196 protein-coding genes, 2 tRNA genes, 1 pseudogene and 1 riboswitch (2 of these 200 running past the window's edge) are annotated in these 227,655 nt (G+C 73.0%); of the genes and pseudogenes, 85 read left to right on the forward strand and 114 right to left on the reverse strand.

The genetic code is table 11. From position 1 onward, the window contains the following. Positions 1–513 (forward strand): annotated as a pseudogene (locus ACGH2B_RS07320) (chitinase); its annotated part reaches 495 nt to the left of the window's first position; the annotation flags it as partial. Positions 514–948: 435 nt separating this feature from the next. After that, a complete protein-coding gene (locus ACGH2B_RS07325) occupies positions 949–2,202 on the forward strand; it encodes an NlpC/P60 family protein (RefSeq protein ID WP_399085880.1) in 1,254 nt (417 codons plus the stop codon). A 40-nt stretch (positions 2,203–2,242) separates the two neighbouring features. Here ACGH2B_RS07325 and ACGH2B_RS07330 read toward each other — a convergent pair whose 3' ends face one another. The 5 genes from ACGH2B_RS07330 to ACGH2B_RS07350 all read right to left on the reverse strand — a co-directional run bounded on the left by ACGH2B_RS07330 (position 2,243) and on the right by ACGH2B_RS07350 (position 8,241). Next, entirely contained in the window at positions 2,243–3,505 is a 1,263-nt protein-coding gene (locus tag ACGH2B_RS07330) for a styrene monooxygenase/indole monooxygenase family protein (protein WP_399085883.1), read from the reverse strand. A 63-nt stretch (positions 3,506–3,568) separates the two neighbouring features. Then, positions 3,569–4,189 carry a GTP-binding protein gene (locus ACGH2B_RS07335; RefSeq protein WP_399085886.1) on the reverse strand — a complete coding sequence of 207 codons (621 nt, stop codon included), beginning with the start codon at positions 4,187–4,189 and terminating at the stop codon, positions 3,569–3,571. A gap of 31 nt (positions 4,190–4,220) precedes the next feature. Continuing rightward, on the reverse strand, positions 4,221–4,622 hold the full coding sequence (locus ACGH2B_RS07340) for a DUF742 domain-containing protein (RefSeq protein WP_399085889.1): 402 nt from the start codon (positions 4,620–4,622) through the stop codon (positions 4,221–4,223). Beyond that, positions 4,619–5,107: a roadblock/LC7 domain-containing protein gene (locus ACGH2B_RS07345; protein WP_399085892.1), complete on the reverse strand. Its 489-nt coding sequence runs from the start codon at positions 5,105–5,107 to the stop codon at positions 4,619–4,621. The genes ACGH2B_RS07340 and ACGH2B_RS07345 overlap by 4 nt, the downstream gene beginning before the upstream one ends. Beyond that, a complete protein-coding gene (locus ACGH2B_RS07350; protein WP_399085895.1) occupies positions 5,107–8,241 on the reverse strand; it encodes a nitrate- and nitrite sensing domain-containing protein in 3,135 nt (1,044 codons plus the stop codon). Before ACGH2B_RS07350 ends, ACGH2B_RS07345 begins: the two co-directional genes overlap by 1 nt. A gap of 612 nt (positions 8,242–8,853) precedes the next feature. Here ACGH2B_RS07350 and ACGH2B_RS07355 point away from each other — a divergent pair. Beyond that, positions 8,854–9,699, forward strand: a complete 846-nt coding sequence (locus ACGH2B_RS07355) for a hypothetical protein (RefSeq protein WP_399085898.1) — start codon at positions 8,854–8,856, stop codon at positions 9,697–9,699. Positions 9,700–9,778: 79 nt separating this feature from the next. Here the strand turns inward: ACGH2B_RS07355 and ACGH2B_RS07360 are convergent, their stop codons facing one another. After that, positions 9,779–10,273: a MarR family winged helix-turn-helix transcriptional regulator gene (locus ACGH2B_RS07360; protein WP_399085901.1), complete on the reverse strand. Its 495-nt coding sequence runs from the start codon at positions 10,271–10,273 to the stop codon at positions 9,779–9,781. Between the two features lie 413 nt (positions 10,274–10,686). On the opposite strand from ACGH2B_RS07360, the gene ACGH2B_RS07365 reads away from it, so the two are divergent. Further along, complete coding sequence (locus ACGH2B_RS07365; RefSeq protein ID WP_399085904.1) at positions 10,687–11,544, forward strand: lysozyme; 858 nt, start codon at positions 10,687–10,689, stop codon at positions 11,542–11,544. A gap of 70 nt (positions 11,545–11,614) precedes the next feature. Here the strand turns inward: ACGH2B_RS07365 and lon are convergent, their stop codons facing one another. Beyond that, a complete protein-coding gene (gene lon / locus ACGH2B_RS07370; RefSeq protein ID WP_399085907.1) occupies positions 11,615–14,083 on the reverse strand; it encodes an endopeptidase La in 2,469 nt (822 codons plus the stop codon). A 369-nt stretch (positions 14,084–14,452) separates the two neighbouring features. Between lon and ACGH2B_RS07375 the strand changes: the two genes are divergently transcribed. Continuing rightward, entirely contained in the window at positions 14,453–15,247 is a 795-nt protein-coding gene (locus ACGH2B_RS07375) for a GNAT family N-acetyltransferase (protein WP_399085910.1), read from the forward strand. A gap of 181 nt (positions 15,248–15,428) precedes the next feature. On the opposite strand, the gene ACGH2B_RS07380 is transcribed toward ACGH2B_RS07375, so the two are convergent. Next, positions 15,429–16,310 (reverse strand): rhomboid-like protein, encoded by an 882-nt coding sequence (locus ACGH2B_RS07380; protein WP_399085913.1) that lies wholly within the window; start codon positions 16,308–16,310, stop codon positions 15,429–15,431. A gap of 215 nt (positions 16,311–16,525) precedes the next feature. Between ACGH2B_RS07380 and ACGH2B_RS07385 the strand changes: the two genes are divergently transcribed. The 9 genes from ACGH2B_RS07385 to ACGH2B_RS07425 all read left to right on the forward strand — a co-directional run bounded on the left by ACGH2B_RS07385 (position 16,526) and on the right by ACGH2B_RS07425 (position 29,352). Beyond that, positions 16,526–17,272, forward strand: a complete 747-nt coding sequence (locus tag ACGH2B_RS07385) for a spermidine synthase (protein ID WP_399085916.1) — start codon at positions 16,526–16,528, stop codon at positions 17,270–17,272. 146 nt (positions 17,273–17,418) lie between these two features. Further along, positions 17,419–18,159, forward strand: a complete 741-nt coding sequence (locus tag ACGH2B_RS07390) for a response regulator transcription factor (protein ID WP_030280798.1) — start codon at positions 17,419–17,421, stop codon at positions 18,157–18,159. Next, a complete protein-coding gene (locus ACGH2B_RS07395) occupies positions 18,156–19,280 on the forward strand; it encodes an ATP-binding protein (protein ID WP_399085919.1) in 1,125 nt (374 codons plus the stop codon). The genes ACGH2B_RS07390 and ACGH2B_RS07395 overlap by 4 nt, the downstream gene beginning before the upstream one ends. A 259-nt stretch (positions 19,281–19,539) precedes the next feature. Next, on the forward strand, positions 19,540–23,322 hold the full coding sequence (locus ACGH2B_RS07400; RefSeq protein WP_399085922.1) for a multifunctional oxoglutarate decarboxylase/oxoglutarate dehydrogenase thiamine pyrophosphate-binding subunit/dihydrolipoyllysine-residue succinyltransferase subunit: 3,783 nt from the start codon (positions 19,540–19,542) through the stop codon (positions 23,320–23,322). Between the two features lie 373 nt (positions 23,323–23,695). Further along, positions 23,696–23,875 carry a DUF6104 family protein gene (locus ACGH2B_RS07405; protein ID WP_018536135.1) on the forward strand — a complete coding sequence of 60 codons (180 nt, stop codon included), beginning with the start codon at positions 23,696–23,698 and terminating at the stop codon, positions 23,873–23,875. Positions 23,876–24,333: 458 nt separating this feature from the next. Continuing rightward, the gene (locus tag ACGH2B_RS07410) at positions 24,334–25,209 is read left to right on the forward strand and encodes a DUF4097 family beta strand repeat-containing protein (RefSeq protein ID WP_399085925.1); all 876 of its coding nucleotides are present in this window, start codon (positions 24,334–24,336) and stop codon (positions 25,207–25,209) included. Between the two features lie 2 nt (positions 25,210–25,211). Then, entirely contained in the window at positions 25,212–26,390 is a 1,179-nt protein-coding gene (locus ACGH2B_RS07415) for a helix-turn-helix transcriptional regulator (RefSeq protein ID WP_399085928.1), read from the forward strand. 728 nt (positions 26,391–27,118) lie between these two features. Further along, complete coding sequence (locus ACGH2B_RS07420; RefSeq protein WP_399085931.1) at positions 27,119–28,240, forward strand: hypothetical protein; 1,122 nt, start codon at positions 27,119–27,121, stop codon at positions 28,238–28,240. Between the two features lie 413 nt (positions 28,241–28,653). Further along, positions 28,654–29,352, forward strand: coding sequence for an antibiotic biosynthesis monooxygenase (locus ACGH2B_RS07425; protein ID WP_399085934.1), 699 nt, complete (start codon positions 28,654–28,656; stop codon positions 29,350–29,352). A 148-nt stretch (positions 29,353–29,500) separates the two neighbouring features. Here the strand turns inward: ACGH2B_RS07425 and ACGH2B_RS07430 are convergent, their stop codons facing one another. The 3 genes from ACGH2B_RS07430 to ACGH2B_RS07440 form a co-directional block, all read right to left on the reverse strand. Continuing rightward, complete coding sequence (locus ACGH2B_RS07430; protein ID WP_399085937.1) at positions 29,501–30,160, reverse strand: HutD family protein; 660 nt, start codon at positions 30,158–30,160, stop codon at positions 29,501–29,503. Positions 30,161–30,300: 140 nt separating this feature from the next. Next, positions 30,301–31,263, reverse strand: coding sequence for a zinc-binding dehydrogenase (locus tag ACGH2B_RS07435; RefSeq protein WP_399085940.1), 963 nt, complete (start codon positions 31,261–31,263; stop codon positions 30,301–30,303). Between the two features lie 307 nt (positions 31,264–31,570). Further along, entirely contained in the window at positions 31,571–32,779 is a 1,209-nt protein-coding gene (locus ACGH2B_RS07440; protein ID WP_399085943.1) for an NADP-dependent malic enzyme, read from the reverse strand. 532 nt (positions 32,780–33,311) lie between these two features. On the opposite strand from ACGH2B_RS07440, the gene ACGH2B_RS07445 reads away from it, so the two are divergent. Genes ACGH2B_RS07445 through ACGH2B_RS07455 form a run of 3 tightly spaced genes read left to right on the forward strand, consistent with a single transcriptional unit; the run spans position 33,312 to position 36,059 of the window. Continuing rightward, a complete protein-coding gene (locus ACGH2B_RS07445) occupies positions 33,312–34,283 on the forward strand; it encodes an ABC transporter substrate-binding protein (protein ID WP_399085946.1) in 972 nt (323 codons plus the stop codon). A gap of 55 nt (positions 34,284–34,338) precedes the next feature. After that, the gene (locus tag ACGH2B_RS07450; protein WP_399085949.1) at positions 34,339–35,274 is read left to right on the forward strand and encodes an amino acid ABC transporter permease; all 936 of its coding nucleotides are present in this window, start codon (positions 34,339–34,341) and stop codon (positions 35,272–35,274) included. Between the two features lie 32 nt (positions 35,275–35,306). Further along, positions 35,307–36,059: an amino acid ABC transporter ATP-binding protein gene (locus ACGH2B_RS07455; protein WP_399096782.1), complete on the forward strand. Its 753-nt coding sequence runs from the start codon at positions 35,307–35,309 to the stop codon at positions 36,057–36,059. A gap of 259 nt (positions 36,060–36,318) precedes the next feature. On the opposite strand, the gene ACGH2B_RS07460 is transcribed toward ACGH2B_RS07455, so the two are convergent. Together ACGH2B_RS07460 and ACGH2B_RS07465 are read right to left on the reverse strand one after the other, a co-directional pair. Then, positions 36,319–37,110: an SDR family NAD(P)-dependent oxidoreductase gene (locus ACGH2B_RS07460; RefSeq protein WP_399085952.1), complete on the reverse strand. Its 792-nt coding sequence runs from the start codon at positions 37,108–37,110 to the stop codon at positions 36,319–36,321. A 140-nt stretch (positions 37,111–37,250) separates the two neighbouring features. Next, on the reverse strand, positions 37,251–38,012 hold the full coding sequence (locus tag ACGH2B_RS07465; protein WP_399085955.1) for a class I SAM-dependent methyltransferase: 762 nt from the start codon (positions 38,010–38,012) through the stop codon (positions 37,251–37,253). Between the two features lie 93 nt (positions 38,013–38,105). Here ACGH2B_RS07465 and ACGH2B_RS07470 point away from each other — a divergent pair, with 93 nt between their 5' ends. Next, the gene (locus tag ACGH2B_RS07470; protein ID WP_399085958.1) at positions 38,106–38,735 is read left to right on the forward strand and encodes a CGNR zinc finger domain-containing protein; all 630 of its coding nucleotides are present in this window, start codon (positions 38,106–38,108) and stop codon (positions 38,733–38,735) included. Here the strand turns inward: ACGH2B_RS07470 and sodX are convergent. Further along, entirely contained in the window at positions 38,639–39,100 is a 462-nt protein-coding gene (sodX, locus tag ACGH2B_RS07475; RefSeq protein WP_399096785.1) for a nickel-type superoxide dismutase maturation protease, read from the reverse strand. The two genes, ACGH2B_RS07470 and sodX, sit on opposite strands and share 97 nt — an antisense overlap. Before the next feature lie 206 nt (positions 39,101–39,306). On the opposite strand from sodX, the gene sodN reads away from it, so the two are divergent. After that, entirely contained in the window at positions 39,307–39,702 is a 396-nt protein-coding gene (gene sodN, locus ACGH2B_RS07480) for a superoxide dismutase, Ni (RefSeq protein ID WP_399085961.1), read from the forward strand. Positions 39,703–39,804: 102 nt separating this feature from the next. Here sodN and ACGH2B_RS07485 read toward each other — a convergent pair whose 3' ends face one another. From ACGH2B_RS07485 to ACGH2B_RS07500, 4 genes are all read right to left on the reverse strand, one after another. Then, complete coding sequence (locus ACGH2B_RS07485) at positions 39,805–40,407, reverse strand: HAD domain-containing protein (RefSeq protein ID WP_399085964.1); 603 nt, start codon at positions 40,405–40,407, stop codon at positions 39,805–39,807. 34 nt (positions 40,408–40,441) lie between these two features. Continuing rightward, on the reverse strand, positions 40,442–41,134 hold the full coding sequence (locus ACGH2B_RS07490; protein WP_399085967.1) for a class I SAM-dependent methyltransferase: 693 nt from the start codon (positions 41,132–41,134) through the stop codon (positions 40,442–40,444). Position 41,135: 1 nt separating this feature from the next. Further along, positions 41,136–42,047 carry an aminoglycoside phosphotransferase family protein gene (locus ACGH2B_RS07495; RefSeq protein WP_399085970.1) on the reverse strand — a complete coding sequence of 304 codons (912 nt, stop codon included), beginning with the start codon at positions 42,045–42,047 and terminating at the stop codon, positions 41,136–41,138. A gap of 78 nt (positions 42,048–42,125) precedes the next feature. Beyond that, the gene (locus ACGH2B_RS07500) at positions 42,126–42,875 is read right to left on the reverse strand and encodes a hypothetical protein (protein ID WP_399085973.1); all 750 of its coding nucleotides are present in this window, start codon (positions 42,873–42,875) and stop codon (positions 42,126–42,128) included. A gap of 224 nt (positions 42,876–43,099) precedes the next feature. On the opposite strand from ACGH2B_RS07500, the gene ACGH2B_RS07505 reads away from it, so the two are divergent. The 3 genes from ACGH2B_RS07505 (at position 43,100) to ACGH2B_RS07515 (ending at position 46,124) form a co-directional block, all read left to right on the forward strand. Continuing rightward, the gene (locus ACGH2B_RS07505) at positions 43,100–44,455 is read left to right on the forward strand and encodes a tetratricopeptide repeat protein (RefSeq protein WP_399085976.1); all 1,356 of its coding nucleotides are present in this window, start codon (positions 43,100–43,102) and stop codon (positions 44,453–44,455) included. Between the two features lies 1 nt (position 44,456). Continuing rightward, a complete protein-coding gene (locus ACGH2B_RS07510; RefSeq protein ID WP_399085979.1) occupies positions 44,457–44,987 on the forward strand; it encodes an NUDIX domain-containing protein in 531 nt (176 codons plus the stop codon). A 348-nt stretch (positions 44,988–45,335) separates the two neighbouring features. Further along, complete coding sequence (locus tag ACGH2B_RS07515) at positions 45,336–46,124, forward strand: TIGR02391 family protein (protein ID WP_399085982.1); 789 nt, start codon at positions 45,336–45,338, stop codon at positions 46,122–46,124. Between the two features lie 429 nt (positions 46,125–46,553). On the opposite strand, the gene ACGH2B_RS07520 is transcribed toward ACGH2B_RS07515, so the two are convergent. Further along, complete coding sequence (locus tag ACGH2B_RS07520) at positions 46,554–47,162, reverse strand: ALF repeat-containing protein (protein ID WP_399085985.1); 609 nt, start codon at positions 47,160–47,162, stop codon at positions 46,554–46,556. Between the two features lie 598 nt (positions 47,163–47,760). Here ACGH2B_RS07520 and ACGH2B_RS07525 point away from each other — a divergent pair. From ACGH2B_RS07525 to ACGH2B_RS07535, 3 genes are all read left to right on the forward strand, one after another. Next, a complete protein-coding gene (locus ACGH2B_RS07525) occupies positions 47,761–48,714 on the forward strand; it encodes a 3-hydroxyacyl-CoA dehydrogenase NAD-binding domain-containing protein (RefSeq protein WP_399085988.1) in 954 nt (317 codons plus the stop codon). A 55-nt stretch (positions 48,715–48,769) separates the two neighbouring features. Further along, entirely contained in the window at positions 48,770–50,299 is a 1,530-nt protein-coding gene (locus ACGH2B_RS07530; protein ID WP_399085991.1) for a CoA transferase, read from the forward strand. A gap of 93 nt (positions 50,300–50,392) precedes the next feature. Next, positions 50,393–50,863: a flavodoxin family protein gene (locus ACGH2B_RS07535; RefSeq protein ID WP_399096788.1), complete on the forward strand. Its 471-nt coding sequence runs from the start codon at positions 50,393–50,395 to the stop codon at positions 50,861–50,863. Positions 50,864–50,908: 45 nt separating this feature from the next. Here the strand turns inward: ACGH2B_RS07535 and ACGH2B_RS07540 are convergent, their stop codons facing one another. Then, positions 50,909–51,880 carry a LysR family transcriptional regulator gene (locus tag ACGH2B_RS07540; protein WP_399085994.1) on the reverse strand — a complete coding sequence of 324 codons (972 nt, stop codon included), beginning with the start codon at positions 51,878–51,880 and terminating at the stop codon, positions 50,909–50,911. 214 nt (positions 51,881–52,094) lie between these two features. Here ACGH2B_RS07540 and snpA point away from each other — a divergent pair, with 214 nt between their 5' ends. The 3 genes from snpA (at position 52,095) to ACGH2B_RS07555 (ending at position 55,159) form a co-directional block, all read left to right on the forward strand. Further along, positions 52,095–52,754, forward strand: a complete 660-nt coding sequence (snpA, locus tag ACGH2B_RS07545; protein ID WP_399085997.1) for a snapalysin — start codon at positions 52,095–52,097, stop codon at positions 52,752–52,754. A 400-nt stretch (positions 52,755–53,154) separates the two neighbouring features. Continuing rightward, a complete protein-coding gene (locus ACGH2B_RS07550; RefSeq protein WP_399086000.1) occupies positions 53,155–53,901 on the forward strand; it encodes a FadR/GntR family transcriptional regulator in 747 nt (248 codons plus the stop codon). Further along, entirely contained in the window at positions 53,894–55,159 is a 1,266-nt protein-coding gene (locus tag ACGH2B_RS07555; RefSeq protein WP_399086003.1) for a CynX/NimT family MFS transporter, read from the forward strand. The genes ACGH2B_RS07550 and ACGH2B_RS07555 overlap by 8 nt, the downstream gene beginning before the upstream one ends. Before the next feature lie 60 nt (positions 55,160–55,219). On the opposite strand, the gene ACGH2B_RS07560 is transcribed toward ACGH2B_RS07555, so the two are convergent. Beyond that, complete coding sequence (locus ACGH2B_RS07560) at positions 55,220–56,308, reverse strand: magnesium and cobalt transport protein CorA (protein ID WP_399096791.1); 1,089 nt, start codon at positions 56,306–56,308, stop codon at positions 55,220–55,222. Positions 56,309–56,528: 220 nt separating this feature from the next. Here ACGH2B_RS07560 and ACGH2B_RS07565 point away from each other — a divergent pair, with 220 nt between their 5' ends. The 3 genes from ACGH2B_RS07565 to ACGH2B_RS07575 all read left to right on the forward strand — a co-directional run bounded on the left by ACGH2B_RS07565 (position 56,529) and on the right by ACGH2B_RS07575 (position 60,243). Continuing rightward, positions 56,529–56,702 carry a hypothetical protein gene (locus ACGH2B_RS07565; protein WP_399086006.1) on the forward strand — a complete coding sequence of 58 codons (174 nt, stop codon included), beginning with the start codon at positions 56,529–56,531 and terminating at the stop codon, positions 56,700–56,702. Continuing rightward, positions 56,699–58,957 (forward strand): heavy metal translocating P-type ATPase, encoded by a 2,259-nt coding sequence (locus ACGH2B_RS07570; protein WP_399086009.1) that lies wholly within the window; start codon positions 56,699–56,701, stop codon positions 58,955–58,957. The genes ACGH2B_RS07565 and ACGH2B_RS07570 overlap by 4 nt, the downstream gene beginning before the upstream one ends. A 347-nt stretch (positions 58,958–59,304) precedes the next feature. Next, positions 59,305–60,243 (forward strand): beta-ketoacyl-ACP synthase III, encoded by a 939-nt coding sequence (locus ACGH2B_RS07575; RefSeq protein WP_399086012.1) that lies wholly within the window; start codon positions 59,305–59,307, stop codon positions 60,241–60,243. Positions 60,244–60,261: 18 nt separating this feature from the next. Here ACGH2B_RS07575 and ACGH2B_RS07580 read toward each other — a convergent pair whose 3' ends face one another. Both ACGH2B_RS07580 and ACGH2B_RS07585 read right to left on the reverse strand, forming a co-directional pair. Then, the gene (locus tag ACGH2B_RS07580) at positions 60,262–60,483 is read right to left on the reverse strand and encodes a hypothetical protein (RefSeq protein WP_399086015.1); all 222 of its coding nucleotides are present in this window, start codon (positions 60,481–60,483) and stop codon (positions 60,262–60,264) included. A gap of 95 nt (positions 60,484–60,578) precedes the next feature. Next, complete coding sequence (locus ACGH2B_RS07585) at positions 60,579–61,493, reverse strand: glutaminase (RefSeq protein WP_399086018.1); 915 nt, start codon at positions 61,491–61,493, stop codon at positions 60,579–60,581. Between the two features lie 241 nt (positions 61,494–61,734). On the opposite strand from ACGH2B_RS07585, the gene ACGH2B_RS07590 reads away from it, so the two are divergent. Next, entirely contained in the window at positions 61,735–61,968 is a 234-nt protein-coding gene (locus ACGH2B_RS07590; RefSeq protein ID WP_399086021.1) for a hypothetical protein, read from the forward strand. A 120-nt stretch (positions 61,969–62,088) separates the two neighbouring features. Here the strand turns inward: ACGH2B_RS07590 and ACGH2B_RS07595 are convergent, their stop codons facing one another. After that, positions 62,089–63,687 carry a Na+/H+ antiporter gene (locus tag ACGH2B_RS07595; protein WP_399086024.1) on the reverse strand — a complete coding sequence of 533 codons (1,599 nt, stop codon included), beginning with the start codon at positions 63,685–63,687 and terminating at the stop codon, positions 62,089–62,091. Positions 63,688–63,781: 94 nt separating this feature from the next. On the opposite strand from ACGH2B_RS07595, the gene ACGH2B_RS07600 reads away from it, so the two are divergent. From ACGH2B_RS07600 to ACGH2B_RS07615, 4 genes are all read left to right on the forward strand, one after another. Then, positions 63,782–64,042, forward strand: a complete 261-nt coding sequence (locus ACGH2B_RS07600) for a UBP-type zinc finger domain-containing protein (protein ID WP_399086027.1) — start codon at positions 63,782–63,784, stop codon at positions 64,040–64,042. A gap of 162 nt (positions 64,043–64,204) precedes the next feature. Continuing rightward, positions 64,205–64,708, forward strand: coding sequence for a GNAT family N-acetyltransferase (locus ACGH2B_RS07605; protein ID WP_399086030.1), 504 nt, complete (start codon positions 64,205–64,207; stop codon positions 64,706–64,708). Between the two features lie 286 nt (positions 64,709–64,994). After that, entirely contained in the window at positions 64,995–65,408 is a 414-nt protein-coding gene (locus tag ACGH2B_RS07610; protein WP_143940718.1) for an anti-sigma regulatory factor, read from the forward strand. A 16-nt stretch (positions 65,409–65,424) separates the two neighbouring features. Then, positions 65,425–66,438: an RNA polymerase sigma factor SigF gene (locus ACGH2B_RS07615; RefSeq protein WP_399086034.1), complete on the forward strand. Its 1,014-nt coding sequence runs from the start codon at positions 65,425–65,427 to the stop codon at positions 66,436–66,438. A 63-nt stretch (positions 66,439–66,501) separates the two neighbouring features. Here ACGH2B_RS07615 and ACGH2B_RS07620 read toward each other — a convergent pair whose 3' ends face one another. Beyond that, positions 66,502–66,960, reverse strand: coding sequence for a hypothetical protein (locus ACGH2B_RS07620; protein WP_399086037.1), 459 nt, complete (start codon positions 66,958–66,960; stop codon positions 66,502–66,504). Positions 66,961–67,232: 272 nt separating this feature from the next. Between ACGH2B_RS07620 and ACGH2B_RS07625 the strand changes: the two genes are divergently transcribed. Next, a complete protein-coding gene (locus ACGH2B_RS07625; RefSeq protein ID WP_399086040.1) occupies positions 67,233–68,216 on the forward strand; it encodes a diacylglycerol/lipid kinase family protein in 984 nt (327 codons plus the stop codon). A 320-nt stretch (positions 68,217–68,536) separates the two neighbouring features. Beyond that, positions 68,537–68,794 carry a WhiB family transcriptional regulator gene (locus tag ACGH2B_RS07630; protein WP_003983230.1) on the forward strand — a complete coding sequence of 86 codons (258 nt, stop codon included), beginning with the start codon at positions 68,537–68,539 and terminating at the stop codon, positions 68,792–68,794. Positions 68,795–68,966: 172 nt separating this feature from the next. Here ACGH2B_RS07630 and ACGH2B_RS07635 read toward each other — a convergent pair whose 3' ends face one another. Continuing rightward, complete coding sequence (locus ACGH2B_RS07635) at positions 68,967–70,436, reverse strand: sensor histidine kinase (RefSeq protein ID WP_399096794.1); 1,470 nt, start codon at positions 70,434–70,436, stop codon at positions 68,967–68,969. A gap of 900 nt (positions 70,437–71,336) precedes the next feature. Here ACGH2B_RS07635 and nagB point away from each other — a divergent pair. Continuing rightward, positions 71,337–72,119, forward strand: a complete 783-nt coding sequence (nagB, locus tag ACGH2B_RS07640; protein ID WP_399086043.1) for a glucosamine-6-phosphate deaminase — start codon at positions 71,337–71,339, stop codon at positions 72,117–72,119. 86 nt (positions 72,120–72,205) lie between these two features. Here the strand turns inward: nagB and ACGH2B_RS07645 are convergent, their stop codons facing one another. From ACGH2B_RS07645 to ACGH2B_RS07660, 4 genes are all read right to left on the reverse strand, one after another. Further along, entirely contained in the window at positions 72,206–74,158 is a 1,953-nt protein-coding gene (locus tag ACGH2B_RS07645; RefSeq protein ID WP_399086046.1) for a glycoside hydrolase family 3 protein, read from the reverse strand. 10 nt (positions 74,159–74,168) lie between these two features. After that, entirely contained in the window at positions 74,169–74,999 is an 831-nt protein-coding gene (locus ACGH2B_RS07650) for a carbohydrate ABC transporter permease (protein WP_399086049.1), read from the reverse strand. Beyond that, the gene (locus ACGH2B_RS07655; RefSeq protein WP_399086052.1) at positions 74,996–75,985 is read right to left on the reverse strand and encodes a carbohydrate ABC transporter permease; all 990 of its coding nucleotides are present in this window, start codon (positions 75,983–75,985) and stop codon (positions 74,996–74,998) included. The genes ACGH2B_RS07650 and ACGH2B_RS07655 overlap by 4 nt, the downstream gene beginning before the upstream one ends. A gap of 149 nt (positions 75,986–76,134) precedes the next feature. Then, positions 76,135–77,400 carry an extracellular solute-binding protein gene (locus tag ACGH2B_RS07660; protein WP_399086055.1) on the reverse strand — a complete coding sequence of 422 codons (1,266 nt, stop codon included), beginning with the start codon at positions 77,398–77,400 and terminating at the stop codon, positions 76,135–76,137. Between the two features lie 242 nt (positions 77,401–77,642). On the opposite strand from ACGH2B_RS07660, the gene ACGH2B_RS07665 reads away from it, so the two are divergent. From ACGH2B_RS07665 to mctP, 3 genes are all read left to right on the forward strand, one after another. Beyond that, complete coding sequence (locus ACGH2B_RS07665) at positions 77,643–78,404, forward strand: GntR family transcriptional regulator (protein WP_399086058.1); 762 nt, start codon at positions 77,643–77,645, stop codon at positions 78,402–78,404. 166 nt (positions 78,405–78,570) lie between these two features. Next, the gene (locus tag ACGH2B_RS07670) at positions 78,571–78,831 is read left to right on the forward strand and encodes a DUF3311 domain-containing protein (protein ID WP_399086061.1); all 261 of its coding nucleotides are present in this window, start codon (positions 78,571–78,573) and stop codon (positions 78,829–78,831) included. Next, positions 78,828–80,492, forward strand: a complete 1,665-nt coding sequence (mctP, locus tag ACGH2B_RS07675; protein ID WP_399086064.1) for a monocarboxylate uptake permease MctP — start codon at positions 78,828–78,830, stop codon at positions 80,490–80,492. Before ACGH2B_RS07670 ends, mctP begins: the two co-directional genes overlap by 4 nt. 82 nt (positions 80,493–80,574) lie before the next feature. Here the strand turns inward: mctP and ACGH2B_RS07680 are convergent, their stop codons facing one another. After that, on the reverse strand, positions 80,575–81,168 hold the full coding sequence (locus ACGH2B_RS07680) for a Uma2 family endonuclease (RefSeq protein WP_399086067.1): 594 nt from the start codon (positions 81,166–81,168) through the stop codon (positions 80,575–80,577). A 113-nt stretch (positions 81,169–81,281) separates the two neighbouring features. Next, positions 81,282–81,456: riboswitch (cobalamin riboswitch) on the forward strand. 160 nt (positions 81,457–81,616) lie between these two features. On the opposite strand from ACGH2B_RS07680, the gene ACGH2B_RS07685 reads away from it, so the two are divergent. Both ACGH2B_RS07685 and ACGH2B_RS07690 read left to right on the forward strand, forming a co-directional pair. Then, positions 81,617–84,043, forward strand: coding sequence for a ribonucleoside-diphosphate reductase subunit alpha (locus tag ACGH2B_RS07685; protein WP_399086070.1), 2,427 nt, complete (start codon positions 81,617–81,619; stop codon positions 84,041–84,043). Next, positions 84,043–85,104, forward strand: a complete 1,062-nt coding sequence (locus ACGH2B_RS07690; protein WP_399086073.1) for a ribonucleotide-diphosphate reductase subunit beta — start codon at positions 84,043–84,045, stop codon at positions 85,102–85,104. The genes ACGH2B_RS07685 and ACGH2B_RS07690 overlap by 1 nt, the downstream gene beginning before the upstream one ends. An 81-nt stretch (positions 85,105–85,185) precedes the next feature. On the opposite strand, the gene def is transcribed toward ACGH2B_RS07690, so the two are convergent. The 6 genes from def to ACGH2B_RS07720 form a co-directional block, all read right to left on the reverse strand. Then, on the reverse strand, positions 85,186–85,827 hold the full coding sequence (gene def / locus ACGH2B_RS07695) for a peptide deformylase (protein ID WP_399086076.1): 642 nt from the start codon (positions 85,825–85,827) through the stop codon (positions 85,186–85,188). 67 nt (positions 85,828–85,894) lie between these two features. Next, on the reverse strand, positions 85,895–86,881 hold the full coding sequence (locus ACGH2B_RS07700) for a tetratricopeptide repeat protein (RefSeq protein ID WP_399086079.1): 987 nt from the start codon (positions 86,879–86,881) through the stop codon (positions 85,895–85,897). Between the two features lie 282 nt (positions 86,882–87,163). Then, on the reverse strand, positions 87,164–88,363 hold the full coding sequence (locus ACGH2B_RS07705; protein WP_399096797.1) for an HD-GYP domain-containing protein: 1,200 nt from the start codon (positions 88,361–88,363) through the stop codon (positions 87,164–87,166). Between the two features lie 101 nt (positions 88,364–88,464). Continuing rightward, positions 88,465–89,913 carry an HD-GYP domain-containing protein gene (locus tag ACGH2B_RS07710; protein ID WP_399086082.1) on the reverse strand — a complete coding sequence of 483 codons (1,449 nt, stop codon included), beginning with the start codon at positions 89,911–89,913 and terminating at the stop codon, positions 88,465–88,467. A 160-nt stretch (positions 89,914–90,073) separates the two neighbouring features. Then, positions 90,074–90,499 (reverse strand): mycothiol system anti-sigma-R factor, encoded by a 426-nt coding sequence (gene rsrA, locus ACGH2B_RS07715; protein ID WP_399086084.1) that lies wholly within the window; start codon positions 90,497–90,499, stop codon positions 90,074–90,076. Beyond that, positions 90,496–91,188 carry a sigma-70 family RNA polymerase sigma factor gene (locus tag ACGH2B_RS07720; RefSeq protein WP_399096799.1) on the reverse strand — a complete coding sequence of 231 codons (693 nt, stop codon included), beginning with the start codon at positions 91,186–91,188 and terminating at the stop codon, positions 90,496–90,498. Before ACGH2B_RS07720 ends, rsrA begins: the two co-directional genes overlap by 4 nt. A gap of 324 nt (positions 91,189–91,512) precedes the next feature. Between ACGH2B_RS07720 and ACGH2B_RS07725 the strand changes: the two genes are divergently transcribed. Then, a complete protein-coding gene (locus ACGH2B_RS07725) occupies positions 91,513–92,100 on the forward strand; it encodes a helix-turn-helix domain-containing protein (protein ID WP_399086087.1) in 588 nt (195 codons plus the stop codon). A gap of 235 nt (positions 92,101–92,335) precedes the next feature. Here ACGH2B_RS07725 and ACGH2B_RS07730 read toward each other — a convergent pair whose 3' ends face one another. Continuing rightward, the gene (locus tag ACGH2B_RS07730; RefSeq protein ID WP_399086090.1) at positions 92,336–92,983 is read right to left on the reverse strand and encodes an alpha/beta family hydrolase; all 648 of its coding nucleotides are present in this window, start codon (positions 92,981–92,983) and stop codon (positions 92,336–92,338) included. A gap of 210 nt (positions 92,984–93,193) precedes the next feature. After that, positions 93,194–94,027: an SOS response-associated peptidase gene (locus ACGH2B_RS07735; RefSeq protein ID WP_399086093.1), complete on the reverse strand. Its 834-nt coding sequence runs from the start codon at positions 94,025–94,027 to the stop codon at positions 93,194–93,196. A gap of 204 nt (positions 94,028–94,231) precedes the next feature. On the opposite strand from ACGH2B_RS07735, the gene ACGH2B_RS07740 reads away from it, so the two are divergent. The 4 genes from ACGH2B_RS07740 to ACGH2B_RS07755 all read left to right on the forward strand — a co-directional run bounded on the left by ACGH2B_RS07740 (position 94,232) and on the right by ACGH2B_RS07755 (position 97,982). Beyond that, positions 94,232–94,972, forward strand: a complete 741-nt coding sequence (locus tag ACGH2B_RS07740) for a M50 family metallopeptidase (protein ID WP_399086096.1) — start codon at positions 94,232–94,234, stop codon at positions 94,970–94,972. Positions 94,973–95,195: 223 nt separating this feature from the next. Next, positions 95,196–96,548: a 3-phosphoshikimate 1-carboxyvinyltransferase gene (aroA, locus tag ACGH2B_RS07745; protein WP_399086098.1), complete on the forward strand. Its 1,353-nt coding sequence runs from the start codon at positions 95,196–95,198 to the stop codon at positions 96,546–96,548. Between the two features lie 13 nt (positions 96,549–96,561). Continuing rightward, entirely contained in the window at positions 96,562–97,569 is a 1,008-nt protein-coding gene (gene rsgA, locus ACGH2B_RS07750) for a ribosome small subunit-dependent GTPase A (RefSeq protein WP_399086101.1), read from the forward strand. Positions 97,570–97,658: 89 nt separating this feature from the next. Then, positions 97,659–97,982, forward strand: coding sequence for a DMT family transporter (locus ACGH2B_RS07755; RefSeq protein WP_399086104.1), 324 nt, complete (start codon positions 97,659–97,661; stop codon positions 97,980–97,982). Between the two features lie 248 nt (positions 97,983–98,230). Here the strand turns inward: ACGH2B_RS07755 and ACGH2B_RS07760 are convergent, their stop codons facing one another. Continuing rightward, positions 98,231–99,031, reverse strand: coding sequence for a TetR/AcrR family transcriptional regulator (locus tag ACGH2B_RS07760; protein ID WP_399086107.1), 801 nt, complete (start codon positions 99,029–99,031; stop codon positions 98,231–98,233). A 154-nt stretch (positions 99,032–99,185) separates the two neighbouring features. Between ACGH2B_RS07760 and hisN the strand changes: the two genes are divergently transcribed. Continuing rightward, a complete protein-coding gene (gene hisN, locus ACGH2B_RS07765; RefSeq protein WP_399086110.1) occupies positions 99,186–99,992 on the forward strand; it encodes a histidinol-phosphatase in 807 nt (268 codons plus the stop codon). A gap of 136 nt (positions 99,993–100,128) precedes the next feature. On the opposite strand, the gene ACGH2B_RS07770 is transcribed toward hisN, so the two are convergent. Then, positions 100,129–101,592 (reverse strand): catalase, encoded by a 1,464-nt coding sequence (locus tag ACGH2B_RS07770; RefSeq protein WP_399086113.1) that lies wholly within the window; start codon positions 101,590–101,592, stop codon positions 100,129–100,131. A gap of 157 nt (positions 101,593–101,749) precedes the next feature. Here ACGH2B_RS07770 and ACGH2B_RS07775 point away from each other — a divergent pair, with 157 nt between their 5' ends. Then, positions 101,750–102,169, forward strand: a complete 420-nt coding sequence (locus tag ACGH2B_RS07775; protein WP_399086115.1) for a Fur family transcriptional regulator — start codon at positions 101,750–101,752, stop codon at positions 102,167–102,169. Between the two features lie 160 nt (positions 102,170–102,329). Here the strand turns inward: ACGH2B_RS07775 and ACGH2B_RS07780 are convergent. From ACGH2B_RS07780 to ACGH2B_RS07795, 4 genes are all read right to left on the reverse strand, one after another. Further along, a tRNA-Met gene (locus tag ACGH2B_RS07780) sits at positions 102,330–102,403 on the reverse strand. A gap of 121 nt (positions 102,404–102,524) precedes the next feature. Continuing rightward, positions 102,525–104,387, reverse strand: a complete 1,863-nt coding sequence (locus ACGH2B_RS07785; RefSeq protein WP_399086118.1) for a tetratricopeptide repeat protein — start codon at positions 104,385–104,387, stop codon at positions 102,525–102,527. 238 nt (positions 104,388–104,625) lie between these two features. Then, positions 104,626–104,699, reverse strand: a tRNA-Met gene (locus tag ACGH2B_RS07790). A gap of 119 nt (positions 104,700–104,818) precedes the next feature. Continuing rightward, positions 104,819–107,644 carry a UPF0182 family protein gene (locus ACGH2B_RS07795; RefSeq protein WP_399086121.1) on the reverse strand — a complete coding sequence of 942 codons (2,826 nt, stop codon included), beginning with the start codon at positions 107,642–107,644 and terminating at the stop codon, positions 104,819–104,821. A gap of 214 nt (positions 107,645–107,858) precedes the next feature. Between ACGH2B_RS07795 and ACGH2B_RS07800 the strand changes: the two genes are divergently transcribed. Next, complete coding sequence (locus ACGH2B_RS07800; RefSeq protein WP_399086124.1) at positions 107,859–108,413, forward strand: PPA1309 family protein; 555 nt, start codon at positions 107,859–107,861, stop codon at positions 108,411–108,413. An 88-nt stretch (positions 108,414–108,501) separates the two neighbouring features. Here ACGH2B_RS07800 and ACGH2B_RS07805 read toward each other — a convergent pair whose 3' ends face one another. The 4 genes from ACGH2B_RS07805 to ACGH2B_RS07820 form a co-directional block, all read right to left on the reverse strand. Beyond that, positions 108,502–109,590 carry a PDZ domain-containing protein gene (locus ACGH2B_RS07805; protein ID WP_399086127.1) on the reverse strand — a complete coding sequence of 363 codons (1,089 nt, stop codon included), beginning with the start codon at positions 109,588–109,590 and terminating at the stop codon, positions 108,502–108,504. A 114-nt stretch (positions 109,591–109,704) separates the two neighbouring features. Next, positions 109,705–109,878: a hypothetical protein gene (locus ACGH2B_RS07810; protein ID WP_399086130.1), complete on the reverse strand. Its 174-nt coding sequence runs from the start codon at positions 109,876–109,878 to the stop codon at positions 109,705–109,707. Positions 109,879–110,055: 177 nt separating this feature from the next. After that, positions 110,056–110,535 (reverse strand): molybdenum cofactor biosynthesis protein MoaE, encoded by a 480-nt coding sequence (locus ACGH2B_RS07815; RefSeq protein ID WP_399086133.1) that lies wholly within the window; start codon positions 110,533–110,535, stop codon positions 110,056–110,058. A 157-nt stretch (positions 110,536–110,692) separates the two neighbouring features. After that, the gene (locus tag ACGH2B_RS07820; protein WP_399086136.1) at positions 110,693–111,844 is read right to left on the reverse strand and encodes an SDR family oxidoreductase; all 1,152 of its coding nucleotides are present in this window, start codon (positions 111,842–111,844) and stop codon (positions 110,693–110,695) included. Between the two features lie 191 nt (positions 111,845–112,035). Between ACGH2B_RS07820 and ACGH2B_RS07825 the strand changes: the two genes are divergently transcribed. After that, complete coding sequence (locus ACGH2B_RS07825) at positions 112,036–113,496, forward strand: zinc-dependent metalloprotease (protein WP_399086139.1); 1,461 nt, start codon at positions 112,036–112,038, stop codon at positions 113,494–113,496. Then, positions 113,493–114,023: an NUDIX hydrolase gene (locus tag ACGH2B_RS07830; RefSeq protein ID WP_399086142.1), complete on the forward strand. Its 531-nt coding sequence runs from the start codon at positions 113,493–113,495 to the stop codon at positions 114,021–114,023. The genes ACGH2B_RS07825 and ACGH2B_RS07830 overlap by 4 nt, the downstream gene beginning before the upstream one ends. Before the next feature lie 165 nt (positions 114,024–114,188). On the opposite strand, the gene ACGH2B_RS07835 is transcribed toward ACGH2B_RS07830, so the two are convergent. The 4 genes from ACGH2B_RS07835 to ACGH2B_RS07850 form a co-directional block, all read right to left on the reverse strand. Beyond that, positions 114,189–114,947 carry an AIM24 family protein gene (locus ACGH2B_RS07835; protein ID WP_399086145.1) on the reverse strand — a complete coding sequence of 253 codons (759 nt, stop codon included), beginning with the start codon at positions 114,945–114,947 and terminating at the stop codon, positions 114,189–114,191. A gap of 16 nt (positions 114,948–114,963) precedes the next feature. Then, the gene (locus ACGH2B_RS07840) at positions 114,964–115,647 is read right to left on the reverse strand and encodes an AIM24 family protein (RefSeq protein ID WP_399086148.1); all 684 of its coding nucleotides are present in this window, start codon (positions 115,645–115,647) and stop codon (positions 114,964–114,966) included. Positions 115,648–115,661: 14 nt separating this feature from the next. Then, the gene (locus ACGH2B_RS07845; protein WP_399086151.1) at positions 115,662–117,407 is read right to left on the reverse strand and encodes a TerD family protein; all 1,746 of its coding nucleotides are present in this window, start codon (positions 117,405–117,407) and stop codon (positions 115,662–115,664) included. A 107-nt stretch (positions 117,408–117,514) separates the two neighbouring features. Next, positions 117,515–118,087: a M48 family metallopeptidase gene (locus tag ACGH2B_RS07850; RefSeq protein WP_399096802.1), complete on the reverse strand. Its 573-nt coding sequence runs from the start codon at positions 118,085–118,087 to the stop codon at positions 117,515–117,517. A gap of 250 nt (positions 118,088–118,337) precedes the next feature. Between ACGH2B_RS07850 and ACGH2B_RS07855 the strand changes: the two genes are divergently transcribed. Together ACGH2B_RS07855 and ACGH2B_RS07860 are read left to right on the forward strand one after the other, a co-directional pair. Further along, on the forward strand, positions 118,338–119,474 hold the full coding sequence (locus tag ACGH2B_RS07855; RefSeq protein ID WP_399086154.1) for a ThiF family adenylyltransferase: 1,137 nt from the start codon (positions 118,338–118,340) through the stop codon (positions 119,472–119,474). Between the two features lie 34 nt (positions 119,475–119,508). Beyond that, positions 119,509–120,918 (forward strand): ABC1 kinase family protein, encoded by a 1,410-nt coding sequence (locus ACGH2B_RS07860; protein WP_399086157.1) that lies wholly within the window; start codon positions 119,509–119,511, stop codon positions 120,916–120,918. Between the two features lie 34 nt (positions 120,919–120,952). On the opposite strand, the gene ACGH2B_RS07865 is transcribed toward ACGH2B_RS07860, so the two are convergent. The 5 genes from ACGH2B_RS07865 to ACGH2B_RS07885 form a co-directional block, all read right to left on the reverse strand. Further along, positions 120,953–121,216, reverse strand: a complete 264-nt coding sequence (locus ACGH2B_RS07865) for a hypothetical protein (protein ID WP_399097409.1) — start codon at positions 121,214–121,216, stop codon at positions 120,953–120,955. A gap of 173 nt (positions 121,217–121,389) precedes the next feature. Then, positions 121,390–121,707 (reverse strand): hypothetical protein, encoded by a 318-nt coding sequence (locus tag ACGH2B_RS07870; protein WP_399086160.1) that lies wholly within the window; start codon positions 121,705–121,707, stop codon positions 121,390–121,392. Further along, positions 121,704–122,057, reverse strand: coding sequence for a WhiB family transcriptional regulator (locus ACGH2B_RS07875; protein WP_030280963.1), 354 nt, complete (start codon positions 122,055–122,057; stop codon positions 121,704–121,706). Before ACGH2B_RS07875 ends, ACGH2B_RS07870 begins: the two co-directional genes overlap by 4 nt. A gap of 116 nt (positions 122,058–122,173) precedes the next feature. Continuing rightward, positions 122,174–122,497: a hypothetical protein gene (locus ACGH2B_RS07880; protein WP_399086163.1), complete on the reverse strand. Its 324-nt coding sequence runs from the start codon at positions 122,495–122,497 to the stop codon at positions 122,174–122,176. Between the two features lie 142 nt (positions 122,498–122,639). After that, complete coding sequence (locus tag ACGH2B_RS07885) at positions 122,640–124,931, reverse strand: ATP-dependent DNA helicase UvrD2 (protein ID WP_399096805.1); 2,292 nt, start codon at positions 124,929–124,931, stop codon at positions 122,640–122,642. A 507-nt stretch (positions 124,932–125,438) separates the two neighbouring features. Here ACGH2B_RS07885 and ACGH2B_RS07890 point away from each other — a divergent pair. Then, a complete protein-coding gene (locus tag ACGH2B_RS07890; protein WP_399086166.1) occupies positions 125,439–125,696 on the forward strand; it encodes a glutaredoxin family protein in 258 nt (85 codons plus the stop codon). Between the two features lie 174 nt (positions 125,697–125,870). Here ACGH2B_RS07890 and nudC read toward each other — a convergent pair whose 3' ends face one another. From nudC to ACGH2B_RS07915, 5 genes are all read right to left on the reverse strand, one after another. Then, positions 125,871–126,806 carry an NAD(+) diphosphatase gene (gene nudC, locus ACGH2B_RS07895; protein ID WP_399086169.1) on the reverse strand — a complete coding sequence of 312 codons (936 nt, stop codon included), beginning with the start codon at positions 126,804–126,806 and terminating at the stop codon, positions 125,871–125,873. Between the two features lie 73 nt (positions 126,807–126,879). Next, positions 126,880–128,280, reverse strand: a complete 1,401-nt coding sequence (locus ACGH2B_RS07900; RefSeq protein WP_399086172.1) for a dipeptidase — start codon at positions 128,278–128,280, stop codon at positions 126,880–126,882. Positions 128,281–128,290: 10 nt separating this feature from the next. Then, a complete protein-coding gene (locus ACGH2B_RS07905) occupies positions 128,291–132,286 on the reverse strand; it encodes a UvrD-helicase domain-containing protein (protein WP_399086175.1) in 3,996 nt (1,331 codons plus the stop codon). 554 nt (positions 132,287–132,840) lie between these two features. Further along, on the reverse strand, positions 132,841–136,365 hold the full coding sequence (locus tag ACGH2B_RS07910; RefSeq protein WP_399086178.1) for an ATP-dependent helicase: 3,525 nt from the start codon (positions 136,363–136,365) through the stop codon (positions 132,841–132,843). A 331-nt stretch (positions 136,366–136,696) separates the two neighbouring features. Continuing rightward, positions 136,697–137,356 (reverse strand): MGMT family protein, encoded by a 660-nt coding sequence (locus tag ACGH2B_RS07915; protein ID WP_399086181.1) that lies wholly within the window; start codon positions 137,354–137,356, stop codon positions 136,697–136,699. Positions 137,357–137,677: 321 nt separating this feature from the next. Here ACGH2B_RS07915 and ACGH2B_RS07920 point away from each other — a divergent pair, with 321 nt between their 5' ends. Continuing rightward, on the forward strand, positions 137,678–140,626 hold the full coding sequence (locus ACGH2B_RS07920) for a lysylphosphatidylglycerol synthase domain-containing protein (protein ID WP_399086184.1): 2,949 nt from the start codon (positions 137,678–137,680) through the stop codon (positions 140,624–140,626). Positions 140,627–140,763: 137 nt separating this feature from the next. Here the strand turns inward: ACGH2B_RS07920 and moeZ are convergent, their stop codons facing one another. The 7 genes from moeZ to ACGH2B_RS07955 all read right to left on the reverse strand — a co-directional run bounded on the left by moeZ (position 140,764) and on the right by ACGH2B_RS07955 (position 149,582). Further along, positions 140,764–141,942: an adenylyltransferase/sulfurtransferase MoeZ gene (moeZ, locus tag ACGH2B_RS07925; protein WP_399086187.1), complete on the reverse strand. Its 1,179-nt coding sequence runs from the start codon at positions 141,940–141,942 to the stop codon at positions 140,764–140,766. Between the two features lie 75 nt (positions 141,943–142,017). After that, the gene (locus tag ACGH2B_RS07930) at positions 142,018–142,833 is read right to left on the reverse strand and encodes a spherulation-specific family 4 protein (RefSeq protein ID WP_399086190.1); all 816 of its coding nucleotides are present in this window, start codon (positions 142,831–142,833) and stop codon (positions 142,018–142,020) included. Continuing rightward, the gene (locus ACGH2B_RS07935; RefSeq protein ID WP_399086193.1) at positions 142,821–143,771 is read right to left on the reverse strand and encodes an NAD-dependent epimerase/dehydratase family protein; all 951 of its coding nucleotides are present in this window, start codon (positions 143,769–143,771) and stop codon (positions 142,821–142,823) included. The genes ACGH2B_RS07930 and ACGH2B_RS07935 overlap by 13 nt, the downstream gene beginning before the upstream one ends. Before the next feature lie 232 nt (positions 143,772–144,003). Further along, positions 144,004–145,344: a hypothetical protein gene (locus ACGH2B_RS07940; RefSeq protein WP_399086196.1), complete on the reverse strand. Its 1,341-nt coding sequence runs from the start codon at positions 145,342–145,344 to the stop codon at positions 144,004–144,006. Next, the gene (locus ACGH2B_RS07945) at positions 145,341–146,960 is read right to left on the reverse strand and encodes a glycosyltransferase (RefSeq protein ID WP_399086199.1); all 1,620 of its coding nucleotides are present in this window, start codon (positions 146,958–146,960) and stop codon (positions 145,341–145,343) included. Before ACGH2B_RS07945 ends, ACGH2B_RS07940 begins: the two co-directional genes overlap by 4 nt. 218 nt (positions 146,961–147,178) lie before the next feature. After that, positions 147,179–148,579, reverse strand: coding sequence for a DUF3152 domain-containing protein (locus ACGH2B_RS07950; RefSeq protein ID WP_399086202.1), 1,401 nt, complete (start codon positions 148,577–148,579; stop codon positions 147,179–147,181). A gap of 7 nt (positions 148,580–148,586) precedes the next feature. Next, positions 148,587–149,582: an alpha/beta fold hydrolase gene (locus ACGH2B_RS07955; protein WP_399086205.1), complete on the reverse strand. Its 996-nt coding sequence runs from the start codon at positions 149,580–149,582 to the stop codon at positions 148,587–148,589. Between the two features lie 191 nt (positions 149,583–149,773). Between ACGH2B_RS07955 and ACGH2B_RS07960 the strand changes: the two genes are divergently transcribed. The 4 genes from ACGH2B_RS07960 (at position 149,774) to ACGH2B_RS07975 (ending at position 151,914) form a co-directional block, all read left to right on the forward strand. Then, positions 149,774–149,989, forward strand: coding sequence for a hypothetical protein (locus tag ACGH2B_RS07960; protein WP_399086208.1), 216 nt, complete (start codon positions 149,774–149,776; stop codon positions 149,987–149,989). Positions 149,990–150,137: 148 nt separating this feature from the next. Continuing rightward, positions 150,138–150,779 carry a TetR/AcrR family transcriptional regulator gene (locus ACGH2B_RS07965; RefSeq protein WP_399086210.1) on the forward strand — a complete coding sequence of 214 codons (642 nt, stop codon included), beginning with the start codon at positions 150,138–150,140 and terminating at the stop codon, positions 150,777–150,779. 118 nt (positions 150,780–150,897) lie between these two features. Then, positions 150,898–151,125, forward strand: a complete 228-nt coding sequence (locus tag ACGH2B_RS07970; protein WP_399086213.1) for a DUF3107 domain-containing protein — start codon at positions 150,898–150,900, stop codon at positions 151,123–151,125. A 519-nt stretch (positions 151,126–151,644) separates the two neighbouring features. Next, positions 151,645–151,914, forward strand: coding sequence for a hypothetical protein (locus ACGH2B_RS07975; RefSeq protein ID WP_399086216.1), 270 nt, complete (start codon positions 151,645–151,647; stop codon positions 151,912–151,914). Positions 151,915–151,987: 73 nt separating this feature from the next. On the opposite strand, the gene ACGH2B_RS07980 is transcribed toward ACGH2B_RS07975, so the two are convergent. Continuing rightward, the gene (locus ACGH2B_RS07980; protein WP_399086219.1) at positions 151,988–152,725 is read right to left on the reverse strand and encodes a ferritin-like fold-containing protein; all 738 of its coding nucleotides are present in this window, start codon (positions 152,723–152,725) and stop codon (positions 151,988–151,990) included. A gap of 210 nt (positions 152,726–152,935) precedes the next feature. On the opposite strand from ACGH2B_RS07980, the gene ACGH2B_RS07985 reads away from it, so the two are divergent. The 3 genes from ACGH2B_RS07985 to ACGH2B_RS07995 all read left to right on the forward strand — a co-directional run bounded on the left by ACGH2B_RS07985 (position 152,936) and on the right by ACGH2B_RS07995 (position 156,763). Continuing rightward, positions 152,936–155,197 carry a DEAD/DEAH box helicase gene (locus ACGH2B_RS07985; protein ID WP_399086222.1) on the forward strand — a complete coding sequence of 754 codons (2,262 nt, stop codon included), beginning with the start codon at positions 152,936–152,938 and terminating at the stop codon, positions 155,195–155,197. Positions 155,198–155,509: 312 nt separating this feature from the next. Then, positions 155,510–156,358, forward strand: coding sequence for an alpha/beta hydrolase (locus ACGH2B_RS07990; RefSeq protein WP_399086225.1), 849 nt, complete (start codon positions 155,510–155,512; stop codon positions 156,356–156,358). A 249-nt stretch (positions 156,359–156,607) separates the two neighbouring features. Beyond that, the gene (locus tag ACGH2B_RS07995) at positions 156,608–156,763 is read left to right on the forward strand and encodes a hypothetical protein (RefSeq protein ID WP_169750032.1); all 156 of its coding nucleotides are present in this window, start codon (positions 156,608–156,610) and stop codon (positions 156,761–156,763) included. A gap of 83 nt (positions 156,764–156,846) precedes the next feature. Here ACGH2B_RS07995 and ACGH2B_RS08000 read toward each other — a convergent pair whose 3' ends face one another. From ACGH2B_RS08000 to ACGH2B_RS08015, 4 genes are all read right to left on the reverse strand, one after another. Further along, complete coding sequence (locus tag ACGH2B_RS08000; protein ID WP_399086228.1) at positions 156,847–157,452, reverse strand: MarC family protein; 606 nt, start codon at positions 157,450–157,452, stop codon at positions 156,847–156,849. A gap of 123 nt (positions 157,453–157,575) precedes the next feature. After that, entirely contained in the window at positions 157,576–158,430 is an 855-nt protein-coding gene (locus tag ACGH2B_RS08005) for a PHP domain-containing protein (RefSeq protein WP_399086231.1), read from the reverse strand. Positions 158,431–158,630: 200 nt separating this feature from the next. Further along, positions 158,631–159,269, reverse strand: a complete 639-nt coding sequence (locus ACGH2B_RS08010; protein ID WP_399086234.1) for a DUF6758 family protein — start codon at positions 159,267–159,269, stop codon at positions 158,631–158,633. 193 nt (positions 159,270–159,462) lie between these two features. Further along, positions 159,463–160,080: a suppressor of fused domain protein gene (locus tag ACGH2B_RS08015; protein WP_399086237.1), complete on the reverse strand. Its 618-nt coding sequence runs from the start codon at positions 160,078–160,080 to the stop codon at positions 159,463–159,465. Positions 160,081–160,652: 572 nt separating this feature from the next. On the opposite strand from ACGH2B_RS08015, the gene ACGH2B_RS08020 reads away from it, so the two are divergent. Together ACGH2B_RS08020 and ACGH2B_RS08025 are read left to right on the forward strand one after the other, a co-directional pair. Further along, positions 160,653–161,762, forward strand: coding sequence for a magnesium and cobalt transport protein CorA (locus ACGH2B_RS08020; protein ID WP_399086240.1), 1,110 nt, complete (start codon positions 160,653–160,655; stop codon positions 161,760–161,762). Between the two features lie 44 nt (positions 161,763–161,806). Then, positions 161,807–162,343, forward strand: coding sequence for a hypothetical protein (locus tag ACGH2B_RS08025; protein WP_399086243.1), 537 nt, complete (start codon positions 161,807–161,809; stop codon positions 162,341–162,343). 128 nt (positions 162,344–162,471) lie between these two features. Here the strand turns inward: ACGH2B_RS08025 and ACGH2B_RS08030 are convergent, their stop codons facing one another. Next, on the reverse strand, positions 162,472–163,251 hold the full coding sequence (locus tag ACGH2B_RS08030) for a hypothetical protein (RefSeq protein WP_399086246.1): 780 nt from the start codon (positions 163,249–163,251) through the stop codon (positions 162,472–162,474). A gap of 211 nt (positions 163,252–163,462) precedes the next feature. Here ACGH2B_RS08030 and ACGH2B_RS08035 point away from each other — a divergent pair, with 211 nt between their 5' ends. From ACGH2B_RS08035 to ACGH2B_RS08045, 3 genes are read left to right on the forward strand one after another with little or no spacing between them, the layout of a single operon-like run. Beyond that, positions 163,463–164,797, forward strand: a complete 1,335-nt coding sequence (locus ACGH2B_RS08035) for a magnesium transporter MgtE N-terminal domain-containing protein (protein WP_399086249.1) — start codon at positions 163,463–163,465, stop codon at positions 164,795–164,797. After that, positions 164,787–165,362 carry a DUF1003 domain-containing protein gene (locus tag ACGH2B_RS08040; protein ID WP_399086252.1) on the forward strand — a complete coding sequence of 192 codons (576 nt, stop codon included), beginning with the start codon at positions 164,787–164,789 and terminating at the stop codon, positions 165,360–165,362. The genes ACGH2B_RS08035 and ACGH2B_RS08040 overlap by 11 nt, the downstream gene beginning before the upstream one ends. Before the next feature lie 43 nt (positions 165,363–165,405). Further along, positions 165,406–166,566 carry an Mrp/NBP35 family ATP-binding protein gene (locus ACGH2B_RS08045; RefSeq protein ID WP_399086255.1) on the forward strand — a complete coding sequence of 387 codons (1,161 nt, stop codon included), beginning with the start codon at positions 165,406–165,408 and terminating at the stop codon, positions 166,564–166,566. 82 nt (positions 166,567–166,648) lie between these two features. On the opposite strand, the gene ACGH2B_RS08050 is transcribed toward ACGH2B_RS08045, so the two are convergent. From ACGH2B_RS08050 to sigE, 5 genes are all read right to left on the reverse strand, one after another. Next, entirely contained in the window at positions 166,649–167,290 is a 642-nt protein-coding gene (locus ACGH2B_RS08050; protein ID WP_399086258.1) for a hypothetical protein, read from the reverse strand. A 179-nt stretch (positions 167,291–167,469) separates the two neighbouring features. Continuing rightward, the gene (locus tag ACGH2B_RS08055) at positions 167,470–167,964 is read right to left on the reverse strand and encodes a sec-independent translocase (protein WP_399086261.1); all 495 of its coding nucleotides are present in this window, start codon (positions 167,962–167,964) and stop codon (positions 167,470–167,472) included. A 114-nt stretch (positions 167,965–168,078) separates the two neighbouring features. Beyond that, positions 168,079–170,001, reverse strand: coding sequence for a trypsin-like peptidase domain-containing protein (locus tag ACGH2B_RS08060; RefSeq protein ID WP_399096808.1), 1,923 nt, complete (start codon positions 169,999–170,001; stop codon positions 168,079–168,081). Between the two features lie 813 nt (positions 170,002–170,814). Then, positions 170,815–171,690, reverse strand: a complete 876-nt coding sequence (locus ACGH2B_RS08065; protein WP_399086265.1) for a zf-HC2 domain-containing protein — start codon at positions 171,688–171,690, stop codon at positions 170,815–170,817. Beyond that, positions 171,687–172,454 (reverse strand): RNA polymerase sigma factor SigE, encoded by a 768-nt coding sequence (gene sigE, locus ACGH2B_RS08070; protein WP_399086268.1) that lies wholly within the window; start codon positions 172,452–172,454, stop codon positions 171,687–171,689. The genes ACGH2B_RS08065 and sigE overlap by 4 nt, the downstream gene beginning before the upstream one ends. A 165-nt stretch (positions 172,455–172,619) precedes the next feature. Between sigE and ACGH2B_RS08075 the strand changes: the two genes are divergently transcribed. Beyond that, a complete protein-coding gene (locus ACGH2B_RS08075; RefSeq protein ID WP_399086271.1) occupies positions 172,620–173,303 on the forward strand; it encodes an O-methyltransferase in 684 nt (227 codons plus the stop codon). A gap of 167 nt (positions 173,304–173,470) precedes the next feature. On the opposite strand, the gene ACGH2B_RS08080 is transcribed toward ACGH2B_RS08075, so the two are convergent. Beyond that, the gene (locus tag ACGH2B_RS08080) at positions 173,471–173,638 is read right to left on the reverse strand and encodes a DUF3117 domain-containing protein (protein WP_003985072.1); all 168 of its coding nucleotides are present in this window, start codon (positions 173,636–173,638) and stop codon (positions 173,471–173,473) included. A gap of 333 nt (positions 173,639–173,971) precedes the next feature. Here ACGH2B_RS08080 and ACGH2B_RS08085 point away from each other — a divergent pair, with 333 nt between their 5' ends. After that, entirely contained in the window at positions 173,972–174,772 is an 801-nt protein-coding gene (locus ACGH2B_RS08085) for an enoyl-CoA hydratase/isomerase family protein (RefSeq protein ID WP_399086274.1), read from the forward strand. Positions 174,773–174,824: 52 nt separating this feature from the next. Here the strand turns inward: ACGH2B_RS08085 and ACGH2B_RS08090 are convergent, their stop codons facing one another. Next, entirely contained in the window at positions 174,825–175,436 is a 612-nt protein-coding gene (locus ACGH2B_RS08090) for a DNA-3-methyladenine glycosylase I (protein WP_399086277.1), read from the reverse strand. After that, positions 175,433–175,900, reverse strand: coding sequence for a DivIVA domain-containing protein (locus ACGH2B_RS08095; protein ID WP_399086280.1), 468 nt, complete (start codon positions 175,898–175,900; stop codon positions 175,433–175,435). Before ACGH2B_RS08095 ends, ACGH2B_RS08090 begins: the two co-directional genes overlap by 4 nt. A gap of 127 nt (positions 175,901–176,027) precedes the next feature. Between ACGH2B_RS08095 and folP the strand changes: the two genes are divergently transcribed. Beyond that, positions 176,028–176,888 carry a dihydropteroate synthase gene (folP, locus tag ACGH2B_RS08100; RefSeq protein ID WP_399086282.1) on the forward strand — a complete coding sequence of 287 codons (861 nt, stop codon included), beginning with the start codon at positions 176,028–176,030 and terminating at the stop codon, positions 176,886–176,888. Between the two features lie 52 nt (positions 176,889–176,940). Here the strand turns inward: folP and ACGH2B_RS08105 are convergent, their stop codons facing one another. Beyond that, positions 176,941–177,699 (reverse strand): TIGR00730 family Rossman fold protein, encoded by a 759-nt coding sequence (locus tag ACGH2B_RS08105; protein WP_399086285.1) that lies wholly within the window; start codon positions 177,697–177,699, stop codon positions 176,941–176,943. A gap of 142 nt (positions 177,700–177,841) precedes the next feature. Beyond that, positions 177,842–178,933, reverse strand: a complete 1,092-nt coding sequence (gene dapE, locus ACGH2B_RS08110; RefSeq protein WP_399086288.1) for a succinyl-diaminopimelate desuccinylase — start codon at positions 178,931–178,933, stop codon at positions 177,842–177,844. A gap of 117 nt (positions 178,934–179,050) precedes the next feature. On the opposite strand from dapE, the gene ACGH2B_RS08115 reads away from it, so the two are divergent. Together ACGH2B_RS08115 and ACGH2B_RS08120 are read left to right on the forward strand one after the other, a co-directional pair. Beyond that, the gene (locus ACGH2B_RS08115; protein WP_399086291.1) at positions 179,051–179,977 is read left to right on the forward strand and encodes a heavy metal transporter; all 927 of its coding nucleotides are present in this window, start codon (positions 179,051–179,053) and stop codon (positions 179,975–179,977) included. A 316-nt stretch (positions 179,978–180,293) separates the two neighbouring features. Then, positions 180,294–180,743 carry an ATP-binding protein gene (locus ACGH2B_RS08120; RefSeq protein WP_399086294.1) on the forward strand — a complete coding sequence of 150 codons (450 nt, stop codon included), beginning with the start codon at positions 180,294–180,296 and terminating at the stop codon, positions 180,741–180,743. Between the two features lie 75 nt (positions 180,744–180,818). On the opposite strand, the gene dapC is transcribed toward ACGH2B_RS08120, so the two are convergent. Next, positions 180,819–181,913, reverse strand: coding sequence for a succinyldiaminopimelate transaminase (dapC, locus tag ACGH2B_RS08125; protein ID WP_399086297.1), 1,095 nt, complete (start codon positions 181,911–181,913; stop codon positions 180,819–180,821). Between the two features lie 181 nt (positions 181,914–182,094). Then, positions 182,095–182,415, reverse strand: a complete 321-nt coding sequence (fdxA, locus tag ACGH2B_RS08130; RefSeq protein ID WP_004950253.1) for a ferredoxin — start codon at positions 182,413–182,415, stop codon at positions 182,095–182,097. 138 nt (positions 182,416–182,553) lie between these two features. Between fdxA and ACGH2B_RS08135 the strand changes: the two genes are divergently transcribed. Continuing rightward, entirely contained in the window at positions 182,554–183,564 is a 1,011-nt protein-coding gene (locus ACGH2B_RS08135) for a GNAT family N-acetyltransferase (RefSeq protein WP_399086301.1), read from the forward strand. 32 nt (positions 183,565–183,596) lie between these two features. Then, on the forward strand, positions 183,597–184,421 hold the full coding sequence (locus ACGH2B_RS08140) for a tetratricopeptide repeat protein (protein WP_399086304.1): 825 nt from the start codon (positions 183,597–183,599) through the stop codon (positions 184,419–184,421). A gap of 91 nt (positions 184,422–184,512) precedes the next feature. Here ACGH2B_RS08140 and ACGH2B_RS08145 read toward each other — a convergent pair whose 3' ends face one another. From ACGH2B_RS08145 to ACGH2B_RS08180, 8 genes are all read right to left on the reverse strand, one after another. After that, a complete protein-coding gene (locus ACGH2B_RS08145) occupies positions 184,513–185,118 on the reverse strand; it encodes a response regulator (protein WP_399086307.1) in 606 nt (201 codons plus the stop codon). A gap of 151 nt (positions 185,119–185,269) precedes the next feature. Continuing rightward, positions 185,270–186,565 carry a sensor histidine kinase gene (locus ACGH2B_RS08150; RefSeq protein WP_399086310.1) on the reverse strand — a complete coding sequence of 432 codons (1,296 nt, stop codon included), beginning with the start codon at positions 186,563–186,565 and terminating at the stop codon, positions 185,270–185,272. Continuing rightward, positions 186,562–187,299: an ABC transporter permease gene (locus tag ACGH2B_RS08155; protein WP_399086313.1), complete on the reverse strand. Its 738-nt coding sequence runs from the start codon at positions 187,297–187,299 to the stop codon at positions 186,562–186,564. The genes ACGH2B_RS08150 and ACGH2B_RS08155 overlap by 4 nt, the downstream gene beginning before the upstream one ends. Further along, entirely contained in the window at positions 187,296–188,267 is a 972-nt protein-coding gene (locus ACGH2B_RS08160) for an ABC transporter ATP-binding protein (protein WP_399086316.1), read from the reverse strand. Before ACGH2B_RS08160 ends, ACGH2B_RS08155 begins: the two co-directional genes overlap by 4 nt. Positions 188,268–188,419: 152 nt before the next feature. Continuing rightward, the gene (locus ACGH2B_RS08165; protein WP_399086319.1) at positions 188,420–190,498 is read right to left on the reverse strand and encodes a hypothetical protein; all 2,079 of its coding nucleotides are present in this window, start codon (positions 190,496–190,498) and stop codon (positions 188,420–188,422) included. 388 nt (positions 190,499–190,886) lie between these two features. Then, complete coding sequence (locus ACGH2B_RS08170; RefSeq protein WP_399086322.1) at positions 190,887–191,381, reverse strand: DUF6113 family protein; 495 nt, start codon at positions 191,379–191,381, stop codon at positions 190,887–190,889. Next, the gene (gene mshB / locus ACGH2B_RS08175) at positions 191,378–192,349 is read right to left on the reverse strand and encodes an N-acetyl-1-D-myo-inositol-2-amino-2-deoxy-alpha-D-glucopyranoside deacetylase (protein ID WP_399086325.1); all 972 of its coding nucleotides are present in this window, start codon (positions 192,347–192,349) and stop codon (positions 191,378–191,380) included. Before mshB ends, ACGH2B_RS08170 begins: the two co-directional genes overlap by 4 nt. A 290-nt stretch (positions 192,350–192,639) precedes the next feature. Continuing rightward, the gene (locus ACGH2B_RS08180; RefSeq protein WP_030287173.1) at positions 192,640–192,834 is read right to left on the reverse strand and encodes a hypothetical protein; all 195 of its coding nucleotides are present in this window, start codon (positions 192,832–192,834) and stop codon (positions 192,640–192,642) included. A gap of 273 nt (positions 192,835–193,107) precedes the next feature. Between ACGH2B_RS08180 and ACGH2B_RS08185 the strand changes: the two genes are divergently transcribed. From ACGH2B_RS08185 to ACGH2B_RS08210, 6 genes are all read left to right on the forward strand, one after another. Then, entirely contained in the window at positions 193,108–195,282 is a 2,175-nt protein-coding gene (locus ACGH2B_RS08185) for a prolyl oligopeptidase family serine peptidase (RefSeq protein ID WP_399086328.1), read from the forward strand. Positions 195,283–195,646: 364 nt separating this feature from the next. Next, positions 195,647–196,681, forward strand: a complete 1,035-nt coding sequence (locus tag ACGH2B_RS08190; protein ID WP_399086331.1) for an ABC transporter permease — start codon at positions 195,647–195,649, stop codon at positions 196,679–196,681. 103 nt (positions 196,682–196,784) lie between these two features. Further along, positions 196,785–198,584 carry an ABC transporter substrate-binding protein gene (locus ACGH2B_RS08195; protein ID WP_399086334.1) on the forward strand — a complete coding sequence of 600 codons (1,800 nt, stop codon included), beginning with the start codon at positions 196,785–196,787 and terminating at the stop codon, positions 198,582–198,584. A 116-nt stretch (positions 198,585–198,700) separates the two neighbouring features. Next, positions 198,701–199,672, forward strand: a complete 972-nt coding sequence (locus ACGH2B_RS08200) for an ABC transporter permease (RefSeq protein WP_399086337.1) — start codon at positions 198,701–198,703, stop codon at positions 199,670–199,672. An 11-nt stretch (positions 199,673–199,683) separates the two neighbouring features. Continuing rightward, positions 199,684–200,745 (forward strand): ABC transporter ATP-binding protein, encoded by a 1,062-nt coding sequence (locus ACGH2B_RS08205; RefSeq protein ID WP_399086340.1) that lies wholly within the window; start codon positions 199,684–199,686, stop codon positions 200,743–200,745. 12 nt (positions 200,746–200,757) lie between these two features. Then, positions 200,758–201,915, forward strand: coding sequence for an ABC transporter ATP-binding protein (locus tag ACGH2B_RS08210; RefSeq protein WP_399086343.1), 1,158 nt, complete (start codon positions 200,758–200,760; stop codon positions 201,913–201,915). 208 nt (positions 201,916–202,123) lie between these two features. On the opposite strand, the gene ACGH2B_RS08215 is transcribed toward ACGH2B_RS08210, so the two are convergent. Genes ACGH2B_RS08215 through ACGH2B_RS08235 form a run of 5 tightly spaced genes read right to left on the reverse strand, consistent with a single transcriptional unit; the run spans position 202,124 to position 207,990 of the window. Continuing rightward, on the reverse strand, positions 202,124–203,413 hold the full coding sequence (locus tag ACGH2B_RS08215) for an ABC transporter ATP-binding protein (RefSeq protein ID WP_399086346.1): 1,290 nt from the start codon (positions 203,411–203,413) through the stop codon (positions 202,124–202,126). Beyond that, positions 203,400–204,440 carry an ABC transporter ATP-binding protein gene (locus ACGH2B_RS08220; protein WP_399086349.1) on the reverse strand — a complete coding sequence of 347 codons (1,041 nt, stop codon included), beginning with the start codon at positions 204,438–204,440 and terminating at the stop codon, positions 203,400–203,402. Before ACGH2B_RS08220 ends, ACGH2B_RS08215 begins: the two co-directional genes overlap by 14 nt. An 11-nt stretch (positions 204,441–204,451) precedes the next feature. Then, positions 204,452–205,426 (reverse strand): ABC transporter permease, encoded by a 975-nt coding sequence (locus ACGH2B_RS08225; protein WP_399086351.1) that lies wholly within the window; start codon positions 205,424–205,426, stop codon positions 204,452–204,454. Further along, a complete protein-coding gene (locus ACGH2B_RS08230; protein ID WP_399086354.1) occupies positions 205,419–206,342 on the reverse strand; it encodes an ABC transporter permease in 924 nt (307 codons plus the stop codon). Before ACGH2B_RS08230 ends, ACGH2B_RS08225 begins: the two co-directional genes overlap by 8 nt. A gap of 19 nt (positions 206,343–206,361) precedes the next feature. Beyond that, entirely contained in the window at positions 206,362–207,990 is a 1,629-nt protein-coding gene (locus ACGH2B_RS08235; RefSeq protein WP_399086357.1) for an ABC transporter substrate-binding protein, read from the reverse strand. 392 nt (positions 207,991–208,382) lie between these two features. Between ACGH2B_RS08235 and ACGH2B_RS08240 the strand changes: the two genes are divergently transcribed. Then, positions 208,383–209,075: a class I SAM-dependent methyltransferase gene (locus tag ACGH2B_RS08240; RefSeq protein WP_399086359.1), complete on the forward strand. Its 693-nt coding sequence runs from the start codon at positions 208,383–208,385 to the stop codon at positions 209,073–209,075. Between the two features lie 242 nt (positions 209,076–209,317). Here ACGH2B_RS08240 and ACGH2B_RS08245 read toward each other — a convergent pair whose 3' ends face one another. The 7 genes from ACGH2B_RS08245 to ACGH2B_RS08275 form a co-directional block, all read right to left on the reverse strand. Next, positions 209,318–210,379: an ABC transporter ATP-binding protein gene (locus tag ACGH2B_RS08245; RefSeq protein ID WP_399086362.1), complete on the reverse strand. Its 1,062-nt coding sequence runs from the start codon at positions 210,377–210,379 to the stop codon at positions 209,318–209,320. After that, positions 210,372–211,406 (reverse strand): ABC transporter ATP-binding protein, encoded by a 1,035-nt coding sequence (locus ACGH2B_RS08250; protein WP_399086365.1) that lies wholly within the window; start codon positions 211,404–211,406, stop codon positions 210,372–210,374. Before ACGH2B_RS08250 ends, ACGH2B_RS08245 begins: the two co-directional genes overlap by 8 nt. A gap of 11 nt (positions 211,407–211,417) precedes the next feature. Beyond that, entirely contained in the window at positions 211,418–212,335 is a 918-nt protein-coding gene (locus tag ACGH2B_RS08255) for an ABC transporter permease (RefSeq protein WP_399086368.1), read from the reverse strand. After that, complete coding sequence (locus tag ACGH2B_RS08260; RefSeq protein ID WP_399086372.1) at positions 212,328–213,251, reverse strand: ABC transporter permease; 924 nt, start codon at positions 213,249–213,251, stop codon at positions 212,328–212,330. Before ACGH2B_RS08260 ends, ACGH2B_RS08255 begins: the two co-directional genes overlap by 8 nt. A 180-nt stretch (positions 213,252–213,431) precedes the next feature. Beyond that, complete coding sequence (locus ACGH2B_RS08265; RefSeq protein ID WP_399086375.1) at positions 213,432–215,057, reverse strand: ABC transporter substrate-binding protein; 1,626 nt, start codon at positions 215,055–215,057, stop codon at positions 213,432–213,434. A 464-nt stretch (positions 215,058–215,521) separates the two neighbouring features. After that, entirely contained in the window at positions 215,522–217,426 is a 1,905-nt protein-coding gene (gene typA / locus ACGH2B_RS08270; RefSeq protein WP_399086378.1) for a translational GTPase TypA, read from the reverse strand. A 243-nt stretch (positions 217,427–217,669) separates the two neighbouring features. Continuing rightward, a complete protein-coding gene (locus ACGH2B_RS08275; protein WP_399086381.1) occupies positions 217,670–219,664 on the reverse strand; it encodes an ABC transporter family substrate-binding protein in 1,995 nt (664 codons plus the stop codon). A 440-nt stretch (positions 219,665–220,104) separates the two neighbouring features. On the opposite strand from ACGH2B_RS08275, the gene ACGH2B_RS08280 reads away from it, so the two are divergent. Then, positions 220,105–220,398 (forward strand): hypothetical protein, encoded by a 294-nt coding sequence (locus tag ACGH2B_RS08280; RefSeq protein ID WP_399086384.1) that lies wholly within the window; start codon positions 220,105–220,107, stop codon positions 220,396–220,398. Positions 220,399–220,591: 193 nt separating this feature from the next. Here ACGH2B_RS08280 and ACGH2B_RS08285 read toward each other — a convergent pair whose 3' ends face one another. The 6 genes from ACGH2B_RS08285 to ACGH2B_RS08310 all read right to left on the reverse strand — a co-directional run. Continuing rightward, positions 220,592–223,246 (reverse strand): SpoIIE family protein phosphatase, encoded by a 2,655-nt coding sequence (locus tag ACGH2B_RS08285; RefSeq protein ID WP_399086387.1) that lies wholly within the window; start codon positions 223,244–223,246, stop codon positions 220,592–220,594. Positions 223,247–223,416: 170 nt separating this feature from the next. Further along, positions 223,417–223,875 (reverse strand): ATP-binding protein, encoded by a 459-nt coding sequence (locus ACGH2B_RS08290; RefSeq protein WP_399096811.1) that lies wholly within the window; start codon positions 223,873–223,875, stop codon positions 223,417–223,419. Positions 223,876–224,038: 163 nt separating this feature from the next. Further along, the gene (locus ACGH2B_RS08295; RefSeq protein WP_399086390.1) at positions 224,039–224,506 is read right to left on the reverse strand and encodes a (deoxy)nucleoside triphosphate pyrophosphohydrolase; all 468 of its coding nucleotides are present in this window, start codon (positions 224,504–224,506) and stop codon (positions 224,039–224,041) included. A gap of 40 nt (positions 224,507–224,546) precedes the next feature. Continuing rightward, positions 224,547–224,726 carry an SPOR domain-containing protein gene (locus tag ACGH2B_RS08300; protein ID WP_399086393.1) on the reverse strand — a complete coding sequence of 60 codons (180 nt, stop codon included), beginning with the start codon at positions 224,724–224,726 and terminating at the stop codon, positions 224,547–224,549. A 244-nt stretch (positions 224,727–224,970) separates the two neighbouring features. Next, positions 224,971–226,764, reverse strand: a complete 1,794-nt coding sequence (locus ACGH2B_RS08305; RefSeq protein WP_399086396.1) for an APC family permease — start codon at positions 226,762–226,764, stop codon at positions 224,971–224,973. A 227-nt stretch (positions 226,765–226,991) separates the two neighbouring features. Then, positions 226,992–227,655, reverse strand: the 3' portion of a protein-coding gene (locus ACGH2B_RS08310) for a GntR family transcriptional regulator (protein ID WP_399086399.1). Its footprint extends 89 nt past the window's final position; only the last 664 of its 753 coding nucleotides appear in the window; the start codon falls outside the window, past its right edge — the gene reads right to left on this strand; the stop codon is at positions 226,992–226,994.

Raw genomic sequence — 227,655 nt, forward strand, 5'->3', positions numbered from 1 at the left:
CCGGAGACCTTCTTCGTCCAGTTGGGCCACCAGTTCTACGGCTCCGGCCCCTGGGGCGGTCAGGATCCGCGCGCCGGGGCGTACCTGCCGGTGATCCACGCGCTCCGCGACGATCTGACGCTGCTGCACGTCCAGGACTACAACTCGGGCCCGATCATGGGGCTGGACGAGCAGTACCACACCATGGGCAGCGCCGATTTCCACATCGCGATGACGGACATGCTGCTCGCCGGTTTCCCGGTCGCGGGCGACAAGAACAAGGTCTTCCCGCCGCTCAAGCCCTCCCAGGTGGCGATCGGCCTGCCCGCCTCACCCAACGCGGGCAACGGCCACACCCCGACCGGCGAGGTCACCAAGGCCCTCGACTGCCTCACCAAGAACACCGACTGCGGCGGCTACACCCCGCACGGCGCCTGGCCCGACCTCGGCGGCCTGATGACCTGGTCGATCAACTGGGACCGCTTCAACACCTGGGAGTTCCAGAAGAACTTCGACGCGTACTTCGGCCGCTGAGCGGGGGCGGTCGCCGAGCGGTCCCGGCCTCCGGTACGGGGCGTGGCCCGGCCTCCGGTACGGGGCGTGGCCCGGCCTCCGGTACGGGGCGTGGCCCGGCCTCCGGTACGGGGCGTGGCCCGGCCTCCGGTACGGGGCGTGGCCCGGCCTCCGGTACGGGGCGTGGCCCGGCCCGGCCCGGAGCCGCAAGCCCGGGCCGCCGGGCCGCCCGGGCCCCGGTGCCGTGCCCCGGCCCGCCCCGTACCCCTCCCGATCCACCCGCCGCGCCCCGCCCGGCGCCGATCGGGTGAGCCGGCCGTCCGCTTCCCCCGCCTTCGTACGAAAATCACCCCCCTCCGTGGCAGCATCCCCTCCGTCCGCACGTCACGGAAACGGGCGGGCGGCCGGTGCGCCAGGTGTCCCGGCGCTCCGGCCGCCGGCGTCGGAGGTGGTCAGATGAGGTCCGGTCCCTTGCCGTGGTCGTCGCGCTCCCTGCGGTCGGCCGGCGCCGCGCTGCTCCTCGGCGCCACCGCGCTGACCGGCCCCGCGACCCCCGCCACCGCGGCGCCCGCCCCGGACCCGGCGGCGTCCGCCACCCCCGGCACCCCGAGCGAACCGGCCGGCCCGGCCTCCGGCACCCCCGACGACCCGGCCCCCGGCGCCGCCGGCCCCGCCGCTCTTCTCCGCCGTCTCCAGGACCTCTACCGCTCCGCCGAGGAGTCGACCGAGGCGTACAACGCCACCCAGGAGGCGCTGCGGAACGCACAGGCCCGCGCCACCCGCCTCGGTACGGAGCTGAAACAGGCCCGCGCCCGGCTCGCCGTGGCCCGCGCCGACGCCGGGCGCCTGGCCCGCCAGCAGTACCAGGGCGGCGGCCCCGCCACCCTCGCCTCGTACGTCCGGGTGCTGCTCGCCGCCGACCCGGAACAGGCCATGGACCGCGGTCATCTGCTGCGCACCGCCGCCACCGAGGCCGCCGCCACCGTCGAGCGGACGGCCCGCGGCGCGCGGCGGGCCGACACCCTGGCCCGGCAGGCGGACGCCGCCCTCGCCCGGCAGCGCGCGCTCACCGCACAGCGCGCCCGGCAGCGGATCACCGTGCAGCAGCGGCTGAAGGACGTCGAGCGGCTGCTCGCCCGGCTCTCCGACGACCAGCTCACCGCGCTCGACCGGCTGGAGCGCGACGGCGCCGCCACCGCGCAGCGGGCGCTGGTCTCCCGCGGCGCACTCGGCGCGGCGGGCGCCCCCTCGTCCGCCGGCGACCGGGCCCTCTCCTACGGGCTGCGCCAGGTCGGCAAACCGTACGTCTGGGGCGCCGCCGGACCCGACGCGTTCGACTGCTCCGGCCTCACCTCGCAGGCGTGGTCGCACGCCGGGCGGCCCATCCCGCGCACCAGCCAGGAGCAGTGGAAACGGCTGCCGCACGTCCCGCTGAACCGGCTGCGCCCCGGTGACCTCGTCGTCTACTTCCCCGGCGCGACCCATGTGGCGCTGTACGTCGGGGGCGGGAAGGTCGTCCAGGCACCGCGTCCGGGCACCGCCGTGCGCGTCTCACCGCTCGCCGCCAACCCGCCGCTCGGCGCCGTCCGCCCGGACCCGGACGCCCGGCCGGTGACCGGCTACACCGCGCCCCGCCAGGTCACCGCGGACGGCCCGGCGCCCGGCGCGGCGGACGCCGGATACGCGACGTCCGCCGCCCCCGGGCGCTGAGCCGGGGGCGGCGGACGGAAGCGGTGGGCGCGGCCGGAGGTCAGGCGGCCGGACCGCCGAACGATCCGAGGTACGCCGCGGTCTTCTCCGGCTCGAAGAAGAAGTTGTCGAAGTCGGCCGGGTCGTTGAAGCCGTTGGCGAAGCGGTCGGCGACCGGCTGGAGCTGACCGGCCGCGCCGATCAGGTTCAGCACGTGCTCGGGCGGCGGCGCCAGCATCGCGTTGGTCCACCTGACGACGTGCTGCGCCGTCTCCCAGTAGCGGTCGAAGGTGGCCTGCATCCACTCCGCGTCGAACGGCCGGTCACCGCGCTCGACGATGGAGTCGAGGTAGGCCTGGGCGCACTTGGCGGCGGAGTTGGAGCCCTGGCCGGTGATCGGGTCGTTGGCGACGACGACGTCCGCGACGCCGAGGACCAGACCGCCGGAGGGCAGCCGGCCGATGGGGTTGCGCACGGTCGGGGCGTACCGCCCGGCCAGCGTGCCCTGCGCGTCGGTCAGTTCGACCTTCGTGCAGCGGGCGTACTCCCAGGGCAGGAACTTCTCCAGCAGTTCGAGGGTGAGCGCCAGGTGCTCGTTGGGGTCCTTGACGCCCTGGAACGCGTCGAGCGGACCGCCGGGGATGCCCTCCCAGAAGAGGATGTCCGCCCGGCCGGTGTTGGTGAACGTCGGCATGACGAACAGCTCACCGACGCCCGGCACCAGGTTGCAGCGCACCGCGTCGAACTCGGGGTGCTCCGGGCGCGGTCCCATGCCGTGGACGTACGCGACGGCCAGCGCCCGCTGCGGGGCGTCGTACGGCGAACGGGACGCGTCGCGGCCGAACATCGAGACCAGTTCGCCCTTGCCCGCCGAGACCAGCGTCAGGTCGTAGCGGGAGGCGAAGAAGTCCAGGTCGGAAACGGCGGCGCCGTGGATGACGAGCTGGCCGCCGCGCTGCGCGAAGGTCTCCATCCAGCCGGCCATCTTGACCCGCTGGTCGACGGACTGGGCGTAGCCGTCGAGCTTGCCGACCCAGTCGATGGCGCGCTGGGAGCCCTCGGGCGACTCGAAGCTGCCGGGGGCGGCGACCGAGACGCCGAGGCCCTCGATCCGCGGGGCCTGGTTCTCCCAGAAGTTCAACTGGAGGTCGCGCTCGTGCTGGAGGGCGGTGTGGAACATGCACTGCGTCGACATGACCCGGCCGGAGCGGATCTCGTCGGAGGTGCGGTTGGACATCAGGGTGACCTCGTACCCCTTGGACTGGAGGCCAAGGGCGAGCTGGAGGCCGGACTGGCCGGCTCCCACGACGAGTATCTTCCGCATGGCGGGCTCTTCTCTGCGTTGCTGCTGCTTCGGGGAGGGGGGTGGGTCGGTGCCGGCGGAAGCCTATTCGGGCGTTTCGGCCAGCGCGTGGCCGACCAGTGCCAGCAGCGACTCGACGACCGTGGGCCGGCTCCGCGCATCCATGATCACGACGGGTACGTGCGGGGGCACCGTCAGCGCGTCCCGTACGTCCTCCACCGCGTACATCGGCGTCCCCTCGAAGTGGTTGACGGCGACGACGTAGGGGAGCTGGCAGCTCTCGAAGTAGTCGAGCGCCGGGAAGCAGTCCTCCAGGCGCCGGGTGTCCGCCATCACGATCGCGCCGATCGCCCCGCGCACCAGGTCGTCCCACATGAACCAGAAGCGCTGCTGTCCGGGCGTGCCGAACAGGTAGAGCACCAGCTCCTCATCGAGGGTGATGCGGCCGAAGTCCATCGCGACCGTGGTGGTCGTCTTCTCCGGCGTGGCGGTCAGATCGTCCGTCTCCGCGCTGGCCTGCGTCATCACCGCTTCGGTCTGCAGCGGGGTGATCTCCGAGACCGAGCCGACGAAGGTGGTCTTGCCGACGCCGAAACCGCCGGCGACCACGATCTTGGTGGCGATCGGGGCGCGGGAGCGGTCGGTCTGCCAGCTCTGCAGGCCCGCGTCGGCGGCGGACTGCGCACCGCCGGCGAACAGGTCCACGTCGGCGCCCGCCGCACCGGCCGTTATCGTGTCAGAGCCTGTGAAGTCCACTCAGCACCCTTTCCAGCAGCGCGCGGTCGGGCCGGCCGGTGCCGTGCCCGGTGCCGTAGACGCGGATCTTTCCCTGGTCGGCGAGGTCGCTCAGCAGCACCCGGACCACGCCGAGCGGCATCTTGAGCAGCGCGGAGATCTCCGCGACGGAACGCATCCGGCGGCACAGCTCCACGATGGCGCGCATCTCCGGCATGACCCGGTCGCCCCAGCCGCCGGACGTCAGCTCCGGCCGCTCCCCGGGGGCGTCCAGCGCCGCCACGAACGTCTCGACGAGCAGGACGTGACCGAAGCGGGTCCGGCCGCCGGTCAGTGAATACGGTCGTACGCGCGCGGGTTTGCGGTCCCCGCCGCGCACGGGGAGTTGGGGTGTGGTGCTCACTGGGCGCTCTCCATCGACTTACGCAGTTCGCTGCGGAGTTCGGGGGTGAGGACATGTCCGGCCCGGCCGACGAAGAGCGCCATGTGGTAGGCGATGACGCTCATGTCGCAGTCCGGGGTGGCGTGCACGCCGAGCAGCGAGCCGTCGCTGATCGACATGACGAAGAGACTGCCCTCGTCCATGGTGACCATGGTCTGTTTGACCAGCCCGCCGGACATCAGCTTGGCGGCGCCGGAGGTGAGGCTGCCCAGTCCGGAGACGATGGTGGCCAGGTCGGCGCTGGAGCCGCTCGGGCCCCCGCCGCTCCCCTGGCCCGCCACCTCGTTCCGTCCGGGGTCGGAGGAGAGCAGCAGCAGCCCGTCGGAGGAGACGACGGCGACGGAGAGAATCCCCGGGACCTCGTCGACGAGATTGGTCAGCAGCCAGTGCAGGTTCCGGGCCTGGGTGCTCCGGCCTGCTCCGTGGGCAATGGGTACTCGGGCCATCAATCGCGTGCCTCCTCGGCCATGTGGCTCTTACCCGGGGCCCCCGCTCCGTCGGTGTCCTTCTGTGCGTTGGTCTGCTGCGCGGTCCCGGGCTGCGGCGCCGCCGGCTGCGGCGCACCCCCGAACAACCCTTCGGGCCCGCTCGCGAGCTCCGCCTCGACCTCACGGCGGCCGGAGCGCGCGCCCTGCTGGAAGCCGCCGAGCCGTCGGCGCAGCGCCTCCGCGTTGGCCGTGCCGCTCTTGCGCGGCGCGGCGTTGTTCGCCTTCGGCGCGACGACCTTGGGCGTCCGCTTGGGCAGGCCCATGTCCGTACGCCGCTGCTCGGGCACCGCGGGCTGCTCCGCCGCGTCCGCCGCGCCCTCGCCGCCGTGCGGCGCGGCCACCGGGCCGGTCTCCGGGGCCGGAGCGGGCCGGGTGTGCTGGTCGGGCCCGATGGCGTACGGATCGGCCGGGGCGGCGGGCCCCTCCGGCCGGCGGTGGCTGCCGGTGCCGGGCCCGTAGGGGCCGGACGACCTCGGCCCGTACGGGCTGCCGCCGTCCGTGCCGGAAGGCTGCGGGGCCGCGGGTGCCTCCGGCTGCGCCGGAGCCTGCGGCCCGGCCGGTGCCTGCGGTATGCCGGGTGCCTGCGGCGCGGGCGTCCGCGGCCCGGCGGGCGCCTCGGCGTACGGGGCGACGGGACCGGCCGGGGCCGGACGGCCGGGCGCCGCGCCCGGGACGCCGGGGGCGGCGGGCGACTGCGCGGCCGGGGGCTGCGGGGCCGGTGCCTGGGAAGCGGCAGCCTGCGGGCCCGCCGGGGCCTGCGGTCCGGCGGGCGACGGCGCCTGCGCCTGTGCGGCGGTGGGCGACTGCGGGGCCGCCGGGTCGGCGGGGGCCGCGGGGGCGCCCCGGTCCGGGAGGCCGGCCGCGTCGATGGCGCGCTCCGCGGCGGCGACCAGCGGGTCGGCCTGCGGCGCGGGGGCCGGTGCGGGGGCCTGCGGCGCGGGCTGTACGGGGGCGGGACCGGCCGGAGTCGGGGCCGGGGCCGGTTGTGCCGGGGCCGCGCCGCGCTTCGGGAGGGCCGACGGGTCGGCGCGCGGGACCCGCGACTGGAGCGCGTTGGAGTTCGCCTCGGCGACCGAACCGGGCAGGGCCGGGCCGGGGGCCGGGGCGCCCGCGCGGGTGTTCACCGGGCCCGGGCGGGTCGGCAGGATCGAGCCGGGCAGCACCACGACGGCGGTGACCCCGCCCTGCTGCTGGGCGCGGAGCTGCACCCGGACGCCGTGCCGGGCGGCGAGCCGCACCACGACGTACAGGCCCAGGCCCAGGGCCTCGTCGATGGTCTCGGAGGTGGACGCGGTCTCCGCGTCGGCGAGCCGCTCGTTCAGCTCGGCGAGGCGTTCGGCGGTCATACCGATGCCCTCGTCCTGCACCGAGAGCATCAGCTCGCCGGTCTCCAGCAGCCAGCCGGACAGCTCGACATGGGCCTCCGGCGGGGAGAAGGCGGTGGCGTTCTCCAGGAGTTCGGCGACCAGGTGGCTCACGTCGTCGGCGGCGAACCCGGCGATCTGCGCGTGCGGCGGCAGCGCCTGGATGACCACCCGGTCGTAGCGCTCGATCTCGCTGACCGAGGCGCGCAGCACATCCAGCAGCGGCACCGGGCCCGCGTTGCTGGTGCCGTGCTCGGTGTCGGCCAGGACCAGCAGGTTCTCGCTGTAGCGGCGCATCTGCGCGGCGAAGTGGTCGAGCTTGAAGAGGGTCTGCAGGGCCTCGGGGTCCTGCTCCTGCTCCTCCATCGACTCGATGACGTGGAGCTGCCGCTCGACCAGGCTGATGGTGCGCAGCGCGAGGTTGACGTACCGGCCGTGCACCCCGGTGCGCAGCGTCGCCAGCCGCTCGGTCAACTCCGCGACCTCGGCCTTCAGCGCCGTGCGTTCGCCGTCGAGGACCTCGCGCTCGTCGGCGAGGCGCTGCCGGGCGGTGATCAGCCGGCCGCGCTCGCCCTCCAGCTCGGCGGTGCGCCGGGCGACCTCGGCGACCTGCGCGTGCAGGGCGTTGACGGAGCGGACCGCGGCGGCGAACTCGTCGTTGCGGCCCTTGAAGGCGATGGGCTCCTCGTGCGCCGGGTCGGCGGCGACCCGCTTGGCGCCGAGCCGCAGCGCGGCCAGCGGGCGGGTCATGGAGCGGGCGGCGGAGACCGAGACACCGAGCGCGAGCAGCAGGCAGATGCCGACCAGCGCGATCTCGATCTCCAGCGCGGTGACGTCGTCGTCGCGCAGTGCGGACAGGCGCTGGATCTCCTGGGTGGCCAGGGCCGCTTCGACGCCGCGCATCAGATCCGTACGGGCGGTGAGGCTGGCCTGCACCCGCGAGCGGCTGAGCGCCGTGTCGGCGGCGTCCAGGCGCGGCTGGTCGGTGAGGCGGGTGAGGTATCGCTCCGCGGTGGTGACGTCGGCGCCGTTGACGGTTGCGTCGTAGCGGTCCTGGGCGGCTTCCCCGGCGAGCTGGGTGAAGTCCGCGAGGGAGCCCTGTTCGCGCAGGTGGGCGAGTTGGGCGGCGGCGGTCAGCCGGGGCTGCTCGCCGCCCGCCCGCAGCGCCGCGAGCAGCAGCGCGCGGGTGCCGGCGGCCTGTTCGACGGCGCGGCCCAGCGCGGGCAGTGCCCGGGTGCCGGCGTCGGCGGCGTCCGCGCGTCCGGGCAGGGACCGGGCGATGTCGTCGGCGATGGCGCCGAGCGCCTGGAGGGTGCGGGTGTACGCCTCGTAGGTGGCGTCCGCCGTCACCGGTCCGGCCAGGGCCTCCTGGCGGGTCTGCGCCAGCGTGGCGAGCTGCTTCTCGGCGGCGGCGTAGACCGCGGTCTCACCGGCCGCGCCCTGCGCCGCGGCGCGCAGATCGCGCAGTTGCCGGTCGACGCGGGCGCGCAGCGACTCGTACCCGGCGGCGGTGTTCCCGCCGCGCCCGGTGGCGACGTACGACGTCATGACGTCGCGTTCGTCGGCCAGGGAGTGGGAGAGCGCGATGGCCCGTGCGTCGAGTTGGGCGAGGCCCACCAGGCGCTGGCTGGTGTGGGTGTCGTCCACCGCGGCGCTGATGCCGGGGGCGCCGGCGCCCGCCACGGCGACCGCGACCACCGCCACCGCGCCCATCAGACGGTTGCGCACGCGCGCGGGGCGCCTGCCCGTCCGGTCGCCGCCGGCCGCCGCGTTCGCGCCGGGGCCCGTGCCCGTGTCCGGTACCGGGACCGGTCGGGCCGGTGTACCCGGCTTCCCTGCGCTGCCCCGAAGCCGCTTCTTCCGCACCGCTGCTCGCATTCCTGTCTCGCCTGCCCACGCCGTGTGGCGCGCGGGTCCGGCTCGGTTTCCGCTCGCGGGGCGAACCTGCGCGAAACCGCAGCAGTGCACACTTCCGCGAAGGGAAACAGCCCGGCTTTGCGCGGCGCGACGTATGTCCCGGCCCGCCCCCATGATCCGGGAAATGACCTTTCCACCGGCTCCGCGCAGTGACTCGGCAACACCTGCCCGGCCACGCGAATGAGTGAACAACAATCGGAAGTTGACCATCAACTTCCGCGCGTGGCCGATTCCCGGTGCAACCATGCGCAACCTGGCGACCCGTTTGGAGAACCGGTCGGCGCCTGCAAAGATGCGCGCCCGCACCGCGCGCCCCCGCACGGGGCGCCCCGCCGCGCACGGCCGGGCGCCGCGCCGCCGTTCCCCCGCCCGCACCGCGCCGCCACCGCCGCCGCCAGGCGGACCTCCGGCAGACTGCCCGCCATGCGCATCGAACTCGCCGTCGCCCCCGGCGATCCCCAACACCCAAACGAGGACTACGCGTCCGTGGCCCTTCCCGCGTCGGGCCGGGGAGGGGCCCTCGTCCTGCTGGACGGGGTGACCCCGCCAGAGGGCGGTTACGGCTGCGGGCATCCGGTGGCGTGGTTCACCGCGCGGCTCGGGGGCACGATGCTCGAACTGTCGGGTTCGCACCGGGACATGACGCTCCCTGAGGTGCTCGCGGAGGCCATCTCCCGTACGGCCGCCCTTCACCGTTCCACATGTGACCTTTCTCACCCCCGTACTCCACAGGCCACCGTGGTCGCCGTGCGGTGGTCCGAGGAGTGCGTCGAGCACCTCGTACTCTCCGACTCGGTCCTGCTGTTGGAGGGCGCGGACGGTGCCGTGACGGCGGTCCGCGACACCCGGCTCGCCGAACTGACCCCAAAGGTCCGCGCCGAGCGTGAGGCGCTGCGGGCGATGGAGCGCGGGGCGGCCGGGCGGGAGGCCGCGGTGCGCGCGTACGTGCGTTCCGTCGAGGCGCTGCGCAACGCCGAGGGCGGGTTCTTCACGGCGGCGGCCGATCCGTCGGTGGCCGCCCGCGCACTGACCGGCCGGACGCCGCGCGCCGGGGTGCGGGCGCTCACGGCGCTCAGCGACGGCGCCGGGCGCTGGGTCGAGGTCTTCCGCGAGGGCTCCTGGCGGGAGTGCGCGGCGCTGGTGGCGCACCGCGGTCCGCAGGCGCTGATCGACGCGGTCCGCGCGGCGGAGGACGCGGACCCGGAGGGCACCGCGTATCCGCGCGGCAAGCGCCACGACGACGCGGCGGTGGTGTACGTGGAGCCCTGAACGTCCGGAACGCGGCTCCGTGGCGAGGGGGCGGTCGGCCGCGCGCGGACCCGGTGCGTGCGCCGTCGGCGCCCGCGCCCTACGGCGCCTCCTCGCCCTCCTGTCCGGCGTTGAGGCGGTGCAGCAGGCGGCTCAGCTCGGCGATCTCGGTGCGGTCCCAGCCGGCGAGGCGGCGGGCGTAGCGGGCGCGGCGGGCGAGCCGGACGCGGCTGTAGCGCTCGCGTCCTTCGTCGGTGAGACGGACCAGGACGGCGCGGCCGTCGGCCGGATCCGGCTCGCGGGCGATGAGTCCGAGCCCTTCGAGGGCGTGCAACTGACGGCTCATGGTCGCCTTGCCGACGCCGAAGTACCCGGCGAGGTCGGTGGCGCGCTGCGCCCCGGCGTCGTCGAGCCGGACCAGCAGGCCGTACGCGGCGGGCTCCAGATCGGGGTGGACCTCGCGGGCCAGTTCGCCGGAGGAGGCGCGGGCCCGGCGCAGGAACACCGCCAACTCGCGCTCCAGGGCGAGGAATACGTGGTCCACACCTGCCGCGTCGCCCTGCTCCGCCGCTCCGTCGGCTCCGGTGTCGCGCACGTCAGCACCCTTTCCGGCGTTTCCGTTCGTGAAAAGTTTCCGCTCGCCGCGGCCGAAGCCGCAGCTCCGCCAGTATTTCGCAGGATTAGACCAACGGCAGCCCCGTGTCCCCCTTTTATCGCCGCGGTCTACGCGCGTATCGTCATTTCTGGCATGGCCACACCAAGTCAGGTGTCGCCAGGGCCGGTCCACGCGGGGCGTACGCACCGAAGGCGCCCGCGCGCACCACGCACCACCGCACCGCGTACGTCGGCACTTCCGCACCTCCGCACCTCGCACTTCGGCACCACGTACCGCGCACCATCACGCACCACGCGGTCGCCGCCGTACCCCGGCGGCGCGTGACATCCGGAGCCCCGGCACGCCGCGGCTCCGCCCCCCTCAGGTCACCCACACGAAAACCGGAGGCACGCATGCTCGTGCACAGGTCGGGCTCCCCGCACCGCACCCGCTCCCTGGCCACCGCGGCCGGCGCCCTGCTCGCGCTCCTCGCGCTGCTGCTGGGCCTGTCCGGCGGCAGCGCGACCGCCGCGACACCCGCCAAGGACGCGCCCGAACCGTCCCACCCCGGCCAGGACTGGGCCGGATCACAGATCGCCGCACACGAGGGCACCGGCACCGACCGCCCGGCGACCGGGCTGCTCTCCGGGGTCGAAGGTGTCGACGTCAGCGGCCACCAGGGCAACGTCAACTGGCAGACGCTGTGGAACAGCGGCGTGAAGTTCGCGTACGTCAAGGCGACGGAGTCCACCAGCTACGTCAACGAGTACTTCGCGCAGCAGTACAACGGCTCGTACAACATCGGCATGATCCGCGGCGCGTACCACTTCGCCACGCCGAACACCTCCAGCGGCGCCGCCCAGGCCAACTACTTCGTCGACCACGGCGGCGGCTGGTCCAAGGACGGCAAGACCCTGCCGGGCGCGCTGGACATGGAGTACAACCCGTACGGCGCCACCTGCTACGGCATGAGCGCCACCGGGCTCGTCAACTGGATGAAGGACTGGTTCGCGACCTACAAGTCGCGCACCGGACGCGACGCCGTCATCTACACCTCCACCAGTTGGTGGAAGCAGTGCACCGGCAACTACGCGGGCTTCGGCTCCGTCAACCCGCTGTGGGTGCCGCGCTACGGCTCCTCGGTCGGCGAACTCCCGGCCGGGTGGGGCTTCCACACCATCTGGCAGTACACCTCGACCGGCCCGACCGTGGGGGACCACAACTCCTTCAACGGCGCCTACGACCGGCTCCAGGCGCTCGCCAACGGCTGAGCCACCCCGCACGAACGGGCCCCTCCCGCGCCTTGCGGGAGGGGCCCCGGTGCGGTGACCGCCGCGTCCGTCACGCCGCGGCGGGCACCGCGCCGTCCGGAGCGGCCGGGTCGCGGACCGGCACGGCGGCGTCGGTCAGCGCCAGCTCCAGCACGGTGCGCACATCGGCGACCGGCCGTACGTCGAGAGCGCTCAGGACCTCCTCGGGGACCTCGTCCAGATCCGGTTCGTTGCGCTGCGGGATGATCACCGTGGTGATGCCCGCGCGGTGCGCGGCGAGCAGTTTCTGCTTGATCCCGCCGACCGGCAGCACCCGCCCGGTCAGCGACACCTCACCGGTCATCGCCACATCCGGCCGCACCTGACGGCCCGACAGCAGCGAGGCCAGCGCGGTGGTCATCGTCACACCCGCGCTCGGCCCGTCCTTCGGGACGGCTCCGGCGGGTACGTGCAGGTGGACGCCGCGCTCCTTGAGGTCGCCGACCGGCAGTTCCAGCTCCGCGCCGCGCGAGCGCAGGAACGACAGCGCGATGTGCGCCGATTCCTTCATCACGTCGCCGAGCTGCCCGGTGAGCGTCAGCCCCGAGGCGCCGGTCTCCGGATCGGCGAGCGACGCCTCGACGTACAGCACGTCGCCGCCGGCGCCGGTGACCGCGAGCCCGGTGACCACCCCGGGCACGGCGGTGCGCCGCACGGCCGGGTCCTGCGCCGCCTCCGGGGTGTGGTGCGGCCGTCCGATCAGCGGACGCAGCTCCTCCTCGGTGACGGTGAACGGCAGCTCCCGCTCGCCCAGTTCGTGCCGGGCGGCCACCTTGCGCAGCAGCCGGGCGATCGCGCGCTCCAGACCGCGTACGCCCGCCTCGCGGGTGTACTCACCGGCCAGCTTGCGCAGCGCGGCGTCGTCGAAGGTGACCTCGCCGGGCGCGAGTCCGGCCAGCTCCAACTGGCGCGGGAGCAGATGGTCACGGGCGATGACGATCTTCTCGTCCTCGGTGTAGCCGTCCAGCCGCACCAGCTCCATGCGGTCCAGGAGCGGGCCGGGGATGGCGTCGAGGACGTTGGCGGTGGCGAGGAAGACCACGTCGCTGAGGTCGAGTTCGACCTCCAGGTAGTGATCGCGGAAGGTGTGGTTCTGCGCCGGGTCCAAGACCTCCAGGAGGGCGGCGGCGGGGTCGCCGCGGTAGTCGGAGCCGACCTTGTCGATCTCGTCGAGCAGCACCACCGGGTTCATCGAACCGGCTTCCTTGATCGCCCGGACGATACGGCCGGGCAGCGCGCCGACGTACGTCCGCCGGTGGCCGCGGATCTCCGCCTCGTCCCGGACGCCGCCGAGCGCAACGCGGACGAAGGAGCGGCCCATGGCCCGCGCGACGGACTCGCCGAGCGAGGTCTTGCCGACGCCGGGCGGGCCGACGAGCGCCAGCACGGCGCCCCCGGCACGGCGGGCGCCGCCGGTCTCCGGGCCCTCGGGGGCTTCGGCCGCCCGTTCGGCGCGGCGCTTGCGGACCGCGAGGTATTCGGTGATGCGCTCCTTGACGTCGTCCAGACCGGCGTGGTCGGCGTCGAGCACGGCGCGGGCACCGGCGATGTCGTAGGCGTCCTCGCTCCGCTCGTTCCACGGCAGTTCGAGGACGGTGTCGAGCCAGTTGCGGATCCAGGGGCCCTCGGGGCTCTGGTCACCGGCCCGCTCCAGCTTGTCGACCTCCTTGAGGGCGGCCTTGCGGACGTCCTCGGGCAGGGCGGCGGCCTCGACGCGGGCACGGAAGTCGTCGCTCTCGTCGCCGTCGTCGCCGTTCAGCTCGGACAGCTCCTTGCGGACCGCCTCCAGCTGCCGCCGCAGCAGGAACTCCCGCTGCTGCTTGTCGACGCCCTCCTGGACGTCCTTGGCGATGGATTCGGCGACGTCCTGCTCGGCGAGGTGGTCGCGGAGCGTCTCGGTGGCGAACTTCAGCCGGGCCACCGGGTCGGTGGTCTCCAGCAGCCGGACCTTCTGCTCGGTGGTGAGGAAGGGCGAATAACCGGCGTTGTCGGCGAGGGCGGAGACGTCCTCGATCTGCTGGACGCGGTCGACGACCTGCCAGGCACCGCGCTTGCGCAGCCAACTGGTGGCCAGCGCCTTGTACTCGGTGACGAGTTCGGTGACGGCGCCCGGGAGCGCGCGGCCGCCCTCGCCGTCGGCGCCGGGCACCGTCTCCTCGACGGCGCTGCCCTCCACCCAGAGGGCGGCGCCCGGCCCGGTGGTGCCGGAGCCGATGCGCACCCGGCGCAGTCCGCGGATCAGCGCGCCCGGATCGCCGCCGGACAACCGGCCGACCTGCTCGATCCGCCCGAGCGTGCCGATCGCCGCGTACGTGCCGTCGACGCGGGGCACAAGGAGCACCTCCGGTTTGTTGCCCTGGTCGGCGGCGGACTGCGCGGCCTCGACGGCGGCTCGCACATCCGCGTCCGACAGGTCCAGCGGCACGACCATGCCGGGCAGGACCACCTCGTCATCGAGGGGCAGCACGGGCAGAGTGAGCGTGTGGGACGACGAAGCCATGATCTCCCCTTCGGCAGGCAAGTTGAGCTGTACTCACTCAATGCAAGTGCGCGGCCGGATGTTCCCCGGTCCGTGTTCGCTGTGAGCGATCAGCGGGAAGCGGGGGGTCGCGAACAGGCGGCGGTGAGCGCGCGGCGGCCGCGGAGCGCGGCTGCCAGGGGCGGCGCGGGAGCGGGCGCGCACTGCGGCTCGGAGCGGACGGCGGGCAGGCGGCCTCTCGCCACGGGACCCCGGCGGACGGGGCGAGGCCGGGCCCCGGCGCCACTGCGCGGGACCGCCCCGCGCCACGGCCGCGCTCCTCGCCCCCGCGCCACGCCCCGCCGCCCGCGGTGCCGGAAAACCGTTTGCCACCGCTCGTACCGTCGAACCGTGACGGACACCATCGACGGCTTGCTCGCGGCCTACGACGAGCGGATGCGGGGCGTTCCGGCGGAGCTCCCCCGGGGCGTCACCCTGGAGCAGGACGGGCCGGTGACCCGGCTGACCGGGCAGTTCCGCGGGTTCGTCAGCGGCCCGCCGGACCTGGGCGTGGACGGCGCCGCGCTGGACGCGCTGATCGCCCGGCAGTGCGCGGTCTTCGCCGCCCGGGGCGAGGCGGTGGAGTGGAAGACCCGCGGCCACGACCGGCCGGCGGACCTCCCCGAGCGGCTGCGGGCCGCCGGATTCGTCCCCGAGGAGCGGGAGACCGTCCTCATCGGCCGCGCCCGGGAGCTGGCCGGGGACCCCGCGCTCCCCGAGGGCATCACCCTGCGTCAGGTCACCGACGACGCCGACATGCGGCGCGTCGCCGCCATGGAGACCGCGGTCTGGGGCGACGACCACGGCTGGCTGGCCGACGATCTGATCGCCCGGATCGCGGCCGCCCCGGACCACATCGCCGTACTGGTCGCCGAGGCCGCCGGCGAAGTGGTGTCGGCGGGGTGGCTGGTGCTGCGGCCCGGCACCGGCACCGCGGGTCTGTGGGGCGGCTCGACACTGCCCGCCTGGCGCGGCCGGGGTCTCTACCGCGCGCTGGTCGCCGCCCGCGCCACCCTCGCCGTGGCCCACGGCGTGGACCTCCTCCAGGTCGACGCCTCCGCCGACAGCGCCCCCGTCCTCCGCCGCCTCGGCCTCCACGCTGTCACCACCACCACGCCGTACGTGTGGACACCGCCGGGCGGCTGAGGACGGCCGGGCCCGGGCCGGGCGGGGCGGCCCATCGAGCACGGACTCGCCGGTGACCAGCGGAAACAGGCCCCGACCGCGGGGCGAGGGGAACGGGCGACCCCGCGCGGGCGAACGGGGCGGCGGCCCGGCACACGCCGGCTCCGGCCCGTCCGTGCCCGCGACCGGCGCGCCCCCGGACTCACCCCCGCCGGCGCACCCCCGCGACCGTCCCCGGGCGGCCCGGTCCCCGGCGCAGTGCCGGATGGCCGAGGTCGCCGTGGAGCCGGGCCGGGGGCGGGCCGGACCGTCCGCGGCGCAGCGGGTGCCAGGCGGCGGCGCCGATGGCGAGGGAGAGGAGATGGCCGCAGGAGCTGAGCGGGTCGGCGAAGGTCAGCAGGCCGGCCGTGGCGTAGCAGGCGGCGCCGGTGAGCAGCGGCCACCGCAGCCGCCCCGGCAGCAGTCCGGCCAGCGCTCCGGCGCAGGCCATCACGCCGTAGCTGATGCCGTAGTCGAGGCGGTGCGCCGCACCGGGCGGCAGCGTCCCGGCGGCGACGGCGGCGCCCACCGGCAGTTCGGTGGCGAGGGTGGCCAGCACATGGCCGCCGAGGAAGACCGCGAGGGTGCGCGCGGCGCCGACCCGCCGCTCCAGCGCGGTCAGCACCACGACGAAGGCGAGCGCGAACCCGGAGAGCATCCCGCCGTCGCTCCACAGCGCGCTGGCCACCAGAACCCGCAGCGGCGCGGCGGCCAGATGTGCCGCGTCGGTGCTGGAGGCCCGCAGCAGCTCCGCCACCCGCGCCGGGTCCGCGTACGCCGCGAAGAGCGACGTCGCCACCAGCAGCAGCGTGTAGCAGAAGGTGAACGGCGTCGCCCGGGGGCCGGGCAGGAACCGCCCCGGCCACCACCGGGCCCGCACCGTCCCGCCGGACGGCCCGCCCGCCGCCTCCGCCCGGGCCCCGCGCGAGGGCTCCCCGGAACCGGCCGCCCAGGTGGCGAGCCCCTTCCGGGCACCCCGTAGCCCCACGGGCCCGGCCGCCCGCCCGCCCCGGGACGGCACCGCCGCCCCACCGTCCGTCCCCATCACACCGCCCCTCCCCTTCGCGTCTTCCCGGCCGGTCCTCGCCGCCCCGCCCCCGGGGCGTCCGCGTACTCAACGCGCGGCGGCGCCCGGCCGTTCACCCCGCGACGGACCGCCCCGGGTGAGGTACGTCACGGCACGCAACCCGGCAGGGGGCCGCCGCGTCGCCCGCGGCGCCGGTTGGACCGGCGGACGCGTGGTTGGCCAGGATGGCCCGTATGACTCCCGTTCCCTGCGACCCGACCTTCCCGTCCCCGGCCGGCCCCGCGGAGGGGCCGGTCACCCTGGATCGCCGCGAGGGCCCGTACGGCGAGGTGGTGCTGCGCCGGCGCGGCGGCGCGGACGGCTCCGGTGGCGCGCCGGTCTTCGAGATCATCGCCAACGGCTGCTTCCTGATGGACACCTCCGACGGCCGCTCCGAACGGCTGCTGATCGACGCGGCGCTCGCCGCCCTGCCGCCGGAGCGGGAGCGTCCGGCCGCGCTGATCGGCGGCCTCGGCGTGGGATTCTCGCTGGTCAGGGCGGTGGAGGAGCAGCGCTGGGGGCGGATCGAGGTGATCGAGCGGGAGGCCGCGGTGATCGACTGGCACCGCACGGGCCCGCTGTCCGCGCTCACCGGCCGGGCGCTCGCCGACCCCCGCGCCGCGATCGTCCACGCCGATCTCGTGGCCCATCTGCGCGAGGACACGCCCCCCGGTGCGTACGACGCGCTGTGCCTGGACATCGACAACGGCCCGGACTGGACCGTCACCGACGGCAACGACGGGCTCTACTCCCCCGCCGGGCTCGCGGCCTGCCGTGCGGCGCTGACGCCGGGCGGGGTGCTGGCCGTCTGGTCGGCGCAGCCGTCGCCCGCCTTCGACCAGGCACTCCGGAATGCCGGGTTCCAGCGTGTTCGCACGGAAGAGGTGCCCGTTGCCCGAGGTGTCCCCGACGTCGTTCACCTCGCGCACAAGGGCGCGTAGCCGACAGTCACACCGTGCGCTTACGCTGCTCCCCTGGATGTGACGCGGCGCCGCGGCACACGGCCCCGCACGGGCCGCCGCGCGCCGCGAGGCCGCACATCCAGTCACTACGCGACCAGGCACACGGGGACATGCAGGGGCGGGCGATGGACCAGACTCAGACCAGCCAGGGCGGTACCGCCGCGGCCACGCCGGGCGCCCAGCGCCGGGTGCTGGTCGTCGAGGACGACCCGACGATCGTGGACGCCATCGCGACCCGGCTGCGCGCCGAGGGCTTCCAGGTACAGACGGCCACGGACGGCCCCGCGGCCGTCGACACCGCCGAGGCGTGGCAGCCGGACCTGCTGGTCCTCGACGTGATGCTGCCGGGCTTCGACGGCCTGGAGGTGTGCCGCCGGGTGCAGGCGCAGCGCCCGGTGCCGGTGATGATGCTGACCGCGCGCGACGACGAGACGGACATGCTGGTCGGCCTCGGCGTCGGCGCCGACGACTACATGACCAAGCCGTTCTCCATGCGGGAGCTGGCCGCGCGGGTGCACGTCCTGCTGCGCCGCGTGGAGCGGGCGGCGCTCGCCGCGCACACCCCGCGCAGCGGCATCCTGCGCCTGGGCGAGCTGGAGATCGACCACGCGCAGCGCCGGGTGCGGGTGCGGGGCGCCGATGTCCATCTGACGCCGACCGAGTTCGACCTGCTGGTCTGTCTGGCCAACACCCCGCGCGCGGTGCTCTCGCGTGAGCAGTTGCTGGCCGAGGTGTGGGACTGGGCCGACGCGTCCGGGACGCGCACGGTCGACAGCCACATCAAGGCGCTCCGCCGCAAGATCGGCGCCGAGCGCATCCGTACGGTCCACGGCGTCGGCTACGCGCTGGAGACCCCGCCCGCATGACCCGTGGCTGGCGGACGCGCGGCCGCGCCCTGGCCGAGCGCCTGTGGGAGGGGCTGCGGCCGCTCGATCCCTACCGTTCGGTGAAGGCGGCGCTCGGCGCGCTGGTCGTCGTCTCGGTGATCATCACCACCCTGCTGGTCTTCGTCGCCATCCACTCGGCGACCGAACTGCGGGTCATCACCGTCTTCTCGATCATCGCCTCGCTGCTGATCACGCAGTTCGTGGCGAACAGCCTGACCGCGCCGCTGGACGAGATGACGGATGTGACGCGGTCGATGGCGCAGGGCGACTACACCCGCCGGGTGCGCGCCGAGCGGCGCGACGAGTTCGGCGACCTGGCCAGCGCCTTCAACCGTATGGCGGCCGACCTGGAGGCGGTGGACACCCACCGCAAGGAGCTGGTCGCCAATGTCTCGCACGAGCTGCGCACCCCCATCGCGGCGCTGCGCGCGGTGCTGGAGAACGTCGTCGACGGCGTCTCCGAGCCCGATCCGGAGACGATGCGGACGGCGCTGAAGCAGACCGAGCGGCTGGGCCGGCTCGTGGAGCATCTGCTGGACCTCTCCCGGCTGGACAACGGCGTCGTCCCGCTGCACTGCCGCCGCTTCGAGGTCTGGCCGTACCTGTCCGGGGTGCTGAAGGAGGCCAACATGAGCCGCGGCGCCTCCACCCTCGCCGGAACGGCCGGGTCCGGCACCCACACCCGTACGGACGTCCATCTCCACCTGGACGTCTCGCCGCCGGAGCTGACCGCGTACGCGGACGCCGAGCGGCTGCACCAGGTCGTCGCCAACCTCATCGACAACGCCATCAAGCACAGCCCGCGCCACGGCCGGGTCACCGTGCACGCCCGGCGTGGCGAGGGCCCGCAGAGCCTGGAGCTGGATGTGCAGGACGAGGGCCCGGGCATCCCGGAGGCGGAGCGCTACCGCGTCTTCGAACGGTTCAACCGCGGCGGTCCCGCCCCGTCCGGCCCGGGGACCGACGGCGGTACGGGGCTGGGCCTGGCCATCGCGCGCTGGGCGGTGGATCTGCACGGCGGACGCATCGGCGTGGCCGAATCCGACCGCGGTTGCCGGATCCGGGTCACTCTTCCGGGAACGGAGTCCGGCCGCGGCTGACGACCCGTGGCGTAGGGTCGGTTCCGGAAGCACACGAACGGCGGTGCACGCCCCTGATCAGGGGCGTCTCCCCGCGGCGAGTCGTACCCGCGCGCGGACGAACCCCGAGTGTTTCCCGCCAAGTCATGCCGCGAAACCCGTCGGCGAATGTGACGTGCGCTACCTGTACCCCTCCCGGACTGCACCAAAGGTTCCAAGAGGCGTAGCCTTTATTTCCGCTGTCCACCACCTTAGGAAGCGGAAGAGGGCGGTTGCCGCCGTGTCGCCACAGTCCCCCAACAGCTCGAACATTTCGACCGACCAGGACGGGCAGGGGAAGTCCCCTGCCGCCGCGTTCGGTGCGAATGAGTGGCTCGTTGACGAGATCTACCAGCAGTACCTCCAGGACCCGAACTCGGTAGACCGAGCCTGGTGGGACTTCTTCGCCGACTACAAGCAGGGCGCCACCGCCGCGCCGAGCCAGCCGGCCGAGGGCCCCGCCCCCGTACCGCCGACCCAGGAGAAGCCCGTGGCCACCCCGGCGTCCGCCCAGCCCGCGACCCCGGCCGCCCCGGCGCAGCCCGCCGCGTCCGCCCCGGCCCCCGCCAAAGCGGCCCCGGCGACCGCGAAGCCCGCGCCCGCCGCGAAGCCGGCGGCCGCCAAGCCCGCCGCCACGAAGGACACCGAGGCCCCGGCCGGCCCCGAGCTGGTGACGCTGCGCGGCCCGTCGGCCGCCGTCGCGAAGAACATGAACGCCTCGCTGGAGCTGCCGACGGCCACGTCCGTCCGCGCGGTCCCGGTGAAGCTGCTCTTCGACAACCGCATCGTCATCAACAACCACCTCAAGCGCGCCCGGGGCGGGAAGGTCTCCTTCACCCACCTCATCGGGTACGCGATGGTGCAGGCCCTCAAGGCCATGCCGTCGATGAACTACTCCTTCCAGGAGAAGGACGGCAAGCCGACGCTGGTCAAGCCCGAGCACGTCAACCTCGGCCTCGCCATCGACCTGGTGAAGCCCAACGGTGACCGCCAGCTCGTCGTCGCCGCCATCAAGAAGGCCGAGACGCTCACCTTCTTCGAGTTCTGGCAGGCGTACGAGGACATCGTCCGCCGCGCCCGCAACAACAAGCTGACGATGGAGGACTTCACCGGAGTCACCGCGTCGCTGACCAACCCGGGCGGTATCGGCACCGTCCACTCCGTGCCGCGGCTGATGCCCGGTCAGGGCCTCATCATCGGCGTCGGCGCCATGGACTACCCCGCCGAGTTCCAGGGCACCTCGCAGGATGCCCTGAACAAGATGGGCATCTCCAAGGTCATGACGCTGACCAGCACCTATGACCACCGCGTGATCCAGGGCGCCGCCTCCGGCGAGTTCCTGCGCATCATGAGCCAGCTGCTGCTCGGCGAGAACGACTTCTTCGACGACATCTTCAAGTCGCTGCGGATCCCCTACGAGCCGGTCCGCTGGCTGCGCGACATCGACGTCTCCCACGACGACGACGTCACCAAGGCCGCCCGGGTCTTCGACCTGATCCACTCCTACCGGGTCCGCGGCCACGTCATGGCCGACACCGACCCGCTGGAGTACCACCAGCGCAAGCACCCCGACCTCGACATCATCGAGCACGGCCTCACCCTGTGGGACCTGGAGCGCGAGTTCGCGGTCGGCGGCTTCTCCGGCAAGTCGATGATGAAGCTCCGCGACATCCTCGGCGTGCTGCGCGACTCGTACTGCCGCACCACCGGCATCGAGTACATGCACATCCAGGACCCCAAGCAGCGCAAGTGGATCCAGGACCGTGTCGAGCGGCCGCACAACTCGCCCGAGCGTGAGGAGCAGCTGCGCATCCTGCGCCGGCTGAACTCCGCCGAGGCGTTCGAGACGTTCCTGCAGACCAAGTACGTCGGCCAGAAGCGCTTCTCGCTGGAGGGCGGCGAGTCCGTCATCCCGCTGCTGGACGCGGTCATCGACTCGGCCGCCGAGTCGCGGCTGGACGAGGTCGTCATCGGTATGGCCCACCGCGGCCGTCTCAACGTCCTCGCCAACATCGTCGGCAAGTCCTACGCGCAGCTCTTCCGGGAGTTCGAGGGCAACCTCGACCCGAAGTCGATGCACGGCTCCGGCGACGTGAAGTACCACCTGGGCCAGGAAGGTGTCTTCACCGGCCTGGACGGTGAGCAGATCAAGGTGACCCTCGCGGCGAACCCGTCCCACCTGGAGACGGTCGACCCGGTCATCGAGGGCATCTCCCGCGCCAAGCAGGACATCATCAACAAGGGCGGCACGGACTTCACGGTCCTGCCGGTCACCCTCCACGGTGACGCGGCCTTCGCGGGCCAGGGTGTGGTCGCCGAGACGCTCAACATGTCGCAACTGCGCGGCTACCGCACGGGCGGCACGGTCCACATCGTCATCAACAACCAGGTCGGCTTCACCGCCGCCCCGGAGTCGTCGCGTTCGTCGATGTACGCCACCGACGTGGCCCGCATGATCGAGGCGCCGATCTTCCACGTGAACGGCGACGACCCCGAGGCCGTCGTCCGCGCGGGCCGGCTGGCCTTCGAGTTCCGGCAGGCGTTCAACAAGGACGTCGTCATCGACCTCATCTGCTACCGCCGCCGCGGTCACAACGAGACCGACAACCCGGGCTTCACCCAGCCGCTGATGTACGACCTGATCGACAAGAAGCGTTCGGTGCGCAAGCTGTACACCGAGTCGCTGATCGGCCGGGGCGACATCACCCTGGAGGAGGCGGAGCAGGCGCTCCAGGACTTCCAGGGACAGTTGGAGAAGGTCTTCGCCGAGGTCCGCGAGGCCGTCGCCGCCCCGAGTGTGGCCGAGGTGCCGGACCCGCAGGCGGAGTTCCCGGTGGCGGTGAAGACCGCGATCTCCCACGAGGTCGTCAAGCGGATCGCCGAGTCGCAGGTCAACATCCCCGACCGGGTCACCGTCCACCCGCGTCTGCTGCCGCAGCTCCAGCGCCGCGCCTCGATGATCGAGGACGGCACGATCGACTGGGGCATGGGCGAGACCCTCGCCATCGGCTCGCTGCTGCTGGAGGGCACCCCGGTCCGCCTGTCGGGCCAGGACAGCCGCCGCGGCACCTTCGGCCAGCGTCACGCGGTGCTGGTCGACCGGGAGACCGGCGAGGACTACACCCCGCTGCTGTACCTCTCGGACGACCAGGCGCGCTACAACGTCTACGACTCGCTGCTCTCGGAGTACGCGGTCATGGGCTTCGAGTACGGCTACTCCCTGGCCCGCCCCGAGGCGCTGGTCATGTGGGAGGCGCAGTTCGGTGACTTCGTCAACGGCGCGCAGACCGTCGTCGACGAGTACATCACCGCCGCCGAGCAGAAGTGGGGCCAGACCTCCGGCGTCACGCTGCTGCTGCCGCACGGCTACGAGGGCCAGGGCCCGGACCACTCCTCGGCCCGTATCGAGCGCTTCCTCCAACTGTGCGCGCAGAACAACATGACGGTCGCCATGCCGACGCTGCCGTCGAACTACTTCCACCTGCTGCGCTGGCAGGTCCACAACCCGCACCACAAGCCGCTGGTCGTCTTCACCCCGAAGTCGATGCTGCGTCTGAAGGCCGCGGCGTCGAAGGCGGAGGAGTTCACCACCGGCGGTTTCCGTCCGGTGATCGGCGACGCGAAGGCGGACCCGAAGAACGTCCGCAAGGTGCTGCTCTGCTCCGGCAAGGTCTACTACGACCTGGCCGCCGAGCGGGACAAGCGCGGTGCCGACGATGTCGCGATCATCCGGCTGGAGCGGCTGTACCCGCTGCCCGGCAAGGAGATCCAGGAAGAGATCGCCAAGTACCCGAACGCCGGCAAGTACCTGTGGGTGCAGGAGGAGCCGGCCAACCAGGGTGCGTGGCCGTTCATCGCGCTCAACCTCATCGACCACCTGGACCTGGCGGTCGGTGCGGATGTGCCGCACGGTGAGCGTCTGCGCCGCATCTCGCGGCCGCACTCCTCGTCGCCCGCGGTCGGTTCCGCCAAGCGTCACCAGGCGGAGCAGGCCCAGCTCATCGCGGAGGCGTTCGACGCGTAGTCGGCCGCCCCGGAGATCCGGGACATCGCGAAGGGCCCGTCCCCACGAGGGGGCGGGCCCTTCGCCGTACCCGGACGCGCTTTCCGGGGGCGGGCGGGCATTTTCGGGGGCGGCGCGCATTCCGGAGGGGACGCGCCTCCCCGGAGTGGCGGGCCCGCCGGGCCGGTGCCGGGGCGGCCCGCCGGGCCGGTGCCGGGGCGAGCCCGCCGGGCCGGTGCCGGGGCGAGCCCGTGGCGGTCCGTGCGGTGCGGGGGCGGGCTTTTCCGGGGCGGGCCCGCCGGGCCGGGGCGGTGCGGGGCAGGCCGTGCGCGGCGGTGTGTCCGGCCTGCCTATCCTGGCCGGGAACGTCCTACTGACCCCTGGTGGAGAGCCCGTGTATTTCACTGACCGCGGCATCGAAGAGCTGGAGAGCCGACGCGGCGAGGAGGAGGTCACCCTCGGCTGGGTGGCCGAACAACTGCGTACGTTCGTCGACCTGAACCCGGACTTCGAGGTACCGGTGGAGCGGCTGGCGACCTGGCTGGCGCGGCTGGACGACGAGGACGACGAGTAGCCGCAGACGACGCGCCCCGCGGGGCGACGGGACCGGGGCCGGCGGCCGGGAGATGTCTCCCGGCCGCCGGCCCTGTCGCGTCTACGGCGTCCGGCGCTTCCCTGGCGTCCGGGTCCCGCCTTCTCGGCTTCCGACTTCCGACTTCCGACTCCCGACTCCTGGCTCCCGACTCCCGGCTCCCGGCTCCCGGCTCCCGGACCGTGGCTCCGCCTCTCGCGTCCTCGTATCTCGATCGCGCCGACGGCTTTCTTCCCCTCCCCTCCCCCGCTTCCTCTCAGCTTCACTCTTGACTTCGCCCTGCCGCGATATATCGTGTATGGAGAAGACGCGATATGTTGCGTTGCGTTTCCGTCATCCGGGGGTTCGGTATGTCCAGCACGTCGAGTTTCGGTACGTCGAGTTCTTCTGCGCCCGGGTCCGGTGCGCCGGGGGGTTCGCAGCCGCGCTATCCCCTCCGCGTGACCGAGCCCAGCACCCTGGAGATCGACGAGCCCGTGCGGGCCCTGGAGATCCGGCTGTGCGGCGGCGCGGTCAACGTGGTGGGCGCGGCCGAGGAGGGCCCGGCGCGGGTGGAGATCGGCGAGATCACGGGCGAGCCGCTGACCGTCTCCCTCGACGGCGGCACGCTCACCATCGAGTACGACAACCCGCCCTGGAAGGGCCCCTGGAAGAAGCTGTTCACCTTCCTCCAGCACAAGGGGTGGCGCGACCACGGCGCGGTGGTGTCGGTGACCGTCCCGGCCGCCACCCGCGTCGACGTCAGCTCGGTCGGCGCCACGGCGATAGTGACGGGCGTCGCGGGCCCCACCCGGGTCCATACCGTCTCGGGCGACAGCACACTCGTCGGACTGACCGGCGAGGTGCGCGCGGAGACCGTCTCGGGCCGCGTCGAGGCACAGGGCGTCACCGGCGGCCTGCGGTTCCACTCCGTCTCGGGGGATCTGACGGTGCTGGACGGCGGCGCGGCGACGGTACGGGCGGATTCGGTGAGCGGTGACATGGTCCTCGACCTCGACCCGTCGGACCGAGGCGCGGACATCCACCTGACCAGCGTCTCCGGTGAGGTGGCGATCCGGCTGCCGGAGCCCGCCGACACCCGGGTGGAGGCGGGCACCACCAGCGGCACGGTCTCCAACGCCTTCGACACACTGCGGGTCGGCGGCGGATGGGGCGCGAAGAACATCAGCGGAACGCTCGGCTCCGGTGCGGGCAGACTGAAGGCGACCACGGTCTCCGGCGGCCTCGCGCTGCTGCGCCGACCGGTCTTCGAGACCGCGGGCGGCCACCCCGGCGACGGCCCGGCCACCCCGCCCATAGAGAAGAAGGTGCTCTGAGCATGCCCCCCGTCTTCGCCCACGGCCGTCTGCGCCTCTACCTCCTCAAACTCCTCGACGAGAATCCGCGCCACGGCTACGAGGTCATCCGTCTGCTGGAGGAGCGCTTCCAGGGGCTGTACGCGCCGTCGGCCGGTACGGTCTACCCGCGGCTGGCGAAGCTGGAGGCCGAGGGCCTGGTCACCCACGCCAGCGAGGGCGGCCGCAAGGTCTACTCACTCACCGACGCGGGCCGCGCGGAGCTGGCCGGGCGCGGCGGCGAACTGGCCGAGCTGGAGCTGGAGATACGCGATTCGGTGGCCGCGCTGGCCTCCGACATCCGGGCGGACGTGAGCGGTTCGGCGAGCGACCTGCGCCGCGAGATCCGCGAGGCCGCCCAGCAGGCACGGGCACAGGGCCGTCAGGGGCACGAGGGCGCCGGGCCGGAGCCCGGCGACAAGGAGGCGTGGCGGCAGGCGAAGGAGGAGTTCCGCCGCGCGAGGGAGGAGTGGAAGGAGCAGGCCCGCCGGGCGAAGGACGAACGCCGCCGCGCCGAGCAGGAGACCCGCCGCGCTCGTGAAGAGGCCCGCGAGGCCCAGGCGTTCGCCCGCGAAGAGGTGCAGCGGGCCCTCCGGCGGGTCCAGGAGCAGGCACAGGAGCGGGTCCGCTCCGGCGACTGGGCGGGCGCGGTCCGCGAAGCGCTCTCCGAGGTCTCCCGCGAGGTCGGCCGCTTCACCGGTGGCCCGTACACCGACGACCACACAGGACGGGAGAGCGCCTCGCGCCCTCCGGCGGACGGCGGAGCCCGGCCACGCGACGACCAGCCGCGGGACGGCGCCGGGCACGAGGCCCGTTCGGAGGGGGCGGGCGGGTCGGCGGGCGGCGCCGGGGCGGACCGGACGGCGCCCGACGGCGTGCGGTTCGACAAGACCGCCGGAAACGGGGCGAGTCCGGATGCGGGCCCTGCGGCGACCGCGTCGGAGCGGTCCGGGGGCGCGGCCACGCCCGCGTGGGCGGATGAGCCGGCGGGCCCCGATCCGGCCCGGGACTTCGACCGTCTGCTGGACCGCTTCCGCGACGACCTCCGGGACACCGCCCGCGACCACGGCGTCACCGCCGCTCAGGTCCACCGGGCCAGGCACCGTCTGGCGACAGCCGCCATGGAGATCGACACCCTGCTGCGGGAGCCGGGAGAGGGGTGAACGGCGGGCAGGAGGGCGCGAGCCGCGCCGGGGCGGCTGGGCGGGTCGGGGGCTGCTGGGTGGTCCGTGCGGGGGCGGCTGGGCGGCACGTTCGCCGGGCAGGTACGCCGGGCCCGCCGTCGGCGTGACATCCGGCCGACGTAGCCGAGCGCCACGCAGCACTGCGGTACTCGTCAGCGGGGGCCCGGACGCGCAGGAGGAAGGGGCCTCCAGGAGCCGGGGGGAAACGACCCCAGGGGCCGCCGGGAGGAAGCGGTCTCCAGGGGCCGGGAGTTCGCCCCGCCGGGCGGCGCGTCACCGCGCCGCGTCGCACCCTCGCCCCTCCCGCCTCCGTCTCACCCGGGGCCACCTCGTCTCTTGGTGTCCGTGGCTCCTCCGGCGTGCCCGCGCCTCCTCTGTGCACTCACCCGACCTCCGCTACGGAGAGTTATTTCCCGGAGCCAGGATTCACGGGACGTAATCGGGGAACGTCATCTCTCGCACGGTTTTTCGTTCGGCGCCGGGACGGTTCCCGGGCCGGGGCCGGGCGGGGCCGTGTGCGGAGCGGGGTGCGTGTGGGTTGTGTCCCGCTGTCCGTGCGGAGTTGATCCGTACGGCATCCGCCGCCCCGTACCGGCACCACACGGTCCGCGGACGCGCCCGAGGCGTGGACCCCTGGCCCTCGCGGCGCGCGCCAACGGCCGTTTCCTCTCTGCACGCACGCATCGTGAAGGCCATGAGGTACAGCGATGTCGGACTACCCTTCGGTCGCCCGCCGCATGTGGCAGCGGCTCGAACCGCTGCACGCCACCGCCTACTCCACCCCCGAGGCCCAGTGGGTCGCGGCGGGTCTCGGTTACGACACCACGTCGCGCCGCCCCGGCTACTTCGCCTGGCGCACGGCTCCGTTGGGGGCCGCCGGCCCGGAGCTGGTGACCGCGGCGTACTACACCTTCGCGCCACGGCTGGTGGCCCAGTACGTACCGCGGGTCTGGGCGACGGCCCGGCCGGGTGCGGTGCTGGACGCACGGCTGCGGGCCGTCGACCGCGCGCTGACCCGGATGCTGGGCGATCGGCTGTCCGGCCCCGAGATGGCCGAGGCCGCCCAACTGGCGCGGCGCGCCGCGGAGAACGCGCCTGCCGTGGGGCGTCCGCTCGCCGCCGCCAACCGTGATCTGCCCTGGCCCGCGCCGCCGCATCTGGTGCTGTGGCAGGCCACGGCGGTACTCCGTGAGCATCGTGGTGACGGCCATCTCGCGGCCCTGCTGACCTGGGGGCTCGACCCGTGCGAGGCGCTGGTGTCGCATGCGGCGGCGGACGGCGGGCGCGATCGGCACGGCTGGATCGCCCCCGTGTCGGCCGCCGCCCGGGGCTGGAGCGCCCGGGAGTGGAGCGACGCCCACGACCGGCTCGCGGCCCGCGGCTGGCTCGCGCCGGACGGTGGCGCCACCCCGTTGGGGCTGCGGGAGCGGGAGGCGATCGAGCGGATGACGGATCAGTTGGCCGCGGGGCCCTGGCGCGCGCTCGGTCTGTCCGGGGCCGAGCGGCTGTCCCTGCTGCTGCGCCCGTTGAACCACGCCCTGTTCGCGGCGGGCGTCCGGCCTCCGGACGCGGCGCCGGAGCCCGTACCGCCATATTCCCGGGGGACGTTGCCGACGGGGCGGCCGGCCGTGGGCGCCCTGCGGAGCACGGAGACCGTGGGCGCCGTGGGCCCTGCCCCGTCGGGCCGGATCCCGCCGCCGTCCGCGCCGCCGCCCCCGTCCTCGCCATCCTTGGCGTCGCCCTCGTCGCCCTCGTCGCTCCCGTCGCCGCGGTACGCCGACCCGTCCGCCCCGGTGGCCGCCCTCGCGGGTCCCGGGGGCGCGTCGTAGCGCCGGGGCGGGAGGGAACGCCGGGCGGGCTTCGGGCGGGCGGGCCTCGCGGCCGTGTACCGGCGCGTCCGGGCCGTGTCCGGATGTGCACTGCCGGAGGCCGGGCCTCGCGCCTGCGTGCCGGTACGCCTCGTACCGCTCGGGAGAGTTCCCGCCCGCCCCGGCTCAAGGCGCCGCGTACCGGTGGATCTCGCGCCCATCGGGAGATCCCCTGCCCGGCCCCGGGCAACCGCCTTGACCTCAACCGCACTTGAGGAACCAGACTCCGGGAGGAGCGCGGGACACCGGGAGGAGCGCGGGGCACCGCGCGCCCGTTCCGCCGATCGCCCCGCTCGCTCTGCCCGTCCGCCCCGGGGTGCTTGGTTCCCGCCCCCGTCCCCCTACTCCCCTTCCCGTCATGAATGGAGCATGTGATGCCCAGGACCTCCCGTTTTCCGGATGTGCGGCGAGCCGACGCCGCGACCGCGCTGATCAGCAGGTGGATCGTGCCGGACCCCGCGGTGCAGAGCGCGGTGGCCGATGCCGTGCTCGGCGTGTGGGAGGCGCAGGAGCGGCCGGACGCGATGTTGTCGCTCTCGGTGTTCCTCGGGCTCGACGGTACGGAGGTGCTGCACCACGCGCAGTGGACCAGCGACGAGGCGCACCGGGAGTGGGCGCGGGCGCACCGGCCGGCCGCGCTCGCCCCGCTCGACGCGGCGATTCCGGGAATCCGTCGGCCCGGTCTGGTGCGTTACCGCCTCGACCGCAGCCATGTGCCGGAAGGTGCGTCGGGGAGAGAGCCGGGAGCACTGGTCACGCCGGTCTTCGCCGTCTCGGGGCCGGCGGCCCGGCGGGCGCTGGCGGACGCCGTGCTCGGTGCGCTGGCCGACGCGCGGGTGCCGGGGCTGCTCGGCGCGCATCTGCACGTGAGCGAGGACGGTTCGCGGGTGCTCAACCACGCGGAGTGGGTGGATCTCGCGGCGTGGCGGGCGTTCGCCGACGGCCCGGTGTCGGCGCGGATCGCGGAGCGGATCGCGGCGCTGGACGGCGTCACCCCGGTGCCCGGCGGCGCGGACGGCGTCCCCCGCTACCGTCTGCACGGCGCTCTGGAGAACGTGGCGCCGCCGGCCTGACCGCGTACCCGAGGGGTGCCACCCGGGAGACCGCGGGGCCGTCCTCCCCGGCGTCCGGCACCGTGAACGCCACCGTCCCGGAGCCCGCCGCCTCCCGCTCCTCTCCCCCGTCAGCGTGGTCACCGCGGCCCCGGACCCGCCGCCTCCCCTACGTCCCCTGCGCCACCTCCGTCAGCGTGATCACCGCCGCGATCCCCTCCGTACGGAGTTCCGCGGCCGTCCCGGCAGGCAGCGACGCCGCGTCGTACACCCCGAGTTCGGCCACCGCGACGCCCTCGGACATCAGGACCGCACCACTCGGGGCCGCGGCCTCGCCGCCCGGGGGCACGGCCGCGGCCCCAGGCTCGTCCGGCCACTCCCCCCTCCCGTCCGGCAACGCCACCACCAGCCGTACCCCGGCCGTACACGGCAGGTCGTGCGTGCCCCGGACGAGCGTGACGTCCGCGCGGGCCCGGCCCTCGCGGACCATGACGTTGAGGTTGACGACCGGGCCGGAGACGAGACGGGAGCCGGTGGTGGCGGCGCCGGGGAAGGCGAAGGGGGTGTGGCGGGCCAGCGGCGGGTGGGCGGTGCCGTCGACGGTCAGGTGCAGCCCGGCGCCGTCGACGACGGTGAGGACGCGGCGGATGCCGGGGAGCGGGGAGTACGGCCCGTCGCGGGTGACGTCGGCCAGGCTGACCCGCCAGGTGAAGGCGGACCAGCCCGCGCCCTCGGGGTGCGCGGCGATCTCCCGCGTCACCCCGCCGCCGTTGCTCCACGGCGCGGCGGTCCGCCCCGCCGCCCGCAACACCCGTACGTCGCCTGCCATATGGCCCCTCGCCTTCCGCCGTCCCCATTCGGCCACTCGGCCCTTCGGATCCGCCGGGCCGTCAGGCCACCGGACCGTCAGGCCGCCAGATCACCGGCCGCCGGGCCGCCGATCCGCCGGACGGCCCGGCCGCCGGTCCCTCAGACCGTCAGGACGACCTTGCCGAACAGGTCACCCTCCGCCATCTTCGCGAAGCCCTCGCGTGCCCGGTCCAGGGGCAGGGTCGAGTCGATGACGGGGCGGACGCCCTTGGCGGCGCAGAAGCTGAGCAGGGAGGCCAGTTCCTCCTTGCTGCCCATCGTGGAGCCGATGATCTTCAGCTCCAGGAAGAAGATCCGGTTGAGTTCGGTGCGGTCGGGGTGGAAGCCGGTGGTGGCGCCCGAGATGACGAGGGTGCCGCCGGGGCGCAGCGACTTGACGGAGTGCGCCCAGGTGGCGGCGCCGACCGTCTCGATGACCGCGTCCACCCGGTGCGGCAGCCGCTCCCCGCTGCCGAACGCCGCCTCGGCGCCCAGCTCCACGGCGCGGCGCCGCTTGGCCTCGTCGCGGCTGGTGGCGAAGATCCGCAGCCCGGCGGCGGCGCCCAGCACGATCGCGGCGGTCGCCACCCCGCCGCCCGCCCCCTGGACGAGCACGCTGTCACCGGGCCGCACCCCGGCGTTGGTGAAGAGCATGCGGTACGCGGTGAGCCACGCCGTGGGCAGGCAGGCGGCCTCCTCGTACGTCAGCTCCTTCGGCTTGGGCAGGACGTTCCAGGTGGGGACGGTGACCTGTTCGGCGAAGGTGCCCTGGTAGCGCTCGGTGAGGATGGAGCGGGGCTCGCCGGGGCCGGTGCCGTGACCGGTCTGGCCGATGACGGAGTGCAGGACGACGTCGTTGCCGTCGGCGTCGGTCCCGGCGGCGTCGCAGCCGAGGATCATCGGCAGCACGTCCTCGGTGATCCCGACCCCGCGCAGCGTCCACAGGTCGTGGTGGTTGAGGGAGGCGGCCTTGACGTTGACGGTGGTCCAGCCCGGTCGGCTCTCCGGGGCGGGCCGTTCGCCCAGTTCGAGGCCGTCGAGCGGCTGGTCACGGTCGATGCGCGCGGCATAGGCAGCAAACATGGACCCAACGTAGGCCGCGGACGCCCGGCGCGGTACGGGGCGAAGCTGTGACGCGCACCGCGTGCACGGACCGGCGTACGGCGGCGGGAGCGCGGAACGGACCGGCGCACCGCGGCGCGGACGAGGAACGGACGGCCCCGAAGACACCGCGTGGCCGGGCCAGGCGAATGCCCCGAGCCCCCCAGGAGCCCGGTCGGCCCCGCCGAAGGCCGGTCCGGCCACGGAGGACGACCCCTCCCACGGAATCGGGCCGGGCCCGCACCCCGTGAAAGGTGCGGGCCCGGCCCGTTCGGCAGCGTGGCGCGTGTCAGGCGCGGGCCACACCCTCCGCGCGGGCGGCGGCGGCGACGGCGGCGGTGACCGCCGGGGCGACGCGCTCGTCGAACGGCGAGGGGATCACGCACTCGGCGCTCAGCTCGTCGGCGACGACGGAGGCCAGCGCCTCGGCCGCGGCGAGCTTCATGCCCTCGGTGATGCGCGAGGCACGCACCTGCATGGCACCGGCGAAGATGCCGGGGAAGGCCAGCACGTTGTTGATCTGGTTCGGGTAGTCGCTGCGGCCGGTGGCGACGACGGCCGCGTACTTGTGGGCGACGTCCGGGTGGATCTCCGGGGTCGGGTTGGCCATGGCGAAGACCAGGGAGTTCTTCGCCATGGTGGCCACCGCGGACTCGGGGACGGTGCCGCCGGAGACACCGATGAAGACGTCCGCGCCGTCGAGGGCGTCCTCCAGCGAACCGGTCAGCCCGCCCTTGTTGGTGAAGCCCGCCAGCTCCCGCTTGACCTCGGTGAGGTCGCCGCGGTCGGTGGAGACGATGCCCTTGCGGTCGCAGACCGCGACATCGCCGATGCCCGCCTCGATGAGGATCTTGGCGATGGCCACACCGGCGGCGCCCGCACCCGAGATGACGGCCCGGAGCTGGCCCAGCGTCCGGTCGGTCAGCTTGGCGGCGTTACGCAGCGCCGCGAGCGTGACGACGGCGGTGCCGTGCTGGTCGTCGTGGAAGACCGGGATGTCCAGCCGCTCCTGGAGCTTGCGCTCGATCTCGAAGCACCGCGGCGCGGAGATGTCCTCCAGGTTGACGCCGCCGAAGGAGGGCGCCAGCCGGGCGACGGTCTCGACGATCTCGTCGGCGTCGGTGGTGGCGAGCGCGATCGGCACCGCGTCCACGCCACCGAACTGCTTGAAGAGGATGGCCTTGCCCTCCATCACCGGGAGGGACGCCTCCGGGCCGATGTCGCCCAGGCCCAGCACCGCGGTGCCGTCCGTGACGACCGCGACGACCTGGGACTTCCAGGTGTAGTCGTGCACCAGCTCGGGCTGCTCGGCGATGGCGCTGCAGACCTTGGCGACGCCGGGCGTGTACGCGAGGGACAGGTCGTCCCGGTCGCGGACGGGGACGGTCGCCTGGATGGCCATCTTGCCGCCGCGGTGCAGCGCGAAGGCCGGATCGAAGGCGCCGTCGGGCCCCTCGTCGGTGCTGTCGCTGCGAGGATTGACGATCTCCGCTGCCACTTTGTTGAACCCCTTTGTTCGTAAATGGTGAGGGTGGCCACCCCCTGGTTTGGGAGGTGGGCGGGCACCGCGTCCGTTCCCTGTACGCCGGATGGCCGGTGCACGGGGGGAGGTACGGACACCGGGCGCGCCGCACACGCGCCCTGAGCCCCGGATGAGGGGTGTAACGCCCCTTTCTACCGGACGGGCGTGGCGGGCGACGAGCCAGATCGGTCACCCCGGCCCCGGCGGATCGGGTATTGAACATCAATGGGGCGAATCCCCGGGCGGGTTAGGGGTCAGCGTCCACATTCCGAGACGTCGGGACGGGTGGGGGCGGACGGCGGCACCATCGTCGCCGCCGGTCACCGCCCGGCGGCGGAGCAGGACGGAGCGAACACCGGTCGTCCGTTATCCGATTTTGACCTGAACGGCAGTCCGAATACCGGATTCCTGATGGCAGGATTCCGTCCATCGACCGAGGTCGCGGTGGCCGTGAGCGCCCCTCCCGGCCGTCACCCGCCGGCTTTTCCCCATCCGCAGGAGGATCAGCATGACCGCACGCCCCACCCGTCGCCCCGCCGCCGGCCGCTCCCGTACGGCCGTGGCCGGGGCGACCGCGGTCGCGGCCGCGCTGCTACTGACGGCCTGCGGGGACCAGACCGACGCGGCCATCGCCCGCCGTGAGGCGGTGAAGAATCGTGACACCAGCGCCCCGCTCTTCAAGATGCTCCCCAAGGACATCCAGGAGAAGGCGCTCATCCAGGTCGGCTCGGACATCACGTACAAGCCCGTGGAGTTCCGTAGCAACGGTGCGATCGAGGGCATCGACCCCGATCTGGCGGCCGCGTTGAGCAAGCAGCTCGGCGTCAAGCTGAACTTCAACAACGCCACCTTCGACACCCTCATGGGCGGCATGAAGTCCAAGCGGTACGACATCGCGATGTCCGCGATGACGGACACCAAGGAGCGCCAGCAGGGCATCGACTCCAACACCGGCAAGAAGATCGGTGAGGGCGTCGACTTCATCGACTACCTCAACGTCGGCGTCTCGATCTACACCCAGAAGGGCAAGACGAAGGGGATCGACGGCTGGGACGCCCTGTGCGGCAAGAAGATCGCCGTGCAGCGCGGCACCGTCTCGCACGACCTGGCCAAGGACCAGTCGAAGAAGTGCGAGAAGAACGGTGAGCAGCCGATCTCCATGGAGGCGTTCGACAACGACTCCGAGGCCCAGACCCGGCTGCGGACCGGCGGGGTGGACGCGGTCTCCAGCGACTACCCGGTCGCCGCGTACGCCGTGAAGGTCTCCGGCCACGGCAACGACTTCCAGATGGCCGGCGGCGCGCCGGTGAAGGCCGCGCCGTACGGCATCGCCGTACCCAAGGGCAGCGAGAAGCTGCGCGACGCGCTCAAGGCGGCCCTGGAGCGCGCCATCAAGACCGGCGCCTACGCCAAGGTCCTCGACAAGTGGGACGTCAAGGACGCGGCGGTCGGGGAAGTGAAGCTCAACGGCGGTTCCTGACCGCCGCTTCCCCGCCCTGTCCGCCGATCCGCTGAACCTCCGAAAGGCAGCATCCGTGTCAGTCGACGTCGAGAAGTCGGACCGGTCCCCGGCCGGGACCCCGTCCCCGCCCGAGCCCATCAAGGCCATCCCCGTCCGCCACTACGGCCGCTGGGTGGCGGCGCTCGTCGTCCTCGGGGTGATCGTGGCTCTCGTGCGGGCCTTCGCCACCGGGAACGTCAACTGGGACGCCATCCCCGAGTACCTCTTCAACGCGGACATCCTCAAGGGTCTGCGCAACACCCTGCTGATCACCGTGCTGTCGATGGTCATCGGCATCGTGCTCGGCGTGATCCTCGCCGTGATGCGCCAGTCGAAGAACTGGGTGACCTCGTCGGTCTCGTGGTTCTACATCTGGTTCTTCCGCGGCACGCCGGTCTACGTCCAGCTCTTCCTCTGGTTCAACCTCGGCCTCGTCTTCCAGTACATCGACATCATGCCGATCTACAAGGACGAGTGGTCGGACTTCATGACCCCGTTCCTGTGCGCGCTGCTGGGCCTCGGGCTCAACGAGGCGGCGTACATGGCGGAGATCTGCCGGGCGGGTCTGAACGCCGTCGACGAGGGCCAGACCGAGGCCGCGCACGCGCTGGGCATGAGCCACGCCAAGACGCTGCGCCGGATCATCGTGCCGCAGGCGATGCGGGTGATCGTCCCGCCGACCGGCAACGAGGTCATCAACATGCTGAAGACCTCCTCGCTGGTGATCGCCGTCCAGTACTACGACCTGTTGCAGGCGGCGCAGAACGTCGGCCGGGACTCCGGTGTCGTGGTGGAGATGCTGATCCTGGCCGCCGCCTGGTACCTGATCGCCACGACGGTGCTCAGCATCGGCCAGTACTACCTGGAGCGGTACTACGCCCGCGGCGCCAGCCGCCAGCTCCCGCCCACCCCGCTCCAGCGCGCCAAGGCGAAGCTGGCGGGCCTCAACCGCGCCGGAGGTACCGCATGACCGCCAGCCCGACCGTCTCGAAGGCCGTCCCGATGGTGAAGGCCGAGGGTGTCCACAAGTCCTTCGGCGCGGCCCACATCCTCAAGGGCATCGACCTGGAGGTGGCGCCGAAGGAGGTCTTCTGCCTGATCGGCCCGTCCGGCTCCGGCAAGTCGACGTTCCTGCGCTGCATCAACCACCTGGAGAAGATCAACACCGGGCGGCTGTCGGTCGACGGTGAGCTGGTCGGCTACCGCGAGCAGAACGGCAAGCTCTACGAGCTGCGCGACCGCGAGGTGGCCGCCCGCCGCCGCGACATCGGCATGGTCTTCCAGCGCTTCAACCTCTTCCCGCACATGACCGCGGTGGAGAACGTCATGGAGGCGCCGGTCCAGGTCAAGGGCGAGTCGAAGGCGTCCGCCCGGGAGCGCGCCGGCAAGCTGCTGGACCGCGTCGGCCTGAAGGACAAGGCCGGCAACTACCCCTCGCAGCTCTCCGGCGGCCAGCAGCAGCGCGTCGCCATCGCCCGCGCGCTGGCGATGGAGCCGAAGCTGATGCTCTTCGACGAGCCGACCTCCGCGCTCGACCCGGAGCTGGTCGGCGACGTCCTCGACGTGATGAAGGACCTGGCGGCGGACGGTATGACGATGGTCGTGGTCACCCACGAGATGGGCTTCGCCCGCGAGGTCGGCGACTCGCTGGTCTTCATGGACGACGGCGTGGTCGTCGAATCCGGCCACCCCCGCGACGTCCTCGGCAACCCGCGGCACGAACGCACCAAGTCGTTCCTGTCCAAGGTGCTGTGAGCCGGGGCCGGGGCGCCCCCGGCCGGGCAGGAACGGAGGCGGTACGGGCCCGGGGCCCGTGCCGCCTCCGGTGTGTGGGCGGCTCTTCGGGGCGGGGCGGGCGGTCGGGTGCGGGGCGAGGGCCGGGCCGGCCCTCGGCTCCGTCGGACGGCGGGCGCGCGGCCGCGGTCCGGCGTCCGGCCGCGGTGCGGCGCGCGGAGGCGGTGCGGCGCGCGGAGGCCGGAGCGCCGCCCCGCGTCGCCCCCGGGGGCGACACCCCTCAGTGCACGGAGAACCCGCCGTCGACGAAGAGGCTCTGCCCGGTGACGTAGGCGGAGGCGCGGCTCGCCAGGAAGACGGCGGCGCCCGCGAAGTCCTCGGCCAGTCCGTTGCGGCCGGTCAGAGTGCGGTCGGCGAGGGCCGCCACCCGTTCCGGGTCGGAGGAGAGCCGCGCGTTGAGCGGGGTCATCACGAAGCCCGGCACCAGCGTGTTGCAGGTGACGCCGTGCGGGGACCACGCCTCGGCCTGCGAGCGGGCCAGCGACTCCAGCCCGCCCTTGGACACCCCGTAGACCCCGCTCTGCACGAACGCCCGGTGCGCCTGCTGCGAGCTGACGTGGATGATCCGCCCGAAGCCCCGCTCGGCCATACCGGGGCCGAACCGCCGCCCCAGCAGGTGCGGCGCCTCCAGGTTGACCGCCATCGTGGCGTCCCAGACCTCGTCGGTCATCTCGCCCATCGGGGGCCGCAGGTTGATCCCGGCGCTGTTGACCAGGATGTCGGGCTCGCCGAAGGCGGCGGCGATCTCCTCCGCCCCGGCGCGGAGCGCGGCCCGGTCGCTCAGATCGCAGCTCACGGCGGCGGCCCGGCAGCCCTCAGCGGTCAGTTCGCCGACGGCGGCGGCGAGTTCCGCCTCCCGGCGCGCCACGACCACCACCCGCGCCCCGGCCCGCGCGAGCGCCCCGGCGATCCCCCGGCCGATACCGGAACTGCCGCCGGTCACCACGGCGTTCAGACCCGCCAGCGAGAACAGGTCGGAGAGGTAACGGCCGGGCGGTGTCTGGGATGTCATGTGCGCACCATAAACGGCGCCCACCGCGCGGCAGCGGCCCGTCCGGCCCTCGGACAGCCGGACCGTACGATGCCGGGCCCGGCGCGCCCCCGGCGACGGCCCGGGGCGCACCCGCGAAGAGCGCGCCCGGGCCGCACCCGTCACTTCAGCCCGAGGACCAGCGCATCGCTCGGCGAGCGCCACACCGTGCGCGCCTCGGCGAAGCCGGAGTCCCGCAGGACCTGGGCGTGCCACCGGTCGGAGGGGGTGTCGCCGTCGGCGTGCTCCCCGTAGATCTCGAACCGCTCGGCGGTCGGCCCGGCCAGCAGCGGGTCGGCGGCGGCCAGCTTCCACCAGTCGGCCCAGTCGAGCGCGCCGGCGGCCTTGGCGCGGTCCATCCGGGCGTGGCGCTGCGCGCGGTCGGCGGCGTTGATCCGCGGGGTGGACTCCTCCGGCATGTGGTCGGCGTTCATGAACACGCCGCCGTCGCGCACCACGGTGCCCAACTGCCCGTAGAGCCCGCGCAGGTCCTCGGTGTGCAGCCAGTGCAGCGCGGTGGCGGTGAGCACCGCGTCGTACGACGTGTGCGGCAGCCTCGCCGTCCAGGACGGGTCCTTCAGGTCGGCGCGGACGAACCGCACCCGCTCGTCACCGGCGAAGTACCCTTCGGCGATGGCCAGCAGCGCGGGATCCAGATCGACGCCGACGCTCTCGGCCTCCGGGAAGCGCTTGAGCAGCCGGTCGGAGATGGAGCCGGTGCCGCACGCGAGGTCGAGCACCCGGGGCGCGGCGCCCACCAGCGCCTCGACCATGTCGAGCATCACCCGGAACCGCTCCTCGCGGTCCGGCATGTACCACTCCTGCTGCCGGTCCCAACTGTCCTGCCACGCCTGCCAGTCGGCCCCGGACACCGTCTCCGTCATCACGAACCCCTTCCACATGTAATACCCTCGTAGCCACAACACCCATTACGACTACCTGCCCGGAACGATAGCCCGCGCCCGTAAGGACTACAAGTGGAACTGGCCTATTACTCGGACTATGCCGTGCGGCTCGTCAACACCGAGGAGCCCGAGCGCGGCGGCGACAGCCTGACCTCGGTCGAGGCGGTCCGCGCGCTCTTCGGGCCCGCGCAGCAGATCGCCCGGCGCGCCACGGAGAGCGACGTGACCCGGCTGCGCGCGGTCCGCACCCGGCTGCGGACCGTCTTCGAGGCGGCGGCCGAGGGGGACGAGGTCCGCGCCGTCGACCTGCTGAACGCGCTGATGATGGAGTTCCCGGTCAGCCCGCAGATCTCCGGCCACGAGCACCGCGACGCGGACAATCGCCCCGACTGGCACATGCACATCGCCGACCACGCCGCCAACGCCACCGCCGGCTACACCGCCACCGCCTGCATGGGCCTCGCCTTCCACCTCACCGAACTGGGCGTGGACCGGCTCGGCATCTGCGAGGCGCGCCCCTGCCGGAACGTCTACCTCGACACCTCCACCAACCGCTCCCGGCGCTACTGCTCCGACCGCTGCGCGACCCGCGCCAACGTCGCCGCCTACCGCGCCCGCAAGAAGCTGGAGAGCGAACGCGCCGCCCGCAGCGGACGCACCGCCGACAGCGCCCAGGCGACCACGGCCAGCGGCGAGCGCTGAGCCCCCAGCGGCCGCAGCCGCAGCCGGGCGCGGGCCACCACCAGATCGTCCGGCACCGCCCCGAACTCCCGGCTGTCGTTGACCACCCGCGGGTTGTCGCCCCGCACCCACCAGCCGCCGCCCTGCCGCTCCACGGCCCGCTTGACGATCAGCAGGTCCTGCCGGAACGGATGCCGGACCACCACGACATCACCCGGCCGGACGACGGAACCGTAGTGCAGCAGCAGCCGGTCACCGGGCCGGAGCGTCGGCAGCATCGACGGGTTGTACACCTCGGCAAGCCCGAACACCGGGCCGCGCCGCCGCGCCCCGCCGCCGTCCCCGGGCCCGCGCCCGTCCGTCCGCCCGTCCGCCCGCTCGGGCATCCCGCCCACCTCCCGGCCCGGTCCGGCAGCCGCCGAACCCTTCCTCCAGCTCACGGGGTCATCCTCCATCAGTCCCGCCCGGCTGCCGGGCTCCGGTCCCACGGGCGGCCGGACTTTTGCCCTAAGACCCCCGGCCCGCCCGAGAAAAGCCTTCCGGCACCGAGTAATCTCGCCCGTGAGAAGACGATCACGAGGAAGGACTGAACATGCTCTCCCGCCTGTTCGCCCCCAAGGTGAAGGTCAGCGCCCACTGCGACCTGCCCTGCGGCGTGTACGACCCCGCCCAGGCCCGTATCGAGGCCGAGTCGGTCAAGGCCGTTCAGGAGAAGTACCAGGCCAACGAGGACGCGGACTTCCGCACCCGTGCGGTCCTGATCAAGGAGCAGCGCGCCGAGCTGGCCAAGCACCACATCTCGGTGCTGTGGAGCGACTACTTCAAGCCCCCGCACTTCGAGAAGTACCCCCAGCTCCACCAGCTGGTCAACGACACCCTCAAGGCCCTCTCGGCCGCCAAGGGCTCGAACGACCCGGCCACCGGCCAGAAGGCCCTGGACCTCATCGCCGAGGTCGACAAGATCTTCTGGGAGACCAAGAAGGCTTGATCCGAGCCCAGGCCGCCGCCCCGCACCTCCGCGGACCGGCGCCGTCCGAAGGGGCCCGGCGGGTTATCCGCCTGGCCCCTTCGGCTTGGGGGTGGCGTGGGGTCAGGCCACGGTGTGTGCCTGATACGGACAGGTCACGCCGCAACCGTCGGTTTCGGAAGCCGCACCGGCCCGCGCGACCAGCCGCTCCACCCACGCTCGGACCTCCACCAGGTGATCAGCCTGCAACCCGGCAGAGGGGTCGGGTTGTACCAACAAGGTGGCGGCACCACAGGCAGTGCGCTCCGCCGCCCAGACATGGTCGAGCCCGGTGAAGTCGTCGTCGATCCACACCACGGGGGCATCGCCCAGCCAGGCGTCGACGTAGTCACGCTTCCACAGGTAGCCGTTGGGGTGGCTGGTGGTGATCCGGGGGTGCGGCAGATCGACGTGTGGCAGGGCCGGGAGGCCGAGGAGTGGTCCGATCAAGGTGGTGGCGTCCTTACGCCAGCTGGTGCACCAGACAGGGGTGACCAGCCCGGTACGGAACACGTCCATGAGCAGGGAACCATGGGCCGGGTCGAGCCAGACGGTGACCGGGTTTTCGGCGCTCCGGCCGGTGGGGACGACGTCGTGGCGGGCGTGGGTGGGCGGGGTCGAGCCGTCTGCGTCGGGGAAGGGTATGAGGACGCCGTCGATGTCGAGGAGCAGGTAGGGCAGGCGCATCGGTTCCTCCAGGGGGAGCCGGAGCGAAGGGCTGTCAGAGCCTGTGGGCGCGGAGCAGCAGGTTGGTGGGCCAGTGGCCCATGCGGGGGTCGTAGAACTTTTGTGCCGAGGCAAGCCAGAAACCCGCCTGGCTGAGGTGCTTCTCCCACCGGTCGGTGGGGAACTCCCAGCGGGCGATGGGGTGCCGGGTGAGGTCGGGGAGAGTGACGTGATCGCGGCTGGGGCGGTCGTCGCCCGAGGGGTTTCGGCCGCCGCGCTGCGGGTGGGGAACGGAGAAGGCGAACACACCACCGGGCACGAGGCGCTGGGCAATGGCCGGCAGCAGGAGCTCAGGCGCGACGAGGCCGACGGCTCCGAAGACGGAGTAGACCGCATCGAACTGTCCCTCGGCGGCGTGCAGATAGTGCAGGGCGTGACCGGCGACGAACATGAGGTTGTCCAGCCGCCCGTAGTGGGAGCGGGCACGGCGGACCTGGAGTCCGACGAGGTCGACGCCGGTGACGTGGGCACGGTGGCAGACGGCGAGATGGGCGGCGTTGTGGCCGGGGCCGCAGCCGAGTTCCAGGAGTCGCTTACCGCGCAGGTCGGGGCCGAGGACATCGGCTCCGGGCCCTTGGCCAGGGCGGCTGGCCCACTCCATCCGGACGGGTACGGCGAGGGGTTGGGCCGGTCCGGCGGCGGTGCGCTGGAGGGCGTGGGCGTGCCATGGGGAAGCCTGGGCGAGCACGTCAGATCTCCAGCAGGTGGAGGACGTCGACGAGGTGGCGGCGGACGACCTTGATGTAGGCGGGGTCGGTGGCCGGGTCGTCGATCCAGCGGATGGACTGCTCCATGAACCACTCGACGGCCCACATGCGGTGCCAGCCCAGCGCCCAGTTCTCGGCGGCGAGCCCGCCCCTTCGGGTCAGGGCGTCGGGGGTGCCGCCGGCGGTGACGTACTGCTCCAGGAAGACGCGCAGGCGGAAGGGGTGCGGGGGCTCGATGGTGCCGTGCCAGCTGGCGAGGTCGAGCAGCCCAGGGCCGGTGAAGGCGCGGGCGAAGTCGAGCAGCCGCCAGCCTCGCTCCCCGATGTGGAGGCTGGTGGGGTGGAACTCGGAGTGCACCCAGCCGAAGGGCGCCACCATCGCTCCGGCCGAGCGGGCCCCGGCGGCCCGGTCGATCCTGTTGAGCGCGTCCTCGATGTCATCGGCGTCTTCCCACCGGTCGGCCTTGCGCAGCCGTTCGAGATGCTCCAGCGCCCGGGTCGGCAGCGCGCGCAACCGCTCCCGATCGAGGACAGGCAAGGAGAAAGCCGTGCGGGTGCTGTGCAGGACCACGGCCGCGGCAACGCCGTCGAGATCGTCGGCCTCGCGGACGGACAGCCCGAGGTCCTCCATGAGCATGCCGAGCCACCCGTCCAGGACGGCAGAGGCATGGAGTCGGGGCACGGGAACGCCGAGGGTGTGGGCCAGGCGGAGGGCCTGGTCCTCGCTGTCGAAGGGCTTCTTCGCGTACTTGAAGATGGCCGTGGAACCGTCGGGGAAGGCCACACGCTCGACTCCGGACATGGACCACACCCGCACCTCCTCCCGTACGGCGTTGGTCTGGCCGACCAGGGTGAGCAGGCTGTTGAGGAGTTCGTCGCTGGGGTTCGCGGTCACGTGGGGGCTCCAGGGAAGGGTGGCGTCCGGGGCGGGCAGGAGCTGCTGATCCGCCCCGGAGCCTGATCGGGTGGTGAGTTACAGGGCGGGGTCCACGCGGTGGGCGTAGACCCGTTCGATCCAGCCCGTCTTGAAGGCGGCCAGGTCGGCGCGGAAGTTGGCCATCGAGGCGCCGTACGGTGCGACCACGCCGCCGGACTGGTCCGGCACGGACTGGCAGCCATGCACGAGCCGGCCACCGAGCGCGGCGTGAGCCTTGATCGACTCGATCCGGCGGTGCTCGTTGAACCAGCCGCCGTGGTAGACCTCGTCGAGCATCCCGCCCACCTCGTCGTCCAGATCGAAGACGACGGAGGTGGCGGCGGGGAAGAACCAGCACGGGCCGACGTTGGAGATGTGCCCGTCCAGCTCGACCTTGTTGAGCGCCATGAGCGTGGCAGCCTCGCGGAGCATCCGCAGGTGGCTGGCGGTGATCTGCGGAAGACCGAGGCTAGCCAGGTGCTCGTCGCGGAAGAGGTACGCGTACACCTCGTACGCGGTGGCCAGTACCCGAGCGGCGTCCGTGGTCGACTCACTGTGCTGCTTGATGAAGTCGAGCGCGAGCTGCTCGACTGCGCTCTCGACCGTCTCGTCCACGTCCAGGAGCTGGGACTTGACCAGCTCCCAGTCGGCAACGAGCCAGCTGTGGGACTCGAAGCGGAAGAAGTACTCGGCCGGGTCGATGGTGATGCGCCGGCCGTCGACCCGGATACCGGGCAGGCGGCTCCAGCGCGGGTCGAACGCCTCGGGCAGCTCGACCGTGATGGCCGTGGTGTCGATGGTGGTCACCGTGTCTCCGTCTCTGTTCGGCCGGGTCCGGGCACAGGAATGCCCGAACCTGGTGTGTACGTACGGAACTTCGGGGAGCCGCCCGGACCAAGGGGGGAGCCTGGATTACGGTCGCGCCATTCCGGGCGGCTGCTGACAAGTGAACCGGTGGTCACGCTCAGTGGGTACGGTGGAAGGCAGTTGAAGCGGTATACGCGGTTTACAGCTCCGGAGCGGAGGCGATCGTGGCGACGGGAAGAGACCTCGATTCGCGTCTGCGTGCCGTCATCGACGCGGTCGACTGCACCTACGAGGCCCTGGCCAGAGACGTGCGCCGCATCGCCGCCGAGAACGGAGAGATCCTCCAGACCAACAAGTCGGCCATCTCGCACTGGGTGAACGGTGCCCGCACCCCGTCGGGCCGGGTCGGCCAGTACCTGGCCGAGGCCCTCTCCCGCAGAGCAGGACGCACGATCACCCGGACCGAGATCGGCTTCCCCGCCGGTGACACCGAAGAGGCGGCGGAACCCGACCCCGTCCTCGCCGCCACCGACCTGGGCCGCGCCGACGTGGAACGCCGCCGCTTCCTCGCCATCGCGGCCTTCACCACCGCCGGCGTCACCATGCCGCTCGGCTACGACCACGAGGCCACCGCCCGCATGCTCCGCGCCCGCACCGGCGAGTCCATGGTCGGCGTGGAGGACGTGGACGTCGTACGGCAGATCACCGCGGCCTTCAGTGCAGCCGACGAGCGCCTCGGCGGCGGACACGGCCTGACCACCGTCACCGCGTACCTCGCCGACACCGCCGCCCCCATGCTCCGGGGCCGATTCCCCAGCGAAGCCTTACGCCGGGCCGCCTTCGGCGCGGTCGCCGAACTCGCCTACCTCGCAGGGTGGAAACACCACGACCTCGGCCAGGAAGGTGCCGCCCAGCGCTACTACCAGGTCGGCTACCAACTCGCCTGCGAAGCCGACCCCCATGGCCACGCCGCCTGGATGATGCGCGCCCTCGCCCACCAGGCCCTCAGCCTCAAGCAGCCCCACCACTGCGTCGACCTCGTCGAAGGCGCCCTCACCCGCGGTCTTGGTCACGTGGACGGCCAGACCGAGGCACTGCTCCACATCACCCACGCCCGCGCCTTCGCCGCGATCGACGAGAAACCCGCAGCGGCCCGCGCTCTGCTCTCCGCCGAGGACGCCCTGCTCCGCGACGATGGTCCTCAGCCCAGCTTCTCCCTCGTCAGCGGGCCGGCCGCCGGGACCGTCACCAGCCACACGGCTCGTACGCTCACCGACCTCGCCGATCACGTCGGCACCGAGCAGCAGCACCGGGACGCGCTCATCCGCTGGGATCCCGCGAAGTTCAAGCGCGTCCACGCCCTCACCCATGCCGACCTCGGCGACAGCCTCGCCGCCCAGGCTCGCGCCGACGAAGCCGTCGCCGCCTGGTCCCAGGCCCTGACGCTCATGGAGGGCATGACCTCCGACCGCACGCGCAAGGCGATCACCTCGATCCGCTCCACGCTCGCGGTCTACCAGCGCCGCCGCGTCCCCGGCGCCGCCGATCTCGCCCGCCGCGCCCGCGAAGCCCTGACCTAACATGCCCGACACCCGCCCGACGAAGGGAACTCCCGTGACCCAGCAGACCGGCGCCCAGCCGAAGGCCCTCAAGTCGGCACTCGAATCGATGACCCTGCTGGTCGCCGCGGTCATCGTCCACGACAAGGCCACCAACCGCGTCGTCCTCCTCCAGCGCAGCGAGAACGCCAAGTTCGCCCAGGGGATGTGGGACCTGCCCGTCGGGAAGAGTGAGCCGGGAGAGCCCATCACGGAGACGGCGGTCCGCGAGCTCTATGAGGAGACGGGCCTGAGGGTGAAACCGGAAGCCCTGAAGGTCGCCCACATCATTCATGGCGCCTGGGGCGTGGAAGCGCCTAACGGCTTCCTCACGGTCGTCTTTGTCGCCCACGACTGGGACGGCGAACCCGAGAACCGCGAACCGCATAAGCACGACCAGGTCTGCTGGGTCGATACCGACGCAATCCCCGAGGGCTTCGTGGACACCACTTCAAGCGCCCTCCACCGTTACCTGGCAGGGGGATCCGAGGTTTCCCTCGATGGCTGGCTGTAGCGATACCCGCTACCCGGAGAGGGCGAAGAGGGTGCCGCTAGGCCCTCCGGTTCGCTCTTGAAAAATTGCACGACGTTGATATCACGCCTCGAGGGAGGGGCACGAAGAGGGATGGCTGTTGACTTACCGGAAGGGATTTCACGACCCACCGGAGGAAATGGAAGGCTACTACTGCAGATAGTCTTTCTATGCTTCGGAGAACAAGGGCGATGGCCATCCTCACGGAGGGTTAATCGCCTACTGAAGCGGTCGGGAACCACCCTCCAAGATGCCATAAGGGAAATCCCAACGGGCCTAATTCGAGGCCACGACCAGTCCAGCAATATTCAACTCAGCACGACGAATAAATTGCACCTCACCTTCGCCGGAGTCGCAAATTGCCCTAACTCCAAAGGCATCCTGAACATCTTCTTTGACCTAGTCAGATTCGCAGCCAGAAAAGAGAAGGAAGAGAGCCGCTGGACGTCTCAACGCGTGACCGTCAACCTCTCAATCTCCGACTTCGAACACCACGCCCCGGAAAAACTCCACTTCCACAGACCGATCGAATTCATTACTCTCATTGCGGAAGACGAGCCATGGTGCGTCAGGTCCAGCATCGGAAGCGGATGGGAAGGTATACAGATCCCGGCATCGGTGGTCGTCGACAGCCGGATCAGACTTTTCTCAGAAGTTCACACACTGGATGAATACTTGCCAGCAAGGGCAGAACTTCTTAGTGGACCTCAGAGCGCATACAGGCGTATGGCACTCGACGGATTGCATCCGGATGTAATCTCGGCCTCGGGGCCTCTCTGGATAGACGGCCACTACACCCAGGCAGTACTTTCCATATTTCGGCACATCGAATCTCGGGTCCAGGAATTGTTCGGCGACCACACAGAATCCGGTCAGCCGCTGATGGCCAAAGCCTTCTCCATCCAAAGCGACAGCCTGGATGTTCGCCGCTCTTTCGGGATGAGCGGCGAAAGCGAGCAAATCGGGTTCAAATTTCTGTTCATGGGAGCCATGGCCGGTCTGCGAAACCCTCGCGCGCATGGCATTCCGCCTGCAGACTCCGAGGCCGAAGCCTACGAGGCCCTCGCCTTCGGCAGTCTTCTGCTACGCCGTCTGGACATCGCGCGTGAGCGGAAATAGCCGCAGCTCCGGTCACCTCACCCTGCCCCTGGGTCGGCGCTCCTCCCACACGACCCAGCAAGGGGCCAGCAGTCGAGGCGCCCCCCCCCCCCCCGTCGCGCAGCCCGAAGCGGTCCGCACACAGTCCGCGGGACACCCGATCGCAACCGCCGCACCCCATCGCCAGCAAACGACAAAAGGCCAGGTCAGCGCCCCACAGGGAAGATCCCCGCAGGTCACCGACCTGGCCCATTACTAGGAGACCAAGAAGGCTTGATCCGAGCCCAGGCCGCCGCCCCGCACCTCCGCGGGCCGGCGCCGTCCGAAGGGGCCCGGCGGGTTATCCGCCGGGCCCCTTCGGCTTGGGGTGACGTGAGGTCAGGACGGGGGCGGCCAGGGGAGGGCCGCCGGACGGGCCGGCGTCAAGGCTCCCGCCCGGACGGGCCGGCGTCAGGACGCCGGGCGGTCCGCCTCGTAGCGGCCGGTCTCCAGGAAGTAGCGCAGCTCTTCCGGGGTGCCGTCGATGGCCTTCTCGGCGGCGGCGCGCAGGGCGTCGCTGATTGCCGGGTCGGCCAGGATGCGGGCGACCTCGACGCGGTCGTCCTCGGCGCGGGCGAGTCGCAGACCGGTCTCCAGGAAGGCGCGCACCACCTCCGGGCTGCCGTCGTCCAGCGCCTCACCGGCCTCGCGCAGCACCGCCTTGCCGGAGGCCGGGTCGGCCAGGAGCCGGGCGATCTCGACGCGGTCGTCCTCGGCGCGGGCCAGCCGGTAGCCGGTCTTCAGGAAGGCGCGCAGGTCGTCGGCGGTGCCGTCGAGCGCCTCGTTCGCCTCGCGGACGACCGCCCGGCCGCTGGTCCCGTCCCCCAGGATCCGCAGGACGGCGATACGGAGGTCGTCCTCGGACATCTCGTCCACCGGGGTGCCGTCGGCGGGTACGGCCGACGGGGCCGTCACCGCGCCGGACGGGGACGGGGACGCGGCGGACGCCGGGGTGGCCAGGAGCAGGGCGGGCGCCAGGGCGGCGGACGCGAGGAGCAGTGCGGCGCGAGCGGGTTTCACGGGATGGCCTCCAGAAGGGTCGCGCGGGGGGCGCGGCCATTCTGCCCGGTGGCGGGACACGAGGTCATCGCCAGGGTCCCGTTGTCCGGCGGGGGTTCGCCTGCGGGAGGGCCCGGTGGCCCGCCCTCGGCGGGAGGACCACGACCGGGATGGTTGCATTTTGCATCTACGCACTCTCACCCCTACAGTGACGGTGTTGCATAACGCAACTCTGAAGGCCGCGCAGATCCCGCCGGTGAACCCTCCCGGGTCTGACGAGATGTACATGGCCTTTCCTCCGGATATCGTCCTTTTAGTCCTTGGGGCGTGAAAGGCAGGCGAGAGCTGTGCGAGCTGAGGACGCCGCCAAGGAGCCGCCGCACCAGGGCGGTTCGCCGTACGCCGGCTCCGTCGGACCGCGGACCGGTGCCCTGGCCGGCGCGAGCGCCCGGAGCGCCCCCGCCCCGCACCTCTCCCGCGGAACGGCCCGTCCGGACGGCCGCCCCGCCGCCCGCCTCCTGACCTGCCCTGACCTGCGGCCCCGGCCCGGCCACGACCGCCGGGCCCGCCCCCTCCCCGTACCGGAAGCGGCTCCCACCGAGAAGAGAAGTGATCCTCCATGTCAGAGAACAGCGGCATCGCCGGAATCCGTGAGGTCACCGTGGTCGGGGGTGGTGTGATCGGTGCTTCGTGGGCGGCGCTCTTCCTGGCCCGCGGCCTGGCGGTGACCGTCAGTGATCCGCAGCCCGGTGTGGAGGAGGCCGTCCGCGGGCACATCGCGGGGGCCGCGCCCGCCCTGAAGGCGCTCGGCCTCGACACCTCCCGCCTCACCGCCCGGCTCACCTTCGAGCCGGACCTGGCCACCGCGGTCCGCGGGACGGACCTGGTGCAGGAGAACGGTCCGGAACGGCTCGACGTCAAGCACGAGATGTGGCGGACCATCGAGGACAACGCCCCCTCCGGTGCGCTGCTCGCGACCTCGACCTCCGGTATTCCCGCCACCGAGATCGCCACCGTGCTCAAGGAGCCGGGGCGGCTGGTCGTCGGTCACCCGTTCAACCCGCCGCACCTCGTCCCGCTGGTCGAGGTCGTCCCCGGGGAGAAGACCTCGCGGGAGACGGTCGAGCGGGCCCGCGCCTTCTACGCGGCGCTCGGCAAGCGGCCGCAGGTCCTGCGCAAGGAAGTGCCCGGCTTCGTCGCCAACCGGCTCCAGTCCGCGATCTTCCGCGAATGCGTCCACCTGGTGAGCGAAGGCGTCGTCACCATGGCGGAACTGGACTCCGTCGTCACCTCCTCCCTCGGCCCGCGCTGGGCCGTCGACGGCCCCTTCCGCTCCTTCCACCTCGGCGGCGGCGAAGGCGGACTCCCGCACTTCATGGACCACCTCGGCATCGGCATGGAACGCGCCTGGGCCGCCATGGCCCAGGAGCAGGTCGCGTTCGACGAGCCCACCAAACGGCTCCTGACCGAACAGACCGAGGACTTCGGCGGCACCATCGACGAACTCGCCGCCGAACGCGACCGCAAGCAGATCGCCGTCCTCCGCGCCCTCGGCGAGGACTTCGGCGACTGACGCGGCCCCGCCACCACCCGTACCGCCCCGACACACCCAGCAAAGGCTGCCCCTCATGAGCGTGGAAGATCTCACCGACCGTATCCAGCGGGCGCTCGCCCACCCCCTCACCCACGACGGCGGCTTCGACATCCACGAGGCGCTGCGGGAAGTCCTCGCCTCGGTCGGCCTGCGGCCCGAGGACAGCGGCGGCGAGATCACCTTCATCGGCCGCGACCCGGTCGTCCCGAGCATCATGCGGCTGGGCGCCGTCCCCGCCCTCGGTATGACCGCCAAGTCCGTGGCGCTGGCCGCGCTCTGGCGCCACCGCGGCGGCGAGGGCCAGGACATCACGATGGACCTGCGCAAGGCCCCGCACCGGCTGTGCCCCTTCTACGACAAGAAGTGGGAACTGCTCAACGGCTACCCCGGCGGCACCCCCTCGGACCCGGCCAACCCGCTGGGCTTCGACTTCTACCAGGCACGCGACGGCCGCTGGGTCATGCCGCTCAACCCCTACCCGAAGATCAAGAACGCCGTCTACGAACTGCTCCGCACCTGGCCCGCGAAGGACGCCGTCGCGGACGCCGTCGCCAAGTGGAACGCCGCCGACCTGGAGCGGGCGGGTGACGAGATCGGTGTGGTCATGCCGATGCTGCGCACCACCGAGGAGTTCCTGCGGGAGCCGGCGTACGAGTTCATCGCCCAGGAACCGCTCATCAAGATCGAGAAGATCGGCGACAGCGCGCCCGAGCCCCTGCCGGCCGCCGCCGACCAGCCGCTCTCCGGCGTACGCGCCCTGGGGATGGGCCACATCATCGCCGGTGCCGGCGTCGGCCGGGACCTGGCCCAGCACGGCGCCGACGTGCTGAACATCTGGCGGCCGAACGAGCTGGAGCACGACGCCACGTACAACTCCGCCAACGTCGGCGTCCGTTCCACCACCCTCGACCCCTACGGGTCCGAGGGGCAGGCGAAGATCCGCGCCCTGCTGCGCGACGCCGACCTCTTCTACGCCAACCGCCGCCCCGGCTACCTGGAGAAGATCGGTCTGACCGCCGGGGAAGCCGCGCACCTGCGCCCCGGCATCATCCACCTCAGCTTCTCGCTCGCCGGCGAGAGCGGTCCGTGGGCCCACCGCGTCGGCTTCGACCAGACCGCCGGCGCGCTCACCGGCATCATGCTGATGGAGGGCGCGGACGGAGTCGGCGCCGGACCGACCAGCACACCCGGTCTGCCGTACATCAGCGTCGTCAACGACTACGTCCTCTCCTGGCTGGCCACCACCGGCGCGCTCGCCGCGCTGATCCGCCGCGCCACCGAGGGCGGCAGCTACCGCGTGACCCTCAACCTCACCCGCATCGCCACCTGGATCCTCAGCCTCGGCGTCTTCGACCAGGACTACGCCCGCAAGGTCGCCCTCGACCCGGACCCCGAGTCCCCGCACGCCTACCTCGACCCGGACACCTTCACCGCCCAGACCCCGTGCGGCTTCTACCAGGGCGTCACCGATCAGGTCGTCATGTCCCGGACGCCCGGCCGCTTCCGTGACGTCCTGCTCCCCCGCGGCAGCAGCGCTCCCGTCTGGCTCCCCCGCCACAACTGACCGCCCGCGCCCCGGCCCCTTCGGGCGATGCGGTGTCCTGCCCGGCGCCGCTGTGCTGTCCTGGTGACGGAACCGGGAGAAGGGATCGTGAGGATGAAGGCCGTCATCGTGTGCGCTTCCGTGTCGCACGGCAACACCCGCCGGGTCGCCGACAGCATGGCCGAGGTACTGGGCGCGCGGGTCGTCGCCCCCGAACAGGCCGATCCGGCGGAGCTGGCCGCCGCCGATCTGACGGGGTTCGGCTCGGGCGTCTTCTACCAGCGGCTCCATCCCCGGCTGACCGGCTTCGTCAAGGCGCTTCCCGCCGGGCGGGGCCGGGCGTTCGTCTTCGCCACCAGCGGGTTCCCCGAGGTGGCGCCGGCGCCGTTCACCCGCCCCCTGGTCCGGCTCCTCGAAGGCAAGGGCTACGAGGTGGCGGGGCGCTTCACCTGCCGGGCACGCGACACCCTGCTGCCCTTCAAGCTCATCGGCGGCATCCACAAACAGCGGCCGGACGCCGGTGATCTGGCCGCCGCGCGCGCCTTCGCCGCACGGCTGCGGGACGGGCACGCACCGGCGTCCTGACGCCCGCGGCTCCGGGGCCCGCCCGCGCCCCGGGCGGCGGAGGTACTAGGCCGACGCCAGTCCCCTCCGCAGCGCCCCCTCGCCGTGCCGCATCAGCCACGAGCGGTACACGCCGCTGGCCCAGGCGATCTCCGTGTAGGAGGCGGTGAGGTCGGCGAAGAGAGCTTCGGGCGGGACGGCGAGGGTGGTGCCGGAGCGGCAGGCCATGAAGAGGCGGACGGCGAGGGGGTCGCCGCGCAGGGGCCGGATGTCCATCCCGTGGCGGGGGCGGGAGGTCGGCTGGCAGGGGGTGACGACCTCGCCGGCGGCGACGAGATCTGCGGCGGTGAGGTAATCGCCGTGCACCACGCGGGGGTTGACGCCGGCGGCGGCCCAGATCCGGCGCAGTCCGGCCCATTCACCGTCCACGGTCGGGTCGACCATCCACGGGTCGCCCGCGAGATCGGCGAGGTCGACGACCTCCTTGGCGGTCGCCGGATGAGTGGCGGGCAGGGCGATGAACTGCGGCTCCCTGGCCAGGAGTTCGTGCTGGACGAGGTTGGCGGGGACGCGGAGCGGGGCGCCCTCGACCTCGTGGACGAAGACCGCGTCGAGCTGGCCGGAGGAGACCATCTGCAGCAGCGCGTTGGCGGAGACGTCGATGCGCAGGGCGGGGTCGACGCCGGGCAGCCGGTCGCGCATGCGGCGCAGCCAGCCCGCGACGGCGCGGCTGCTGGTGCTGCCGATGCGCAGCCGGGCGCCCTGTTCGCGGACGGAGACGGCGGTGATCTCGTCGACCAGGGCGCGCATGTCGGCGACGATGGGGCGGGCGCGGGAGAGCACCACATGGCCGAGCGGGGTGGGGCGGCTGCCGGTGGCGGCGCGGAAGAAGAGCTGGCCGCCGAGGGCCTTCTCGATGCGGTGGAGCTGCGTGGTCAACGACGGCTGGGTCATGCCCAACTGACGGGCCGCCTTCCGCACGCTGCCGGAGTCGGCGATGGCGCACAGGGCTCGAAGATGCCTCACCTCTAGCTCCACGCGGGGAGCATAGCCATGCGCGATGGCCTGGCACCAGACTCCGGAACCGCCATGAACTGGCCCTTTTCCTCGGGGTATTGATCCGTCCTATCGCCTCCTGGCATCTCCGCCCGGCGGGTGAACTGCGTCCAGACTCGGCGGCACCAAGAAATCCGGGGCCCCGGCCGCCGCCCCACACGGCGGCCGTAGCCCTCGGAAATTAAGGAGCCCCCACATGAGATCTCCCAAGACGGCGCTGTCGGCGGCGCTCGGCCTGGGCCTCGCCGCCGCACTCACCGCGGCGGTCCCGGCGTCCGCGACGCCCTCCTCCCCCGCCTCCCACCGCTCCACGGCCGCCACGGTGGCCGCGTACACCGGCTCGGCCGCGCAGCAGGCCGACAACAAGGCGTTCTTCGACGCCGTGGTGAAGTCGGTGGCGAAGAAGCTCAAGGCGAACCCGCACGCGCAGTCGGTCACCGTGACCTACGACGCCAGCGCCGCCCCGACGTTCGCGAACCAGATATCGCAGGCCGCGCAGATCTGGAACAGCGCGGTCTCCAACGTCAAGCTCCAGGAAGGCAGCGGCGGCGACTTCCAGTACCGCGAGGGTGACGACCCGCGCGGTTCGTACGCCAGCACCGACGGCCACGGCAGCGGCTTCGTCTTCCTGGACTACGCGCAGAACCAGCAGTACAACTCCACCCGCGTGGTGACCCACGAGACCGGCCACGTGCTGGGCCTGCCGGACCACTACGAGGGTCCGTGCAGCGAGCTGATGTCCGGCGGCGGCCCCGGCCCGTCCTGCCAGAACACCCAGCCGGACGAGAACGAGCGCGCGCAGGTGGACCAGCTCTGGGCGAACGGTCTGGCGAAGCTCTTCGCCAAGGCGTCCTGACCCGCCCGTCCGGCGCACCGGCCGGCGTGTCGTCCTGACGCCCCGTCGGACGGCGCCCGCCGGAGCGGTACGCCGCTTCCCGAAGGCAGGGGTTCCCCACCCGCCTGCCGTCCGGCCCCCTCACCCCGGCCGCCCGCGCTCGACCGGCGCGGGCCACCGGCGGACGCGGCCGGACGGCGGCGGTCCTCTGCCCGGACCACCGGGCGGCCCCGCGTACGGCCGCCCCGTGCACGTCTTCCCCGTACGCGCCCCGCGGCGGAGCCCTTCAGGCTCCGCCGCGGGTGCGTGCGGGGTCCGGCCTCTTTTGACAGGCACAAACATGGGATGTTCCCATGACTCGGAGAACGCGGTGGTCCGGAAGGCGGTCCGCCGTCCCGGTCCGAGGAGAGGACGCGCGCCGATGCCGCTGCGCAACACCGCCCGTACCAGCCTGGTCGGCCTCGTCATCGAGCAGTTGGAGGCGCTGATCGCGGGCGGTGAGTGGCCGGTGGGGACGAAGATCCCGCCGGAGCCCGCGCTCGTCGAGCAGTTGGACGTGGGGCGCAACACCGTCCGCGAGGCGGTCCGCGCGCTGGTCCACACCGGGCTGCTGGAGGCCCGGCAGGGCGACGGCACCTACGTCCGCGCCCGCAGCGACTTCGGCGCCGCGGTGCAGCGCCGGCTGCGCCGCGCGGAGAGCCTGGAGGCGTACGAGGTCCGCGCCGCGCTGGAGCGGGACGCCGCGCGCCACGCGGCCGTGCGGCGCACCCCGGAGGATCTGGCGGCGCTGCGCGAGGTGCTGGCCGAGCGGGTGCGGACCTGGGAGTCGGGTGACACCGACGCGTTCGTGGCGGCCGACGTCCGCTTCCACCAACTGATCGCGCAGGCCGCGCACAACGGGGTGCTGGCGGATCTGTACACGCACCTCAGCGACGCGCTGCGGGCCACCCTGCACGCGGTGCTCGCCGCGCACGTACCGGACGCGGTCCACCACCAGCTCGACGGGCACACCGCGATCGTCGACGCCATCGAGGCGGGCGACGCGGACGCCGCCGAGCGCGCCGTCCTGGCGCATCTGACCGAAGCGAGGGACGCCCTGCGCGGGGACACGGGCGACGGCGCCCGGACCGCCGGGCGTCCGCACACCACCGGAGACCACCGTGCCTGACCCCGGATCCGCCGTCGCGGACGGCCCGATATCCACCGCGCCGCCGCGCCCCGCCGCCCCGCAGGCGCCGCCCGTACCGACCGGGCGGCGCGCCCTGTACCTCGGGTTCGGCGTCGTCCTGCTGGCGCTCAATCTGCGGCCCGCTCTGGTCGCGGTCTCCCCGCTGGCCGGGACGATCCGGGACGACAGCGGGATGTCGGCGGCGGCGACCAGTCTGCTGACCGCGCTGCCGCTGCTCTGCTTCGGGCTGCTGGCGCCGATCGCGCCGCGGCTGGGCCGGCGCCTGGGCACGGAGCGGTCGCTGCTCGGCACGATGGCGCTGATCGGCGCCGGAACCGCGCTGCGGCTGGTGGACTCGGTGGTGGCGCTGTTCGCCGGGACGGTGGTGATCGGCGCCGGGATCGCGGTCGCCAACGTCCTGCTGCCCGGCCTGATCAAGCGGGACTTCCCGGCCCGCGCCGGGCTGATGACCGGCCTGTACTCGATGTCGCTGTTCGGCGGCGCGGCGCTGGCCGCCGGGGTGACCGTCCCGGTGCAGCGGGCCGCCGGGCTGAGCTGGCAGGCGACGCTGGCGTGCTGGGGCGGCCTGGCGGTGGTGGCGCTGGTGTGCTGGCTGCCGCAGACCGGCGCCCGTACCCGGCCCTCCGCAGGTGCGGCGGGCGCGGCGGCGCACCCGGTGCGCGGCCTGTGGCGCTCCCCGCTGGCCTGGCAGGTCACCGGCTACATGGGGCTGCAGTCGCTGAGCTACTACGCGGCCGCCGCCTGGCTGCCGACGGTGCTCGAGGACGCCGGGATGGCGGCGGGCGACGCCGGGTGGATGCTCTCGTACTCGTCGCTGCTGGGCATCGCGGGCTCGTTCCTCGCCCCGGTGGTCGTGGGGCGGCGGCTGCGCGCCGGGACGCTCGCCGCGGTGAGCGCGGTGCTGTGCGCGGCGGCGTTCGCCGGGCTGCTGGCGGCGCCGGTGGGCGGGGCGTACGTCTGGATGACGCTGCTGGGGCTGGGGCAGGGCGGGGCGATCAGCCTGGCGCTGCTGTTCATCGTGGAGCGGGCGCCGGACGCCCGGCACACCGCCCAGCTCTCCAGCATGGCGCAGTGCTTCGGCTACATCCTGGCGGCGACCGGTCCGGCGGTGCTGGGCGCGGTGCACGACACGACGGGGGGTTGGACGGTGCCGCTGGCGGTGCTGCTGGTGCTGCTGGTGCCGCAGATCGCGGTGGGCTTCGGGGCGGCGCGCCCGCGCCACGTCGCCGGACGCTAGCGCGCCGGGTACGTTCCTCCGGCGTTCCGGGGCCCTTTCTCCGGGGAGGGCCCCGGTCCGTCACAGCCAGCCGTTGCGTTTGAAGCCGCGGTGCATCAGCCAGCACAGGGCCAGGGTGATGGCCATGATCAGCGGGTAGCCGAACGTCCAGTCCCTCTCCGGCATGTAGGTGAAGTTCATGCCGTAGACGCCGCAGACCATGGTCGGGACGGCGAGGATCGCGACCCAGGCGCTGATCCGGCGCATCCCCTCGTTCTGCGCGACGGTGACCTGCGCGAGGTGCGCCTGGAGTATGGAGTTGAGGAGTTCGTCGAAGGACGTGATCTGCTCGACGACCCGTTCGAGGTGGTCGGTGACGTCCCGGAAGTACGTCCGCAGCCGGGCGTCGACGAACGGCGTCGGGCGGGTGACGAGTGTCTGGAGCGGCCGGTCGAGCGGGGCGACGGCGTGCTTCAGCTCCAGCAGCTCCCGCTTGAGCTGGTAGATCCGGCCGGCGCCGCCGCGTCCGCCGCTGACGGAGAAGACCTCGCTCTCCACGTCGTCGATGTCGTCCTGGATCTCGGCGGCGGCGTCGAGGTAGTCGTCCACCACGAGGTCGGCGATGGCGTGCAGCACCGCCGACGGGCCGATGGCCAGTTGCTCGGGGTCCTGCTCCAGTTGTTCGCGGACCGGGCCGAGGGAGCCGTGGCCGCCGTGCCGGACGGTGATGACGAAGTCGGCGCCGGTGAAGACCATGAGTTCGCCGGTCTCGATGACCTCGCTGGTGTCGGTGAGCTGCTCGTGCTCGACGTAGCGGACGGTCTTGAAGACGGTGAACAGCGAGCCGTCGTACCGCTCGATCTTCGGGCGCTGGTGGGCGAGGACGGCGTCCTCGACGGCGAGCGGGTGCAGCCCGAACAGTTCGGCGATGCCCGCGAACTCGGCCTCCCCGGGCTCGTGCAGCCCGATCCACACGAATCCCGTCCCGGAGCGGCGCACCCGGCGGATCGCCTCGTCGGCGGGGTGGTCGCCGGGCTGGCGGACACCGTTCTCGTAGATGGCGCAGTTGACGACGGCGGTGCCGAGCGGGGAGCGGGCGGGGTGGCTGAGGTCGACCCCGCGGGTGCGCGGCTGCGGCAGCCGGACGGCGCGGCGGAGGCTACGGATCATCGACACCGGGTCAGTATGGCGCCCCGGCCCGCCGGACGGCAGGGAGCGGGCGCCTCGGGCGGCGGTCCCGGGGCGCCGCGGACGGGGCCGCCACCCCGTGACGGAATACCCCTGGGGGGTATACAGTCGGAGAGGAAGGGACGCCGGTGTGGCGCCGCCGTCCCCACCCCCGGGAGCGCCCGCGTCCCCCGGTTCCGGTATCCCTGTGAGGAGTACGGCAATGACGGCACCGACCACCCCGGTCCTGCTCGGCGGCTACGCACTGATCCTGCTGGCCGTGCTCGCCGCCGGATTCGGCCTCGGCCGCACCGTCGGCGCCCCGGCGCCGCCCGCGCACCCCGCGCCGCACAGCGCCCCGCATACCCCCCACCCGTACCACGAGGAGCAGTCGTGATCACCGTGCCCGGAGAGCAGTACATCGAGCTGGAGATCGGCGGGATGACCTGCGCCTCGTGTGCGGCGCGCGTCGAGAAGAAGCTCAACCGCATGGACGGTGTCACCGCCTCGGTCAACTACGCCACCGAGAAGGCCCGCGTCCGCCTCGACGAGGGCAGCACGCTGGGGACCGCCGACCTCATCGCCACCGTCGAGAAGACCGGCTACACCGCCGTGGTCCCGGCGCCGCCCGAGCCGGAGCCGGACGACGAGGAGAGCGGCCCCGCGGACGACGGCCTGACCGCGCTGCGGCAGCGGCTGCTGACCGCGCTGGTGCTCTCCGTCCCGGTGATCCTCATGGCGATGGTCCCGGCCCTGCAGTTCACCAACTGGCAGTGGCTCTCGCTGACACTCGCCGCCCCGGTCGTCGTCTACGCCGCGTGGCCCTTCCACCGCGCCGCCTGGACCAACCTGCGGCACGGCGCGGCCACCATGGACACCCTCATCTCCATGGGCACGCTCGCCGCGTTCGGCTGGTCCCTGTGGGCGCTGTTCTTCGGTACGGCCGGGATGCCCGGCATGCGCCACCCCTTCGAACTGACCCTCACCCGCGGCGACGGCGGCGGTTCGATCTACCTGGAGGCCGCGGCCGGGGTCACCACCTTCATCCTGGCGGGCCGCTACTTCGAGGCCCGCGCCAAGCGGAAGGCCGGGGCCGCGCTGCGCGCCCTGATGGAGCTGGGCGCCAAGGACGTCGCGGTGCTGCGCGGCGGCCGGGAGATCCGTATCCCCACCGCCGAGCTGGCCGTCGGCGACCGCTTCGTCGTCCGCCCCGGCGAGAAGATCGCCACCGACGGCGAGGTCGTCGAGGGCTCGTCCGCCGTGGACGCCGCCCTGCTGACCGGGGAGTCCGTCCCCGTGGAGGTCGGGCCCGGCGACGGCGTCACCGGCGCCACGGTCAACGCCGGCGGCCGCCTCGTCGTCGAGGCGACCCGGGTCGGCGCCGACACCCAGCTCGCCCGGATGGCGCGGATGGTGGAGGAGGCGCAGAACGGCAAGGCCGCCGCCCAGCGGCTGGCCGACCGGATCTCCGCCGTCTTCGTCCCGGTCGTCATCGCCCTGGCCGTCGGCACCCTCGGCTACTGGCTCGGTACGGGTGCCGGGGCCACCGCCGCGTTCACCGCCGCCGTCGCGGTGCTGATCATCGCCTGCCCGTGCGCCCTGGGCCTGGCCACCCCGACCGCCCTGATGGTCGGCACCGGCCGCGGCGCCCAGCTCGGCATCCTGCTCAAGGGCCCGGAGGTGCTGGAGTCCACCCGCGCCGTCGACACCGTCGTCCTGGACAAGACCGGCACGGTCACCACCGGCGTGATGACGCTGTCCGGTGTCCACCTCGCCGACGGCACCGACCGGGCCACCGTCCTGCGGCTGGCCGGCGCGCTGGAGCACGCCTCCGAGCACCCGATCGCCCGCGCCGTCGCCACCGCCGCCGAGGAGGCGGCCTCCGGTGCGCTGCCGGCGCCGGGGAAGTTCGAGAACGTCCCCGGGCTCGGCGTACGCGGCGAGGTCGACGGCCACACCGTGCTGGTCGGCCGGGAGCGGTTGCTGGCCGAGGCCGGGCTGACGCTGCCCGAGCCGCTGGCGGCGGCGAAGCGGCGGGCCGAGGAGGCGGGCGCCACCGCCGTCGCGGTCGCCTGGGACGGCGCCGCCCGCGCGGTCCTGGTGATCGCCGACGCGGTGAAGCCGACCAGCGCCGAGGCGGTCCGCCGGCTGCGCGCGCTGGGTCTGACGCCGGTATTGCTGACCGGCGACAACCGCGCGGTCGCCGAGGCGGTCGCCGCCGAGGTCGGGATCGACGAGGTCATCGCCGAGGTGCTGCCGCAGGACAAGGTCGCCGTGGTGGAGCGGCTGCGCGCCGAGGGCCGTACGGTCGCGATGGTCGGCGACGGCGTCAACGACGCGGCGGCGCTGGCCACCGCCGATCTGGGCCTGGCCATGGGCACCGGCACCGACGCCGCCATCGAGGCCGGGGACCTGACCCTGGTCCGCGGCGATCTGCGGGCCGCGGCGGACGCCATCCGGCTGGCCCGCGCCACCCTCGGCACCATCCGCACCAACCTCTTCTGGGCCTTCGGCTACAACGTCGCCGCCCTGCCGCTGGCCGCCGCCGGCCTGCTCAACCCGATGATCGCGGGCGCCGCCATGGCCTTCTCCTCGGTCTTCGTCGTCGGCAACAGCCTCCGCCTGCGCCGCTTCCGCGCGACGGCGGAGTGACGGACACCGAGGAGGACGTACGGCGGCGGGGCCCCGGGCCGGGAAGGCCGGGGCCCCGCCGCCGTACGGACCGGGCGTACGGAATGCGGCCCGGTGCGCGTACCGGGTGGGGCGGCGTACGGGCCCCCGCACCCCGCCCGGCCTGCGGAGAACAGGGCATATCCGCCCCGCCCCGTACGTCCCCTCCAGCCGCGTCCCGCCCCTGTCGAACGCGTCTGCGGGGCCTGGCCCGGCAGGAGTCGGGTCCCTCCAGAGAAGACGGCGGAAGATTGGCGGTTCTCGCAAGGGACGCCCGGCCGCAGCGGGTCACACTTGTCGCACGACACCGCAGGTCCGGAGGGGATGACATGCCAGGTTCTCGCGTTCTCGCGGTCGGCCACTACCAGCCACCGGGCGTGCTCACCAACGATGATCTCGCCGCCATGGTGGAGACCGACGACGCCTGGATCCGCAGCCGCGTCGGCATCCGCACCCGGCACATCGCCGGACCGAACGAGAGCGTCGACGCGATGGCCTCCCAGGCGGCGGCGAAGGCCCTGGCAGCCGGCGGCATCCCGCCCGAGGACGTCGACCTCGTCCTCGTCGCCACCTGCACCGCGACCGGCCGCAGCCCCAACACCGCGGCCCGCGTCGCCGCCACGCTCGGCATGACGGCCCCCGCGACGATGGACATCAACGTCGTCTGCTCCGGCTTCACCCACGCCCTCGCCACCGCCGACCACGCCATCCGCGCCGGTTCCGCGCGGCGGGCGCTGGTCATCGGCGCCGAGAAGTTCACCGCCGTCGCCGACTGGACGGACCGTACGACCTGCGTCCTGGTCGGGGACGGCGCGGGCGCCGCCGTGGTCACCGCGTCCGAGGAGCCGAAGATCGGCCCGGTGCTGTGGGGTTCGGTCCCCGGCATGGGCCACGCGGTCCGCATCGAGGGCGAACCGGCCCGTTTCGCCCAGGAGGGGCAGACCGTCTACCGCTGGGCCACCACCCAGCTACCGGCCATCGCCCGCCAGGTCTGCGAACGCTCCGGCCTCAGCCCCGCCGACCTCGCCGGGGTCGTCCTCCACCAGGCCAACCTGCGGATGATCGAACCGATCGCCCGGAAGATCGGCGCGGTCAACGCCGTCGTCGCCCGGGACGTCGTCGACTCCGGCAACACCTCGGCCGCGTCGGTGCCGCTCGCCCTGTCCAAGCTGGTCGAACGGGGCGAGATCACCACCGGCGACCCGGTCCTCCTCTTCGCCTTCGGCGGCAACCTCTCCTACGCGGGCCAGATCATCCACTGCCCCTGACGCCGCGGACGCCGCCGCTCAGGGCACCTCACGCAGATACATCGCACCGCAGGAATGGCAGAACGGCTCGCCCTCGGGCGTGCCCCACAGATCGGCCGGCTGGGTGGCGGCGGACTCCGCCAGCATCCGGCCGCACATCGCCTTGATCCCGTCGAGGCGGACCATGTGCCAGATCTTGACCGGGGTGTCCTCCCCCGGTGTCACGCCGTCCTCGTACTCCGCGCGCATCTCGTGCTCCATGGCGCTGCACCTCCTACGCCCACGATGCGCCCGGAAGATCGCCGCCACAACGCGGCCTGAGCCGGGCGGGCGCACGGCGGGCCCGCCCGGGTGGCTCAGAACACCGACCAGCCGGTGAGCGTCGTGAAGTGGTCGAGCGCGGCGGCACCGGCGACGGAGTTGCCGCGCCGGTCCAGCCCCGGACTCCACACGGCCAGCGTGCAGCGGCCCGGTACGACGGCGAGGATGCCGCCGCCGACCCCGCTCTTGGCGGGCAGCCCCACCCGGTACGCGAACTCCCCCGCCGCGTCGTAGGTGCCGCAGGTCAGCATCACCGCGTTGATCCGTTTGGCCTCCCGCGCCTCCAGCAGCCGGGTGCCGTCGGCGCGCAGCCCGTGCCGGGCGAGGAAGCCGCCGGCGGTCGCCAGATCCCGGCAGCTCATCTCTATCGAGCACTGCCAGAAATAGTGCTCGATGACGCTGGGGACCGGATTCTCCAGATTGCCGAACGACGCCATGAAGTGCGCGAGCGCGGCGTTACGGTCCCCGTGCTCGGCCTCCGAACCGGCCACCGCCTGGTCGAACGCCAGCTCCTCGTTGCCGCTCTCCTCCCGCAGGAAGTGCAGCATCGTCGTACTGGCGTCACCGGTGAGGGTCTGGAGGCGGTCGGTGACGACGAGCGCACCGGCGTTGATGAACGGATTGCGCGGAATACCGTTCTCCCACTCCAGTTGCACCAGGGAGTTGAACGGCGTACCGGACGGCTCCCGGCCCACCCGCGACCAGATCTCCTCGTCATGGGCGTGCGCCATCACCAGCGCCAGCGAGAAGGTCTTCGAGATCGACTGCACGGAGAACGGCGTCTCCCAGTCGCCCGCCCCGTACACCGAGCCGTCGATGTCGACCAGCGCGATACCGAAACGGTCCGGGCTGACGCGTTCGAGCGCCGGAATGTAGTCGGCGACCGCGCCCTGCCCCGCGAACGGCCGCGCATAGGCCGCTACCTCATCAAGAACGGCCTGGTAGTCCATATCGGACACGCTAACCCGGCCGTTCCCGCGCCCGGCGGCGGGGCCCGGTTCACGGCACCGGCCACCGGGCGACGCCCCCACGGCGGCCCTTCGGCACCGCCCCCCGGGCCCGCCCGGCGGACCGCCCGATGGCCCGCCCGTCTCGCGTCCGCCGCCCGGGTGCCGGAGCCTGGCACGGGGAACCCGGCGGCCGGGCGGGCCGTTGATCCCGATGAGACCGAATCGTTCACAGGAGGCAATGATGGCAGGGTTTCTCGACCGCGCCAAGGAGCAGGCCCAGAGCGCCCTCGAACAGGGCAAGCAGAAGGTGGACGAGGTCCAGCAGCAGCGCGCGGGCAACGACCTCCTCAAGAAGCTCGGCGCCGCCTACTACGCCGAACGGCGCGGCAGCGGCACCCCCGAGGCCACCGGAAGCGCCCTGGCCGCACTGGAGGCCCACATCAGCGCCCACGGCGACGCGTTCTTGAGGGGATAGCTCCCGGGTGGCGGCGGACGGCCGCCGGGCGGAACGGCGGGCGGCCGGGGCCGTCGCGACCACGGGGCCGGGACGGCGGACCGCCCCGCGGCTCAGGCCCCGCACGCTCCGGCCCGCCCCTCACCCCCGCTCCTCCCGGTAGGCCGCCGCCTCCTCCAGATCGAGGCGGCGCAGCAGGGTGCGCAGCATCTCGTCGTCGATCCGGCGGGTGTCGCGCAGCCGGACGAAGACCCGGCGTTCGGCGTCGATCATCTCGCCGGCCAGCCGGCGGTACGTCTCGTCGGCGGATTCGCCGGTCGCCTCGTTGACCGTGCCCAGCCGCTCCCAGACGGCGTTGCGGCGGCGCTCCATGACGGTGCGCAGCCGGTCCGCCAAAGGCCCCGGCAGGGCATTGCGGTCATCGGCGAGGAGTTCGTCCAGGCGCGCCTCGGCGGCGCGCGACGCCTCGTTCTGCGCCTGCGCCTCGGCGAGGGTCTCGGTGCGCGCGTCCCGGCCGGGCAGTCTCAGCGCGCGGATCAGCGGCGGCAGCGTCAGCCCCTGGACGACGAGCGTGCCGATGACGGTGGTGAACGTCAGGAAGAGCACCAGGTTGCGGGCGGGGAACGGGCCGCCGTCGTGCACCGTCGCCGGGATGGAGAACGCGATGGCCAGCGACACCACACCGCGCATCCCGGCCCAGCCGACGATCAGCGGCGCCGCGACCGTCACGTCCGGCTCCCGCTCCCGGATACGGGCCGACAGCCGCGGCAGATACGTCGCCGGGAAGACCCACACGAACCGCGCCACCACCACCGCCACGAAGACCAGCGCCGCGTACCGCGCGGCCTGCGCGCCGCTGAACTCCCCCAGACCGCGCAGCACCACCGGCAGTTGGAGCCCGATCAGCGCGAAGACCGCGGACTCCAGCAGGAACGACACCATCCGCCACACCGCCGCCTCCTGGAGCCGGGTCCCGAAATCCACCTGCCAGGAGCGGTGCCCCAGGTAGAGGGCGACGACGACCACGGCGAGCACCCCGGACGCCCCGATCTGCTCGGCGGCGGCGTACGCCACGAACGGGATGAGCAGCGAGAGCGTGTTCTCCAGCAGCGGCGCGTCCCGCAGCCGGCGGCGCAGCCAGTGCAGCGGCACCATCAGGACGAGCCCGACGCCGATCCCGCCCAGGGAGGCGACGGCGAACTCCTCGGCCCCGCTCGCCCAGGTGGCGCCCACGCCGACCGCCGCGGCCAGGGCCACCTTGTAGGCGGTGATGGCGGTGGCGTCGTTCACCAGCGACTCGCCCTGGAGGATGGTGGTGATCCGGCCGGGCAGCCCCAGGCGCCGGGCGATGGCTGTCGCCGCGACGGCGTCGGGCGGCGCGACCACCGCCCCCAGGACGAGCGCGGCGGGCAGCGGCAGATCCGGCACGGCCAGGTGGGCGAGGAGCCCGACGGCGAGCGTGGCGAAGAGGACGTACCCCACGGAGAGCAGCGCCACCGGCCGCCAGTTGGCCCGCAGGTCCAGGTAGGAGCTCTCCAGCGCCGCGGTGTGCAGCAGCGGCGGCAGCACCAGCGGCAGCACGATGTGCGGGTCGAGCGTGTAGTCCGGCACCCCGGGGACGTACGCCGCGACGAGCCCGACCGCGACCAGCAGCAGCGGCGCCGAGACGGGCGTACGCCGGGCGAGCGCGGCGACCGCGGCGCTCCCGGCGATCAGCAACAGCAGCGGCATGACGTCCATCGGCCCGTCCCGTCCGTCCCCGGCGCGGCCCGTGTGCGGCGCCGCCGTCCCCGCGCCCCGGGGCCGGCGCTCCCCAGGTCGTAACCTGGCCATCATGAGCGAGTGTGTGCACGTCCGTGATCTGCCACGCGCCGAACCCGTCCCGCTGACCGGCACCTGCCCGGAGTGCCTGGAGGTGGGCAGCCACCCCGTCCAGTTGCGGCTCTGCCTGGTCTGCGGCCACGTCGGCTGCTGCGACTCCTCACCCTTCCGCCACGCCACGGCGCACTACGAGCAGACCGGCCACCCGGTGATGCGCTCCTTCGAGCCGGGCGAATCCTGGCGCTGGTGCTTCACCGACCAGCTCCTGGTCTGAAGGACGGCGACGGGGCGGCCCCCGGCCGGGAACGCGCGGGGCCCGGCCGCGCGGCGGTACGGCCCGGGGCGGCTCCGGCCCGGCCGCGCGGCGCCCGCCCCGGGCCGTCCGCCCCACCGGCCTCCCTGCCGGCCTGTCACCGGCGCGGTTTAGCCTGACGGCATGATCCGCGAAGCAGCCGTCGCCGACGTCCCCGTCATCCTGGCCATGATCGGCGAACTCGCCGCGTACGAGCGCGCCCCCGAGGCCGCGCGGGCGACGCGGGCGCAGCTCACCGAGGCGCTCTTCGGCCCGCAGCCCGCGGCCTTCGCACTGATCGCGGAGGCGGACGGCGAGCCGGTGGGCTTTGCCCTGTGGTTCCGCAACTTCTCGACGTGGACGGGCACGCACGGTGTCTATCTGGAGGACCTCTACGTCCGCCCCGAGGCGCGCGGCGCGGGCCACGGCAAGGCGCTGCTGGCGGCGCTCGCGGAGATCTGCGTCGCCCGCGGCTACGAGCGTTTCGAATGGTCCGTCCTGGATTGGAACGAACCGTCCATCGGCTTTTACCGGTCGATCGGCGCGCGGCCCATGGACGGATGGTCCGTCTTCCGGCTCACTGGAGAGGCACTGCACGACCTCGCGGACACCGCGCGGGTCAACGGAGCGTCACCGTCGAGGATTTGACGCCCCCAACCCCTAGCCACTGTGCGTACGCATGTGTTTACAATGAGTGACGACAACGGTTCCGGGGCCTCCCGGATCCGTTCGCATTCCGGACGAGCGCCCTGCTCCTTCCGGGCGACACCGGCCCGCGGATCGCGGTAGCGTCACAGCCGAACCATGTGCTGCGCCGCGCCACCACCGCATCCCGCGGGATCGACCGGCGGACCGCCCGGAGCGGCACAGCGGCCGCACACATCAGCTCAACTCGTATCAGCTCAATCCAGCTTGTGCCACCTTGGAGGTGAGGGTGTCCCAGATCGCAGGCGAGCCCGGGACCCAGGACTTCGTGGAAGTCCGGCTGCCCGCTGCGGGTGCCTACCTTTCCGTGCTGCGGACGGCCACCGCCGGTCTCGCAGCCCGCTTGGACTTCACCCTCGACGAGATCGAGGACCTGCGCATCGCGGTGGACGAGGCGTGCGCGATCCTGCTCCAGCAGGCCGTCCCCGGCTCCGTGCTGAGCTGCGTCTTCCGTCTCATCGACGACGCGTTGCAGGTGACCGTCTCGGCGCCGACCACCGACGGCCGCGCACCCGAGCGCGACACCTTCGCCTGGACGGTGCTCTCCGCACTGGCCGGCAAGGTCGACTCCGCCGTCGCCGAGGACCGTACGGTCACCATCAGCCTCTACAAGGAGCGCGGCGCCGGTCCCGGACCGTCATGACCGAACAGGGGGCCCCGTGAAAGATCTCGAACGCGGCGCGGGGATCGCGCCGGGTGCGACCATCCCGGACCAGCAGGCCCGGCCGCACCCGACGGGCGCGGACGACCCCGGCAGCCGGCCGGACGCAGCGGAGCAGGCAGAGCGGGCGGACCACATGGACGACAGCGAGCAGCAGGACGGGCAGGCACAGCACACGCCACGCCCGCCCCAGGAGACCCCGGAGCCCGCCGCTCCGGAGCCCCCGCACGCCCACGACCCGGCACACGCCCACGACCCGCACGACCGCAGCGGTGCCCGGGCGATGTTCCACGAGCTGCGCGAACTCCCCGACGGCTCCCCGGAGCGCGCGGAGCTGCGCAACACCCTGGTGCAGATGCACCTCCCGCTGGTCGAGCACCTGGCCCGCAGATTCCGCAACCGCGGCGAGCCCCTGGACGACCTCACCCAGGTCGCGACCATCGGCCTGATCAAGTCCGTCGACCGCTTCGACCCGGACCGCGGGGTGGAGTTCTCGACGTACGCCACACCCACCGTCGTCGGCGAGATCAAGCGCCACTTCCGGGACAAGGGCTGGGCGGTCCGGGTACCGCGCCGCCTCCAGGAACTGCGACTGTCGCTGACGACGGCCACCGCCGAGCTGTCCCAGCGCCACGGCCGGGCGCCGACCGTCCACGAGCTGGCGGAGCATCTGGGGCTCTCCGAGGAGGAGGTCCTGGAGGGCCTGGAATCGGCGAACGCCTACTCCACGCTCTCCCTCGACGTCCCCGACACCGACGACGAGTCCCCCGCGGTGGCCGACACCCTCGGCGCGGAGGACGAGGCGCTGGAGGGCGTCGAGTACCGCGAATCCCTCAAGCCGCTGCTGGAGGATCTGCCGCCGCGCGAGAAGAAGATCCTGCTGCTGCGGTTCTTCGGCAACATGACCCAGTCGCAGATCGCCCAGGAGGTCGGCATCTCGCAGATGCACGTCTCCCGGCTGCTGGCCCGCACCCTGGCCCAGCTACGCGACCGTCTCCTCGTCGAGGAGTGAGCGTCCGGTGACGCACGGAGGGGGCGGGTCCGCACGGACCCGCCCCCTCCGCCGTTCCGGCCGTCACTCCCGAGGGCTGATCCCGAGTGCCACGGTGGCCGTCGGGTTGACCAGCAGCCCCAGGACGACGAACGCCACGACCGCCAGCCCGGCGCCCGCGGCGATCAGCGCACCGCCGCCGTTGATCAGCGTCCAGGCGACCGGCAGCGCCACGATCTGCGTCATCAGCGAAGGGCCACGGCTCCAGCGGCGCAGCAGCCACAGTCCACGAGCCGCGACCAGCGGCAGCACCGCCAGCGCGAGGACCGTCACCGCGCCGGTCACGGCCTGCCGCGGGCTGTCCGGCGAGCCGGTGACGCCCTCGATCAGCAGGGAGACGCCGAGGGCGGCCAGCGCGACGCCCTCGACGGCGGTGAGCACCGCGGCGGCGCTCAGCCGGGCCGGGCGCGGTCCGGCCGGCTCGGGGGCCGCGGGCGCGGCGGCGGCCTGGCGTGCGGACTTCTTCTGCTGCTTACTGCTCACCCCAGCAGGGTAGCGCCGGGCCCGCCCCGCCCCGGCCGCCCCCGGCCACCATGCCGCCCGGGCCGGCTCCGGCCCGGACACCCGCCTCACCCTCCGTACGGGCCCGCCACGCTCCGCCCCCGGGCGCCCCCTCCCGCGAACCGGCCACCACGCTCCGTCACCCGTACCGCCCGGACGCCCGCCCCACCGGCGGCGCGCGGCCTCCCGACCGCGCCCCTCCAGGAGGAGGTGCGTCGCCGGACCGGTACCACCGGGTAGGTACGCTGGCGGTCATGCGCGCGCTTCTCGTGGTCAATCCCGCTGCCACCACCACCAGTGCCCGCACCCGTGACGTACTGGCCCACGCGCTCGCCAGCGATCTGGATCTGACGGTCGCCGAGACCCGGTACCGCGGCCACGCCCGCGATCTCGCCCGGCACGCCGCCGAGGACGGCCGGACCGAGCTGGTGGTGGCGCTCGGCGGCGACGGCACCGTCAACGAGGTCGTCAACGGCCTGCTGACCCATGGCCCCGATCCGGAGTCCCATCCCCGCCTGGCCGTGGTGCCCGGCGGCTCCACCAACGTCTTCGCCCGCGCGCTCGGCCTGCCGAACGACGTCGTGGAGGCGACCGGCGCACTGCTGGACGCGCTCCGGGACGGCAGCGAACGGACGGTCGGCCTGGGACACGCGGCGGGCACCCGCGGCAGTGAGGACGAGGGCGCCCCGGGCCGCTGGTTCACCTTCTGCGCCGGATTCGGCTTCGACGCCGGCGTGGTCGGCCGCGTCGAACAGCAGCGCGAGCGCGGCAAGCGTTCGACCCACAGCCTCTACGTCCGTCAGGTCGTCCGGCAGTTCCTGGGCGACCAGAACCGCCGGGAGGGCGCCATCACCCTGGAGCGCCCGGCCCCCGGCGGCGGCGCCCCGGAGATCACCGACGGCCTGGTGATGTCGATAATCTGCAACACCTCTCCCTGGAGCTACCTGGGCAATCGCCCGCTCTACCCGCTCCCGGAGGCCTCGTTCGACACCGCACTGGACGTCTTCGCCCTGAGCCGCCTCTCCCCCGCCGCCGTGACGCGTTACGCGACCCAGTTGCTGGCCTCCACACCGGAGCGCGGACCCCACGGCAAGCACGCACTGTCACTCCACGACCTGACGGCCTTCACCTTGCATTCACAGGTCCCACTGCCCTTTCAGATGGACGGTGACCACCTCGGACTGCGCACGAGTGTGACGTTCACAGGCGTACGCCGTGCACTGCGTGTGATTGTGTGAGCAGTAGGGCCTAAAGTCCTTTCACTCGAACGTTTAGGCTGACTTCCACCCCCTAGAAGTACGGCTGTGACCTAGCTGACACCGAGGAATCAAAAAAAAGTTTCCGGTAGGGGTTGTATCCGTCGCCGAGGTTTGCGAGTCTCTTCATGGCGATCGGGACGGCCGCTTCACCGGCCCCCTTGAGAGCCCGAATCCCCTCCTCAATCCACAGGACCGCACCAGTTTGTCGACTGGCATTCGGCCCTTCCCCTGCGGAGGGATTCGTGAAAGCGTTCACATTCACAAGCAACGTTCCCGTTATACGAGGAGATGGAGCAGCCATGGACTGGCGTCACCGCGCCGTTTGCCGCGAAGAAGACCCCGAGCTCTTCTTCCCCATCGGCAACACCGGTCCTGCGCTCCTGCAGATCGAGGAAGCCAAGGCCGTCTGCCGCCGCTGCCCCGTCATGGAGCAGTGCCTGCAGTGGGCGCTCGAGTCCGGCCAGGACTCCGGCGTCTGGGGTGGTCTGAGTGAGGACGAGCGCCGCGCGATGAAGCGCCGTGCAGCTCGCAACCGGGCGCGCAACGCCAGCGCCTGACACAGACTCCCCGTGGCCCCCGAGCCGCAGCGCGCAGTACCCCCGATGCGCAGAGCAACGTGAGCTTTGAGCCCCGGACCATCCAATGGTCCGGGGCTTACTGCTGTGCGGACCGCTGCCGTACGGGCCGACCGCCGCGCCGCTCCCCCGGTGGCCGCGGCGGCCGGCCGGGTCAGCTCTTCTCGGGCCGGACCGGTACGTCGAGGAGTACCTGCGTACCGCCCTCGGCGCCGCGGACCATGTCGAACGCGCCGCCCAACTCCCCCTCGACCAGGGTCCGTACGATCTGGAGCCCCAGGTTTCCGGCGCTGTGCGGGTCGAAGCCCTCGGGCAGCCCGCGGCCGTTGTCCTGGACGGTGACCAGCAGCCTCGGCTCGGTGCGGCTGCCGCCGCGTACCGCGCCCACCTCGACCGCGCCCGATTCGCCCTCGTCGAAGGCGTGTTCCAGGGCGTTCTGAAGGATCTCGGTCAGCACCATGGAGAGCGGGGTGGCGACCTCGGCGTCGAGGATGCCGAAACGGCCGGTGCGGCGGGTGGTGACCTTGCCGGGGGAGATCTCGGCGACCATCGCGAGGACCCGGTCGGCGATCTCGTCGAACTGGACGCGTTCGTCGAGGTTCTGGGAGAGCGTCTCGTGGACGATGGCGATCGAGCCGACCCGGCGCACCGCCTCGTCCAGCGCCTCGCGGCCCTTGGCGGAGTCCATCCGGCGGGATTGCAGGCGGAGCAGGGCGGCGACGGTCTGGAGGTTGTTCTTCACCCGGTGGTGGATCTCCCGGATGGTGGCGTCCTTGGTGATCAATTCCCGTTCGCGGCGGCGCAGTTCGGTGACGTCGCGGAGCAGGACCAGCGAGCCGCTGTGGGTGCCCTTGGGCTTGAGCGGGATCGCCCGGAGCTGGATGACGCCTTCGTCGCCCTCGACCTCGAACTCCCGGGGCGCCCAGCCGCTGGCCAGTTTGACCAGCGCTTCGTCCACCGGGCCACGGGCGGGCGCCAGTTCGGCGGTGGTGCGGCCGAGGTGGTGGCCGACCAGGTCGGCGGCGAGGCCGAGGCGGTGGTAGGCGGAGAGGGCGTTGGGGCTGGCGTACTGGACGACGCCGTCCGCGTCGAGCCTGATCAGGCCGTCGCCGGCGCGGGGTGAGGCGTCCATGTCGACCTGCTGGCCGGGGAAGGGAAACGTTCCGGCGGCGATCATCTGGGCGAGGTCGGAGGCGCTCTGGAGGTAGGTCAGCTCCAGGCGGCTCGGGGTGCGGACGGTGAGGAGGTTGGTGTTGCGGGCGATCACGCCGAGTACCCGGCCCTCGCGGCGGACCGGGATGGACTCGACGCGGACCGGCACCTCCTCGCGCCACTCCGGGTCGCCCTCACGGACGATCCGCCCCTCGTCCAGCGCGGAGTCCAGCATCGGGCGGCGACCGCGCGGGACGAGATGGCCGACCATGTCGTCCTGGTAGGAGGTGGGCCCGGTGTTCGGCCGCATCTGGGCGACCGAGACGTAGCGGGTCCCGTCGAGGGTGGGGACCCACAGCACCAGGTCGGCGAAGGACAGATCGGACAGTAGCTGCCATTCCGAGACGAGCAGGTGCAGCCATTCGAGGTCGGAGTCGCTCAGAGCGGTGTGCTGGCGTACGAGATCGTTCATGGAGGGCACGTCTGCGAGCCTACCGGCGTACGGTGTCCCTGTTCTTCCCGTGTTCTCCGTACGGAGGGCTTCCCGTGGGGCGGTCGTGCCGTACGGGGGGCGGCGCGGATCTTTCGCGCCGCATGGGCATGGACAGATCAGAATGGTCTAGTCCACAATGTTTGCACTACAGACCTCCGCCCTCCCCGCACAGGGGGGCGGATCGAGACCGGCGCGTTCTCTGCCCTGACTACGCGGCGGTCTCCGATCGACCGGTTCCCGGACGGGAGCCGCCCCTACCGCACTCGGGGTGTCCCACCGTCCACGGAGCCGGCCGATGTAGCTCCGGGCTGCGGTGCCGGACAGGTTGAGGGTCCTGTCCCGGCGCCGCGGCCCGCGGGTGTTTCCGGGGCCGGATCCGGTGGGCGGCCTCCCGGGCCCGGCCCCTTCCGTGGCCGGATCCCGCGTTGATCTCCCGTTGACCGCCATTTGATGCGCCGCGCCCATGCTGGAGGCGCGTCGCCACGCGACCGCCCTCCCCGCTCGGCCGCCCGCTCGCTTCCCCCCGGGTGGCCGCCCGGGTGCGCCGCCGGATCCGCCCGCCCCCTGTCGGGCCGGGTCCGGCGGCACACTCCTTTTCCGGGCGCGGCCCGCCCTTTCCGCCGCCGTCCGGCGCATCCATTTCCCCTTTCCCGTAAGGGAATTACGGAATTCCGTGCGGCAAAGGCCGGGCGGTGGAAATGCGGAGTGTCCGGGGATGGATACGGAGGGTGGAATAAGGGGAGGGCAGGGAATTCGACGCCGCGGGGAAAGGCCGGGGGAACGGAGGGTGACGGTTTTCCGTGGGCCCGGCCCGGACGTACCCCCTCTGATAGATTGGTCTATACCACCAGAGTCCATCTTCAGAACGGCAGGCCACGCGTGGAAGTTGTCATCGTTCCGGACGCCCCCGCAGGCGGCAGGCTCATCGCCGACGCCGTCGCCGCCCTGGTGCGCCGCAAGCCCGACGCGCTGCTCGGCGTCGCCACCGGCTCGACCCCGCTGCCCATCTACGAAGCGCTCGCCGCGCAGGTCGCGTCCGGCGCGGTGGACGCCTCGCGGGTGCGCGTCTGCCAGCTCGACGAGTACGTGGGGCTGCCCGCCGGGCACCCCGAGTCGTACCGTTCGGTGGTGCTGCGCGAGGTCGTCGAACCGCTCGGGATCGGCAAAGGGTCCTTCATGGGCCCGGACGGCTCCGCCGACGACATCCCGGCGGCCTGCGCGGCGTACGACGCGGCGCTGCGGGCGGCCGGCGGGGTGGACCTCCAGATCCTCGGGATCGGTACGGACGGGCACATCGGCTTCAACGAGCCGTGTTCCTCGCTCGCCTCGCGCACCCGGATCAAGACGCTGACGCGGCAGACCCGTGAGGACAACGCGCGGTTCTTCGACAGCCCCGACGAGGTGCCGCACCACGTCATCACCCAGGGCATCGGGACGATCCTGGAGGCGCGCCACCTGGTACTGCTGGCGACCGGCGCGGGCAAGGCGCACGCCGTGGCGCAGGCGGTCGAGGGCCCGGTCGCCGCGGTGGTGCCGGCGTCCGCGCTCCAGTTGCACCCGCACGCCACGGTCGTGGTGGACGAGGCGGCCGCGGCGGAGCTGAAGCTCGCGGACTACTTCCGGGCGACGTACGCGGCCAAGCCCGCGTGGCAGGGGCTGTAGAAAGCACCCCGACCCCGGACAGGTGACGGCCGGTGCGCTCCCCCCACGTGGGAGCGCACCGGCCGTCGGTCTGCGGGGCGGCGGTGTCAGCCGGCGGCCGTGTCCTCCGTCAGCGCCTCGGCGGCGGCGCGGGCGCAGACCCGGGCCGCGCCGTGAGTGGCGAGGTGGAGCGCGCCGCACGGGGCCGCCTGCGGGACGCCCATCTCGACGACGGCGGTGTCCGGGCGGGCGGCCACCAGGGCGGCGAGCGCCTCGGCCATCCAGGGGTGGCGGTGCGCGTCGCGGACGACGGCGACCACCCGGCGCCGCCCGGCCTCGGTGAGCAGCGCGGCGATCAGCCGGTCGGTGCCCTCGGCGGTGGCCCGTTCGGCGCCGTACGCGGTCGTGGTGGTGCCGGGCAGCAGCCGGGTCAGCTCGGCGGCGACGCCCCAGGGGGTCTCGTCGCCGACGGCGATGTTGGCGACGGGGGTGAACGCGGCGACGTGCACCGGCCCGGTGAGCGGGGTGAACGGCTCCCGCGCGGTGCGGCGCAGCGCCCGGCGGGCGGCGAGCAGGCCGGGCGCGGTGGCCTCCGGTTCGGGCCCGGTGGCCTCCTGTGCGGGCGTGGGCCTCTCCTGTGCGGGCGCGGTCATCTCCGCCGTGCCCGCTGCCGGGGGTGTCGCGGCCGAAGGGGCCGTGGCCGGAGCCGCTTCGTCCGGGATGGCCGGGGACGGGGACGTCGGGGACGGGGACGTCGGGGCCGGGGGCGTCGCGGCCGGGGGCGTCGCGGCCGGGGGCGTCGCGGCCGGGGGCGTCGCGGCCGGGGGCGTCGCGGCCGGGGACGTGGCGGCCGGGGAGGCCGTACCCGAGGCCGCCGCGCCCCGGGGCCCGGTGACGGGGCGGGCTGTGCCCGAGGCCGCCGCGCCCGGGTGCGCCGGAGCCGCGGCCGTGGCGCCCAGGGGCCCGGCAGCGGGGAGCGCCGGACCCAAGGCCGCCGGGCCCGTGGCCGTGGCGCCCGCTCCCCCGGCCTGCCGTACCCACCCCGCCAGCGCGCGGACGCGGGACGCGGCGTCGGCGAGGCGTTCCTCGGGCAGGTCGCCGTCGTGGACGGCGCGGACGAGGGCGTCGCGCAGGCGGAGGACGGTGGCCTCGTCGCAGAGGCCGCCGCCCACGCAGAGCGCGTCGGCGCCGGCGGCGAGCGCCAGGACGCTGCCGCGTTCGATGCCGTAGGCGGCGGATATGGCGCGCATCTCGATGCCGTCGGTGACGATCAGCCCTTCGAAGCCGAGGCCGCCGTCGGCCTCGGGCGCGCGCAGCAGACCGTGCAGGGCGGCCGGGCTGAGGGTCGCCGGGCGGGCCGGGTCCAGGGCGGGCAGCAGGATGTGCGCGCTCATGACGGCGCGGGTGCCGGCGGCGACGGCGGCGCGGAACGGCACCAGCTCGCGCTCGCGGAGCGTGGCGAGGTCCACGCCGACCCGCGGCATGTCGTGGTGCGAGTCGACGGCGGTGTCGCCGTGGCCGGGGAAGTGCTTGGTGCAGGCGGCGACGCCGGCGGACTGGAGGCCCTCGACGTAGGCGGCGGTGTGCCGGGCGACGAGCGCCGGGGTGTCGCCGAAGGAGCGGACGCCGATGACCGGGTTGTCCGGGTCGGAGTTGACGTCCGCGCAGGGCGCCCAGTTGAGGTTGATACCGCAGGCGGCGAGGCGGCGGCCCAGGTCGCGGGCGACGGCGCGGGTGAGTGCCGGGTCGTCGACGGCGCCGAGCGCGAGGTTGCCCGGGTAGGAGGAGCCGGTGCGGACCTCCAGGCGGGTGACGTCGCCGCCCTCCTCGTCGACGGCGACCAGGACGTCGTCGCGTACGGTGCGCAACCGGGCGGTGAGGGCGGCGAGCTGGTCCGGGCTGACGACGTTGCGGCCGAAGACGGCGACGGCGGCGAGGCCCTCGTCGAGGCGGCGCAGCACCCAGTCGGGCGGGGTGGTGCCGGTGAAGCCGGGCTGGAGGACGGCGAGGGCGTCGCGGGTGAGGGTGTCGGTGGCCGCGCGGGTCCGGGTGGCGCTCATGGGGTCCACGTCATCCCTTCACGGCGCCGGAGGTGAGGCCGCCGACGGCCTTGCGCTGGAGGAAGAGGAAGAGGACCAGGATCGGTACGGCGAAGATCGACGCGGCGGCCATGGTGGCGCCCCAGTCGTCGCCGAACTGGCTCTGGAACTGCGACAGCCACAGCGGCAGGGTCCCCTTGGCCGGTTCCTTGTTGAGCACCAGGACGAGCGGGAACTCGTTCCAGGCGGTGATGAAGCCGAAGAGCGAGGTGGCCATCAGACCGGGGGCGAGCAGCGGGAAGACGACCTTGGTGAACGCCTGACGGCGCGAGCAGCCGTCGACCATCGCGGACTCCTCCAGCTCCTTGGGCACGGCGGCGACGTAGCCGCGCAGCGTCAGGAGGGTGAAGGGCAGCACCATCAGCATGTAGAAGGCGGTCAGCGGGACGAGGCTGTTCAGCATGGCGGCGTCGCGGACGATCATGTAGATCGAGATGACCATGACCTCCCAGGGCGCCATCTGCGCGACCATGAAGACCAGTAGCGTCGCCTTGCGGCCCTTGAACCGCATCCGGGTCAGCGCGAAGGCGGCGCAGAGCGCGATGAGCAGCGAGAGCCCGACGGCGAGCGCGGTGACGAGGACGGAGTTGCCCGCCAGCGTCCAGAAGTCGGGGGCGCCCACCGCGGTCGCGAAGTGCTGGAAGGTGCCGTGCAGCGGGAACCACACGGGGACGTCGCTGATGATGTCGCCGGTCGGCTTGAACGCCGTGTTGAACATCCAGTAGACGGGGAAGACGAATCCGATGGCGAGCACGATCGCCGTCGCGTTGGGCCAGATCCGGCCGGCGAGCGAGCGCTTCACAGCTCGTCCTCCTCTTGCTTGAGCGTCAGTCGCAGGTAGTACGCGGTCACGGCGAGCAGTACGGCGATGGTGAGCAGGGAGATCGCGGCGCCCATGCCGAAGTGGAGGTTGCCGACGCCCTCGGTGAACGCGTAGATCGGCAAGGTCTCGGTGAGCCGGTCCGGGCCGCCCTTGTTGATCGCGAAGATCTGCGGGAACGCCTTGAAGACCCAGATGACCTCCAGGAACGTCGTGGCGAGGAAGAACGGCTTGAGGAAGGGGAAGGTGACGGTGGTGAAGACCTTCCAGGTGCCGGCGCCGTCCATCCGGGCCGCCTCGTACAGCTCCTTGGGGATGGTCGTGGTCGCCGCGTAGAGGTTGAGGGCGACGAACGGCAGGGACTGCCAGACGATCAGCAGGGTGATGACGAAGAAGGTGGAGAGCTGGGTGCCGACCCAGTCGTAGTGGGCCATGGCGTGCCAGCCGAGCTGGTCCAGGACCCAGTTGACGACGCCGTAGCGGGAGTCGAAGAGCCACTGGAAGACGGTGGTGGCGGCGATGACCGGCATCGCCCAGGCCAGCACCAGCGCGACGGAGAGCGCCAGGCGCATCTTCTTGCCGAGGCGGGCGAGGAGCAGGCCGATGAGAACGCCCAGCACCATGATCAGGACGACGTTGACGGCGGTGAAGACGAGGGTGCGGAGGGTGACCCGCCAGAACTCCTCGTTGCCCAGGATCTCCTGGAAGTTGCCGGTGCCTCTCCAGACCGTCAGGTGCTGGATCAGCTCCTTCATGTTGAGGGTCTGGAAGGAGAGCAGGATGTTGCGGACCATCGGCCAGCCGAGGAAGACGGCGGTGGCCAGCAGCGCGGGGAGCAGCAGCAGATAGGGCGTGGCTCTCCCGGTGCGGGTCCGCCGGGCTCCGGTGGCGCGGCCGGCGGGCGGCGCACCGCCCTTGCCGATGCGCGGCGCCCTCTTGTCCACCGCGTCGTCGAGCTGCACTGCCATGGCCGTTCGCTCCCCTTCGTACCGATGTTCGCGCGCGTTGCGGTGCCTGACGTACGGCCGGGGGCGGCCGGGCCGTACGTCAGGACCGGGTGTGCCGGGTCCGCGAAGGGGCGCCCCCTGGCGGGCGGCGCCCCTTCGGCGGCGGTCGCCTACTTCTGGGCGAGCCGCTTGTTGATCTCCGGCTCGACGGCCTTGGCGGCGTCGTCGGCGGTCTTACCGTTCAGCACGGCGGTCATGTAGTTCTTGATCGGGTTCGGGACGTTCTCGACGGCCGCCCACTCCGGGATGAGCGGGGTGGTGCCGCCGGACTTCGCGGCCGCGGGGGCCGCCGCCTCGGCCGCCGGGTTGCCCTTGGCGGCGCTCGCCAGGTCGGGGGACTTGGGGCTCCAGCCGACCTCCTTGACCATCTGCGCGTCGTTCTTCTTCGACAGCGCGATCTTGAGGAATTCCTTGGCGAGGTCCTGCTTGGTGCTGCCGCCGGCGACGGCGAAGTTGGAGCCGCCGAGGAAGACGCCCTCGGGCTTGTCCGCGGTCTCACCGGGGAGGGTGAAGAAGCCGATGTCGTTCTTGATGTCCGGGTTGGCCTTGATCGCGGTGGCCGCCTCGTAGCCCATGGCGATGATGGCGCCGGTCTTGCCCTTGGCGAAGACCTCGGCCTGCTGCGGCGTCGCCTCGTCCTTGTTCTTGGGGGCGTCGCTGAAGGACTGGTAGGTCTTGTAGATGTCCATCGCCTTGGCGACCTTGGGGTCGGCGAGGTTGGAGACCCACTTGCCGCCGCTCTTCTTGACGAGGTCGGCGCCGGTGCCGATGGTCAGACCGTCGAAGAAGTACCAGTTCTGGCCGGGCAGGTAGAGCGGTTCGGCGTCGGTCTTGTGCTTGATGGTGTCGAACGCCTTGAACAGTTCGGTGCGCGTCTTCGGGAGGTCCTTGATCCCGGCCTTCGCCCAGATCTTCTTGTTGTACATGACGACGCGGTTGCCGGCGTACCACGGGAGCGCGTACTGCTTCCCGTCGGCCATCGCCGCCTTGTTGAAGGAGTCGCTCCAGTCGGCGCCGATCTGCTTCTTGAGGTCGCCGAGGTCGAGCAGGGCGCCCGCCTTGGCGTAGGCGGCGGTCTGGGTGTTGCCGATCTCGACGACGTCGGGCGGGCTGTCCTCGGACAGGGCGGTCGTCAGCTTCTGCTGGATGCCGTCCCACTGCTGGACCTTGAAGTCGACGGTGGCGCCGGTCTTCTTCTCGAATTCCTCGGAGACCTGGGCCGTCCACTGCGACGGGTTGGACCCTGACATCACCCACACGGTCAGCTTCTGACCCTTGAAGCCGTCCGCGCCGTTCCCGCTGCCGCTGGACCCACAGGCAGCGACGCTCATCAGCATTCCCGCGACCGCGGTCGCTGCTATGAGTCCACGCTTCATTGCGCTCTCCCCTAGAGGCCGGGTGTGGTCTTTAATGGTTTAGACCAGTGCCCCGCAGCTTGGCCTAGACCTTTTGGGGTGTCAAGGGTGTATAAGAGTCGCTGTCGGCTCCGTTACCGGACCGACATCTGCCGGGTGCGGGCCCGCGGAAGGGCCCGGCGACCACGCCCGTGCCACGATGTGAGGCGCAAGGTACGGAGGAGCCGGTGACGGCAGCACGACAGAGGGCGGAAGGGCGGGTCATGCAGACCGACGGGGGCAGTGCGGAGAACGGCGCGACAACGACGCGCAGCGCCCGCGTACCCAAGTATTACCGCCTCAAGAAGCATCTGCTGGAGATCACCGAAACGCTGCCGCCGGGCACACCGGTCCCCCCGGAGCGGGCGCTGGCCGCGGAGTTCGACACCTCCCGCACCACCGTCCGCCAGGCTCTCCAGGAGCTGGTGGTCGAGGGACGGCTGGAACGCATCCAGGGCAAGGGCACCTTCGTCGCCAAGCCGAAGGTCTCCCAGGCGCTGCAACTGACCTCCTACACCGAGGACATGCGCGCCCAGGGGCTGGAGCCCACCTCCCAGTTGCTGGACATCGGTTACGTCACCGCCGACGACCGGCTCGCCGGACTGCTGGACATCGCCGCCGGCGGCCGGGTGCTGCGCATCGAGCGGCTGCGGCTGGCCAGTGGTGAGCCGATGGCCATCGAGATCACCCATCTGTCCGCCAAGCGGTTCCCGGCGCTGCGCCGCAACCTCGTCAAGTACACCTCGCTCTACACCGCGCTGGCCGAGGTCTACGACGTGCGCCTCGCCGAGGCGGAGGAGACCATCGAGACATCGCTGGCCACCCCGCGCGAGGCGGGGCTGCTCGGCGCCGATGTCGGGCTGCCGATGCTGATGCTCTCCCGCCATTCGCGTGACGCGCAGGGGCGGCCGGTGGAGTGGGTGCGGTCCGTCTACCGCGGCGACCGCTACAAGTTCGTGGCCCGGCTGAGCCGTCCGGTGGAGTGACGCGGCGGCGGTCCGCGCGGTGCGGCGGCGGCTCGCGGAAAGCACCCGAACGGCGCTCCGGCGGGCCGTCGTTGCCGTACCGATATGCGGACACCTAGTGACGGCTGACGCGAACCTGCCATAGATTTCCAGCCCATCGCAGGAGATCGCCAGGGACGGAGCCGCCATGACGGAGCACGACGGAATATCCACCTCCGGACCGGTCGTCACACCGACGCGTGTGGTGGCCGGACTGTGCCTGATCGCTCCGTTCGTGGCGATGCTCTGGGTCGGCTCGTACGCGAGGATCGAGCCGACGCTCATCGGCATCCCGTTCTTCTACTGGTACCAGATGCTGTGGGTGCTGATCTCCACGGCGCTGACGATGACCGCGTACAAGCTCATCCAGCGGGAGAACCGCGCGCGTAAGGGCGGTGCGGTCAAGTGATCCCCACCTCCGCGCTCGCCGCGTCCGGCTCCGGCGGCGTCAACGGCGTCGCCCTCGCGGTCTTCGTCCTCTTCTTCATCGCCGTCACCGTCATGGGCTTCCTCGCCGCCCGCTGGCGCAAGGCCGAGCAGTCCGCCAACCTCGACGAATGGGGGCTGGGCGGCCGCAGCTTCGGCACCTGGGTGACGTGGTTCCTGCTCGGCGGCGACCTCTACACCGCGTACACCTTCGTGGCCGTCCCCGCGGCGATCTACGCGGCGGGCGCGTCCGGCTTCTTCGCGGTGCCGTACACGATCCTCGTGTACCCGCTGATCTTCACCTTCCTGCCCCGCCTCTGGTCGGTCTCGCACAAGCACGGCTACGTCACCACCTCCGACTTCGTGCGCGGACGCTTCGGCTCGAAGGGCCTGTCGCTGGCCGTCGCGCTGACCGGGATCCTGGCGACGATGCCGTACATCGCGCTGCAACTCGTCGGCATCCAGGCGGTACTGGACGTGATGGGCGTCGGCGGCGGCGAGAACACCAACTGGTTCGTCAAGGACCTGCCGCTGCTGATCGCCTTCGCGGTGCTCGCCGCGTACACCTACTCCTCGGGGCTGCGCGCACCGGCGCTGATCGCGTTCGTCAAGGACGGGCTGATCTACCTGGTCATCGGCGTCGCGATCATCTACATCCCGATCAAGCTCGGCGGGTTCGACGCGATCTTCCACGCGGCGGGCAAGGCGTTCGCCGAGTCGGGGCCGACCGGCAAACCCCGCGGTGAGCTGGCCAGCGGCCCCAACAACCAGTGGGCGTACGCCACGTTGGCGCTCGGCTCGGCGCTCGCGCTGTTCATGTATCCGCACTCGATCACCGCGACGCTCTCCTCCCGCAACCGCAACGTGATCCGCCGCAACACCACCATCCTGCCGCTGTACTCGCTGATGCTGGGCTTCCTCGCGCTGCTCGGCTTCATGGCGATCAAGGCGGGCACGGACACCCACGGCAACGCCCAACTCGCCATCCCGCAGCTCTTCGAGGACATGTTCCCGAGCTGGTTCTCGGGCGTGGCGTTCGCCGCGATCGGCATCGGCGCGCTGGTGCCCGCCGCGATCATGTCCATCGCCGCGGCCAACCTCTTCACCCGCAACGTCTACAAGGACTTCCTCAAGCCCGGCGCCACGCCCGAGCAGGAGCACAAGGTCGCCAAGCTGGTGTCGCTGCTGGTGAAGGTCGGCGCGCTGATCTTCGTACTCGGCATGGACAAGACCGTCGCCATCAACTTCCAGCTCCTGGGCGGCATCTGGATCCTCCAGACCATGCCGTCGCTGGTCGGCGGCCTGTTCACCCGTTGGTTCCACCGCTGGGCGCTGCTGGCCGGCTGGGCGGCCGGCATGATCTACGGCACGCTCGCCGCCTACGGCGTGGCCAGCCCGACGCAGGCCCACTTCGGCGGCTCCAGCGCGGAGATCCCCGGCATCGGCCAGATCGGCTACATCGGCCTGACCGCGTTCGTCCTCAACGTCGTGGTGACGGTCGTCCTGACCTTCGTCCTCCGCGCCTTCAAGGCCCCCGACGGCACCGACGAGACCAGCCCCGGCGACTACACCGCGGACGCCGGCGACGAGAGCGCCGCCGCGGACCGGCCGGCCGCCGCGGAGGAGGTGCCGGCGGGGCGCTGACACCCCGCACCCGCTCCGCACGGGCCGCCGCTTCCTCACGGGAAGCGGCGGCCCGCTGTTGTTGCCGCGGACGGCGGCGGCGTCAGCTCACCCAGTCCTTGAGCGGCTCCGTCTCCAGCGTGATGTTCACCGGATCCGGCAGGTGGAGCGCCTTGCCGAACGGGACGGTGTGGACGTCCTCGTAGCGGGAGCCGTCCGGCTCGCTGAAGAGGGTCACCTCGCAGGTTTCCCGGTCGATCAGCAGGCAGAGGGGGATGCCGGACTCCGCATAGGCCCGGGGCTTCTCCACCCGGTCGCGGCGGTCGGTGTCGGAGTCGGAGTCGTGGGGGGTGACCTCGACGACCATCAGCACGGAGTCCGGATCGGCCCACTCGCCCTGCCCCACGAACGCCTCGCCGGCCGCGAGGGAACCGTCCGGGCGCGCTCGGCCACTGCGGTACGTCTCCACCTTCAGGCCCTGGTCAGGGTTGAGCCACAGCTCCGGCCGGTGCTGCATGCAGATGCGTGTCAGCCACTGGATGATCCGCCCGTGGTCCCCGTCCGCCACGGCCTTGCTGCTGATCTTCCCGTTGACGAGTTCCAGCCGTACGCCTTCTTCCGCCCTGTCGATTATCCGGGCGGCTTCTTCGAAGTAGCCGGTGAGCGTGCCGTGCGGCCGGTCGATGAGCGCGGTCACGGGAGCCTCCTCGTGCGTCGCCAAGCCCTGCGGGGGCTGCGATACCGACGATATTCGAGACCACCGACAGCCACCGCCCGCTCACCGCACCGCACTAGATATGGGGGTGCGCCCAAGAGGTCACCACCACATGTATGCTCATCCTCGCTGTCGTCGCAGGGGAATCCGGTGTGAGTCCGGAACTGTCCCGCAACGGTGTACGAGCACATGGATATCCCTTGATATCGCCCGGCCCGGCCCGGGATGTGCCCGTGAGTCCGAAGACCTGCCGATGGTACGTCCGCGCCGCCTGGCCGGACGTCGAGATGTCCGGGCCCCGAGGGATGGGCCGGTGGACGCCGCGCGGGCCGCCCGTGCGCCCGCGCCTGTGTGCCGCCGGGTGCCGCCGCCCGCCGTGCGTGTCCGTCGCGCCTCCCCCCGGCCCCCGCCGAGTGAGGGAGAGCACCACGTGACCACCGCGCCACCGCAGTCCGCGACCGACGCCGAGGCCGCAGCGCTTGAGACGGCCACGTTCCCCGCCGGCGTGCCCGGCCAGGACCCGCCCGGCACCGCCCTGCTGCGCACCCTGACCGAGCTGACCGCCGATCTGACCGCCACCGACCCCGGCAAGGTCGCCGCCGCCGCGCTCCGCGGCCGCCACCCCGGCTCCGACGAGGCCGGACTACGCGAGCTGGCGATCGACGCCGCCGCCGGTCTGATCGGCGACGAGCCGCAGTACTCCAAGCTCGCCGCCCGGCTGCTGACCCTCGCCATCGCCGAGGAGGCCGCGGGTGAGGGCGCCACGTCGTTCTCCGCGTCGGTCGCCACCGGCCACCGCGAGGGCCTGATCGCCGACTCCACCGCCGCGTTCGTCGCCACCCACGCCGCCGAGCTGGACGCGCTCGTCACCCGGGCGCTGGCCGACGGCGCCGACGACCGGTTCGGCTACTTCGGGCTGCGCACCGTCCACTCCCGCTACCTGCTGCGCCACCCCACCACCCGGCAGGTCATCGAGACCCCGCAGCACTTCCTGCTCCGCGTCGCCTGCGGGCTCGCCGAGGACGACTCGGCGCGGGCGCTGGCCGACGTCGCCGAGCTGTACCGCCTGACCAGCACGCTGTCGTACCTGCCGTCCTCCCCCACGCTCTTCAACTCCGGCACCCGCCACCCGCAGATGTCGTCCTGCTATCTGCTGGACTCGCCGCTGGACGAGCTGGACTCGATCTACGACCGCTACCACCAGGTCGCCCGGCTCTCCAAGCACGCCGGCGGGATCGGACTCTCGTACTCCCGTATCCGGGCCCGCGGTTCGCTGATCCGCGGCACCAACGGGCACTCCAACGGCATCGTGCCGTTCCTGCGGACGCTGGACGCCTCCGTCGCCGCCGTCAACCAGGGCGGCCGGCGCAAGGGCGCCGCCTGCGTCTACCTGGAGACCTGGCACGCGGACATCGAGGAGTTCCTGGAGCTGCGCGACAACACCGGCGAGGAGGCGCGGCGCACCCACAACCTCAACATCGCGCACTGGATCCCCGACGAGTTCATGCGCCGCGTCGAGGCGGACGCCGACTGGTCGCTGTTCTCCCCCTCGGACGCGCCGGAACTGGTCGACCTGTGGGGCGACGCGTTCGACGCCGCGTACCGCAAGGCGGAGGCCGAGGGCCGCGCGCTCAAGCAGGTCCCGGCGCGGGTGCTGTACTCCCGGATGATGCGGACGCTGGCGCAGACCGGCAACGGCTGGATGACCTTCAAGGACCACGCCAACCGCACCGCCAACCAGACCGCCGAGCCCGGCAGGGTCGTCCACTCCTCCAACCTCTGCACCGAGATCCTGGAGGTCACCGACGACGGCGAGACCGCGGTCTGCAACCTCGGCTCGGTCAACCTCGCCGCCCACCTCGGCGACGTGAGCGCCGGCTGGGAGGACGCGATGGACTGGGAGCGGCTGGACGCCACCGTCCGCACCGCCGTCACCTTCCTCGACCGCGTCGTGGACATCAACTTCTACCCGACCGAGCAGGCGTCGGCCTCCAACTCCCGCTGGCGGCCGGTGGGTCTGGGCCTGATGGGGCTCCAGGACGTCTTCTTCCGGCTGCGGCTGCCCTTCGACTCCCCCGAGGCGCGCGCGCTGTCCACCCGGATCTCCGAGCGGATCATGCTCGCCGCGTACGAGGCGTCCGCCGACCTCGCCGAGCGGCACGGCCCGCACCCGGCGTGGGCCGCGACCCGCACCGCCCGCGGGGTGCTCCACCCCGACCACTACCCGGACGCCGAGCCGCGCTGGGCCGACCGCTGGGCCGCGCTGCGCGCCCGCGTCGCCGCGACCGGGATGCGCAACTCCCTGCTGCTGGCGATCGCCCCGACCGCGACGATCGCCTCCATCGCGGGCGTCTACGAGTGCATCGAGCCGCAGGTCTCCAACCTCTTCAAGCGCGAAACCCTCTCCGGTGAGTTCCTCCAGGTCAACGCGTACCTGATCGAGGAGCTGAAGGCGCTGGGGCTGTGGGACGCCCGCACCCGGGACGCGCTGCGCGAGGCCAACGGCTCGGTCCAGGACGTCCCGTGGATCCCCGAGGAGATCCGGGCGCTGTACCGCACCGCCTGGGAGATCCCGCAGCGCGCGCTGATCGACATGGCCGCGGCCCGTACGCCGTACCTCGACCAGAGCCAGTCGCTGAACCTCTTCATGGCGTCGCCGACCATCGGCAAGCTCAGCTCGATGTACGCCTACGCCTGGAAGCGCGGCATCAAGACCACGTACTACCTGCGCTCGCGTCCGGCCACCCGGATCGCGCAGTCCGCCCGCGCGGCCGTCCCCGCGCAGCTTCCGGTGGCCGACCCCGAAGCGGTCGCCTGCTCCCTGGAAAACCCCGAGTCCTGCGAGGCCTGCCAGTAATGCCCGACACCGCCCCCTCCACCCCCGACGCTGCCGCGGCCCACACCGCCACCACCGGCACGAAGAACCTCCTCGACCCGGGCTTCGAGCTGACCCTGCGGCCCATGCGGTACCCGGACTTCTACGACCGCTACCGCGACGCGATCAAGAACACCTGGACCGTCGAGGAGGTCGACCTCCACTCCGACGTCGCCGACCTCGCCAAGCTCTCCCCGGGCGAGCAGCACCTGATCGGCCGCCTGGTGGCGTTCTTCGCCACCGGTGACTCGATCGTCGCCAACAACCTGGTGCTGACGCTCTACAAGCACATCAACTCCCCCGAGGCGCGGCTCTACCTGAGCCGGCAGCTCTTCGAGGAGGCCGTGCACGTCCAGTTCTATCTGACGCTGCTCGACACCTATCTGCCCGACCCGGACGACCGCGCCGCCGCGTTCGCCGCCGTCGAGAACATCCCGTCCATCCGGGAGAAGGCGGAGTTCTGCTTCAAGTGGATGGACTCCGTCGAGTCCATCGACCGCCTGGAGACCAAGGCCGACCGCCGCCGCTTCCTCCTCAACCTCATCTGCTTCGCCGCCTGCATCGAGGGCCTGTTCTTCTACGGCGCGTTCGCCTACGTGTACTGGTTCCGCTCCCGCGGCCTGCTGCACGGCCTGGCCACCGGCACCAACTGGGTGTTCCGCGACGAGACGATGCACATGGACTTCGCGTTCTCGGTCGTCGACACCGTCCGCGCCGAGGAGCCCGAGCTCTTCGACGCGGAGCTGGAGCAGCAGGTCACCGCGATGCTGAAGGAAGCAGTCGAGGCGGAGCTGCAGTTCGCGCACGACCTGTGCGGTGACGGTCTGGCGGGCATGAACACCGCGTCGATGCGCGAGTACCTCCAGTGCGTCGCCGACCAGCGCCTCCAGCGGCTGGGCTTCGCGCCGGTCTTCGGTTCGGAGAACCCGTTCTCCTTCATGGAGCTGCAGAACGTCCAGGAGCTGACGAACTTCTTCGAGCGCCGGGCGTCGGCCTACCAGGTCGCCGTCGAGGGCTCGGTCTCCTTCGACGACGACTTCTAGAGCCGGCGGCAGACATACGCGAGCGGCCCGTGGACGGAACTCCGTCCACGGGCCGCTCGTCGTACGAGGCCGGCGCTCCGGTCAGTCGTTGGCGACGACGGGGTAGCGCGGCTCCTGCTCGGCCATCTGCTTCAGCGCGCCCTTGCGGTCCCGCTTGGAGAGACGGTCGATGTAGAGGTAGCCGTAGAGGTGGTCGGTCTCGTGCTGGAGGCAGCGCGCGAAGTAGCCGGTGCCCTCGACGGAGATCGGGTTGCCCTGCGCGTCCTGGCCTCGGACCACGGCGTAGTCGGGGCGGGGCAGCTCGGCGTAGGCGCCGGGCACCGACAGGCAGCCCTCGTTGGAGTCGTCCAGCACCCGGCGGGCGGCCGGGAGTTCGTCGAGGACGGGGTTGCAGACCGCGCCGACGTGGCGGACGCCGTTGTCGTCCGGGCAGTCGTAGACGAAGACCTTGAGGTCCACACCGATCTGGTTGGCGGCCAGGCCCACGCCCTCGGCGGTGCGCTGGCTGGCGAACATGTCGTCGATCAGTTGCGCCAGCTCGTCGCCGAACTCCGTGACGTCCTGGCACTCCTTGTGGAGCACGGGATTGCCGACAACCGTGATCGGCCGGGACGTGCCCCGCTCACGGTGGGCGCGCTCCCGCTCCGCCGCGTCCGTCGTGTCGTCGACGAACTCGTCCACGCGCTGCTCACCGTCTTGATCAAACACAGGCTGCTGGGCCATCTCCGCCGTACGCCTTCCTTGGAACCCTTACGTAGTCGCCCTCCAGACTACGGGGGTGCCGAGGCGGTCAGCAGACCTCTTCCAGATCACGCCACTCGCGGGTGTCGGGGCTGTCCGCGACCCAGCCGTCCAGCAGCCCGCGCACCAGGGCGGCGGGCGCCGCTATGCCGCACTCCCGCTCGGGCACCCAGAGCGAACCGGAGCCCGTGGTGCGGTGGCCGAGCGGCCCGGGGTGGCCGGGCTCGCTGTGATCGTGCGGGTCGAGGTGCTCACCGTCGCCCTCGTCGCTGGGCATGCTCGACTCCGAACACGTCCGGCACAGCAGCCGCACCGACGACGACCAGTCCTCCGCGGCGAAGCCGGCGTCCGCCGCCAGCCGCTCCAGCGCGTCCCGGTCCGCCTCGGTGGCGGCCTCCAGCAGGACGACCCAGGTGGGCACGGGCGACGGCGCCCACAGCTCGATCTCGTCGAAGACCGGGTACGAGGGCCCGGCGGCGGTGACCCGCTCACCGTGCGGGACGCCGTCGTGCAGCACCACCTCGCCCCAGCGGCGCCCGGAGGACGGCAGTGGGATGGACAGCACCTCGATCCGGGCCGGGTCCAGCCGGCGGCCCCAGACGACCTCCGCCTCGCCCTCCGGGGAGAGCCGGACGGCGGCGCTGCCCAGCGGCATCCCGGACGGCTCGCTCTGCGCGACGCCGCCGCCGGGGACCTTCAGGCCGTACGCCTGCCAGGCGCGGCGGGCCAGCGGCCAGTCCTGGAGGGCGGTGGCGGCGATGCCGACGTTCCACCAGTCGGGCGCGCCCGGGGAGCGGTCGAGGAGGGCGACGGCGCGCAGCCCGGCGGACCTGGCCTGCTCCCAGTCGTGCCGGAATTTGTGCAGCAGGGCGAGGTTGAACCAGGACTCCGAGAGCCACGGCTCCATGTCGGCGGCGCGCGTCAGCAGCGCGCCCGCGTCGTCGTAACGGCCGTCGCCGATCAGCGTGAAAGCCCGGTCGGTCGCCTGCCGCCACGAGGCGGAGGGCCGGTGCCGTACCTTGCCGAAGATCTTCACGATTCCCGCCTGCTGGTTGCTCGATGCCGCTGGAGGTGGGTCCGGGCGGTGCCCGGGGCCACCTGAGGGGCCCACCGGCAGCCTGCCTCGGATCGCCGTCGGCCTCGGCGTCGTCGCCGGTGCCCCTGCGGCTCCCTTGCCCTGCGTGCTCCCCCTGAATCCCCTCGACGGGGCTTCCTTCGCATCCAACCATGCCCATCTCGGCGGGCGCTCATTACCCATGGGTTCCCCGATGCGTTCACCAGGGGCGGAACTCTGGGGAAGGCTGCGGCGCCCCGGGCCTCACGCCGTACGGCCGTCCCGGGCCAGCACCCTCGCCAGCGCCGCCACGACCTCCGGCGCGAACTCCCGCCCGCCCGCCGCCCGCAGCCGCTCCAGCGCCCCCGGCGCCCCGCCCGCCTGCCCCACCCAGTCCTCGTACGCGTTGACGGTCCGCACGACGCGCGCGGTGACCGGCTGCTCGTGGTACGGATCGGCCTGCCGCTCGACGATCACGGCGACCTCGGCGGGGACGCCGGTCCGCCGGACGACGGCGCCGCCGAGCAGGGCGATCCGGCGCTGCTCGGCGGGCGGCAGCGGCGCGGTCGCCCCCGACGGCACCGGGTCGACCAGTGAGAGCTGCCCGATGTCGTGCATCAGCGCCGCGTACTCCAGCAGATCCAGCTCGGGCTCGCGCAGCCCCAGCTCACCGCCGACCGCCCGGCTGAGGGCGGCGACCCGGCGGGCGTGGCCGGGCGGGGTGTACCCGGCGATCTCGGTGGCGCGGGCGAGCGAGGCGATGGTCTGGCGGCAGGTGGCCCGGGCGGCGGCGAAGCGGCGCAGCGCGAACTGCGTCAGCAGCAGCGGCAGCGAGAACACCGGCAGCGCCCACAGTCCGGCGACCGCGGTGGCCAGCGCGATGACCGCACCGGTGGCGCCGACCGCCGGCCCGATGCCGCCGGACGCCCGCAGCTCCCGGCCCAGCAGCGCCCCGTACGGGCGGCCGGTGCGGGCCCGGACGAACAGCGCGGCGAGCGCCGCGTCACACAGCGCGGCGAGCGCCGGCGGCCCGAACAGCACCAGGGGCCCCGCCCAGCAGGACAAGAGCCCCGCGGCGTACAGCGGATGTCCGCAGACGGAGGCGAGACCGCAGGTCAGCAGGTGCCGGACGAGCGGGTCGCAGGCCGGTCCCGGACCCGGCCGCCGGACCGTCCCGGCCAGCCCCGCGACGCCGACGACCACGAGGGTCTGCGCCGGACCGTGCGCGGCGGGGACGCCCGCCACCTCACCGAGCAGCGCGTACGCCAGCGCGGCCGCCGCCCCCAGGGGAGCCCGTACGCACTCCTCGGGCGCCCGCGCCCCGGTGGCCCCGTGGCGGGTCAGCTCCCCCACGGCGATCAGCGTCCCGAAGGCCAGCGCGACACCGGGCTGCGCGAGGCCGGACCGGAGGGTGTGGACGAGGGCCCAGAGGCCGAGCCCGGCCGCGGCCGTACGGACCGCCACGGCGAGCGCGGTGCCCGGTGCGGGCCGGGCCGCCCGCCGCGCGCCGTCGGGGGGCGCCGCTCCCGGGGGCGGCAGGGTGTCCGGGCGGGCGGCCGGGCCGCTCACGCGTCACCGGACCGGCCGGAGTGGTGCCGGGTCCGGCCGCCGCGCGGGGCGGCGTGACGGCCGCGCGGCGTCCCCGTACCGCCGTGGCGGGCGCCGGGCGCGGGGAGCTGCGGCCCCGGTGGCGGACCGCCCGCCCCGCGCGGCGGCTCGGGGGCGGGGTCGGCCGGCATGACCGGGTCCGGGCGCCAGCCGTGCCGCTCCAGGGCGGCGGCCAGCGCCCGCACCATCCGCGGGTCGAACTGTTTCCCGGCGCATTTACGCAGCTCGGCGACTGCCACCGGGACGGGCCTGGCCCGGCGGTAGGAACGGGTGGAGGTCATCGCGTCGAAGGCGTCGGCGACGGCCACCACCCGGGCGCACTCGGGGATCTGCGCGCCCTGGAGACCGTAGGGATAGCCACGGCCGTCGAGGCGTTCGTGGTGGTGGAGGATCGCCTCCCGTGCCTCCCCGAGGAAGCCGATCCCGCGGACGATCTCGTGGCCGTACTCCGGGTGCAGCTCGATCAGGCGCCGCTCCTCCGGGGTGAGCGGTCCGTCCTTGCGCAGCAGCCGGGTGGGGACGCCGAGTTTGCCGACGTCGTGCAGGATCCCGGCGATCCGCAGCGCCTCCGTACGCTCCTCGGGCAGGCCCAGCTCCCGGGCGATCAGCGCCGACGCGCGGCCGACGCGTTCGCCGTGACCGCGGGTGTAGCGGTCCTTGATGTCGACGGCCTGCACCAGCGCCCGGACCGTGGCCCGGTGGGCGGCGCGCTCCTGGTGGTACTGGGCGAAGGCCCAGCACGAGAGGTACATCGGCGGCAGCACCAGCAGCGCCGCCGCCGGCCCGTACGCGCTGCGCCAGAGCACCGCCGCCATCAGCCCGGCCGGACCGTGCACCAAGTGCGGGCCCAGGGAGCCGCGCAGCAGACCGCGCCAGGCGGTGCGCGGTGGCTGCCCCTCGGCGGTGACGCGCACCGCGCCGTCGAGGGCGGCGAGCACCGCACAGAAGAGCGCCGCGGCGGCGAGGGCGGGCAGCAGCACCCAGGGGAAGCGCGGGGCGGTGAGCGGGCCCGCCCCGGCGGCGGCGAAGAGCCGGGCGGCGGCCCAGCAGGCGAGGGCGAGCCCGGCGGCGTGCCAGATACGGCGGGCGGTGCGCGCGGGCTCCTCGGCGGGGGCGAGCAGCGCGCCCGGGACGGCCGTCAGCGCGGCCAGCGGCGGGGGCAGCAGAAACGCTCCGGCGAGCAGGACGGGCAGGGCCGTGAGGAACGGTCCGGTACCGGCCGGGAGGCGGATGCCCGGGAGCGGCCGGTGGCGCGCCGTCTCGCAGCCCGCGTGGAGGGCGGCGAGGGCGGCGGCGTCCGCCCAGGGGGCTCCGGGCCCGAGCCGGACGGCCGGGGCGGCACACACCACCGCGGCCAGTACGGCGCCTCCGATACAGCTGCGCGCCGCCGCCGGCAGTGCCCGCATCGCGCCCTCCTCCCCGAAACCACGGTCCGATTCCGCGCAGAGTCCTGTGCGGTGTGGGGGGTGCGGCGAGGATAGAGGCGACCGGGCGGACAGGGCGGCGCATCAGGAGCCGAGCGCGGAGAAAAGCCCCGCCACTCATCCCTTCGGGTGATACGCGGCGTTATTCGGCGCGCGCTGCCTCGGTACGTGCATCGGCGGAACCCACCGCTTCGTCAGGGGACGCGGCGGGGACATCGGCCCCGCCTCCCGCGTCCCGGGCGCCGGCGGTGCCGTCGCTCCGGGCCGCGTCATGACGGATCTGGTCGAGGACGCTGACCTCGGGGACGGTCTCACCGGCCCGGATCAGGTCGATCCGGCCCATGACCTTGGACCGCAGGTCGCTGGGGACGTCGTCATGGCCGCAGCAGCGCTTCACGAGCTTCTTGACGGCCTGTTCGAGACCGTACTTCTCCAGGCACGGCGAGCACTCGTCGATGTGCACCTGGAACTTCTCGCACTCGCCCTCCGGCATCTCACGGTCGAGATACTCGTAGAGGTGGTCGAGCACCTCGGAGCAGTCCTTGTCGTGCGGATCTCCGCAGCTCATGATCCCGAGCCTTTCCGGTCGTGCGGCTGCGGTGCCTGCGTGGCGGCCCCTGCCCCGGCCGGGACCAGCCCGCGCTCCCGGGCGTAGTCCTCCAGCATGCCGCGCAGTTGGCGCCGGCCGCGGTGCAGACGGGACATCACCGTGCCGATGGGTGTCCCCATGATGTCCGCGATCTCCTTGTACGCAAAGCCCTCGACGTCCGCGAGATAGACCGCGATGCGGAATTCCTCCGGAATGGCCTGGAGCGCCGCCTTCACATCGGAGTCGGGCAGGTGGTCGAGCGCCTGCGACTCGGCGGAGCGCAGTCCGGTGGACATGTGCGACTCGGCGCGCGCCAACTGCCAGTCCTCGATCTCCTCCGCCGCGCTGCGCTGCGGCTCACGCTGCTTCTTGCGGTAGGAGTTGATGAAGGTGTTGGTCAGGATGCGGTAGAGCCACGCCTTGAGGTTGGTGCCTTCCCGGAACTGATGGAAGGACGCGTACGCCTTGGCATACGTCTCCTGCACCAGGTCCTCCGCGTCGGCCGGGTTGCGCGTCATGCGCAGCGCGGCGGAGTACATCTGGTCCAGGAAGGTGAGGGCGTCGCGCTCGAAGCGTGCGTTGCGCTCGGCGGGGCTCTCCTTCCGGTCCGCGGTGTGCTCCTGTGCCGCGCCGTCGGTCCCTGCGTCGGTACCGGTGACCGGACCCACCTCCTCCAACACCGTGACGGATCCGGATGCGGATCCACTCGATTCGGAGAATAGACGACGTTCCCGGACCGCCGCCGCTCCAGCCGGAGCGGCCTGAGGTACCTGTGTCTGCAGCCATCGCAGATCGGCGGCCGGACGGGCGGGGCAGGCGATTCCCATGCGGCGGGCTCCCATTCCTCGTACTGCGCGAGTGGTGTACGGACGTCTTACGCCACGGTCAACAGCCACGCCCCGCGCCGCATTCCCGGCCCCCGGCGGTCTTTTCCCGGCGGGCGCCGGAGGGCGGCGGTTGACAAAGCGGCTTGCCGGTTCGGCAATAGGGGGATGACGGATGACGCGTACGAACGGGTGCTCGGCGAGGTCGGGCCACGGCTGCGGCGGCTGCGGCAGGAGCGCTCGGTGACCCTGGCCGCGCTGTCGGAGGTGACGGGCATCTCGGTCAGCACCCTCTCCCGCCTGGAGTCCGGGCGCCGCCGCGCCACCCTGGAGCTGCTGCTGCCGCTGGCCCGCGCCCATCAGGTGCCGCTGGACGAACTGGTCGGCGCCCCCGAGGTCGGCGACCCCCGGGTGCGGGCGGTGCCGCAGCGCCGGGCACACATGACGTTCGTCCCTCTGACCCGGCAACCGGGCGCCCTCCAGGCGTTCAAGCTCGTCGTCGACCCGGTCCCGGGCCCGCCCGAGCAACGCACCCACGAGGGGTACGAGTGGCTGTACGTCCTCTCGGGGCGGCTGCGGCTGCTGCTGGCCGACCGCGACGTCGAGCTGAAGGCCGGCGAGGCGGCCGAGTTCGACACCCGGCTGCCGCACTGGTTCGGGCCCGCGGACGACAAGCCGGTGGAACTGCTCAGCCTCTTCGGCCGCCAGGGCGAACGGATGCATGTCCGCGCCCGGCCCCGGGGGCGGACGGAGTGAGGGCCCGGGGCTCGTGGCACAGGGGCGCGCGGAGTGAGACCGCGAGCCGGGGCGGAGGCCGGTGAGCCCGGGGCGCGGGGCCGGGCTGCGGCCGGTGGCCGGGCCTCCCCGGCCGGACCGGCGGCGTGGAACGACACGGCGGGCGGCCGATCGGCGGCCCGGGCCGTGCGCCACCGGGCGAAGCGCCTGATCGCGCACGGCCCGGCCGAGGGCCCAGATGCCGTGGCCCCGCGGCTCAGCCGAAGAGACCGTCGAGCCACTCCGCCACGGCGTCCGTCAGCGTCGCCATCGTCGCGTCCTCGGTGACCCCGGCCCGCTTGGGGACCGCGAAACCGTGGTCGCCGTGGGGCACCTCGCGCAGCTCGGTACCGGGCGGGAACTCCTCGGGGCGCCCGAAGGGGTCCCGGTCGCCCTGGACGACGAGGACCGGTACCCCGGTGGCGGTCAGCTCGTCGGCGCGGGACCTCTCCGGACGGCCCGGCGGGTGCAGCGGGAAGCTCAGCGCGAGGACGGCGTGCGCGCCCAGTTCGCGCGCGGTGCGGCAGGCGACCCGCGCCCCCGCGCTGCGGCCGCCCGCGACGACCGGCAGCCCGGGCTTCTCCAGGGCCGGCCAGAGCGCCGTCCACCCGGCGTCGAGGGTCTTGGGGGCGGGCGCCACCTTCTTCCCGGCGACCCGCCACGGCTGTTCCACGAGCGCGACGGTGTAACCGCGGCCGGGCAGCGCGGCGGCCAGTGCCCGCAGGTCACGCGCCTCGATCCCGCCTCCGGCGCCGTGGCTCACCGCCAGCACCGCCCGGGCCGGTACGGGCGCCCGGTACCAGGTGATCCGCGCCTCGCCCACGGGCGTGGCGACCGTCTCGCTCTCGTGCTCACCGGAACTCATACGCCCATCCTGCCGCCCCGGGAACGCCGCGGCGGCGCGGGCCCGCCCCCGGACGGCGGACGGGCAGCCCCGGGGCGAGCCGGGTCGCGTACCCGGGAGCCACCCCGGAACACCTGGAAGGAGCGGCGCACCCGAGGACGCCCCCGGGGTGCACGCCCCGCTCTCCCCGGGACACCTCGGAACTCAGCACGAGGTGCCGGCCTCTTCACCTCAGAACAGGGTGCCGACCTCGGGACCGTCGAGTTCGGTGAGCAGTTCCGGGCCGTTGTTGCGGACGTTGCTGACGGCCGTCGGCACCGGGTACGCGCGCATCAGCCCGGCCGGGGGCGGGGCGAGCAGGGCGAGCAGCCCGTCGGGGTCGGTGCGGGCCGGGTCGAGCCAGGCGTCCCAGCGGTCGGGCGTCATCACCAGCGGCATCCGGGGGTGGATGTCGGCCAGCGACTGCGGCCCCTCGCCGCCGTCCGCCCCGGCCAGCGGCGTGGTCTCCGCCGCCGTCGTGAGGACCGTGCACGTCACCCACCAGGCCCGCGGATGGTCGGCGGGGAGCGTGGCGTCGCGCCAGAACTCGTACAGCCCCGCCATCGCCATCACCGAACCGTCGGCGGGCGTGACGAAGTACGGCTGCTTACGGGGGCGTTTCTTCACCCCGCGCTCCTCCAACTCGCGCTCCTCGGGGGCGGTCACCCACTCGTAGTAGCCGTCCCCGGGGAGGAGGCAGCGGCGGGCGGCGAACGCCTGCCGGAAGGAGGGCTTCTCGTGGACCGTCTCGGAGCGCGCGTTGATCATCCGCGCGGCGCCGTCCGGCGAGTTCGACCACGACGGCACCAGGCCCCAGGTCAGCGTCCGCAGTTGCCGCACCGGCATCCCCGGAGGGAACGCCTGCGCCGCGGCGCCCTTGAGGGGACGCTCCAGGACCGCCTGTACGGGGACGGTCGGGGCGATGTTGTAGTCCGGTGCGAGCGTCTCCTCGGGCACCAGATGCCCGATCCCGAAGGTCTCCGTCAGCTCCTCGGCCCCACGACTGGCCGCGTACCTGCCACACACCGCAATCCACCCCTTTGACCTGCTGCCCCACCAGGGTAGGCGGCCGGGGCGACCTGCCGGCGGCCCGGTACGGACCCGGCGCGCGGACCGCCGCCGGGCGCTCCCCCGTTCCCGCTCCGCGCCCCGCCGTGCCCCGGGTCCCACAGGCCCGCCGCGTACCGTCCCGGGGGCGTGCCACACTGCCAGGCCACACGAAGGGACGTCATGGACACCGATCGCCTCACCGACATAGGGAGCCGCGTCTTCGGGACCCAGCCCGACCCGCCGGTCTGGCTGGTGGTCGCGACGGGGGTGCTGGCACTGGCTGTCGTCCTGCCGCACCCGGCCTGGCGGCTGGCCCGGAACGCGGTGACCATCGCCCACGAGGGCGGCCACGGCCTGCTGGCGCTGCTCACCGGCCGCCGCCTGGAGGGCATCCGGCTGCACTCCGACACCTCGGGACTGACCGTCTCACGCGGCAAACCGACCGGCCTCGGCATGGTCCTGACCGCGGCCGCCGGGTACATCACCCCGTCCCTGCTGGGCCTGGCGGGCGCCGCGCTGCTGGCGGCGGGCCACATCACGGCGCTGCTGTGGGGCGCGACGCTGCTGCTCCTCGTCATGCTGGTGATGATCCGCAACGCCTACGGGGTGCTCACCGTCGTCCTGACGGGCGCCGCCTTCCTCCTCGTCTCCTGGCTGACCTCCGCCGATGTCCAGGCGGCCTTCGCCTACGCGGCGGTGTGGTTCCTGCTGCTCGGCGGCGTCCGGCCGGTGTTCGAGCTGCAGCGCAAGCGCCGCCGCGGGCCCGCGCTGCGCCCCGGGTCGCCGAGCGGTGCGCCGGACTCCGACCCCGACCAACTGGCCCGGCTCACGCACGCCCCGGCGTTCGTCTGGATCGGCTTCTTCCACGTGGTGACGGTCTGCTCGCTGTTCGGCGGCGGGCGCTGGCTGCTCGGCCTCTGACCCGCGTCCCGCGGCGGGCCTCCCGCGCCGCCGGTCCGGCCCGGACCGCCCCGAAACCGGCCCTCCCCGGGTGCGCATCCCCCGATCGTGCGCATCGCGGGCGGCGCCGGCGGCGGCGTGGCAGGACCGTTGCCTGATCAGCGCGGTGTGCGACGCAGGTACGTCGTAGTCGCACCGTTTTTGATCAAGATGGGCACCCAAGCCCAGCGATTAAAGTGAGGGCATGACCGAGAGCACCGCACTCCCCGCCCTCTGGCCCGCCCCCGTCGCGTCGGGGGCGGTCGACGCGACCGTCACCGTGCCCGGCTCGAAATCCGTCACCAACCGCGGGCTGGTGCTGGCCGCCCTCGCCGCCGAGCCCGGCTGGCTGCGCCGCCCGCTCCGCTCCCGAGACACCCTCCTGATGGCCGAGGCCCTGCGCACCCTGGGCGTCGGCATCGAGGAGACCGCCTCCTCCAGCTCCGCCGAGCCCGGTGGCGGCGAAGCGTGGCGGATCATCCCCTCCGGCCTGCGCGGCCCGGCCACCGTCGACGTCGGCAACGCCGGTACGGTCATGCGTTTCCTGCCGCCCCTCACCGCGCTCGCCGACGGCCCGGTCCGCTTCGACGGCGACCCGCGGTCGTACGAGCGCCCGCTGGGCGGGGTCATCGAGGCGCTGCGCGCCCTCGGCGCCCGGATCGACGACGACGGGCGCGGCGCGCTCCCCATGACGGTGCACGGCACCGGCGCCCTCGACGGCGGCCCGGTCGCCATCGACGCCTCCTCCTCGTCCCAGTTCGTCAGCGCGCTGCTGCTCTCGGCGCCCCGCTTCAACCAGGGCGTGGAGGTACGGCACACCGGTGCCGCACTGCCTTCCATGCCGCACATCCGGATGACGGTCGACATGCTGCGCGCCGCCGGTGCGCAGGTCGACACCCCGGAGGCGGGCGGCGAGCCCAACGTCTGGCGGGTCACCCCGGGCGCCCTGCTGGGCCGGGATCTCGTCGTCGAGCCGGACCTCTCCAACGCCCAGCCGTTCCTGGCCGCGGCGCTGGTCACCGGCGGCCGCGTCACCATCCCGGACTGGCCTGCGCACACCACGCAGCCCGGTGACGCGCTGCGCGAGATCTTCACCACGATGGGCGGCTCCTACGAACTGACCGACGCCGGGCTGACGTTCACCGGCGGCAGCGCGATCCACGGCATCGACGTCGATCTCGGCGAGGTCGGCGAGCTGACCCCCGGCATCGCCGCCGTCGCGGCCCTCGCCGACTCCCCTTCCACCCTCCGCGGCGTCGCCCACCTGCGGCTCCACGAGACGGACCGCCTGGCCGCGCTCACCCGGGAGCTGAACAACCTCGGTGGTGACGTCACCGAGACCGCCGACGGCCTGCACATCCGCCCGCGCCCGCTGCACGGCGGCGTCTTCCACACCTACGAGGACCACCGCCTGGCGACCGCCGCCGCGCTCATCGGCCTCGCCGTCGAGGGGGTGCAGGTGGAGAACGTCGCGACGACCGCCAAGACCCTCCCGGACTTCCCCGCGCTGTGGAACGCGATGCTCGACCCGGCCGTACCGGCCGCCCGGAGAGGCTGAGGGCTCCGCCGCCATGCGCCGCTACGGCAAGAACCCCGATGAGGACGACGTCCGGGTCCGCCCGAACCGCAAGGGCAACCGCCCTCGTACCAGCATCCGCCCCAAGCACGAGGACGCCAGCGAGGGCCTGGTCCTGACCGTCGACCGGGGGCGGTTGACGGTCCTCATCGACGACCGCAAGGTCACCGCGATGAAGGCCCGTGAGCTGGGCCGCAAGAGCGCCGTCGTCGGCGACCGGGTCGCGGTCGTCGGCGACCTCAGCGGCGCCAAGGACACCCTGGCCCGCATCGTGCGGGTCGAGCCGCGCACCTCCACACTGCGCCGGACGGCCGATGACGACGATCCGTACGAGCGCGTCGTCGTCGCCAACGCCGATCAGCTCGCCATCGTCACCGCCCTCGCCGACCCGGAACCGCGCCCCCGGCTCATCGACCGCTGCCTGGTGGCGGCGTACGACGCCGGGCTCGATCCGCTGCTGGTGCTGACCAAGTCGGATCTCGCCCCGGCCGATGCCCTCCTCGCCTCGTACGGCGCGCTCGGCGTCCCCTATCTCGTCACCAACCGCGACGAGCTGACCGACGGCTCCGCCGCCGACCGGGTCCGCGAGCGGCTGGCCGGGCGGATGACCGCGTTCGTCGGCCACTCCGGCGTGGGCAAGACGACGCTGGTCAACGCCCTGGTGCCGGAGCGCCGCCGGGCCACCGGCCATGTCAACGCGCACACCGGACGCGGCCGTCACACCACCACCTCCGCGCTGGCGCTGCCGCTGCCCGGCGACAGCGGCTGGGTGATCGACACCCCGGGCGTCCGCTCCTTCGGGCTGCACCACGTCGACCCGTCCCGCGTGGTGCTGGCCTTCCCCGATCTGGTGCCGGGCACCGACGGCTGCCCCCGGGCGTGCAGTCACGACGAGCCTGACTGCGCGCTGGACGACTGGGTCGCCGAGGGGCACGCCGATCCGGCGCGGCTGTACTCGCTGCGCCGGCTGCTGGCGACCCGCGAGCGACGCGAGGGCGACTGAGCCACCCAATCCCCTGCCCACCGTCCGAGGTAACTGCATAATCACACCGAAGCGGACGAAGCGGTCACCGACTGACGGAGGCAATGGATATGGCGTGGCTGCTCGTCGTGGTGGCGGGTCTCCTGGAGACCGGCTTCGCGGTCTGCCTCAAGCTGTCGCACGGCTTCACCCGCCTCTGGCCGACCATCGCGTTCGCCGCGTTCGCCCTCGGCAGCTTCGGTCTGCTGACCCTGTCCCTGCGGAAGCTGGACGTCGGCCCGGCGTACGCGGTGTGGACGGGCATCGGCGCCGCCGGCACCGCCCTCTACGGCATGGTCTTCCTCGGCGACCTCGTCTCCACCCTGAAGCTCGTCTCCATCGGCTTCGTCATCATCGGCGTGATCGGCCTGCAACTGTCGGGGTCGGCGCACTGATCTGCGGCGCCCGGCGGCCGGTCCTTCCCGGGCCGCGCTCTCCGGAGGCAGGCCGCCGGAATCGCATCGCCCGGGGGCGCGCCCTCCGGTCCGCCGCGCGGGGCCGCGCCCCCGGTCCTCACCGTCCGACCTGCGCCGCCCGGGGACGCGCCGGGCCCGCCACCCGCTCCCGGTGCCACATCCTCCGGCCCACCGCCCGGCCGGACCGGAGCCGCGCCGCCGGCCACTCGCCCCGCCATGCCCCCAGGTCAGCCGCCCGAGCCGCCCCTTCCCCATGCCCCGGCGAACACCCCCCTCACCAACCGCGCCACCATCTCGCTCTCCGCGTCCCCGCCACCGCCCGCCCCGGCCGTACGAGTACCGCTCCGGCCAGGCCCCGCCCGGGCGGACTCCGGCACGGCCGCCCCCGCAGGCGCGACCACGCAGGAGAGGGTGAGCCGGGCGGCCGCCTCGCACGCGGCGTCCAGCGCGGGCAACTCCTCGTCCGGCCAGTGCGGGGCCAGCGCCGCCACCGCGCGCTCCCGGAACCGCCCGACGAGATCGGCCGGCCCGAGAGGCGTCCCCTCCCCCGCGTCCGTCCCTCCCGACCACTGCGCCGGGACGGACCGCCGTACGCCACGGCGTCGCACCGGAGGGGGCCCGGCCACGGTCCGGGGCGGCAAACGATCTCCCCAGCAGCCGGTCAGCACCGCCCTGACCAGTGGGTTCACCCGGGCCGTACGGAGCGTCCAGGTGGCGGCAGCGGCGACCCGGTCCGCCCCGTCACCGGGCGGACCGGCCGGCGCACCGGGCCGGGCGGACGCACCGCCGAGCCCCGCAGGCCCGCCCGGGGTCCCGTTCAACGCCCGCTCGACCCCCGCCAGATAGGCATCCGTCTCGCGGCGTACCAGCGCGCGGGCCAGCCCGTCCTTGCTGCCGAACTCGTTGTAGAGGGTCTGCCGGGAGACCCGGGCGGCGGCCGCCACATCGACCATCCGCACCACCGCCCAGGGCCGGTCCGCGAGCGCCGCGTAGGCGGCGTCGAGCAGGACCTCCCGCGCTGTCGGCATCGTCGCCTCCCCTGCGTGACGGGGCGTGTGCGCACAGAATTGAGGCGCCGTCAGGGAGTGTCAAGGGGCGCCGCGTGCGGCCGTCCGGGGCCTATCCGCCCCGCGGAGCCCGACCATGTGGCTGTCCGCGTATACCAGTAGATACTGTTCGTACATGCCCGACTATCACGATGATCTCCGTCTCGGACACGTTCTCGCGGACGCCGCCGACGCCGCCACCATGGAGCGGTTCAAGGCGCTCGACCTCAAGGTGGAGACCAAACCGGATATGACCCCGGTGAGCGAGGCGGACAAGGCCGCCGAGGAGCTGATCCGCGGTCATCTCCAGCGGGCCCGGCCGCGCGACTCCGTCCTCGGCGAGGAGTTCGGCACCACCGAGGGCACCGGCCCGCGCCGCTGGATCATCGACCCGATCGACGGCACCAAGAACTACGTCCGCGGGGTCCCGGTCTGGGCCACGCTGATCGCGCTGATGGAGCGGGGCTCGGGCGGCGACCGCCCGGTCGTCGGCATCGTCTCCGCCCCCGCCTTGAACCGCCGCTGGTGGGCGGCCGAGGGACTCGGTGCCTTCACCGGCCGCAGCCTGACCTCCGCCAGCCGCCTGCGCGTCTCCGAGGTCGGCAGCATCCGGGACGCCTCGTTCGCGTACTCCTCGCTGACCGGCTGGGAGGAGCGCGACAAACTGCACGGCTTCCTCGACCTGAGCCGCGACTGCTGGCGCACCCGCGCGTACGGCGACTTCTGGCCCTACATGATGGTCGCCGAGGGCTCGGTGGACATCTGCGCGGAGCCGGAGCTGTCACTGTGGGACATGGCGGCGTGCGCCGTCGTCGTGCAGGAGGCCGGCGGCCGCTTCACCGGCCTGGACGGCAGGCCCGGCCCGCACAGCGGCAACGCCGCGGCCTCCAACGGCCTGCTCCACGACGACCTGCTGTCGTACGTGGGCGACGCCCGCGGCTGACGCCGCAGCCGGCGCGGAACGCGCGAAGAGGCCGGAGCCCCATGGCATCCGGCCTCTTCGGCTGGTACGGCAAGCGGGTGGCCGCCCGCGCACGGGCCGCCCCCGGAGGGAGACGACCCGGGCGCGAGGTGGCCGGTCAGCCGCGCAGGGCCTGGACCGCGGCGTCGAGCCGCTTGCCGTAGTCCGCGTCCGCCTTGCGGAAGTTGTCGATCGCGCGCTGGGCGATGTCATCGCGGGAGACCTTGGCGATGAAGCCCGCGAGGTTGCCCACCAGCCGCTCCTTCTCCTCCTCCGACATCAGCCGGTAGAGGTTGCCCGCCTGGACGAAGTCGTCGTCCTCGGCGTGCGAGGGAGCCGCGCTCTCACCGGTGGTGCCGGCGAGCTGGAAGGGCTCCCACAGCGCCCGGCCGGTCTGGGCGGGGCCGCCGAAGCTGTTCGGCTCGTAGTTCTTCGTGCCCGCGTGGCGGCCGTCGTACAGGACGCCGTCCCGGCTGTGGGTGCGCGCCTCGGTGGCGTGCGGGCGGTTGACCGGCAGGTGGTCGGCGTTGATGCCGACGCGGTAGCGGTGCGCGTCGCCGTACGCGAAGAGACGGCCCTGGAGCATCTTGTCGGGCGAGGGACCGATGCCCGGCACGAAGTGGTGCGGGGAGAAGATCGACTGCTCGACCTCGGCGAAGATGTTCTGCGGGTTGCGGTTCAGCTCCAGCTTGCCGATCTCGATGACCGGGTAGTCCGCGTGCGGCCACACCTTGGTGAGGTCGAACGGGTTGAAGCGGTAGTTCGCGGCCTCGGCGGCGGGCATGATCTGCACGCCGACCGTCCAGCTCGGGAAGTCGCCGCGCTCGATGGACTCCCGCAGGTCACGCTGGTGGCTGTCGGGGTCCTCACCGGCGAGCTTGGCGGCCTCCTCACTGGTGAGGTTCTTGATCCCCTGGTCGGTCTTGAAGTGGTACTTGACCCAGAAGACCTCGCCCGCCTCGTTGCTCCACTGGAAGGTGTGCGAGCCGAAACCGTCCATGTGACGGTACGAGGCCGGGATACCGCGGTCACCGAAGAGCCACGTCACCTGGTGCGTCGCCTCGGGTGACAGACCCCAGAAGTCCCAGACGTTGTCCGCCTCCTGCGAGCCGGTGTACGGGTCGCGCTTCTGGGTGTGGATGAAGTCGGGGAACTTGATGGCGTCCTTGATGAAGAACACCGGGGTGTTGTTACCGACGAGGTCGTAGTTGCCCTCCTCGGTGTAGAACTTCAGCGCGAAACCACGCGGGTCACGCACCGCGTCGGCCGCGCCGAGGTTGCCCGCGACGGTCGAGAAACGCAGGAACGTCTCGGTCTGCTTACCGATCTCGGAAAGGAACTTCGCGCGGGTGTACTTCGTCACGTCCGCGGTGACGGTGAAGGTGCCGTACGCGCCTGCGCCGCGGGCGTGGACGATGCGCTCCGGGATCCGCTCGCGGTTGAAGTGGGCGAGCTTCTCGATCAGGAGCTGGTCCTGGATCAGTCCGGGTCCACCCAGGCCGGCCGTCTCGCTGTTCTGGTTGTCCGCAACCGGAGCTCCGGACTCCGTGGTCAGCGGTCCCGTGGTGCTCTCTACCGACACGTGCGCCTCCTGAAGTCTGCTACCTGCCCTTGGCTTGCGCCGTCGCCGATCCTACATTGGACATTGTCTAAGTCAAGAAGGGGCCGAGAGTCGTACCTGATCCGGTGATGGACGGTGCACTGTTACCCTGGGCGTATCTGACTGATAGGTGAATGGCATGAGTGACCTGCTGGAACGGCTTCGGGACCGCGGCTGGCGACTGACCGCGCAGCGACGCGTGGTGGCCGAGGTACTGGACGGCGACCACGTCCACTACACCGCCGACGAGGTGCACGCCCGCGCGACCGAACGGCTCCCCGAGATCTCCCGCGCCACCGTCTACAACACCCTCGGCGAACTGGTCTCGCTCGGCGAGGTACTGGAAGTCAGCACGGACGGCCGCGCCAAGCGCTACGACCCCAACGCCCACCACGACCACCAGCACCTGGTGTGCTCGCGCTGCGGCACCATCCGGGACGTCCACCTCCACGGCGACCCGCTCTCCGCACTCCCCGAGCCCGAGCGGTACGGCTTCCAGGTCTCCGAGGTGACGGTCACCTACCGGGGCCTGTGCCCCACCTGCGCCGCCACTTCCTGAGCACCGCGGGCCCGCCCCCGTCCGGGCCGCCCCGCCACCTTGATCGGCTCGCACCCGCCCGGGTGCGGGCCCGTTGTCATGCCCGCCCGGCGTGCGACAGCCTCCACGCATATATGACGAAGGCCCGGATTCTCGAAAGAATCCGGGCCTGCGTCTTCAGTAGCGGGGACAGGATTTGAACCTGCGACCTCTGGGTTATGAGCCCAGCGAGCTACCGAGCTGCTCCACCCCGCGTCGTTGTGATGTTTACTCTAGACCCACGTCGACGACCAGCGCAAATCCGCTTCCCCGGAGGTGCCCCCGGACCGTCGCCCCGGGGGCACCCGCGCAGCGGGCCCGCCCCCGGGAGACACCGTCAGGCGCTCAGTTCCTCCTGGAGCGCGGCGCGCAGCCGGGCCGCACGCTCGGCGACCTCCGGCGGCCCCAGCTCCACGGCGCGCGCGCACCACGTCCCGGCCTCGGCGAGCGCCCCGCGCCGCGCGGCCAGCAGTGCCAGCCGGAGCGCGGCCCGGCCGTGGCCGTCACGGGCCGCGCGCTGCCACCACAGGGCGGCCTCGGGCAGGCTGCCCTCGCGGGCCAGGAGTAGTCCGAGGTTGAAAGCGCCGTTACGGCTGCCTGCCTCGGCGGCGGCGCGGTACCAGCGGGCCGCCTCGACCGTCTCCCCCCGGGCCGCCGCGAACATGCCAACCCGTACCTGGGCGCGGCGGTGCCCCTGGGCGGCCGCCTTCTCGTACCAGCGGCTGGACTCCGCGTCCGGCGTCCGCGCCTGCCCCGTGGGCCAGGGGTCGTCGGGGTCCGTGGTCTCCGCGGCCCGGCGGTCCAGCAGGTCGGCGAGGCGGAACGCCGCCTCCGCGCTGCCGCCGTCCGCCGCGCACCGCAGATTGCGCTCCGCCGCCTCGTCCTCACCGTCCCGCTGCTGCGCGATCGCGACCTGGAGCGCCGCCTCGGTGTGCCCGGCCGCGGCCGCCCGCTCGTACCAGATCTGCGCGGCGCGCTCGCTGCCGCGCCCGGCGAACAGGATGCCGAGGTTGAACGCCGCGTCCACACTGCCGGCCTCGGCCGCCTTGGAGAACCACGGTTCGGCGCCGGCCGCGTCGCCACGCTGGAGCAGCAGGATGGCCAGCGCGTTGGCGGCCTCGCGGTGCCCGGCGTACGCGGCGCGGCGGTACCACTGCTCACCGCGCCCGGCCCGGCCCTGCTCGGCGCAGAGCAGCCCGAGGTTGTAGGCGCCGTTGACGTCGCCCGCGTCGAGCGCCGCGCGGTACCAGCGCTCCGCGGTCTGCAGCTCTCCGCGGTCGGCGTGGAGCGCGCCCAGGGCGTTGGCGGCGTTGCCGTCGCCGTCCTGGGCGGCGCGGCGCCACCATTCCGCGGCGCTCTCGGTGTCCCCCGCGTCGCGGAGCAGGAAGCCGAGCGCGCAGGCGGCCTTCGGCTCGCCGTCCTGGGCGGCGGAGAGGTACCAGCGGCCCGCCTCCTGGACGTCGCCGCGTTCCTCCAGCAACGTGCCGAGTTGGAGCGCCGCGCGCCGGTGCCCGCGCGCGGCGGCCTGGCGGTACCACTGCTCGGCCTCGGCCTCGCGGCTCAGCTCGCCGTAAGCCGTCGCGGTACGCCCGTCCGCGCCGCGCCCCTCCTCGACGAGCCGGGCGAGGCGGTAGGCCGCCTCGCGGTGCCCGCGCTCGGCCGCGGTGCGGAACCAGCGCTCGGCACCGACGTCCCCGCGGTGTTCGAGCAGGTCGGCGAGGGCGTACGCGCCCAGGCAGTGGCCCGATTCGGCGGACTGGCGCAGCCAGTACTCGGCGGCGGGCTCGTCGCCGCGCTCACGGTGGTGGCGGCCGAGGGCGTGTGCGGCGGCGGCGGAACCGGCGACCGCGGCGATCCGCCACCAGCCGGCCGCCTCGTCCGTGTATCCCCTCTGGTGCAGCAGTACGCCGAGGTTGTTCGCGGCCGCGCGGTCGCCCGCGACGGTCGCGGAGCGCAGGTGCGGCTCGGCTCCGTCGAGGTCTCCGCGGCGCAGCAGCAGCGCGCCCAGTGCGCTCATCGCCGCGGTGTCACCGGCCTCGGCGGCACGGCGGTGACCGGATTCGGTCACCGCCTCCGACGCCTCGGCCGCTTCCGCGGCGTCCATCTCGTCCATCGGCAACTCGGATGTGCGCCCTTCGTCGGGCGCGTGCACAAACCGGTCCGTCTCCAACAACCTTGCCTTGTCCCCCATAAGAGCCATCGTCGCACCACCCGTAACCCTCGTACACCTGGTATACAGCACCCGGCGAGGTCACTTCAGCGTTTTGTCGACTTCCCGACACAACGACTTGCCAAACTCGAGCACACAGGTTCCCCACATCGACCGTTCGACCCGGCCGCACGCAGGGAGAACGCGGTCGCGCCGGACGGGTACCCGGTGCGACCGCGTTCATGACGAAGGCCCGGATTCTCTGAGGAATCCGGGCCTTCGTCTTCAGTAGCGGGGACAGGATTTGAACCTGCGACCTCTGGGTTATGAGCCCAGCGAGCTACCGAGCTGCTCCACCCCGCGTCGTTGTGTCCTCAACCTACCACGGCGCGGGGTGGGGTCCTGCACGGGCTCCATCCGACGTCCGCCGGGCCCGGTGGCCGCCGGGGAGACCGGCGGCCACCACGGGTGGCGGAGGGGGGTCAGCCGCCCGAGCCGCCGCTCTTCCTGTCCGCCTTCTTCTCGGCGGCGGCGGCGCGGTCCAGCGCCTCCTTGAGCTTCTTCTGCGCCTCGCCGTACGCGCTCCAGTCGCCGTCGACCCGGGCTTTCTCGCCCGCCTCGTACGCCTTCTGCGCGTCGGTCAGCGCCTCCTGCACCGTCTGGTCGGACGGTGGCTGGGGCGTCTCGCCGCCGGCGGGCGGTTCCTCGCCCGGTGTGGTGCTGGTCGGTGCCTTCTTGCCGAAGACGACGTCCAGCGCGTCCTTGAGGGAGTTCTCCAGAACGGGCTTGTTGTCGCCGTAGCTCACCAGCACCTTCTTCAGGAGCGGGTAGTTGGTGTTGGCGCCGCGCAGGTAGACCGGCTCGACGTAGAGCAGACCGCCGTCCAGTGGCACGGTCAGCAGATTGCCGTACTCGATCTCCGAGTCGCCGAACTTCTTGAGGATGTTCAGTTCGTTGGCGATCTGCGGATCGGAGTTGAACTTCGACTGCACCAGTTGCGGTCCCGGCACCGGTGTCTCCGACGGCAGTTTCAGAATTCTGATCTTGCCGTAGTCGCCGCTGGTGGCGTTCGCGTCGACCGCCATGAACGCGCCGAGGTTGTCCCTCTTGTTGGGCGTGAACGTCGTCGTCAGCGAGAACGTCTGATCCTTCTGGTCCGGCATCTTCATGCTCAGGTAGTACGGCGGCACGGAGTTGCCCGACTTGTTGGTCGGATCGTTGGGGATCTGCCAGCGCTCGGAGCCGGTGTAGAAGGTGCCCGGGTCCGTGACGTGGTACGTCGTCAGCAGTTGCCGCTGGACCTTGAAGAGGTCCTGCGGGTAGCGCAGGTGCTCCATCAACTGCGGGCTGATCGCGCTGCGCGGCTCGACCGTCCCGGGGAAGGACTTCATCCAGGTCTTGAGGACCGGGTCCGCCTTGTCCCACTGGTAGAGCTTGACGGTGCCGTCGTACGCGTCGACCGTCGCCTTCACGGAGTTGCGGATGTAGTTGACCTGGTTCTGCTGGGCCATCACCGCCCGCTGTCCGTTGGTGAGCGAGTCGGCGGTGGTGTCGCCGAGGGTGGTCCGCGAGGCGTACGGATAGCCGTTGCTGGTGGTGTACGCGTCGACGATCCACTGGACGCGGCCGTTGATGACCGCGGGGTAGGCGTCGCCGTCGATGGTCAGCCACGGCGCGACCGCCTCGACGCGCTCCTTGGGCGTGCGGTTGTAGAGGATCTTCGAACCGTCGCCGATGGCGCCGGAGTAGAGGATCTGCGGCTCACCGAACGCCACCGCGTAGGCGGCGCGGTTGATCGGGTTGGAGAGGCTGACGCCGCTCTTGCCCTGGTAGGTGTAGCTCTTCTCGCCGCTGTCGTCGGAGTAGTCCAGCTCCTTCTGCGGACCGCCGACGATGGAGTACTGCGTGGTCTTCTCGCCGTAGTAGATCCGCTGCTCGTACTTGGGCAGCCGGCCCTTGGACGGCAGGTCGGACTCGGTGTACTTGGGGCCGCCGCCCTCGGAGGTCTCGGTGCCCTTCGCCGCCACGGCGCCGTAGCCGTGGGTGTACTTGAAGTGGTCGTTGATCCAGTTGCGCTCGGGGATACCGGCGATGTTCAGCTCGCGCAGACCGATGACGGTGTCCTGCTCGGCGCCGTCCTTGTCCTTGTAGCGGTCGACGTCGAGGGTGGAGGGGAACTGGTAGTAGCCGCGCACCTGCTGCTGTTGCTGGAACGCCGGGGAGACGACGTTCGGGTCGAGCAGCCGCATGCTGGCGGTGGTGTCGGCGTTGTCCCGGAGCTTCTGGCTCTCGGCCTTGCTGCCGGGCTGGTAGTCGCCCTTGTAGCCGGTGACCTCCGAGTTCTGGATGTCGTACGCGTCCCGCGTCGCCTTGATGTTCTGCTTGATGTACGGCGCTTCCTTGGCCTGCTCGTTCGGCTGGACCTGGAACTTCTGCACGATCGCCGGGTAGAGCCCGCCGATCAGCACCGCCGAGAGGACCATCAGGCCGAAGCCGATGACCGGAAGCTGCCAGGTCCGGCGCCACAGGGTCGCGAAGAACAGCACCGCGCAGATCGCCGCGATGAAGAACAGGATCGTTTTCGCCGGGAGGTAGGCGTTGGCGTCGACGTACCGCAGGCCCGTCCAGCCGTCGGCGGAGCGCAGCCCGCTCGACTTCACGGCGAGGCCGTAGCGGTCGAGCCAGTACGCGATGGCCTTGAGCGAGACGAAGATGCCCAGCAGCACCGACAGATGGCCGGTGGCCGCGGCGGTCGCGCGCGAGCCGGGGCTGGTGAGCCGCAGTCCGCCGTAGAGGTAGTGGGTGAGCGCGGCGGCGACCAGACAGAGCACCGCGGCGGCGAAGCCGAAGCTCAGCAGGGTGCGGTACCAGGGCAGGTCGAAGGCGTAGAACGCGACGTCCTTGCCGAACTGCGGGTCCTTCTGGCCGAAGGGCACGCCGTTGATCCACTGCAGCCAGGTGCGCCACTCACCGGAGGCGGAGGCTCCGGCGACCAGTCCGACGACCGTGGAGATCGCCAGCAGCACCCACTTCTTGAAGGGCGCCAGGCTCATGCGGTAGCGGTCCAGGCTCTGCTGCTCCATGGACATCGCGCTGAGCGGTGGCCGCAGGCGGTGGGCCAGCCAGATGTTCACGCCGACGACCACGGCCATCAGCACACCGAAGACGGCGAAGAGGCCGATCTTCGTCCACAGGGTGGTGGTGAAGACGGAGGCGTACTTCACCGAGCGGTACCAGAGCCAGTCGGTCCAGAAACCGGAGAACATCACAAAGAGCATGGCCAGGACGGCCAGTACGCCCACCGTCATGAATAGGGTCCGGGCCCGCCGCGACGGCCGGCCGACTCTCATCCGCGGCCCGGTGGGGCCTCCGCCGCGGTCCGGCATCTGGAAAGCCAAGGTGCGCACCTCGAAGATCGCTGTCGTGTGGAACAGGCCCGGAGATAGTAGGACCCACTGAACCAACTTACGAAGGCTTTACCCGGTTCCCGATTTCCGGGGTTCACAAGGCACGATGTGAAACATGACGAACCTCCCCGTGGACGGCACCCCGCTCGCCGCCTCTCCGCTGACCCGCGCGGTACTCGAGATCGACGAGTACAGCGCCGGACTGGGCTGGGACCAGCCCGCCCGCCTCTTCGCTCTCGTGGACTCCGCCAAACTGCGGGAACAGGAGCCCGCACTCGCCTCCCAACTCGGCATCGACGACGACGCGGCCGCGTCGCTGACCCCCGTCGAACAGGACGAGATCCCCGCCGGGACCCCGCTCGACGAATTCCTCGCCACCATCGCCTGGCCGGACGCGGTCGCCGGGTGCGCGCTGACCGTGGAGCGGCTGATGCTGCCGCCGTCGGCCGAGGACGCGGTGCCCGCGGGCCTGGACGAGAAGCAGCTCGCCGCGTGGGTGGCCGAGCACCCGGACCGTCAGGAGGTCCGGATGACGGTGGCGGTGCTGCGCGACGGCGCCCGCGAGTCGGCGCTGCGGCTGCGCGAGAAGGACGCGACGTCCGAGGTGCTGACGGGCGCCTCGCTGGTGCCGGGCCTCGCGGACGCGCTGGCGGCGACGTTCGAGGCGTGACCCGGGGCGTCCGGCGTACGGGGTGACTCCCCCGTACGCCGGACGCGGCCGCGGGGCGCGCCCGCGGCGCCCCTGGCGCGCGATGCCCTCAGTGGGACGGGGAGCAGCTCGGCAGCCCCTCGGGGTGCCCGCTGCTGATCTTCTGCAGCGCCTTGACGGCGTCACCTATGGTGTCGACCTTGACGAGGGTGAGCCCCTCGGGGGTGTCCTTCGCGGCGGAGGCGCAGTTGTCCTTCGGCGTGAGGAAGTACTCGGCGCCCTTGGCCCGCGCACCGACCGTCTTCATCGAGATACCGCCGATCGGGCCGACCTTGCCCTCGTCGTCGATGGTGCCGGTGCCGGCGATGAACTTGCCGCCGGTGAGGTTCTGCTCGCTGAGCTTGTCGACGATGCCGAGGGCGAACATCAGCCCGGCGCTGGGGCCGCCCACATCGGCGAGCTTGACGTCGATGGTGAACGGGAAGACGTGGTCGACGCCCGCCTGGATACCGACGAGGGCGCGGCCGTCGGCCTTCACCGTCGGGACCGTGATGTCCTTGCGGCCGCTCTCGGGCCGCTTCCCCTTCTTCTCGTCCGCCGCCGCGTTCTTGGCGGGGATGACTGTGAAGACGACCTTGTCCCCGGGCTTGTGACGGGTGACGAGCTTGGTGACGTCGTCCCTCGCCTTCACCGGCGTACCGTCCACGGCCTTGATCACATCGCCGGCGTGCAGCAGGCCGTCGGCCGGCTTGCCCTTGAGTACGGAGGCGACGACGGTCTGGGTGGCGACGGGGATGTCGAGCTGCTTCAACGCCGCGACCTTGGCGCTCTCCTGGGACTGGGAGAACTCCTCGGCGTTCTCCTGGTCGGCCTGCTCGGCGGTCTGCCCCTCGGGGTAGAGCGTCTTGTGCGGGACGACGGCGGCGTCGGGGTCGAGCCAGCCGTAGACCGCTTCCAGGAGATTCATGGTGTAGTCGGGGCCGGTGACGCGGACGGTCGTCATGTTGAGGTGACCGGTCGTCGGATACGTCTTGTGGCCGGAGACGCGCAGCACCGGCTGGCCGTCGTGGTCGCCAAGGGTGTTGACGGTGGGGCCCGGTGACATCTCGGCGTACGGCACGGGAATGAGCACCCCGGCGCAGAGCAGCGCGATCAGCATCAGTGTCGAGGCGAGCAGCGTCGCGGTGCGGCGTGGCATGGAACGACAGTACGGGACGGGTATGACAACCGGCTCGCGGGGCCGTCCGTACGAGGCGGTCGGCCGACGGCCGCCCGCCGCCCGGAGGTTCCGGTGCGGCGGGCGGCTGCCGGGTCAGACCAGATCGGATCCGGAGTGCTCGCGCTCCATCGCGGCCCGGAAGCGTTCGTATCCGGCGAGTTCCGCGATGTCACCGCCGCTCTTGCGGTTGCGTTGTGCCCAGGTGCTCCACAGGACGGCGGCGAGCGCGGCGAGAACCGGAATCAACAGCCAGAGGAGCGCACCCATAGTGGCCTCCTGAAAATGTCCCACCGCGATCGACGAATAAGCAGATTAACCATCTGCCAGCTCAACGCTCACGCCAGGGGGCGGGTTACGCAACCGGAATCCACCCACCCGGTCGGCTCCGTGCCCGGGGGCCGTCCGGGCGGTGTGCCGGAGCCGGGTGCGTGGTCCGGGGTGCGCTCAGGCGCCGACCCACTCCTCGGTGCCGTCGGAGAACGTCTGGTGCTTCCAGATCGGCACCGTCGCCTTGAGGTCGTCGATCAGCCTGCGGCACGCGGCGAACGCCTCGGCGCGGTGCGGGCAGGAGACCGCGACGACGACGGCGAGATCGCCGACGGCCAGGTCACCGACGCGGTGGACGGCGGCCAGCGCGCGGACCGGGAAGTCGGCGGCGACCTTCTCGGCGACCCGCCGCAGCTCCGCCTCGGCCGTGGGGTGCGCGGAATAGCCGAGCCCGTCGACGTCGGTGCCGCCGTCGTGGGAGCGGACCGTGCCGACGAACAGCGCGGTGCCGCCCGCCGCGGCGTCGCCGACGGCGGCGAACACCTCGTCGACGGAGAGCGGCGTCTCGCGGATCGCCAGCAGCCGGACGGGGTCGGCCGCCGCCCGCTCTCCGGGGTGGTCACGGCCTGGGGTCGGGGTGACGTGCGTGCCAGACATGCCGCCATCGTGCCGCACCGCGCCCCGGAACGGGAATGGCCGTTTCCCCCGGGCGCGGGGCGCACCCGCTTGGAGGGTCCTACAGGTACGCCTGGGGACACCGCGCCCGGTGGGCCCGGTCGGACCCGGTGGGCCCGGTCGGACCCGGCGGGCCCGGTCAGATCCGGCGGCGGGCCTTCCGGGCGCGGCGGACCAGCGCGGCGGTGCCCAGGAGGGCGACGGTCGCACCGGCGGCGCCGGCGGCGGTGGCGTCCTTGCGGCCCAGGCGGCGTCCGGCGACGGTGTGCCGTCCGGCGACCTCCTCCAGCAGCTCGGCGAGGACCTCCTCGTTGGTCCACCGGGGCCGCCAGCCCGCCTCGTGCAGCCGGCTGCCGCTGACCACCCAGGGGTGCATGGTGTACGCGAGGTCCCCGGCGGGCGAGGGGGTCAGCCCGATGCGGTGCAGCCGGGCCGCGGCGCCCAGGGCGACCGAGGACGGCAGCTCCATGCGCCGGATGCCGGACAGCTCCTCGACCTCTTCCTGGTCCAGCCAGCCGTCGCAGCCGACCGCCAGCTCGCCCTCGACCTTCTCCAGGGCCGCGTACTCCAGGGCGCCGACCAGGTCCTCGACGTGGCAGAACTGCCAGGCGGGGCGGGATCCGGCGACGACCAGGAGGCGCGGCGACTCGAAGTAGCGGGTCAGCGCGGTGTCGGTGCCGCCGACGAGGACGGCGGGCCGGACGACGGTGCAGTTCAGGCCGGGGTGGGCGCGGGGCGCGCGCTGGGCGAGGCGTTCGATCTCCAGGAGGTCGCCGACCCCGGTGGCGTCGGCGGTGGCCCGGAGCTCGGCGTCCTCGGCGAGCGGGATGTCGTTGTCGGGCAGCGCGCCGTAGACCATCGCGGAGGTGCAGAGCACGACGCGGTGCACCCCGGCGGCGGCCGCGGCGGTCAGGACGGTCTGGGTGCCGCGGACGTTGTAGGCGGTGCGGGCGGCGGCGTCGGACTCCAGGTCGAGGTCGAGCGCGAGGTGCACGACGACGTCGGCGCCCTGGAGTTTCCCGGCGATGGCCGGGTCCCGGATGTCCAGGACGTGCCAGTGGGCCTCGGGGACGTCGCCGCGCCGCTCGTCGATGGCGATGACCTGCTTGACCTCGTCGGATGCGACCAGGGCACGGGTCAGCAGCGCGCCGACGCCGGTCGCGGCTCCGGTGACGGCGATGACGGGGCGGCGGCCGGGCCGCGGGGCCGGATCTTCGGTGCCGCGTCCGGTCTGCGGGGTCGGGGCGTCAGCGTTTCGCGCTGCGCGAACGGTCGGATCTGGGGAACTCACCGGGCGTCTCCAGCGGTTGTCTTCAGTACGTATGCGTACCGGCGCGTACGTACAGGTGGCGTCCATCCTGCCGCAGGCGTCCCGACAGCGGAGCACCGAGCCCCGAAGCTCTCGGGGTGTCTAGGCTGGAGGGTGATGTCGGGCAGCCGCCGTCGGCCCGGGGCCGGCGGCCCTACGAGCCGAGGAAACCCGTGAGTGACACCCCATTCGGATTCGGCCTTCCGCCGGAGGAGCCGGAGGACGGCGACAACGGCAAGAAGAAGGGCGGCCAGGGAGGTAGCCAGGGCCCCGCGGACCCGTTCGGGTTCGGCGGCGGGAGCGGTGGCGCGGACAACCCGTTCGCGGCGCTCTTCGGCGGCATGGGCGGCCCGGAGGGCCAGATGAGCCCCGGCGACCTGGGCGCCGCCTTCCAGAAGCTGGGCCAGATGCTCTCGTACGAGGGCGGGCCGGTGAACTGGGAGATGGCCAAGGACATCGCGCGGCAGACGGTCGCGCAGGGTACCGAGGAAGGCGGCAAGGACGCCTCCGTCTCGCCGGGTGAGCGCACCGCGGTCGAGGAGGCGGTCCGCCTGGCCGACCTGTGGCTGGACGGTGTGACGTCGCTGCCGTCGGGTGCCGGGACGGTCGTGGCGTGGAGCCGGGCGGAGTGGGTCGAGGAGACCCTGCCGGTCTGGAAGGACCTGGTGAATCCGCTCGCGGAGCGTGTCGGGTCGGCGATGGGCGATGTGCTGCCCGGTGAGATGCAGGCCATGGCGGGTCCGCTGCTGGGCATGATGCGCTCCATGGGCGGCGCGATGTTCGGCACCCAGATCGGGCAGGCGCTGGGCGTCCTGGCGGGCGAGGTCGTCGGCTCCACGGACGTGGGGCTGCCGCTGGGTCCGGCGGGGAAGGCCGCGCTGCTGCCCAAGAACATCGCGACGTTCGGCTCCGGTCTCGGCGTGCCCGAGGAGGAGGTGCGGCTCTACCTGGCGCTGCGGGAGGCCGCCCACCAGCGGCTTTTCGCCCATGTGCCGTGGCTGCGCTCGCATCTGTTCGGCGCCGTTGAGGGGTACGCCCGGGGCATCAAGGTCGACACCTCGAAGCTGGAGGACGTCGTCGGCCAGATCGACCCGCAGCACCCCGAGGAGCTGCAGAACGCCCTTCAGCAGGGCATGTTCCAGCCGGAGGACACCCCGGAGCAGAAGGCCGCGCTGGCGCGGCTGGAGACGGCGTTGGCGCTGGTCGAGGGCTGGGTGGACGCGGTGGTGCACGCCGCCGCGGCGCCGCATCTGCCGTCCGCGGACGCGCTGCGGGAGACGCTGCGGCGACGCCGGGCGACCGGTGGTCCGGCGGAGCAGACGTTCTCCACGCTGATCGGGCTCCAGCTTCGGCCGCGGCGGCTGCGGGACGCCTCCCGGCTGTGGGCGTCGCTGACGGACGCCCGGGGTCTGGAGGGCCGCGACGCCCTGTGGGCGCACCCGGACATGCTGCCGACCGCCGCCGATCTCGACGATCCGGACGGCTTCGTCCACCACGAGCAGATGGACTTCTCCGAGCTGGACAAGATGCTGGGCGACGCGGCGAGCGGCGCCGAGGACCCGCGGAAGCCGCAGGCGGACGGCGGGTCCGGTACGGACGGCGAGGGTGACGCGAAGGGCGACGGCGGCCGATGAGCCTGCACGACGAGGCGGTGCGGGCGCTCAAGGAGTGGTCCGCACCGTCGCCCACGCAGGAGAAGCTGCGGCTGGCGTACCTGGAGCATCTGGCCGCGCACCCCGACGGTACGGGCAAGCCCTGCCGGGCGGGGCATCTGACGGCGAGCGCGCTGGTCATCGACCCGGCGGGCGGGCGGGTGCTGCTGACGCTGCACCGCAAGCTGAAGATGTGGCTGCAGATGGGCGGCCACTGCGAGCCGGAGGACGCCACGCTGGCGGACGCGGCGCTGCGCGAGGCGCGCGAGGAGTCCGGCATCACGCGGGGGCTGGAGCTGCTGCCCGGCGGTCCGGTGCGGCTGGACCGCCATCACACGCCGTGCGCCTGGCATCTGGATGTGCAGTACGCGGCGGTGGTGCCCGCGGGGGCGGTGGCCCGGATCAGCGACGAGTCGCTGGATCTGCTGTGGTTCGGCTATGACGAGGTCGCGGCGGTCGCCGATGACTCGGTGGTACAGCTGATGGAAGGCGCGCGGGCGCTGCTGTAGGGGACGGAGCCGGCCCCTGGCCGCCGTGCGTCGTGTGCCGCACGGCGGGTGGCGGTGGCCTGGCCGACCGCCGCCGGTCGTACCGGCCGCCGCCGGAACGTCGGGCTCCGCGGCCGGAGGTCCGGGCCCGGGTGGCGTCGCCGTCCCGGGCCCGGACCTGTGCCGTCAGTTGGTGAAGATGTTGCCCTGGTTGTGGCCGCGGGCGCCCTGCTGGCCCATGCCGAACTGGGCGGCGAGACCGGAGCCGATGACGGCGTTCTGCGGCGGGAGCAGTTCGCTGGGCTGGACCAGGGCGTATCCCTGGCCGAGGAAGCTCAGCTCCCAGCCCTCGCCGGTGTTGCCACGGCGCCGCCAGACGCCGGAGGAGTGCGTCTGGGCCTGCATCTGGACGCGCAGCGAAGCGGACCAGGCGACGACCGCGTCGGCGTCGGCGTTGACGTAGGTCTCCGGGGTGACCGGCAGCATCAGCGGCTGGCCGGAGGTCATGAGGACGACCTTGCCCTGGCCTGAGATGTTGAGCTGGTATTTGCCGGTGCCGGAGATGCCGTACTGGCTGTCGACGGAGACGGCGTCCCAGTGGAGACCGGAGTCGAGCGCCAGGACGTAGCTGCTGTCGACGGTGAGGCCCTGGTGGTCGACGTCGAGGATGTGGACGTACTGGGCGAGGTTGGCGAGGTAGACGGTGCCCTGGCCGGAGATGCGCATCAGGTCCAGGCCCTCGCCGGTGACGGCGCGGGTGCGGTGCTGGCCCTGGGTCTGGTAGTCGCCCTCGAATTCGAGAAGTCCCTGGTAGGCGACCATGGCGCCCTTGCGGGCGAGGAGGTCCTCGTGCCCTTCGAGGGCGACGCGCAGCAACTGGGAGTTCTGCAGCGCGTAGCGGTCCTGGGTCTGCGCCTCGGTGTGGGCGAAAAGCGGGCTCTGCATGTTCCTCGGTCCCCCTTCAGCCCCGGGCCCGGAGCCGGTCGGTGCTGTCCTCGCTGGGCTGGACGACGACGAAACCCTGGCCGGAGAAGCCGAGTTGGTACGCCTCGCCGCTGCCGCGTCCGATCATCGAGGACGCCTTGAAGCTGCGCTTGCCCTTCATCTTCAGGTTGGTCGACCAGGCCACGAGGGCGTCGGGGTCGACGTACGTCTCGTCCTCGCCGCGTCCGCAGTCGACGACGATGGGGGTGCCGCGGGAGGTGAGGGCGACCCAGCCGGTGCCGGATATGCCGACGTTGAACAGCCCCTGACCGGCGAACTTGGCCATGCCCTTGACGCGTTGGACACCCCACTGGAGCTGGGCGTCGAGGGCGAGGAGGTTGGTGCCGCTGACGGACAACGACTCGCCGTTGAGGTGGATGCAGACGACGTCGGCGCCGTAGTCGGCGAGGTAGAGGACGCCGTCGCCGCTGCACTTCATCAGCGGGGCGCCCTCGCCGGTGATCCACTGGGAGGCCATCTGCCGGACGGCCGGCGGGTTGGGCTCGTACTGGATGAAGCCCTCGTAGGCGATCATCGATCCGGTGCGGGCGTAGACGTCGTGGCCGCTCTGCATGGCGATCTTGGCCATGGCGCTGCCGTGGTTCTCCATGCGGGCGGCGGGCGGGGTCGGGGCGTAGCCCGACAGCTGCTGCTGGGTCATGATGGCGGGCTCCCTCAGACCTCGTAGGGCTGGACGACGATGAAGTTGCCGGGCGCGCCGCGGAACTGGAGGTTCACGGACTCGCCGGAGTGGCCGGGGTAGGCGTGGCGGCGCATGCTCACCTGGCTGGAGACGATCACCTGCGCGGCGGCGGACCATGCCACGACGGCGTTGGCGTCGGCGAAGGTGGTGGGCGTGACGGGCAGGACGACGGGGGTGCCGTGGGTCTTGATCACGACGGTGCCGGTGCCCTGGAACTGGAGGGTGAACAGGGCGCCGCCCGGTATGCCGTGGCCCTCGATGCGGCGCACCTCGTGCTGGAGCGACTCGTCGAAGGCGAGGACGCTGTCCGCGGAGACGCACAGGGCATCGCCCTGGAGCTCCACGGGGTGGATATGGGTGCCCTCCTCGGCGAAGAAGACCTGGCCCTGGCCGGTGCAGCGCATCAGCTGCATCTCCTGGCCGGTGGCGTTGCCGACGAGGCGGCCGCGCAGGCCCGCGCCCTTGTAGTTGAAGTCGACCTTGCCCTGGTAGAGCACCATGCTGCCCTGGCGGGCGAGGACCGGCTGGCCGTCGACACCGAGGTCGACGCGGATCAGTTTGCCGTTCTGGAGCGTCCAGCGCTGCCCGGTGGGGGCTTCCTTGTACTTCTCCAGGACGACGCCGAGGCCGGGTCCGCCGTCCTGCGGTACGGCCGGCGCCTGGCCGGGGTGGGACGCGCCGGGGGCTTGCCCGTACGGGGCGGGGGCCTGCGGCGGGAACTGTCCGGGCGGCCCCTGGGGCGCGCCGGGGCCGCCGGGCGCGGGTGCTCCGCCGTAGGGGGCCTGGCCCGGGGCGCCGTAGGGGGCCTGCCCGTACGGGTCGTGGCCGGGTGCGGGCTGTCCGTACGGCGCCGGGTGCGGGCCGCCGGGCACTCCGGGGGCGGCGGGCGGCGGTACGGGGGCGGCGGGCGGTGCCGTCGGGGCGCCGGGCGGGACGAGAGGCGCGGCCATGGTGGGCGCGTTGTGCACCTGGGGCGCGGCGGGCTGCGGCTGCTGGGGTGCGGGCGGGGTGCCCTGGGGCGCGCCGAAGCCGGGGGCCGGCTGCTGCGGGGCGGCCGGCTGGGGCTGCGGGGGCGCCGGGGCCTGCGGTGCGGCGGGGGCGGCGAAGGCCGGGGCCGGGGCGGCGGGCGGAGCGAAGGCGGGCGCGGCCGGCGCGGGGCCGGGCGCGGCGGGCTCGGGGGCCGCCTCCTCCTCGGCGACCTCGCCGCCGAAGTTCTTCAGCAGCGCCTCCAGGCCGCCGTCGAAGCCCTGGCCGACGGCGGCGAACCGCCAGACGTCCTTGAGGTAGAAGTCGCCGAGCATGACGGCGCGTTCGGTGCTGAACTCGGAGCCGTTGAAGGAGTACCGGGCGACCTCTTCACCGCCCGCGACGATGCGGAGGTAGCCGGGGCCGATCTGGGAGACCTGGCCCGCGCCGTCGAGAGCCGCGGTGAACGACAGCTTCTGGATGTGCGGCGGGATGCGGTCGAGCGTGACCCGGAACGACTGGGTGTCACCGGCCTGTTCGCCGAGCTGCTGGATGGCCTGCTCGGGCGAGGCGGGCTGGTTGAAGAAGATGAAGTACCGGTCGTCGGAGAGCCGTTCATCGGCGTCGAGACCGAAACAGCTGATGTCGAAGGTGAGCCCCGGTCCGCCGATCTGCACGCCGACGTACAGGTCCGTGCCTGCCGTCAGATCACTGATCTTGGCCTTGTGGCCCCGCTGGAATTCCCTGGCCATAGGTAACGCCTGTCCCCCGCTCCGGCTGTGGGTCGGTACTGCGGGTCAGGCTATCGGCTGCCACCGACAGTGCGGGTCGCCGGGGCGTGATCGGTGCGGGTCCGGGGTCAGCCGGCCGGTGCGGGCGGGTGCGGCAGGTGGTCGGCGGCGGCGACGCCTTCGAGGTAGCCCCGGGCCCGTTCGGTGCGCGGATAGGCGTCGAGCAGTTCCCAGAACCGCGGTCCGTGCCCGGGCACCAGGAGGTGCGCCAGCTCGTGCAGCAGGACGTAATCGACGACGTATTCGGGCATGCCCTGGAGGCGGTGCGAGAGGCGGATGGTGCCCTCGGCGGGGGTGCACGAGCCCCAGCGGCTGTTCTGGTTGGTGACCCAGCGCACCGACGCGGGGCGGGCCTCGCCGCCCAGGAACCGCGCCGACAGTCCGGCGGCGCGCTCGGCCAGCTCGGCGTCGCCGGGGCGCCGCCTGCCGTCCTTCGCGGCGAGCCGCTCCAGCATCACGGCGACCCAGCGTTGCTCCTCCGCACGGGACATCCGGTCCGGTATCAGGACGACGGTGCGGTCGCCCTCCCGGCGGGCGGAGACGGTGCTGCGCCGCCGGGCGCTGCGCCGCACCTCGACGGGGCCGGGCGCGGACGGCGCGCCGGGAGCGGAGTCACGGGGGTCGGGGCCGGCGGGTCGCAGAGGGGCCTCCTTCTCCGGGGCGTACGGGATGCGTGGCGGGTGTGCCGCGCCCCGAGGTTACTCGCGGCAACCGACATCCGGTCCGGGACGGAGACAGGCCGGTTGTCCACAGCCGGTCGCATTCGTATGACCGCGGGGCATCGGCCTGTGGACAACTCCGGGGGTGCTCCGGCCGTCGGCGCATGCTGTGTCCACAGACCGCGGAGGCCCGCGGACGGACCGGAGAACGGGGGCGGATGCGATGCGTCCGATGATCAAGCCGGCGCTGCGGCGCGGTTGGCGGGACAGGGCGACGGTGCAGTACGGCGTGGCCCCCGCCCACGCGGTGGTGGTGGGGCCCATCGACATCGCGACGGGGTACTTCCTCGATCTGATCGATGGCACCCGCACCCTGGACGAGCTGATCGCCCAGGCCCGTGCGCTGGATCTGACGCCCGCCCGCGCGCGGGGTGTGATGGAACGGCTGGGCGCCGCGGGGCTGCTGGAGGTGGCGACCGGGGGTGGCCCCGGTGCCGACGCGGTCCGGGCGGACACCGCGGCCTGCGCCCGGCTCCGGCCGGACCTGGCGTCGCTGTCCGCGCGGTATCCGGAGGCCACCGGTGCGTGGGGGCGGATGGGGGCGCGGCGGGCGGTCCGCGCGCGCGTGCGGGGCGCCGGGCGGGTGGGGGCGGCCGTCGCCGCGCTGCTCTCCGCGTCGGGCATCGGCCGGGTGGAGGTGCTGGACGGCGGGAGGGTCGAGCCGTGGGACGTACTGCCTGGCGGGTACCGCGCGGATCAGATCGGTGAGCGGCGGGACGCGGCCGCGCGGCGGCTGGTGCGGGAGGCGTCGCCTTGGGGGCGGGTCCCGCGGCCGGTGGTCCCGGTGAGCGAGACGGGCGAGCCGGGCCTGTCCTTGGTGGTCCTCACCCCGCGGGACGGTCTGGGCGCGTACACCCCCGACCCGGTGCTGTCCGAACCGCTGCTGACGGCCGGTATCCCGCATCTGTACGCGGGCGTGATCGAGGGGACGGGTGTGGTGGGTCCGTTGGTGGTGCCGGGTCTGTCCGCGTGTGCCGGGTGCGATGAGCTGCGGCGTACGGAGGCGGAGCCGGCGTGGCCGAGGCTGCTGGCGCAGTGGCGGTCGGGCCGGGCCTCCTCCGCGGCTCCGGCGTGCGACGCGTCGCTGGCCACGCTGGTCGCCGGGCAGGCCGCGGCGCAGGCGTTGACGTTCCTGGACGGGACGCTGCCGCCGTGCACCGGCGCCCGGTGGGAGTTCGCGCTGCCGGGTGCGGGCATGCGCACCTCATCGATCGTGCCGCACCCGGAGTGCGGATGCGGTGCCGCGCGGTCCGCGGCGTCCGAGGCCGCCTCGGTTCCGGAGCGGCAGCACGCCACAATGACGGAGTAACCCCGCTCGGGGACAGTGTGAGTTGGAGGGGCGCATGTCTGATCTTCCCCGTAAGGCAGTCACCCGTACCGCCAAGCTGGCCGCGCTGCCCCTGGGGTTCGCCGGCCGCGCCACCTGGAGTCTCGGCAAGCGGATCGGCGGCCGGTCCGCCGAGATCGTCGGCCGTGAGCTGCAACAACGCACCGCCGAACAGCTCTTCAAGGTGCTGGGCGAGCTGAAGGGCGGGGCGATGAAGTTCGGGCAGGCGCTGTCTGTCTTCGAATCGGCGCTGCCGGAGGAGGTGGCCGGCCCGTACCGCGCGGCGCTGACCAAGCTTCAGGAGGCGGCGCCGCCGATGCCGACGAGCACCGTGCACGCCGTCCTCGCCGAACGGCTCGGCGAGGAGTGGCGGGAGCTGTTCCAGGAGTTCGAGGACAAGCCGTCGGCGGCCGCCTCGATCGGCCAGGTGCACCGGGCGGTGTGGCACGACGGCCGCGCCGTGGCGGTCAAGGTCCAGTACCCGGGCGCCGGCGAGGCGCTGCTGTCGGACCTCGCCCAACTGAGCCGCTTCGCCCGCCTGCTGGGCCCGCTGATCCCCGGTATGGACGTCAAACCGCTGATCGCCGAGTTGCGGGACCGGGTCGCGGAGGAGCTGGACTACGCGCTGGAGGCCGAGGCACAGCAGGCGCACGCCGCGGAGTTCGGCGACGACAGGGACGTCAGGGTCCCCGCCGTGGTGCACCAGAGCGATCAGGTCCTCGTCACGGAGTGGCTGGACGGCATACCGCTGGCCGAGATCATCGCCGATGGCACCCCGGAGCAGCGGGACCGCGCGGGGCAGTTGCTGGCGCGGTTCCTGTTCTCGGGCCCGGCACGTACGGGCCTGCTGCACGCCGACCCGCATCCGGGCAACTTCCGGCTGCTGGCCGACGACGGCCCGGTGAGCCAATGGCGGCTCGGCGTCCTGGACTTCGGGACGGTGGACCGGCTGCCCGAGGGTCTGCCCCCGACGATCGGCACCGCACTGCGGATGACCCTGGAGGGCCGGGCCGAGGTGGTCCATCAGCAGTTGTGCGACGAAGGGTTCGTGAAGGAGTCCGTAGAGCTGGACCCGGAGGAGGTGCTGGAGTACCTGCTGCCGATCATCGAACCGGCGCAGGCCGAGGAGTTCACCTTCACCCGGGAGTGGGTGCGCCGTCAGGCCGCCCGCATCAGCGACCCCCGCTCCCCCGCCCACCAGCTCGGCAAACAGCTCAACCTTCCCCCCGCCTACCTGCTGATACACCGGGTCACGCTGAGCACCATCGGAGTGCTGTGCCAATTGGGGGCGACGGTCCGGCTGCGCGACGAACTCACCGACTGGCTACCGGGCTTCGTCCCTCCGGACGCACCCGCCGACGAGCCGGACGGGACGGGGGCGGCGGAGCCGGACGCCCGGGTGGCCACGGAGGGGGCCACCGGCTGACGTCGGGCGCCGTGGCCCGCACGGCTCCGGCAGGTCACCAGTGAGCGGAGTCCAGGCGTCCTTCGATGGCACGGAGGTTCTCCCGCGCGCAGCCGTCGCAGTAGAAGCGGCGGACACCGTTCTCCATCGAGCAGGTCCACAGCGGCGGGCTTCCCTCGGCAACAGCGCCGCAGTGGGCGCAGGAGATGCCGGGAGCGGCGCCGTCCCGGCTGCCCGTGTTCGTGCCCGGGCCGTCCCCGGCGTCGGTTCCGGTCCCGGCCGTCGGCTGCTGTGCCGTGCCATGTGTCGTGCGGTCCACCGTACGACGATATCCCCGCAGGCCCCGCCTCAGCGGAGACACGCGCCTGGGGCCCGCCCAGCAGGGCAGGCCCCAGGTCCGCAGCGCACGGAGCGGGCCCTGTGGAGCCCCCGCCCCGGCCGTACAGCCGGGGTGAGACTGCACGAGCCCGCTCTCGTGATCCTGCTACCGCGTCACTGCATCACGGCCATGGCCAGGGCGCGACGGGCGCGGAGCGACGCGCGTTCCGCGCGCCGCTGCACACGCCGCGCGGCCGCGAGTCGGTGGCCGGTGCGTTCGGACTCGGCTTGTTGCAAGGGTTCGTGCATATGGGCACGCGCCAGGGCTTCTGGGATGAGTTGCATTTCGAGGTTCCTGTTCTGACGCGACTCGATCGCACCGGAGTTCACGGGTGCGGGCATTTCGGTGACGGTGGGGTTCATGACTGGGTCCTGCTTCCGGGGGTCCCACGTACCGGGACGGTCGATCGTTCCTGTGCCGGGGGTGTTCATGCCGCGACCGGGTTCTTGCGCGGACGGCCCCTCGGACGCTTCCGCGCCACGACGACGCCCTGGACGAACAGCTCTCCGCCCCAGACGCCCCACGGCTCACGGCGGTCCTTGGCGCCCGCCAGGCACGCCTCACGCACCGGACAGGTGCGGCACAGCGACTTGGCGTACTCGACGTCCGCCGGGGATTCGGCGAAGAAGACCTCGGGGTCGTAGGTCCGGCACGGCACGGCGGCGCCGAGACGGTCGATTTCGTTGTCCAGCTCGGTGAGGGGCAGCAAGGAGTTCTCCTGGGGATCGGGCGGAGGGATCAGGTCGGTCGCAACGGACGGGGTGTGCGTCTGCAGTTGCACGGTGTGTGTTCCTCGTCTGTGTGGCCCGGCGGTGGCCGGGCGCTGGGCAAACAAAAGGGCCGCGGATCCCGGTGGGGGTTCCGCGGCCCTGGAAGGCGCCGACCTGATCATGCCGATCAGGCTGGATCTCTCCAGGGTTCAAGGCCGCGGTAGGCCCACGTTTCATGCTGGCGGTACTGCTGCTGGGATCCGGCACCATTGGCTGCCGCGGGGACAGAGGCATTCGCCGCTGCCGCCACTACCGCTACCGCAGGTGCCTGCGCCGGTCGCGCACTGCGCTCCTCCGCCACGAGGGACAGGAGGGACTCGGGACGCTTGACCTCGACACCGGAGAGGCGGCCGAAGCCGGACATACCAGTGCCCAGGAGCGAGGAGCCGAGAGAGCAGGGGGCGACGACCGAACGATCGGTCATTTTGTTCATCTCGATGAAGCTGATCACTGGGCTCGCCTCCTCTCGGCGTCTCGGTGGACCGGGAATCCCGTTCCAAGCATGTTCAAGTACAACACGGAAGTTTCCGGACCCGGAAGCCCGTCATCACCGTGCTTCCGAAGGCTATGGGGATGCCGTCCGCGTGCGCAAACTATTTTTCCGACGAGTTTTCCGCGGACTCCGCACCATCCGCACCGGCGCCCCCCACAAGGTCCTCCGCAGCACCGTCGTCAAGCTCCTGACCTGCGCACAGAGCCAGCACGTCGGCCCCGAAACGATCCAGCTTCCGTCGCCCCACACCGGAGATCTGCGCCAGCTCCCCCGCCGAACCCGGCACCGCCTCCGCGATCGCCATCAGCGTCTTGTCGGTGAACACGCAGTACGTCGGCTGCGACAGCCGTGCCGCCTGCGCCGCCCGCCAGTCGCGCAGCCGCTCGTACAGCCCCTCGTCCAGCTCCGACGGGCAGTCCTCGCAGCGCATCAGCTTCATCTCACCGGCGTCCGTCAGCGTCCGGCCGCACACCCGGCACCGGGCGGGCTTGCGGTCCCGGCGGCGGAAGCCACCCGACAGGCCGCCCGCGCCCCGCTCGACCCCGCCCACGGCCGCGCCCGCCGCGCGGCGGGTCGTACCGCCGCCACCGGGCCGCAGACCGTTCAGGAACCGGCTGGGACGCCGCGACGCCCGGCCTCCCGGCGAACGCGCCAACGACCACGACAAGCCCAGGTGCTCCCGCGCCCGCGTCACCCCCACGTACAGCAGGCGCCGCTCCTCCTCCACCTCCGCGTCGGACGTCGCGTGGGAGATCGGCATCATGCCCTCGGTCAGGCCCACCAGGAACACCGCGTCCCACTCCAGGCCCTTCGCGGCATGCAGCGAAGCCAGCGTGACCCCCTCGACCGTCGGTGCGTGCTGCGCCCGCGCCCGCTCGTCCAGCTCGGCCACCAGATCCGCGAGCGACGCTTCCGGGCGGGCCCGCGCGAAGTCCTCCGCCAGCCGCATCAACGCCGCCAACGACTCCCAGCGGTCCCGCACCGCCCCCGAACCCGCCGGCGGCCGGCTCGTCCAGCCCTTCGTGCTCAGCACCGCCCGCACCTGCGACGGCACATCCACCGCATCGTCCAGCAGCGCGTCGTTCCCCCCGAAACGCGCGGCGCTGCGCAGCGCCACCCCCGCCTCCCGGACCTCCGGACGCTCGAAGAACCGCTCCGCGCCCCGCAGCAGGTACGGCACGCCCGCGTCCGCCAGTGCCTGCTCGTACACCTCGGACTGCGCGTTGATGCGGAACAGCACCGCTATCTCACCCGCCGACACCCCCGACGCGATCAGCTCCCGGACGCGCCGGGCCACGCCCTCCGCCTCCGCCGGCTCATCGGTGTACTCGACGAACACGGGCTCCGGGCCCGGCGCGCGCTGCGAGACCAGCTCCAGGCGGTGCTCCGCCGCCCGCCCGGTCGCCTGCGCCAGCACACCGTTCGCGAGATGCACCACCTGCGGCGTCGAACGGTAATCCCGCACCAGCCTCACCAGCGTCGCGCCCGGATGACGGGTGCGGAAATTCAGCAGGTGATCGGGGGTCGCGCCGGTGAAGCTGTAGATCGTCTGCCCCGGATCACCCACCACGCACAGTGAGTCCCGCTCCCCCAGCCACAGCTCCAGAAGACGCTGCTGCAACGGGCTGACGTCCTGATACTCGTCAACGACGAAATGCTGATACTGCGACCTGACCTGCTCCGCGATGTCATGCCGGTCCTGCAACACACCCACCGTCAGCAACAGCACGTCCTCGAAATCGATGACGCCGCGCTCCCGCTTGAGCTGCTCGTACATCGTGTAGATCTGCCCGACCTCGGCCGCGTCACGAGGCGCCGCGCGGCCCGCCTTCACCAGCGCCGCCGGATAGTCCGCCGGGACCGTCTGCGTCACCTTCGACCACTCGATCTCCCCCGTGACCTCCCGCAGCTCCGCGCGGTCCAACCGCACCCGGCACCGCGCCGCCGCCTCAGCGACCACCTGCACCTTCCGCTCCAGCAGCCGCGGCACCTCCCCGCCCACCGCCTTCGGCCAGAAGAACTGCAACTGCCGCAACGCCGCCGAATGGAAGGTCCGCGCCTGCACCCCGCCCGCACCAAGCTGCCGCAACCGGCCCCGCATCTCCCCCGCCGCCCGCGCCGTGAACGTCACCGCCAGCACACTCGCCGGCTGCCACATCCCCGACCGCACGCCATACGCGATCCGATGCGTGATCGCCCGCGTCTTGCCCGTGCCCGCACCCGCCAGCACACACACCGGACCCCGCAGCGCCGTCGCCACCTCACGCTGCTCCGGATCGAGCCCGTCGAGCACCGCATCGGCCGAATCCGGGACCTGCGGGAAAAGCGAAGAATCCGATGCTTCAGTCACCCCGCCATGCTGCCAGGTCCATCGGCGGATACCCCAAACCATCCACAGGCCGCCCAGCACCGGTACTACCGCAACCGCCCGCTGTGGACAGCCGACGACGCTCCGCGCCGGAATGTGCTGGAGTGAGGGAGGACGCGGAGAGGCGAGGCGGAGCCGGCGCTGTCGGGGGGCGCGGCGCGGTCGGGAGGCTGGGGGTGGCGGGCTGATCGTGGTGGGGGTGGAGGAGGGGTGGGGTGGGGGTGGGGCCCCCGGGGGAGGGAGAGGGAGGGAAGCCGAAGCGGAAAAGCCCAGGAGCCGACGAAAGCCCTCAGTCTCCCCACTCCCCCCTCCTCCGCCTCACCCCATCCCGCCCCACTCCTCCCATCCCCGCCTCACCGCGCCCCCAGCCCCGCCCGCCTCCCGGGAATGCTCCGGCCGCCCGTCGCGTTGTCGTGGTGTCGCCGCTTCCGGGTGGGGCCTCGCGGCTCCGGTCCGGGTGGGTCGGGGCGTGGGTCCCGTTCCTCGTGGCGGCTTCTGTTGCGAGAGTCTTACCGAAGGAGCGCGGGGCGCATGGCGGGCACTGTGACGATGTACAGCACGACCTGGTGCGGTTACTGCCGTCGGCTGAAGAGCCAGATGGACCGTGAGGGCATCGCGTACACCGAGATCAACATCGAGCATGACGCCGATTCCGCGGCGTTCGTGGAGAAGGCGAACGGCGGCAACCAGACGGTGCCGACCGTGCTGGTGGTTCCCCCGTCCGGCGGCGAGAACGTCGTCATGACGAACCCGAGCCTCAATCAGGTCAAGCAGGCACTGGCCAGCTGAGGTACCGCGTTTCTGTGCCCTCCCCGGAGTCGTCCGGGGAGGGCACAGTCGTGTCCGGGCACGGTCGTGCGGGGAGGCGGGGCGCTCCGGGAGCCGGTGCGCGTACGCCCGTGCGCGGCGGCGTTCCCCGTCCGGTGAGCGGAGGGGAAAGCGCCGCCGCCGTGCGTCGGCAGGTCAGGGCTTGGGCAGCGGCTTGCCGTACCAGAGTTCGATGAGGCGGGCGGCGATGGAGATGCCGTACGGGGGGAGGACCTCGCCGGATGCGAAGGCGGCGGTGAGGTCGTCGCGGGAGAACCAGCGGGCTTCCTCGATCTCCTCGCCGTCGACCTGGATGTCGGAGGAGGTGGCGCGGGCCATGAAGCCGAGCATGAGGCTGGAGGGGAAGGGCCAGGGCTGGCTGGCGACGTACTCGACGTCGCCGACGACGACGCCGGCTTCCTCGAAGACCTCGCGGGCCACGGACTGTTCGATGGACTCGCCCGGTTCGACGAAGCCGGCGAGGGTGGAGAAGCGGCCTTCGGGCCAGTGGACCTGGCGGCCGAGGAGGGCGCGGTCCTGGTCGTCGGTGACGAGCATGATGACGGCGGGGTCGGTGCGGGGGTAGTGCTCGGCGCCGCAGGCGGGGCAGCGGCGGATGTGTCCGGCGGCGGCGATGACGGTGCGTTCGCCGCAGCGGGAGCAGAAGCGGTGGAGGCGCTGCCAGTTCTCCAGGGCGACGGCGTGGACGAGGAGTCCGGCGTCGCGCGGGGAGAGGAGCAGTCCGGCTTCGCGGAGTCCGGCGGCGCGGGCGGACTGGTCGAGGCGGCCGGGGAGGGCGTCCTTCTGGAGGGCGAAGTAGCTGACGCCGTCGTCGTCGGTGCCGAGGTAGTAGCGGTGGGCTTCGGTCAGGGGCGCCTCGAAGGAGGGCGTCATGATCAGTTCGGTGCGGCCGTCGGGGGTGTCGTCGATGAGGGCCTGGCCGCCGGAGACCACGAAGACGCGGGTGGAGGGGTGGCTCCAGGCCGCCGCGAGCCATGCCTCGTCGAGGCGGTGGTGCGCGGCGCGGTCGATGCCGCTCGGTGCGCTGAAGGTGATCGGCCGGTCAGCGCTGTGGTCGGTCCAGGTGGTCACTGCGGTCTCCAACTCCCCCTGTGGCGTGGGTGGTTGCTGCGTGTGGGGCGCGGGCGGTGTGGGGTACGGCGGGTCAGGTGGTGTGCCAGTTCTCCGCGAGGTCGCCCCAGAGGTGGGCGGTGGTTTCGGCGCCCTTGAGGAGGAGGTCGAGCTCCACCTTTTCGTTGGGGGCGTGCCAGCCGTCGGAGGGGATGGAGATGCCGAGGAAGAGGACGGGTACGCCGAGGACGTCCTGGAGGTCGGCGGCGGGCCCGGAGCCGCCTTCGCGGGTGAAGCGGATCTTCTGGTCGAAGGCGCGGCCCATGGCGCGGACGACGGATCGCAGCGCGGGGTGGTCGAGCGGGGTGAGGCAGGGGCGGGTGGCGCCCCAGAAGGTGAGGGTGTGGCGGATGCCGTCGGGGAGGTGGGCGGCGACCCAGTCGCGTACGGACCGCTGGACGGCCTCGGTGTCCTGGCCGGCGACGAGGCGGAAGGAGAGCTTGAGCTGGGCGGTGGCGGGGACGATGGTTTTGCCGCCGGGGCCCTGGTAGCCGCCGGAGATGCCGTTGACCTCGGCGGTGGGGCGGGCCCAGATGCGTTCGAGGGTGGTGTGGTCCGCCTCGCCGAGGGTGGCGTGGGAGTGGGCGGTGCGCAGCCAGGCGGCTTCGTCGAAGGGGAGTTCGGCGAGGAGGGCGCGTTCCTGGTCGGTGAGGGGGATGACGCCGTCGTAGAAGCCGGGGATGGTGACGCGGCGGTCGGTGTCGTGGAGGGCGGCGGCCAGGCGGGCGGCTTCGGTGGCGGGGTTGGGGACGGCGCCGCCGAAGGAGCCGGAGTGGATGTCCTGGTCGGGGCCGTACAGGTCGATCTGGCAGTCGGTGAGGCCGCGCATGCCGGTGCAGACGGTGGGGGTGTCCTTGGACCACATGCCGGTGTCGGAGACGATCACGGCGTCGCAGGCCAGGCGGTCGGCGTGGCGGGCGATGAGGTCCGGGAAGTGCGGGGAGCCGGATTCCTCTTCTCCTTCGATGAGGAGCTTGAGGTGGACGGCGGGGGTGGTGCGGCCGGTGGCGGCGAGGTGGGCGCGGACGCCGAGGGTGTGGAAGAAGACCTGGCCCTTGTCGTCGGCGGCGCCGCGGGCGTAGAGCTTGCCGTCGGCGGTGTGCGGTTCGAAGGGGTCGGTGTGCCAGCCGTCCTCGCGGGCGGCGGGCTGTACGTCGTGGTGGCCGTAGACGAGGACGGTGGGGGCGTCGGGGTCGTCGCTGGGCCAGTGGGCGTAGACGGCGGGGTGGCCGTCGGTCTCCCAGATCTCGGCGGTGGGGAAGCCGGTGGCGGTGAGCTGGGCGGCGAGCCATTCGGCGCTGCGGCGTACGTCGGGGGCGCGGTCGGGGTCGGCCGACACGGAGGGGATGCGCAGCCAGTCGGCGAGGTCGGTGAGGAAGGCCTCGCGGTGGGCGGTGAGGTACGCGTGGACGGCGCTGTCCGGGGTGGTGCTCATGGGTCCGAGCCTATCGGCCTTCCGGGTGAGGGCGGTCGGCGGTCTCGCCGCGGAGGATGCGTTCGAGTTCGGGGCGGCCGGGGAGGTGGGCGGGGCGGATGAGGGTGCCGGTGCGGACGTGGAGGAAGGCGGCGCCGACGGCGGTGGGGGGCAGGTGGTGGCGTTCGGCCCAGGCGAGGCGGTAGATGGCGAGCTGGAGGGGGTCGGCGTCCTGGGTGTGGCCGGTTTTCCAGTCGATGAGGTCGAAGTGGTCGGTGCCGTCGGGGCCGGGGGTGCGGTAGACGGCGTCGATGCGGCCGCTGATGACGCGTCCGGCGAGGGTCATACGGAACGGGGTTTCGACGCGGTACGGGGTGCGGTGGGCGTAGGGGGTGCGGGCGAAGGCTTCCTTGAGGGCTTCGAGGTCGCTTTCGTCGGCGATGTCGGGGTGGGCGGTGGGGTCGGCGCCGGGGAGGTCGTCGGGGTCGTGGAGGGGAAGGGGGAGTTCTTCGTGGCGGGAGGCGACCCAGGCGTGGAAGCGGGTGCCGCGGCGGGCGGCGGGCTGCGGCGGTCGGGGCATGGGGCGGGCGAGGTCGCGGGCGAAGGTGTCGGGGTCGGCGGCGAGGTGCATGAGCTGGGTGGCGCTGAGGGCGTGCGGGAGGGGGACGTCGCGGACGGTGGCGCGGGCGCGGCGGAGTTCGGTGGTGAGGGCGTCGAGGTCGCGGTCCCAGGAGGCGAGGGTGCGGCGCTCTTCGGGGAGGAGGGGGGTGCCGGGGCCGTGGCCGGTGAGGGCCGTGCCGTCGTGGTCGAGGTCGGCGGGGGCGTCGAGCGAGGAGGCGGCGTGGGGGTGTCGGGGGCCGGGGACGGCCGGGTGGTGCGGGGTGCGGGCCGGGAGGAGGTCCTCTTCGCCGGCGAAGAGGTCGGTGTCGTCGGCGTGGGGGTGGTCCGACGTGGGGGTGGGTTCGCCACCGGGGAGGCGCGCGGCGCTGTGGACGGTGCCGTCCTTGTCGTCGGCGGGGTCGCTCTTGCCGTCGGGGCGGGCGGGCGCGGCTTCGTGCGGGGCGGTGTCGCCGTACGGGGCGGGCTCCTCGTACGGTTCCGGGGCGTCGAACGGGTCGGGGTCGCCGTAGGGGTCAGGCTCCCCGTAAGGGTCAGGCTCGTCGTACAGGTCGGTCGCGTCGTACAGGTCGGTCACGTCGCGGAGATCGGGCTCGTCACGGAAGCCGGGCCCGGCGTACGGGCCGGTCGTCGTACCGGGGCCGGGCTCGACGCGGGAGCCGGGCCCGGCGTGCGGGCCTGGCACCGCGTACGGGCCATCGGGCGTGCCGTCGGCGGCGGACGCGCTCCCCGACGCGTCCTCGGCGGGCATCGCGGCGTGGCCAGGTCCGCCGGGCACCCTGGCGGACGGCTTCCGCGCGTCCCTGGTGCCGGGCTCCTGCTCGGCTCGGGCGCCGGGCTCTCGGACGTCCGGGGCGTCCGGTCCCCCGGGCATGCGGGCCAGGTGGGCGCGGACCGTCGCCGCGGCGGTGCGGCGGTGGGTGGTGGCGGTGGGGTCGAGGGGGAGGGGCCAGTCGTGGGTGGTGGCGTCGTCGGTGAGGGTGGGGTTCTCGGCGTCGTCCTCGGGGGGGTCGGCCCAGATCTCGATCTCGCCATGGCCGGCCTCGCAGTGGGTGCGGAGGGCTTCGAGGAAGGCGGAGGGGCCGCGGGGGCGCTTCTGCTGGGGGCCCCACCAGTGGCCGGAGCCGAGGAGGAGGGAGCGGGGGCGGGTGAAGGTGACGTAGCCGAGGCGGAGTTCTTCGGTGGCCTGGTGGTCCTTCATCGCCTCCTTGAACGCCTTGAGGCCGCGGGCGTCGAAGGTGTCGACGTCGGGGAGGGTGGCGGCGTCGCCGCGCAGGGTGTGCGGGAGGACCTTGGGGCGGGTGGTCCAGGAGTCGCGGGGCTGTTCGCTGGGGAACTGCTTGGCGACGAGTCCGGGGACGGCGACGACGTCCCATTCGAGGCCCTTGGACTTGTGGGCGGTGAGGATCTTGATGGTGTTGTCGCCGCCGGGCAGGGAGCTGTCGAGGCCCTTCTCGTGGCGGGCGGCGGTGCGGAGGAAGCCGAGGAAGGCGGCGAGGGTGGCGTCGCCGTCGAGGGCGGCGCCGCCCTGTTTGGCGGCGAATCCGGCGGCGGTGTCGAGGAAGGTGGTGAGGGTTTCGCGGCGGCGGGCGGCGAGGGCGTGCGGGGAGGCTGCCAGTTCGACGTCGAGGCCGGTGGTGGCAAGGACGCGGTGGAGGACGTCCATGAGGGGGTCGCCGGTGGAGCGGCGCAGGTCGCGGAGTTCGGTGGCGAGGTAGGCGAAGCGTCTGCGGGCCTCGGGTGAGAAGGGCAGGCCGTCGTCGGGGCCGTCGGCTTCGAGGAAGGTGTCGAGGGCGTCGGCGAGGGAGAGCGTTTCGGCCGGGTCGGTGCCTTCGACGGCTTCGGCGAGGCGGCGGGCGGGGTCGTCGGCGGGGCCGGTGTGGTGGACGAGGGTGCGGGCGCGGCGGCCGAGGAGGGCGAGGTCGCGGGGGCCGATGCGCCAGCGGGGGCCGATGAGGAGGCGGACGAGCGCGGCGTTGGCGGTGGGGTCCTGGAGGACTTCGCAGACGGCGACGAGGTCGGCGATCTCGGGGAGGTGGAGGAGTCCGGAGAGGCCGACGACCTCGACGGGGAGGTCGCGGTCGACCAGCTCGCCCTGGATGCGGGCGAAGTCGGTGGCGGTGCGGCACAGGACGGCGATCTCGCCGGGCGGGGTGCCGGTGCGGACCAGGTGGGCGAGGTGGTCGGCGAGCCAGGTCAGTTCTTCGGCGTGGGTGGGCAGCAGGGCGCAGCGGACGGTGCCGTCGTGTTCGGCGCCGGGGGCGGGGCGGAGGGCTTCGACGCCGGTGTGGCGGGCGCGGAGGGGGGCGGCGAGGGTGTTGGCGAGGTCGAGGAGGCGGCCGCCGCTGCGGCGGTTCTCGCTGAGGGCGTGGCGGTGGGCGGGGGTGCCGTCGGGGAACGGGAAGTGTTCGGGGAAGTCGTCGAGGTTGGCGACGGAGGCGCCGCGCCAGCCGTAGATGGCCTGGCAGGGGTCGCCGACGGCGGTGACGGCGTGGCCGGTGCCGGGGCCGGGGGTGCCGTCGGGGCGGGTGCCCGCGCCGAAGAGTCCGGAGAGGAGGAGGCGCTGGGCGACGGAGGTGTCCTGGTACTCGTCGAGGAGGACGACGCGGAAGGTGTCGCGGAGGAGGGCGCCGACCTCGGGGCGGGTGGTGGCGAGGGTGGCGGAGAGGGCGATCTGGTCGCCGAAGTCGAGGAGGTCGCGGCGGCGTTTGGCGTCGCGGTAGGCGGTGACGAGGGTGGTCAGCTCGCGGCGGGCGCGGGCGGTCTCGGGGACTTTCCGCAGGTCGGCGTTTGTCAGCGGCCGGTTTTCGAGGGTGGTGAGCAGCTCGGTGTCGTACCGCTGGAGGCGGTCGGGGGGGACGAGGTGTTCGGCCAGCTCGGCGTCGAGGGCGAGGAGGTCGTCGACGAGGGTGGGGAGGGAGGTGGTGAGGGCGGGGAAGGGGCCCTGGGCGGTGCGCAGGACGCGGGCGGCGAGCTGGAAGCGGGTGGCGTCGGCGAGGAGCTGGGCGCCGGGCTCGATGCCGATGCGCAGGCCGTGGTCCTTGAGGAGGGTGCCGGCGAAGGCGTGGTAGGTGGCGATGTGGGGTTCGCCGGGGTGTCCGTCGGGGTCGGCGGGGTCGTCCGCGGGGGTGGTGACGCCGGCGGCGTGGAGGGCGGTGCGGACGCGTTCTCTCAGCTCACCTGCGGCTTTGTTGGTGAAGGTGAGGCCGAGGACCTGCTCGGGGGCGACCTGTCCGGTGCCGACGAGCCAGACGACGCGGGCGGCCATGACGGTGGTCTTGCCGGATCCGGCTCCGGCCACGATGACCTGCGGGGCGGGCGGCGCGGTGATGCAGGCCGTCTGCTCCGGGGTGAACGGGATGCCGAGGAGTTCTTTGAGCTGCTCGGGGTCGGTGAGTGGCGCGGGCACATCGAAAACGGTAACGGGAGGGACTGACAATCGGCGTGGGGGCGGCGGCCGTGCCGGGCTTGACCTGGGGTGATGCCGGGGCGGCGGGCGGCCGGGGGTGCGGGGAGCGACGGGCCGGGGCGGTCGGCGGGCGGTGCGCGTCCGCGGGGGGCCGGGTCCGGGCTTCCGGCGCTTCGCGGCGGACGGCGGGCAGCGGGTGAGGACCGGCGGGGCGGTAGCCGCCGCGCGTCGCTGTGGCCCGGCGAACGGCCCGGTATCCGGTCTTCCGGTCCTGCCGGCCGCTTGCCCCGCACCGGGCCGCCCGGACCGGCGGCGGCGCCCGTCCCGGCCCTCCGGGACGTCCGCCGCCGGGCATCCCTGTCAGCTCTCTCGTACACGTAGCCCGACGGGCCGCCCCGCCCAGCGGCGCGCCCGCCCCGGCCCTCCAGGACGTCCGCCGCCGGGCCTCCAGGACGTCAGCTCTCTCGTACACGTAGCCCGCTCTGTCCGGCTCCGGCCGTGGCCTCCCCCGTAACCGCTGTCCGGAGCCGGCCGCCCCTCCCCCGTAGGCCCCCTCACTCGACGATCTGCCGTCCCTCCGGTTGGGCGCTGCACGAGGTGCGGAAGGCGCAGTGGGTGCAGTGGGTTCCGGTGGTGGGGGTGAAGCGTTCGTCGAGGACGCGGCCGGCGGCTTCGGCGAGGAGGTCGCCGACCCAGGTGCCGTCGGGGGGTGGCTGGGTCTGGACGGTGGGCAGGGCGTCGCCGCCGTCCTTGCGGGGGGCACCGAGGCGGAGGTGGACGAGTTGGGCGCCGGCGGTCTCGGGGGGGTGGCCGTCGAAGGCGTCGTCGAGGGCGCCCTGGCGGACGGCGAGCTGGTAGACGGCGAGCTGGGGGTGGTGGGCGACCTCGGGGCCGGTGGGTTTCTGTTTGCCGGTCTTGAAGTCGACGACGTAGGCGCGGCCCTGGTCGTCGCGTTGGACGCGGTCCATGGTGCCGCGGATGCGGATCTGGTGGGGGCCGGCGTCGAGGGTGACGTCGAAGTCGTGCTCGGAGGCGGCGGGGGTGGCGCCGCGGAGGTCGCGTTCGTCGGTGTGCCAGCGCAGGAAGCGTTCCAGGGCGGCGCGGGCGTTCTCCTTCTCCTGGCGGGATTTCCAGGGGGCGTCGAAGGCGAGGGCGTCCCAGACGGAGTCGAGGCGGGCCATGAGGACGGCGAGGTCGGCGGGGGTGCGGCCGGAGGCGACCTCGTCGGCGAGGACGTGGACGACGTTGCCGAAGCCCTGGGCGGCGGTGGCGGGGGCGTCGGCCTTGACCTCGCGGCCGAGGAACCACTGGAGGGCGCAGGTGCGGGCGAGCTGGTCGAGGGCGCTGCCGGAGAGGACGACGGGCTGGTCGCGGTCGCGGAGCGGGGTGGCGTTGTGGGTGGGTTCGGCCAGGCCCCACCAGTTGTCGGGGTGGGCGGCGGGGACGAGAGGGCGGCCGTCGTCGTCGCGGAGGGCGGCGAGGCGGGCGAGGCGGTGGGCGGCGGCGTCGCGGAGGGCGGGGGTGGCCGCGGGGTCGACGGTGGTGGCGCGGAGTTCGGCGACGAGGGCGGCGACGGCCAGCGGGCGGCGGGGGCGGGCGGTGACGTCCTGGGGGGCGGTGCCGAGTTCGGTGAGGAAGCGGGAGGGCTGGTCGCCGTCGTCGGCGGCGGCTTTGACGGCGGTGACGACGAGGCGGTCGCGGGCGCGGGTGGTGGCGACGTAGAAGAGGCGGCGTTCCTCGGCGAGGAGGGCGCCGGGGGTGAGGGGTTCGGCGAGTCCGTCGCGGCCGATGCGGTCGGCTTCGAGGAGGGAGCCGCGGCGGCGCAGGTCGGGCCAGAGCCCTTCCTGGACTCCGGCGACGACGACGAGGCGCCATTCGAGGCCCTTGGCGCGGTGGGCGGTCATCAGGCGGACGGCGTCGTGGGTGGGGACGCGGCGGGTGAGGGTGTCGGCGGCGATGTCCTGGGCGGCCAGCTCTTCGAGGAAGTTGAGGGCGCCGCGGCCGCCGGTGCGTTCCTCGGCGCGGGCGGCGGTCTCGAAGAGGGCGACGACGGCGTCGAGGTCGCGGTCGGCGTTGCGTCCGGCGGCGCCGCCGCGGTGGGCGGCGCGTTCCAGGCGCTGCGGCCACGGGGTGCCGTTCCACAGCTCCCACAGGGCGGCTTCGGCGGTGCCGCCGGTGGCGAGGAGTTCCTCGGCGGCCCGCAGGAGGCGGCCGAGGCGCTGGGCGCCGCGGGCGTAGGCGGGGTCGTGGGCGACGAGGCGTTCGGGTTCGGCGAGGGCGCGGGCGAGGAGTTCGTCCGACGGCCGGGGCAGCGCGGTGCCCGCGGCGCGCTCCTCCTCGCGCAGGGCCCGCCCGAGCCGCCGCAGGTCGGCGGCGTCCATCCCGCCGAGCGGCGAGGTGAGCAGGTCGAGCGCGGTCTCGGGGGTGAGGTGGGCGGGGGCGAGGGTGCCGTCCGGGGCGGCGGTGTCCGCCGGGTTGTCCGGTACGGGGCCGGAGTCCTCGGGGGAGGCCGCGGGTCCGGGGGGCGCCGGGGTGCCCGGGGCGTCCGGACCGCCGGCGGCACCCGGCCCGCCCGGTACGGACGCGGGCTCGGCCACCGGCCCACCGGAAACAGGCTCCTCCCCCGGTACGGCTGCGGACCCGGCCACCGGGTCGCCCGGCGCGCCGTCAGCGGCGTCCGGCCCTTCGGCGGCATCCGCCCGGGCCGCGGCCGCGCCGCTCCCGGCCGTCCCTCCACCGCGCCCCAGCGCCCCCCGGGCCGCCACCCGCAACGCCGTGAGCAGCGGGGCGACCGCGGGCTCGTCGCGGAGCGGGAGGTCGTCGCCGTCGATGTCGAGGGGGACGCCGGCGGAGGTGAGGGCGCGGCGGACGGCGGGCAGGGAGCGGGCGCCGGCGCGGACCAGGACGGCCATCTCGTGCCAGGGGACGCCGTCCTCCAGGTGGGCGCGGCGCAGCAGGTCGGCGATGTTGTCGAGTTCGGCGCCGGGCGTCGGGTACGTGAGGACGTCGACGCGGCCGCCGGGGCGGACGGCGTCCGGTGTGCGGTGGGCGCGGACGGTGGCGGCGGGCAGCCGGGTGAGCGGCATCCGGCGGGCCACCTCGCGGGTGGCGGCCAGCAGGGCGGCGCGGGGGCGGCGGGCGGTGGTGAGCACCGCGACGGGTGCGGGGGTGCCGTCGCCGCGGGGGAAGGCGGTGGGGAAGTCGAGGATGCCGTTCACGTCGGAGCCGCGGAAGGCGTAGATCGACTGGTCGGGGTCGCCGAAGGCGATCAGGGTGCGGCCGGGGGTGCCGGGTGCGCCGCGGGTGGTGCCGGGTCCGGCGAGGGCCGTCAGGAGGCGGAGCTGGGCGGGGTCGGTGTCCTGGTACTCGTCGACGTAGACGGCGTCGTAGGCGGCGGTGAGGCGGGGGGCGACGCCGGTGTCCGGGTCCTCGGCGAGGAGGACGGCGCGGTGGACGAGTTCGGCGTAGTCGAGGACGCCCTGGGCGTCGAGGACGTCGAGGTATTCGGCGAGGAAGCCGGCGGCGGCGGACCAGTCGGGGCGTCCGGTGCGGCGGGCGAAGGCGGCGAGGGCGTCGGGGCCCAGGCCCAGTTCGCGGCTGCGGGCGAGGACGGCGCGGACCTCGTCGGCGAAGCCGCGGGTGGTCAGGCAGGCGCGGAGTTCGTCGGGCCAGGTCACGCGGGCGCGTCCGGCGGCGGCGAGGCGGGCCTGTCCGGCGAGGAGTTCGCGGACGACGAGGTCCTGTTCGGGGCCGGAGAGCAGCCGCAGCGGGTCGGCGAAGAGGTCGGCGTCCTGGTGGGCGCGGACCAGGGCGTAGCAGAAGGAGTGGAAGGTGGTGGCCTGCGGGAGGGCGGTGGTGCCGAGGCGGGCGGCGAGGCGGTCGCGGAGGGCGACGGCGGCCTTGCGGCTGAAGGTGAGGACGAGGATCCGCTCGGGGTCGGCGCCGCCCCGGACGCGGGCGGCGACGGACTCGACGAGGGTGGTGGTCTTGCCGGTGCCGGGCCCGGCGAGGACGAGGAGCGGTCCCTCGCCGTGCTGAACCACCGCGCGCTGCGCGGCGTCCAAGGCAGGAGGCTCCATCGTCCCCGGGTCGGTCCGCACCAGGCGGTACGGGCCGGGGGCGTCCCGCCGCGGCGCGCGGGGATGCGGGCGTCGCGGTGTGTCGGAGAAGGAGGAGCTCACGTGGTTCGCCGGTTCTGGTGGAGGTACGGGTCGTGACGGGGCGGACGGGGTGCGGGCCGTGACGGCGCGGGGCCGCGGCGGGCGGGGCGCCGCCGGGCCCGGACCGGACGGCCGGTCCGGGCCGCCCCGGTCGACCGGGTGTGCGGTGCCGGACATCGACGCTACGCCAGGCGGCGGGTGGGCCGGCGGTTGTCCACAGGGCGCCCCCGGGCGGCGAGGGCGCGCGGATTCAGGAGTGCGCCGTCCCGCCGCGGCCCCGGCGCCGGGTGCGCGGGGCCGGTCCGCCGGGGGCCGCCGGGCCGTCGCCGCGGCCGCGACCTGCGGTGCGGCCCCCGGCCCTGGCGATGTCGCCGGCCGCGGGCCCGTCCTCGCCGAGGGGGACCGCGCCTTCCGGGAGGCCGGGGAGGTGGGTGAGGTCGGCGACGGTCCGGGCGCCGGGGGCGGTGTCGGGAACGTCACAGTCGGCGGCGGGTGTGAGGGGTCCTTCCCAGCGGGCGCGGCGCATGTCAAGGCGGGTGGCGGAGCCGTCGGCGGCGGTGCGCAGCGGGGTGCCTTCGGCGCGGTAGTGGGCGAGGGCGCGGTGTTCGCTGCCGGGCAGCGGGGCGCCGTCCGCGCGGACCACGCGCCACCAGGGGACGGCGCCGCCGTAGAGGGCCATGGCGCGGCCGACCTGGCGGGGGCCGCCGGCGCCGCGGCCGTCGTGGTCCTCGGCGGCGAGGCGGGCGGCGATGTCCCCGTAGGTCAGGACGCGGCCGGGCGGGATGCGTTCGGCGACGCCGAGGACGCGTTCGGCGTAGTCGGGCAGCTCGGGTGCGGGGCGGATGTCCTCGGGGGGCGGGGTGCCGGGCACGGAGGGGTCAGGTGCGGTGCCGTCGCGGTGGCCACTCATTCGGTCCATCCTGCCGTACCCCACCGACAACGGCGCGGGGCGCGTGGCGGGGGCCGGGTGCGGGCGGTGTGCGGGCCCGGGATGCGGGAGGCCCGGGGCGGGTGCCGGGCGGTGAGCGGGGGCTCGGCTTCCGCTTCTCCCGGCCGCGAAAAGCACCCTGATCCCCCCGCCCCCCGCACAGCCGTGCCACCATCTTCCGGGCGGTGACTGGTGAGACGTGAGCGAAACGCGACGTCCACACGGCAGGGCGCGGCGCCTCCGCGGGAGGCGGAAGCGCCTGGTGCCCGGCAGCCGGGAGCCGCCGCCACCGCCCCGGGAGGCATGGCGCCGAGGCGCCGGGCCGACCGGCCGGCGGCGGATCAGGGGAAGCAGCAACGGAGGCCGTCCGCGGTCTCCGCGACCGAAAAGGCGAGCACGATCGAGAAGGCCGAACGACCCGGGGCGTCCGAGAGACCCGACGGGCCCGCGCACCACGCGGGCGACGACGCGCAGCGGACACCGCAGGGGCACGAGACGGGAGCCGGACCGCAGCCGGACGTGGAGCACGCGGGGCCCGAGCGGCCCGCGGGCGCCCCGGCCGCGGCGTCCGGCGGGGACGGCGGCGTGCCCCGGACCGGTTCGCATCCGGCGACGTGCGACGGCGTGGGATGCCCGGACGGCGAGGAGCACGCGGACCGGGTGTCGGGCGACGAGCCGCTGCTGCCGGCGCGGGTGCACCGCCCGGCCGACCTGCTGCGGCTGCTGCTCGGCATCGCGGGGATCGCGCTGGTCCTGGCGCTGGCGGCGTTCGCGCACGCCACGACGCAGGGGCTGGCCGACGACATCGGCAAGGGCGCGGGTCAGGCCCCGCGGCTGCTGATCAACTTCGCGGGGCTGGCGTCGAGCGTGGCGGTGCTGATCGTCCCGGTGGCGTTCGCCGTCGAGCGGCTGATCAAACGCGACGGGCTGCGCATCGCCGACGGGGTGCTGGCGGCGGTGCTGGCGCACGGGGTGTCGCTGGCGACGGACCTGTGGGTCGCGGAGGCGGCGCCCGCCTCGATCCGGGCGGCGCTGACCCAGCGGATGCACGACGGGTCGCTGACCACACCGGTCCACAGCTACCTCGCGCCGGTCATCGCGTACATGACGGCGGTGGGGATGTCGCGGCGCCCGCGGTGGCGGGTGGCGATGTGGTGCGTGCTGCTGCTGGACGCCTTCGCGGTGCTGGTCGGCCGGTACACCACGCCGTTCGCGATCGTCACGACGGTGCTGATCGGCTGGACGGTGGCCTACGGGACGCTGTACGCGGTCGGCACCCCCAACGTGCGGCCCACCGGGCAGAACCTCCTCGCCGGGCTGCGGCGCGTGGGGTTCCACCCGGTGAGCGCGCTGCGCGCCGAGGACCTCGCCAATCCGGATCACCCCGAGCACTCCGACCGCGGGCGCCGCTACCTGGTGACGCGGGAGGACGGCCCGCCCATCGATGTGACGGTCGTCGACCGCGAACAGCAGGCGCAGGGCTTCTTCTACCGGGTGTGGCGGCGTCTGTCGCTGCGCGGCATCAACCAGCGCCGCAGCCTGCAGTCGCTGCGGCAGGCGCTGGAGCAGGAGGCGTTGCTGGCGTACGCCGCGATCGCCGCGGGCGCCCGCGCCCCGAAGCTGATCGCCACGTCGGAGCTGGGCCCGGACGCCGTGATGCTGGTGTACGAGCACATCGGCGGGCGGCGGCTGGACGCGCTGGACGACGCGGAGATCACCGACGCGGTGCTGCGCAGCGCGTGGGAGCAGGTCGCGGCGTTGCAGTCGCGGCGGATCGCGCACCGGCGGCTGGTCGGGGACGCACTGCTGGTGGATCGTTCCGGCAGGGTGACGCTGACGGAGCTGCGCGGCGGTGAGATCGCCGCGGGTGATCTGGTGCTGCGGATGGACGTCGCGCAGTTGCTGACGACGCTGGGCCTGCGGGTCGGCGCGGAGCGGGCGGTGGCCGTCGCGGTGGAGGTGCTGGGGCCGGACGCGGTCGCGGACAGTCTGCCGCTGCTCCAGCCGATCGCGCTGAGCCGGACGACGCGGGCGACGCTGCGGCAGCGGGCCCGGGAGCGGTCGGCGCGGGAGCGGGAGGCGGTGCTGGAGGCGTCGCGGTCCGCGAAGGAGTCCCGGGAGAAGCTGGCGGCCGCCGGGCCCGCGGAACGCAAGCGGCTGCGGGCGATGCGCGCGCAGGCGAAGGCGGACGAGAAGCGGGCGCTGGACGAGGCGTCGGAGGAGGCGCGTGAGGAGGATCTGCTGGCGCAGATCCGGCGGCAGGTGCTGCTGATCCGTCCGACGGCGGTGATCGAACCGGCGAAGCTGGAGCGGCTGAGCCCGCGGATCCTGATCAGTTGGATCGCCGGTGCGTTCGCCGCGTATCTGCTGCTGTCGCAGTTGATGTCGCAGGTGGCGCACTTCGATCTGATCAATGTGATCAGCGAGGCCCAGTGGATCTGGGTGCTGGTGGCGATGGTGTTCTCGGCGACGACGTACATCGCGGCGGCGATGAGTCTGCTGGGGTTCGTCACGGAGAAGGTGTCGTTCGTCCGGACGGTGATCGCGCAGATCGCGGGGAACTTCGTGAAGCTGGTGGCGCCCGCCGCGATCGGCGGTGTGGCGCTGAACACCCGGTTCCTCCAGCGGGCCGGGGTGCGGCCGGGGCTGGCGGTGGCGAGCGTCGGTGCCTCGCAACTGTTCGGTCTGGGCGCGCACGTCCTGCTGCTGTTGACGTTCGGCTATCTGACGGGGACGGAGAGCGGCGAGGATCAGTTGTCGCCGTCCCGGACGGTCATCGCCGGGCTGTTGACGGTCGCGGTGCTGGTGCTGGTGGTGACCGCGGTGCCGGTGCTGCGGAAGTTCGTGGTGACGCGGGTGCGGTCGCTGTTCGCCGGGGTGGTGCCGCGGATGCTGGACATCCTCCAGCGCCCCGGGAAGCTGGTCACCGGCATCGGCGGGATGCTGCTGCTGACGGCGGCGAACGTGATGTGTCTGGACGCGTCCATCCGCGCCTTCGGCGGCGGCGACACGCTCAGCTACGCGAGCATCGCGGTGGCGTTCCTCGCCGGCAACGCGCTGGGTTCGGCGGCGCCGACACCGGGCGGTGTGGGCGCGATCGAGGGCGCGTTGATCACGGCGCTGACGCTGGCGGGGCTCGGCGGTGACGTCGCGTTCCCGGCGGTGTTGCTGTTCCGGCTGATGACGTTCTGGCTGCCGGTGCTGCCCGGCTGGCTGGCCTTCACCCACCTCACCCGTAAGGGCGAGATCTGAGGCACGGCCCCCGGACACGGCGAAGGCGCCGCCCCGCGTGCTGCGGGGCGGCGCCTTCGGTCTGTGCGGGGCGGGGGCGCTCACGGCCCCGGTGCGCGGTCGGCCCCCGGTGCGCGGTCGGCGGACCGGCTGCTCGGCTAGTAGACCGGCTTCTCCGGCTCGATCTGGTTGACCCAGCCGATGACGCCGCCGCCGACGTGGACCGCGTCGGCGAACCCGGCGGACTTCAGGACGGCGAGGACCTCGGCGGAGCGGACACCGGTCTTGCAGTGCAGGACGATCTTCTTGTCCTGCGGGAGGTCCTGGAGGGCGTTGCCCATCAGGAACTCGTTCTTCGGGATCAGCTTGGCGCCGGGGATCGAGACGATCTCGTACTCGTTCGGCTCGCGGACGTCGATGATCTCGATCTTCTCGTCGGCGTCGATCCACTCCTTGAGCTGCTTGGGCGTGATCGTCGCGCCCATCGCCGCTTCCTGGGCCTCCTCGGAGACGACGCCGCAGAACGCCTCGTAGTCGATCAGCTCGGTGACGGTGGGGTTCTCGCCGCAGACCGCGCAGTCGGGGTCCTTGCGGACCTTGACCTGGCGGTATGTCATCTCCAGCGCGTCGTAGATCATCAGGCGGCCGACGAGCGGGTCGCCGATGCCGGCGAGGACCTTGATGGCCTCGGTGACCTGGATGGAGCCGATGGAGGCGCAGAGCACGCCGAGGACGCCGCCCTCGGCGCAGGAGGGCACCATGCCGGGGGGCGGGGGCTCCGGGTAGAGGCAGCGGTAGCAGGGGCCGTGCTCGCTCCAGAAGACGGACGCCTGGCCGTCGAAGCGGTAGATGGAGCCCCAGACGTACGGCTTGTTCAGCAGCACGCAGGCGTCGTTGACGAGATAGCGGGTGGCGAAGTTGTCCGTGCCGTCCACGATCAGGTCGTACTGGCTGAAGATGTCCATCACGTTCTCGGCTTCCAGCCGCTCCTCGTGAAGGACCACGTTCACGTACGGGTTGATGCCGAGCACCGAGTCCTTGGCGGACGCGGCCTTGGAGCGGCCGATGTCCGACTGGCTGTGGATGATCTGCCGTTGCAGATTCGACTCGTCGACCTCGTCGAACTCCACGATGCCCAGGGTGCCCACGCCTGCCGCGGCGAGGTACATCAGGGCGGGCGAACCGAGGCCGCCGGCGCCTACGCACAGCACCTTGGCGTTCTTCAGCCGCTTCTGCCCGTCCATCCCCACGTCGGGAATGATCAGGTGGCGGGAGTACCTGCGGACCTCGTCGACGGTGAGCTCCGAAGCGGGCTCGACCAGGGGTGGCAGCGACACGGAAGACCTCAACAAGGGGGTTGGTCGGTGTGGGTCAGTACGGTTGTTCTGTCCGTAACACTGCCACGCCCGTCTTCATTCCAAGACACCTGGTCCGATGCGCGAGACGAAATCGTCCCAGTAGCCGGGCAGCGTCTCCCAGGCGTCGCCGTCGCGGTCGCGGCGGTCGGTGAAGAAGACCGTCGCGGCGCCCTGCCAGCGGGCGATCCGCAGCGCCTCGTCGAGGTGGGTGGAGGGGACGCCGTGGACGAGGTGGCAGAACTTCTCGGGCGGGTGGTCGGCGGTCCACTGCGCCACCTGTGACCAGCGGTATTCGCACCACGGTCCGGCGAAGGTGATGAGCTGGTCCGCGGATTCGGCGTACCCCGGGTGCGGATGGGCGCCGTGGCCGAGGACGAGGTGGACGCCGTCCGCCAGACCGCGCAGCGCGGCGGCGGCGCGGCGGGTGACGGGCAGTTCGGCGCGGTCCAAAGGGGCGCGGTCCAGCAGGAATCCGTCGGTCTTGTACCACTCCAGGAAGCGGTGGGCGTCGGCGAGCAGCTCCCCGAAGGGCCGGGTGCCGTACCGCAGATCGAGATGTCCCAACAGGCGGACACCCGTCTCACGCAGCCGGGCGGCGGCGGGCAGACAGTGCGGATCGGGGCGCGCCCCCGGGCCCCGGGCGACGTCGAGGACCGCCCAGTGCACCGGGGCGACCGGGGCGTAGCCGGGCACCACGCCCGCCACGCCCCGGGGGGCCTCCCGGGGGGCGACGAACCCCCGGGAGACCCGCAGCAGTTCGGCCCACTCGGTGGGCGCGAGCAGCGGATGGGCGATGCCCGGGACGCCGACCCCGAAGGGCCCGTCACCGGTGGGGGCGCGGGTCGTGCCCGCGGTGGTCAGATGCGGCATGCGGCCTCCATCCAGATGTCGGCGAGGGATTCCTCCAGTCCGATCCGCGGCCGCCAGCCGAGCCGGTCCCGTGCGGTGCGCACATCGGCCTGCTGCCAGGTGCCGCAGCCGTCCGGGTAGGGGTAGGTGGGCGGCGCGGTGCCGTGCTCCGGCGACGGGCCCGGGATGATCAGGCGGGCGGGCGGCGAGTCCAGCTCGTGCAGCGCGCCACCGAACCCGGCGACCCGGGCCAGGACGGACGCGGCCTCCCGCAGCCGCACCGCGCGCCCGGTGCCGATGTTGACGACGCCCTGCGCGGCGGAGAGCGACGCGGCGTGCACCGCCCGCGCCACGTCCCGGACGTCGACGAAGTCCCGCTGGACGCCGAGCCCGCCGAGCTTCAGCTCACCGTCGCCGGACTGCATGGCGCGGCGCATCGCCTCCGCCAGCCGCCCCAGCGGCGAACCGGCGGGCGTGCCCGGCCCGACCGGCGAGAAGACCCGCAGCACGACCGCGTCGAGACCGGAGCCGAGGACGAGTTCGGTGGCGGCGAGCTTGCTGACGCCGTACGGACCGCCGGGGCGCGGCACCGCGTCCTCGGCGGTGGACGAACCGGGCTGCGAGGGTCCGTACTCGGAGGCGCAGCCGAGGTGGACCAGGCGGGCGCCGCAGCCGCTGCGCCGCAGCGCCTCGCAGATGGTGGCGACGGCCACGGTGTTGTGGCGGGTGAGGTCACGGGCGCCGCCGCGGGTGGCGCCGGAGCAGTTGACGACGACGCCGGGGTGGACGGCGTCGAGGAAGCGGGTGAGCGCGCCGGGACTGCCGGTGGCGAGGTCGAAGCGGACGTCGGCGTCGTCGCCGCGGCCCAGCACGGTCAGTTGGACGGCGGGGTCGGCGAGCAGGCGGTCGGCGACGTAGCGGCCGAGGTAGCCGTTGGCGCCGATGAGCAGGACCCTCATCGGGCGACCCCCTGGTGCTCACGGCATGCGGTCGGGTGGACGTTCATGTGTCGTGCTCCTCGTGGGACGGGGCGGTGGTGGTGTTCGGCCGCGGGCGGACGGCCGCCGCGGGACGGCGGCCCGGAGGGGGTCGTGGTCCGCGCCGGGGGCGGGGCCCGCGAGGTGAGAACGGGCGGGGCGCCGGTACCCGGGGCCGCCGGGCGGCGGCCGGGCCGGAGGGCTATTCGCCGGATCATGGCCGGGCCGCCTCCGACTGCCCCGGGGCCAGGTGGGCGCGGGCACCGGCGAGGACGCGCAGGGCGTACGCCAGGAGGCCGAGGGTGGTGGCGGCGCAGAGCACGGCCGGTACGGCGGCCGGGCCCGCGGCGGCGGTGAGCGCGTCCACCGGCCGGCCGAGCGCCCGCGCGCCCGGCAGCCATGCGGCGAGCGCCAGGGACAGCGCGAGGAATTCGCCGGCGGCGGCCACCGCGGGCCCGGCGAGGGCGGCGGCGGGGAAGCCGTGGACGGCCAGCAGCCGGGCGAGGAAGAGCAGCGTGCCCAGGGCGGTGACGGCGACGAGGACGGCGGGCGGATCGGCGGGCCCGCCGGTCAGCCGGCGGGCGCCGAGCAGCAGGGCGAGCTGGGCGGTGGCGTGCAGCAGGACGGCGCCGAGCAGCAACGGCCGTACCCGCGAGGCGAGTTCGCCCAGCCCGCGGCTGACGGCGAGGCCGCGCCGGGCGCGCCGCGCGAACCACCGGGCGAGCACCGCGGCGGGCGCCACACCGCAGGTCAGGGCGAGCGCGACGGCGCCGTCGGGGTGCGGGAGGCCGGGCCCCCCGGAGAGGAGTGCGGTCGACGGCGCGCCCCCGAGGAGGGCGTGACCGATGAGCCAGCCGACGGCGAGGACGGCGGCGTACGGACGCCCGTCCCGGCGGAGCCGCGGCGGACCGGCGCGCAGGCACAGCCGGAGTGCGAGCAGGACGAGGACGGCACCCGCGGCGGCGGTGGCGGGCCGGGCCAGGGGGTGCCCCGGGTGGACGGCGGCGACCGCGGCGAGGGTGGCCGCGCAGAGCGCGCCCGGCAGGAGCGGGAGGACGGCGCGTACGACCGCCCCGCGTCCGGCGGGCTCCGGGGGCGGCGCGGCGGCGACGCGCGCGCGGGGCACCCGGGCGTACAGCTCCTCGGCGAGCGAGAAGACGTCGCGGTGCCGGAAGCGGTGCGCGGTGCGGTCGGTGACACCGTGCGCCTCCAGACCGGCGGCGATCTCCAGCGGGTCGACGGCGTACGCACACAGCCGCCGGTGCCGGTGGAGCAACGCCCTTACGGGGTCGGCGGGTTGCGCGGGGGGCGTCTCCCGGGGCGAGCGGCCGGCCGGGGTGGCGGCCCGGGACGCGTACCTGGCAGCGGCCGCGTCCCGGGGCGGACCGGCAGGCGTCTCGCGGGGCGGGTGCCCGGCGGCGGGCTCCGGCCCGGACGGCGCCGTCTCCCTGCGGACGGCCGGGCGGCGGGCGGCGCGCCAGGCGGGGCCCGGGCGGCAGGGGCGTGCGGGGGTGCGGGAGGGCTCGCGGTCCGGGAAGTCCGTGCTCGGGGTCATCGCGTCTCTCCTCTCGTGACCGCCGGGCGGCGGCGCGGCCCGGCGGCCCAGCTCGGGGTGCGGTCGGTCGGGGGCGTACGGGGGACGGCGGTGCCCCGGCGGCCCGGGAGGTGGGTCTCGGCGGGGCGGGCGAAGGGGCGCGGGGTGCCGGGGCCGGGCTCCGGGCGGGCGTGGGCGAGGAGTTCGAGGTAGATGCCGCGGAAGGCGGTGAGGTGGCGTTCGGGGGTGAAGAGTTCCAGGGCCCGGGCGCGGGCGGCGGCACCGAGACGGGCACGGCGGGCCGGGTCGGCGAGGAGGGCGAGCACGGCGCCGGCGAGGGCGTCCGGGTCACCGGCGGGGACGACCAGACCGGTGCCGCCGATGACCTCGCAGACCGCCCCCGCGTCGGTGGAGACGGTGGCCCGGCCGCTGAACATCGCCTCCACCAGGGTGCGCGGGAAGCCCTCGTCGACGCTGGAGAGCACCACGACGGCGGCGGTGGCGTAGGCGTCGGCGACGGCGGGCGCCCCGGCCGGTTCCTCGAAGCGCACCGGGCGGGCGGGGCCGGGCCCCCGGGGGAAGAGCCGGTCGGCGAGGGCCCGGCAGTGGGCGAGGTAAGCACCCGCGTCGGGGGCGTCGCCGGGCCCGCCGACGATCCGCAGGGTGGCGCCCGGGACGGCGGCGCGGACCCGGGTGAAGGCGCGCAGCAGTCCGGTGAGGTCCTTGGCCGGTTCGACGGATCCGGCCCACACCAGGGTGGTGGCGCCGTCGGCCCGCGCCTCGGGCGTCCGGAGGAACGGCCCGGCGTCCACCCCGGGATGGACGGTGCGCAGCCGCTGCGGCGCCGCCCCGCACCGCTCCTGCCAGCGGCGGGCGTGGGCGGTGTCCGGGGTGATGAGCGTCGCGCGGGCGTACGTCTCGGTGGCGAGGGCCCGGTGGAAGGCGGCGAGGAGGGCGCGGGCCGGGGCGCCGAGCGGGGCGGTGGCCCGGTCGAGGTAGTGGGCGCGCAGCCCCGGGCCGTCCTCGGTGACCAGCAGCGGAGTGCCGAAGAAGCGTTTGGCCAGCAGCCCGGCGAGGGCGGTGGGGCCGGTGGCCGTGGCGTGGCAGAGGTCGACGGTGTCGAGGCCCGGCGCGCCGTCCCCGTACCAGTCGAGGGAGAGCGGGCGCAGCGCCGCGTCGAGGCGGGCGGTGACCGCGAGGAGGTCCGGGACCTGGGCGGCGTGCGCGGCGGGGAGTGCGCCGGGGGCGCGGCAGGCCCGCTCCAGCAGGCGCAGGGCGGCCTCGGAGCGGAGCAGCGCGGGCAGATCGGCGTGGTCGCGGGCGAGATCGGCGAGGCCGTGGAGACCGGCGGCGAAACGGTCCGCCTGGTCGGTGGTACCGGCCGGTCCGGCGGTGAGCGCGGCGGTGAGGTCGGTGAAGTGGCGGGCGAAGCGGCGGCGGGCGGAGCGGTCCATGGTGCGGCCCCGGCCGTCCGTACGGCGCCGCGCGGCGCCGGGCGCGGACCGGTGGCCCGCGGCGGGCAGGGCGAATTCCGTGAACTCGTGGCCGGGCAGCCCCTGGACGAGCCGGTCGTACCACCGCTGTGTGCCACGCGGCGCGCCGGGGCGTGCACCGTCGGTGAGCAGTCCGATGCGCACGTGTCCCCTCCCGTTCTCCGGTCTCGGCGTGTGTCGGTGCCCGGCGGGACGGTCCGGGCCGCCGGTCGCGGAACGACGCTACGCAAAAGGGCCGGTGGCGCGATGGACGGTTGTCCGTCGCGCCACCGGAAGGGGTGAACGGTCGTAACTTTCCGCCCCATGGGGCGTTCCCATGCGCTAAGCAGCGAGTTCGCGCCCGGGACGCCCGGGGGCCCGCCTCACCGACCGCCGGGATACGGCCAGGAGTTGGGGCGGCAGGTGGCGCCGTCCGTCGTCAGGAACTTCGTCTGCTGCATCATCACCGGCGCGAGCGCCCCGGAGCGGGAGCAGACCTCGTGGTTGTGGCCGAGCCGGTGGCCGACCTCGTGGTTGATGAGCATCTGGCGGTAGGCGTACATCTTGTCCGGCCCGTACGTCTTCGCGCCCTGGGCCCAGCGGTACGCGTTGATCATCACGCGCGGGGTCGCCGCCGAGTCGCACGAGACGTTGTCCTCGGAGGTGTCCAGGCCCGACTTGGCGCACCACACGTCGGTGGTGCCGGGGCTGGCCAGCGTGATGACGAAGTCGGCGTCGCCGGAGGCGACCCGCTCGAAGGTCCGGGTGCCGCCGTGCGCCCAGCTCCGGTCGTCGTTGAGGGTCTTGTGCACCGCGTCGGCGAACAGCTCGCCGTCCAGCGGCAGTCCGGTCTCCATGTCGACGCGGTAGCGGACGACGTGCCCGCGGCCGGGCGCCTTCGCGGCGCCGCCGACCGGGGTGAACTTCCCCGAGGCGGTCAGCTTCGCGTCCAGCGGGAACGGCTCGGCCATCCGCTGCGCGTACGTGGCGGGCTTGGCGTCCAGCGGCCGGTCCCCGGAGCGCGAGGCGCCCTCGTCCTGCGGGTCGGTGCGGTCCGGGCCGCCGCCCGCGTGGCCGGTGCCCTGCGGCCGCTGCTCGGCGACCTGACCGGCCACCACGACGGCGAGCACGGTGGTCACCGCGGCGGCCGCGACGCCGGTGACGGTCCGTCCGAGACCGCCCTTGCGGCCGTTCCCGGACGGCGGCGCGTCCGGCGCGGGCACACCTGCGCCGCCCCCGCCCTCGACCGAACGGGCCTCACTCTCCGGCCCCGTCGCCTCCCGCGCGAGGACCGCCGGACGGCCGCTGTCCGCAGGCCCGCCGGCCGGCGCCCCGGACACGTCCGGCGTGTCGAACGCCTCCAGGTACTCCCGCCGGGGCCCGCCGCCGGACGTCGCGTCCGCGCCGGGGCGGACCTCGGCGGTGGCGGGGTCCGGCAGCCGGACGTCCGGTTCGGCGCTGCGCGGGCGGGGCACCCGCGGCCCGGTGGCGGACACCCGGGACGCGGCGCGGCGCACGGCGGGCGGGCCGGGCGCCGACGCTCCCGGGACCGACGGCGGCAGCCCCCAGCCGCCGCCCGGCTCCCGCTGCTCGGGGTGGCCGCCGCGGACGCCCTCCCGTACGGGCCCCGGGTGCGGGCGGGCGGCGGTCTCCGCCAGGTGCGGCCGTTCGGCGTCGCCCGGTCCGCGCCTGCGGCGGCCGGTGCCCGGCTCCGCCGCGTGCGGCCCGGTCGCCGCCGTGTCGTTCCCGTCCTGCGTCCCGCCTCTGCGGCTGTGCCGTCCCACCGCTCCGTCAGCTCCTGCCCGTATCGGCCGCCGCCGTGTCGTCGATCAGTTCCCGGATGGCCCGCGCCACCGTCCGCGGGTACTCCATCATCGCCACGTGCCCGGCGTCGGGCAGTGTCACCAGCCGCGCCCCGCGGAAGGCGGCGGCGGCCCGCCGTGCCATCCGGTACCCGACGAGCCGGTCGCGCCCACCGTAGACGAGGAGCGTCGGCGCGAGCACCCGCTCCGCCTGCCGCCACAGACTGTGCTGCCCGCCGAGGGTGTAGGCGTTGACCAGCCCGCGGGCGGAGCGCTCCATCACCTCCCGGAAATACGGGAGTTCGAGCCGCTTGGTGTACTCGTCGACCGCGTCGCGGAAGCCGTCGGGGGTGACGTTGCGCGGGTCGCCGTAGCAGAGCGCCAGCACCGCGCGGGTGCGGTGCTCGGGCGTCCAGTCGCGGGTGAGGCGGGCGAAGAGGCGGGCCGTGCCGGGCACCGCGAGCAGCGCCGTGGGGACCGCCGTCCGCTGCGGCCGCAGCTCCGGCAGGGCCGGGGAGATCAGTGTCAGGGTGCGGACGAGGTCGGGCCGGGCGGCGGCCACCCGCGTCGCGGCGGCGCCGCCCATGGAGTTGCCGACGAGGTGGACCGGGCCGCGCCCGGCCGCGTCGAGGTGGCGGATGACCGCACGCGCCTGGGCCGCGACCGAGTAGTTGCCGTCGTCGGGCGGCGGCGCCTCACCGAAGCCGGGCAGGTCGAGCGCCTCGCCGTCGAGCCGGTCGGCGAGCAGCGGCATCAGCGCCGACCAGTTCCGCGAGGAGCCGCCGAGCCCGTGGACGTACAGCGCGGGCTCGCGCTCCGCCGCACCGGGGGCGGCGGCCGTCAGGGTCCGTACGCCGAGCGTCAGTCCGGGCAGCGGCACCAGCCGCAGCGTCTCGGCGGACTCCTGCGGACCGGGCCGCCCCGGACCACCGGGCGGCACCGGAAGGGCTGCGGTCCGGGTGTCGGGCGACTCGGTCGAAGACATGCCGTCGATGTTACGAGATGATCACGCGCGCATTGATGTGTTCGCGGTCACACACCGCATCGCGCCGCCGCATCCGCTCTTCTACGCTCGGTACCAAAGGCGCCCCGGCCGGAGGCCCGCCGCACCGGGCACCGAACCGCCCGCGGGCGAGGAAGGCACAGAGGTCCGAGAGAGTCCAGAGAGGGAACGCCATGCCGGTCGATCCGAGCGACCCGGACACCTTCGACGACGAGAACGCAAGCGGCTTCTCCGACGAGGCACCGGAGGCCGACGCCCAGGAACAGCACGCGGACGTCGCCCCCCGCCGCGACGAGACACCCGCCGGCGCCGACCTCGACACCGCGAACGAGGCGGACCGCGCCGAACAGTCCCGCATCGTGGAACTCAACGAAGACGAATACCGATGACCTGGGGCGTTATGTCACCTTCCGACAAGGGCCCGGACCGTAATTTCTCGGCTCGGACCGCGCACAGCCCGGTTACCCAAAAGTACGATGGCGGGCGCGGCGGGCGACCTTGTGCGCGCCGCGTACGGAACGACTTCTGGGAGGCAGCGTGAGCGCCATCGAGCAGACCGAGGCGGCGCGCCCGCGGGGCACACGACTGCCGCGCCGAGCACGGCGCAACCAGCTCCTGGGTGCGGCACAGGAAGTATTCGTCGCGCAGGGCTACCACGCCGCCGCGATGGACGACATCGCCGAGCGGGCGGGCGTCAGCAAGCCGGTGCTCTACCAGCACTTCCCGGGCAAGCTCGACCTCTACCTCGCCCTCCTCGACCAGCACTGCGAGGCGCTGCTGCACTCGGTGCGCACGGCGCTGGCGTCGACCAACGACAACAAGCAGCGCGTCGCGGCGACGATGGACGCCTACTTCGCCTACGTCGAGGATCCGGGCGGCGCGTTCCGGTTGGTCTTCGAGTCCGATCTGACCAACGAACCGGCGGTCCGCGAGCGGGTCGACAAGGTCTCCCTGGAGTGCGCCGAGGCGATCTGCACGGTGATCGCCGAGGACACCGGTCTCTCCCGGGACGAGTCGATGCTGCTGGCCGTGGGCCTCGGCGGCGTCTCGCAGGTGGTGGCGCGCTACTGGCTGGCGGCCGACAGCAAGGTCCCGCGGGACACCGCGGTGGGTCTGCTGACCTCCCTGGCGTGGAAGGGCATCGCCGGTTTCCCGCTGCACGGCATCGATCCCCACTGACCGTGTTCGCTCCCGGCGTGCCCCTCGGGCACCCTGCACCTCCCCGTACCGGGCTAATGTGTGCTGCGTACGGCGCGGACGCCCGCGCACCCAACTGACCGTCGGAGGGACATCAGCCGTGGAGGTCAAGATCGGCGTGCAGCACGCGCCCCGCGAGATCGTTCTCGAGAGCGCGCAGTCTGCCGAAGAGGTGGAGGGCGCCGTCGCCGACGCCCTGGGCGGCAAGTCGCCGCTGCTGAGCCTGGTGGACGAGCACGGCCGCAAGGTCCTCGTCCCGGCGGACCGGCTCGCCTATGTGGAGATCGGCGAGCAGGCGGTCCGCAAGGTCGGCTTCGGCGCACTCTGAGCCCCCGGCGCCCACCGGCGCCCGAGGCCCCACGACGGCGGCCGGGATTCCCCATCCCGGCCGCCGTCGGCGTTCCCGGACCGGCGCGGGGCTACGGCCCCGGGGCCACGCCCCCGTCTCTCCGGGCAGCCGGACCGTACGGGTTCCAGGCCCGCACCGCACCGGAGCAACGGGCCGTACGGGCCCCGGGCCCCCACCGCACCGGAGCAACGGGCCGTACGGGTTCCGAGTGACCACGCCGCACCGGCGCCGCCTCCCGAGACCCGCGCCCCCCAGGCCCGTGGGATTCCGCTTCCCCTTCCGCTTCCGGAACGGGCAGCCGCGGCCGCCGCGTCATCGCCCGCGCTCCGGGCCGGAACGGCGTCCCCTCGCGCCTCAGGCGTCCCCCCTCCCCCACCGGTTCGGCGGAACGGGGGGATGAGGGTTGCTGAGCGTGGCTGGTGGGTACCACCGCTACGACCGATTTGTTCGTCCGGTCGGTCGGGTTCGTCAGCCGTTGTTGCGCGGGAGGGAACACGCATGATCTGGGAAGCTCTGGGCGCCGTCGCCGTCGGTCTCGTCCTCTCCTTCGCCGCCACCCGCCGGCTGCCGGATCGTTTCCCGGCCCGCTCCCTGACACTGGCCACCGGCCCCGGCGCCGCGCTCCTCGGGGCGCTGCTGACGCACTCGATCCTCGGCCCGGGTCACCCCGTCCAGACGCTCGTCGCGGCCGTCGCCGTGGGCGCCGCGCTGCTCTCGCTGCTGCTCCGCCCGGCCCGCGGCGCCCTGCGCGGCTCGGCCCCCGCCTGACCGTCGGCACACAGGGAGCGGCCCCGGACCGATCGGTCCGGGGCCGCTCCCTGTGTCCGTCCGGGTACGCCGCTCAGGCGGCCAGCCCCAGGGCGGCCATCCGCTTGGTGTGCGCCTCGGTGATCCGGGAGAACATCCGGCCGACCTCGGCCAGGTCGAAGCCGTCGGCGACGCCGCCGACCAGCATCGTCGAGAGCGCGTCACGGTCGGCGACCACCCGCTGCGCCTGCGACAGCGCCTCGCCCATCAGCCGCCGCGCCCACAGCGCCAGCCGCCCGCCGACCCGCGGGTCCGCCTCGATCGCGGCGCGCACCTTCTCGACCGCGAAGGTGGCGTGTCCGGTGTCGTCCAGGACGGCCAGCACCAGGTCGCGGGTGTCGGAGTCCAGGCGGGCGGCGACCTCACGGTAGAAGTCACTGGCGATCGAGTCGCCGACGTACGCCTTGACCAGGCCCTCCAGCCAGTCCGACGGCGCGGTCTGGCGGTGGAACTCGTCCAGCGCGGCGGCGAACGGCTCCATCGCCTCGTTGGGCTCCGCCTCGATGTCGGCGAGGCGCTGCCGCAGCCGCTCGAAGTGGTGGAACTCCGCCGACGCCATCTTGGCCAGTTCGGCCTTGTCGTCCATGGTCGGCGCGAGCTTCGAGTCCTCCGCGAGCCGCTCGAAGGCGGACAGCTCGCCGTAGGCGAGGGCGCCCAGCAGGTCGATCACGGCGGCGCGGTAGTGCGGCTCGGCGGATGCCTCCGTCCAGTTCTGGGCGGCGATCCCGGTCGGTTCCGGCGCGTCGGCGGTGGCGGTGTCTGGCGTCTCCATGACCGGCACAATAGCCGCCGGGCCGCGCCCGCAGCGGCCGGGCCGCCGGGCCGCGCGGCGGGCTCCCTGCCGCCCGGGAGCGCGCCCCGGGGCGGCTTGTTCCCTTTCTCACTCAGACAAGCCTTCGGGTGTCCCGTCGCATCCGGGGTACAGTGGTAATGCGCCCGCCGAGTATCGGTGGGTCGTTCCACGCATGCGGATGCCCGGTCGGTGGCCCGATCGGCTCCAACCCGACCGCCCTCCCCCGCGGCGCGTACGCGACGTACGCATCAGCAGGAGGGACACCGCTCGCGGCAGGAGTGCCTGAGCGTTGGCAGTGGTCCCGCGCACCGTCGGCTTTGCAACCCGGCCCGTACACACCTCGTACGAAGCGCGGTACGACCCCCTTCGCCGCCTCACGCCGCGTCTCACAGAAGAGGCAAGATTCTGTCTACGTTCCGAGAGCTCGGGATTTTCCCCGAGACCGCCGAGGCCCTCGAAGCCGTCGGCATCGTTTCCCCCTTTCCCATCCAGGAGCTGACGCTCCCCGTCGCGCTCTCCGGCAGCGACGTCATCGGCCAGGCGAAGACCGGCACCGGTAAGACGCTGGGCTTCGGCCTGCCGCTGCTGGAGCGCGTCACCGTCCCCGCCGACGTCGAGGCGGGCCGGTCCACCCCCGAGGAGCTGACCGAGGCGCCGCAGGCGCTCGTCGTCGTCCCCACCCGCGAGCTGTGCCAGCAGGTCACCAACGACCTGCTCACCGCCGGCAAGGTGCGGAACGTCCGGGTGCTGGCGATCTACGGCGGCCGGGCGTACGAGCCGCAGGTCGAGGCGTTGCAGAAGGGCGTCGACGTCGTCGTCGGCACCCCGGGGCGCCTCCTCGACCTCGCGGGCCAGCGCAAGCTCGACCTGTCGAAGGTCCGCAGCCTGGTGCTGGACGAGGCCGACGAGATGCTGGACCTCGGCTTCCTGCCGGACGTCGAGCGGATCATCCAGCTCCTGCCGGCCAAGCGGCAGACGATGCTGTTCTCGGCCACCATGCCGGGTCAGGTCATCTCGCTGGCGCGCCGTTACATGTCGCAGCCCACGCACATCCGCGCCACCGCGCCGGACGACGAGGGCCAGACCGTCGCCAACACCACCCAGCACGTCTTCCGCGCGCACTCCCTGGACAAGCCGGAGATGGTCTCGCGGATCCTCCAGGCCGAGGGCCGGGGACTGGCGATGGTGTTCTGCCGGACGAAGCGGACCGCCGCCGACATCGCCGACCAGCTCGCGCGGCGCGGTTTCGCGTCCGGCGCGGTCCACGGCGACCTCGGCCAGGGCGCCCGCGAGCAGGCGCTGCGCGCCTTCCGCAACGGCAAGGTCGACGTCCTGGTCTGCACCGACGTCGCCGCCCGCGGTATCGACGTCGAGGGCGTGACGCACGTCATCAACTACCAGTCCCCCGAGGACGAGAAGACCTACCTGCACCGCATCGGCCGCACCGGCCGCGCGGGCGCCAAGGGCACCGCGGTCACCCTCGTCGACTGGGACGACATCCCGCGCTGGAAGCTGATCAACAAGGCGCTGGACCTGCCGTTCGACGAGCCGGAGGAGACGTACTCCACCTCGCCGCACCTCTACGAGCAGCTCCACATCCCGGCGGGCACCAAGGGCGTGCTGCCGCGCTCGGAGCGGACCCGCGCCGGGCTCGCCGCCGAGGAGGTCGAGGACCTCGGTGAGACCGGCGGCCGCGGCCGCGGGCGGGGCCAGGCCCCGGCGGCGACGGAGGAGCGCCCGCAGCGCACCCGCACGCCCCGCCAGCGGCGGCGCACCCGTGGCGGCACGGCCGTCGACGGCGCCGCGGCCCCGCAGGCGGACGCCGCTCTGGACACCGCGGAGGGCGCACCTGCCGAGGGCGGTGAGGCGCGCCAGCCGCGCCGTCGTCGCCGGACCCGCGGCCGGGCGGCCGAGGCCGTGACGCCGGTCGCGGACGCGCAGCCCGTGGCGCCCGTCGCCGAGGAGGCGGAGGCCGCCCCGGCGAAGCCGCGGCGGCGCCGGACGCGCGGCGCGAAGCCCGCCGAGGCACAGGCGCCGCAGGCCGCCGAGGCCGCGGTGGCGACCGTCGAGGCGCCCGCCGCCCCGGTCGCCGAGGAGGCGAAGCCGAAGCGCGCCCGGAAGACCGCCGCCGCGAAGGCCGCGGAGACCGCCGAAGGCGCCGAGGCCCCCGCCAAGCCGAAGCGGGCCCGTAAGACGGCCGCCGCGAAGGCCACCGAGGCCGTGGAGAGCGCCGAGGGCTCCGAGGCCCCCGCGAAGCCCAAGCGGACGCGGAAGACCGCCGCCGCGAAGGCCGCGGAGACCGCCGAAGGCGCCGAGGCCCCCGCCAAGCCCAAGCGGACGCGGAAGAGCGCCGCGGCCAAGACCGCGGAGGCGGCCGAGGCCGCCGCCGAGCCGGTCCGCCGCCGCACCCGCGCGAAGGCCCCGGCCGCCGAGGCGACGCCGGAGAGCTGATCCGCAGCACCCGGCCGACGGCCCGTTCCCGCCACCCGGCGGGGGCGGGCCGTCGGCGTGTACGGGGGGCGGCGGCCCGCCCAGGGCATCGGGGGCGCCCGTCCCACCGGCCGTCAGTACGTCCGAAAGACACCCGCCCACCGGCCACCGGCCCGCCCGGGACCCCACTCCCACCAGGGCACCGGCCCATCCGGGAGCGCCCGCCCACCGGCCGCCGGCCCGTCCGGAAGGCCCCGCCCACCGGGCGAACCCCGGGCCGCCGCGGGCCGCCGCACGCCGACGCCCCCGGTACGGGCGGATAGCCTCGGAGCCATGAGCAGCCCGCCGACACTCACGCTCCCGCCGTGCGCCAGCGCGCGGCGTCTCGTCACCACGCGCGGGGAGTTCGCCGCGCACGACGCCCTGCCCGAGCGGACGCCGCTGGGCACGGCACTGCTGGTCCCTGGTTTCACCGGCAGCAAGGAGGACTTCATCGGGCTGCTCGCGCCGCTCGCCGCCGCCGGGTTCCGGACGGTGGCGGTGGACGGCCGCGGCCAGTTCGAGTCGCCCGGCCCCCGGGACGTCGCCGCGTACACGCAGGACGCGCTGGCGCGGGACGTCCTGGCGCAGGCCCGTGCGCTGGGCGGCCCGGTGCATCTGCTGGGGCATTCGTTCGGCGGGCTGGTGAGCCGGGCGGCGGTGCTTGCGGACCCGGTGCCGTTCCGGTCGCTGACGATCCTCAGCTCCGGCCCGGCGGCCGTCGACCCGGCGCAGCAGATCCGCGTACGGATGCTGATCGACGCGCTCGGCTCGATGGACATGGCGGCGGTCTGGGCCGTCATGCAGTCGATGGAGCCGCCGGAGACGGCGGACGACGAGCCGCCGGAGATCGGTGACTTCATGCGACGGCGCTGGCTGGCGACCGTCCCCGAGCAGCTCATCGCCGCCGGGCGGCAGATGCTGGAGGAGCCGGACCGGGTCGACGAACTGGCCGCGGTGCCGCTCCCCAAGCATCTGGTCTCCGGCGTGGTGGACTACGCCTGGCCGGTGCCGCTGATCGACAAGATGGCGGTACGGCTGGCCGCCCGCCGCACGGTCATCGCGGACTCGGAGCACTCCCCCAACGCGGAACGCCCCGCCGAGACCGCCGCCGCGCTGGCCGCCTTCTGGGCCGAGCACTGAGCCGTTCCCCGGCCCGTACGGGCTGATCCTCCGGCCGTGCGAGCCGGTCGCCGCGGGCCCGGGCCGGTATCGGGCCGGGCCCGTTTTCCCCTCCTCACCAGCAAATACTTAGACCATCGAAAATTTTCTTTAGCGTAGGGAATGTTTGCAGGCGGCCAGGACGTTGGACAGGTCAGAAGCTCGGGCAGCGACGCCCGCGCTCGCCATCCATCAGTTCTCCAGCAGGAGGATCAGACGAAGGGAAGCCGTATGCGCTTCGAGATCATGCGCCTGGACGATGTCGACGGCACCGCCGTGGACAGCACCGTCGTGGACGCCGCCTCCGTCAACCGGATCGTGCAGCAGGCCGCCGCAATCGGCCAGCGCATCTACATCCGCCCGGCCGACACCGTCGCCGCCCGGTAACGCTGAAGCCGCCCCGCGCGGTGGATGCGGATGCGCCCCCGTACGGACATGCCGTACGGGGGCGCGACTGCGTCCGGAGCCGGTCAGGCGCCCTGGATGACCTGGGTGACGCCGTTGATGATCTGCTGCACGGCGAGCGCGGAGAGCATCATGCCGGCGAGCCGGGTCACCAGCACCACCCCGCCGTCCTTGATGACACGGATGACCAGCAGCGAGAACCGCATCGTCAGGTAGAGGACGATGTGGATCGCCACGATGGCGGTCCACACCGAGAGCTGCGCGGTGACGCCGTGGGCGTGCTGGACGGCGAGGATCACCGAGACGATCGCGCCGGGCCCCGCCAGCAGCGGCATGCCCAGCGGGACCAGCGCCACATTGACGTCCTTGGTCTGCGTCGGCTCCTCGGACTTGCCGGTGAGCAGGTTCAGCGCGACGAGCAGCAGGAGCAGCCCGCCCGCGATCATCAGGGCGGGCGTGCTGATGTGCAGCCGGCCCAGGATCTGGCGGCCGAAGACCCCGAAGACGGCGATGACGCAGAACGCGACGACCGCCGCCTGCCAGGCCATCCGGCGCTGGACCTTGGCGGGACGCCCGGCGGTCAGCCCCAGGAAGATCGGGGTGATCCCGGGGGGATCCATGATGACGAAAAGGGTCACGAAGAGAGTGCTGAAGGCAGCGACGTCGAACACGGTGATGAATGGCCTTGCGAAGGAGCGGAGGGGAACGGCGCACCGGCACGGCGGCGCGCGGACGCACCGCACAGGGGCGGGCGCCGGAAGGGAGAGGAACCGCCGGACTCCGGCGGCGGGGGCTCAGCCGCCCGCGCCGGGGACGGGGAAGGCGCCGGTGGCCCGGCGGACGATCTCGCCGTAGATCTCGGGGTCGGTGGTGTATTCACCGAGGTCGCAGCTCTTGCGCGTGCCGTGGTAGTCGCTGGAGCCCGTGGTCAGCAGCCCCAGCTCGGCGGCGAGCCCGCGCAGCCGGGCGCGGGTCGGCGCGTCGTGGTCCATGTGATCGACCTCGATGCCGTCGAGCCCGGCGGCGGCCAGCTCGGCGAGGGCACCCTCGGGCACACAGGCGCCGCGCTTGACGGCCGCGGGGTGCGCGACGACGGCGACGCCGCCCGCTTCCTTGATCAGCCGGAGCGCGGCGAACGGGTCCAGCTCGTGCTTGTCGACGTACGCACGGCCGTCGTTGGCCAGCCACTGCGCGGTGAACGCGTCGGAGACGGTGGGCACGACGCCCAGCTCGACCATGGCGGTGGCCACGTGCGGCCGCCCCACGGCACCGTCCCCGGCGATGGCGGCGACCCGCTCCCAGGTGATCGGAACGCCCAGCTCCCGCAGCTTGGCGACCATGCCCCGGGCGCGCGGCACCCGGTCGTCGCGGAGCAGCTCCCGCTCCCGGGCGAACGCGGGCTCGTCCGGGTCGAAGAGGTAGGCGAGCATGTGCAGCCCGGTGCCGTCGATCCGGCAGGACAGCTCGGCGCCGGTGACCAGCGTCAGCCCGGCGGGCAGCGCGGCGCGCGCCGCGGCGTGCCCGGCGACGGTGTCGTGGTCGGTCAGCGCGACGACGTCCAGCCCGCGGGCGGCGGCGCCCGCCACCAGCTCGGCGGGGGTGTCCGTACCGTCGGAGGCGGTGGAGTGGGTGTGCAGATCGATGCGCACGACGAACTCCTCCCTGCGCTACGGGACGGTGACCGGACGGCGCCCCGCTCGGGCGCCGTAGCGCACCGGAGGGCGTCGCGCCAAGGATACCGGCCCCGCGGAAGCCACCCGTCCGCCTCCCGGCGCCGACGGCGGCCGCACCCGCGACGGGGCCCGTACGCGCCCCGGGCCCGCCGCGCACGCGGGACGGCGGGCCGGGCTCAGGACAGGATGCGCGGGGAGAGCGCCCCGCACGGCAGCAGGTCCACCTCGGCGCCCGCCTCGCGCAGATCGGTCAGGACCAGTTCGTCGTACATCATCAGCCCGGACTGCTCGGGCCAGACGATCGCCCACAGCCACAGCCCGCGGGCCTCCCCGGCGAAGACCACACGGTCGGCCGGGGCGCCCTCGACGTGCCACATCGGCGTCGGGCGGCCGGAAGCGAGGACCTTGGTGTGCGGGGCACCGTCGACGCGCATACCGGGGCCGGGATCCGGGCCGTCGATCCCGGCGTAGCGGGCGCCGAGCCCCACGCCCAGCTCCTCGGCGATCAGCAGGAGTTCGCCGGGACCGCCGAGCGGACCGGGGCCGGAGCAGGCGACGGCGGTGGCGCGGCCGCCGCTGCGGTCGTCACCGGCGCAGGCCACCCCCGTGAAGAGCCAGCCGACCGGCAGCGGCCAGGGCATCCACACCGGCACCTGTGAGCGGTTCACGACAACGCTGAGAGCTTCGACGCTCGGTGGGACGACCGGCTGGAGCGGCTGCACGGTGCCGTGCACGGCGCACTGCCAGGAGTCGGAGAAGAGACCGGGCGCCCGGACGCGGCCACCGCACTTCGGGCAACTGGGTTCACCCCTCATAGGGACCCACGGTCCTCCAGGCGCGCGGCCGCGTCAAGGACGATCACCCGACCGGTCGGGACGCCCCTCGCCCCGGAGCGGTACGCGCCGAAGAGCCGCCGCGCGCCGGAGACCGGCCGCGCACGGGGCACCACCGCAGGCCACGGCCGCACGCGCCGCGCCCTCCGCCGCCCGGCACCGCACGTGAGGCGCCTCACGACAGATCCGCACCACCGCGCAGCGGGTCCCGCAGGTCCGTGCCCTGCGCCAGCCACCGCTCCTGGAGCGCCTCCGCGCCGTGCACCCGCTTCCACGCCGCCTCGTTGGGCGTCATCGGCAGCAGCGGCAGGAAGCGCACCGGATCCAGCGGCGCGTCCAGCTCCAGATCCTCGACGAGCCCCCCGGACGCGGCGACCAGTACGGAGGTGAAACCGGCGCCCGGCCACAGCGGCTCCCCGGTGTCCAAGGAGGCGCCCGGTGCCACCACCACGCCCTCGACCTGCGGCGACGCGGCGAGTACGGCGAGCGGCCGCAGCACCTTGTCGATATCGGCGCGGCCCGGCCGCAGCGTGATCACCAACTCGGCGCGGGGCCCGGCCACCGGATCGGCGAACACCACCGACGGGGGCGCGCCCAGACCGGGCGCGGTGCCCGCCGGGTCCGTCATCGGATGCGCGGACATCCCGAGCGTGGCGTAGCGCACCACACCGTCGCCGACGAAGCGGAGCACCTCGATACGGTCGGTGCCGAGGAAGGTGACGGCGGCGCGGGCGTCCGGCTCGCCCAGGGCGGTGCGCAGCCGGGCTTCGACCAGATCGAGAACGTCAGACATGCCCGCGAGCATAGAGCGGGCCGGCGCGGCGCCGGACGGCCCGCCCCGCAGCCTCCGGCGCGGCCTCGGACGCGCCCTCGGACCCGTACGCGGGCATGCGGGAAAACGCCGTGAATCGGCTTCGTATCGAACAGGCAAAGCGGCGCGGTGGCACCACGGGCGGCTGATAGCCTGCCCTTTGGTCAGGGAATGACGTCGTCCCCCAGCGGGGACCGGCCGGAGGAGGTGGGGCTGCGGTGGATCCGAGTCGACCGTGCAGTACCGATAGTTCTCCTGTCATCCCTCTCGCGCAGCGAATCTTCTGAACGCCGAAGGCTTCCGTACCCCGCGGCCCAGCGGCGAAACATCGTGAAGTTCCTTCGCTCCGGACGGAGATGACGGAAGAGCGCCTTCGCCCCTCTGTTCCGTATCTCTCAGCGAATTCCTCGAATTCTCCGCGCGCCGTCAGTGCCCCGGCACGGAACGCCGCCCGCTTTGCGGACGTACGGCCGATGACGCCTCGTACGTCCACGTTCCGGGCTGCGTTACGCCCCGCGCACGCCGCTGACGGCCGGCCCGTGAAGGAGCTTGCCATGTCGATGATCCGTGACCTGCGCGCCGCCGTCCGTCCCTCCCGCCGCCGTGACGGCGCCGCCTTCGGCTACGAGAAGTCCGCTCCGTCCTGCGTGAACAGCGCCGTCGTCGACTGCGCCGTCTACCGCGAGGGCCGGCGGGTACGGGCCGCCTGCACCGCCGCCGAGGCCATGGCGAGCGTACGGAGCGAGGGCGGCTTCGCCTGGATCGGGCTGCACGAGCCGTCGGAGGCCGAATTCGCCGGTATCGCCGCGGAGTTCGGGCTGCACCCGCTCGCCGTCGAGGACGCCGTCCACGCCCATCAGCGGCCGAAGCTGGAGCGGTACGACGACACCCTCTTCACGGTGTTCAAGACCGTGCACTACGTCGAGCACGCGGAGCTGACCTCGACCAGCGAGGTCGTGGAGACCGGCGAGGTGATGTGCTTCACCGGGCGGGACTTCATCGTCACCGTCCGGCACGGCGGGCAGGGCTCGCTGCGGGCGCTGCGCCACCGGCTCCAGGACGACCCGGAGCTGCTGGCCAAGGGCCCGTCGGCGGTGCTGCACGCCATCGCCGACCAGGTCGTCGACGGGTACATCGCGGTCGCGGGCGCGGTGCAGGACGACATCGACGAGGTGGAGATCGACGTCTTCAGCTCGGGTGCCGGGCGGGGCGGGACGCGGGGCGGCGACGCCGGGCGGATCTACCAACTCAAGCGTGAGGTGCTGGAGTTCAAGCGGGCGGTGTCGCCGCTGCTGCGGCCGTTGCAACTGCTGAGCGAGCGTCCGATGCGGCCCGTCGACTCCGACATCCAGAAGTACTTCCGCGACGTCGCCGACCACCTGGCGCGCGTCAACGAGCAGGTGCTCTCCTTCGACGACCTGCTCAACTCCATCCTCCAGGCCAACCTGGCGCAGGCGGCCGTCGCGCAGAACGAGGACATGCGCAAGATCACCTCGTGGGCCGCGATCTTCGCCGTGCCCACGATGATCGCCGGGATCTACGGCATGAACTTCAACAACATGCCGGAGCTGCACTGGAAGTACGGCTATCCGGCGGTGCTGGTGGCGACCGTCGCGCTCTGCTTCGGCATCCACCGCGGCTTCAAGCGCAACGGCTGGCTCTGACGGCGGCCCGGGGCGCGGGTGACCGGCCCATTAGGCTGACGGACATGACATCGACCCCGTCGCAGGCGCTCCAGGACCGCGCGCTCATCGAAGAGGCCACGAAGAAGTCCGGGCTGATCTGGGTGCGGGGTGCCACCGGCCCGTCCCGGGCGCTGTGGCATCTGTGGGTGGACGGCGCGGCGTGCCTGGTCGGGGACGGTGCGGGCGAGCAGCCGCTGGCGGATCTGGGGCTGACCGACGGCGGCACCGCGACGGTCACCGTCCGCAGCAAGGACAAGGGCGGCCGTCTCGTGGCGTGGCGGGCGCGCGTCGTGGAGACGGCGCCGGACGGTGAGGCGTGGCGCACCGCCGTCGACGAGCTGAAGGGCAAGCGGCTCAACGCGCCGGACGCTCAGACGCTCGTGGAGCGCTGGGCGGCCGAGTGCCGGGTGCTGCGGCTGGAGCCGGTCGGCGCCGAGCAGCGCCCCGGCGCGATGCCGGACGACGCCCACGCCGCTCCGCCGCTGCCCTCCCCCGCGATCACCCGCCGCCCGGTCCCGGCGGCGCTGCCCAAGCTGCTGCGGCGGGGGCGTAAGGGCTGAGGCGGCGGCGGGGAGCGGCCCCGGCGAGGGGCGCGGCCCCGTCGTCGGTGGCGGGCCGGCGGCCTCCGGCGCGGCCCGCCGCCCGGCGCCGTTCACGGTCCGCCGCGGTCACCGGAGCTGCCCCGCCCTCACCCCGCCGACGGCGCCGAGACCTGCTTGCCGTAGTCGACGATCTGGTCCTGGGCCGGGGGCTTGAGGGAGACGCCCTTGTCCCAGTCGTCGAAGCGGACCGTGCCCGCGTCGCCGCCGCGTTCCAGGCGGAGGGGGTAGGGCTCGCCCTCCAGGGAGACGTCGAGGGTGCCGCCGGTGCCGCCGCCGCCCGCGACGCGGATGGTCTTGACGCCGCCGACGGTGGCGTGGTCGCCGGTGGCGAGCTTGCCGCGCAGGGTGAGCAGGCTCCCCAGCAGGTCGTGCTTGTCGGTGAAGCCGCTGAAGCGTTTGTAGACCGGGTCGGCGGCGGGCACCTTGACGTACTTGCCGCCGAGCTTGTCCGCCGCCGCCGCGTCGTTCCCGCCGCCCGCCTTCTCTCCCGCCCAGAACGCGGCGTCCGCCTTGAGGTAGAGCGCGTCGCCGACCCGCAGCAGCGCGAACGTCGACTTACGGGTGGTCAGTTCACCCTTGGCGCCGTCACCGGTGAGGTGCATGTCCAGCTTGTAGGTGGCGCCCTGGCTGACGAAGCTGCCGGAGAGGCGGACCGTACCGGCGCTCTCCGCCGCCGCCCGCGCCTTCGCCTCGATGGTGGTGGCGGACAGTTTGCCGACGCCGTTCGTCCCGGCGTCCGGGTCCTCGGCGCATCCCGTCAGCGCCATGGCCAGGCCCGCGCCCACCGCCCCCAGGAGCGCCGTCCGCCCCGCGCGACGGGCGGCGGTCACGGGTCGGGGGCCGGGCCCCAGGGGGGTTGCACTCACGTCGGTTCTGCCTCCTGTTACGGGTGACCTCGACAGCAGAACGGCAGCGTACCGGTCCCGCGGGGGCGCTCCGGCGCCCGCGCCGTCCGCCGCCGGACGGGCCGCTCGCCGGGGCGCGGACGAGCCGGGCGCGTTAGCCTGAACCCGGATTGACGCTTTTGTACAGAAATCTGCCCTCGTCCGACCGGCCGGAGAACGAAAGGCGCGCTGCATGGCGGTGGTGACTCCCCGGGTCTTCGTCTCACACCTGTCCGGCGTCGCCGTCTTCGACCCCAACGGCGACCAGGTCGGACGCGTCCGCGACCTGGTCGCGATGTTGCGGACGAAGGGCAGCGGCACCCGCGAGGGCCGTCCGCCCCGGCTGCTCGGACTGGTCGTCGAGGTCGCCCAGCGGCGCCGGGTCTTCCTGCCGATGACCCGGGTGACGGGTGTGGAGTCCGGACAGGTCGTCACCACCGGCGTGATCAACATGCGCCGCTTCGAGCAGCGCGCCTCCGAGACGCTGGTCCTCGGCGAACTCCTCGACCGCCGGGTGCGGCTGGTGGAGACCGGCGAGGAGGTCACCGTCCTCGACATCGGCATCATCCAGCTCCCGGCCCGCCGCGACTGGGAGATCGACAAGGTCTTCGTCCGGCGGGGCAAGGGCGGGGCGCTGCGCCGTAAGGGTGAGGCGCTGACGGTCGAGTGGTCGGCGGTGACCGGGTTCTCGCTGGAGGAGCACGGGCAGGGCGCGGAGAACCTGGTCGCCACCTTCGAGCAGCTACGCCCCGCCGACCTCGCCGGCGTACTGCACCATCTGTCACCCAAACGCCGCGCCGAGGTCGCCTCCGCTCTCGACGACGACCGGCTCGCCGACGTCCTGGAGGAGCTGCCCGAGGACGACCAGGTCGAGATCCTCGGCAAGCTGAAGGAGCAGCGCCGCGCCGACGTCCTGGAGGCGATGGACCCGGACGACGCCGCCGACCTCCTCTCCGAACTCCCCGAGGAGGAGAAGGAGCGGCTGCTGACGCTGATGCGCCCGGAGGACGCCGCGGACGTCCGGCGTCTGATGGCGTACGAGGAGCGCACCGCGGGCGGACTGATGACGACGGAGCCGATCGTGCTGCGGCCGGACGCGACGGTCGCGTACGCGCTGGCCCGGGTGCGCGATCCGGACCTCTCTCCCGCGCTCGCCGCCCAGATCTACGTCTGCCGGCCGCCCGACGAGACGCCGACGGGGAAGTTCCTCGGCCTGGTGCACTTCCAGCGGCTGCTGCGCGATCCGCCGTTCACGCTGGTCAGCTCGATCGCCGACACCGATCTGCCGCCGCTGCCGCCGGACGCCACCCTGCCCGAGGTGACCCGCTACCTGGCGACGTACAACCTCGTCTCCGCGCCCGTCGTCGACGACAGCGGCGCGCTGCTGGGCGCCGTCACCGTCGACGACGTCCTCGATCACCTGCTGCCGGACGACTGGCGGGAGACGGAGCTGCACGGCGAGGAAGCGCCCGCCGGCGAACGGCCCGAGGACGACGGGCGGGCGCCGGAGGTGGACCATGGGGCCTGAGGAGCGGGACGGTGTCCGGGCGCGGGCGAACGGTTCGTCGGCGCTGCGGCGCGGCGCGAACGAGCGGCCGCGGGTCCGCCTCGACCAGCCGCGGATGCCGCGCCGCACCCTGCTGCCGGAGTACGACCCGGACGCGTTCGGGCGGCTGTCGGAGAAGATCGCCCGCTTCCTGGGCACCGGCCGCTTCCTCGTCTGGATGACGGTCACCATCGTGTTGTGGATCGGCTGGAACGTCGCCGTGCCGGCGGCGCTGCGGTTCGACCAGTACCCGTTCATCTTCCTGACGCTGGCGCTCTCCCTCCAGGCGTCGTACGCGGCGCCGCTGATCCTGCTGGCGCAGAACCGCCAGGACGACCGCGACCGCGTCACGCACGAGCAGGACCGCAGCCGTAACGAGCGGTCGATCGCCGACACCGAGTACCTGACGCGGGAGATCGCGGCGCTCCGCCTCGGACTCGGCGAGGTCGCCACCCGCGACTGGATCCGCTCCGAGCTGGCCGAGCTGATCAGGGAGCTGGAGACGCAGCGGCCGGACGGCGCGGAGCGTGACGAACGCGACCGCTGAACGGGCTTTCCGCCACAGGCCTACCCCGCCGTAATATCGGGGCATGGCTACCGACACGCCCCCAGGCGCCGCACCGAGCGAGGACGCGGTCCGCGAAGCGCTCGCGACGGTGAACGACCCCGAGATCCACCGCCCCATCACCGAACTGGGGATGGTCAAATCGGTGGACATCGCGGCGGACGGCGCGGTGGCGGTCGTCGTCTACCTCACCGTCTCCGGCTGCCCGATGCGCGAGACGATCACTTCCGGCGTCCGGGACGCGGTCGCCCGCGTCGACGGCGTCACCGGCGTGAGCGTCGAGCTGGACGTGATGAGCGACGAGCAGCGCAAGGAGCTGGCGGCGGCGCTGCGCGGCACCACCGCCGAGCGTGAGGTGCCGTTCGCCAAGCCCGGTTCGCTCACGCGCGTCTACGCGGTCGCCTCCGGCAAGGGCGGCGTCGGCAAGTCGTCGGTGACGGTCAACCTCGCCGCGGCGATGGCGGCGGACGGGCTGAAGGTCGGCGTCGTGGACGCCGACATCTACGGCCACTCCGTCCCGCGGATGCTGGGCGCCGACGGCCGTCCCACCCAGGTCGAGAACATGATCATGCCGCCGTCGGCGAACGGCGTGAAGGTCATCTCGATCGGCATGTTCACGCCCGGCAACGCCCCGGTCGTCTGGCGCGGCCCGATGCTGCACCGCGCCCTCCAGCAGTTCCTCGCCGACGTCTACTGGGGCGACCTCGACGTCCTCCTCCTCGACCTGCCGCCCGGCACCGGCGACATCGCGATCTCCGTGGCGCAGCTCGTCCCCAACGCCGAGATCCTGGTCGTCACCACGCCCCAGCAGGCGGCGGCGGAGGTCGCCGAGCGGGCCGGGTCGATCGCGGTGCAGACCCACCAGAAGATCGTCGGCGTGGTCGAGAACATGTCCGGGCTGCCGTGCCCGCACTGCGACGAGATGGTCGACGTGTTCGGCACCGGCGGCGGCGAGCGGGTCGCCGAGGGGCTGACGAAGACGACCGGCGCGCAGGTGCCGGTGCTCGGCTCCATCCCGATCGACGTCCGGCTGCGCGAGGGCGGCGACGAGGGCAGGCCGGTGGTCCTCAGCGACCCCGACTCCCCCGCCGGCGCCGCGATCCGCGCCATCGCCGGCAAGCTCGGTGGCCGTCAGCGCGGTCTCCAGGGCATGTCGCTGGGGATCACCCCGCGCAACAAGTTCTGAGCCGCGGCGGGCCGCCCGCAGCACCGCCGAGGGGGCGGACCGGAAACTTCCGGTCCGCCCCCTCGGCGGTGCTGCGGTGCGCTCAGCCCTCGTACGCGGCGAGGTCCTTGATCACCCCGAAGCCGAGGCCGTACGCGCTCATCCCCCGGCCGTACGCGCCGAGGTGCACGCCGTTCTCGCCGCCCGCCGAACCGGCCAGCACCCAGCCGTACGCGGACTCGCGGTAGCGGAACGGGGTCGGCTCGCCGTCGACCGGCAGCAGCAGCTCGCTCCAGCCCTCACCGTCGAGGTCGTCGGCGAGCTCCCAGGCGAGCGCGGTCTGCTGGTCCAGCCAGTCCTGGCGCAGCGCGCGGTCCATCGTCGACGGCCAGGTGTGGGCCAGCAGACCGGAGCCGGCCAGCCAGGCGGCGGTCGAGACGGAGGTGGCGTCCAGCACGCCGGTGCCGTCGCCGCTGCGCCGCACGGGGCGCCCGGCGACCGTCACCACGACGGTGAACCGTTCTTCCTTGGGCGTCTCGGTCTTTATCGTCGGCTCCTGGCCGTGGCCGGTCGCACCGTGTTCGACGGTGCCGTCGGCGGCGGCGCCGACCCGCATCAGCCAGCGCGGGCCGGTGAACGCCTCATCGAGGCCGTACCAGGGGAAGGCCGCCAGCAGATAGCCGTCGACCTTCCGCCCCGCGTCGGCCGTATCCGCCTGGGCCGCAGCCCGACTCACCGTCTCCATCTGCGCGGAGCCTCCTCGTTGCCCTGTGTCGTGGGCGGCCCGCCCCCCTCAGGCGTCCTCACCCCGGACACCGGGAGCATAGCCAGTGACCGGGCGGGACAGAGCGCAAGGGCGTGCCCGTGAGGGGCGACATCCGCCCGGTGGACGAGCGGGCCGCGGGCCGGGCGGCGGACGACGGCTCAGGTGGCGTCGGTGTCGAAAGGCGGACGCTCGCCCGGGGCGAGGCCGCCGGAGGGCTTCTTCGTGAGGTCGATACGGCCGGATCCGGCGGAGGGCGCGTCGTCCTTGGAGAGGTTCAGCCGTCCGCCGCCGGACGCGGCGCCCGCCGGGGCGTCGTCGCCGTAGCTGCGGACCGCGTCGGTGACGTCGGCCATCTCCTGCTTGAGGTCGAACCCGTCGCGGATCTCCTGGAGGTCCTTCAGGCCGTACTCGTCCTTCTCCAGGACGTGCTTGCGGACGAAGTTCTTCGGGCGCAGGTCGTCGAACTCGAAGTCCTTGAACTCCGGGCCCAGCTCGCTGCGGATGTCCTCCTTGGCGCTGTCCGAGAACTCCCGGACCTTGCGGAGGAAGCCCATGACGTCCCCGATGACCTTGGGCAGCTTGTCCGGGCCGAAGATGAGCACGCCGAGGATCACGAGAGCCACCAGCTCCAGGGGTCCTATGTCGAAGAACACCTTCAGCTCCTTGGTTGTCCGTGGCCGGTCGGCGGCCCGGGGCCAGGCCACCCCTCACGGTACCTGGCCCCGGGCGTCACGCGGGAGTCGCCCGCGCCAACGCCGTGCAAACGATCAGCCGGTGCCGGACGAGCCGAGGGTGAGGCGGACGGTGCGGTCCTGACCGCCGCGGCGCAGGGTCAGGGTCAGGGTGTCGCCCGGCCGGTGGCTGCGGATCTTGACGATCAGCTCGTCGCCGCTGTGGACGGGGGCGCCGTCCAACCGGGTGATCACGTCGCCGCCCTTGATCCCCGCCTTGGCGCCGGGGCCGCCCGGGGTGACCGGGTTCCGGCCGCCCTGGCCGGCGGCGCTGACGCGCGCGCCGTCGCCCGGATACTCCATCTCCAGCGTGACGCCGATCACCGGGTGGGTGGCCCGGCCGGTGTTGATCAGCTCCTCGGCGACCCGTTTGGCCTGGTTGATCGGTATGGCGAAGCCCAGCCCTATGCTGCCGCCCTGGGTCGAGCCGTCGGGGCTGGAGCCGTCGGCCGCGCGGATGGCGCTGTTGATGCCGATGACCCGGGCCCGGCCGTCGACCAGCGGCCCGCCGGAGTTGCCCGGGTTGATGGGCGCGTCCGTCTGCAACGCGTCCACGTAGGACACATCGCTGCCGTCGCCCTTCTCCCCGCCCGCCGTGATGGGCCGCTGCTTGGCGCTGATGATCCCGGCGGTGACGGTGTTGGCGAGGTCGTACGGCGCGCCGATGGCCACCACCGGGTCGCCGACACGGACCGCGTCGGAGTTGCCGAGGGTGAGCGGATGCAGCCCGGAGACGCCGTCGACCTGGACGACGGCGAGGTCGTAGCCGCTGTCCCGGCCCACGACGCGCGCCTTGGCGGTCTGCCCGCCGCTGAACGTCACGGAGATCTCGCCGCCGTCCCCGGCGGGCTCGACGACGTGGTTGTTGGTGAGGATGTGGCCCTGCTTGTCGAGGACGAAGCCGGTGCCGGTGCCCTGCTCGGAGTTGCCCCGTACGTGGAGCGTGACGACGCCGGGCAGCGCGGTCTGCGCGATCCCGGCGACGCTGTGCGGATCGCGGGGCCGGGGCGCCTCGTCGTCCTGCGGCAGCGTGATGTCGCCCGGCCCGCCGTGCCGTTCGACGTACGCGCCGACGGTGCCGCCGATGCCCCCGGCGAACAGCGCGAGCAGCACCGCGCCGACGACGAGCGGCCCGCGCCGGGTGCGCCGGGGCGGCGGGACGGCGGGGCCCGCCGGCGCGCGCCACGGGTCGTAGTGCTGCCAGGCGCCGCCCTGTGCCATCGGCGGGACGAGGTGGCCCAGCTCACCGGAGGCGTCGTGGTGCGGGACCGGCCGCTCGGGCGGCAGCGGGGCGTCGGCCGCCTGCCGCTCGGCGGCGCGCGCCACGGCGGAGCGGGGCCCGCCGTCCCCCGGCATGGGCACGAATCCGCGGCCGTCCGAACCGTTCCCGCCCTGCGGATACGGCTGCGGCGGTACGGGCCGCTCGGGGGGCAGCGGGTGCTCGCCGTACGGGCCGCCCGGCGCGGGCGCCTGCGGCGGTAGCGCCCCCGGCAGCGGCGGCGCGGCGGAACCGTAGGCGGGCGCGGCGGCCCCCGGCGGCAGGTGGGTGCCGTGCGCCGGGGTGGTCACCGGCCGCTGCACCGGCGGCGCGGGTGCCCACGGCCCCGGGTCACCGTAGGGCGGCGTGCCGTACGGATCCTCCGCATGCCGCGGCTTCGGCTTCTCCGGGGCGGCCGCCCCTGCCTTGGCGAGCTGCACGGCCGCACGAGGAGCGGCAGCCGCACCCTCGGGCACGGACGTGCCGCCGGGAGGCGTGGCGGAGGCTCCGGGAGCAGTGGGCGTCACCGGGGGCGCGCCCGGGGTGACGGGGGCGTCCGCCGGTGCGGGGGACGTCGGCAACGGGGCTCCGGCGGCGGCCGCGGGTACGGGTGCCGGGGCTCCGGCGGCGGCCGGAGAGGCGGGCTCCGCCGCGGCCTCCGGACCGGCCGGGGGCAGGTCGGCGGCGGAACCGGCCCGCACCGACGCGGCCGTGGCCGCCAGCGGCTCCGGGGGCGGGAAATCGTCGTCGGACACCGGCAGCGACCCGGAACCGGCAGCCCCCGGAGCAGCCGGAGCAGCGGGAGCGGCGGGAGCGGCGGCCTGCGGAGCCGCGTCGCCCACCGGCAGCGGCGGGGCCGGGGCCGGAGCGGCGGCCTGCGGCACGGCGGAAACCTCCGGCTGCGGACCCGCGCCACCCTCGGGCACCGGCGGCGCCCCGCCCGGAACACCCGGCTGCGAGCCGTCTCCGGGCGACGGCTGGACCACGGCGGGAGCACCGGGCTGCACCACGGACCCGGCAGCCGCCGGAGCAGCGGAAACAGGAGCCTGCGGAGCAGCGTCGCCCACGGGCAGCGACTGGGCCGGGGCCGGAGCGGCGGGCTGCGGCACGGCGGGCGCACCCGGCTGCGGGCCGCCCTCGGGCATCGGCGGCGCCCCGCCCGGAACACCCGGCTGCGAGCCGCCCCGGGCCGCCGGCTGCGCCTCCGTCCCCGCGCCCGGCACCGGCGCACCGGCCTCGGACGGACCGGACGGACCGGGCTGCGGCTGGGTGGCGCTGCTGTCGGTGGGCAGCGGATGGGGCTGCGGTCCCGGCCCGGGGCGGGGGTCGGGGGTGCGCCCCGGCCGGTTCCACCACTTCAGCTTCGGCCCGGTGGCCGTACCGTCGTCCATGCTCTCCCCACCATTCGCCCGCGCCTGCGCGGGCCACCGCCACCTCGCGGACCGTGCCCGTCGACGACACGCACCGCCCCGCAGCGATTCAACCAGTTCCCTGTGACAGAGCGCAGGCGGCGGTCAGCGCGGGGCGGCGGGCGGGTGCGCGGAGGGGGTGGGAGAGAGTGCGGAGCCGAGGAGCGGGCGGAGGATCTCGGTGGCGGGGGCGAGCGGGCCCGGGGCGCGGACGGTATCGACGGCCTGGGGCGCCGGGCGACGGGCGACGTCCTGACCGGACGGGGCCGTCAGCGGACCGAACCGGCCGCCGGACGGTATCCGCACCGGGGGCGCCGCGGACGGCGCGCCGGGAGCGTACAGGCCGGTCGCCCCGGGCGCGGCCCGGCCGGCGACGCCGCCGGACGTCAGCAACCCGGCGTCCCGGAGCCGGTCGCTGCCCGCGACCGGGGTGGCGCTGAGCGGGACGACGGCGGTGCCGGTGCCGTCCTGACGGCCCGGCGGATCGATCGCGGCCTCCAGCGGCAGCGTGCCGCCCAGGGCGAGGGCGGCCAGCGAGACGGCACCGGCCGCGGCGAACGCGAACCGGCGGCGCTGCGGCGCCGGGCGCTCGCTCTCATGGATACGGAAGCCCCGCTGCCGGGGCGCGGGGGCACCGCTCGCGTGCGCGCCGGAGGACGGCAGGTAGCCGAAGCCGCCGCCGTCCCGGTCGAACTCGGCGCGTCCGAAGGGGCCCAGCCCGCCGCCGGGGCCGTCCGGATCTCCGCCGGACAGCCCCTGCAACCGCGCCAGCAGCCCCTCGGAGGGGCCGGGTGGCGCGGCCTGCGCGAAGACGCTCTTCAGCCGGCGCTGGGCGTCGGCCTCCGCCTTGCACCGTCCGCAGGTCGCCAGGTGCGCGAGCACCCGCTCCCGCGCGTCATGTCCCAACTCGCCGTCGACCAGGGCTGCGAGGCGGTCACCGAGATGGTGCTCGGCGGGGGAAGCACCGCCAATCGGGCTCACGCGATTCCGACCTCCCCGGTGGACACCGCGGCCAGCGAGCGCTGCTCCCGCTCCTCGGCGCGCACCTGCGGCGAGCGGTGCTTGAGCGCCTTGCGCAGATGCGAGCGGCCACGGTGGATCCGGCTGCGGACCGTACCGAGCTTCACGCCGAGCGTCGCGGCGATCTCCTCGTACGACAGGCCCTCGATGTCGCACAGGACGACGGCGGCGCGGAACTCCGGCGCCAGGGTGTCCAGCGCCTGCTGCACATCGGCGTCGAAGTGGGTGTCGTTGAAATGCTGCTGGGGCGACGGCTCGCGGCTCGGCAGCCGCTCGGCGGCGTCCTCGCCCAGCGCGTCGAAGCGGATCCGCTGACGGCGGCGGACCATGTCGAGGAAGAGGTTGGTGGTGATGCGGTGCAGCCAGCCCTCGAACGTGCCCGGCGTGTACGTCGACAGCGAACGGAAGACGCGGACGAAGACCTCCTGCGTCAGGTCCTCGGCGTCGTGCTGATTGCCGGTGAGGCGGTAGGCGAGGCGGTAGACCCGTGCGCTGTGGGTGCTGACGATCTCCTCCCAACTGGGGGGAGTCCACGCCTGCGCATCCGCGTCTGCGGCGAAGGTCGCGGTAGGAGCGGAGTGGTGGGCGCGGAGACGGTCAGCGGTGTCGGTCACGGATTTCGGCTCGGCGAACGGCCGTCGCAGGCGTCTGCGCCCTCGGCGGTCACCCGTCGTAGCCGCACCTCCCCTGGTGGCTCTGGTGGTGTCCAGTAGAGCCCCTACCATATCCACCTCGCCCGTTAGCTCCGGATAAGCAGTTTTGACCTGCATTTGGTGCTACTTCCGCGCTTGCTTCGTGTCTCCGTCGGTCTTCACCACCGCATCCCCCCTGTCCCCCATTAACGCCCGGTCCCATCTGCGGGTTCCCGCACGCAGCGGATACAGTCACCGTTGCGTCAACTACGGGGACAGGAGAGGGCCATTACCGGCAACCGGCAGACGGGCCTGGCATTCGCCGAGGCGTACGGCGCCGGGACCATCGACGACGCCACCGACATCGCCCTTCGCTGGTCCCGTTCCTGCGCCCGCGACGCCGGGATCCGTACGGTGTCGACCGCCACCGGAGCCGCCCTGCGCATGCTCGCCGCCACCGCCGGGGCCAAGGCCATCGCCGAGATCGGCACCGGCACGGGCGTGTCGGGCATCTACCTCCTGCACGGTATGCGGCCGGACGGCGTGCTCACCACCGTCGACCTCGAACCGCAGCGGCAGACCTTCGCCAAGCAGGCGTTCCGCGAGGCGGGCTTCGCCGGGAACCGCGCGCGGTTCATCCCCGGCCGGGCGCTGGACGTCCTGCCGCGGCTCGCCGACGGCGGCTACGACCTGGTGTTCTGCGACGGCGATCTGGCGGAGTGCACCGACTACCTCGCCGAGGCGCTGCGGCTGCTGCGCCCGGGCGGGCTGGTCTGCTTCGCGGGGGTCTTCGCCGACGGCCGGACCGTCGACTCCGGTGAGCAACCCGACGAGGTGCTGCGCCTGCGCGAGTTGCTGCGCGCGGTCCGGGACAGCTCCGCGCTCGTCCCGTCGCTGCTGCCGGTCGGCGACGGCCTGCTGTGCGCGGTCAAACGCGGCTGAGTGAGCCGGTCCGCCCGGGGCCGTGACGTCCGCCCGCCGGGAGCCCGCCCCCGGAACGACGAAAGGCCCCGGCGGAGCGCACGAGGCGCGCCGCCGGGGCCATGATCATCGGCTGGGGGTACCTGGGGTCAGCGCCCCGGGGAACCGCAGCAGTTCGGGCCGCCCTCTCAGACGGTGACCTTCTCCAGTGCCTCACCCAGGGCCTTGGCTTCGTCGGGTGTCAGCTCGACGACGAGTCGCCCGCCGCCTTCGAGCGGAACCCGCATGACGATGCCCCGCCCCTCCTTGGTCACCTCGAGCGGGCCGTCACCCGTCCGCGGCTTCATGGCCGCCATGCTCGTTCCCCTTCCTGAAACCAGCTCATCCTCAGCCGACCGCCGACGGCCGCATCTCGGCACGCGTCACCGGCATCGAACACATTGCTTCCAGGCCATTATCCCGCATCGAACGACCCGATGACCAACATCGGACAGCTTCCCTTCGGCAACCCGCTCCCCCAAACCCCCGCAATTCGGTGAGTGGCCTGCGATACTGCGCCGCCCTTCACGCCCTCGGCCACCCTCATTCTTTGACGTACGTCACATGCCCGGCCCGGATGATCTCCGGCATCCTGAGCGCTGACCGCCCCCGAAGGGCGGCGCCACCCGCGACGGAGGGACCCCTCACTCATGGCCGACACCGTGCTCTACGACGTGACCGACGGACTCGCCACGATCACCCTCAACCGCCCCGACGCGATGAACGCCCTGAACATCGACACGAAGGTGGCGCTCCGGGACCATCTGCGGAACGCGGCCGCCGACCCCGCCGTCCGCGCCGTCCTGCTCACCGCCACCGGCCGCGCCTTCTGCGTCGGCCAGGACCTCAAGGAGCACATCGGACTGCTCGCCGCGGACCGGGAGCGCGGCGACGGCTCCACCATGAGCACCGTGCGGGAGCACTACAACCCCATCGTCACCGCGATCACCGAGATGCCGAAGCCGGTGGTGGCGGGCGTCAACGGCGTCGCGGCGGGCGCCGGCTTCGGCTTCGCCCTCGCCGCCGACCACCGCGTCGTCGCCGACTCGGCTTCCTTCACCACCGCCTTCGCCGGGGTCGCGCTCACCGCCGACTCCGGGGTGTCCTGGACGCTGCCGCGCGTCGTCGGGCCGGGCCGCGCCGCTGACCTGCTGCTCTTCCCGCGCAGCATCGACGCGCAGGAGGCGTACGCGCTGGGCATCGCGAGCGAGGTGGTACCCGCGGCGGAGCTGGCGGACCGGGCGGCGGCGGTGGCCCGCAAGCTCGCCGCGGGGCCGACCCTGGCGTACGCGGCGCTCAAGGAGTCGCTGGCCTACGGCGCCGGGCACACCCTGGCCGAGGCGCTCGCCAAGGAGGAGGAGCTGCAGGCGCGGGCCGGGGCCTCCGAGGACCACCACATCGCCGTGGAGGCGTTCGTGAAGAAGGAGAAGCCCGTCTACCTCGGGCGCTGACCGGGGCGCGCCGCCCGGTCCGGGCGGCGGTCGTGGCGGGGCGGCCCGGGGCTCAGCCCGCGGCCGCCGCCCGCTCCGTCGCCTCCCGGACGTGGCACCCGGCGAGGTGGTCGTTGACCAGACCGCACGCCTGCATCAGGGCGTACGCGGTGGTCGGGCCGACGAAGCGGAAGCCGCGCTTCTTGAGGTCCTTGGCGAGCGCCGTGGACTCCGCGGTCACCGGCGGGACGTCGGCGACGGTGCGCGGCGCCGGGCGGCCGGCCCGCTCGGGCGCGTACGACCAGATCAGGGTGTCCAGCTCGCCGGGGGCCAGGGCGGCGGCGAGACGGGCGTTGGCGAGCGTCGCGGTGATCTTGGCTTGATTTCGGATGATGCCGGGGTCGGCGAGGAGCCGTGCGGCGTCGGCGTCGGTGAACCGCGCGACCTCGGCGATCCGGAAGCCCGCGAAGGCGGTGCGGAACGCCTCCCGGCGGCGGAGGATCGTGATCCACGACAGACCGGACTGGAACGCCTCCAGGCACATCCGCTCGAAGAGCGCGTCGTCGCCGTGGACCGGGCGGCCCCACTCGGTGTCGTGGTACTCGCGGTAATCGGCCATCTTCTCGGCCTCCATGCCCCACGGGCAGCGCGGAACGCCGTCCGGGGCGGTCACCACACCCGTCATGACCGGCCCTCACCTTCCGGCGCCCCGGCCGCCCGGCCGTCCGCCTCCGCACCCGCGGGCCGCGGCCGCGCCGTCGCCCCGGTCCCGTCGGCGTCGGCGGCTCCGGCGTCGGGCCCCGGCTCTCCCTCGGGCGCACCGTCCTCGATCAGTCCCGGACCGCCCATGGACGCGGCGTGGACGCCGGCCAGTGCCGCCTCCAGCTCCGCGATCCGGGCGTCCCGCTCGGCGAGTTCGGCGCCGACGCGGTCGAGGGCGTCGTCGACGTCGTTCATGCGGTAGCCGCGGACGGTGACCGCGAAGCGTACGGAGTCGATGTCGGCGCGGGTGAGCGGGCGCTGTCGGGGCAGCGGGTCGTAGAGCTGCTCGGGCTCGGTGTCGTGCAGCCCGCCGCGCTCGCCGCCCACGACGACGAGGGTGACCACGGCGACCACCACGACCATGGCGATCAGCAGAAACCAGAACACGACCAACTCCCCGGAAGACGCACCTGCACCGATCGTGCCATGCGGGTGTGACAGTCAACGGCCTCGCCCGCGCCCGTCGGCGGGTGAGGCCGTAAGGTCGCTGCCGGACCATCGAGAAGGAGTGAGCATGCTGCGGCTGGGGAAACGCGAGTTCGGCGCGGACGAACCGGTGATCATGGCGATCGTGAACCGGACCCCGGACTCCTTCTACGACCAGGGGGCGACGTTCCAGGACGAGGCGGCACTCCACCGTGTCGAGCAGGCGGTCGCCGAGGGCGCCGCGATCATCGACATCGGCGGCGTCAAGGCCGGACCCGGTGAGGAGGTCACCGCCGAGGAGGAGGCGCGGCGCACCGTCGGCTTCGTCGCGGAGGTGCGGCGGCGCCACCCGGACGTGGTCATCAGCGTCGACACCTGGCGGCACGAGGTCGGCGAGGCGGTGTGCGAGGCGGGCGCCGATGTCCTCAACGACGCCTGGGGCGGCGTCGATCCGAAGCTCGCGGAGGTCGCCGCCCGGTACGGCGCGGGTCTGGTCTGCACGCACGCCGGGGGCGCCGAACCGCGGACCCGTCCGCACCGGGTGGCGTACGACGACGTGATGGCGGACATCCTGCGCGTGACGCTGGGGCTGGCCGAGCGCGCCGTGGCGCTGGGCGTCCGGCGCGACGCGATCATGATCGATCCGGGGCACGACTTCGGGAAGAACACCCGGCACAGCCTGGAGGCGACCCGGCGGCTGGGTGAGATGACCGATACGGGCTGGCCGGTGCTGGTCTCCCTCTCCAACAAGGACTTCGTCGGCGAGACGCTGGACAAGCCGGTCAAGGAGCGCGTCCTGGGCACGCTGGCGACCACCGCGGTCTCCGCGTGGCTGGGGGCGCAGGTCTACCGCGTCCACGAGGTCGCCGAGACCCGGCAGGTGCTGGACATGGTCGCCTCGATCGCCGGGCACCGGGCGCCGGCGGTGGCCCGGCGCGGGCTGGCGTAACCGGCCGCGCCAGGGGGTGCGGGGCCGCGCCGGGCGGCCCCGCGGGCGGGCGTCACCGCACCCCCGGTCCCACTTCCTTCGTCACCAGGGCGATGGCCTCGTCCACGTCATCGCTGAGGTGGAAGAGTTCCAGGTCGCGGGGGGACGCCTTGCCCTCGGCGATCAGCGTCTCGCGCAACCAGTCGACCAGTCCGCTCCAGTAGGACGTGCCGAAGAGGACGATCGGGAAGCGGGTCACCTTCCCGGTCTGGACGAGGGTCAGCGCCTCGAACAGCTCGTCCAGGGTGCCCAGTCCGCCGGGCAGTACGACGAAGCCGCGGGCGTACTTCACGAAACAGGTCTTCCGTACGAAGAAGTACCGGAAGTCGACGCCGAGGTTCACGTACGCGTTCATGCCCTGCTCGAAGGGCAGCTCGATGCCGAGGCCGACGGAGGTGCCGCCGGCCTCGTGGGCGCCGCGGTTGGCCGCCTCCATGGCGCCGGGGCCACCGCCGGTGATCACCGCGAATCCGGCCTCCACCAGCGCCCTGCCGAGCTTCACGCCGGACGCGTACTCGGCGGAATCACGGGGCGTGCGGGCGGAGCCGAAGACGCTGACGGCGGGGCCGAGTTCGGCGAGCGCGCCGAAGCCCTCGACGAACTCCGCCTGGATGCGCATGACCCGCCACGGATCGGTGTGCACCCACTCGGAGGGGCCCTCGGAGTCCAGCAGCCGCTGGTCGGTGGTGCTGCGCTGCACCTGGTCGTAACGGCGCAGTACGGGTCCCAGCCGCTGCTCCTCGGGGGTGGCTGCTCCCTCGGGACTGGCCATGTCGTGCTCCCTCCGCCGACTGAACGTTGCGGCCCTCAGCCTAGATCCCGCGCGGGACCGTCCACGCCGTCCGTCCGGCGGGCGGGACGGACGGCGCGGACCGGTGCCTTCGCCGGGGCGGACGGGCCGCCACGGTGACGGGTCAGCTGGTCAGCCAGGCGCGGAGCCGCTCCTCGCAGTGGCCGATGCGCTCGGCGAGGACACGCTCGTCGCGCTTGTGGGCGAGGAGCGGGTTGCCGGGGCCGTAGTTGACCGCGGGGACGCCGAGGGCGCTGAAGCGCGAGACGTCGGTCCAGCCGAACTTGGGGCGCGCGGTGCCGCCGACGGCGTCCATGAACGCCTTGGCCGCCGGGTGCGAGAGGCCGGGCAGCGCGCCCGGGGAGTGGTCGTCGACGGTGAACTCGTCCACCGGGCAGTCCGCGAAGACCTCGCGGACGTGGGCCAGCGCCTCTTCGGGGGTGCGGTCCGGTGCGTAGCGGAAGTTGACGGTGACGGTGCAGGCGTCCGGGATGACGTTGTTGGCGACGCCGCCCTCGACGCGGACGGCGTTGAGGCCCTCGCGGTACTCCAGTCCGTCGATCATGGCGCGGCGCGGCTGGTACGCGGCGAGCTTCGCCAGGATCGGGGCGGCGGCGTGGATGGCGTTCGCGCCCATCCAGCCGCGGGCGGAGTGGGCGCGCTCACCGCTGGTGTGCAGCAGGACGCGCAGGGTGCCCTGGCAGCCGCCCTCGACCTCGCCGTCGGAGGACTCCAGGAGGACGGCGAAGTCCCCGGCGAGCCAGTCCGGGTGGGCGTCGGCGACATGGCCGAGGCCGTTGAGGTGGGCGGCGACCTCTTCCTGGTCGTAGAAGACGAAGGTGAGGTCGCGGTTGGGGGCGGGGACGGTGGCGGCGATGCGGAGCTGGACGGCGACGCCGGACTTCATGTCGCAGGAGCCGCAGCCCCAGAGGTAGCCGTCGTCGTCGAGGCGGGAGGGGACGTTGCCGGCGATCGGGACGGTGTCGAGGTGTCCGGCGAGCACCACCCGCTCGGCGTGGCCGAGGTGCGTGCGGGCGACGACGTTGTTGCCGTAGCGGTCGACGGTGAGGTGATCCAGCGCGCGCAGGGCGTGCTCGACGGCGTCGGCGAGGTCCTTCTCATTGCCGCTCTCGGAGGGGAAGTCGACGAGCCGCGCGGTCAGCTCGGCGGCGTCGAGCGACAGGTCGAGGGCGGGGTGATCTGCGGAGCGCTCCATACCGTCAACCCTAGAGCCTGGCGCCGACCGCCCGGCGCGGGGCCGACCGCCGGCCGGGGCCGCCAGGAGTCCGGGGATCGCCGGGCCCGGACCCCCGGGCTTCGCTACGGTGGCGGCGTGCAGGCCGCCGTCCCTTCCCCCGCCCGCCGCCGGCGCCCGTGGCGTACCGCCGCGGCCGTCGCCGTGCTGCTGGGCGCGGGCGCGTACGTCGCGGTGGAACAGCTCACCGGTGGGCCCGGGGAGCCGCGGTGCACGGTCGCGGCGGCGGGCGGCGGCGCGGCGTACGAGCTGCCGCCGGAGCGGGCGGCGAACGCGGCGACGGTCTCCGCCGTGGCCGCCGCGCGGGGGCTGCCGCCGCGGGCGGTGACGGTCGCGCTGGCGACGGCGATGCAGGAGTCCGGACTGCGCAATCTCGACCACGGCGACAAGGACTCCCTCGGTCTGTTCCAGCAGCGCCCCTCGCACGGCTGGGGCACGCCCCGGCAGATCATGGATCCGGTGTACGCCGCCGGGGCGTTCTACGCGCATCTGGTGAAGGTGCCCGGCTACGAGCGGCTGCCGGTGACCGAGGCGGCGCAGCGGGTGCAGCGCAGCGGCTATCCGCTGGCGTACGCCAAGCACGAGGCGGACGCGGCGCTGCTGGCGGACGCGTTGAGCGGGCTCCGGGGTGCGGCGCTGACCTGCGTGGTGCCGCGCCCGGAGCGGGGCACGGGCGCGGCGGGCGCGGCGCGGGTGCGCGAGCGGCTGGTGCGGGAGTTCGGCGCCGGGGTGCTCCCGGGGGCCGGCGCGAAGGACGCGGGCGCGAAGGGCGGCGGCCGGACGGTGACGGTGCCGGTGGCGGGCTCCGGCGCGGACGGCGGGGCGCGGCGCGGCTGGCAGGTGGCGCTGTGGTCGGTCGCCCACTCCGCCGAACTGGGCGTCGAACAGATCTCCTACGCCGGGCGGACCTGGCGGGCGGCGGACGCCGGGCAGGGCTGGCAGCGCGACGCGGACCGCGGCGCCCCGGGCGCGGCCTCCGCCGTACGGATCATCACCGGGCAGTAGTCCGGCGCTTCCCTCCATCGGGGCACACCCGCCAACTCCCGTGGCCGCCGGGGCCCTTGCGCCGCGACGGCGGGCGGGTGCGGCCGCATTCCCTTGTGGGACAAGGGTGGCGAGGGTGTCGCGACGGGCGAACGGATGCACATATTGCCCGCATTTCGACACGGCGGATTATGTGACGCGTTATCAATTCTTTACCGGAGTTCACCGCAACCTTCGGGGGGCTGACGCGGTAGTCAGGGCGTCCGTCGGCCCGGCGGACCCGGCACGTTCCGTGCCCCTCTGTCCGAAGTACGCGCCCCTCCGTCGAAGGAGCACCATGTCCCTCCCCGTTACGCGCCGGATCGCCCGAGCCGCCCTGCTGGTCGCGGCGAGCGCGGCACCCGTGGTCGCCGTGGCCGGTTCCGCCAGCGCCGCGGCCCTGCCGAGCGCGACCGACCTGGGCGGGCTGACCACCCTGGACTCGCCGCGCACCAGCGAAACCGTCGACACGGTCGCGCACGAAGGCGTCGGCCTGGTGAACGAGGCCGGTGGCGCCGCGGCGCAGAAGCTCGCCCCGGCGCTGGTGGAGACCGCGGGTCCGGTCGTCGAGCGGGCCGCGCCGACCACCCAGCACACCGCCGAGACCGTCGGGGACGTCCTCGGCAAGGCCGGTAAGAACGGTCTGTCGACCGACACGCTGCCCACCGACGCGGTGAAGGGCGTGGCCGGTGCGACGCAGCAGCTGCCCGCGAAGGGCCTGCTCGGCGGTCTCCCGCTCGGCGGCTGACGGCGGGCGCCGAGGCGCCAGGCACACGAAGGGGCCCGGGGAGTTCATCTCTCCCCGGGCCCCTTCGCCTGTGCGCTACGCGAGACGGCGGACGGCCGCCTCGACGCGTTCGTCGGTCGCGGTGAAGGCGATCCGGACGAAGCGGTCGCCGGCCGGTCCGTAGAAGTCACCGGGGGCGACGAGGATGCCGCGCTCGGCGAGGTGGCCGACCGTGTCCCAGCAGGGCTCGTCGCGGGTGGCCCAGAGGTAGAGCGACGCCTCGCTGTGCTCGATGCGGAACCCGGCCGCCTCGAAGGCGCCGCGCAGTGCGGCGCGGCGGCGGGCGTAGCGCTCCCGCTGCTCGGTGACGTGCGCGGTGTCGCCGAGGGCGGCGACGGTGGCCGCCTGGACGGGCGCGGCGACCATCATGCCGCCGTGCTTGCGGATCTTCAGCAGCTCACCGAGGACGGCGGCGTCACCGACGGCGAACGCGGCGCGGTACCCGGCGAGGTTGGAGCGCTTGGAGAGCGAGTGCACGGCGACCAGACCGTCGTGGGAGTCGCCGCAGACGTCCGGGTGCAGGACGGAGACCGGGTCGGCCTCCCAGCCCAGTTCGAGGTAGCACTCGTCGCTGACGACCAGGATTCCGTGCTCGCGGGCCCAGGCGACGATCCGGCGCAGCTCGTCGGCGGTCAGGACCCGGCCGGTCGGGTTGGACGGCGAGTTGAGCCAGAGCAGCTTCAGACCGGCCGGGTCGAGGTCGGTCGGGTCGTCGTAGGCGACCGGTTCGGCGCGGGCGAGGCGGGCGCCGACCTCGTACGTCGGGTAGGCCAGGCGCGGGTGGGCGACCTTGTCGCCGGGGCCGAGGCCGAGCTGGGTGGGAAGCCAGGCGACCAGTTCCTTGGAGCCGACGACCGGCAGGACGCCTGCGTGGGTCAGCCCGCGGGCGCCGAGGCGGTCGGTGGCCCAGCCGGTGAGGGCGTCGCGCAGGGCCGGGGTGCCCCAGACCGTGGGATAGCCGTGACTGTCGGCCGCGTCGGTCAGTGCCGCACGGATCAGCTCGGGCACCGGGTCGACGGGGGTACCGACGGAGAGGTCGACGATGCCGCCCGGGTGTGCGGCGGCCGTGGCCTTGTAGGGCTCCAGGCGGTCCCAGGGGAAGACCGGAAGGAGGGAGGAGACTGCGCCCACGATGCTCTCTTTCTGGTGCGGGGCGGATGCCGGCGGGCCCGGCGCGGGCCGGGGCCGGGGAAGCGCGAAGGTCCCGTACGTCGGTGCCGTACGGGACCTTCGGACGCCGCGGGACCGGGCCGGCGGCCGCGCCGGTGCGGGGCGGCGGCGTCGCGCCGCCCCCCCCGCACGGGCCGGGCCGTTACTGGTTCTGCGGCGGCAGCGCGGCGATGAAGGGGTGGTCGCGCTCGATCAGGCCGAGCTTGCTGGCACCACCGGGCGAGCCCAGCTCGTCGAAGAACTCCACATTCGCCTTGTAGTAGTCCTTCCACTCGTCAGGGGTGTCGTCCTCGTAGAAGATCGCCTCGACCGGGCAGACCGGCTCGCAGGCCCCGCAGTCGACGCATTCGTCCGGGTGGATGTACAAGGACCGGGAGCCCTCGTAGATGCAGTCGACGGGGCACTCCTCGATGCATGCCTTGTCCTTGACGTCGACACAAGGCTGCGCGATGACGTAGGTCACGCTGTCGTTCCTCCTCGGTAGGGCCGGCGGACCGATTGGCAGGCCGCCGCAGGGCGCGCGGGAGCGCGGCGTCGTCGATGCCCGCACCTAGTATCTCCGTTCCCGGACACGAGACGAACAAGAGGGGCGGGAAGAGCGGTGGAATTCATGACCGACGGTCGTGCTGAAGTTCGCATCACCCATGCTGACGTGGGCAAAAGGGTATCGGTCCGGCGCCGTACGGACGACAGTGCAGGTCAGTGGGCGTTCACCGACGCGGTCGGGGTGCTCACATCCTGGACGGACGGTGTGCTCATCATCACACGCAGGAACGGCGAGCAGGTCAGGGTCGGGGAAGAACTGCTGGTCGCGGCCAAGGTGGTGCCGCAGACGCCGGCCCGGCGGCGGGGCCCGGCGGCCGATGTGCGGGAGCTGACCGAGGTCGCGGCCCGCGGCTGGCCGGCGGTCGAGACCGAGCGTCTCGGCGGGTGGACGCTGCGGGCGTCCGGCGGCTTCACCCGGCGGGCCAACTCTGTCCTGCCGCTCGGCGCCCCCGGGGTCCCGCTGGACGAGGCGCTGGCGCACACCGTCCGCTGGTACGCATCGCGCGGTCTGCCGGCCATCGTCTCCGTGACCACCGGCCGCCCGGACGCCGACGAGGAGCTGGCCGCCGAACTGGAGCGGCGCGGCTGGACGGCGTCCGGCCGCACCCGGGTGCGGACCGCCGCGCTGGCGCCGCTTGCGGACACCGGCGCGGACCTGGCCCGGGTGCGGCTGGACCGGGAACCGGACGCGGCGTGGCTGGCGCGCTACCACCGGGCGGAGGGGCCGGTGCCCGGGGCGCGGGCGGTGCTGACCGGCGGTCCGTCGGTGTGGTTCGCGACGGTGGACGGCGCGGACGGCGGCGCGGAGGCGATCGGGCGCTGTGTGGTGGACGGCCGGTGGGCCGGGTTCGCGGCGGTCGAGGTGGCGCCCTCGGCGCGGCGCGGGGGGCTGGCCCGGCTGGTGATGGCGGCGCTCGCCGCCCGCGCCCTGGACGAGGGGGCGTCGGCCGCGTATCTCCAGGTCGAGGCGGACAACGCGGCGGCGCTCCAGCTCTACGACGGGCTCGGCTTCACCGATCACCACGGCTACCACTACCGGACCGCGCCCGCGGCGGTGGCCCCCTGAGCGCGGACGGGCCGGGCGGGCCCGGGGAGGCGGTGCGGGCGCGGCGGCGCCGGTTCGCCGAGGAGGCGCGTGCCGAGCGGCCCGATCTCGTGCTGCTCTGTCTGCTGATCGCGGCGGAGGGCGATCCGGCGCTGGACGAGGCGGGCATGGACGCGGTGCAGATCGAGCTGGACGAGCTGGCCGGGCGACTGCCGTTCGCGCCGGAGGGTGGACCGGCGGCGTGGGCCCGTAACGTCGGTGAGCTGCTGGGCCGCCGCCTCGGTTTCGGCGGGGCGGCGGCCGACTACCGGCGGCTGGAGTCGTCGCTGCTGCACCAGGTCCTGCGGCGGCGGCGCGGGCTGCCGATCCTGCTGTCGGTGGTGTGGACGGAGGTCGCCCGGCGGGCCGGGGCGCCGGTGTACGGGGTGGCCCTGCCGGGTCATTTCGTCGTCGGGTTCGGCGATCCGCGCGGGGCGCATGTGCTGGCCGATCCGTTCGCCGGGGGGCGGCTGCTCTCCGACGCGGACGCGGCGGAGCTGGTGGCGGGGGCGACCGGGGCGCCCCTGGAGGCGCCGATGCTGCTGCCCGCCGATCCGCTGGAGACCGTCGCGCGCATCCTCAACAACATCCGCGCCTGGGCGCAGGCACGCCCCGAGCACGCCCCGGTCGGCCTGTGGGCCGTCGACCTGGCCCTGCTGCTCCCCGGCCACCCGGCCCGGCTGCGCCAGGAGCGGGGCCAACTGCTGGTGAACTGCGGCCGCTTCCAGGAAGGCGCGGCCGAGCTGGAGGAGTACGCCCGGGTGGTCGAGGCGGTGGATGCGAAGGCCGCGGAGACGGTACGAGGGCGGGCGGCGGAGGTCAGGTCGCTGCTCAACTGAGGCCCGTACGCCGGGGACCGGATTCCGGACGCGGTGCGGCCGGGCGGCCCGCGGTGCGGACGGTGCCTCGCCCGGTGGGCGTCGCCGCAGGTCAGAGCCAGCCCTTCTCGCGGGCCGTGCGGAGCGCCTCGGCGCGGTTGCGGGCGCCGGTCTTGCGGATGGCGGCGGAGAGGTGGTTGCGGACGGTGCCTTGCGAGAGGTGGAAGTGGCGGGCCAGTTCGGCGTGGGTGCCGCCCTCGTCGGCGCGGAGCAGGATCTCGCGTTCGCGGTCGGTGAGCGGGCTGACGCCGTCGGCGAGGGCGGCGGCCGCCAGCGCCGGATCGATGACCCGCTCACCGCCCAGCACCCGCCGGACGGCCTCCGCCAGACGCGCCGCGGGGGCGTCCTTGACCAGGAACGCGTCGGCGCCCGCCTCCATGGCGCGGCGCAGATAGCCGGGCCGCCCGAACGTGGTGAGAATGACGATCCGGACGCCGGGCAGCGCGGTGTGCAGCTCCGCCGCCGCCTCAAGACCGCTCATCCCGGGCATCTCGATGTCCAGCAGCGCGACATCGACGGTGTGCTCCCGGGCGAGCGGGAGAACCTCGTCACCCCGGGACGCCTGGGCGACGACCCGGAGATCGTCCTCCAGCTCCAGCAGCGCGGCCAGCGCCTCCCGGACCATGGACTGGTCCTCGGCGAGCAGCAGACGGATCATGCGGCCAGCTTACGGGGAGCGCGAGCGGCGGCCGGACGGGTACGGGCGGGCCCGGAACGGGATGCGGCGCCGGACGCGGCACGCCGCACCGGGCACGGCACGGAGCGCGGAACACGGCCCCGTCCCGGACACGCCCCGCCGGATCCACCGGCTACCGCGCCGCCCCCGGTGCGGGCGGCGCGGCCGGAACCCCTGCCTCCGCGCCGTCCACGTCCTCATCCCCGCTCCCGGTCCCGTTCCCGTCCCCGCACCCGTCCGCCGGCAGCGGTACGACGGCGGTGAGGACGAAGCCGTGCCGGCCGGCGGGGCCGGTTTCCAGGTGGCCGCCGGTCAGGGCGAGGCGTTCGCGGAGGCCACCGAGGCCGTTGCCGTCGCCTGTGCCGCGCGGGGCGCCGGCGCCGTCGTCGGAGACGGTCAGCCGCAGGGTGCGCGCGCCGTCCGCCGGATCGGTCTCCTCGGCCAGGCGCAGGGCGCAGCGCCGGGCGCCGCTGTGCCGGACGACGTTGGTGACGGCCTCCCGCAGCGCCCAGGCCAAGGTGCCCTCGACCGCTTCGGGCAGCTCGCGGTCGAGGTCCAGGGCCGGATCGGCGTCCACCGCGATCCGGGCGGTGCGCAACGCGGTGCGGGCCCCGGCCAGCTCGACGGCCAGCCGGGGCCTGCGGTAGCCGGTGACGGCCTCGCGTACGTCCACCAGGGCCTGCCTGCTGACCCGTTCGATGTCCGCGACCTGCGCCGCCGCGTCCTTTGGACGGTCGGGCAGCATCCGACCCGCCAGCTCGCTCTTGAGCGTGATCAGCGAGAGCGAGTGGCCCAGCAGATCGTGCAGGTCACGGGCCATCCGCAGCCGTTCGTCGTTGGCGGCGAGGCGGGCGACCTCCTCCCGTGCGGCGCGCAGCTCCTTCGTCGTACGGATCAGGTACTGCACCCCGACCATCGTGTAGCCGCTGCCGAGTGCCGGGAGGCCGTACGCCAGGAGGTAGTAGCCGCGGACCTCGGGGAAGCGGAGGCCGAGGGTGAGCAGGACGGCGGTGACCGCCGGGACGGACCAGCGGGCGTGCTCCCACGGCAGGACGACGCCGGTGGCCACCGAGGTGAAGATGAACAGCACCAGCCAGTTGGCGCCGAGGTTCCAGGCGAGGGCGACGGAGAGCGCCAGCAGCGCGGCGAGCACCGGGTACACCGTCCGCGGTGTGACGCCCCGCCACATGTGCCGGAAGACCAGCGCGAAGTAGAGCGCGACGTACGCCACGAGGCCGGCGGCGCCCAGGACGCGGGTGGTGAGCGAGGCGGAGCCGGTGAGGAGATCGGCGACCGGGCCCGCGAGGTAGAGCATCCACACGGCGATCCACAGCGCCTTGGAGACGGCCTGCCGCCGGGTGCGGGGCGGCTGCCCCATCCGGATCGGGTTGTGATCCTCCGCCTCGCGGTCCGTCGTCACCGTCGTCATGCCTTCCGGGTGTCCTTGCGGTACAGCCAGGCCGCGCCGCTCACGAAGAGCGCCAGGTATACCAGCAGCACCGTGACGTCCTTCAGGTGCGGCGCGCCACCGCCCTCGATGGCGGTGCCCAGCGCGGCGTACGCGTGCGTGGGAACGTAGTCGGCGAGGCTCTGCACCCACTGCGGCAGGATCGTCAGCGGCATCCACAGACCGCCGAGGAACGCCAGGGCGAAGTAGCAGAGCATGCTGACCGGGCGGACCGCCTCGCCGGTGACGAGGTAGCCGATGGCGACGCCGAGGGCGGCGAAGACGAAGCTGCCGAGCCAGATGGAGACGGCGATGGCGGCCCACTGCCAGGCGTCGAGGCGGACGTCCTTGACCAGCGCGCCGACCAGCAGCACCAGCACGATCGACGGCAGGCTGACGGTGGCCGCCGCGGCGATCTTGGCGGAGACGTAACCGCGACCGGGCAGTGCGGTGAGCCGCAACTGGCGCACCCAGCCCAACTCGCGTTCCTTGGCGATCTGTTCGGCGTTGCCGAGGAGGACGGCGGTCATGGCGCCGAAGGCGGCCATCGCGACCATGTAGTACAGCCCCATGTCGAGCTTCATCCCGGGCATCGGGCTGCTGTTCGCGCCGCCCGCGATGATCAGGTAGAGCCCCGGCGGATAGATCACCGAGAAGAACATGAACTTCTTGTTCCGCAGTGCGCGGCGGATCTCCAGCAGGATCAAGGTGGTCATCGTCCCGCCTCCTCGGCGGTGGTGGTGGCGTCGGTGGCGGCGGTCAGGGCGAGGAACGCCTGCTCCAGGCCGAGCCCGGCGACCTCCAGGTTCCTCGGGTACAGGCCGAGGCCGTAGACGGCGTGGACGGTCGCGTCGGCGTCGTGCGACTGGATGCGGACGGTACGGCCGGAGATCTCCAGCGCGGTGAGGGCGGGCAGGGCGCGCAGCGCCTGCTGGTCGACGGTGCCCTCCAGGTCGAAGGCGATCCGGCGGGCCCCGGCGCGGGCCTTGATCTCGGTGGCGGTGCCGTCGGCGAGGACCCGGCCGCGGTGCAGCACGATGACCCGGTCGGCGATGGCGTCGGCCTCTTCGAGGTAGTGCGTGGCGAAGAGGATGGTGCGGCCCGCGTCCGCCTGGGCGCGCATGGTGCCCCAGAACGCCTGCCGGGCCGAGACGTCCATGCCGGTGGTCGGCTCGTCCAGCACGATCAGGTCGTTGGCGCCGGCGGTGGCGAGGGCGAAGCGGACCCGCTGCTCCTGGCCGCCGGAGAGCTTGCCGATCATGCGGTCGGCGATGTCGGTGAGGTCGGCGGCGCGCAGGATCGCGTCGAGCGGGTACGCGCGGGGGTGCAGGTCCCGGGCGAGGCCGACCAGTTCGCGGACGGTGACGCCCTGCATCAGACCGCCGCTCTGCAGCATCGCGCCGACCTTGCCCTGGGCGATGGCCCGCTGCGGGGTGGTGCCGAAGACGGCGACCGTGCCGGAGTCCGGGTTGCGCAGCCCGAGGAGCAGATCGAGGGTGGAGGACTTCCCGGCGCCGTTGGGGCCGAGCAGGGCGACCGTCTCGCCCGGGTGCAGCTCCAGATCGATACCGTCCACGGCGCGCACCGCGCCGTACTCCTTGGTGACTTCGCGGAAGCTGACCGCGGGGGCCGGGCCCGGCCGGCGCGCGGCGTCCGGGGCGGCGGTCGGTGTTGTCGTCGTCATGTCCCCAAGCTTCGCCGGACGGGGGTGCCCGGCGGCAGTGTCGGCTGTCCGCACTCCGCCATGACATCTGTCATGGGTGGCGGCCGGGGTGACATGCGCGAGGCCCCCGGAGCGCGCGCTCCGGGGGCCTCGTCGTCAGGGGTGCGGGCGGCTCAGCCCGCGCCGATGGTCTGCACCCGGTCGGCGGGGGTGGTGCCCTGGAGCGCCAACTGCACGGCGCTGGCCACCTCGGCGGGGGTCACCGGCTTCTTGCTGCCGTCGCCCTTGGTGAGCAGGACGCCGTTGAAGGTGTCGCCGTAGAGCGCCTTGAGGGCGGCCCGGTCGTAGTACGGGACGAGGCTGCCGTCGGCGCCCGGCCGGAAGGAGAGGAACTTCGGGATGGACTTCTCCGGGCTGAACGACACGGTGTGCGCGGCGTCCGTGCGGACGGTGATCAGACCGGACATGGCGGGCTCGGCGAACTGCTTGAGCGCCTTGTCCACTGCCTCCTTCGAGACCCGGGGCTGCTGCGTGGAGGCGGCCAGCGTCAGCGCGGGCTGGGTGCCGGTGGTGACGCGCTGCCGGTAGGCGTCGGCGACCTTCGCCTTGGAGGCGGCGACGTCGACGGCCTTGTGCGGCTTGCCGTAGTGCGGCACGGCCCGGCCGCCGGAGAAGGTGATGCCGCCCTCGCCGGTGCCGCCGGAGCCGCCCGCGACCTGGCGCAGCGCGATCTCCAGCTTCTCGTCGTCGGTGGTCATCGCGGGCTGCGCGGTGCGGGCGACGCCGAAGAGCGAGCCGATGACGGAGACCGGGTTGTAGTCCCGGCCGGAGGCGCCCCGGACGGTGGCCTGCACATCGACGCCGAGGCCGGCCTTGACCGGGTCCAGGCTCCGCTCGGCGCCGTCGACGGTGAGCTTCAGCGGCTGCCCGGTGCGGTCCTTGAGCGCCGCCTCCAGCTTCTTGACGGCGTCGTCCTTGGCCTGCCCGCCGATGTCCACACCGAGCGCGGTGGTGTTGTTGGGGACATCGGCGTGGTCGAGGAGCAGCCCCGCGCCGTAGGCGACCGCGGCGAGCACGACGACGCCGGCGCCCGCCAGGACCAGCTTGTTGCGGCCCTTCTTCTTCGGCGGGTTGATCGGCTCGGGGATCTTGGGCAGCGGCGCCGGGGCGGCCGCCGCGCCGTCCTTGCCCTCGCGGGGGGACGGGCCGTCGGCGGCGGGGACCTTCGGGATGCCGCCGACGAGGGTGTCGGAGCCCCGGCCGCCGGCGCGCGGGCCGGTGCCCTGCGGGCCCTTGGGAGACGGCTTCGGACCGGCCGGACCGGCAGAGACACCGCCGGCCGGACCCGCGGCGAGACCGCCGGTGATCCCGGCGGGGGCGCCGCCGGACGGGGTGCGGGCGCCCGGGTCGCTGAAGCCGGGCGGGAGGTTGACCGGGCTGTCGCCGCGGGCGGGCCCGGTGGTGGGACCGGCCGGCCCGGCGCCCGCGGGGGTGTCGAACGGGCTGAGGTCGGCGGGCGCGTCGAACGGCGAGGCGGCGCCGGGCGCCGGGGTGTCGAACGGCGAGGTCTCGCGGGCCGGGCGGGCGCCGCCGTCGAACGGCGAGAGCCCGAGCGGATCATCGCCCCCGGACGGTGCGCCGCCCCCGCCCGGCCCGTCCGAGAAGTACGGCAGGTCGGGGCGGCCCGGAGCGGCACCGGGCGCCGGGTGCGAACCGGTGGTGGACGGGTCGCCGGGCGCGGCGTGCGAACCCGTCGTGGACGAAGCGCCGGGCGCCGGGTGCGAACCGGTCGTGGAGGACGCGCTCTGGCCCTTGCGGGGGGCGAACCAGGAGCTGGTGGTCTCGCCGGAGCCGGACGGGGCGCCGGGCCGGCCCGGCGCGCCGCCGGGGCGCTGCGCGGCGGGCGAGCGGCGCGGAAGCCGGGGCTGGCCGCCCGTCGCCTCCGCCGCCGGGCCGGGGCCGGGTGCGGTGCCCTCTCCCGGCGTACCGTCCGCTCCGCTCACGCCGGTCTCCTCCCCCGCGTCCACGGGCTTGCGGACGACGACGGGCGGGATGGGCCGCGAGCCCGGAATGTTGATCTTGATCCGCGTCGTCAGCGTGGTCTCGGTCTTCTGCTCCTCCGGCTGCGCGGCGGCACCTCTCGCCGCCTCGCCCGCTCCCTGGGCCGTGCCGTACGGCGGCGTTCCCGAGGGGTAGACGGCGCTGCCCCGGCCCTGGGGGCCGGAGGACGAACTGTCAGATTCACGACTCAAAGCAGGTTCTCCCGATTGGCTCCGCCGCTCGTCAGAGTTGAGTCCGGGCCCAGGACCCGGGACCGGGGAGGCGCCCCCAGGGCGGCGCGGCGGCGCGCACCACCATACTGGCCGCCGCGCAGGGCCACCCGAAGAGCACGGGAAGACCACGACGACGGGCGCACCCCCGGTGGGTGTCTTTCCGCTCCTCGCGAGCGGGTCGCGGCTCGCGGCGCCGCGCCCGCCGTGGCGCCGCCCCGCCCGCGGCCCGGACCTCCGCGGGAGGGCCGACGGCGCGGCGGGGCACGGCGCGGGCGGCACGGCCCCGCGGCGGCCGGCAGGTCACCCCTGGCCACACGGCCGGTCCGCCCCGTACGCCACGGCTCACGCGCGGGCGGCGGACGCGGCGTCAGGCGGCCCGGCCGGGCGGTGCACCCAGCGCCCGCCGCTGCGCCGCGGTGGCACAGATCACAGCCACCAGGATCCCGCCCAGCAGGAAGAGGTACGAGCCGAGCCCGGCGCCGAAGAGGAAATCGCCCTCCGGACGGGCGGTGCCCAGCAGCAGGAAGACCGTCACCAGCCAGGCGGCGCCCGGCACCAGCACCCCGGCGACGGTCTCGCTGGCCCGCCCGCCGCCGTACAGCAGCCCGGCGAGACCGGCCAGCGCCAGCAGCAGTCCGCCGGGGAACCACGCGGCCTGGAGCAGCACCCCGGCGGGCGCGACCAGCACCCCGCCGATCAGCAGCAGGACGTACAGCGCGATCCGGCCCGGCGTCACCGGCCGGGCCATCGCCGCGGCGGCGGCGCCCGCGCGCCCGCCGCCGGCCGCGCCACCGGACCCGGCGGGTACGCCGGAGCCGCCGGCCCGGGTGCGGGGGACGCCGTTCTTCTTCTCCGCGCTCATACGCCCGCCTCCTGGTGGCCGTCGGTGGGGTGGGGGCCCGCCGGGTCGCCGGTGGTGCCCGCGAAGAGGTCGTGCTCGCGGCCGTCCGCCGCCGGGACGGCCGTGCCCCGCACGAGCCGGTAGTACTCGGTGCCGAAGAGCGGCTGTCCGAGATCGTTGGAGAGGGCGAAGAACGGGCCGTCGACGGCGATCTGGGTGGCGTGCGCCCGCATCGCGGCGGTCTTCGCCGCGATGTGTGCCGCCTCGCCCGCGATCTCCGCGGTGACCTCTTCGTCCGCCACGACGCCGGGGACGTCGTCGACGGCGGCGATGCCGGGGAAGGGGCGGCCCGCCGCGCGCAGCGCCGCGAAGCCCTTCTCCACCTCCGTGCGGGGCACGCAGTTCCAGTAGATCTTTTCGATCGCACACGGTGCGCCGAGGTCCGGCCGGAACGCGGCGTCGGCGGCGAGAACGGCGGCACGCATCGCCACCCGGTGCGCCTGGATGTGGTCGGGGTGGCCGTACCCGCCGTCCGGGTCGTAGGTGACGAGGACCTGCGGGCGGAGTTCGCGGACGACGGCGACGAGGTGGGCGGCCGCCTCGTCGAGCGGTGCCGCCCAGAAGGCGCCGGGGCGGTCGTTCTGCGGGGCGCCCATCATCCCGGAGTCGCGGTAGCGCCCCGCGCCCCCCAGGAAGCGGTGGTCGGCGACGCCGAGCGCGGCCATCGCACCGGCCAGCTCCCCGACGCGGTACGGACCGAGCGTGTCGTCCCGGTCGGGCGCCAGGTGCGCCAGCTCGGGCGGGATGACCTCGCCCTCCTCACCGCGGGTGCAGGTCACCAGCGTGACCTGGGCGCCCTCGGCGGCGTACCTGGCCATCGTGACGCCGTTGTTGATGGACTCGTCGTCCGGGTGCGCGTGCACCAGCAGCAGACGACGGGGCCGGTCGGCACCGGGGTGCGCGGGCGGGGTGGGGGCGGGCTCCGTCATGGGAACAGCCTACGAGCCCGTGTCCGGGCCCCGGCACACCCGCCCGGCGGCCCCGGGAGCGCCCCCCTGCCGGTGCCCGGCACACCGCCCGGCGCCGCCCGTGGCGGCCGGGCCCGGTGCCGCCGCCCGGCGACCACCCGGGGCACCGGGCGCCCCGCACGGCCCCGCCGGAGGCCCTCCGTGCCCGGACATGCCGCCGCCCGGCCCCGGATCGCTTCCGGTGCCGGGCGGGCGGAGCGGGCGCGGTGTCGCGGCCCGGTCCGGGGGCGGGGCCCCCTACGCGCTGTACGTCAGAATTTGATACCCCCGAGCATCCCGGCGACGTTCGTCGTCAGCTGCTTGATCGTCGGGGCTACGGACGAGCTGGCGAGATAGAAGCCCAGCAGCATGCACACAAACGCATGCCCGCCCTTCAGCCCGGCCTTCTTGACCAGCAAGAAGACGATGATCGCCAGCAGCACCACCGCCGAAATCGAGAGTGCCACGGCGGTTCACCTCCAAGTACGCACGGACCGGACAGATATGAGGGGGCGAAACCGCCGCGACGGCTCAACTCCCGGGAATGCAAAGGGCTCTTTACCCCGCACCCACTACGCGCAAGGGATCATAACTTTCCGGGCGCGCGCATATGTCGGTGCACGGGAGCAGACGAGGGGCGCACGCCGGATTCGCTGATGCGACGGGTGGCGTCCCGCCCGCCGGACGGGCGGTGTCCCAAGTTCCGCTCACGGACCGGACGTACGCCATAGGCTCGGCCCATGACCGGACAGCCTGACCCCGTGCCCTTCCCGCGCCAGCACGCCCGTACGCAGCGCTTCACGCTGGGTGCGCCGCGCGGCTTCACCGTCTCCCCGGACGGCGCCCGTGTCGCCTTCCTCCGCTCCGCCTCCGGCACCGACCGGACCCAGCGGCTGTGGGTCCTCGACGTCGCCGGTGGCCGGGAGCGCCTCGCCGCCGATCCGCCCGCCCTGCTCGCCGGGGCCGAGGAGGAGCTGTCGGCGACGGAGCGGGCCCGCCGGGAGCGCACCCGCGACGGCTCGGCGGGCATCGTCGGCTACGCGGTGGACGCCGCCGCCGAGATCGCGGCGTTCGCCCTGTCGGGCCGGCTGTTCGCCGCCGAACTGCGCGCCGGCACCGCCCGTGAACTCCCCGCCACCGGCACGGTCGTGGACCCGCGCCCCTCCCCCGACGGCCGGTACGTGGCGTACGCCGCCGACGGCGCGCTGCGGGTGGTGCACACCGACGGCGACGGCGGTGACAGGGCGCTGGCCGAGCCGGACGGGCCCGAAGTGACCTGGGGGCTCGCGGAGTTCATCGCGGCGGAGGAGATGGGCCGCCACCGCGGCTTCTGGTGGTCGCCGGGGAGCGACCGGCTGCTGGCCGCGCGCGCCGACACCACGCCGGTGCGCCGCTGGTGGATCGCCGACCCGGCGCACCCGGACCGGGCCCCCGCCGAGGTCCCGTACCCGGCGGCGGGCACCCCCAACGCCGAGGTGACGCTGGCCTTCCTGGGCCTGGACGGCTCCCGTACGGACGTGACCTGGGACCGTGAGCGCTTCCCCTATCTCGCGCGGGTGCACTGGTCGGCGGCGGGCCCGCCACTCCTGCTCGTCCAGAGCCGCGACCAGCGCACCCAGCACTGTCTGGTGGTCGACGAGGCGACCGGCGCGACGCGCACGGTGCACGAGGAAACCGACCCGGTGTGGAACGAGCTGCACCCGGGCGTCCCGGCGTGGACACCGGACGGACGGCTCGTCCGGATCGCGGACACCCCGGACGGTACGGAGCCGGGCGCGCGGCGGCTGTTCGCCGGTGACCGGGCGCTGACGGCGGCGCCGCTGCACGTCCGCGCGGTGCTGGACATCGGCGAGGACGACGTCCTCTTCGCGGCGAGCGGCCCGGAGACGCACGACATCGGCGTGTACCGGGTACGCCACCGCGGCGACGGCCCCGTGGCGCCGCAGCGGCTGGGCGCCCGGCCGTACCCGACGGTGACGTCCGCGGTGCGCGGCGGGGACGTGGTGGTGCTGTCGCAGGCGAGCCTGGAGCGGCCCGGCACCCGCGTCGAGGTGGTGCGGCCGGGTGCGGACGGCGCCGAGGAGAGCGTCGCGGTCATCGGTTCGTACGCGCAGCAGCCGGTGCTGACGGCGCGGCCGCGGCTGGTGCTCGCCGGGGAGCGGGAGATCCCGTGCGCGGTGCTGCTCCCGGAGGGCCACACGGAGGGCGACGGTCCGCTGCCGGTGCTGCTCGATCCGTACGGCGGGCCGCACGGCCAGCGGGTGGTCGCGGCGCACCACGCCCATCTGACGTCGCAGTGGTTCGCCAACCAGGGGTTCGCGGTGGTCGTCGCGGACGGCCGGGGCACCCCGGGCCGCTCCCCCGCCTGGGAGAAGGCCGTCTCCCGGCGGATCGCGGAGGTGGCGCTCCAGGACCAGGTGGACGCGCTGCACGCGCTGGCCGGGCGGTTCCCGCTGGACCTGACGCGGGTGGCGATCCGCGGCTGGTCGTTCGGCGGCTACCTCGCGGGGCTGGCCGCGCTGCGCCGCCCGGACGTCTTCCACGCGGCGGTGGTCGGCGCCCCCGTCACCGATCTGCGGCTGTACGACACCCACTACCAGGAGCGGTATCTCGGCCACCCGGACGAGGAGCCCGCGGTGTACGCGGAGAACTCGCTGCTCACCGACGAGGGGCTGTCCGGGGCGCGGGAGCCGCACCGGCCGATGATGATCGTCCACGGGCTGGCGGACGACAACGTCGTGGTGGCGCACTCGCTGCGGCTCTCCTCCGCGCTGCTGGCGGCGGGCCGGCCGCACGAGGTGCTGCCGCTGTCCGGGGTGACCCACATGACGCCGCAGGAGCAGGTGGCGGAGAACCTGCTGCTGCTCCAGGTGGACTTCCTGAAGCGGTCGCTGGGGCTCGTCGGCACGGCCTGACGGGAGCGGTGCCGCGGGGCGCGGCCGGGGCTCGTTGTTCGCTCCCCGGCCGCGTCCGCGGCACCCTCATGACCGTACGTAGTTCAGCAAGACGCGTCCGTATATCGGTGAAGCGACGGCCAAGTTGCCGTCGTGTTACAGCAATTGAATGTCTTATGTCCGCTATTCCGGACATCTTCTGAGGGTGTCAAGCACGCACTGGCGTCGATCTGCGCAATATCCGCTCAAGAAGCGAACGACCTGCGCATCAGCGCCCCCGATCCCCTTGACTCCGCCATAAATCACTTGCGAAAGTCCGCTCATCCAGCGGTGCGAACGGTGCCGCTTCACGTTCCAAGAGAACTCGGCGCGGGGGCACTTCGCGATGACTAGTCCATCCCAGACCGCGGCTGCACAGTCCGATACCCCAGGGCTGACGCCGGAGGGTCTGAAGAACGAGAAGAACCGCAAGGACGGTGAACTCGTCGGCCGCTCCCCCGGCCAACTGATGTGGGCGCGGTTCAAGCGGGACCGCACCGGCATGATCTGCGGCATCGTCGTCCTGGCGTTCTTCGTCATCTCGGCGCTGGCCCCGGTCATCTCCTCGCTGTACGGCAAGGACCCGTACACCTTCTACTCCAACAGCGACCCGAACCTCCTCGACGAGTTCGGCTTCCCGGCAGGGCCGAACGGCGGTGTCTCGGCCGACTACTGGTTCGGCATCGAGCCCCAGTTGGGCCGTGACCTCTTCACCCAGTTGCTGTACGGCATGCGGACGTCGCTGGGCATCTCGGTCGCCGTAACGATTCTGGTGGTCATCACCGGCACCATCCTCGGCGTCACCGCCGGCTACCTCGGCGGTCGCACCGACTACTGGCTCGGCCGGGTCATGGACTTCCTGATGGCCTTCCCCAGCCAGCTGACGTTCGTGGCGTTCATGCCCGTCGTCGTGGCGCTCTTCGTGCCGCCGGGCGACGAGACCCCCACCTACATCCGGGTGGTGGCGCTGATCCTCGTCCAGTGGGCGCTGGGCTGGATGGGTCTGGCGCGGCTCCTGCGCGGCCAGGTCCTCTCGCTCCGCGAGCGGGAGTTCGTCGAGGCGGCACGGATCACCGGCGCCTCGCCCTGGCGGATCATCCGCAAGGAGCTGCTGCCGAACGTGGTCACGCCGATCCTGGTCCAGAGCACCTACATGCTCCCGCTGTTCGTGACGGCGGAGGCGGGTCTGTCCTACCTCGGTGTCGGCATCATGGAGCCCACCCCCGACTGGGGCCGCCTCTTCCGCACCGCGGGCAACATCTACGAGAGCGACCCGACCTTCCTGCTCTTCCCCGGCGCCGCGATGGTCATCTTCGTCCTCTGCTTCAACCTGCTCGGGGACTCGGTCCGGGACGCCTTCGACCCCAAATCCGGTCGCTGAGCGTCCACTTGAGGGGGGCCGCTGTCGCCCCCGCACCGGCCTCCCACCGGAAGCGTCAGACAGCACATCAGGACACCAAACTGACAGGCAGGTGCTTGACCTCATGAACGCACTTTCTCCGCGCAGAGCCCGCGCGGTCATAGTCGCCCTCGCGGCCGGCTCGCTCGCGCTCACCGGATGCAGCGCCGGCAGCGGCGGCGGCAAGGACAAGTCGCAGACCGACGCGGACGCCGCGTCGCAGGCGGAAGCCGTCCCGCTCGGCACCGCGGCCGACTCGGCCGGTCCGGCCAAGGAGGTCAAGGGCGCCCAGTCCGGCGGCACCATCCGCGTCTACCAGCGTGACAGCTACAACCACCTGGACCCGGCGCAGATGTACGTCAGCGACATGAAGTCGCTGTCGCAGCTCATCTTCCGCGGGCTGACCAGCTTCCAGCAGGACGACAGCGGCAAGCAGAAGGTCGTCGGCGACCTCGCCACCGACGCCGGTCAGATGTCCGACGGCGGCAAGACCTGGAAGTACACGCTCAAGGACGGCATCAAGTTCGAGGACGGCACGCCGATCACCTCGAAGGACATCCGCCACACCATCGAGCGGATGTACGCGAAGTTCATCACCGACGGCCCCACCTACGTCCAGCAGTGGCTGTCGGGCAGCGGCACCGCGTACCGCAAGGCGCTGCCGGACGGTCCGTACAAGGGCGACCACCTGCCCAAGACCGTCCTGGACACCCCGGACGAGAAGACCGTCATCTTCCACTTCAAGCAGCCCCAGTCGCAGCTTCCCTACGCGCTGACGATGCCCGGCTACAGCGTCGTTCCGGACGGTCCGAAGGACACCAAGGACAACTACGACGTCAAGCCGGTCACCTCCGGCCCGTACAAGATCGCGTCGTTCAAGGCCGGCAAGTCCATGCAGTTGGTGCGGAACACCAACTGGGACCCGAAGACCGACGCGATGCGGCACCAGTACCCGGACGGGTACAACATCACCTTCAACCACCAGGCGTCGGACTCCACCAAGCGCCTGATGGCCGACCAGGGTGAGGCCAAGAACGCCGTCAGCTTCACCAACCAGGTCGAGCCGACCTCGACCAAGCAGGTGCTGGACAACCCCAGCGCCAGCAAGCGCCTCGTGCAGGGCTACCAGCCCTACGTGTGGCAGATGAACTTCAACATGGACCGCATCAAGGACAAGCGGATCCGCGACGCGATCACCTACGCGCTGCCGGACAGCCAGCTCGTCCGGGTCAACGGCGGCAGCTACGGCGGTGAGATCGCGGGCGGTCTGCTCGCCCCCACCGTCGCGGGCTACAAGAAGGGCTACGACCCCTACGGCAAGCTGTCGCACCCCAACGGTGAGCCGGAGAAGGCCGCGAAGCTGCTGAAGGAGGCCGGCAAGAAGGGCATGAAGCTCGTCTACGCCTACTCCAACACCGAGGCGCGCCAGAAGGAGGCCGTCCTCATCGAGGACGCGCTGAACAAGGCCGGCTTCAACGTGCAGAAGAAGGAGGTCGACGCCGCCTCCTGGTACCAGCAGATGGGCAAGGTCGACAACGGCTTCGACATCTACATGACCGGCTGGGGCCAGGACTGGCCGGACGCCTCCACGGTGATCCCCCCGTCGTACGACGGCACCACCATCCAGGACGGCTCGTCGAACTACTCGCACGTCAACGACAAGCACGTGAACGAGGAGATCGCCCGCATCAGCAAGATCGCTGACGCGAAGAAGGCGACCGAGGAGTGGAAGAAGCTGCACCAGTACATCGTGGAGAAGGTCAACCCGGCGGCCCCGGCCTACTACACGAAGACGCTCCAGCTCTACGGTTCGAACATCGGCGGCGCCCGTTACAACAACGACGTCAGCTACATCGACCCGAACACGCTCTTCCTCAAGAAGTAAGCGTCCGTCAAGGCACTCCGGAGAGCGCGCACACGGCGGAGCGCGCGCTCTCCGGGGCCTTCGCCGCCCCTTCTCCTCGCCCACAGCCGCCGCCGTCCTGAGAGCAGCGAACTGTCATGCTTCCCTTTCTATTTCGCCGGACGTTCGGCGCGATCGTCACCCTCATCCTGCTGAGCGCCGTCACCTTCTTCGTGTTCTTCGCGGTCGGCGACCCGGCCCTGATGGCCTGCGGTAAGAACTGCACCGCCGACAACATCGCCCTGATCCACCAGAACCTCGGCCTCGACAAGCCCCTGCCGACGCAGTACTGGGACTTCCTCTCCGGCATCTTCGTCGGCCGCGACTACAGCATCGGGCACTGCGGCGCCCCCTGCTTCGGCTACTCCTTCGCCACCAAGCAGGACGTCTGGGCGACGATGGTCGACCGGCTGCCCACCACCGCCTCGCTGGCCCTCGGCGGCGCCGTCGCGTTCCTCGTCATCGGTATCGGCGCCGGTCTGCTCGCCGCGTGGAAGCGTGGGACGTTCCTCGACAAGGCCGTCACCAGCGTCTCGATGGTCCTCAGCTCGGTGCAGATCTACATCCTCGGCCCCATCGTCCTGGGCATCTTCGTCTACAGCGGCGTGATGGACTCGCCGAAGTACGTGGACCTGACCAGCAACCCGGCCGGCTGGTTCATGGGCCTGCTGCTGCCGTGGCTGGTGATGTCGACGATCTTCACCGCGCAGTACACCCGTATGTCCCGCTCGACGATGATCGAGCAGCTCCAGGAGGAGCACGTCCGCACCGCCAAGGCGAAGGGCATGCCCGCCCGTTACGTCTTCCTGCGGTACGCCTGGCGCGGTTCGCTGATCCCCATCGTCACCATCCTCGGCATGGACCTCAGCTCGCTGTTCGGCGGAGCCATGATCACCGAGTTCACCTTCTCGCTCGCCGGTATCGGCCGGCTGGCGATCGACTCCGTCACCACCCTCGATCTGCCCATGGTGCTGGGCGTGATGCTCTTCAGCGCCGCCCTGATCCTGGTGTTCAACATCATCGTGGACGCGGCGTACGCCTTCATCGACCCGCGCGTGCGCCTGTCCTAGGAGAGCCTGAAGTGACCACACTCCCCACGACCGAAGGCACACCGGCCCCGACCGGGTCCGACCCCTTCCTCTCCGTGCGCGACCTGCACGTGCGGTTCTCCACCGAGGACGGCATCGTCAAGGCGGTCGACGGCCTCTCCTTCGACCTGGAACGCGGCCAGACCCTCGGCATCGTCGGTGAGTCGGGCTCCGGCAAGTCCGTCACCAACCTCGCCGTGCTGGGGCTGCACAACCCCAAGTCGACGGCGATCAGCGGCGAGATCCACCTGGACGGCCAGGAGCTGACCGGAGCCCGGGAGAAGACCCTGGAGAAGCTCCGCGGCAACAAGATGGCGATGATCTTCCAGGACGCGCTGACCGCCCTGTCGCCGTACTACACGGTCGGGCGGCAGATCGCCGAGCCGTACATGAAGCACACCGGCGCCTCCAAGCGCGAGGGGCGGCAGCGCGCCATCGAGATGCTGACGAAGGTCGGCATCCCGCAGCCGAACCTGCGGGTGGACGACTACCCGCACCAGTTCTCCGGCGGTATGCGCCAGCGCGCGATGATCGCGATGGCGCTGGTCTGCAACCCCGAGCTGCTGATCGCGGACGAGCCGACGACCGCGCTGGACGTCACCGTCCAGGCGCAGATCCTCGACCTCCTCAAGGACCTCCAGCAGGAGTTCGGCTCCGCGATCATCCTGATCACCCACGACCTCGGTGTGGTCGCCGACGTCGCCGACGACCTGCTGGTGATGTACGCGGGCCGGGCGGTGGAGCGCGGTTCGGTCAAGGAGATCCTGACGCAGCCGCAGCACCCGTACACCTGGGGTCTGCTCAGCTCCATGCCGCGGCTGTCCTCCGACGTCAACGAGGCGCTGTACCCGATCCCCGGGTCGCCGCCGAGCCTGCTGAACCCGCCGTCGGGGTGCGCGTTCAACCCGCGCTGCGGATTCCCCGCCGAGGTCGCCGGGGGGCTGTGCACCCAGGAGCGTCCGGCGCTGCCGGACGGCCGGGCCGCCGCCTGCCACCTGAGTGCGGAGCAGCGCCAGACCTTCTTCACCGAGCAGATCAAGCCCCGGCTGGGCTAGGGAGCCATCACCATGACAGACAACGTCACCCTCCCCTCGCCCCGGGACGCGGCGCCCGCGACGGGCGAACCGCTGCTCGTCGCCGAGGGCGTCACCAAGCACTTCCCGATCTACGGCGGCTTCCCGTTCAAGCGGAAGGTCGGCGCGGTCAAGGCGGTCGACGGCGTCGACCTGACCGTGCACGCGGGCGAGAGCTTCGGCCTGGTCGGCGAGTCGGGCTGCGGCAAGTCGACCACCGGCCGGCTGCTGACCCGCCTGATGGAGCCGACCTCCGGCAAGATCACGTACGCGGGGCAGGACATCACCCGGGCCAAGCGCAAGGAGCTGGCGCCGGTCCGCTCCGAGATCCAGATGATCTTCCAGGACCCGTACGCGTCGCTGAACCCGCGGCAGACGGTGGGCACCATCATCGGCGGCCCGATGGAGATCAACGGGATCAACCCGGCCGGCGGCCGGGAGAAGCGGATCCGGGAACTCCTGGAGACGGTCGGTCTCAACCCGGAGCACTACAACCGCTTCCCGCACGAGTTCTCCGGCGGTCAGCGCCAGCGCATCGGTGTGGCGCGGGCACTCGCCCTGGAGCCGAAGCTGATCGTCGCCGACGAGCCGGTCTCGGCGCTGGACGTCTCCATCCAGGCGCAGGTGGTCAACCTGCTCCAGGACCTCCAGCGGGAGCTGGGGATCGCGTTCCTCTTCATCGCCCACGACCTGGCGATCGTGCGGCACTTCAGCCAGCGGGTCGCGGTGATGTACCTCGGCAAGGTCGTCGAGGTCGGCACCCGTGACGAGATCTACAGCCGGCCGCGCCACCCGTACACCCACGCGCTGCTGTCGGCGGTGCCGGAGGCGAAGTTCACCGAGTCGCAGGAAGAGGACAAGCAGCGGATCCGGCTCGCCGGTGACGTGCCCTCGCCGGTCAACCCGCCGTCCGGCTGCCGGTTCCGCACCCGGTGCTGGAAGGCGCAGGACAAGTGCGCGACCGAGGAGCCGCCGCTGGTCCAGATCACGGGGAACGACGCGGGCCACCTGACGGCCTGTCATTTCCCGGAGGAGCCGACGATCGCGGCGCGCGGTGAGGACATCATCCTCGACCCCGCACTGGCCGCGATCGAGGAGGCGGCGCAGGAGGGCCCGGCGGACGACGCCGGTTCCTCCGGCAAGACCCTTTGACCCGGTCTCAATCGCCTCCGCTCGGAGCCGGAGCCCGCTTCCCACACCCCAGATCCACGGGAGGCGGGCTCCGGCCTTTCGTGTGTCCGGCCCCCGCGTCCGGGCTGTTCGCCGGCGCCGGGTTCTCCGGGGACCGCCACGCCGTACACGGGCCGGGGTCCGGCTTCGGGGGCGCCCGGCCCCGGCCCAGCCCCCTCCGCCGCCGCCCTCACTCACTCGCCACCGCCTGCCGTTCCTCCGCGAAGTGGCAGGCCGAGGGGTGGGCGGCCGGGCCCGCGTCCGGGGTGGTGTAGCGGGGCGGGACGTCGAGCGGCGGGACCTTCTCGGCGCACAGGTCCTGGGCCTTCCAGCAGCGGGTGCGGAAGCGGCAGCCGGAGGGCGGGTCGGCCGGGGAGGGTACGTCGCCGGTGAGCAGGATGCGGGTCCGGTGTTCACGCGCCTCGGGGTCGGGCACCGGTACCGCCGACAGCAGGGCCTGGGTGTAGGGGTGGGTGGGGTGGTCGTAGATCTGCTCATCGGTGCCGGATTCGGCGAGTCTGCCGAGGTACATGACGGCGACCCGGTCGGAGATGTGGCGGACCACCGAGAGGTCGTGGGCGATGAAGACGTAGCTGAGGTCGAAGGTGTTCTGGAGTTTCTCCAGCAGGTTGACGACCTGGGCCTGGACGGAGACGTCGAGCGCGGAGACCGGTTCGTCGGCGACGATGATCTCGGGGCGCAGTGCGAGACCGCGGGCGATGCCGATGCGCTGGCGCTGGCCGCCGGAGAACTGGTGCGGATAGCGGTTGATGTACTCCGGGTTGAGCCCGACGACGTCGAGGAGTTCCTGTACCCGGCGCCGCCGGTCGCCCTTGGGCGCGACCTCGGGGTGGATGTCGTACGGCTCGCCGATGATGTCGCCGACGGTCATCCGGGGGTTGAGGGAGGTGTACGGGTCCTGGAAGACCATCTGGATGTTGCGGCGGACGGCTTTCAGGGCGCGGCCGGAGAGCTTGGTGATGTCCTCACCGCGGTAGCGGATCTGCCCGGCGGTGGGGTGTTCCAGGCCGACCAGCAGCTTGGCGACGGTGGACTTGCCGCACCCGGACTCCCCCACGATGCCGAGGGTCTCGCCGCGGCGGAGGTCGAAGGAGACCCCGTCGACCGCCTTGACCGCGCCGACCTGCTTCCGGAAGAGGACGCCGCGGGTGAGCGGGAAGTGCTTGACCAGATCGCGGACCTCCAGAACCGGTTCACCTCGACCGGAACCGACGGCAGAAGAACGGGGGCCGGGGCCAGGATCAGGGTCGGGTCCGGGTCCGGGCCCGGCGGCAGAACCGGAACCGTTGCGAGAGCCAGGGCCGGGGCCGGGACCGATCCCGTCGGCGGAACCGGAACCGGAACCGGCGGCCGGGCCTCCGGCCGCCCGGGAGGCATCGGACGCCCCGAAGGCGTTGGGCGCCCCGGAAGCGCCGGGCGCCCCGGAGGCGTCGGCCGGGCGGCGGTCAGCGGGCTCCATCGAGCGTCTCCTTCCAGAAGTGGCAGGCGCTGGTGCGGCCCGGGGCCACCTCGTAGAGGGGTGGCCGGTCGGTGCGGCAGACGTCCTGGGCGAGCGGGCAGCGCGGGTGGAAGGGGCAGCCGGGCGGGATGGCGGTGAGGTTGGGCGGCAGGCCCTTGATCGCGTACAGCTCCCGGCCCTTGTGGTCCAGGCGCGGGATGGAGTCCAGCAGACCGCGGGTGTAGGGGTGGGCGGGGGCCCGGTAGAGGTGGTGGACGGGGGCGTTCTCGACGATGCGCCCGGCGTACATGACGGCGATGGTGTCGGCGACGTCGGCGACGACGCCGAGGTCGTGGGTGATGAGGATGAGGCCCATGTGGTATTCGCGTTGGAGTTCCGCGAGCAGGTCCATGACCTGGGCCTGGACGGTGACGTCGAGGGCGGTGGTCGGCTCGTCCGCGATGATCAGGTCCGGTTCCAGGGCCAGCGCCATCGCGATCATGATGCGCTGGCGCATCCCGCCGGAGAACTGGTGCGGGTAGTCACCGGCCCGGCTCTTCGCGGCGGGGATCCGTACCCGGTCCATCAGCTCGACGGCCCCGGCGCGGGCCGCCTTGCGGGACATACCGCGGTGCACCTGGAACATCTCGCCGAGCTGGGCGCCGACCGACATCACCGGGTTCAGCGCGGAGAGCGCGTCCTGGAAGATCATCGCCATGCCGGTGCCGCGGATGCGGCGGCGCTCCTCCCGGCCGAGGGTGAGCAGATCGCGGCCCTGGAAGCGGATCTCGCCGCCGGTGACGAAGCCGGGGGGTGAGTCGAGGATGCCCATGATCGCCTGGGCGGTGACGGACTTCCCGGAGCCGGACTCGCCGAGGACGGCGAGGGTCTGCCCGGCGGCGACGCGGTAGCTGACGCCGTTGACCGCCTGGGCGACGCCGTCGCGGGTGCGGAACTCCACGTGCAGATCGCGGACGTCGAGGAGCGGTGGCCCGTCGGTGCCGGTGGTCTCGGGGCGGGGTGCGGTGGCGCTGTCGTTGCTGGTCATCTGCCCGCTCCTCAGCGCAGTTTGGGGTCGAGGGCGTCGCGGACCGCGTCGCCGAGCATGATGAACGCCAGCACCGTGATGCTCAGCGCCCCGGCCGGCCACAGCAGCATGTGCGGCGCGTTGCGGATGGAGGTGGAGGCGGCGGAGATGTCGATGCCCCAGGAGACGGTGGGCGGTTTCAGCCCGGCGCCGAGGAACGACAGCGTCGCCTCCAGCGAGATGTACGTACCGAGCGCGATGGTGGCGACGACGATCACCGGCGCGACGGCGTTGGGCGCGATGTGCCGCAGCAGGGTGCGGCCGTTGCCGGCGCCGAGGGCGCGGGCCGCCTGGACGTAGTCGTTCTGTTTGGCGGTGACGACGGAGCCGCGGGCGATACGGGCGATCTGCGGCCAGCCGAGCAGCACGATGAAGCCGACGACCGGCCAGACGGTGGAGCTGGTGACGACGGAGAGGAAGACCAGTCCGCCGAGGATGACGGGGATGCCGAAGAAGATGTCGGCGAGCCGGGAGAGCAGCGTGTCCCACCAGCCGCCGAAGAATCCGGCGAGCCCGCCGAGGAGGCTGCCGAAGAGGGCGGCGCCGGCGGTGGCGCAGACGCCGACGGTGATGGAGGCGCGGGCCCCGTAGACGACGCGGGTGTAGACGTCGCGGCCCTGGGTGTCGTAGCCGAAGGGGTGGCCGGGCTCCGGTCCCGCCTGGGCCTTGGCGAGGTCGGCGCGGTAGGGGTTGCCGTCCGCGATCAACTGCGGCCAGATGGCGATGACCACCAGGAACAGGATGATCAGCGCGGAGAGCAGGAAGACCGGGTTACGGCGCAGGTCGCGGGCGGCATCGCTCCACAGGCTGCGGGGTTTGCCGGTGGGGGTGCCGCCGGGCCCGGCGCCGGGGGGCCGTTCCAGGGATTCGGCCTCGCCGATGGCGAGCGCGGCGGGCCCGCCGTCGCCGTGGGTGATCGCCTCTTTGGGCGCGTAGGGGTCAGGCATAGCGGATCCTCGGGTCCAGGACCGCGTAGAGCAGGTCGACGAGGAGGTTGGCGACGAGGAAGACCAGCACGAGGATGGTCACGAAGCCGACGACGGTGGGCGAGTTCTGGCGCAGGATGCCCTGGTAGAGCTGGAATCCGACGCCGTGGATGTTGAAGATCCGTTCGGTGACGATGGCGCCGCCCATGAGCGCGCCGATGTCGGTGCCGATGAAGGTGACCACCGGGATCAGTGAGTTGCGCAGCAGGTGGCGGGTGATGACGCGGTGGCGCGGCAGCCCTTTGGCGATGGCGGTGCGGACGTAGTCGGCGCGGGCGTTCTCGGCGATGGAGGTGCGGGTGAGCCGGGTGACGTACGCGAGGGAGACCAGCGCCAGGACGAGTCCGGGGAGCAGGAGTTCGTCCAGCGGGGCGTCGGTGGAGACGGCGGGTTTGACCCAGTTCCATTTCACGCCGAGCAGGAATTGCAGGACGTAGCCGCTGACGAAGGTGGGGATGGAGACCACGACGAGGGTGAAGATCAGCACGGTGGTGTCGACGGCGCGTCCGCGCCGCAGTCCGCTGAAGACGCCGAGGACGATTCCGGCGACCATTTCGATGACGATGGCGACGAGGGTGAGCCGCAGCGTCACGGGAAAGGCGGCGGCCATGAGTTCGGTGACCGGCTGGCCGTTGAACGCGGTGCCGAAATTCCCCTGGAAGATCTGCGCCATGTAGTGCAGATACTGTTTCCACAGCGGCTGGTCGAGATAGAGGTCGGCGCGGATCTGGGCGGCGGTGGCCGGATCGGGTGCCCGGTCGCCGAAGAGCGCGGCCACCGGGTCACCCAGCGCGTACACCATGAGGAAGATCAGGAGCGTGCTGCCGATGAACACCGGGATCATCTGGAGCAGCCGCCGGATCACATAGCGTCCCATGAGGGCTCCGGGTTCTGGGTCAGTGGACCGTGATCTCGTTGTAGACGGGGACGCTGAAGGGGTTCAGCGCCACATTGGCGATCCGGTCGGAGTAGCCGCCGTTGCCGTTCTGGTACCAGAGCGGAATGGCCGGCATGTCCTGGGCGAGGATCCGTTCGGCGTCCTGGAATTTCGTGACGGCCGCCTTCTGGTCGGTGGCGGCGTTCGCCTCGTTGATGAGGGTGTCGAACTTCGGATTGCTGTATTTGCCGTCGTTGGACGAGGCTTTGGAGTAGTACATCGGCTGGAGGAAGTTCTGGATGAGCGGATAGTCCATCTGCCAGCCGGCGCGGAAGGGGCCGGTCATCTTGTCGGAGGTGATGCGGTTGCGGAAGTCGGCGAAGGTGCCGACGGGTGCGCCGACGCACGCCTTGTCGTCGTCGAGGGCGTTGTTGATGCTGTTGCAGATCGCGTCGATCCAGTCCTTGTGGGAGCCGGTGTCGGCGTTGTAGCCGATCGTCATACGGCCGCCGGGGAGCCCGCCGCCCTCCTTGACGAGCGCTTTCGCCTTGGCGGCGTTGAATTCGCAGGCCTCGCCGCAGAGCCCCGGGCGGTAGCCGCCCTCGGCGCCGAGGACGGGCGAGGTCCAGTCGGTGGCGGGGGTGCGGGTGTTCTGGAAGATCTCCTTGGTGATCGAGGCACGGTCGATGGCCATGGAGATACCGCGGCGGAGTTTGTCGCCGCCTTTCTTGTTCCAGTTCTTGTCGTACATCGGGATGGTGAGCGTCTGGATGACGCCCGCCGGCTGGTTGATGTAGCGGTCGCCGAGGTCGGCGTGGACGTTCTTGAGCTGGGTGGCGGGAATGTCATCGACGAGATCGAGATTTCCGGCCTGGAGGTCGGTGTAGGCGGTGTTGTTGTCGGTGTAGACCCGCAGGTCGATACCGCCGTTACGGGCCTTGTCGGCCCCTGGGTACTTCGCCCATTTCCGGAGTTTCATCGCGGAGCCCTTGGTGTAGGAGTCCACGGCGTACGGACCGTTCCCGATCGGTTTCTTCACCCAGGCGTCGTGGTGGGTGAAGAAGGTCTGCGGCAGCGGCATGAAGGCGTTGTAGCCGAGGGTGTCGGGCCAGCTTGAGAATTTCTGGTTCAGCGTCACGGTGAATTTCGTGGGGCTGACGACCTTGAGGCCGGAGAGGGTTTTCGCGGTCGCTTTGCCGTTCTCCGGGTGGACGGCGTCGTATCCCTCGATGTACTGGAAGAATGGCGCGTTCTTCTGCCGGTTGTCGATCAGCGCGCCGTAGTTCCAGGCGTCCGTGAACGATTTCGCGGTGACCTTCTCGCCGTTGCTGAAGGTCCAGCCGGGCTTGAGGGTGACGGTGTAGTGCCGGGAGTCGGTGGTGTCGATCGACCGGGCGAGGACGTTCTCCGCGGCGCCGGTCCTCGGGTTGTACCGCTTCAGCCCCCGGAAGATCATCTCCAGGACCTTGCCGCCCTGGACCTCGTTGGTGTTGGCCGGTTCGAGGGGGTTCTGCGGGTCTCCCCAGGATGAGCTGACGATTCCGGCGGCGCCCGATCCGCGGGTGTCGACCCCGCCGCCGCAGGCGGTCGCCGTCAGGGCGACGGACACGGCACAGACGGCCCACCTCGCGCGCTTCGCTCCCCGCATACGGCGCCTCCTCAGCTCTCCGGCCACACGTAAACCACATAAGAGCCCAAAGCGGGATGTGCTGCACTCCGGCGGCCGTGTGCGTTGCTCCGTGGGGCGCGGAATCCGCCCATGTGCGCGGCGGCCGGGCGGCGGGCCGGTCGGATGTACGGACACCGGGCGGCCCGGCCCGGCCGCCCGCGCCCCGCCCCGGTCCGCCGCACCGGTCCCTCGTCCGGCCGCTGGTCGTACGGGCCGGGCGGGCGCACCGGCCGCCCCGCGCCGGTCCCTCCGGGCGCCGCCCCGCCCCCTCCGCGCGCGTCCGCGCACGCCCCCGCGCACCCCGAAGTGCGCCCCGTCCTGTCCGGAAAGCTCCCTTTCGCGGCTCGGTGGCGCCGTGCTGGCATGTGGCCATGGAACAGCGGGTGCGTAAGGGATACGAGGGCAGCGGACCGGGGCCGATCACCCCGGACGGCTGCGCGGTCGAGCTGTACGAACGGCTTCCGGTGGGTGACGAGCCGGACATCATCGAGGGCGCGGTGCGCCCGGCGTCCAGCATCCTCGAACTGGGCTGCGGCGCCGGACGGATGACACATCCACTGGTCCACCGCGGTTTCGCGGTCACCGCCGTGGACGAGTCCCCGCAGATGCTGGAACGTATCAGCGGCGCCGGGACGGTCCGCAGCGCCATCGAGGAGCTGACTCTCGACGCCCGTTTCGACGTGGTCCTGCTCGCCTCGTTCCTCGTCCACGCCGCGGGTCCGGGCGTGCGCGAGGGGATGCTGGCGACCTGCCGCCGCCATGTGAAGGACGACGGCTGTGTGCTCATCCAGCGCGAGGCGCCCGACCGGCACGACCGCGTCCCGGACGAGCGCCGCGTCGCCGGCGGGCTGATCCGGGTGGTCTCCTCCGAGCCGGTGCGGCCGGGCGTGCGCTCGGTCCACGTCGAGTACGACTTCGCGGACGGCCACTGGACACAAACGTTCCTCTCCTGCCCGCTGACCGACGAGGAGTTCGACGCGGCCCTGGCCCGCGCCCACCTCGCGGTCGACCGCTACCTCACCGCCGACCGCACCTGGGTCCGGGTCGTCCCGCGCGACAACTGAAGCGGGGGCCTGTCCGGGCGGACGCGCCGCACGGCGGACGGACCGGACGCGCCGCACGGCGGACGGACCGGACGCGCCGCACGGCGGACGGACCGGGCGCGCCGCACCGCGCGGCCCGGCGCCCCACCCGGCTCCGGAGGCGCGCCCCCGCCCGTACGGCGGCGCCGCCCTCCCCCGGACACGCCTCGGGCCGGGCCCCGCACCCCCGCGCGGAACCCGGCCCGAGGCCGTACCTGACGGCGCTACGCCGCGCCCACCACGTCCCGGACCTCCGCGAAGTGGCAGGCCGACGGGTGGGCCGCCGGGGACGCCTGGTCCCGGAAGCGCGCCGGGACGGCCAGCTCCGGTGTCTCGGTCGCGCACCGCTCCTCGGCCTTCCAGCAGCGGGTGCGGAAGCGGCAGCCGGACGGCGGGTCGGCCGGGGACGGCACATCGCCGGTGAGGATGATCCGGTCGCGGCCCGTGCGTGCCTCGGGGTCGGGCACCGGCACCGCCGACAGCAGCGCCTGGGTGTACGGGTGCGTGGGGTGGTCGTAGATCTCGGCGTCGGTGCCGATCTCCGCCATCCGCCCCAGGTACATCACGCCGACCCGGTCGGAGATGTGCCGGACGATCGACAGGTCGTGGGCGATGAAGAGGTAGCTGAGGTCGTACTCCTTCTGGAGCCGGTCCATCAGGTTGATGACCTGCGCCTGGACGGAGACGTCGAGCGCGGAGACCGGCTCGTCGCAGATGATGATCTCCGGGTTGAGCGCGAGACCGCGGGCGATGCCGATGCGCTGGCGCTGGCCGCCGGAGAACTGGTGCGGATAGCGGTTGAGGTACTCCGGGTTCAGCCCGACGACGTCCAGCAGCTCCTGGACCTTGCGCCGCCGGTCACCCTTGGGCGCGACCTCCGGGTGGATGTCGAAGGGCTCGCCGATGATGTCGCCGACCGTCATCCGCGGGTTGAGCGAGGTGTACGGGTCCTGGAACACCATCTGGATGTTGCGGCGCACCGCCTTCAGCGCGCGCCCCGACAGCTTGGTGATGTCCTCGCCCCGGTAGAAGACCTCACCGGCGGTGGCCCGCTCCAGGTTCATCAGCAGCTTGGCGACGGTGGACTTGCCGCAGCCCGACTCCCCCACGATGCCGAGGGTTTCGCCCCGGTAGAGGTCGAACGAGACGCCGTCGACCGCCTTGACCGCGCCGACCTGCTTCTTCACCAGCACGCCCCGGGTCAGCGGGAAGTGCTTGACGAGGCCGCGGACCTGGAGGATCGGCTCGCGGCCGTCCGCGGCAACCGCCTTGACCGGCTCAGCCATTGACCGTCTCCTTCCAGAAGTGGCAGGCGCTGCGGCGGCCTTCGCCGAGGGTGTGCAGCGCCGGGGTGTCCGTCCGGCACACTTCCTGCGCCTTGGGGCAGCGCGGGTGGAAGGCGCAGCCCTGCGGGATGTGCAGCAGGTTGGGCGGCAGCCCCTTGATCGCGTACAGCTCCTGGCCCTTGTGGTCCAGGCGCGGGATGGAGTCCAGCAGACCGCGGGTGTAGGGGTGCGCCGGGTTCTTGTACAGCTCGTGGACGGGCGCGGTCTCGACGATCCGGCCCGCGTACATCACCGCGATCTTGTCGGCGACGTCGGCGACGACGCCGAGGTCGTGGGTGATGAGGATGAGGCCCATGTGGTACTCGGCCTGCAACTCCGCGAGCAGGTCCATGACCTGGGCCTGGACGGTGACGTCGAGGGCGGTGGTCGGCTCGTCCGCGATGATCAGGTCCGGTTCCAGGGCCAGCGCCATCGCGATCATGATGCGCTGGCGCATCCCGCCGGAGAACTGGTGCGGGAAGTCCCCCGCCCGGCTCTTCGCCGCCGGGATCTTGACCCGGTCCATCAGCTCGACCGCCTTGGCCAGCGCCGCCTTCTTGGACAGTCCCTGGTGGACCCGGAACATCTCGCCGAGCTGGTAGCCGACGGTCAGCACCGGGTTCAGCGAGGAGAGCGCGTCCTGGAAGATCATCGCGATCTTGGCGCCGCGCAGCCGGCGGCGGGCGTCGGCGGACATGGTGAGCATGTCCTCGCCCCGGAAGCGGATCTCACCGCGCGGGATCTTCGCCGGCGGCATGTCGAGGATGCCCATGATCGCCTGGGCGGTGACGGACTTGCCGGACCCGGACTCGCCGAGCACGGCCAGCGTCTCGCCCGCCGACACGCTGTAGTTGACGCCGTTGACGGCCTTGACGACACCGTCGCGGGTGTGGAATTCGACGTGCAGATCGCGGACCTGGAGCAGCGGGGTGTCCGCCTGCTCCCCGGCGCGCGGCGCGGGGACGGCCTGCTTCTTCTCGGTGGTCATGTACGCCTCCCTCAGCGCAGCTTGGGGTCGAGGGCGTCGCGGACCGCGTCGCCGAGCATGATGAACGCCAGCACCGTGATGCTCAGCGCCCCCGCCGGCCACAGCAGCATGTGCGGCGCGTTACGGATCTGGGTGGCGGCGGACGAGATGTCGATGCCCCAGGAGACCGTCGGCGGCTTGAGGCCGACGCCGAGGAACGACAGCGTCGCCTCCAGCGAGATGTACGTACCGAGCGCGATGGTCGCCACGACGATGACGGGCGCGAGCGCGTTGGGCGCGATGTGCCGCAGCAGCATCCGCGGGGTGCTCGCGCCGAGCGCGCGGGCCGCCTGCACGTAGTCCTGCTGCTTGGCGGAGATGACCGCGGAGCGCGCGATACGGGCGATCTGCGGCCAGCCCAGGACCGCCATCAGCAGCACGACGGTGAAGATCGAACCGCCCTTGACGACGGAGAGGAAGACGATGCCGCCGAGCAGCACCGGGATGCCGAAGAAGATGTCGCCGATCCGCGACAGCACCGCGTCCCACCAGCCGCCGAAGAACCCGGCGAGCCCGCCGAAGACACAGCCGAGGACGGCGGCGAGCAGTGTGGTGCAGATACCGACGACGACGGAGGCGCGGGCCCCGTACACCGTGCGGGCGTACACGTCGCAGCCCTGCGTGGTGAAGCCGAAGGGATGGCCGGCCGCCGGGCCCTGCTGGGAACGGCCCAGGTCACAGGCGTACGGGCTGGTGCCGGTCAGCAGGCTCGGCCAGATCGAGATGACGACCAGGAAGAGGATGAGGACGGCGGAGATGTAGAAGACGGGGTTGCGGCGCAGGTCCCGCCAGGCGTCGCCCCACAGGCTGCGCGGCGCGGCCGCCGCCTCGGGAGCCGCCGCGGGGGTCGCCGCCTCGGTCGCGGGGGCCTGTTCGGTGATCTCAGGCATAACGGATCCTCGGGTCCAGGACCGCGTAGAGCAGGTCGACGATCAGGTTGGCGGCGAGGAAGACGACCACGAGGATGGTCACGAAGCCGACGACGGTGGGCGCGTTCTGCCGCAGGATGCCCTGGTAGAGCTGGTAGCCGACGCCCTGGATGTTGAAGATCCGCTCGGTGACGATCGCGCCGCCCATCAGGGCGCCGATGTCGGTGCCGAGGAAGGTGATCACCGGGATCAGCGAGTTCCGCAGCAGATGCACACCGACGACGCGCCGCCGGGGCAGGCCCTTGGCGGTGGCGGTGCGGATGTAGTCGGAGCGGATGTTCTCGGCGATCGACGTACGGGTCAGCCGGGCGACGTACGCGAGGGAGACACCGGCCAGCACGATGCCGGGCAGCAGCAGTTCGCCGAAGGCCACGTCGTTGGAGACCGCCGGTGCGGCCCAGGCGAGCTTGACGCCGATGAAGTACTGGAGCAGGTAGCCGGTGACGAACGTCGGGATGGAGATCACCAGCAGGGTGAAGACCAGCACGCCGGTGTCGACGAGACGGCCGCGGCGCATCCCGGCGACGATGCCGAGTCCGACGCCGACGACGACCTCGATGGCGAAGGCCACCAGCGTCAGCTTGATGGTGTTGGGGAAGGCCGAGCCCATCAGGTCGGCGACGGGCGTGCCGTTGAAGGCGGTGCCGAAGTCGCCGCGGAAGATGCCGGCCATGTACTGGAGGTACTGGCTCCAGAGCGGGTCGTTCAGGTGCAGGGATTCCCGGATCTGGGCGGCGGTGGCCGGATCGGGCGTCCGGTCTCCGAACATCGCGGCGACGGGGTCGCCGAGTGCGTAGACCATGACGAAGATCAAGAATGTGGTGCCGATGAAGACGGGCACCATCTGGAGCAGGCGTCGGATGACGTAGCGCCCCATGTGTCCTCCAGTAAAGCGCCGACGCGGGGGCGGCCGGGGCCGCGCCCGGGACCTGGGGTCGCGGGCGTGGCCGGCTGCTCCTGCCGCCGTGAGCGGGTGTGTTCGCGCGCGGGGCCGTGCCGCGAGGGGCCGGGCGGGCAGGTGGTGCCCGCCGGCCGCCTCAGCGGTGGCCGCGTCGGGTCAGTTGGTGACCTTGATCTTGGTGAAGACCGGGAAGCTGAAGGAGTTCAACTGCACACCGGTGACGTGCTCGGACCAGCCGGCGGTGCCGTTCTGGTACCACAGCGGGATGCTGACGACCTTGTCGAGGACGATCTTCTCGGCCTGCTTGTAGAGGTCGGTGGCCTTCTTGACGTCCGGTTCGGCGCCCGCCCGCTTGAGCAGCGCGTCGAACTTCGGGTCGCTGAACTTGGCGTCGTTGGAGGCGCCGCCGGTCGCGTACAGCGGGGTCAGGAAGTTCTCGATCTGCGGGTAGTCCATCTGCCAGCCGGAGCGGAACGGCTGGGTCATCTCCTGCTTGGTGATCTGGTTACGGAAGTCACCGAAGGTGCCGACGGGGTTGCCGACGCACGCCTTGTCGTCGCCCAGCACGGAGTTGATGCTGTTGCAGACCGCGTCCACCCACTGCTTGTGGGAGTCCTTGTCGGCGTTGTAACTGATCGTCATCTTCCCGCCGGGGATGCCGCCACCCTCCTTGATCAGCTTCTTCGCCTCGGTGGGGTCGTACGCGCAGGTGTCGCCGCAGACGTCCTTGCTGTAGCCGTTGGCGTCACCGAGGACGGGCGAGGTGAGGTCGGTGGCGGGGGTGCGGGTGCCGTTGTAGACCTTCTCGGTGATCGCCTTGCGGTCGATCGCCATGGACAGGCCCTTGCGGACCTTCTCCATGCCCGGCTTGTTCCAGGTGTCCTGGTACAGCGGGAAGGTGATGACCTGGTTCAGCCCCGCGGGCTGCGAGAGGTAGTTGCCCTTCAGGTCCGACTTGGCGTTGCGGATCTGCTCGGCGGGCACGTCGTCGTCGACGTCGAGGTTGCCGGACTGCAGGTCCGCGTAGGCGGCGTTGGAGTCGGTGTAGACCTTGAGCAGCACGCCCTTGTTCTGCGGCTTGTCGTCCCCGGTGTAGTGCGGGTTGGGGACGAGCTTCATCTGCTTGCCCTTGTCGTACGTGTCCACGGCGTACGGACCGTTGCCGACCGGCTTGGCGAGGTAGCCGTCGTGGTCGCTGAAGAACGTCTTGGGCAGCGGCGCGAACGCCTTGTAGCCCAGGCGCAGCGGCCAGGTCGACATCTTCTCGTTGAGCGTGACGGTGAAGGTCCGGTCGTCGACGACCTTCAGACCGGAGAGGGTCTTCGCGGTCGGCTTGCCCTTGGCGGGCGCGACCTTGTCGTAGCCCTGGATGTCGGCGAAGAAGTACGAGTTCTTCTGGGCGTTGGTGGACAGCGCGCCGTAGTTCCAGGCGTCGACGAACGAACGGGCCGTCACGGCCTCGCCGTTGGAGAACTTCTCGCCCTTCTTCACCTTGATGGTGAAGGTCTGCTGGTCCTTGGTGTCGATGGACTGCGCGACGTCGTTCTTCGCCTCGCCGGTCTTCGGGTCGTAGCTCTTCAGATTGCTGAAGATCATGTCCAGGACCTTGCCGCCCAGCACCTCGTTGGTGTTGGCGGGCTCCAGCGGGTTCTGGGGGTCACCCCAGTTGGCCCGGACGACGCCGGGTTCGGCGCTCGCACTGCTGCCGCCGCCACAGGCCGTGGCCCCCAGGGCCACGACTATCGCTCCTGCGACCCAGGTGGCGCTCTTGGCACCGCGCATGGGACTGCCTCCTCATGAGTCCATCTTCTGCTATGGAAAGGAGCCGGCCGCGACTGACACCCCTGACAGTCCGCAACCAGCCCCCGATGCTCGTGAGTCGGCGCCTCTTACGGCGCGTGACCCATTGACCCGAGCTCAATACGGCCCAGTCTCAGTCACGTTCCGGCCATAAACCACGTGTAAAGCGTCTCGATTAGGTCACATCTCCCGCTTACCGCGTTCGAAATTCGGACAAAGCAAACGATCCGTACAGGGAAGAAAGGGACGAGGTGGGAAGCATCACTCAAGAATTGGTCCGTAATACGGACACCAAGCCAAATGGTCGGGACCAAGATGCCGTTGACAAGATCCAATCACCGCGATAAAAGCCCGCCGCGCTCCCGGCCGGGGCCGTCCCCGGACATGGCGAAGCGCCCCGCAGGACCGGAGTCCCGCGGGGCGCTTCGTCGATCAGCGGTGCGGCGTCAGCGCTTGGCGCGCGACGCGGTACGGCCGCGCTCCTTCTGGTCGAGGACGACCTTGCGGATACGGACCGCCTCCGGGGTCACCTCGACGCACTCGTCGTCGCGGCAGAACTCCAGCGACTGCTCCAGCGAGAGCTTCCGCGGCGGCACGATCGCCTCGAAGGAGTCCGCGGAGGAGGAGCGCATGTTGGTGAGCTTCTTCTCCTTGGTGATGTTGACGTCCATGTCGTCGGCGCGGGAGTTCTCGCCGACGATCATGCCCTCGTACACCTCGGTGCCGGGCTCGGTGAAGAGCACACCGCGCTCCTGGAGGTTGGTCATCGCGAACGCGGTGACCGCGCCGGAGCGGTCGGCGACCAGAGAGCCGTTGTTACGGGTCTTCAGCTCGCCGAACCACGGCTCGTGGCCCTCGTGGATGGAGTGGGCGATACCCGTACCGCGGGTGTTGGTCAGGAACTCCGTACGGAAGCCGATCAGACCGCGGGAGGGGACGACGAACTCCATGCGGACCCAGCCGGAGCCGTGGTTGGACATGTTGTCCATCCGGCCCTTACGGGTGCCCATGAGCTGCGTGACCGCGCCCATGTGCTCCTCGGGCACGTCGACCGTCATCCGCTCGACCGGCTCGTGGGTCTTGCCGTCGACCTGCTTGGTGACGACCTGCGGCTTGCCGATGGTCATCTCGAAGCCCTCACGGCGCATCTGCTCGACCAGGATGGCCAGCGCCAGCTCACCGCGGCCCTGCACCTCCCAGGCGTCGGGACGCTCGGTGTCCAGGACGCGCAGCGAGACGTTACCGATCAGCTCGCGGTCGAGGCGGTCCTTGACCTGGCGGGCGGTGACCTTGCGGTCCTTGACCGCCGCCTTGGCGTCCGCGCCCTTACCGGTGCCGCCCCGGCCGACCAGCGGCGAGGTGTTGGTGCCGATGGTCATCGAGATGGCGGGCTCGTCGACGGTGATCAGCGGCAGCGCGACCGGGTTCTCCGGGTCGGCCAGCGTCTCACCGATCATGATCTCCGGGATACCGGCGACCGCGCAGATGTCACCGGGACCGGCGACCTCGGCGGGCTTGCGGGTCAGCGCCTCGGTCATCATCAGCTCGGTGATGCGGACGTTGGAGATCGAACCGTCGCGCTTCATCCAGGCCACGGTCTGGCCCTTGCGCAGCTCGCCCTGCTCGACACGGAGCAGCGCGATACGGCCGAGGAAGTTGTCCGCGTCGAGGTTGGTGACGTGGGCCTGGAGCGGGGCGGTCTCGTCGTACTCCGGCGCCGGGACGTGCTCCAGCAGCGTGGAGAAGAACGGCTCCAGGTTGGTGGAGTCCGCCGGGACGGTGCCGTCCTCCGGCTTGGTCAGCGACGCGACGCCGTCACGGCCGCAGGCGTAGACGATCGGGAACTCGATCTGGTCCTCGTCGGCGTCCAGGTCGAGGAAGAGGTCGTACGTCTCGTTGACGACCTCGTCGATCCGGGAGTCCGGGCGGTCCGTCTTGTTGATGCAGAGGATGACGGGCAGCCGCTGGGCCAGCGCCTTGCGGAGCACGAAGCGGGTCTGCGGCAGCGGGCCCTCGGAGGCGTCGACCAGCAGCACGACCGCGTCGACCATCGACAGACCGCGCTCGACCTCGCCGCCGAAGTCGGCGTGGCCGGGGGTGTCGATGATGTTGATCGTGATCGGGTCGCCACCGTCCTTGGGGTGGTACTTGACCGCGGTGTTCTTCGCGAGAATGGTGATGCCCTTCTCGCGCTCCAGGTCGTTGGAGTCCATGACCCGGTCGTCGACGGAGTCGAGCTGGTGAGCGGCGAAGGCCCCCGCCTGCTTGAGCATGGCGTCGACGATGGTCGTCTTGCCGTGGTCGACGTGGGCGACGATGGCGACGTTGCGGATGTCGTGGCGCGTGGGCACTTGCGGCGCTTCTCCCGGAATCGTGGTGGGCGGCGCGTACGGTCCGGTACGCGCGCCTGCCGGGCATGAAGACGCCACGGCCTCACCCCATGGTACGTGGCTGCCGCGGTATCGACCTCCCCAGGCCGCCCGCACCCGGCCTGACCTGGGCGTTCTCACCGATTGTCCGGCCTTGGGACGCCCCGGTTCCACCCGCCCGCCGCCGCGCCGTCAACTCCGTACGGCGCGGCGGCGGGGCCGGGCTCACTTCGCGTAGCCGATGTCCTGGAAGCGCGGGGCGGCGAAGCCGAAGGAGCCGATGTTGACGAGTGACTTCTTCGTGGCGACCAGTTCGGGGCGCTGGTAGAGCGGGATCGAGCCGGCCGAGGCCCAGATCCGGGCGTCCGCCTTGTTCAGCGCCTCCCGCGCGGCCTTCGGGTCGAGGTCGGAGACCGCCTCGTCGAAGAGCTGGTCGACGCGGTCGCTGCCCACCCGGGTGTAGTTCTGCCCGACGTCGAGCGAACCGTCCGGCGCGGGCTGCGGCTTGGCGTAGACCGGCCGGGCGTCGGTCGACGGGTAGGCGGAGCCCGGCCAGGAGTAGAGCGCGAGGTCGTAGTCGCCGGCCGCGATGTGGTCCTGGAAGTAGCCGTCGTCGGCGACCTTCTGGACGTCGGTGGCGATGCCGATCCGGGCGAGCATGGTGGCGATCCGGTGGCCCACGGTGCGCAGCTCCGCGCCGGCCGGCCCGTCGGGCAGGACGAAACGCAAGGTCAGCGGCTTGCCGTCCTTCATCACCGCGGGTCCCTGCGCCGCGATCCGCTGCCCGTCGGCCTTCCCCGCGTCGCCGGGGGCGCCGCCGTGACCGGCCTGCGCGTCGCCCTTGGCGGGCTGCTGCGGGTGCTTCGCCGACCGGCCCGAGCGCCAGCCGGCGTCCGCCAGCAGCGTCTTCGCCGCGTCGGTGTCGGTGCCGCCGACGGCGTCGCTGTGGTCGGCGTACCCCTCCTGCCCGGCCAGCAGCAGATGGCTGCCGGGCGGTGCGGCGGGCAGCCGCAGCGGTTTGAGGACGGTGTCGGCGAGGGCCTGGCGGTCGATGGCGCGGGCCACCGCGCGCCGCACCCGGTCGTCGGCGAGCGGCCCGCTGCCGCCGTTCAGCGCGAGCTGGGTGGCGGCGGGCCGCAGCGCCCGGCGGACGGTGTAGCCGCGCAGCGTCCGGGTGGCGGCCGCGGCACGGGCCTCGGCGCGGGCCGCCTCGGAACCGCGGGCGGCGGCCTGGGCGCGCACGGCGTCGGCGGCGACCTCACCGGGGGCGCCCTCGGCCGGGGCGCCCGCGTTGCCCGCGTGGACGCTCTTGGGGACGCCCGCCGGGGCGGCGGCGCCCCCCGCTTCGTCGATCTTCTTCGCGACGGCCGCGTCGACCTCCGCGACATCGACGCTGCCGCCGCTCAGCGCCTCGGCCCGCTTCCCGCGCGGTACGGCGCGCAGCTCCAGCCGGTCGAGCTTGGCGGGCGCGCCCCACCAGTGGCGGTCGCGTTCCAGGGTGAGGGAGCCGCCGTCGGAGTCGCGGTCGCCGACGGCGAACGGTCCGGCGGTCACCGGGAGCCGGTCGCGGGCGCCGTCGTTGAAGGTGTCGGCGTCGGCCATGACCGACCGCGGGTAGAGCGGGGTGAACAGCGCCTTCCAGTCGGTGTAGGGCCGGGCGAAGGTGACCTTGACCTCGTGCGGCCCGGCGCCCTGTTCGACCTTGGCGATGCGGTCGTACCCGGCGTTGCGTGCGGTCCAGTACGCGTGGTCGGTGCCGCGCAGCGCCTTCCACTGGGCGAGGAAGTCGGCGGCGCCGATCGGGCGGCCGTCGCTCCAGCGGGCCTTGGGGTTGAGCTTGTAGACGACGACCTGCCGGGGCTCGCGGGTGGTGAGGTCCGCGGCGGTGAGGTAGTCGGCGTTGCGCTGCGGGGCGCCGCCGCGGTCGAGGGTGAACAACTGCGGCAGGACGGCGCCGGTGACCCGGTCGGTGGCCGCGTCGGCGTCGGTGTGGAAGGCGTTGAGGGTGCCGGGCAGCGCGTCGACGGCCCAGCGGACGGTGCCGCCGTTCGCGACCCGGCCGCGTGGCGCCGCCGCGATGTCCTGGGCGAGGCCCGCGCCGCCACCGCCGTCGTCACCGCAGCCGGCCAGGACCGGCAGCGGGAGCAGCAACCCCGCCGCGAGAAGGGCGGCGCGGCGTCCGCGGTGCGCGGCGCGGCCTGGGCTGACGTGGTCGGTCATGGCTGTTACCTCCGAGGGCTCGCACCGACGCCGCGCCGAGCCGCCGTGCCACGTCCGGCCCACTTAGCGGCTCATCACATCTATGACACCCCCACTGAAAGCGACCGGGGGCGGCCCGCCCGCCCGACACGGCGGCGCCCCTGGCCAAGGCCACCCGCCCGGCGGAAGAGCCGCCGGGAACGGCACGGGAGCGGCCACCGCCCGGCCGCCCCTGGCGTACCGGCAGCCCCGGACCTCCGCCGCGGCGCCGCACCGCCGGTACCCCGGGGCGGCGCGGCCCGTCCCGCCTTTCCCGTCCCACCGCGACGCGGGACACTCGGGACGTAGGAGGTCGTCCCCGCGCTCCGGAGCCAGGGGTGTCTCCCCGGTCCTCGCGAAGACACCCCCGCCCGGCGCCCGCCGGCCTTCCCGGACGACGTTTCCGGCAGAGAGGGCGGATCATGTCCCTTCACGACGAACTGACGACGGCCGAACGCACCCTGGACGAGCTGGAACGGGCCGTGGTCCGCCTGGAACACCGGCTCGGCGACGGGCTCGACATCCGCCGGGTCCGCACCGACACCGACCACCTGGGCGAAAGCCTGCGCCTGCTCCGCACCGCCGTCGCGCCCGCCCGCACCCCCGCGCCCGGCGGCCCCCGGGTCGTCCCCGTCCCCGACACCCCGTACGACAGCGCCCTGTGGTCCGACGCCGAGGACGAGGGCCTGGGCGCGAAGGACCGGCACGCACCCTGACGAAACGGAGGCCGGGACCGGGCGCAAGGCCGCAGGCGCGGAGGACGTACGAAGGAGGCGGCGCGACCGGGGCGGTGCGCGGCGCGGCCGGCCGCCGGAGGGGCCACGCCCGGAAGCCCGGCCCCGTACGCCCCGCCGCCCGGCACGACGAAGCCCGGCCCCGCGACGGGACCGGGCTACGGACGTGCCCCGCTCAGAACATGCTCAGCAGCGCCTCGGCCGGATCCGGCGCCGGGTGGTCGCCGTCGGGCAGGGCGAGTTCGAACCAGACGGTCTTGCCGCGGGGGGTGCGGCGGCTGCCCCAGCCGGAGCTGAGCAGGCCGACCAGTTGCAGACCCCGGCCGCCCTCGTCGGTGTCGCGGGCGCGGCGGCGGCGCGGCTGGGCGAGATCGGCGTCCCACACCTCGCACACCAGGGACCGGTCGCGCAGCAGGCGCAGCCGGATCTCGCCGTGGCCGTGCCGCAGCGCGTTGGTGACCAGCTCGCTGACGAGCAGCTCGGTGGTGTCCACCAGCTCCGTAAGGCCCCAGTCGGTGAGCTGGTCGCGGGCCAGCTCCCGGGCGCGCGCCACCGAACGGGCCTCCGGCGCGAGGTTCCAGTCCCCCACCGCGTCCTTGGGCAGTCCGTGCACCCGGGCCATCAGCAGCGCGATGTCGTCCTCGCCGTGCGAGGTGTCCAAGGTGGTCAGGACGTGATCGCAGGCGTCCTCCAGCGGCCGGTCGGCGTCGAGCGCGCCGCGGAACGCCTCCAGGCCCTCGTCCAGCGGGTGATCGCGGGACTCCACCAGACCGTCGGTGTAGAGGGCGAGCAGCGCGCCGTCCGCCAGCTCCACCTCGATCTCCTCGAACGGCTCGCCGCCGACGCCCAGCGGCATGCCCGGCGGGACGTCCAGCAGCGCCGCCTCCGCGCCCTCCTCGACCAGCACCGGCGGCAGATGCCCGGCGTTGGCGAACGTACAGCGGCGGGTGACCGGGTCGTAGACGGCGTAGACGCAGGTGGCGAGGTAGACCTCGGAGAGATCGGCGGCTCCGGCGGCGTGCGGCACGCCGGGCGCCGAGGAGCGGCCGGCCGCGGAGCGCTTGCCGCCGCGCCCCTCACCGCCGCCCAGCCCGCGGGCGACCTCGTCCAGCGCGGCCAGCACCTCGGCCGGCTCCAGGTCGAGAAGGGCCAGCGTGCGCACGGCGGTACGCAGCTCACCCATGGCGACGGCGGCGCGCAGCCCGCGGCCCATGACGTCGCCGACGACCAGCGCGGTGCGGTGACCGGGCAGCTCGATGACGTCGAACCAGTCGCCGCCGACCTCGGTGGCGGCGGCGCCCGGCAGATAGCGGCAGGCGATGTCGAGCCCGGCGGCCTCCGGGTCACCGGGCGGCAGCAGGCTGCGCTGGAGCATCAGCGCCCGCTCGTGCTCGCGGCGGTAGAGCCGGGCGTTGTCAATACAGACCGCGGCGCGCGCCGCCAGCTCCACGGCGAGCGCGGTGTCCCGCTCGCCGAACGGTTCGCTGCCCTTCGTCCGGGAGAACTGCACCAGACCGACGACGGTGTCCCGCGCGACCATCGGCACCGCGAGCGTGGAGTGCACCACGGCGCCCAGCTCGCGGCCCTCCTCCCCCTCCCGGCCGGGGACGATCTGCGCCTGCGCGGTACGCAGCGCCGCCGCGCACGGCGAGTGGAACGGATAGCGGTGCACGGCGCCGACCGCGACCGGTCCGCCCTCGGGCGCGGCGGGCATGGTGGCGAGCGGCGCGTCCGAGACGGCGCTGGAGAAGGCGACCCGGCGCAGCTCCGCGCTGCCGTCGCTCATCCCGGGCGGCGCCTCGTCGCCCGCCAGCAGCCCCTGGTAGAGGTCGACGGAGGCCAGGTCGCAGAACTGCGGGACGGCGACGTCGAGGAGGGTGCGGGCGGTGGTCTCCAGGTCGAGGGAGTTGCCTATGCGGGCGCCCGCCTCGTTGAGCAGCGCGAGGTTGCGGCGGGCGTTGGCGGCCTCGCGTTCGGCGCGGCGGCGCCCGGTGACGTCGGAGGCGAGCGCGGCGACGCCGATGGGGCGGCCGCTGGCGCCGTGCAGGCGGTAGAGCGAGACCGACCAGCGCCGCCGGTCCTCCTCCCCGGGCACCACGCCGACCAGTTGCATCTCGGACACCGGCTCACCGGTCTCCAGCACCCGGCGCAGCGCCACCGTCATCCGCTCGGCCTCGGTCCGCGGCAGGAAGTCGTACGGGGTGCCGCCGCGGTACTTGCTCGCCGGGCCGCCGAAGACGGTGGCGAACCGCTCGTTGACGCGGAGCAGCCGCAGCCGGGTGTCGAAGAGGGTGAAGCCCATCGGGGACTGGCCGAACACCGCCTGCGCGGCGGCGAGGTCGGTCTCGATACCGCGCAGCGCCCGGACGTCGACGACGAGGCATACCGCGGCGCGCTCACCGGTCTCCGTCTCGGACGGCATGACGTAGATCTCCGCGAGCCCGTCGGCCGCGCCGCCGTCCTCCCGGCGGTAGGGGACCAGGCCCGTCCACTCCCGGCCGTCGAGGATCCGGGAGACCGCGCGGTATCCGGTCTCGCGCAGCTCATGGGGGACGAACGCCTCGACCGGGTCCTTGCCGACGGCCTGGGCGGCGGAGATGCCGAGCATGGCGGTGGCGCGCTCGCTCCAGCTGTCGATACGGCCGTCGGGGCCGAGGGAGAAGGACGCGAGCCGGATGTAGTCGTAGATCGAACCGGGCCGGCTGGACTGCCACACCGGCGGGTCCTGCGGCGCGTGGGCAGGCGGGACGACGACCGCGTCGGCCGGGCCTTTCCCGCCGTGACCTGCGGTCTGCGCGGGAACCGTCCCGCCGGATGACAACTCGCTCACGAGCCCCGTCCCCTCCAGCTCATCGTGCCCGGACCGGACCTGCCGAGTAAATCAGCACCTCGGCACTTCGGAACACGGTCTTCACGATCACAGCACAGTCTCGATCGCGGCCTCGGCACGGTTTGTCGACGAATGGGCAACGACGCGCGTCAACCGGGGCCACCTGTCTCCTAACCAGCCACCGCCAGCTCGAACCACACGGTCTTGCCGCTCTTCCCGTGCCGCGTCCCCCAGCGCCGGGAGGCGCGGGCGACCAGTTGGAGTCCGCGTCCGCCCTCGTCGTCGGGGGCCGCGGCGCGCTCCAGCGGCGGATCGGGCAGCGGATCGGAGACCTCGACGAGGAGTCCGCCGCCGAGCCGTTCCAGCCGGACGCCGATCGGGCCGCTGGCGTACGTCAGGGAGTTGGTGACCAGTTCGCTGACGAGCAGCACGGCGGTGTCGATGAGGGGATCGAGATGCCAGTCGGCGAGGCTCGCGCGGACCGTGGCCCGCGCGGTGCGGACGGCGCCGGGCTCGGCGGGGAAACTCCACTCGGCGACGGCGGACGCCCCGGCGGCCGGGTCACGACGGCGGACGGCGTGTGCCGATTCGGGGGCTCCTGCCGCTCCGCTGTCGCTCACGCCGATCACTTCCCATGGTGCGGCGCCCACCGCACCCGCCTGTAAGTGGGTCAATCAGGACATACCCGATAATTGCCCGCCCGTACCGCCCGCGCACGGGCGCCCGGGCCACCCGGACGAACCCACCGCCCGAGCCCGTCCGCCACCCCGTACGACCGGACGCCCGCCGGCCTCAGAGCGGTGTGCGCCCGCCGGGCATGGTGGAGCGTGAGGGATCGGGCGGCGCGGCGGTGGCCGGATCCGCGCCCTCCCGCAGCAGCCGCATCGCCGCGGCGACCGCCGGGCGGTCCTGGTCCAGCCAGTCCACCGACAGCTCCTCGGCCGGCTCCAGCCAGCGCAGCTCGTCGTGGTCCTGGAGCGGCCGCGGCTCGCCGGAGACCAGCTTGGCGGCCCACACCCGCAGGACGAACCCGGGGCGCAGCGGCCACTCGCCCTCGATCGGCTCCAGCGGCTCGGCCTCGACGCCCAGCTCCTCGCGCAGCTCGCGGACGAGCGCCTGTTCGGGGCTCTCGCCGTCCTCCACCTTGCCGCCGGGCAGCTCCCAGCGACCGGCCAGCGCGGGCGGCGCGCTGCGCCGCGCGGCCAGCAACCGCCCGCGGTCGAGCACCGCGCCGCCCACCACCACACGCACCGTCGTCATACGCGGCAGCCTACGGCGCGCACCACGCTCCGCAACCCGCTCAGCCGGTCGTCACATCCATCTTCTCCACCACATAGAGCCGCTGGTCACCGTCGCCGTCGAGGCGTCCGGCGACCCGCTCGGCCTCCGCGCGGGTGGCGTACCGGCCCACCCGATAACGATGGCCGCCTTCCTCCTGACGAATGACGAGCCAGGGCAGCTCGGTCGTTCCGCCGGCCATCACATCGCTCCGTCCGCAGCACCGCGCGTCATCCCGTGCCCCTCCCGGGCCGATACCGAATCCGCATTCTGCATATGCCCGACCCTACGCCCGACCTTCACTCAGCGGATACGGAATGGCACAAGGAGAGACGGAACCGGCCACCCGCGGGCCCCCGGCGTACCGGGCGGGCCTGCGAGTGGCCGGTGGAGCCGTACGGCTCGGTGGTACATCCCCCGGGGCCGGGCCCCGGAAGCGGTGCGGATCAGGCGTCGCTGCGGACCTTGCCGTCCGAGGGACGGTCGTCATCGGGACCCGCGTCGCCGCTGCGCTGCGCGCCCACGGTGGCGGCCCCGGACTCCTCGGCCTCCTCCGCCGCGCGGATCTCCTCCTCGACCGCGACCAGCGAGGGGTTCCGCCACGAGCTGCGCACGCCCCAGAAGTAGAACGCGAGGCCGATGAGGATGACGACGACGATGTCCACGCCCTCCGGCAGGTAGCCCTTGCCGCCGAACTCCTTGCCGCCGCTGTACGAGACGATCGCCATCACCAGCAGGTACACCACCATCCAGGCGCCGGCCTTGAGGTGCGGACGCAGCTCGGCCCACGGCTTACGGCCCTGCGAGAGCGGCTTGCCGATCTCGTACCAGGCCCAGACCGGCAGGCCGACCGCCATGATCAGGATGACCTTGCCGGTGAGCGGCCAGCGGCCCCAGTACAGCACCAGCGAACCGAAGACCATCGCGATCGGGGCGATGACCGGCATCACCTTCAACTGCACCGGACGCTTCAGACCGGGCGAGAGGCGGCGCAGCGACATCACGGCGACGGGGCCGGTGATGTACGAGATGACCGTGGCGACGGAGACGATCTCCGCCAGCGAACCCCAGCCGCGGAAGACCGCGAGGAACAGGAAGGCGATGACGAGGTTGAGCACCAGCGCCGGACGCGGCACGCCGGTCTTCTTGTCGACCTTGCCGAAGATGCCGGGCAGGTGACCGTTCTCCTGCACGCCGTGGATCATGCGCGAGGTGGTGGCGGCGTAGATCATGCCCGTGCCGGACGGCGAGATGAAGGCGTCGGCGTAGAGCAGCATCGCCAGCCAGTTCAGGCCCCAGGCGATGGCGAGGTCGGCGAGCGGCGAGTTGTAGCCGAGACCGGCCCAGCCGCCGGCGGAGGCGAGCTTGTCACCGGGCACCGCCATCAGGAACGCGACCTGGAGGGCGACGTAGATCACCAGCGCGATGACGATGGAGCCGATGACGGCCTTCGGCAGCGAGCGGCCCGGGTTGCGCGCCTCGGCGGCGAGGTTCAGCGGCGACTGGAAGCCGTTGTAGGCCCAGACGATGCCGGAGACCGCGACGGCGGTGAAGACCGAGCTCCAGCCGTTCGGCGTGAAGCCGCCGGCGTCCTTGATGTTGCCCGTGTCGAAGTGCGCGATCATCAGCGCGCTCGCGGTCAGGATCGGAACGACGACCTTGAAGACCGTGATCGCGGTGTTGGTCTTCGCGAACAGCGTGATCGCGAACCAGTTCAGGAAGAAGTAGAAGATCAGCAGCACGCTGGCGAGCGCCACACCGCTGCCGGTCAGCTCCTTGCCGTCGTACAGCGCCTGGGCCCAGCCGAAGTCCCAGGAGCTCATGTACTGGACGGAGGCGGTGGCCTCACCGGGGATCACGGAGACGATCGCGATCCAGTTGGCCCACGCCGCGAGGTAACCGGCGAGCGAGCCGTGCGAGTACTGGCCGTAGCGGACCATGCCGCCGGCCTTCGGGAACATCGACCCCAGCTCGGTGTAGGTCAGGGCGATGGTGAGTGCGACGACCGCGCCGATCACCCAGGCGAGGATGGCGGCGGGACCGGCGATGGCAGCGGCCCGTTCGGCTCCGAAGAGCCAACCGGAGCCGATGATGGACCCGAGACCAGTGGCGGTCAGGGCGATGGTCCCTAGGGACCGGCGGTAATTGGAGTGCGAGCCCTGCTCCGCGCTCGGGGTCTTCGTCGTGCTCACGTGCTTGGTCTCCTGGTCTTCCCCCGTGCCGTGCACAAACTTCGCCATCGTAAGAGCGAATCGGATGATCGGATTCCCTCACCCGGCGAAAAGCCCCGCCCCAGCGAGCGGGTGTGACTATTCCCACGACACGGTGCAGCCGACAAATAAGAATGAATACGGACAACGAGTCCGCATGAAACTGGCGTTACGGGCGGTACGCGGACCCATCCCGAGGCCCTCGCGTCCGACTCCCCGTCCCGCCCTTGCTTCCTCCCGCCCCCGTCGCGCCGGACCTAACGGACCGGCAGGTGATACGTCACACGGTGCCGGTCGGCGAGGGTGACCACATCGGCGGTCTCCACGGGCCTGCCCCCGGCGAAATACGTCCGCGAGATGACGAGCACAGCATGGCCCGGCACGCCGCCCAGCACCATGACTTCTTCAGCCAGCCCCGGCCGGGCGCCGACCTCCTCCACGACGTTGTCCACCACCACGTCGATCGCGGCCATCCGCTCGACCACTCCGCGCCCCGCGAGCGGGCCCTCCTCGGGCAGCATCACCGGGGTGCGGCCGGTGATCTCCAGCGGCTCCCAGGAGGTCGAGACCATGGCCGGCTCACCCTCCGCCCGGAAGACGTACCGCGTCCGCATGACCCGCGCGCCCGGCTCGATCCGCAGCCGCCCGGCGATCGCGCTCCCCGCCTCCTCCTGCCGGCTGCTCGACTCCCAGCTACCCGCGACACGCTCGTCCGTCTGCTCCTGCCGGAAGGGCGTGCAGGACGGCCCGGCGTGGTGCCCGGCCCGGGCGATCCGGCGGGGGGCGGGGCGCTCACGCACATACGTACCGGAGCCGGAGCGGCCCTCGACGAGGCCCTCCGCCATGAGGACCTTGCGCGCTTCCAGTGCGACGGTGTCGGAGACGCCGTACTGGGCGCGGATGCGGGCCTGCGAGGGGAGC

Source organism: Streptomyces sp. BBFR2 (assembly GCF_044497305.1).
Lineage (GTDB): Bacteria > Actinomycetota > Actinomycetes > Streptomycetales > Streptomycetaceae > Streptomyces.

Excerpts from the sequence above, each read along its gene's own strand:
- ACGH2B_RS07325 (WP_399085880.1), top strand. The coding sequence starts at position 949 with ATGAGGTCCGGTCCCTTGCCGTGGTCGTCGCGCTCCCTGCGGTCGGCC.
- ACGH2B_RS07330 (WP_399085883.1), bottom strand. The coding sequence starts at position 3,505 with ATGCGGAAGATACTCGTCGTGGGAGCCGGCCAGTCCGGCCTCCAGCTC.
- ACGH2B_RS07345 (WP_399085892.1), bottom strand. The coding sequence starts at position 5,107 with ATGGCCCGAGTACCCATTGCCCACGGAGCAGGCCGGAGCACCCAGGCC.
- ACGH2B_RS07355 (WP_399085898.1), top strand. The coding sequence starts at position 8,854 with ATGCGCATCGAACTCGCCGTCGCCCCCGGCGATCCCCAACACCCAAAC.
- ACGH2B_RS07365 (WP_399085904.1), top strand. The coding sequence starts at position 10,687 with ATGCTCGTGCACAGGTCGGGCTCCCCGCACCGCACCCGCTCCCTGGCC.
- lon (WP_399085907.1), bottom strand. The coding sequence starts at position 14,083 with ATGGCTTCGTCGTCCCACACGCTCACTCTGCCCGTGCTGCCCCTCGAT.
- ACGH2B_RS07380 (WP_399085913.1), bottom strand. The coding sequence starts at position 16,310 with ATGGGGACGGACGGTGGGGCGGCGGTGCCGTCCCGGGGCGGGCGGGCG.
- ACGH2B_RS07385 (WP_399085916.1), top strand. The coding sequence starts at position 16,526 with ATGACTCCCGTTCCCTGCGACCCGACCTTCCCGTCCCCGGCCGGCCCC.
- ACGH2B_RS07390 (WP_030280798.1), top strand. The coding sequence starts at position 17,419 with ATGGACCAGACTCAGACCAGCCAGGGCGGTACCGCCGCGGCCACGCCG.
- ACGH2B_RS07395 (WP_399085919.1), top strand. The coding sequence starts at position 18,156 with ATGACCCGTGGCTGGCGGACGCGCGGCCGCGCCCTGGCCGAGCGCCTG.
- ACGH2B_RS07415 (WP_399085928.1), top strand. The coding sequence starts at position 25,212 with ATGCCCCCCGTCTTCGCCCACGGCCGTCTGCGCCTCTACCTCCTCAAA.
- ACGH2B_RS07420 (WP_399085931.1), top strand. The coding sequence starts at position 27,119 with ATGTCGGACTACCCTTCGGTCGCCCGCCGCATGTGGCAGCGGCTCGAA.
- ACGH2B_RS07425 (WP_399085934.1), top strand. The coding sequence starts at position 28,654 with ATGCCCAGGACCTCCCGTTTTCCGGATGTGCGGCGAGCCGACGCCGCG.
- ACGH2B_RS07430 (WP_399085937.1), bottom strand. The coding sequence starts at position 30,160 with ATGGCAGGCGACGTACGGGTGTTGCGGGCGGCGGGGCGGACCGCCGCG.
- ACGH2B_RS07435 (WP_399085940.1), bottom strand. The coding sequence starts at position 31,263 with ATGTTTGCTGCCTATGCCGCGCGCATCGACCGTGACCAGCCGCTCGAC.
- ACGH2B_RS07445 (WP_399085946.1), top strand. The coding sequence starts at position 33,312 with ATGACCGCACGCCCCACCCGTCGCCCCGCCGCCGGCCGCTCCCGTACG.
- ACGH2B_RS07455 (WP_399096782.1), top strand. The coding sequence starts at position 35,307 with ATGGTGAAGGCCGAGGGTGTCCACAAGTCCTTCGGCGCGGCCCACATC.
- ACGH2B_RS07460 (WP_399085952.1), bottom strand. The coding sequence starts at position 37,110 with ATGACATCCCAGACACCGCCCGGCCGTTACCTCTCCGACCTGTTCTCG.
- ACGH2B_RS07465 (WP_399085955.1), bottom strand. The coding sequence starts at position 38,012 with ATGACGGAGACGGTGTCCGGGGCCGACTGGCAGGCGTGGCAGGACAGT.
- sodX (WP_399096785.1), bottom strand. The coding sequence starts at position 39,100 with ATGCCCGAGCGGGCGGACGGGCGGACGGACGGGCGCGGGCCCGGGGAC.
- sodN (WP_399085961.1), top strand. The coding sequence starts at position 39,307 with ATGCTCTCCCGCCTGTTCGCCCCCAAGGTGAAGGTCAGCGCCCACTGC.
- ACGH2B_RS07485 (WP_399085964.1), bottom strand. The coding sequence starts at position 40,407 with ATGCGCCTGCCCTACCTGCTCCTCGACATCGACGGCGTCCTCATACCC.
- ACGH2B_RS07510 (WP_399085979.1), top strand. The coding sequence starts at position 44,457 with ATGCCCGACACCCGCCCGACGAAGGGAACTCCCGTGACCCAGCAGACC.
- ACGH2B_RS07525 (WP_399085988.1), top strand. The coding sequence starts at position 47,761 with ATGTCAGAGAACAGCGGCATCGCCGGAATCCGTGAGGTCACCGTGGTC.
- ACGH2B_RS07530 (WP_399085991.1), top strand. The coding sequence starts at position 48,770 with ATGAGCGTGGAAGATCTCACCGACCGTATCCAGCGGGCGCTCGCCCAC.
- ACGH2B_RS07535 (WP_399096788.1), top strand. The coding sequence starts at position 50,393 with ATGAAGGCCGTCATCGTGTGCGCTTCCGTGTCGCACGGCAACACCCGC.
- snpA (WP_399085997.1), top strand. The coding sequence starts at position 52,095 with ATGAGATCTCCCAAGACGGCGCTGTCGGCGGCGCTCGGCCTGGGCCTC.
- ACGH2B_RS07550 (WP_399086000.1), top strand. The coding sequence starts at position 53,155 with ATGCCGCTGCGCAACACCGCCCGTACCAGCCTGGTCGGCCTCGTCATC.
- ACGH2B_RS07560 (WP_399096791.1), bottom strand. The coding sequence starts at position 56,308 with ATGATCCGTAGCCTCCGCCGCGCCGTCCGGCTGCCGCAGCCGCGCACC.
- ACGH2B_RS07565 (WP_399086006.1), top strand. The coding sequence starts at position 56,529 with ATGACGGCACCGACCACCCCGGTCCTGCTCGGCGGCTACGCACTGATC.
- ACGH2B_RS07575 (WP_399086012.1), top strand. The coding sequence starts at position 59,305 with ATGCCAGGTTCTCGCGTTCTCGCGGTCGGCCACTACCAGCCACCGGGC.
- ACGH2B_RS07580 (WP_399086015.1), bottom strand. The coding sequence starts at position 60,483 with ATGGAGCACGAGATGCGCGCGGAGTACGAGGACGGCGTGACACCGGGG.
- ACGH2B_RS07585 (WP_399086018.1), bottom strand. The coding sequence starts at position 61,493 with ATGGACTACCAGGCCGTTCTTGATGAGGTAGCGGCCTATGCGCGGCCG.
- ACGH2B_RS07590 (WP_399086021.1), top strand. The coding sequence starts at position 61,735 with ATGGCAGGGTTTCTCGACCGCGCCAAGGAGCAGGCCCAGAGCGCCCTC.
- ACGH2B_RS07595 (WP_399086024.1), bottom strand. The coding sequence starts at position 63,687 with ATGGACGTCATGCCGCTGCTGTTGCTGATCGCCGGGAGCGCCGCGGTC.
- ACGH2B_RS07600 (WP_399086027.1), top strand. The coding sequence starts at position 63,782 with ATGAGCGAGTGTGTGCACGTCCGTGATCTGCCACGCGCCGAACCCGTC.
- ACGH2B_RS07605 (WP_399086030.1), top strand. The coding sequence starts at position 64,205 with ATGATCCGCGAAGCAGCCGTCGCCGACGTCCCCGTCATCCTGGCCATG.
- ACGH2B_RS07625 (WP_399086040.1), top strand. The coding sequence starts at position 67,233 with ATGCGCGCGCTTCTCGTGGTCAATCCCGCTGCCACCACCACCAGTGCC.
- ACGH2B_RS07630 (WP_003983230.1), top strand. The coding sequence starts at position 68,537 with ATGGACTGGCGTCACCGCGCCGTTTGCCGCGAAGAAGACCCCGAGCTC.
- ACGH2B_RS07635 (WP_399096794.1), bottom strand. The coding sequence starts at position 70,436 with ATGAACGATCTCGTACGCCAGCACACCGCTCTGAGCGACTCCGACCTC.
- ACGH2B_RS07645 (WP_399086046.1), bottom strand. The coding sequence starts at position 74,158 with ATGAGCGCCACCCGGACCCGCGCGGCCACCGACACCCTCACCCGCGAC.
- ACGH2B_RS07655 (WP_399086052.1), bottom strand. The coding sequence starts at position 75,985 with ATGGCAGTGCAGCTCGACGACGCGGTGGACAAGAGGGCGCCGCGCATC.
- ACGH2B_RS07660 (WP_399086055.1), bottom strand. The coding sequence starts at position 77,400 with ATGAAGCGTGGACTCATAGCAGCGACCGCGGTCGCGGGAATGCTGATG.
- ACGH2B_RS07665 (WP_399086058.1), top strand. The coding sequence starts at position 77,643 with ATGCAGACCGACGGGGGCAGTGCGGAGAACGGCGCGACAACGACGCGC.
- ACGH2B_RS07670 (WP_399086061.1), top strand. The coding sequence starts at position 78,571 with ATGACGGAGCACGACGGAATATCCACCTCCGGACCGGTCGTCACACCG.
- ACGH2B_RS07690 (WP_399086073.1), top strand. The coding sequence starts at position 84,043 with ATGCCCGACACCGCCCCCTCCACCCCCGACGCTGCCGCGGCCCACACC.
- def (WP_399086076.1), bottom strand. The coding sequence starts at position 85,827 with ATGGCCCAGCAGCCTGTGTTTGATCAAGACGGTGAGCAGCGCGTGGAC.
- ACGH2B_RS07710 (WP_399086082.1), bottom strand. The coding sequence starts at position 89,913 with ATGCGGGCACTGCCGGCGGCGGCGCGCAGCTGTATCGGAGGCGCCGTA.
- rsrA (WP_399086084.1), bottom strand. The coding sequence starts at position 90,499 with ATGAGCTGCGGAGATCCGCACGACAAGGACTGCTCCGAGGTGCTCGAC.
- ACGH2B_RS07725 (WP_399086087.1), top strand. The coding sequence starts at position 91,513 with ATGACGGATGACGCGTACGAACGGGTGCTCGGCGAGGTCGGGCCACGG.
- ACGH2B_RS07730 (WP_399086090.1), bottom strand. The coding sequence starts at position 92,983 with ATGAGTTCCGGTGAGCACGAGAGCGAGACGGTCGCCACGCCCGTGGGC.
- ACGH2B_RS07740 (WP_399086096.1), top strand. The coding sequence starts at position 94,232 with ATGGACACCGATCGCCTCACCGACATAGGGAGCCGCGTCTTCGGGACC.
- aroA (WP_399086098.1), top strand. The coding sequence starts at position 95,196 with ATGACCGAGAGCACCGCACTCCCCGCCCTCTGGCCCGCCCCCGTCGCG.
- rsgA (WP_399086101.1), top strand. The coding sequence starts at position 96,562 with ATGCGCCGCTACGGCAAGAACCCCGATGAGGACGACGTCCGGGTCCGC.
- ACGH2B_RS07755 (WP_399086104.1), top strand. The coding sequence starts at position 97,659 with ATGGCGTGGCTGCTCGTCGTGGTGGCGGGTCTCCTGGAGACCGGCTTC.
- ACGH2B_RS07760 (WP_399086107.1), bottom strand. The coding sequence starts at position 99,031 with ATGCCGACAGCGCGGGAGGTCCTGCTCGACGCCGCCTACGCGGCGCTC.
- hisN (WP_399086110.1), top strand. The coding sequence starts at position 99,186 with ATGCCCGACTATCACGATGATCTCCGTCTCGGACACGTTCTCGCGGAC.
- ACGH2B_RS07775 (WP_399086115.1), top strand. The coding sequence starts at position 101,750 with ATGAGTGACCTGCTGGAACGGCTTCGGGACCGCGGCTGGCGACTGACC.
- ACGH2B_RS07785 (WP_399086118.1), bottom strand. The coding sequence starts at position 104,387 with ATGGCTCTTATGGGGGACAAGGCAAGGTTGTTGGAGACGGACCGGTTT.
- ACGH2B_RS07795 (WP_399086121.1), bottom strand. The coding sequence starts at position 107,644 with ATGACGGTGGGCGTACTGGCCGTCCTGGCCATGCTCTTTGTGATGTTC.
- ACGH2B_RS07800 (WP_399086124.1), top strand. The coding sequence starts at position 107,859 with ATGACGAACCTCCCCGTGGACGGCACCCCGCTCGCCGCCTCTCCGCTG.
- ACGH2B_RS07805 (WP_399086127.1), bottom strand. The coding sequence starts at position 109,590 with ATGCCACGCCGCACCGCGACGCTGCTCGCCTCGACACTGATGCTGATC.
- ACGH2B_RS07810 (WP_399086130.1), bottom strand. The coding sequence starts at position 109,878 with ATGGGTGCGCTCCTCTGGCTGTTGATTCCGGTTCTCGCCGCGCTCGCC.
- ACGH2B_RS07815 (WP_399086133.1), bottom strand. The coding sequence starts at position 110,535 with ATGTCTGGCACGCACGTCACCCCGACCCCAGGCCGTGACCACCCCGGA.
- ACGH2B_RS07830 (WP_399086142.1), top strand. The coding sequence starts at position 113,493 with ATGAGCCTGCACGACGAGGCGGTGCGGGCGCTCAAGGAGTGGTCCGCA.
- ACGH2B_RS07835 (WP_399086145.1), bottom strand. The coding sequence starts at position 114,947 with ATGCAGAGCCCGCTTTTCGCCCACACCGAGGCGCAGACCCAGGACCGC.
- ACGH2B_RS07840 (WP_399086148.1), bottom strand. The coding sequence starts at position 115,647 with ATGACCCAGCAGCAGCTGTCGGGCTACGCCCCGACCCCGCCCGCCGCC.
- ACGH2B_RS07845 (WP_399086151.1), bottom strand. The coding sequence starts at position 117,407 with ATGGCCAGGGAATTCCAGCGGGGCCACAAGGCCAAGATCAGTGATCTG.
- ACGH2B_RS07855 (WP_399086154.1), top strand. The coding sequence starts at position 118,338 with ATGATCAAGCCGGCGCTGCGGCGCGGTTGGCGGGACAGGGCGACGGTG.
- ACGH2B_RS07860 (WP_399086157.1), top strand. The coding sequence starts at position 119,509 with ATGTCTGATCTTCCCCGTAAGGCAGTCACCCGTACCGCCAAGCTGGCC.
- ACGH2B_RS07870 (WP_399086160.1), bottom strand. The coding sequence starts at position 121,707 with ATGAACACCCCCGGCACAGGAACGATCGACCGTCCCGGTACGTGGGAC.
- ACGH2B_RS07885 (WP_399096805.1), bottom strand. The coding sequence starts at position 124,931 with ATGGTTTGGGGTATCCGCCGATGGACCTGGCAGCATGGCGGGGTGACT.
- ACGH2B_RS07890 (WP_399086166.1), top strand. The coding sequence starts at position 125,439 with ATGGCGGGCACTGTGACGATGTACAGCACGACCTGGTGCGGTTACTGC.
- ACGH2B_RS07900 (WP_399086172.1), bottom strand. The coding sequence starts at position 128,280 with ATGAGCACCACCCCGGACAGCGCCGTCCACGCGTACCTCACCGCCCAC.
- ACGH2B_RS07910 (WP_399086178.1), bottom strand. The coding sequence starts at position 136,365 with ATGGAGCCTCCTGCCTTGGACGCCGCGCAGCGCGCGGTGGTTCAGCAC.
- ACGH2B_RS07915 (WP_399086181.1), bottom strand. The coding sequence starts at position 137,356 with ATGAGTGGCCACCGCGACGGCACCGCACCTGACCCCTCCGTGCCCGGC.
- ACGH2B_RS07920 (WP_399086184.1), top strand. The coding sequence starts at position 137,678 with ATGGCGCCGAGGCGCCGGGCCGACCGGCCGGCGGCGGATCAGGGGAAG.
- ACGH2B_RS07930 (WP_399086190.1), bottom strand. The coding sequence starts at position 142,833 with ATGCCGCATCTGACCACCGCGGGCACGACCCGCGCCCCCACCGGTGAC.
- ACGH2B_RS07935 (WP_399086193.1), bottom strand. The coding sequence starts at position 143,771 with ATGAGGGTCCTGCTCATCGGCGCCAACGGCTACCTCGGCCGCTACGTC.
- ACGH2B_RS07940 (WP_399086196.1), bottom strand. The coding sequence starts at position 145,344 with ATGACCCCGAGCACGGACTTCCCGGACCGCGAGCCCTCCCGCACCCCC.
- ACGH2B_RS07955 (WP_399086205.1), bottom strand. The coding sequence starts at position 149,582 with ATGTCTTCGACCGAGTCGCCCGACACCCGGACCGCAGCCCTTCCGGTG.
- ACGH2B_RS07960 (WP_399086208.1), top strand. The coding sequence starts at position 149,774 with ATGCCGGTCGATCCGAGCGACCCGGACACCTTCGACGACGAGAACGCA.
- ACGH2B_RS07975 (WP_399086216.1), top strand. The coding sequence starts at position 151,645 with ATGATCTGGGAAGCTCTGGGCGCCGTCGCCGTCGGTCTCGTCCTCTCC.
- ACGH2B_RS07980 (WP_399086219.1), bottom strand. The coding sequence starts at position 152,725 with ATGGAGACGCCAGACACCGCCACCGCCGACGCGCCGGAACCGACCGGG.
- ACGH2B_RS07990 (WP_399086225.1), top strand. The coding sequence starts at position 155,510 with ATGAGCAGCCCGCCGACACTCACGCTCCCGCCGTGCGCCAGCGCGCGG.
- ACGH2B_RS07995 (WP_169750032.1), top strand. The coding sequence starts at position 156,608 with ATGCGCTTCGAGATCATGCGCCTGGACGATGTCGACGGCACCGCCGTG.
- ACGH2B_RS08010 (WP_399086234.1), bottom strand. The coding sequence starts at position 159,269 with ATGAGGGGTGAACCCAGTTGCCCGAAGTGCGGTGGCCGCGTCCGGGCG.
- ACGH2B_RS08015 (WP_399086237.1), bottom strand. The coding sequence starts at position 160,080 with ATGTCTGACGTTCTCGATCTGGTCGAAGCCCGGCTGCGCACCGCCCTG.
- ACGH2B_RS08020 (WP_399086240.1), top strand. The coding sequence starts at position 160,653 with ATGTCGATGATCCGTGACCTGCGCGCCGCCGTCCGTCCCTCCCGCCGC.
- ACGH2B_RS08025 (WP_399086243.1), top strand. The coding sequence starts at position 161,807 with ATGACATCGACCCCGTCGCAGGCGCTCCAGGACCGCGCGCTCATCGAA.
- ACGH2B_RS08035 (WP_399086249.1), top strand. The coding sequence starts at position 163,463 with ATGGCGGTGGTGACTCCCCGGGTCTTCGTCTCACACCTGTCCGGCGTC.
- ACGH2B_RS08040 (WP_399086252.1), top strand. The coding sequence starts at position 164,787 with ATGGGGCCTGAGGAGCGGGACGGTGTCCGGGCGCGGGCGAACGGTTCG.
- ACGH2B_RS08045 (WP_399086255.1), top strand. The coding sequence starts at position 165,406 with ATGGCTACCGACACGCCCCCAGGCGCCGCACCGAGCGAGGACGCGGTC.
- ACGH2B_RS08050 (WP_399086258.1), bottom strand. The coding sequence starts at position 167,290 with ATGGAGACGGTGAGTCGGGCTGCGGCCCAGGCGGATACGGCCGACGCG.
- sigE (WP_399086268.1), bottom strand. The coding sequence starts at position 172,454 with ATGGTAGGGGCTCTACTGGACACCACCAGAGCCACCAGGGGAGGTGCG.
- ACGH2B_RS08080 (WP_003985072.1), bottom strand. The coding sequence starts at position 173,638 with ATGGCGGCCATGAAGCCGCGGACGGGTGACGGCCCGCTCGAGGTGACC.
- ACGH2B_RS08085 (WP_399086274.1), top strand. The coding sequence starts at position 173,972 with ATGGCCGACACCGTGCTCTACGACGTGACCGACGGACTCGCCACGATC.
- ACGH2B_RS08090 (WP_399086277.1), bottom strand. The coding sequence starts at position 175,436 with ATGACGGGTGTGGTGACCGCCCCGGACGGCGTTCCGCGCTGCCCGTGG.
- folP (WP_399086282.1), top strand. The coding sequence starts at position 176,028 with ATGCTGCGGCTGGGGAAACGCGAGTTCGGCGCGGACGAACCGGTGATC.
- ACGH2B_RS08105 (WP_399086285.1), bottom strand. The coding sequence starts at position 177,699 with ATGGCCAGTCCCGAGGGAGCAGCCACCCCCGAGGAGCAGCGGCTGGGA.
- dapE (WP_399086288.1), bottom strand. The coding sequence starts at position 178,933 with ATGGAGCGCTCCGCAGATCACCCCGCCCTCGACCTGTCGCTCGACGCC.
- ACGH2B_RS08120 (WP_399086294.1), top strand. The coding sequence starts at position 180,294 with ATGTCCCTCCCCGTTACGCGCCGGATCGCCCGAGCCGCCCTGCTGGTC.
- ACGH2B_RS08145 (WP_399086307.1), bottom strand. The coding sequence starts at position 185,118 with ATGATCCGTCTGCTGCTCGCCGAGGACCAGTCCATGGTCCGGGAGGCG.
- ACGH2B_RS08150 (WP_399086310.1), bottom strand. The coding sequence starts at position 186,565 with ATGACGACGGTGACGACGGACCGCGAGGCGGAGGATCACAACCCGATC.
- ACGH2B_RS08155 (WP_399086313.1), bottom strand. The coding sequence starts at position 187,299 with ATGACCACCTTGATCCTGCTGGAGATCCGCCGCGCACTGCGGAACAAG.
- ACGH2B_RS08160 (WP_399086316.1), bottom strand. The coding sequence starts at position 188,267 with ATGACGACGACAACACCGACCGCCGCCCCGGACGCCGCGCGCCGGCCG.
- ACGH2B_RS08170 (WP_399086322.1), bottom strand. The coding sequence starts at position 191,381 with ATGAGCGCGGAGAAGAAGAACGGCGTCCCCCGCACCCGGGCCGGCGGC.
- mshB (WP_399086325.1), bottom strand. The coding sequence starts at position 192,349 with ATGACGGAGCCCGCCCCCACCCCGCCCGCGCACCCCGGTGCCGACCGG.
- ACGH2B_RS08185 (WP_399086328.1), top strand. The coding sequence starts at position 193,108 with ATGACCGGACAGCCTGACCCCGTGCCCTTCCCGCGCCAGCACGCCCGT.
- ACGH2B_RS08190 (WP_399086331.1), top strand. The coding sequence starts at position 195,647 with ATGACTAGTCCATCCCAGACCGCGGCTGCACAGTCCGATACCCCAGGG.
- ACGH2B_RS08195 (WP_399086334.1), top strand. The coding sequence starts at position 196,785 with ATGAACGCACTTTCTCCGCGCAGAGCCCGCGCGGTCATAGTCGCCCTC.
- ACGH2B_RS08200 (WP_399086337.1), top strand. The coding sequence starts at position 198,701 with ATGCTTCCCTTTCTATTTCGCCGGACGTTCGGCGCGATCGTCACCCTC.
- ACGH2B_RS08210 (WP_399086343.1), top strand. The coding sequence starts at position 200,758 with ATGACAGACAACGTCACCCTCCCCTCGCCCCGGGACGCGGCGCCCGCG.
- ACGH2B_RS08215 (WP_399086346.1), bottom strand. The coding sequence starts at position 203,413 with ATGGAGCCCGCTGACCGCCGCCCGGCCGACGCCTCCGGGGCGCCCGGC.
- ACGH2B_RS08220 (WP_399086349.1), bottom strand. The coding sequence starts at position 204,440 with ATGACCAGCAACGACAGCGCCACCGCACCCCGCCCCGAGACCACCGGC.
- ACGH2B_RS08225 (WP_399086351.1), bottom strand. The coding sequence starts at position 205,426 with ATGCCTGACCCCTACGCGCCCAAAGAGGCGATCACCCACGGCGACGGC.
- ACGH2B_RS08230 (WP_399086354.1), bottom strand. The coding sequence starts at position 206,342 with ATGGGACGCTATGTGATCCGGCGGCTGCTCCAGATGATCCCGGTGTTC.
- ACGH2B_RS08235 (WP_399086357.1), bottom strand. The coding sequence starts at position 207,990 with ATGCGGGGAGCGAAGCGCGCGAGGTGGGCCGTCTGTGCCGTGTCCGTC.
- ACGH2B_RS08240 (WP_399086359.1), top strand. The coding sequence starts at position 208,383 with ATGGAACAGCGGGTGCGTAAGGGATACGAGGGCAGCGGACCGGGGCCG.
- ACGH2B_RS08245 (WP_399086362.1), bottom strand. The coding sequence starts at position 210,379 with ATGGCTGAGCCGGTCAAGGCGGTTGCCGCGGACGGCCGCGAGCCGATC.
- ACGH2B_RS08250 (WP_399086365.1), bottom strand. The coding sequence starts at position 211,406 with ATGACCACCGAGAAGAAGCAGGCCGTCCCCGCGCCGCGCGCCGGGGAG.
- ACGH2B_RS08255 (WP_399086368.1), bottom strand. The coding sequence starts at position 212,335 with ATGCCTGAGATCACCGAACAGGCCCCCGCGACCGAGGCGGCGACCCCC.
- ACGH2B_RS08260 (WP_399086372.1), bottom strand. The coding sequence starts at position 213,251 with ATGGGGCGCTACGTCATCCGACGCCTGCTCCAGATGGTGCCCGTCTTC.
- ACGH2B_RS08265 (WP_399086375.1), bottom strand. The coding sequence starts at position 215,057 with ATGCGCGGTGCCAAGAGCGCCACCTGGGTCGCAGGAGCGATAGTCGTG.
- ACGH2B_RS08275 (WP_399086381.1), bottom strand. The coding sequence starts at position 219,664 with ATGACCGACCACGTCAGCCCAGGCCGCGCCGCGCACCGCGGACGCCGC.
- ACGH2B_RS08280 (WP_399086384.1), top strand. The coding sequence starts at position 220,105 with ATGTCCCTTCACGACGAACTGACGACGGCCGAACGCACCCTGGACGAG.
- ACGH2B_RS08295 (WP_399086390.1), bottom strand. The coding sequence starts at position 224,506 with ATGACGACGGTGCGTGTGGTGGTGGGCGGCGCGGTGCTCGACCGCGGG.
- ACGH2B_RS08300 (WP_399086393.1), bottom strand. The coding sequence starts at position 224,726 with ATGGCCGGCGGAACGACCGAGCTGCCCTGGCTCGTCATTCGTCAGGAG.
- ACGH2B_RS08305 (WP_399086396.1), bottom strand. The coding sequence starts at position 226,764 with ATGGCGAAGTTTGTGCACGGCACGGGGGAAGACCAGGAGACCAAGCAC.